At 65.6% G+C, this 226,536-nt stretch carries 221 protein-coding genes, 6 tRNA genes and 2 pseudogenes (1 of these 229 only partly in view); 101 read left to right on the top strand and 128 right to left on the bottom strand.

Annotated features, from left to right (window positions below; all coding sequences use genetic code 11):
* The 4 genes in view from fliR to U1737_RS12695 are tightly spaced (at most 57 nt apart) and all read left to right on the top strand, a layout consistent with a single transcriptional unit that may run on beyond the window.
* A protein-coding gene (gene fliR, locus U1737_RS12710; protein ID WP_332797016.1) for a flagellar biosynthetic protein FliR crosses the window boundary here: on the top strand, positions 1-198 show its final stretch. Its footprint begins 576 nt before the window's first position; the window shows 198 of its 774 coding nt (coding positions 577-774); its start codon lies beyond the left edge, outside the window; it ends in the stop codon at positions 196-198.
* On the top strand, positions 198-1,340 hold the full coding sequence (gene flhB / locus U1737_RS12705; protein ID WP_332797015.1) for a flagellar type III secretion system protein FlhB: 1,143 nt from the start codon (positions 198-200) through the stop codon (positions 1,338-1,340). Before fliR ends, flhB begins: the two co-directional genes overlap by 1 nt.
* Before the next feature lie 57 nt (positions 1,341-1,397).
* On the top strand, positions 1,398-2,840 hold the full coding sequence (gene fliD / locus U1737_RS12700) for a flagellar filament capping protein FliD (RefSeq protein ID WP_332797014.1): 1,443 nt from the start codon (positions 1,398-1,400) through the stop codon (positions 2,838-2,840).
* Complete coding sequence (locus tag U1737_RS12695; protein ID WP_248523828.1) at positions 2,837-3,235, top strand: flagellar export chaperone FliS; 399 nt, start codon at positions 2,837-2,839, stop codon at positions 3,233-3,235. The genes fliD and U1737_RS12695 overlap by 4 nt, the downstream gene beginning before the upstream one ends.
* A 3-nt stretch (positions 3,236-3,238) precedes the next feature.
* Here the strand turns inward: U1737_RS12695 and U1737_RS12690 are convergent, their stop codons facing one another.
* Genes U1737_RS12690 through argH form a run of 5 tightly spaced genes read right to left on the bottom strand, consistent with a single transcriptional unit; the run spans position 3,239 to position 7,883 of the window.
* On the bottom strand, positions 3,239-4,192 hold the full coding sequence (locus U1737_RS12690; RefSeq protein WP_248523827.1) for a CorA family divalent cation transporter: 954 nt from the start codon (positions 4,190-4,192) through the stop codon (positions 3,239-3,241).
* Positions 4,193-4,205: 13 nt separating this feature from the next.
* Positions 4,206-5,006 (bottom strand): precorrin-2 dehydrogenase/sirohydrochlorin ferrochelatase family protein, encoded by an 801-nt coding sequence (locus U1737_RS12685; protein WP_248523826.1) that lies wholly within the window; start codon positions 5,004-5,006, stop codon positions 4,206-4,208.
* Positions 4,991-6,253 (bottom strand): diaminopimelate decarboxylase, encoded by a 1,263-nt coding sequence (lysA, locus tag U1737_RS12680; RefSeq protein WP_332797013.1) that lies wholly within the window; start codon positions 6,251-6,253, stop codon positions 4,991-4,993. Before lysA ends, U1737_RS12685 begins: the two co-directional genes overlap by 16 nt.
* A gap of 11 nt (positions 6,254-6,264) precedes the next feature.
* Complete coding sequence (locus tag U1737_RS12675) at positions 6,265-6,519, bottom strand: hypothetical protein (protein WP_332797012.1); 255 nt, start codon at positions 6,517-6,519, stop codon at positions 6,265-6,267.
* Positions 6,516-7,883 carry an argininosuccinate lyase gene (argH, locus tag U1737_RS12670; RefSeq protein ID WP_443027127.1) on the bottom strand — a complete coding sequence of 456 codons (1,368 nt, stop codon included), beginning with the start codon at positions 7,881-7,883 and terminating at the stop codon, positions 6,516-6,518. Before argH ends, U1737_RS12675 begins: the two co-directional genes overlap by 4 nt.
* A 16-nt stretch (positions 7,884-7,899) precedes the next feature.
* Between argH and U1737_RS12665 the strand changes: the two genes are divergently transcribed.
* The 5 genes from U1737_RS12665 (at position 7,900) to U1737_RS12645 (ending at position 10,742) form a co-directional block, all read left to right on the top strand.
* Entirely contained in the window at positions 7,900-8,529 is a 630-nt protein-coding gene (locus U1737_RS12665) for a TlpA family protein disulfide reductase (RefSeq protein ID WP_332797010.1), read from the top strand.
* A gap of 187 nt (positions 8,530-8,716) precedes the next feature.
* Entirely contained in the window at positions 8,717-9,337 is a 621-nt protein-coding gene (locus U1737_RS12660; RefSeq protein WP_332797009.1) for a helix-turn-helix domain-containing protein, read from the top strand.
* 34 nt (positions 9,338-9,371) lie between these two features.
* Positions 9,372-9,719, top strand: a complete 348-nt coding sequence (locus U1737_RS12655) for a hypothetical protein (protein WP_332797008.1) — start codon at positions 9,372-9,374, stop codon at positions 9,717-9,719.
* Between the two features lie 21 nt (positions 9,720-9,740).
* Positions 9,741-10,211: a hypothetical protein gene (locus U1737_RS12650; protein ID WP_332797007.1), complete on the top strand. Its 471-nt coding sequence runs from the start codon at positions 9,741-9,743 to the stop codon at positions 10,209-10,211.
* Between the two features lie 60 nt (positions 10,212-10,271).
* A complete protein-coding gene (locus tag U1737_RS12645) occupies positions 10,272-10,742 on the top strand; it encodes a hypothetical protein (protein ID WP_332797006.1) in 471 nt (156 codons plus the stop codon).
* A 7-nt stretch (positions 10,743-10,749) separates the two neighbouring features.
* Here the strand turns inward: U1737_RS12645 and U1737_RS12640 are convergent.
* Positions 10,750-10,823: transfer RNA gene (locus tag U1737_RS12640), tRNA-Gln, on the bottom strand.
* Positions 10,824-11,008: 185 nt separating this feature from the next.
* Between U1737_RS12640 and U1737_RS12635 the strand changes: the two genes are divergently transcribed.
* Positions 11,009-12,052, top strand: coding sequence for a Ppx/GppA phosphatase family protein (locus U1737_RS12635; protein WP_432715088.1), 1,044 nt, complete (start codon positions 11,009-11,011; stop codon positions 12,050-12,052).
* Positions 12,049-12,720, top strand: coding sequence for an RlmE family RNA methyltransferase (locus tag U1737_RS12630; protein WP_056487962.1), 672 nt, complete (start codon positions 12,049-12,051; stop codon positions 12,718-12,720). Before U1737_RS12635 ends, U1737_RS12630 begins: the two co-directional genes overlap by 4 nt.
* 549 nt (positions 12,721-13,269) lie before the next feature.
* Here U1737_RS12630 and rpoZ read toward each other — a convergent pair.
* The gene (gene rpoZ / locus U1737_RS12625; protein ID WP_055882033.1) at positions 13,270-13,614 is read right to left on the bottom strand and encodes a DNA-directed RNA polymerase subunit omega; all 345 of its coding nucleotides are present in this window, start codon (positions 13,612-13,614) and stop codon (positions 13,270-13,272) included.
* Between the two features lie 129 nt (positions 13,615-13,743).
* Between rpoZ and U1737_RS12620 the strand changes: the two genes are divergently transcribed.
* Positions 13,744-14,904: a phospholipase D-like domain-containing protein gene (locus U1737_RS12620; RefSeq protein WP_332797098.1), complete on the top strand. Its 1,161-nt coding sequence runs from the start codon at positions 13,744-13,746 to the stop codon at positions 14,902-14,904.
* 320 nt (positions 14,905-15,224) lie between these two features.
* Here U1737_RS12620 and U1737_RS12615 read toward each other — a convergent pair whose 3' ends face one another.
* Entirely contained in the window at positions 15,225-15,839 is a 615-nt protein-coding gene (locus U1737_RS12615; protein WP_248523810.1) for a class I SAM-dependent methyltransferase, read from the bottom strand.
* A gap of 191 nt (positions 15,840-16,030) precedes the next feature.
* Here U1737_RS12615 and U1737_RS12610 point away from each other — a divergent pair, with 191 nt between their 5' ends.
* Positions 16,031-16,354, top strand: coding sequence for an antibiotic biosynthesis monooxygenase (locus U1737_RS12610; RefSeq protein ID WP_332797005.1), 324 nt, complete (start codon positions 16,031-16,033; stop codon positions 16,352-16,354).
* The gene (locus U1737_RS12605) at positions 16,351-17,673 is read left to right on the top strand and encodes an MFS transporter (RefSeq protein WP_332797004.1); all 1,323 of its coding nucleotides are present in this window, start codon (positions 16,351-16,353) and stop codon (positions 17,671-17,673) included. The genes U1737_RS12610 and U1737_RS12605 overlap by 4 nt, the downstream gene beginning before the upstream one ends.
* A 111-nt stretch (positions 17,674-17,784) precedes the next feature.
* Here the strand turns inward: U1737_RS12605 and U1737_RS12600 are convergent, their stop codons facing one another.
* Complete coding sequence (locus U1737_RS12600) at positions 17,785-18,069, bottom strand: hypothetical protein (protein WP_248523806.1); 285 nt, start codon at positions 18,067-18,069, stop codon at positions 17,785-17,787.
* A gap of 270 nt (positions 18,070-18,339) precedes the next feature.
* Positions 18,340-20,613 (bottom strand): CDC48 family AAA ATPase, encoded by a 2,274-nt coding sequence (locus tag U1737_RS12595; RefSeq protein WP_248523804.1) that lies wholly within the window; start codon positions 20,611-20,613, stop codon positions 18,340-18,342.
* A gap of 286 nt (positions 20,614-20,899) precedes the next feature.
* Between U1737_RS12595 and U1737_RS12590 the strand changes: the two genes are divergently transcribed.
* Entirely contained in the window at positions 20,900-21,784 is an 885-nt protein-coding gene (locus tag U1737_RS12590) for a LysR substrate-binding domain-containing protein (RefSeq protein ID WP_248523802.1), read from the top strand.
* A 455-nt stretch (positions 21,785-22,239) separates the two neighbouring features.
* Here U1737_RS12590 and U1737_RS12585 read toward each other — a convergent pair whose 3' ends face one another.
* Entirely contained in the window at positions 22,240-22,695 is a 456-nt protein-coding gene (locus U1737_RS12585) for a peptidylprolyl isomerase (protein ID WP_248523800.1), read from the bottom strand.
* Positions 22,696-22,804: 109 nt separating this feature from the next.
* Between U1737_RS12585 and mgtE the strand changes: the two genes are divergently transcribed.
* Both mgtE and U1737_RS12575 read left to right on the top strand, forming a co-directional pair.
* Complete coding sequence (gene mgtE / locus U1737_RS12580; RefSeq protein WP_248523798.1) at positions 22,805-24,214, top strand: magnesium transporter; 1,410 nt, start codon at positions 22,805-22,807, stop codon at positions 24,212-24,214.
* A gap of 31 nt (positions 24,215-24,245) precedes the next feature.
* Positions 24,246-24,662, top strand: a complete 417-nt coding sequence (locus tag U1737_RS12575) for a DUF1489 family protein (RefSeq protein WP_248523796.1) — start codon at positions 24,246-24,248, stop codon at positions 24,660-24,662.
* A 284-nt stretch (positions 24,663-24,946) separates the two neighbouring features.
* Here U1737_RS12575 and U1737_RS12570 read toward each other — a convergent pair whose 3' ends face one another.
* The 9 genes from U1737_RS12570 to U1737_RS12530 all read right to left on the bottom strand — a co-directional run bounded on the left by U1737_RS12570 (position 24,947) and on the right by U1737_RS12530 (position 33,009).
* Positions 24,947-25,690 (bottom strand): GIN domain-containing protein, encoded by a 744-nt coding sequence (locus U1737_RS12570; protein WP_332797003.1) that lies wholly within the window; start codon positions 25,688-25,690, stop codon positions 24,947-24,949.
* A gap of 51 nt (positions 25,691-25,741) precedes the next feature.
* The gene (locus U1737_RS12565) at positions 25,742-26,473 is read right to left on the bottom strand and encodes a head GIN domain-containing protein (protein WP_332797002.1); all 732 of its coding nucleotides are present in this window, start codon (positions 26,471-26,473) and stop codon (positions 25,742-25,744) included.
* 222 nt (positions 26,474-26,695) lie between these two features.
* Positions 26,696-27,058 carry a Rap1a/Tai family immunity protein gene (locus U1737_RS12560; RefSeq protein ID WP_332797001.1) on the bottom strand — a complete coding sequence of 121 codons (363 nt, stop codon included), beginning with the start codon at positions 27,056-27,058 and terminating at the stop codon, positions 26,696-26,698.
* A 27-nt stretch (positions 27,059-27,085) separates the two neighbouring features.
* Entirely contained in the window at positions 27,086-27,829 is a 744-nt protein-coding gene (locus U1737_RS12555; RefSeq protein WP_248523789.1) for a hypothetical protein, read from the bottom strand.
* An 84-nt stretch (positions 27,830-27,913) separates the two neighbouring features.
* On the bottom strand, positions 27,914-28,225 hold the full coding sequence (locus tag U1737_RS12550; RefSeq protein ID WP_128454792.1) for a hypothetical protein: 312 nt from the start codon (positions 28,223-28,225) through the stop codon (positions 27,914-27,916).
* Positions 28,226-28,724: 499 nt separating this feature from the next.
* Positions 28,725-29,258 carry a CarD family transcriptional regulator gene (locus U1737_RS12545; protein ID WP_056053923.1) on the bottom strand — a complete coding sequence of 178 codons (534 nt, stop codon included), beginning with the start codon at positions 29,256-29,258 and terminating at the stop codon, positions 28,725-28,727.
* 203 nt (positions 29,259-29,461) lie between these two features.
* Complete coding sequence (gene fdxA / locus U1737_RS12540; RefSeq protein WP_031393648.1) at positions 29,462-29,803, bottom strand: ferredoxin FdxA; 342 nt, start codon at positions 29,801-29,803, stop codon at positions 29,462-29,464.
* 412 nt (positions 29,804-30,215) lie between these two features.
* A complete protein-coding gene (locus U1737_RS12535; RefSeq protein ID WP_132897446.1) occupies positions 30,216-30,509 on the bottom strand; it encodes an RNA-binding S4 domain-containing protein in 294 nt (97 codons plus the stop codon).
* A 7-nt stretch (positions 30,510-30,516) separates the two neighbouring features.
* Positions 30,517-33,009, bottom strand: coding sequence for a helicase-related protein (locus tag U1737_RS12530; protein WP_332797000.1), 2,493 nt, complete (start codon positions 33,007-33,009; stop codon positions 30,517-30,519).
* Between the two features lie 134 nt (positions 33,010-33,143).
* On the opposite strand from U1737_RS12530, the gene U1737_RS12525 reads away from it, so the two are divergent.
* Complete coding sequence (locus U1737_RS12525; RefSeq protein ID WP_332796999.1) at positions 33,144-33,488, top strand: hypothetical protein; 345 nt, start codon at positions 33,144-33,146, stop codon at positions 33,486-33,488.
* A gap of 85 nt (positions 33,489-33,573) precedes the next feature.
* Here U1737_RS12525 and pyrC read toward each other — a convergent pair whose 3' ends face one another.
* Complete coding sequence (pyrC, locus tag U1737_RS12520; protein ID WP_332796998.1) at positions 33,574-34,644, bottom strand: dihydroorotase; 1,071 nt, start codon at positions 34,642-34,644, stop codon at positions 33,574-33,576.
* Positions 34,645-34,742: 98 nt separating this feature from the next.
* Here pyrC and ygfZ point away from each other — a divergent pair, with 98 nt between their 5' ends.
* Positions 34,743-35,498 (top strand): CAF17-like 4Fe-4S cluster assembly/insertion protein YgfZ, encoded by a 756-nt coding sequence (gene ygfZ, locus U1737_RS12515; RefSeq protein WP_332796997.1) that lies wholly within the window; start codon positions 34,743-34,745, stop codon positions 35,496-35,498.
* Between the two features lie 590 nt (positions 35,499-36,088).
* Here the strand turns inward: ygfZ and U1737_RS12510 are convergent.
* The 11 genes and pseudogenes from U1737_RS12510 to U1737_RS12465 all read right to left on the bottom strand — a co-directional run bounded on the left by U1737_RS12510 (position 36,089) and on the right by U1737_RS12465 (position 44,410).
* Positions 36,089-37,210: an OmpA family protein gene (locus U1737_RS12510; RefSeq protein WP_248523775.1), complete on the bottom strand. Its 1,122-nt coding sequence runs from the start codon at positions 37,208-37,210 to the stop codon at positions 36,089-36,091.
* 119 nt (positions 37,211-37,329) lie between these two features.
* A complete protein-coding gene (locus U1737_RS12505) occupies positions 37,330-37,833 on the bottom strand; it encodes a DUF2793 domain-containing protein (RefSeq protein WP_332796996.1) in 504 nt (167 codons plus the stop codon).
* A 73-nt stretch (positions 37,834-37,906) separates the two neighbouring features.
* The gene (locus U1737_RS12500) at positions 37,907-38,740 is read right to left on the bottom strand and encodes a GTA baseplate fiber-binding domain-containing protein (RefSeq protein ID WP_443027126.1); all 834 of its coding nucleotides are present in this window, start codon (positions 38,738-38,740) and stop codon (positions 37,907-37,909) included.
* A gap of 153 nt (positions 38,741-38,893) precedes the next feature.
* Positions 38,894-39,103: pseudogene (locus tag U1737_RS20750) on the bottom strand (hypothetical protein); the annotation flags it as partial.
* A gap of 1 nt (position 39,104) precedes the next feature.
* Complete coding sequence (locus U1737_RS12495) at positions 39,105-39,386, bottom strand: hypothetical protein (protein WP_332796994.1); 282 nt, start codon at positions 39,384-39,386, stop codon at positions 39,105-39,107.
* Between the two features lie 86 nt (positions 39,387-39,472).
* Positions 39,473-40,270 (bottom strand): phage/gene transfer agent baseplate hub protein, encoded by a 798-nt coding sequence (locus tag U1737_RS12490; protein WP_248523767.1) that lies wholly within the window; start codon positions 40,268-40,270, stop codon positions 39,473-39,475.
* Positions 40,271-40,419: 149 nt separating this feature from the next.
* Positions 40,420-40,965, bottom strand: a pseudogene (locus U1737_RS12485) (DUF2460 domain-containing protein); the annotation flags it as partial.
* A complete protein-coding gene (locus U1737_RS12480) occupies positions 40,877-41,521 on the bottom strand; it encodes a hypothetical protein (RefSeq protein ID WP_332796993.1) in 645 nt (214 codons plus the stop codon). The pseudogene U1737_RS12485 and the gene U1737_RS12480, both read right to left, overlap by 89 nt.
* A 263-nt stretch (positions 41,522-41,784) precedes the next feature.
* Complete coding sequence (locus tag U1737_RS12475; protein WP_332796992.1) at positions 41,785-42,279, bottom strand: DUF4411 family protein; 495 nt, start codon at positions 42,277-42,279, stop codon at positions 41,785-41,787.
* Positions 42,276-43,454, bottom strand: a complete 1,179-nt coding sequence (locus U1737_RS12470; RefSeq protein WP_332796991.1) for a helix-turn-helix domain-containing protein — start codon at positions 43,452-43,454, stop codon at positions 42,276-42,278. Before U1737_RS12470 ends, U1737_RS12475 begins: the two co-directional genes overlap by 4 nt.
* Before the next feature lie 86 nt (positions 43,455-43,540).
* Positions 43,541-44,410: a 3-hydroxyacyl-CoA dehydrogenase NAD-binding domain-containing protein gene (locus U1737_RS12465; RefSeq protein WP_332796990.1), complete on the bottom strand. Its 870-nt coding sequence runs from the start codon at positions 44,408-44,410 to the stop codon at positions 43,541-43,543.
* Positions 44,411-44,481: 71 nt separating this feature from the next.
* Between U1737_RS12465 and U1737_RS12460 the strand changes: the two genes are divergently transcribed.
* A complete protein-coding gene (locus U1737_RS12460; protein ID WP_332796989.1) occupies positions 44,482-45,633 on the top strand; it encodes a DUF1176 domain-containing protein in 1,152 nt (383 codons plus the stop codon).
* Between the two features lie 22 nt (positions 45,634-45,655).
* Here the strand turns inward: U1737_RS12460 and egtD are convergent, their stop codons facing one another.
* From egtD to U1737_RS12440, 4 genes are all read right to left on the bottom strand, one after another.
* Positions 45,656-46,633 (bottom strand): L-histidine N(alpha)-methyltransferase, encoded by a 978-nt coding sequence (egtD, locus tag U1737_RS12455; RefSeq protein ID WP_332796988.1) that lies wholly within the window; start codon positions 46,631-46,633, stop codon positions 45,656-45,658.
* Positions 46,633-47,916, bottom strand: a complete 1,284-nt coding sequence (gene egtB, locus U1737_RS12450; RefSeq protein ID WP_332796987.1) for an ergothioneine biosynthesis protein EgtB — start codon at positions 47,914-47,916, stop codon at positions 46,633-46,635. Before egtB ends, egtD begins: the two co-directional genes overlap by 1 nt.
* 61 nt (positions 47,917-47,977) lie before the next feature.
* A complete protein-coding gene (locus U1737_RS12445; protein WP_248523736.1) occupies positions 47,978-48,571 on the bottom strand; it encodes a cob(I)yrinic acid a,c-diamide adenosyltransferase in 594 nt (197 codons plus the stop codon).
* 214 nt (positions 48,572-48,785) lie between these two features.
* Complete coding sequence (locus U1737_RS12440; RefSeq protein WP_332796986.1) at positions 48,786-49,016, bottom strand: twin transmembrane helix small protein; 231 nt, start codon at positions 49,014-49,016, stop codon at positions 48,786-48,788.
* Positions 49,017-49,132: 116 nt separating this feature from the next.
* On the opposite strand from U1737_RS12440, the gene U1737_RS12435 reads away from it, so the two are divergent.
* Positions 49,133-49,483: a DUF3147 family protein gene (locus U1737_RS12435; RefSeq protein ID WP_332796985.1), complete on the top strand. Its 351-nt coding sequence runs from the start codon at positions 49,133-49,135 to the stop codon at positions 49,481-49,483.
* 280 nt (positions 49,484-49,763) lie between these two features.
* Here U1737_RS12435 and gluQRS read toward each other — a convergent pair whose 3' ends face one another.
* Positions 49,764-50,612, bottom strand: a complete 849-nt coding sequence (gluQRS, locus tag U1737_RS12430) for a tRNA glutamyl-Q(34) synthetase GluQRS (RefSeq protein ID WP_332796984.1) — start codon at positions 50,610-50,612, stop codon at positions 49,764-49,766.
* Positions 50,613-50,704: 92 nt separating this feature from the next.
* Here gluQRS and U1737_RS12425 point away from each other — a divergent pair, with 92 nt between their 5' ends.
* The 3 genes from U1737_RS12425 (at position 50,705) to ppc (ending at position 54,607) form a co-directional block, all read left to right on the top strand.
* Positions 50,705-51,271, top strand: coding sequence for an HNH endonuclease (locus U1737_RS12425; RefSeq protein WP_187502579.1), 567 nt, complete (start codon positions 50,705-50,707; stop codon positions 51,269-51,271).
* Positions 51,272-51,297: 26 nt separating this feature from the next.
* Entirely contained in the window at positions 51,298-51,672 is a 375-nt protein-coding gene (locus U1737_RS12420) for an EF-hand domain-containing protein (protein ID WP_248523728.1), read from the top strand.
* A gap of 259 nt (positions 51,673-51,931) precedes the next feature.
* Positions 51,932-54,607: a phosphoenolpyruvate carboxylase gene (gene ppc / locus U1737_RS12415; protein ID WP_332796983.1), complete on the top strand. Its 2,676-nt coding sequence runs from the start codon at positions 51,932-51,934 to the stop codon at positions 54,605-54,607.
* A 152-nt stretch (positions 54,608-54,759) separates the two neighbouring features.
* On the opposite strand, the gene U1737_RS12410 is transcribed toward ppc, so the two are convergent.
* The gene (locus U1737_RS12410) at positions 54,760-55,182 is read right to left on the bottom strand and encodes an acyl-CoA thioesterase (RefSeq protein WP_332796982.1); all 423 of its coding nucleotides are present in this window, start codon (positions 55,180-55,182) and stop codon (positions 54,760-54,762) included.
* Complete coding sequence (locus U1737_RS12405; RefSeq protein WP_332796981.1) at positions 55,179-57,233, bottom strand: S9 family peptidase; 2,055 nt, start codon at positions 57,231-57,233, stop codon at positions 55,179-55,181. The genes U1737_RS12410 and U1737_RS12405 overlap by 4 nt, the downstream gene beginning before the upstream one ends.
* A gap of 413 nt (positions 57,234-57,646) precedes the next feature.
* Here U1737_RS12405 and U1737_RS12400 point away from each other — a divergent pair, with 413 nt between their 5' ends.
* Positions 57,647-59,446 carry an aminopeptidase P family protein gene (locus U1737_RS12400; RefSeq protein WP_332796980.1) on the top strand — a complete coding sequence of 600 codons (1,800 nt, stop codon included), beginning with the start codon at positions 57,647-57,649 and terminating at the stop codon, positions 59,444-59,446.
* On the opposite strand, the gene U1737_RS12395 is transcribed toward U1737_RS12400, so the two are convergent.
* A complete protein-coding gene (locus tag U1737_RS12395) occupies positions 59,439-59,576 on the bottom strand; it encodes a hypothetical protein (RefSeq protein ID WP_248523718.1) in 138 nt (45 codons plus the stop codon). The two genes, U1737_RS12400 and U1737_RS12395, sit on opposite strands and share 8 nt — an antisense overlap.
* Before the next feature lie 89 nt (positions 59,577-59,665).
* On the opposite strand from U1737_RS12395, the gene U1737_RS12390 reads away from it, so the two are divergent.
* Positions 59,666-59,740: transfer RNA gene (locus U1737_RS12390), tRNA-Thr, on the top strand.
* Between the two features lie 279 nt (positions 59,741-60,019).
* Complete coding sequence (gene clpB, locus U1737_RS12385; protein WP_248523716.1) at positions 60,020-62,596, top strand: ATP-dependent chaperone ClpB; 2,577 nt, start codon at positions 60,020-60,022, stop codon at positions 62,594-62,596.
* Between the two features lie 226 nt (positions 62,597-62,822).
* Here the strand turns inward: clpB and U1737_RS12380 are convergent, their stop codons facing one another.
* Both U1737_RS12380 and U1737_RS12375 read right to left on the bottom strand, forming a co-directional pair.
* On the bottom strand, positions 62,823-63,086 hold the full coding sequence (locus U1737_RS12380; RefSeq protein ID WP_248523714.1) for a hypothetical protein: 264 nt from the start codon (positions 63,084-63,086) through the stop codon (positions 62,823-62,825).
* 126 nt (positions 63,087-63,212) lie between these two features.
* Positions 63,213-66,152: a TonB-dependent receptor domain-containing protein gene (locus tag U1737_RS12375; RefSeq protein ID WP_332796979.1), complete on the bottom strand. Its 2,940-nt coding sequence runs from the start codon at positions 66,150-66,152 to the stop codon at positions 63,213-63,215.
* Between the two features lie 268 nt (positions 66,153-66,420).
* On the opposite strand from U1737_RS12375, the gene U1737_RS12370 reads away from it, so the two are divergent.
* A complete protein-coding gene (locus tag U1737_RS12370) occupies positions 66,421-66,939 on the top strand; it encodes a hypothetical protein (protein ID WP_248523710.1) in 519 nt (172 codons plus the stop codon).
* On the opposite strand, the gene U1737_RS12365 is transcribed toward U1737_RS12370, so the two are convergent.
* The 3 genes from U1737_RS12365 to xseA are packed head-to-tail and all read right to left on the bottom strand — an operon-like array spanning position 66,913 to position 69,425.
* Positions 66,913-67,791 (bottom strand): M23 family metallopeptidase, encoded by an 879-nt coding sequence (locus U1737_RS12365; protein WP_332796978.1) that lies wholly within the window; start codon positions 67,789-67,791, stop codon positions 66,913-66,915. The genes U1737_RS12370 and U1737_RS12365 overlap by 27 nt on opposite strands.
* Positions 67,788-67,988, bottom strand: a complete 201-nt coding sequence (locus tag U1737_RS12360; protein ID WP_332796977.1) for a DUF2093 domain-containing protein — start codon at positions 67,986-67,988, stop codon at positions 67,788-67,790. The genes U1737_RS12365 and U1737_RS12360 overlap by 4 nt, the downstream gene beginning before the upstream one ends.
* A gap of 12 nt (positions 67,989-68,000) precedes the next feature.
* The gene (xseA, locus tag U1737_RS12355) at positions 68,001-69,425 is read right to left on the bottom strand and encodes an exodeoxyribonuclease VII large subunit (protein WP_332796976.1); all 1,425 of its coding nucleotides are present in this window, start codon (positions 69,423-69,425) and stop codon (positions 68,001-68,003) included.
* Here xseA and purD point away from each other — a divergent pair.
* The 3 genes from purD to U1737_RS12340 all read left to right on the top strand — a co-directional run bounded on the left by purD (position 69,424) and on the right by U1737_RS12340 (position 73,061).
* Entirely contained in the window at positions 69,424-70,689 is a 1,266-nt protein-coding gene (gene purD / locus U1737_RS12350; protein WP_248523706.1) for a phosphoribosylamine--glycine ligase, read from the top strand. The genes xseA and purD overlap by 2 nt on opposite strands.
* 199 nt (positions 70,690-70,888) lie before the next feature.
* Complete coding sequence (locus U1737_RS12345) at positions 70,889-71,680, top strand: helix-hairpin-helix domain-containing protein (RefSeq protein WP_282580561.1); 792 nt, start codon at positions 70,889-70,891, stop codon at positions 71,678-71,680.
* Positions 71,681-71,825: 145 nt separating this feature from the next.
* The gene (locus tag U1737_RS12340; RefSeq protein ID WP_248523704.1) at positions 71,826-73,061 is read left to right on the top strand and encodes an MlaA family lipoprotein; all 1,236 of its coding nucleotides are present in this window, start codon (positions 71,826-71,828) and stop codon (positions 73,059-73,061) included.
* 331 nt (positions 73,062-73,392) lie between these two features.
* Here the strand turns inward: U1737_RS12340 and U1737_RS12335 are convergent, their stop codons facing one another.
* The gene (locus U1737_RS12335) at positions 73,393-74,694 is read right to left on the bottom strand and encodes a hemolysin family protein (RefSeq protein ID WP_248523702.1); all 1,302 of its coding nucleotides are present in this window, start codon (positions 74,692-74,694) and stop codon (positions 73,393-73,395) included.
* Positions 74,695-74,877: 183 nt separating this feature from the next.
* Between U1737_RS12335 and U1737_RS12330 the strand changes: the two genes are divergently transcribed.
* Entirely contained in the window at positions 74,878-75,549 is a 672-nt protein-coding gene (locus U1737_RS12330) for a YiaD family glycine zipper/OmpA-like lipoprotein (protein WP_187504477.1), read from the top strand.
* 144 nt (positions 75,550-75,693) lie between these two features.
* Here U1737_RS12330 and U1737_RS12325 read toward each other — a convergent pair whose 3' ends face one another.
* The 6 genes from U1737_RS12325 to U1737_RS12300 form a co-directional block, all read right to left on the bottom strand.
* Positions 75,694-76,041 carry a tRNA-binding protein gene (locus U1737_RS12325; protein WP_332796975.1) on the bottom strand — a complete coding sequence of 116 codons (348 nt, stop codon included), beginning with the start codon at positions 76,039-76,041 and terminating at the stop codon, positions 75,694-75,696.
* Positions 76,028-76,702, bottom strand: a complete 675-nt coding sequence (locus tag U1737_RS12320) for a glutathione S-transferase family protein (RefSeq protein ID WP_187504475.1) — start codon at positions 76,700-76,702, stop codon at positions 76,028-76,030. Before U1737_RS12320 ends, U1737_RS12325 begins: the two co-directional genes overlap by 14 nt.
* A gap of 354 nt (positions 76,703-77,056) precedes the next feature.
* Complete coding sequence (gene gltB / locus U1737_RS12315; RefSeq protein WP_332797097.1) at positions 77,057-81,559, bottom strand: glutamate synthase large subunit; 4,503 nt, start codon at positions 81,557-81,559, stop codon at positions 77,057-77,059.
* 20 nt (positions 81,560-81,579) lie between these two features.
* Entirely contained in the window at positions 81,580-83,022 is a 1,443-nt protein-coding gene (locus tag U1737_RS12310; protein WP_332796974.1) for an NAD(P)-dependent oxidoreductase, read from the bottom strand.
* A gap of 150 nt (positions 83,023-83,172) precedes the next feature.
* Positions 83,173-83,982: an undecaprenyl-diphosphate phosphatase gene (locus U1737_RS12305; RefSeq protein ID WP_332796973.1), complete on the bottom strand. Its 810-nt coding sequence runs from the start codon at positions 83,980-83,982 to the stop codon at positions 83,173-83,175.
* 50 nt (positions 83,983-84,032) lie between these two features.
* Positions 84,033-84,986, bottom strand: coding sequence for a complex I NDUFA9 subunit family protein (locus U1737_RS12300; protein ID WP_332796972.1), 954 nt, complete (start codon positions 84,984-84,986; stop codon positions 84,033-84,035).
* 113 nt (positions 84,987-85,099) lie between these two features.
* On the opposite strand from U1737_RS12300, the gene U1737_RS12295 reads away from it, so the two are divergent.
* A tRNA-Leu gene (locus tag U1737_RS12295) sits at positions 85,100-85,186 on the top strand.
* A 465-nt stretch (positions 85,187-85,651) separates the two neighbouring features.
* Positions 85,652-86,089, top strand: a complete 438-nt coding sequence (locus U1737_RS12290) for a hypothetical protein (protein WP_332796971.1) — start codon at positions 85,652-85,654, stop codon at positions 86,087-86,089.
* 172 nt (positions 86,090-86,261) lie between these two features.
* Here the strand turns inward: U1737_RS12290 and U1737_RS12285 are convergent, their stop codons facing one another.
* Positions 86,262-87,020: a DUF1134 domain-containing protein gene (locus tag U1737_RS12285; RefSeq protein WP_332796970.1), complete on the bottom strand. Its 759-nt coding sequence runs from the start codon at positions 87,018-87,020 to the stop codon at positions 86,262-86,264.
* A 232-nt stretch (positions 87,021-87,252) separates the two neighbouring features.
* Between U1737_RS12285 and U1737_RS12280 the strand changes: the two genes are divergently transcribed.
* Positions 87,253-87,345: transfer RNA gene (locus tag U1737_RS12280), tRNA-Ser, on the top strand.
* A gap of 286 nt (positions 87,346-87,631) precedes the next feature.
* Here the strand turns inward: U1737_RS12280 and U1737_RS12275 are convergent.
* The 5 genes from U1737_RS12275 to U1737_RS12255 form a co-directional block, all read right to left on the bottom strand.
* Positions 87,632-88,699 (bottom strand): 5-(carboxyamino)imidazole ribonucleotide synthase, encoded by a 1,068-nt coding sequence (locus U1737_RS12275; protein WP_332796969.1) that lies wholly within the window; start codon positions 88,697-88,699, stop codon positions 87,632-87,634.
* 25 nt (positions 88,700-88,724) lie between these two features.
* Complete coding sequence (gene purE / locus U1737_RS12270) at positions 88,725-89,201, bottom strand: 5-(carboxyamino)imidazole ribonucleotide mutase (protein ID WP_248524056.1); 477 nt, start codon at positions 89,199-89,201, stop codon at positions 88,725-88,727.
* Between the two features lie 178 nt (positions 89,202-89,379).
* The gene (gene gpmA / locus U1737_RS12265) at positions 89,380-90,066 is read right to left on the bottom strand and encodes a 2,3-diphosphoglycerate-dependent phosphoglycerate mutase (RefSeq protein ID WP_248524058.1); all 687 of its coding nucleotides are present in this window, start codon (positions 90,064-90,066) and stop codon (positions 89,380-89,382) included.
* 159 nt (positions 90,067-90,225) lie between these two features.
* Positions 90,226-91,359, bottom strand: coding sequence for a M14 family metallopeptidase (locus tag U1737_RS12260; RefSeq protein ID WP_248524060.1), 1,134 nt, complete (start codon positions 91,357-91,359; stop codon positions 90,226-90,228).
* An 11-nt stretch (positions 91,360-91,370) separates the two neighbouring features.
* On the bottom strand, positions 91,371-91,985 hold the full coding sequence (locus U1737_RS12255) for a DUF4136 domain-containing protein (protein ID WP_248524062.1): 615 nt from the start codon (positions 91,983-91,985) through the stop codon (positions 91,371-91,373).
* A gap of 172 nt (positions 91,986-92,157) precedes the next feature.
* Here U1737_RS12255 and ykgO point away from each other — a divergent pair, with 172 nt between their 5' ends.
* The gene (gene ykgO / locus U1737_RS12250; protein WP_003046794.1) at positions 92,158-92,283 is read left to right on the top strand and encodes a type B 50S ribosomal protein L36; all 126 of its coding nucleotides are present in this window, start codon (positions 92,158-92,160) and stop codon (positions 92,281-92,283) included.
* A 4-nt stretch (positions 92,284-92,287) separates the two neighbouring features.
* Positions 92,288-92,914 (top strand): HAD-IA family hydrolase, encoded by a 627-nt coding sequence (locus U1737_RS12245; RefSeq protein ID WP_248524377.1) that lies wholly within the window; start codon positions 92,288-92,290, stop codon positions 92,912-92,914.
* Between the two features lie 83 nt (positions 92,915-92,997).
* Here the strand turns inward: U1737_RS12245 and U1737_RS12240 are convergent, their stop codons facing one another.
* Complete coding sequence (locus U1737_RS12240) at positions 92,998-93,591, bottom strand: L,D-transpeptidase family protein (RefSeq protein ID WP_282580579.1); 594 nt, start codon at positions 93,589-93,591, stop codon at positions 92,998-93,000.
* A 211-nt stretch (positions 93,592-93,802) separates the two neighbouring features.
* Between U1737_RS12240 and U1737_RS12235 the strand changes: the two genes are divergently transcribed.
* On the top strand, positions 93,803-94,507 hold the full coding sequence (locus U1737_RS12235) for a murein L,D-transpeptidase catalytic domain family protein (RefSeq protein ID WP_248524066.1): 705 nt from the start codon (positions 93,803-93,805) through the stop codon (positions 94,505-94,507).
* A 185-nt stretch (positions 94,508-94,692) separates the two neighbouring features.
* On the opposite strand, the gene U1737_RS12230 is transcribed toward U1737_RS12235, so the two are convergent.
* From U1737_RS12230 to U1737_RS12210, 5 genes are all read right to left on the bottom strand, one after another.
* Positions 94,693-95,790: a glycosyltransferase family 2 protein gene (locus U1737_RS12230; protein ID WP_332796968.1), complete on the bottom strand. Its 1,098-nt coding sequence runs from the start codon at positions 95,788-95,790 to the stop codon at positions 94,693-94,695.
* The gene (locus tag U1737_RS12225) at positions 95,787-98,297 is read right to left on the bottom strand and encodes a DegT/DnrJ/EryC1/StrS family aminotransferase (RefSeq protein WP_332796967.1); all 2,511 of its coding nucleotides are present in this window, start codon (positions 98,295-98,297) and stop codon (positions 95,787-95,789) included. The genes U1737_RS12230 and U1737_RS12225 overlap by 4 nt, the downstream gene beginning before the upstream one ends.
* A 136-nt stretch (positions 98,298-98,433) precedes the next feature.
* Entirely contained in the window at positions 98,434-100,356 is a 1,923-nt protein-coding gene (locus U1737_RS12220) for a CocE/NonD family hydrolase (protein ID WP_332796966.1), read from the bottom strand.
* 639 nt (positions 100,357-100,995) lie between these two features.
* Positions 100,996-101,295: a hypothetical protein gene (locus U1737_RS12215; RefSeq protein ID WP_056052504.1), complete on the bottom strand. Its 300-nt coding sequence runs from the start codon at positions 101,293-101,295 to the stop codon at positions 100,996-100,998.
* 17 nt (positions 101,296-101,312) lie between these two features.
* A complete protein-coding gene (locus U1737_RS12210; protein WP_332796965.1) occupies positions 101,313-104,138 on the bottom strand; it encodes a M16 family metallopeptidase in 2,826 nt (941 codons plus the stop codon).
* Between the two features lie 308 nt (positions 104,139-104,446).
* Here U1737_RS12210 and U1737_RS12205 point away from each other — a divergent pair, with 308 nt between their 5' ends.
* Together U1737_RS12205 and U1737_RS12200 are read left to right on the top strand one after the other, a co-directional pair.
* On the top strand, positions 104,447-105,124 hold the full coding sequence (locus U1737_RS12205; protein WP_248524078.1) for a DUF6445 family protein: 678 nt from the start codon (positions 104,447-104,449) through the stop codon (positions 105,122-105,124).
* A gap of 265 nt (positions 105,125-105,389) precedes the next feature.
* Complete coding sequence (locus tag U1737_RS12200) at positions 105,390-106,910, top strand: M23 family metallopeptidase (RefSeq protein WP_248524081.1); 1,521 nt, start codon at positions 105,390-105,392, stop codon at positions 106,908-106,910.
* A 174-nt stretch (positions 106,911-107,084) separates the two neighbouring features.
* Here the strand turns inward: U1737_RS12200 and U1737_RS12195 are convergent, their stop codons facing one another.
* Both U1737_RS12195 and U1737_RS12190 read right to left on the bottom strand, forming a co-directional pair.
* Positions 107,085-107,609: a YceD family protein gene (locus tag U1737_RS12195; protein WP_332796964.1), complete on the bottom strand. Its 525-nt coding sequence runs from the start codon at positions 107,607-107,609 to the stop codon at positions 107,085-107,087.
* Positions 107,606-108,112: a ubiquinol-cytochrome C chaperone family protein gene (locus tag U1737_RS12190; RefSeq protein WP_248524086.1), complete on the bottom strand. Its 507-nt coding sequence runs from the start codon at positions 108,110-108,112 to the stop codon at positions 107,606-107,608. The genes U1737_RS12195 and U1737_RS12190 overlap by 4 nt, the downstream gene beginning before the upstream one ends.
* Before the next feature lie 133 nt (positions 108,113-108,245).
* Between U1737_RS12190 and U1737_RS12185 the strand changes: the two genes are divergently transcribed.
* From U1737_RS12185 to U1737_RS12160, 6 genes are all read left to right on the top strand, one after another.
* Positions 108,246-108,749 (top strand): outer membrane protein assembly factor BamE, encoded by a 504-nt coding sequence (locus U1737_RS12185; protein ID WP_248524088.1) that lies wholly within the window; start codon positions 108,246-108,248, stop codon positions 108,747-108,749.
* A gap of 293 nt (positions 108,750-109,042) precedes the next feature.
* Complete coding sequence (locus U1737_RS12180) at positions 109,043-110,488, top strand: glycosyl transferase family protein (RefSeq protein WP_248524091.1); 1,446 nt, start codon at positions 109,043-109,045, stop codon at positions 110,486-110,488.
* Positions 110,489-110,727: 239 nt separating this feature from the next.
* On the top strand, positions 110,728-111,483 hold the full coding sequence (locus U1737_RS12175) for a hypothetical protein (protein WP_332796963.1): 756 nt from the start codon (positions 110,728-110,730) through the stop codon (positions 111,481-111,483).
* A 99-nt stretch (positions 111,484-111,582) separates the two neighbouring features.
* The gene (locus tag U1737_RS12170; RefSeq protein WP_248524095.1) at positions 111,583-112,497 is read left to right on the top strand and encodes a sulfite exporter TauE/SafE family protein; all 915 of its coding nucleotides are present in this window, start codon (positions 111,583-111,585) and stop codon (positions 112,495-112,497) included.
* Positions 112,494-113,255 (top strand): TIGR02186 family protein, encoded by a 762-nt coding sequence (locus tag U1737_RS12165; RefSeq protein ID WP_248524098.1) that lies wholly within the window; start codon positions 112,494-112,496, stop codon positions 113,253-113,255. The genes U1737_RS12170 and U1737_RS12165 overlap by 4 nt, the downstream gene beginning before the upstream one ends.
* A 79-nt stretch (positions 113,256-113,334) precedes the next feature.
* Complete coding sequence (locus U1737_RS12160) at positions 113,335-115,005, top strand: ATP-binding protein (protein WP_332796962.1); 1,671 nt, start codon at positions 113,335-113,337, stop codon at positions 115,003-115,005.
* Between the two features lie 33 nt (positions 115,006-115,038).
* On the opposite strand, the gene U1737_RS12155 is transcribed toward U1737_RS12160, so the two are convergent.
* Entirely contained in the window at positions 115,039-115,578 is a 540-nt protein-coding gene (locus U1737_RS12155) for a SixA phosphatase family protein (protein WP_248524103.1), read from the bottom strand.
* An 8-nt stretch (positions 115,579-115,586) separates the two neighbouring features.
* Positions 115,587-118,286 (bottom strand): ATP-dependent DNA helicase, encoded by a 2,700-nt coding sequence (locus U1737_RS12150; RefSeq protein ID WP_332796961.1) that lies wholly within the window; start codon positions 118,284-118,286, stop codon positions 115,587-115,589.
* Positions 118,287-118,562: 276 nt separating this feature from the next.
* On the opposite strand from U1737_RS12150, the gene U1737_RS12145 reads away from it, so the two are divergent.
* The 5 genes from U1737_RS12145 to U1737_RS12125 all read left to right on the top strand — a co-directional run bounded on the left by U1737_RS12145 (position 118,563) and on the right by U1737_RS12125 (position 123,860).
* Complete coding sequence (locus tag U1737_RS12145) at positions 118,563-120,128, top strand: lysine--tRNA ligase (RefSeq protein ID WP_332796960.1); 1,566 nt, start codon at positions 118,563-118,565, stop codon at positions 120,126-120,128.
* Between the two features lie 216 nt (positions 120,129-120,344).
* A complete protein-coding gene (locus tag U1737_RS12140; protein ID WP_332796959.1) occupies positions 120,345-120,902 on the top strand; it encodes a 2'-5' RNA ligase family protein in 558 nt (185 codons plus the stop codon).
* Positions 120,903-120,993: 91 nt separating this feature from the next.
* A complete protein-coding gene (locus U1737_RS12135) occupies positions 120,994-122,019 on the top strand; it encodes a histone deacetylase family protein (protein ID WP_332796958.1) in 1,026 nt (341 codons plus the stop codon).
* A 60-nt stretch (positions 122,020-122,079) separates the two neighbouring features.
* Positions 122,080-122,613 (top strand): hypothetical protein, encoded by a 534-nt coding sequence (locus U1737_RS12130; RefSeq protein WP_332796957.1) that lies wholly within the window; start codon positions 122,080-122,082, stop codon positions 122,611-122,613.
* Positions 122,613-123,860: an MFS transporter gene (locus U1737_RS12125; protein WP_332796956.1), complete on the top strand. Its 1,248-nt coding sequence runs from the start codon at positions 122,613-122,615 to the stop codon at positions 123,858-123,860. Before U1737_RS12130 ends, U1737_RS12125 begins: the two co-directional genes overlap by 1 nt.
* A 173-nt stretch (positions 123,861-124,033) precedes the next feature.
* On the opposite strand, the gene U1737_RS12120 is transcribed toward U1737_RS12125, so the two are convergent.
* Positions 124,034-125,263 carry a dipeptidase gene (locus U1737_RS12120; RefSeq protein WP_332796955.1) on the bottom strand — a complete coding sequence of 410 codons (1,230 nt, stop codon included), beginning with the start codon at positions 125,261-125,263 and terminating at the stop codon, positions 124,034-124,036.
* 96 nt (positions 125,264-125,359) lie between these two features.
* On the opposite strand from U1737_RS12120, the gene U1737_RS12115 reads away from it, so the two are divergent.
* On the top strand, positions 125,360-126,475 hold the full coding sequence (locus U1737_RS12115) for an acyltransferase family protein (RefSeq protein WP_332796954.1): 1,116 nt from the start codon (positions 125,360-125,362) through the stop codon (positions 126,473-126,475).
* Here U1737_RS12115 and U1737_RS12110 read toward each other — a convergent pair.
* The 4 genes from U1737_RS12110 to sucC form a co-directional block, all read right to left on the bottom strand.
* Positions 126,461-127,219, bottom strand: coding sequence for an energy transducer TonB (locus tag U1737_RS12110; RefSeq protein ID WP_332796953.1), 759 nt, complete (start codon positions 127,217-127,219; stop codon positions 126,461-126,463). The genes U1737_RS12115 and U1737_RS12110 overlap by 15 nt on opposite strands.
* Positions 127,220-127,674: 455 nt before the next feature.
* Positions 127,675-128,604 carry an electron transfer flavoprotein subunit alpha/FixB family protein gene (locus U1737_RS12105; protein WP_332796952.1) on the bottom strand — a complete coding sequence of 310 codons (930 nt, stop codon included), beginning with the start codon at positions 128,602-128,604 and terminating at the stop codon, positions 127,675-127,677.
* Positions 128,601-129,347, bottom strand: coding sequence for an electron transfer flavoprotein subunit beta/FixA family protein (locus tag U1737_RS12100; protein WP_056419080.1), 747 nt, complete (start codon positions 129,345-129,347; stop codon positions 128,601-128,603). The genes U1737_RS12105 and U1737_RS12100 overlap by 4 nt, the downstream gene beginning before the upstream one ends.
* Positions 129,348-129,730: 383 nt before the next feature.
* Complete coding sequence (sucC, locus tag U1737_RS12095; RefSeq protein WP_332796951.1) at positions 129,731-130,933, bottom strand: ADP-forming succinate--CoA ligase subunit beta; 1,203 nt, start codon at positions 130,931-130,933, stop codon at positions 129,731-129,733.
* Positions 130,934-131,169: 236 nt separating this feature from the next.
* On the opposite strand from sucC, the gene U1737_RS12090 reads away from it, so the two are divergent.
* Positions 131,170-131,499 (top strand): PilZ domain-containing protein, encoded by a 330-nt coding sequence (locus tag U1737_RS12090; RefSeq protein WP_128454820.1) that lies wholly within the window; start codon positions 131,170-131,172, stop codon positions 131,497-131,499.
* Between the two features lie 189 nt (positions 131,500-131,688).
* On the opposite strand, the gene U1737_RS12085 is transcribed toward U1737_RS12090, so the two are convergent.
* Entirely contained in the window at positions 131,689-132,627 is a 939-nt protein-coding gene (locus U1737_RS12085; protein ID WP_056053689.1) for a ribose-phosphate pyrophosphokinase, read from the bottom strand.
* A 96-nt stretch (positions 132,628-132,723) separates the two neighbouring features.
* Between U1737_RS12085 and gltX the strand changes: the two genes are divergently transcribed.
* From gltX to U1737_RS12035, 10 genes are all read left to right on the top strand, one after another.
* Entirely contained in the window at positions 132,724-134,049 is a 1,326-nt protein-coding gene (gene gltX, locus U1737_RS12080; RefSeq protein ID WP_332796950.1) for a glutamate--tRNA ligase, read from the top strand.
* A gap of 491 nt (positions 134,050-134,540) precedes the next feature.
* Positions 134,541-135,206 carry a TonB family protein gene (locus tag U1737_RS12075; RefSeq protein WP_332796949.1) on the top strand — a complete coding sequence of 222 codons (666 nt, stop codon included), beginning with the start codon at positions 134,541-134,543 and terminating at the stop codon, positions 135,204-135,206.
* A gap of 55 nt (positions 135,207-135,261) precedes the next feature.
* Complete coding sequence (locus U1737_RS12070) at positions 135,262-135,609, top strand: hypothetical protein (protein ID WP_248524128.1); 348 nt, start codon at positions 135,262-135,264, stop codon at positions 135,607-135,609.
* 14 nt (positions 135,610-135,623) lie between these two features.
* On the top strand, positions 135,624-136,775 hold the full coding sequence (gene ribD / locus U1737_RS12065; RefSeq protein ID WP_332796948.1) for a bifunctional diaminohydroxyphosphoribosylaminopyrimidine deaminase/5-amino-6-(5-phosphoribosylamino)uracil reductase RibD: 1,152 nt from the start codon (positions 135,624-135,626) through the stop codon (positions 136,773-136,775).
* Complete coding sequence (locus tag U1737_RS12060; RefSeq protein WP_332796947.1) at positions 136,775-137,386, top strand: riboflavin synthase; 612 nt, start codon at positions 136,775-136,777, stop codon at positions 137,384-137,386. Before ribD ends, U1737_RS12060 begins: the two co-directional genes overlap by 1 nt.
* Positions 137,370-138,539, top strand: coding sequence for a 3,4-dihydroxy-2-butanone-4-phosphate synthase (gene ribB, locus U1737_RS12055; RefSeq protein ID WP_332796946.1), 1,170 nt, complete (start codon positions 137,370-137,372; stop codon positions 138,537-138,539). The genes U1737_RS12060 and ribB overlap by 17 nt, the downstream gene beginning before the upstream one ends.
* Positions 138,539-138,961 carry a 6,7-dimethyl-8-ribityllumazine synthase gene (gene ribH / locus U1737_RS12050; protein ID WP_248524136.1) on the top strand — a complete coding sequence of 141 codons (423 nt, stop codon included), beginning with the start codon at positions 138,539-138,541 and terminating at the stop codon, positions 138,959-138,961. The genes ribB and ribH overlap by 1 nt, the downstream gene beginning before the upstream one ends.
* Positions 138,962-138,970: 9 nt before the next feature.
* Entirely contained in the window at positions 138,971-139,171 is a 201-nt protein-coding gene (locus U1737_RS12045) for a DUF4169 family protein (RefSeq protein ID WP_248524138.1), read from the top strand.
* Between the two features lie 393 nt (positions 139,172-139,564).
* Complete coding sequence (locus U1737_RS12040) at positions 139,565-140,380, top strand: DUF1206 domain-containing protein (RefSeq protein WP_332796945.1); 816 nt, start codon at positions 139,565-139,567, stop codon at positions 140,378-140,380.
* Positions 140,381-140,416: 36 nt separating this feature from the next.
* On the top strand, positions 140,417-140,791 hold the full coding sequence (locus U1737_RS12035) for a hypothetical protein (protein ID WP_332796944.1): 375 nt from the start codon (positions 140,417-140,419) through the stop codon (positions 140,789-140,791).
* 7 nt (positions 140,792-140,798) lie between these two features.
* Here the strand turns inward: U1737_RS12035 and U1737_RS12030 are convergent, their stop codons facing one another.
* Together U1737_RS12030 and U1737_RS12025 are read right to left on the bottom strand one after the other, a co-directional pair.
* Entirely contained in the window at positions 140,799-141,293 is a 495-nt protein-coding gene (locus U1737_RS12030) for a hypothetical protein (RefSeq protein WP_332796943.1), read from the bottom strand.
* 273 nt (positions 141,294-141,566) lie between these two features.
* Positions 141,567-142,655: an alkene reductase gene (locus U1737_RS12025; protein ID WP_332796942.1), complete on the bottom strand. Its 1,089-nt coding sequence runs from the start codon at positions 142,653-142,655 to the stop codon at positions 141,567-141,569.
* Between the two features lie 51 nt (positions 142,656-142,706).
* Between U1737_RS12025 and U1737_RS12020 the strand changes: the two genes are divergently transcribed.
* From U1737_RS12020 to U1737_RS11995, 6 genes are all read left to right on the top strand, one after another.
* On the top strand, positions 142,707-143,702 hold the full coding sequence (locus U1737_RS12020; RefSeq protein ID WP_332796941.1) for a DMT family transporter: 996 nt from the start codon (positions 142,707-142,709) through the stop codon (positions 143,700-143,702).
* The gene (locus U1737_RS12015; RefSeq protein WP_332796940.1) at positions 143,699-144,352 is read left to right on the top strand and encodes a COQ9 family protein; all 654 of its coding nucleotides are present in this window, start codon (positions 143,699-143,701) and stop codon (positions 144,350-144,352) included. Before U1737_RS12020 ends, U1737_RS12015 begins: the two co-directional genes overlap by 4 nt.
* A 182-nt stretch (positions 144,353-144,534) precedes the next feature.
* Positions 144,535-144,810 (top strand): FeoA family protein, encoded by a 276-nt coding sequence (locus U1737_RS12010; protein WP_055874807.1) that lies wholly within the window; start codon positions 144,535-144,537, stop codon positions 144,808-144,810.
* Between the two features lie 9 nt (positions 144,811-144,819).
* Entirely contained in the window at positions 144,820-146,694 is a 1,875-nt protein-coding gene (gene feoB / locus U1737_RS12005) for a ferrous iron transporter B (protein ID WP_332796939.1), read from the top strand.
* Positions 146,695-146,702: 8 nt separating this feature from the next.
* Complete coding sequence (gene ssb, locus U1737_RS12000) at positions 146,703-147,305, top strand: single-stranded DNA-binding protein (RefSeq protein ID WP_056064165.1); 603 nt, start codon at positions 146,703-146,705, stop codon at positions 147,303-147,305.
* A gap of 62 nt (positions 147,306-147,367) precedes the next feature.
* Positions 147,368-148,840, top strand: coding sequence for a sensor histidine kinase (locus tag U1737_RS11995; protein WP_432715096.1), 1,473 nt, complete (start codon positions 147,368-147,370; stop codon positions 148,838-148,840).
* Here U1737_RS11995 and U1737_RS11990 read toward each other — a convergent pair.
* The 4 genes from U1737_RS11990 to metX form a co-directional block, all read right to left on the bottom strand.
* Positions 148,837-149,217 carry a response regulator gene (locus tag U1737_RS11990; protein ID WP_332796938.1) on the bottom strand — a complete coding sequence of 127 codons (381 nt, stop codon included), beginning with the start codon at positions 149,215-149,217 and terminating at the stop codon, positions 148,837-148,839. The two genes, U1737_RS11995 and U1737_RS11990, sit on opposite strands and share 4 nt — an antisense overlap.
* Before the next feature lie 94 nt (positions 149,218-149,311).
* The gene (gene metW, locus U1737_RS11985; protein ID WP_248524156.1) at positions 149,312-149,899 is read right to left on the bottom strand and encodes a methionine biosynthesis protein MetW; all 588 of its coding nucleotides are present in this window, start codon (positions 149,897-149,899) and stop codon (positions 149,312-149,314) included.
* The gene (locus U1737_RS11980) at positions 149,896-150,330 is read right to left on the bottom strand and encodes a GNAT family N-acetyltransferase (RefSeq protein ID WP_332796937.1); all 435 of its coding nucleotides are present in this window, start codon (positions 150,328-150,330) and stop codon (positions 149,896-149,898) included. The genes metW and U1737_RS11980 overlap by 4 nt, the downstream gene beginning before the upstream one ends.
* On the bottom strand, positions 150,327-151,478 hold the full coding sequence (metX, locus tag U1737_RS11975; protein WP_248524160.1) for a homoserine O-acetyltransferase MetX: 1,152 nt from the start codon (positions 151,476-151,478) through the stop codon (positions 150,327-150,329). The genes U1737_RS11980 and metX overlap by 4 nt, the downstream gene beginning before the upstream one ends.
* Before the next feature lie 402 nt (positions 151,479-151,880).
* On the opposite strand from metX, the gene hisC reads away from it, so the two are divergent.
* Positions 151,881-152,978, top strand: a complete 1,098-nt coding sequence (hisC, locus tag U1737_RS11970; protein ID WP_332796936.1) for a histidinol-phosphate transaminase — start codon at positions 151,881-151,883, stop codon at positions 152,976-152,978.
* Positions 152,978-153,886, top strand: coding sequence for a prephenate/arogenate dehydrogenase family protein (locus U1737_RS11965; protein WP_248524164.1), 909 nt, complete (start codon positions 152,978-152,980; stop codon positions 153,884-153,886). Before hisC ends, U1737_RS11965 begins: the two co-directional genes overlap by 1 nt.
* A gap of 168 nt (positions 153,887-154,054) precedes the next feature.
* On the opposite strand, the gene U1737_RS11960 is transcribed toward U1737_RS11965, so the two are convergent.
* The 4 genes from U1737_RS11960 to ftsE are packed head-to-tail and all read right to left on the bottom strand — an operon-like array spanning position 154,055 to position 156,877.
* A complete protein-coding gene (locus tag U1737_RS11960; protein WP_332796935.1) occupies positions 154,055-154,735 on the bottom strand; it encodes a lysophospholipid acyltransferase family protein in 681 nt (226 codons plus the stop codon).
* A complete protein-coding gene (locus U1737_RS11955; RefSeq protein WP_443027124.1) occupies positions 154,732-155,268 on the bottom strand; it encodes a YdcF family protein in 537 nt (178 codons plus the stop codon). The genes U1737_RS11960 and U1737_RS11955 overlap by 4 nt, the downstream gene beginning before the upstream one ends.
* Positions 155,265-156,164 (bottom strand): cell division protein FtsX, encoded by a 900-nt coding sequence (locus U1737_RS11950; RefSeq protein ID WP_332796934.1) that lies wholly within the window; start codon positions 156,162-156,164, stop codon positions 155,265-155,267. Before U1737_RS11950 ends, U1737_RS11955 begins: the two co-directional genes overlap by 4 nt.
* The gene (gene ftsE, locus U1737_RS11945) at positions 156,161-156,877 is read right to left on the bottom strand and encodes a cell division ATP-binding protein FtsE (protein ID WP_332796933.1); all 717 of its coding nucleotides are present in this window, start codon (positions 156,875-156,877) and stop codon (positions 156,161-156,163) included. The genes U1737_RS11950 and ftsE overlap by 4 nt, the downstream gene beginning before the upstream one ends.
* A 164-nt stretch (positions 156,878-157,041) precedes the next feature.
* Between ftsE and U1737_RS11940 the strand changes: the two genes are divergently transcribed.
* On the top strand, positions 157,042-157,824 hold the full coding sequence (locus U1737_RS11940) for an MJ0042-type zinc finger domain-containing protein (RefSeq protein WP_332796932.1): 783 nt from the start codon (positions 157,042-157,044) through the stop codon (positions 157,822-157,824).
* 135 nt (positions 157,825-157,959) lie between these two features.
* Here the strand turns inward: U1737_RS11940 and U1737_RS11935 are convergent, their stop codons facing one another.
* Positions 157,960-159,324 (bottom strand): MATE family efflux transporter, encoded by a 1,365-nt coding sequence (locus U1737_RS11935; RefSeq protein ID WP_332796931.1) that lies wholly within the window; start codon positions 159,322-159,324, stop codon positions 157,960-157,962.
* A gap of 112 nt (positions 159,325-159,436) precedes the next feature.
* Here U1737_RS11935 and U1737_RS11930 point away from each other — a divergent pair.
* Together U1737_RS11930 and U1737_RS11925 are read left to right on the top strand one after the other, a co-directional pair.
* Positions 159,437-159,523, top strand: a tRNA-Leu gene (locus U1737_RS11930).
* Positions 159,524-159,613: 90 nt separating this feature from the next.
* Positions 159,614-159,766, top strand: a complete 153-nt coding sequence (locus U1737_RS11925; RefSeq protein WP_332796930.1) for a hypothetical protein — start codon at positions 159,614-159,616, stop codon at positions 159,764-159,766.
* 160 nt (positions 159,767-159,926) lie between these two features.
* On the opposite strand, the gene U1737_RS11920 is transcribed toward U1737_RS11925, so the two are convergent.
* Together U1737_RS11920 and U1737_RS11915 are read right to left on the bottom strand one after the other, a co-directional pair.
* Positions 159,927-160,607, bottom strand: a complete 681-nt coding sequence (locus tag U1737_RS11920; RefSeq protein WP_248524176.1) for a hypothetical protein — start codon at positions 160,605-160,607, stop codon at positions 159,927-159,929.
* A gap of 383 nt (positions 160,608-160,990) precedes the next feature.
* Positions 160,991-161,452: a winged helix DNA-binding protein gene (locus U1737_RS11915; protein WP_248524178.1), complete on the bottom strand. Its 462-nt coding sequence runs from the start codon at positions 161,450-161,452 to the stop codon at positions 160,991-160,993.
* A gap of 409 nt (positions 161,453-161,861) precedes the next feature.
* On the opposite strand from U1737_RS11915, the gene U1737_RS11910 reads away from it, so the two are divergent.
* The 6 genes from U1737_RS11910 to U1737_RS11885 all read left to right on the top strand — a co-directional run bounded on the left by U1737_RS11910 (position 161,862) and on the right by U1737_RS11885 (position 167,805).
* Entirely contained in the window at positions 161,862-162,017 is a 156-nt protein-coding gene (locus U1737_RS11910) for a hypothetical protein (RefSeq protein WP_248524180.1), read from the top strand.
* A gap of 262 nt (positions 162,018-162,279) precedes the next feature.
* Positions 162,280-163,347, top strand: a complete 1,068-nt coding sequence (locus U1737_RS11905; RefSeq protein ID WP_248524182.1) for a type III polyketide synthase — start codon at positions 162,280-162,282, stop codon at positions 163,345-163,347.
* On the top strand, positions 163,344-164,024 hold the full coding sequence (locus U1737_RS11900) for a methyltransferase domain-containing protein (protein WP_248524184.1): 681 nt from the start codon (positions 163,344-163,346) through the stop codon (positions 164,022-164,024). Before U1737_RS11905 ends, U1737_RS11900 begins: the two co-directional genes overlap by 4 nt.
* Positions 164,003-165,091, top strand: a complete 1,089-nt coding sequence (locus U1737_RS11895; protein WP_332796929.1) for an NAD(P)/FAD-dependent oxidoreductase — start codon at positions 164,003-164,005, stop codon at positions 165,089-165,091. Before U1737_RS11900 ends, U1737_RS11895 begins: the two co-directional genes overlap by 22 nt.
* 54 nt (positions 165,092-165,145) lie before the next feature.
* Entirely contained in the window at positions 165,146-165,556 is a 411-nt protein-coding gene (gene msrB, locus U1737_RS11890) for a peptide-methionine (R)-S-oxide reductase MsrB (protein WP_187502471.1), read from the top strand.
* Between the two features lie 44 nt (positions 165,557-165,600).
* A complete protein-coding gene (locus U1737_RS11885; protein WP_332796928.1) occupies positions 165,601-167,805 on the top strand; it encodes a transglycosylase domain-containing protein in 2,205 nt (734 codons plus the stop codon).
* Here the strand turns inward: U1737_RS11885 and U1737_RS11880 are convergent.
* Genes U1737_RS11880 through U1737_RS11870 form a run of 3 tightly spaced genes read right to left on the bottom strand, consistent with a single transcriptional unit; the run spans position 167,781 to position 169,484 of the window.
* Positions 167,781-168,455 (bottom strand): M48 family metallopeptidase, encoded by a 675-nt coding sequence (locus U1737_RS11880; RefSeq protein WP_248524190.1) that lies wholly within the window; start codon positions 168,453-168,455, stop codon positions 167,781-167,783. The genes U1737_RS11885 and U1737_RS11880 overlap by 25 nt on opposite strands.
* A 4-nt stretch (positions 168,456-168,459) precedes the next feature.
* Entirely contained in the window at positions 168,460-168,894 is a 435-nt protein-coding gene (locus U1737_RS11875; protein ID WP_432715098.1) for a YcgN family cysteine cluster protein, read from the bottom strand.
* Entirely contained in the window at positions 168,891-169,484 is a 594-nt protein-coding gene (locus U1737_RS11870; protein WP_248524193.1) for an SCO family protein, read from the bottom strand. Before U1737_RS11870 ends, U1737_RS11875 begins: the two co-directional genes overlap by 4 nt.
* A gap of 78 nt (positions 169,485-169,562) precedes the next feature.
* Here U1737_RS11870 and U1737_RS11865 point away from each other — a divergent pair, with 78 nt between their 5' ends.
* A complete protein-coding gene (locus tag U1737_RS11865; protein ID WP_248524195.1) occupies positions 169,563-170,168 on the top strand; it encodes an ankyrin repeat domain-containing protein in 606 nt (201 codons plus the stop codon).
* A gap of 175 nt (positions 170,169-170,343) precedes the next feature.
* Here the strand turns inward: U1737_RS11865 and U1737_RS11860 are convergent, their stop codons facing one another.
* The 11 genes from U1737_RS11860 to U1737_RS11810 form a co-directional block, all read right to left on the bottom strand.
* A complete protein-coding gene (locus U1737_RS11860; RefSeq protein ID WP_248524199.1) occupies positions 170,344-170,853 on the bottom strand; it encodes an MmcB family DNA repair protein in 510 nt (169 codons plus the stop codon).
* A gap of 167 nt (positions 170,854-171,020) precedes the next feature.
* Positions 171,021-171,731, bottom strand: coding sequence for a cell wall hydrolase (locus U1737_RS11855; RefSeq protein ID WP_332796927.1), 711 nt, complete (start codon positions 171,729-171,731; stop codon positions 171,021-171,023).
* Positions 171,732-171,884: 153 nt separating this feature from the next.
* Complete coding sequence (locus U1737_RS11850) at positions 171,885-172,211, bottom strand: DUF1491 family protein (protein ID WP_332796926.1); 327 nt, start codon at positions 172,209-172,211, stop codon at positions 171,885-171,887.
* Entirely contained in the window at positions 172,208-172,687 is a 480-nt protein-coding gene (locus U1737_RS11845) for a PaaI family thioesterase (RefSeq protein ID WP_332796925.1), read from the bottom strand. The genes U1737_RS11850 and U1737_RS11845 overlap by 4 nt, the downstream gene beginning before the upstream one ends.
* Before the next feature lie 125 nt (positions 172,688-172,812).
* The gene (locus U1737_RS11840) at positions 172,813-173,280 is read right to left on the bottom strand and encodes a PTS sugar transporter subunit IIA (RefSeq protein ID WP_187502478.1); all 468 of its coding nucleotides are present in this window, start codon (positions 173,278-173,280) and stop codon (positions 172,813-172,815) included.
* A gap of 102 nt (positions 173,281-173,382) precedes the next feature.
* Positions 173,383-173,994, bottom strand: a complete 612-nt coding sequence (gene hpf / locus U1737_RS11835; protein WP_248524210.1) for a ribosome hibernation-promoting factor, HPF/YfiA family — start codon at positions 173,992-173,994, stop codon at positions 173,383-173,385.
* Positions 173,995-174,055: 61 nt separating this feature from the next.
* Positions 174,056-174,748 (bottom strand): DNA polymerase III subunit epsilon, encoded by a 693-nt coding sequence (gene dnaQ / locus U1737_RS11830; protein WP_332796924.1) that lies wholly within the window; start codon positions 174,746-174,748, stop codon positions 174,056-174,058.
* Positions 174,749-174,763: 15 nt separating this feature from the next.
* On the bottom strand, positions 174,764-175,339 hold the full coding sequence (coaE, locus tag U1737_RS11825; protein ID WP_332796923.1) for a dephospho-CoA kinase: 576 nt from the start codon (positions 175,337-175,339) through the stop codon (positions 174,764-174,766).
* Entirely contained in the window at positions 175,336-176,148 is an 813-nt protein-coding gene (locus tag U1737_RS11820; RefSeq protein WP_332796922.1) for a shikimate dehydrogenase family protein, read from the bottom strand. Before U1737_RS11820 ends, coaE begins: the two co-directional genes overlap by 4 nt.
* Before the next feature lie 285 nt (positions 176,149-176,433).
* Entirely contained in the window at positions 176,434-177,024 is a 591-nt protein-coding gene (locus U1737_RS11815; RefSeq protein WP_332796921.1) for a Maf family protein, read from the bottom strand.
* Entirely contained in the window at positions 177,021-177,854 is an 834-nt protein-coding gene (locus tag U1737_RS11810; RefSeq protein ID WP_248524226.1) for a pyruvate, water dikinase regulatory protein, read from the bottom strand. Before U1737_RS11810 ends, U1737_RS11815 begins: the two co-directional genes overlap by 4 nt.
* Positions 177,855-178,182: 328 nt before the next feature.
* Here U1737_RS11810 and hemE point away from each other — a divergent pair, with 328 nt between their 5' ends.
* The 4 genes from hemE (at position 178,183) to U1737_RS11790 (ending at position 182,169) form a co-directional block, all read left to right on the top strand.
* Positions 178,183-179,232 (top strand): uroporphyrinogen decarboxylase, encoded by a 1,050-nt coding sequence (gene hemE / locus U1737_RS11805; protein ID WP_332797095.1) that lies wholly within the window; start codon positions 178,183-178,185, stop codon positions 179,230-179,232.
* Positions 179,229-179,690: a HemJ family protein gene (locus U1737_RS11800; protein WP_332796920.1), complete on the top strand. Its 462-nt coding sequence runs from the start codon at positions 179,229-179,231 to the stop codon at positions 179,688-179,690. Before hemE ends, U1737_RS11800 begins: the two co-directional genes overlap by 4 nt.
* 272 nt (positions 179,691-179,962) lie before the next feature.
* Positions 179,963-181,219, top strand: coding sequence for a transcription termination factor Rho (gene rho, locus U1737_RS11795; protein WP_031395107.1), 1,257 nt, complete (start codon positions 179,963-179,965; stop codon positions 181,217-181,219).
* 230 nt (positions 181,220-181,449) lie between these two features.
* A complete protein-coding gene (locus U1737_RS11790) occupies positions 181,450-182,169 on the top strand; it encodes a TerC family protein (RefSeq protein ID WP_248524382.1) in 720 nt (239 codons plus the stop codon).
* A gap of 182 nt (positions 182,170-182,351) precedes the next feature.
* Here the strand turns inward: U1737_RS11790 and U1737_RS11785 are convergent, their stop codons facing one another.
* Together U1737_RS11785 and U1737_RS11780 are read right to left on the bottom strand one after the other, a co-directional pair.
* On the bottom strand, positions 182,352-183,053 hold the full coding sequence (locus tag U1737_RS11785; RefSeq protein ID WP_332796919.1) for a dienelactone hydrolase family protein: 702 nt from the start codon (positions 183,051-183,053) through the stop codon (positions 182,352-182,354).
* Positions 183,050-183,562, bottom strand: coding sequence for a methylated-DNA--[protein]-cysteine S-methyltransferase (locus tag U1737_RS11780; RefSeq protein ID WP_332796918.1), 513 nt, complete (start codon positions 183,560-183,562; stop codon positions 183,050-183,052). The genes U1737_RS11785 and U1737_RS11780 overlap by 4 nt, the downstream gene beginning before the upstream one ends.
* A gap of 14 nt (positions 183,563-183,576) precedes the next feature.
* On the opposite strand from U1737_RS11780, the gene U1737_RS11775 reads away from it, so the two are divergent.
* From U1737_RS11775 to U1737_RS11750, 6 genes are read left to right on the top strand one after another with little or no spacing between them, the layout of a single operon-like run.
* Entirely contained in the window at positions 183,577-183,813 is a 237-nt protein-coding gene (locus U1737_RS11775; RefSeq protein ID WP_248524238.1) for a DUF6489 family protein, read from the top strand.
* 7 nt (positions 183,814-183,820) lie between these two features.
* On the top strand, positions 183,821-185,098 hold the full coding sequence (gene mnmE, locus U1737_RS11770) for a tRNA uridine-5-carboxymethylaminomethyl(34) synthesis GTPase MnmE (RefSeq protein ID WP_332796917.1): 1,278 nt from the start codon (positions 183,821-183,823) through the stop codon (positions 185,096-185,098).
* Positions 185,099-185,152: 54 nt separating this feature from the next.
* Positions 185,153-186,988, top strand: a complete 1,836-nt coding sequence (gene mnmG / locus U1737_RS11765; protein ID WP_332796916.1) for a tRNA uridine-5-carboxymethylaminomethyl(34) synthesis enzyme MnmG — start codon at positions 185,153-185,155, stop codon at positions 186,986-186,988.
* Positions 186,985-187,605, top strand: coding sequence for a 16S rRNA (guanine(527)-N(7))-methyltransferase RsmG (gene rsmG / locus U1737_RS11760; RefSeq protein WP_332796915.1), 621 nt, complete (start codon positions 186,985-186,987; stop codon positions 187,603-187,605). Before mnmG ends, rsmG begins: the two co-directional genes overlap by 4 nt.
* A complete protein-coding gene (locus tag U1737_RS11755) occupies positions 187,602-188,384 on the top strand; it encodes a ParA family protein (RefSeq protein ID WP_248524252.1) in 783 nt (260 codons plus the stop codon). The genes rsmG and U1737_RS11755 overlap by 4 nt, the downstream gene beginning before the upstream one ends.
* A complete protein-coding gene (locus U1737_RS11750; protein ID WP_332796914.1) occupies positions 188,381-189,274 on the top strand; it encodes a ParB/RepB/Spo0J family partition protein in 894 nt (297 codons plus the stop codon). The genes U1737_RS11755 and U1737_RS11750 overlap by 4 nt, the downstream gene beginning before the upstream one ends.
* Before the next feature lie 162 nt (positions 189,275-189,436).
* Here U1737_RS11750 and holA read toward each other — a convergent pair whose 3' ends face one another.
* The 4 genes from holA to U1737_RS11730 are packed head-to-tail and all read right to left on the bottom strand — an operon-like array spanning position 189,437 to position 194,010.
* Positions 189,437-190,456 carry a DNA polymerase III subunit delta gene (gene holA, locus U1737_RS11745; protein ID WP_248524258.1) on the bottom strand — a complete coding sequence of 340 codons (1,020 nt, stop codon included), beginning with the start codon at positions 190,454-190,456 and terminating at the stop codon, positions 189,437-189,439.
* The gene (gene lptE / locus U1737_RS11740) at positions 190,453-190,983 is read right to left on the bottom strand and encodes an LPS assembly lipoprotein LptE (RefSeq protein WP_248524262.1); all 531 of its coding nucleotides are present in this window, start codon (positions 190,981-190,983) and stop codon (positions 190,453-190,455) included. Before lptE ends, holA begins: the two co-directional genes overlap by 4 nt.
* A complete protein-coding gene (leuS, locus tag U1737_RS11735) occupies positions 190,980-193,568 on the bottom strand; it encodes a leucine--tRNA ligase (protein WP_248524265.1) in 2,589 nt (862 codons plus the stop codon). The genes lptE and leuS overlap by 4 nt, the downstream gene beginning before the upstream one ends.
* Positions 193,569-193,578: 10 nt before the next feature.
* Positions 193,579-194,010, bottom strand: coding sequence for a DUF3576 domain-containing protein (locus U1737_RS11730; RefSeq protein WP_056053843.1), 432 nt, complete (start codon positions 194,008-194,010; stop codon positions 193,579-193,581).
* Between the two features lie 292 nt (positions 194,011-194,302).
* Here U1737_RS11730 and U1737_RS11725 point away from each other — a divergent pair, with 292 nt between their 5' ends.
* Complete coding sequence (locus tag U1737_RS11725) at positions 194,303-195,010, top strand: hypothetical protein (protein ID WP_248524268.1); 708 nt, start codon at positions 194,303-194,305, stop codon at positions 195,008-195,010.
* 252 nt (positions 195,011-195,262) lie between these two features.
* Here the strand turns inward: U1737_RS11725 and U1737_RS11720 are convergent, their stop codons facing one another.
* A complete protein-coding gene (locus U1737_RS11720; RefSeq protein WP_332796913.1) occupies positions 195,263-195,685 on the bottom strand; it encodes a thiamine phosphate synthase in 423 nt (140 codons plus the stop codon).
* 127 nt (positions 195,686-195,812) lie between these two features.
* Between U1737_RS11720 and U1737_RS11715 the strand changes: the two genes are divergently transcribed.
* Together U1737_RS11715 and U1737_RS11710 are read left to right on the top strand one after the other, a co-directional pair.
* On the top strand, positions 195,813-196,487 hold the full coding sequence (locus tag U1737_RS11715) for a YggS family pyridoxal phosphate-dependent enzyme (protein ID WP_332796912.1): 675 nt from the start codon (positions 195,813-195,815) through the stop codon (positions 196,485-196,487).
* Positions 196,484-197,152, top strand: coding sequence for an HAD family hydrolase (locus U1737_RS11710; RefSeq protein WP_332796911.1), 669 nt, complete (start codon positions 196,484-196,486; stop codon positions 197,150-197,152). Before U1737_RS11715 ends, U1737_RS11710 begins: the two co-directional genes overlap by 4 nt.
* Before the next feature lie 140 nt (positions 197,153-197,292).
* Here the strand turns inward: U1737_RS11710 and U1737_RS11705 are convergent, their stop codons facing one another.
* From U1737_RS11705 to U1737_RS11680, 6 genes are all read right to left on the bottom strand, one after another.
* Positions 197,293-197,772: a YdcF family protein gene (locus U1737_RS11705; RefSeq protein ID WP_248524276.1), complete on the bottom strand. Its 480-nt coding sequence runs from the start codon at positions 197,770-197,772 to the stop codon at positions 197,293-197,295.
* Positions 197,773-197,813: 41 nt separating this feature from the next.
* On the bottom strand, positions 197,814-198,857 hold the full coding sequence (ribA, locus tag U1737_RS11700) for a GTP cyclohydrolase II (RefSeq protein WP_332796910.1): 1,044 nt from the start codon (positions 198,855-198,857) through the stop codon (positions 197,814-197,816).
* A complete protein-coding gene (locus U1737_RS11695) occupies positions 198,854-199,636 on the bottom strand; it encodes an exodeoxyribonuclease III (RefSeq protein ID WP_248524280.1) in 783 nt (260 codons plus the stop codon). The genes ribA and U1737_RS11695 overlap by 4 nt, the downstream gene beginning before the upstream one ends.
* A 348-nt stretch (positions 199,637-199,984) precedes the next feature.
* Positions 199,985-200,614 (bottom strand): LolA family protein, encoded by a 630-nt coding sequence (locus U1737_RS11690; RefSeq protein WP_332796909.1) that lies wholly within the window; start codon positions 200,612-200,614, stop codon positions 199,985-199,987.
* A gap of 69 nt (positions 200,615-200,683) precedes the next feature.
* Positions 200,684-202,069: a carbohydrate porin gene (locus U1737_RS11685; protein WP_332797094.1), complete on the bottom strand. Its 1,386-nt coding sequence runs from the start codon at positions 202,067-202,069 to the stop codon at positions 200,684-200,686.
* Positions 202,070-202,301: 232 nt separating this feature from the next.
* A complete protein-coding gene (locus U1737_RS11680; protein ID WP_332796908.1) occupies positions 202,302-204,611 on the bottom strand; it encodes a DNA translocase FtsK in 2,310 nt (769 codons plus the stop codon).
* Positions 204,612-204,754: 143 nt separating this feature from the next.
* Between U1737_RS11680 and U1737_RS11675 the strand changes: the two genes are divergently transcribed.
* A complete protein-coding gene (locus U1737_RS11675; RefSeq protein WP_332796907.1) occupies positions 204,755-205,969 on the top strand; it encodes a UbiH/UbiF/VisC/COQ6 family ubiquinone biosynthesis hydroxylase in 1,215 nt (404 codons plus the stop codon).
* Between the two features lie 343 nt (positions 205,970-206,312).
* A complete protein-coding gene (gene bluB / locus U1737_RS11670) occupies positions 206,313-206,936 on the top strand; it encodes a 5,6-dimethylbenzimidazole synthase (RefSeq protein WP_332796906.1) in 624 nt (207 codons plus the stop codon).
* Between the two features lie 16 nt (positions 206,937-206,952).
* Here bluB and U1737_RS11665 read toward each other — a convergent pair whose 3' ends face one another.
* From U1737_RS11665 to U1737_RS11635, 7 genes are all read right to left on the bottom strand, one after another.
* Complete coding sequence (locus U1737_RS11665; protein WP_332796905.1) at positions 206,953-207,567, bottom strand: DUF2238 domain-containing protein; 615 nt, start codon at positions 207,565-207,567, stop codon at positions 206,953-206,955.
* Positions 207,567-207,755 carry a Trm112 family protein gene (locus tag U1737_RS11660; RefSeq protein WP_248524293.1) on the bottom strand — a complete coding sequence of 63 codons (189 nt, stop codon included), beginning with the start codon at positions 207,753-207,755 and terminating at the stop codon, positions 207,567-207,569. Before U1737_RS11660 ends, U1737_RS11665 begins: the two co-directional genes overlap by 1 nt.
* The gene (locus tag U1737_RS11655) at positions 207,752-208,393 is read right to left on the bottom strand and encodes an LON peptidase substrate-binding domain-containing protein (RefSeq protein WP_332796904.1); all 642 of its coding nucleotides are present in this window, start codon (positions 208,391-208,393) and stop codon (positions 207,752-207,754) included. Before U1737_RS11655 ends, U1737_RS11660 begins: the two co-directional genes overlap by 4 nt.
* A complete protein-coding gene (locus U1737_RS11650) occupies positions 208,390-209,286 on the bottom strand; it encodes a tetratricopeptide repeat protein (protein ID WP_332797093.1) in 897 nt (298 codons plus the stop codon). The genes U1737_RS11655 and U1737_RS11650 overlap by 4 nt, the downstream gene beginning before the upstream one ends.
* A 431-nt stretch (positions 209,287-209,717) precedes the next feature.
* Positions 209,718-213,053, bottom strand: coding sequence for an error-prone DNA polymerase (locus U1737_RS11645; RefSeq protein ID WP_332796903.1), 3,336 nt, complete (start codon positions 213,051-213,053; stop codon positions 209,718-209,720).
* 13 nt (positions 213,054-213,066) lie between these two features.
* Positions 213,067-214,536 (bottom strand): Y-family DNA polymerase, encoded by a 1,470-nt coding sequence (locus U1737_RS11640; protein WP_332797092.1) that lies wholly within the window; start codon positions 214,534-214,536, stop codon positions 213,067-213,069.
* The gene (locus U1737_RS11635; protein ID WP_332796902.1) at positions 214,505-215,287 is read right to left on the bottom strand and encodes an ImuA family protein; all 783 of its coding nucleotides are present in this window, start codon (positions 215,285-215,287) and stop codon (positions 214,505-214,507) included. Before U1737_RS11635 ends, U1737_RS11640 begins: the two co-directional genes overlap by 32 nt.
* A gap of 196 nt (positions 215,288-215,483) precedes the next feature.
* Here U1737_RS11635 and U1737_RS11630 point away from each other — a divergent pair.
* Positions 215,484-215,558 (top strand) — tRNA-Gly (locus U1737_RS11630).
* A 564-nt stretch (positions 215,559-216,122) separates the two neighbouring features.
* On the top strand, positions 216,123-217,121 hold the full coding sequence (locus U1737_RS11625) for an HNH endonuclease (protein ID WP_332796901.1): 999 nt from the start codon (positions 216,123-216,125) through the stop codon (positions 217,119-217,121).
* A 9-nt stretch (positions 217,122-217,130) separates the two neighbouring features.
* On the opposite strand, the gene U1737_RS11620 is transcribed toward U1737_RS11625, so the two are convergent.
* The 3 genes from U1737_RS11620 to U1737_RS11610 all read right to left on the bottom strand — a co-directional run bounded on the left by U1737_RS11620 (position 217,131) and on the right by U1737_RS11610 (position 219,479).
* Positions 217,131-217,850, bottom strand: a complete 720-nt coding sequence (locus U1737_RS11620) for a DUF4435 domain-containing protein (RefSeq protein ID WP_332797091.1) — start codon at positions 217,848-217,850, stop codon at positions 217,131-217,133.
* Positions 217,851-217,864: 14 nt separating this feature from the next.
* Positions 217,865-219,040, bottom strand: a complete 1,176-nt coding sequence (locus tag U1737_RS11615) for an AAA family ATPase (RefSeq protein ID WP_332796900.1) — start codon at positions 219,038-219,040, stop codon at positions 217,865-217,867.
* A 178-nt stretch (positions 219,041-219,218) separates the two neighbouring features.
* Positions 219,219-219,479: a helix-turn-helix domain-containing protein gene (locus tag U1737_RS11610; RefSeq protein ID WP_332796899.1), complete on the bottom strand. Its 261-nt coding sequence runs from the start codon at positions 219,477-219,479 to the stop codon at positions 219,219-219,221.
* A gap of 98 nt (positions 219,480-219,577) precedes the next feature.
* On the opposite strand from U1737_RS11610, the gene U1737_RS11605 reads away from it, so the two are divergent.
* Complete coding sequence (locus U1737_RS11605; protein WP_332796898.1) at positions 219,578-220,582, top strand: hypothetical protein; 1,005 nt, start codon at positions 219,578-219,580, stop codon at positions 220,580-220,582.
* An 85-nt stretch (positions 220,583-220,667) separates the two neighbouring features.
* Here the strand turns inward: U1737_RS11605 and U1737_RS11600 are convergent, their stop codons facing one another.
* On the bottom strand, positions 220,668-221,609 hold the full coding sequence (locus U1737_RS11600; RefSeq protein ID WP_332796897.1) for a DUF7946 domain-containing protein: 942 nt from the start codon (positions 221,607-221,609) through the stop codon (positions 220,668-220,670).
* A gap of 268 nt (positions 221,610-221,877) precedes the next feature.
* Between U1737_RS11600 and U1737_RS11595 the strand changes: the two genes are divergently transcribed.
* Entirely contained in the window at positions 221,878-222,471 is a 594-nt protein-coding gene (locus U1737_RS11595) for a recombinase family protein (RefSeq protein ID WP_332796896.1), read from the top strand.
* On the opposite strand, the gene U1737_RS11590 is transcribed toward U1737_RS11595, so the two are convergent.
* From U1737_RS11590 to U1737_RS11580, 3 genes are all read right to left on the bottom strand, one after another.
* The gene (locus U1737_RS11590; protein ID WP_332796895.1) at positions 222,468-223,250 is read right to left on the bottom strand and encodes a hypothetical protein; all 783 of its coding nucleotides are present in this window, start codon (positions 223,248-223,250) and stop codon (positions 222,468-222,470) included. The genes U1737_RS11595 and U1737_RS11590 overlap by 4 nt on opposite strands.
* Before the next feature lie 373 nt (positions 223,251-223,623).
* A complete protein-coding gene (locus U1737_RS11585; RefSeq protein ID WP_332796894.1) occupies positions 223,624-224,463 on the bottom strand; it encodes a hypothetical protein in 840 nt (279 codons plus the stop codon).
* A gap of 1,181 nt (positions 224,464-225,644) precedes the next feature.
* Complete coding sequence (locus U1737_RS11580; RefSeq protein WP_332796893.1) at positions 225,645-225,944, bottom strand: helix-turn-helix transcriptional regulator; 300 nt, start codon at positions 225,942-225,944, stop codon at positions 225,645-225,647.
* Between the two features lie 74 nt (positions 225,945-226,018).
* On the opposite strand from U1737_RS11580, the gene U1737_RS11575 reads away from it, so the two are divergent.
* Positions 226,019-226,429, top strand: a complete 411-nt coding sequence (locus U1737_RS11575) for a hypothetical protein (RefSeq protein ID WP_332796892.1) — start codon at positions 226,019-226,021, stop codon at positions 226,427-226,429.
* Positions 226,430-226,536 lie beyond the last annotated feature (107 nt).

Here is a 226,536-nt window from a genome sequence, read left to right as displayed (position 1 = left end):
CTGCTGCTCTGCCTCAACATCGTCGTCGGCATGCTGAGCCGCGCCGCGCCCGCGCTGAACCTGTTCGCTGTCGGCCTTCCCGCCAGCCTCGCGGTCGGTGTCGTCACGCTGGCGATCGCGTTCCCGACGATGGGCGACTACATGCTCGTCATCGTCCGCGAAGGGCTGTCCGCCACCGAAAACCTGGGGCTCGGCTGATGTCCGAAGATTCCGGCGAAAAAACCGAATCCCCAACCGCCAAGCGCAAGAAGGATGCGGTCGAGAAAGGCGACATCCTCCGCTCGCGCGATTTCGCCACCGCGCTCAGCATGGTCGCGGGCGTCGGCTGGCTGATCTACGCCGGCCCGCACCTCATCACTGCCTGCAAGCAGGTGATGGCGTCGAGCTTCCAGTTCACCCACGCCGATGTCGAGGATTTCTCACCGTGGCGCCCGTTGATGGAAGCCGGCGGCAAGCTCGCGCCGTCGCTGATCAGCCTGTTCGTCGTCACCATCGCCGCCGCGATCCTCAGCCAGGCTGGGCTCGGTTCGCTCGGCTTCAACGGCAAGCTGATGGCGCCCAAATACAGCCGCGTCGATCCCGCCGCCGGACTCAAGCGGATCTTCGGATCGAACGGCTGGATCGAGCTTGGCAAATCGCTGCTGAAGGTCATCCTGCTCGGCACGATCGGCGGCTGGATGCTGTGGAACGCCGCGCACACGACGATGGGGCTCGCCTCGTCCGCCGATCTCAACCAGGCCCTGTCGACGCTCGGCGGCACGTTCAAAGCGATCCTGATCGCGATGGCGTTCGGGCTGTGCGCGATCGCCGGCATCGACCTGCCGATCCAGATCATCCGCCGCCTTGGCAAGATGCGGATGTCGAAGCAGGAGGTGAAGGACGAGCACAAGTCGACCGAGGGCAATGGCGAGGCGAAGGGCCAGATGCGCGCCAAGATGCGCGCGATGGCGAGCGGCGGGCTGCGCAAGTCGGTCGCGGAGGCACATGTCGTGCTGACCAACCCGACGCATTTCGCCGTCGCGCTGCGCTACGATCGCGGCAAGGACCAGGTGCCGGTGGTGGTCGCCAAGGGGCGCGGCGCGACCGCACTGGCGATCCGCGAACTCGCCGCGGAGGGCCGCGTGCCGGTGCTCGAATATCCAATGCTCGCCCGCGCGGTCTATTACACCAGCAAGGAGGGGCAGGAAGTCCGCGACGACCTGTACATGGCGATCGCGACGGTGCTCGCCTTCGTCTTCGGGCTGAACGTTGCCGCAGGTGGCGCGGCGGCCCCGATCCAGCCGTTCGTCACCGTGCCGAAGGACGCTCGATTCGATGAAAATGGCATCAAACAGGCCTAAACATCGCGGCCGCCCGGCCGTTCTTACAGACGAGCGCGCACGTGCAGGGATTTCGCCATGGTAACCTCGACGACGAGCACGACGGCCACGCCGACACCCGCGGCCACCCCGCAAAGTGCGGTCAACACCGCAACGCAAGCGCTGCTCAACGGGCTGAACGCGGGCTCGGGCGTCGACACCGGCACCTTGGTCACGTCGCTGGTCGAAGCGCAGTTCGCGGCACGCACGGCCGCGCTTAAGGCGAAATCCGACACCCTCACCGCGCAGATCTCGGGCGTCGGTACGCTCAAGAGCACCATGACCGGCTTCTCCACGGCGCTCGCCAATCTGGTGAAGAGCGGCAGCCTGCAGTCGCAGCCCAGCAGTTCCAACAGCACCATCCTGTCCGCGACCGCGCTGTCGGGTGCAAAACTGTCGAACCTGTCGGCCAGCGTCACGGTCACGCGCCTTGCGACCGCGCAGGTCGCGCGTACCACGACTGCGGTCCCTGCCGCAGATCGTGCCGCCTCGCTCGATACCGGCGCGCTGACCCTGACGATCGGTGGCGGGGCGGGCATTGCGATCGATATCGGCGACGGGAGCATCGATGCGATCGCCGCCGGTATCAACGCGTCGAAGAGCGGCGTCACGGCCTCCGTGGTTACCGACGCCAATGGCGGTGCCTATCTGTCGGTCAAGGGTGGCACCGGCACCGCACAGGCGTTCACCTTGAAAGGTGACGGTGCCAGCGGTGCGGTCGATATCGGCGGCGATGCGACGCAGACCAGCCTGGTGTCGACCGCGCAGAACGCGCTGCTCACCGTCGACGGCATCGAGGTCGAGCGACCGAGCAACACGGTCAGCGACCTCGTCGATGGCGTCAAGCTGCAGCTCAACGCGGTGTCGACGGTCCCCATCACGCTCGCCAGCAGCACGCCGACCGACGCGCTGACCCAGGCGGTCAACGATGTCGTCACGACCTTCAACGAGGTGCTGAAAACGATAACCGAACAGACCGATCCGATCACCGGCAACCTCCGCGCCGACCCGGCTGCGACGGCCTTGCTCCGCTCGCTGAAGGCACTGGTGTCGAAGCCGCTGGTCGGCGGCGCGACCGCGGGCATTCCGCGCAGCCTGTCCGAGATCGGCGTCGCGACCAACACCGATGGTACGCTGCGGGTCGATACCACGCTGCTCGCCCGGCAGCTCGCCGCCTATCCCGACACGATCGAATCGATGTTCGCGCCGTCCTCCACCAACGTCCTCGGCCTGTCCGGCACGCTCAGCGCGCTCACCAACAGCGCGACGAACACGTTGACCGGCCTCGGCGCGTCGACCGCGCGGTATACGGCCGCCGAAGCCGACCTCGCCAAGCAGCAGGACAAGGTCACCGACCAGTCCGCTCAGCTCACCACGCGCCTGACGCAGCAATATGCGAGCATGAACTCGCGCGTGTCCGCGTACAAATCGACCCAGGCGTTCCTCACCAACCAGATCGCAGCCTGGAACAAGAGCTCGTGACCTACGCCAGTACCCTCGCACGCGATCCGTTCGCGACCTATCGCCAGATCGACGCGGTCGGCCGTACCGCCACCGCCGATGGCCCTGCCCTGGTCCAGCTGCTCTACAAGGAACTCGTCGCTGCCCTGCGCGCCGCCGCCTGGGCCTGCGAGAACCGCAAATTCTCCGTAAAGAGCGACCGGATCACGCGCGCCACCGCGATCCTGTTCGCACTCGAAGCCGGTCTGGACTTCGAAAAAGGCGGCCAGGTCTCGGAGACGCTCGCCCGCCTGTACGGCGGCGCGCGGAAAACCGTCATCAACGCCTCGCTCGGCCATGATCCGAAGCCGTTCCGCGATTCCGCGGACATGCTCGACGAGATCGCGCAGGCTTGGCGGACCGCCAGCGCCGCCTGACCTTTACCGCCGGAACCAATGGCGCCCGGCAAAGTACAGCACGACGCCCGCCGCGATCACCGCACAGGCGCCGGCGATCGCATCGAACGCCCAGGGCTCATCGGCATAAGGCAGCCCCTTCACGTTCATGCCGTATAGCCCGGTGAGAAACGTCAGCGGCAGGAACACCAGCGCCGCCACCGAGATGATCAGCGAGCGGTTGTCGATCTGTTCGGCGCGCAGGTCGGTCAGCGTCTCGTGGATCAGCGCGGCGCGTTCGCGGATCGATTCGAGTTCCTCCGCCATCCGCGCGGCCCGGTCCGCCGCCGCGGCCAGATGCAGCCGGTCGTCATCCGCCAGCCAGTCGCCGGGTAGCGCCGCCAGCTTCTCCAGCGCCGCCCGTTGTGGGCTCAGGAAACGCTTGTAGCCGATCGCCGCCACCCGCACCCTGCTGACCGCGCGGCGCAGTTCGAACACGCGGTTGGCGTCGAGCTGTTCCTCGCAATCGTCGAGCTGGTCGCCAAGCGACGCGACGTCGGGGTCGAGATCGGCGGTGATCGCGGTCGCGAACGCGGCGATCAGGTCCCCCGGATCGCGCACCTCGCCGCGTTCGACCATCTTTTCGACCTCGGCGACCGCGATCAACGGCTTCCGCGTGACCGAGAATACCCAGCCCTTCACCGCCCAGATCCGCACCGAGGCGAGCATGTCGGAGGTGTCGAGTTCCTCGTGCGAACGACCGCGGAGGTTGACGAATGCACCGTCGCCGACCGCTTCGCAGCGCGGCCGCGTCTCGGTCGCGGTCAGCGCGTCGACGACGTAATCGAGCAGCTTGGCCTCGTCGCGAAGCCACGTCTGCGCGTGCTCGGCGGTGGTCGACAGATGCACCCAGATAAGGTCCGCGGTGCAGCCGAGCGCTTCCTTCACGTCAATCCGCGCGGCCTTGCCGTCGGTGACGCGAAAGCCGAACCCGCTCACCGCACCATCTCGTTCACAGGGCCATCTCGACATCGACCGACAGGCCGGTGCCGGGATCGTTTGGCATCGGCTCGCACAGCCGCGCGGCATCGGCGCGCGCGCGGTCGAGGATCGCCGCAGGCACGTCGGGGCGATGATAGACGCGGTCGGCACTGGCCAGCGCCCGCGCCTGGCGCAACGTCAGGTCCTCGGGATCGTCGGAGAGTAGGACGAGCGTAATGGCGACGTCGCGCCTTGCCGCGGGCACGTCCGTCGGGGCCAGCCACGCGTCGACATCATGCGTCGGCGACAGCGGGTCTAACATGCCCCCCGCCCCCATCGCCGTCGCCAGCGCACGGCGGCGCTCGCCCATGTCGGGCCAGCGCTTCCGCAACGCGCCACGCGCCGCCTGCAACGCCAGCGCGAGCTTGCCCAGATCGGCGGGCACCAGTGCCTCCAGCCGCTGCCGCAACGCCGCCGCCAGCCCCGCCGACACGCCGCTCGTCCCGATCGCGATCAGCACCGGCGCGCGGTCGACGATCGCCGGCAGCGTGAAGTCGCACAGCGCCGAACGATCGACCGCATTGACGAGGATCCCCCGCGCCTTCAGCCGCGCGACCGCCGCCAGTGCCTCGTCCTCGTCGTCGATCGCGACGATCGCCAATGACGCTGCGGCATCCTCGCCGACCACGTCCGCGCCCGCACGATCGAGCAATCGCCGCTTCGCATCCGCCGCCTCGCCCTCGCCGAGCAGGATCACCGGTCGCCCCGCCAGCCTGACGAACAGCGGCAGGCTCTGTAGCGGAAGCGGTGCGGGGGTCACCGCTTGAGCCATTCCGGCACGCGCTCGGCCGCCAGGATCGTCTCCGGGTGGATCCGATCAGCGACCACCGCAAACCGGTCGCCATCGACCAGCACCTCGGGCACCAGCGCGCGACTGTTATAGGTCGAGGCCATCGTCGCACCGTAGGCGCCCGCGGTGCGGAACACGCCGAGATCGCCCGACTTCACGACATCGATGTCGCGGCCAATCGCGAAGGTATCGCCCGTCTCGCACACCGGCCCGGCGATGTTGGCGGTCATCCGCTCGCCGGTCGGCTCGACCGCGACGAAATCATGATACGCATCGTACATCGCGACGCGCGCGAGGTCGTTCATCGCCGCATCGACGATCACATACGGGTTCACGACCCCCGGCTTCACCCAGATCACCTCGGTCAGCAGCACGCCGGCATTGCCCGCGATCACGCGACCGGGCTCGAACATCAGTTCGACGTCCCAATCGGCAGTCGCGCGCGCGACCATCGCGCCGTAGTCGGCGGGGCTCGGCAGCACATCGCCGGGCTTGTAGGGCACGCCGAGACCCCCACCGAGATCGACGCGGCTGATCCTATGCCCGGCGGCGCGCAGTTCCGCGACGAGTTCGCCGATCCGCGCATAGGCAGCCTCGAGCGGCGCGAGGTCGGCGAGCTGGCTGCCGATGTGGATCGCGACGCCGCGCAGGTCGAGCCCGTCATGCTTCGACAGCCGATCGAACATCGCGACCGCCTGGTCGATCGCCACGCCGAACTTGTTCTCCTTGCGCCCGGTCGAGATCTTCGCATGCGTACCGGCGTCGACGTCCGGGTTGACGCGCAGCACCGCCGGCGCGCGTTGACCGCGGGCGTGGGCGAGCGCAGCGAGGACCTCGCCCTCTTCCTCCAGCTCGAGATTGAACTGGCCGATCCCGGCGTCGAGCGCCTGGGCCAGTTCGCGCCGCGTCTTGCCGACGCCCGAGAACACGATGTCCGACGCCGGGATCCCCGCCGCCAGCGCGCGCTGCATTTCGCCGGCCGAGACGACGTCGGCGCCGTATCCTTCGTCGGCCAGCACGCGCAGCACCGCGACGTTGGGGTTCGCCTTGATCGCATAGGCCAGATGCACGCGCCCCGCAGGCTTCAGGGCATCGCGGAACACCTGCGCATGGCGGCGGAACGTGGCGGTCGAATAGACGTAGACGGGCGTGCCGACGGCCTCGGCGATCGCCGGCAGGGCGACGTCCTCGGCATGCATCACACCGTTGCGATAGTCGAAATGGTTCATGGATCAGGTCTTCAATTTGGCGGCGGCAGGTCGAACTCGTCGCTGCGTCGCTCGTCGGATTTGGTCAGCAGCTCGTCGCTGCGCTGCGGGCGTTGCTGCGTGGTGGGCGTGAGCAGCTCCGCGGCGGTCGGCTGGGTCTTCGCGCCATAGGGCGCGACCGGGAGCGTCTTGCCCTCCGCCGGGACGAGCCCGTCCGCTGCGCCGCAACCCGACAGGGGCCCCGACAGAGCCAGCGCCAATCCCACGATGCCAAAAAGCCGTTTCATGCCGTATCCCCCCGAGCTGCACGGATCGCAGCGCGCACATTGTCGGGCGCAGTGCCGCCGAAGCTGGTCCGGCTGGCGACCGACGCGTCGACCGACAGCACGCCGTACACGCGTTCGTCGATCCGCGCATCGATTGCCTTCAAGTCCTCGATCGGCAACGCATCGAGCGCCACCTTGCGCTCTTCCGCCAGCTTGACGCAGCGCCCGGTGACATGATGCGCCTCGCGGAACGGCAGCCCCGCCTCGCGCACCAGCCAGTCGGCGAGATCGGTCGCGGTCGCAAAGCCGCTCTCGGCCAGCCCGCGCATCCGATCGGTGCGGAACGTCGCGCTCTCGACCATCCCGGTCATCGCCGCGATCGACAGCGCGAGCAGGTCGTGCGCCTCGAACACCGGCGGCTTGTCGTCCTGCATGTCCTTCGAATAGGCGAGCGGCAGGCCCTTCATCGTCACCATCAGTGCGGTCATGCAGCCGAGGATGCGCCCCGCATGGCCGCGCACCAGCTCGGCCGCATCGGGATTGCGCTTCTGCGGCATGATCGAGCTGCCGGTCGACCATTGATCGCTCAGCGCGACGAAGCCGAACGGCTGCGACGCCCACAGCACGAACTCCTCGGCGAGCCGCGACAAATGCAGCGAAGTCTGCGTCGCGGCGGTGAGATATTCGATCGCGAAGTCGCGGTCGCTGACGCCATCGAGCGAATTGGTCATCGGCCCGTCGAACCCGAGCGCCTCGGCGGTCATCGCGCGGTCGATCGGGAAACCCGTCCCAGCCAGCGCGGCCGACCCCAGCGGCGATCGGTTCATCCTTGCGCGGGCATCGGCGAACCGCCCGACGTCGCGTGAGATCATCGCGTGATACGCCATCAGGTGATGGCCTAGCGTCACCGGCTGCGCGGACTGGAGATGCGTGAAACCGGGCATGACGCTCGCCGCATGCTCCTCGGCGCGGGTGAGCAACGCGGCCTGGAATCCCGCAAGCGCCGCCAGCGCCTGGTCGATCGCATCGCGCACCCACAGCCGGAAATCGGTCGCGACCTGATCGTTACGCGAGCGCGCGGTATGCAGCCGCCCGGCGACCGGCCCGATCGCCTCGGCCAGCCGCGCCTCGGTCTGCATATGGATGTCTTCGAGGACCAGATCCTCTTCGACGCCGTGCTCGGCATAATGCGCCGCGACCGTGTCGAGGCCTGCCGCGATCGTCGCCGCATCCTCCGCCAAGACGATGCCCTGTTTGCCGAGCATCGCGACATGCGCCTTCGAGCCGGCAATATCCTGCTGCCAGAGGCGCTTGTCGAAGGGAATGGAGGCGTTTATCTCGCGCATGACCGCTGCCGGCCCCTCGGCGAACCGCCCACCCCACATCGAATTGGAACCGTCCATGTTCTCGCGTCCTGTGTTCAATTCGCTGCCGATCGCCTGTCTTGCCGGGACGGGCCTGCTGGTCGCCGGCTGCGATAGGAAATCGCCCGCGCCGGAGCAAGCAAACGTCGTCGCGGCGAACACGGCGTCCGCCGACGAGGTCGCGCCCGGCCCCGCGCCCGACGAAGCGACCGGCCCCGCCGCCAGCACCGAAAAGCTCGACCGCAGCCACAAGGGCGAGACCGGCCCGGCGGTCGCCTTCACCGCCCCCGCCGGCAAGCCGGTCACGCTCGCCTCGTTCAAGGGCAAGCCGTTGCTGCTCAACCTGTGGGCCACTTGGTGCGCGCCGTGCGTGGCGGAGATGCCGACGCTCGACGCCGCGGCCAAGTCGCTGGCCGGCAAGGTCCAGGTGATCGCGGTCAGCCAGGACATGCAGGGCGCGGAAAAAGTGACGCCGTTCTTCGCCGAGAAGAAGTTCACGACGCTGCAGCCGTATCTAGATCCGAAGCTCGGCCTCAGCCTCGCCTATCAGGCGAACCTGCCCACCACGATCCTCTACGATTCGGCGGGCAAGGAAGTCTGGCGGATGACCGGCGGCTATGAATGGAACACGCCCGCCGCGGCCAAGCTGATCGCGGAGGCGTCTTAATCCCTCCGTACGACAGGGCAGTGTGCCGACTCGCCTTGGTGACGAGCCAAAGGTTGATGGCGAGCCGGCACCCCCGTCCTAACGCACGAATGACGAAAAAATGTGTAAACCGGGCAGAGACTGATCCAAATACGACGAGCCGAGCTTCAGCGCGCGTACCGGCTTGGCGTGCCGTCATAGGGGGGGGGTGAGCCAACAGCCAGTTGCTTCCACGGCCGTCAGCCCCTTAGGAAAATGCTCGATCTACCGTGGAACCTACCCGGCGAAAGGGGATGAGATGACCGAACCCCGTATCGCCCGGCTATCCAATCGCCACCGCGATGTGCTCCGCGGTGTCGCAGCACTCCGCAAGACCAAGCAGATCGCCGCCGATCTCGGTATCGCGCCGGGCACCGTCGACGGGTATATTGCCGAAGCGGTTCGTATTCTGGGCGCCGTCGACCGCGGCGACGCCGCGCGCATGTTCGCGAAGCACGAATGCATCGATGACCGGCCGATCGGCGACCCCGGATATTCCGGGGGGCAATCTTCATGGGTGTCCGCGCCGGCCTCTCCCGTGACAGAACTCGAACAGCCGGTGATCGACCCGGAGGTATCTTGCGATGCCGGCACAATCAGGCCGGCGACTTTTTCGAGACTACTTCCGATCCGTCGTGCAGGGCAGCGCAGCAACGACCTTCCCGTCGTAGCGAGGCTGCTTTGGATACCGGCTATCGCAGTGATCCTCGCAATCGGCTTCGGCATGCTTGCAAGCGGTCTTACGGTGCTCGCCGAGTTGATCGAACGGCTGGGGCGCTTGTCAGGTTAACCGATCGGGAAGGCCGCATTAGGCGGAGAATCGCATGGACCCACAGCTCACGCGGACCGGCAAGGACATCGGCGTCCTGCTGAATAGGCTCGAAGCCCAATTGGCCGAAGCCTTTGCGATCTGCTCGCACCTCGCGGTCGCAACGACGACGTTCGGCGGCAGCGCCGGCGTAACCCCTCGGATCGCGCAACCCGTCGTCCACGAACTCGGTGCCACAATGGCCGCGATCGCCCAGGCACAAGGCCACGTGATCGCCGCCCATCGCGGTGCCGAAAGGATCGGCAAATTCGTCGGTTTCGGCGATGGTCTGCCCAAACCCGATCAGGCCTTCTTCGCCGGCGCGGAAGACAATCATCTCTCGATCGTTGCCGCGGCAGCCTGAAGACCGGGCGGATCGGGCGCGATGATCCACATTCTGGTCTATTATGCCGTTGCGCTGGCGACATGCTGGTTCGCGTTTCGTCATGGCGGGTTGCCGGAAAGGATCGTCGCTGCGGCATTCCTGCTCGCGGCGATCGTCTCAAGCATGGTGGCATTTTCGGTCCGGCCGGCGTTCCGCTCGGTCGACGGCGCGCTGCTGTCGGTCGATGTCGTCCTGCTGGGTGGGTTGATCGCCGTCGCGATGTTCGCGAACCGGTTCTGGCCGATCTGGATCAGCGCGCTGCATCTCCTCGCAATCGCGGTGCACGGCGTGAGGGCGTATGATCCGACACTGGTACCGTGGATGTACGCGGCGGCGATCAGCAAGATCGCCTATCCGATGCTCGCCGTGTTGATTGTCGGCACCGAACGCCATCGACGACGGCGGTCGTCACAGGGTTGCGACCCGGACTGGTCGCCAAGCGTGTCGAGTGTCGCGAAATCGCCGCGCTGAGCCCGCCACGAGTCCCGGCAACATTCACCGATACTGATTACAAGACATGGAGCGACGCCGATGAGCGACCCCCTTCGGCTGCGTTACCCAGCGCAGCACCCATCACCTGATCCCGTACCCACAGAAGGCGCGCCGGCGCCCATACCGTCCGGTACCTCCACCCGTGCCGCAAGCACCATGCCTGGTGTCGATCCGTCCACGCCGACCGAACTCGACCGTGCCCGCGCCCTGATGCATCAGCAACAGGCGCGATCCGCCGCCTTCGCACCAGTGCGTGCGCTGTTCCACGATCCGGCCTGGGACATATTGCTCGGCTTGTTCATCGCCTATGAAGAAGGCAAGCCGCTGACGATCGACACGGTACGGGCGACTACCGGGCTATCCGAAGTCGCGGTCCGACGTTGGCTGCTCACGCTCGAGCATCGCGGGCTGATTACCTGCTGGCCACAGACCGCAACGCTATCCGAACGCTCCCTCGGCTTAACCGACGACGCCCTGACCAGGATGCTGCAATTTCTGCAGAAAATTTAGGGAGCGCTGGATGCCCCGTGAGGATTCGAACCTCAATAGGCGGTATCAGAAACCGCAGTCTTACCATTAGACGACGGGGCATCAGCGAGGGCGCGATCTAGGCGGGCGGTTTGGCGCTGTCAACGCCAAGATGTTGCCGATGTGCCACGTCGCTTGCGTAATCGCGCCGCCGCGCTACATTCGTGATCAAGCACCGGGCGGGTATTTTCCCGCGGCGGCAGACATAGATAGCGAGTTTTACGGCGATGGGGGATGTTTCCGCCCGAATGCCGTTCCGGCAGGGTGGTCCTGCCCGTCCGGCGATGACCCGGCCCTCTCGTGGGCGGTGGGCCGATGCGCAGGCGTTTGCCGCGCTCGATCTTGGCACCAACAATTGCAGATTGCTGATCGCGCGGCCCCAGGCTGGCGGGTTCGCGGTGATCGACGCGTTCTCGCGAATCGTGCGGCTGGGCGAGGGCCTGGCGTCGACCGGCAAGCTGAGCGACGCGGCGATCGAGCGGACGATCGCCGCTCTACGCGTGTGTTCGGACAAGTTGCAGCGGCGTAACGTCACGCTGGCGCGATCGGTCGCGACGGAGGCGTGTCGGCAGGCGTCGAACGGGCCGGACTTCATCGCGCGCGCATTGGCCGAGACGGGGATCCACCTCGACATCATTTCTGCCGAGGAAGAGGCGCGGTTGGCGGTGCTCGGCTGCCATGCGCTGATCGAGCCGGGGGAGGATCCCGCGCTCGTATTCGATATCGGCGGCGGATCGACCGAGCTGGTGCTGATCGATACCTCGACGCCTGTTCCGACCGTGCTCGACTGGCATTCGGCGCCGTGGGGCGTGGTGTCGCTGACCGAGCATGCCGGCGGTGGCGAGGGCGAAGACGGTCGCCGTGCCGCGTATGCGAAGATGCGGCAGGTCGTGGCGGACAGTTTCGCTGGGTTTGCGAGCCGCCTGCCGCGGCATATCGAGCGGCCGCGGTTGCTTGGCACCAGCGGCACGGTGACGACGCTCGGCAGCGTGCATCTCGGGCTGAGCCATTACGACCGGTCGGTGGTCGACGGGCTGATCGTACCCGCGTCGGCGATGCGGCGGATCAGCGCCGACCTTTCCCATATGTCGATCACGGAGCGCGCCAAGCTGCCGTGCATCGGCAACGAGCGCGCCGACCTGGTGGTCGCGGGCTGTGCGATTTTGGAGACGATCATGGATTTGTGGCCCGCCGAACGGCTCGGCATCGCCGACCGCGGTATTCGCGAAGGCATACTGCGCGGCTTGATGGGCTCGCCCAAGCCCGGCAAAGCCACGGGAGCGACGGCATGAGCCGCGGCGGCTCCGGCGGGCATGTCCGCGTGCTCACCGCGCGCAAGCGGACCGCGCAGTCGACGCGCTGGCTAGAGCGGCAGCTGAACGATCCGTATGTGAAGCGTGCCAAGGCCGACGGCTATCGCAGTCGCGCGGCGTACAAGCTGATCGAGCTGGACGAGCGGTTCGAGCTGATCCGGGGATCGAAGCGCGTGGTCGATCTCGGTCTCGCGCCGGGCGGCTGGGCGCAGGTGATCCGACGGCGGATCCCCAAGGCGACGGTCGTGGGCATCGACCTGCTCCCGGTCGATCCGATCGAAGGCGTGACGATCTTCGAAATGGATTTCCTCGACGACGCAGCCCCTGGCAAGCTGATCGAGGCGCTGGGCGGCGCACCGGATCTGGTGCTGTCGGACATGGCGGCGAACACCGTCGGGCATCCGCAGACCGATGCCTTGCGGACGATGGCGCTGGTCGAAACCGCGCTGCATTTTGCATGCGAGGTGCTGGAGCCGGGTGGGACCTTCGTGTCGAAGGTGTTCGCGGGCGGTGCGGATTCCGAGCTGGTCGCGGAGATGAAGCGGAACTTCAAGACGGTGAAGCATGCCAAGCCACCGGCGAGCCGCAAGGGGTCGGTCGAGTGGTTCGTGGTGGCACAGGGGTTTAAGGGTCGGTCAGCGGATTAGCGTGGCTAATCCGCGTCGCGGACCGACGCCGGCCAGCGTTGCGCAGCAACGACTGACGACACGGCTTCGCCGTGGCGCCCTGCCTTAGGGTAGTCCGAGGCGCAGCAGCAGATTACGAATAAGCTTGTTTCCCCGCGAAGGCGGGGATCCAGACTGGGCTCCCGCCTTCGCGGGAGAACAATGGGGTGGGCAGTTAGCCCGTCTGAAACTTGGCTCGTAACTCGCGTCATCGTCATCCTCGCGCAGGCGGGGATCCATATGCTCAGGCGTCTACGATCCTACGAGAGCCTAGCCAATATGGGTTCCCGCCTCTCCGGGAATGACGAACGGACCAGACCATCCCACGCGTGCCCTCATCCTTCCCACGGCAAGCGCCGCGGGCCCCTTCCCTCTCCCCTTCAGGGAGAGGGTATAGAAAAAGCCCGCGGACTTGGGTCCACGGGCTCTCTCTGTTTCGCGCGCCACGGCAAAGCCGCGTCGTCGGTCGGGCGATGCCCGCCGGCCGAGGGTGCGGCCAAGACGTGGATTAGCGAGTGCTAATCCACTGCCTTACCCTTCGTAATCCGCCCCAAGATTCTGGTTCCGCGGCGGCGCAGCAGCGGTAAGACGCAACGCTTCGGCCGAAGCTGCCAGGCTGCCAACGGCGTCGACCTCGTCGTCGTCGTCGACGCGAACCTTCTGCAAGCCCTGGATGACCTGTTCCTTGAGATGCGCTGGCTTGACGTTCTCGTCGGCGATCTCGCGCAGCGCGACGACCGGGTTCTTGTCGCGGTCGCGGTCGAGCGTCAGTTCGGCGCCGCCCGAGATCTGGCGCGCACGCTGGGCCGCGAACAACACCAGGTCGAACCGGTTGGGGATCTTGTCGACACAATCCTCGACGGTAACGCGCGCCATGCGGCTTCCTTCGTAACAACGATAGAATGAGAATGCGTCGCCTAGGGGGGGTAGCCCGCAAAGTCAAGAATTGCGCGGATCAGCGTCCCTGGGTTGCCACTCGAGCCCCCCATGTCCATCACGCACGCCATGGACGATCCCACCGAACAGCCGACATTCGCCGTCGACGGCAACCAGATGACGCTGCTCGATACCGGCCCGCGCCGCCTCGACGCGGTGCTCGCGCTGATCGACGGCGCCGAGCGCACCCTGCGCATACTCTATTACATCTACGCCGACGACGAGTCGGGCAAGCGCGTCAACGCCGCGCTCATCGCCGCCGCCAAGCGCGGGGTCGACGTCGCGCTGATCGTCGACGGCTTCGGCAGCGACGATGCCCCCGACGCGTTTTTCGAACCGCTGGAAACCGTCGGCATCTCCGTCTGCCGGTTCTCTGCACGGTTCGGCCGCCGCTATTTGCTGCGCAACCACCAGAAGCTCGCGCTCGCCGACGAAGCGCGGATTATCATCGGCGGCTTCAACATCGAGGACGATTATTTCGGCACCGCCGCCGAACAGGCCTGGCGCGACCTCGGTCTGCTGGTCGAGGGGCCGGCGGCAGGCCGGCTGGCCGGGTATTTCGACGCCTTGAAGGACTGGATCCACGAGCCCAAGGGCAAGCTGCGCCGGCTGAATGCCGCGCTGTCGCGCTGGAGCGAGACCAAGGGCACAACACGGTGGCTGATCGGCGGACCGACGCGGAAGCTGTCGCCCTGGGCGCGCGCGGTACGCGACGACATGCGTGCCGGACGACGGATCGACATCATTGCCGGCTATTTCACGCCCAGCCCCGCGCTGCTGCGGCGGCTCGACAAGGCCGGGCGTCGGCAGGCGGACGTGCGGATCGTCACGGCCAGCAAATCGGACAACAACGCGACGATCGCCGCCGCGCGGTTCACCTATGCGGGGCTGTTGCGGAAGGGCGTGCGGGTGTTCGAATACCAGCCGACCAAGCTGCACACGAAGCTGTATGTGATCGACGACGCGGTCCATGTCGGCTCGGCGAATTTCGACATGCGCAGCCTGTTCATCAACCTCGAGTTGATGCTGCGGATCGAGGATGCGGCGTTCGCCGCGCATGTCCGGGGGTATATCGACGGCGAAGTGGCGAAATCGACCGAGGTGACCAAGGCGCTGTACCAGGCGAACACCGGCTGGGTGCAGCGGTTGAAGCAGCTCGGTGCGTATTTCGTGGTCGCGGTGGTGGACCCGAGCTTGTCGCGTGGACTGAACTTCGGGATCGACGAATAGGCCGCGCCTGATCGACCTGCTCAAACGCCGACCGCCTGATCAATCGTCACGCCCGCCCACAACCCGTCACCCCAGCGAAAGCTGGGGTATCCCCGTTGAAGCGGGCATGGGCTCGAACCGAGATACCCCAGCTTTCGCTGGGGTGACGAAGCTTGGGGGGTGAGGTGTCGGGGTCGGGATGAGCAGTGGATTCTGGGTGCATTCGCGACGCACTCGGCGCCGACGGCAAAGCTGCCGTCGGACGGGTTCGGCTTAGCCGACCCGCCGGCCGGGCCTGACGCTGCACTGCGCGCAACGGCGCGGACGTTGCCGCGCCTGCGTCAGTCCTTCCACGCCCAATACAACTGCGCCGGGGGCACGTTCCACCACTCCATGTCGTGGTCGATCGAGTCGAAGTGCGGCGTCAGGAAGTCCTTCACCTTGGGCGAGAACTGATAGACCAGGAACGCGCCGCCGGTGCGCAGAACCGAGTGCGTCGCGGTCGCGATCGCCGGGCCTACACCGGGGGGCAGTGTCGAAAACGGCAGCCCGGACAGCACATAATCCGCCTTCTCGAAGCCGTGATCGGCGACGATCGTCTCGACCTCGTCCGCCGACCCCAGCACCGCGAAAAAGCGCGGGTCGGTGATCGTGTGGCGCAGATACTGGATGAACTCGGGGTTCGTATCGATCACCACCAGCTTGGCGTCGGGTGCCATCCGGTCGAGGATCGGGCGGCAGAAGGTGCCGACGCCCGGGCCGTATTCGACGAACAGCTTGCAGTTTGCCCAGTCGACCGGGTCGAGCATTTTCCGAATCAGCTTGTCCGACGACGGCACGATCGATCCGACCATGACCGGATGTTTCAGGAAGCCTGAAAAAAACATCTGCCACGGGGACGGCACGCCGGCGGGGCGACTGCGTGCACGCCGGGTGGCGGTGGTCGAACTGGGCATCGTGTTCCTTACGATCAGGGGTCCCGCACGGTGGCGGAGCTTTGCCCCTCCCGTCGCACGAATTCCGAACGCGTTTCAAGGGCCGCGGGTTGCATGCGGCGACGAACCGAAGTGGAAGTCGTGCAGCGACAAGTGGTTCCGCCGAGCGCCAACGCCGTTGCCAAGCCTGCGGCATCGCTTAAGCACAGGCCATGCACGACGATCGAACAGGACAAGTGGCGGCCATTTTCGTGTCGTTTCGTAACGGCGCGGACATGATCGGCTATGCGGAGGCTGTGGCGGCGATGGATGCGCTCGCCACCGCGCAGCCGGGCTATCGCGGGGTCGACAGCGCACGCGAGGCGGACGGCATGGGGATCACCGTCAGCTATTGGGCGGACGACGCCGCCGCGATCGCGTGGCGCGACCACCCGGAGCACGCCGCGATTCGCGAGCGCGGGCGGGCGCTCTGGTATGATCGCTATTCGGTGACCGTCGCGCGGGTCGAGCGCGGCTATGCCTGGGTGCGGCCATGATCGGCGGAAAGATCGGCGGAGCGACCGAAGGCCCGAAGATCGACCGTCGCTTCGCGCTGATGTTCCTCGTGATGCTGACGATCGCGGCGGGCAACACCGCGCTGCAATCGGTACTGCCCGCGCTAGGTCGCTCGCTCGGGGTCGCCGACAGCGCGGTGGCGGCGGCGTTCTCGGTGTCGGCACTGCTGTGGGTGATCGCCGCGCCGTTCTGGGCGAATCGGTCGGACAAGCACGGCAGGCGGGCGATGATCCTGCTGGGCGTCGGCGGGTTCAGCGTGTCGCTCGCGCTGTGCGGCGTGTTCCTGATGGCCGGGATCAACGCGTGGATCGGCGGCACCGCGGCATTCCTCTGCTTTATCGGCGGGCGACTGATCTACGGAACGTTCGGTGCGGCTGCCCCGCCGGCGGTACAGGCGCTCGTCGCGGGCGAGACGACGCGTGAGGAACGGACCAAGGCGCTGACCCTCCTCGCCTCGGCGTTCGGGCTCGGCACCATATTGGGGCCTGCGATCGCACCGTATCTGATCCTCGGCTCGATCGGCGGGGTCGAGATCGGGCTGGCCGGCCCGGCGTTCCTGTTCGCGGTGTTCGGGGTGGCGGTGTGGATCACGGTCCGACGGATGCTGCCCGACGACAAGATCGTCGCCCCGCACGAGACGCACGGCGCGAGTTCGGCCTATCCCTCGATCGGCGGCGCCCCGACCGGCGCCTCGGTCGCCGCCGCCACCGGATCGCATGTCGAGCATGTCGGCTACACCGACCCCCGCATCCGCGCCTGGATGATCGCCGGACTGGTGATGGGTCACGCGCAGGCGATGACCGGGCAGGCGATCGGCTTCCTCGTGATCGACCGCCTCCACCTCGCCCCTGCGCTGGCGCTGGAACCGACCGGCATCGTCCTGATGATGGGCGCAGGCGCCGCGCTGCTCGCGCAATGGGGCATTATCCCGCGTCTCAACATGACTCCGCGCCAGCTCGTGCTGACCGGGCTCGTGCTGGCGGCGGCGGGCACCGCACTGACCGGCATCGCGACATCGCTCTACACGATCGCCACCGCCTATGCGCTGGCCAGCCTGGGCTTCGGTTTCACGCGACCGGGCTTCACCGCAGGCTCGTCGCTCGCGGTCGGCGCCAACGCGCAAGGCTCGGTCGCGGGCAAGGTGACGTCCATAAACGGCGCAAGCTTCGTGCTGGGCCCATCGATCGGCGTCGGGCTGTACGAGGCGCAACACTCGCTGCCGTACCTCGTCGCGGGCGCGGCATGCGTCGTGATGATCGCCTATGCCTGGGTGTCGCTGAAGGATGCCAGGGACAGTTAGAACGGATCGGCCCGAAATGCATTTCTGGCCGCACACGTCATCGTTGCGCGTGCGGCCCTCCACTCGGTCAGGCGATGCTTGTGCTTTGGTCTGCCGGCTCGCAACCGTCCGCTATTTTGCGGAAACCATGATGCAGTACAAAAGCACCGGCACGCCGATCAGCAGAATCATCAACAACAAATTCATCTGGATAAGTCGGCTCAGCCATTTCGGCCGCTGCACGGAATGCTCGTTCGCATCCGATTCCGAATAGTCTTCGACGATATCCATGTCGAACTTGTTGGAAAAGAAATGCCTTGGCCGCATCCGCAAAAAGGGCTGAGGCGAAGGAGCGTGATCGTCTATGTCCTGGCGCACCGACGGATGATCGCCGGATTTCGAGGCGGAGTCTGACATGATGTGGTTTCCGTTTTACTCGAGATCATGGGCGTGCAGAGCACGTCCCAAAGGTCAGATCGAATAAAGCCCGAACTCGAACGGCCTATAGCCGCGAGCTCGGGCTAACCACGTGCGGCGAGTTGCCCGGAATGGTCGCGGAAACGCTTATGTATCGCAGGAGCGTACATGAAAGTTACATCGGTGCGGCATGACGTAATGTCAACGTATAGCGCCGCAGACCCGTATCGCCGATGGGGTAGCCCCCCTCCGCCGGGAGGGGGGCGCTAGTCATTCCGCACTCTTAGCGGGAAAGGCGAAACCGATCGGCTGGATCGCCGTGGCGTCCTGCTTCAGGCGGGCGGCCATCTGTTCGTATTCGCGTTCGGTCTCCGGCGTCACGCTGGCGCGGGACTCCTTCAGCGCACCTTCGAAGTCGGCCATCGTCACGTCGGCCGAGTCGATCGAGCGACGCAACGCCACCAGGCCCGCGCGGCGGACAACGTCCTCCAGATCCGCACCGGAGAAACGATCCGTACGATCCGCGAGCCGATCGAGATCGACGTCCGACGCCAGCGGCATCTTCTGCGTCTGGATGCCGAGGATGCGGCGGCGGCCTGCCTTGTCCGGAACGCCGACATAGACGAGTTCATCGAACCGGCCCGGCCGCAGCAACGCCGGGTCGATCAGGTTCGGCCGGTTGGTCGCGCCGATCACGACGACCGATTGCAACTCTTCCAGCCCATCCATCTCGGCGAGGATCGTGTTGACGACGCGCTCGGTGACCTGCGGCTCGCCGGCACCCGAGCCACGCGCAGGCACCAGCGAGTCGAGTTCGTCGATGAAGATCACGCAGGGCGCAACCTGCCGTGCGCGCTGGAACAGACGGGCGATCTGCTGTTCGCTCTCGCCATACCATTTGCTCAGCAGATCGGACGATTTGGTGGCGATGAAGTTCGCCTCCGCCTCGCGCGCGACCGCCTTTGCCAGCAGCGTCTTCCCGGTGCCGGGCGGACCGTAGAGCAGGAAGCCCTTGGCCGGGCGGATGCCGAGCCGGCGGAACGCGTCGGGATTCTTCAGCGGAAGCTCGACGCCCTCCTTGAGCCGCATCTGCGCATCGTCGAGGCCGCCCACGTCTGCCCAGCGCACGGTCGGCGCCTGCACCATGACTTCGCGCATCGCCGATGGCTGGACGCGTTTGAGCGCCCCGAGGAAATCCTCGCGCGTGACCGACAATTCGTCGAGCACTTCGGGCGGGATCGTCCGCTCCTCGAGATTGAGCTTCGGCATGATCCGGCGGACCGCCTCGATCGCCGCCTCGCGAGCGAGCGCGGCGAGGTCGGCACCGACGAAGCCATAGGTGGTCCGCGCCAGTTCATCGAGGTCCACACGGTCGCCGAGCGGCATGCCGCGTGCGTGGATGCCGAGGATCTCGCGACGGCCGCGCTCGTCGGGCACGCCGACGACGATCTCACGGTCGAACCGACCCGGACGACGCAGCGCTTCGTCGATCGCCTCTGGACGGTTGGTGGCGGCGATCACGACGAGGTTCGCGCGCGACTCGAGACCGTCCATCAACGTCAGCAACTGCGCGACGAGACGCTTTTCCGCCTCGCCAGACACCTGGCCACGCTTCGGCGCGATCGAATCGATCTCGTCGATGAACACGATCGAAGGCGCTACCTTAGCCGCTTCCTCGAAGACCTCGCGGAGGCGCGACTCGGACTCGCCGTACGCCGAGCCCATGATCTCGGGGCCGTTGATCAGGAAGAACTGCGCGTCGGATTCGTTGGCGACGGCGCGCGCGAGGCGGGTCTTGCCGGTGCCGGGAGGGCCATGCAGCAACACGCCCTTGGGTGGATCGACGCCGAGCCTCTGAAACAGCTCGGGGTAACGGAGCGGCAGTTCGACCATCTCGCGCAACTGGTCGATCGTCTGCGCCATGCCGCCGATGTCGTCATAGGTGACGTCGGCACGACGCGCGGCCTGCGGCTCCTCGTATTCGGAGCGCAGTTCGATCTCGGTGTTCTCGTCGATATGCACCACGCCCTTGGGGCTGGCGGCGATCACCGCGAGGCGGATCTCCTGGAGCGCGTATGCCGGCGCGTTCATGAACTGCTGGACGTTGGGCGGCATGTTGCCGACGCGCTGGTGCCCTGCGGTCGCGACGATGTCACCTTGGCAGATCGGCCGACCGAGGAAGGTGCGCTTGAGTGCGTTGGTCGAGCCCTGGAGGCGGAGGTTCTGCTGCGCGGGGGCAAAGACGACGCGCGTCGCAGGCTTCGATTCGGCTTTCCGCACCTCAACGAAATCGCCCGAGCCTACGCCGGCGTTCGCACGCTGGAGCCCGTCGATGCGGAGGATGTCGAGACCCTCGTCCTCGGGATACGGCCCGACGGCGCGCGCGGGCGTGTTCTGCTTGCCCAGGATTTCGATCACGTCGCCTTCGCCGATCCCGAGCGTCGCCATCAATGCGCGCGGCAGATGCGCGAGGCCGCGGCCACTATCCTCGGGACGCGCATTGGCGACCTGGATTTTCCGCGTTGGGATTTCGCTGTCGGGCATGTCGACTCCATTCGAACTCGTAGCGCCTGACATAGGGCGCCGGTTCCGATGGTTCGAGGCCTTGAAATCGCCTTCCCGGATGGAAAACGCTCAAAAAAAGGGCCGGCCAATGAAGGCCAGCCCATGAAAGTTTTTAGGAGAGGATGCCTGAAAGGCGAGGTCTTTTTGCGGCGAGACGGTTCATGTTGCAAGTGCGAAGGGATCAGCTACGATTGCGCTAACTGCAATCGTATGGCTGAATGCGTCCTGCGGTCTTTGTCACACGCGTCGAGTCGAAAGAGGAATCATGCGCAGGCTGCCGCCACTGGGGGCTATCGAGGCGTTCGTGCAGGTCGCGCGGCTGGGGTCGATCAAGGCCGCGGCCGAGGATCTGGCGCTGTCGGCGCCTGCGCTCAGCCGGCGCGTGCAGAGTCTGGAGCGCTTCATCGCCAAGCCATTGTTCGCGCGCAGGCACCAGGCGATGGTGCTGAATGCGGATGGCGAGCGGTTGCTCGCACAGATCGCGCCGGTGCTCGACTCGCTGTCCGACGCGGTCGAGTCGCTGACCAGCACGACCGAGGTGCTGCGGCTGCGTCTCGGCATCCTGCCGCTATACGCGTCGCAGAAGCTGTTTCCGCGGCTCGGCGAGTTGCGCACGACGCATCCCGAACTGCATCTCGACATCGATACCGCCGCGCATCTGGTGTCGCGGCTCGGCGATGGGCTGGATGCGGTGATCGCCCTGTCGCGCGAGATCGATCCGGCCTTCTACGCGCGGCGGCTCGACCGCAATTCGGTGTACGTGATCGGTGCGCGCAGCCTGCTGGAGCGGCCGGACCCGATCACGCGACCCGAACAGCTGACAACGCTGACCGCGCTTGTCCACCGCGACATGATCGATACGTTTTCGGCGTGGCGGACCGCGGCGGGGCTCGACGATATCGAGCCGCTGGCGATCGACCATTTCGATTCGGGTGCACTGATGCTGGAGGCGGCCGCGCAGGGGCTGGGCGTTGCGTTCATGCACGCAAGCCATTTTGCGGACGCGAACGATCCGCGCCTGGTGCGGCTGTTCGATATCGAGGTCGAGAGCCCGTACAGCTACTGGTTCGTCTGCCGCCCGCGGGCGTTGCAGGCCAAGCCGGTGAAGCTGTTCCACGACTGGCTGATCCGGACGTTAGCGGAAGTCTGACCGCTACTCCCCTCCCGATTGCGGGAGGGGTCGGGGGAGGGCGTGCCTCACACACCGGACACCGGTACGTACGTCGCGCCCTCCCCTAGCCCCTCGCGCAAGCGGGAGGGGAATTATGCTTACGCAGCGCGTGCTTGTTCGCTGCTGTCCCCTGCTTCTCCTCTGTCCCCTGCTTCGCAGCTGCCCCCCTGCCCCCTGTCCGTCACCCCAGCGAACGCTGGGATATCCCAGTTGGGAAGCGGCGAGGCTCGAACCGGGAAATCCCAGCTTTCGCTGGGACGACGGGTGGCGTGTGGGGTTGAGGTCAGAGTCGGAGTTAGAAGCATTAGTGGCCTGCCGCGACACGCTTCTAACCCGAGGCGCGTCGCGGCTAAGCCGCGCCGTCGGACGGAGCGTTGCACCGCCGGCCGGCTTCAGCTGTCTCCGGCGTAGCTTCGCTACGCCGGAGACAGCCTTCAGGCAGCGCGTGCCTTGATGATCTTGCCCGGATTACGCGGCGGCTCGCCCTTCGGCAGCGCGTCGACCAGGTCCATGCCGTTCGTGACTTCGCCCCAGACGGTGTACTGCTTGTCGAGGAAGCGCGCGTCGTCGAACACGATGAAGAACTGCGAGTTCGCCGTGTCGGGCTGGTTAGTACGCGCCATCGAGCAGACGCCGCGAACATGCGGCTCGGCCGAGAATTCCGCCTTGAGGTTGGGCTTGTCCGAACCCGAGGTGCCGGTTCCGGTCGGATCGCCGCCCTGCGCCATGAAGCCCGGGATCACGCGGTGAAACACGACGCCGTCGTAGAAGCCGTCATTGGCCAGTTCGACGATCCGCTCGACGTGCTTGGGGGCCAGATCCGGCCGCAGCTTGATCGTGACATCGCCGCCTTCGAGGGTCAGCGTCAGCGTTTCGGGGGTGTCGGCCATTGTAACTTCTCCTGAATTGATGGGGCGCAGATAGGGAGCCGCACTCCGACTGGCAAATGCACGCCGGCCGGGTTAGGGCCCAAACGCGCACTTTTTAAGGGAGGCTGCCATGAGCGAACTCGAGCTTCCCGAGGTCGAAACCGAAACCCAGCCCGAGACCCAGCTCGACCGCGACGACCATTTGCGGCCCGAATTCGTGCGGGCCGTGCTCGATGCGGTCGAGGAGGGCAATGACGAAGCGGCGCGCGCGCTGGTCGAGCCGCTGCATCCGGCCGACATCGCCGATCTGTTCGAGCTGACCCCGCAGGAGGATCGCGCCGCGCTGGCACGCGCGGTCACCGACCTGCTCGGCGGCGACGTGTTCGCCGAGATGAACGATTACGTCCGCGAGGATCTGATCGATGCGCTCGAGCCGCACCAGGTCGCCGATCTCGCGTCCGAACTCGATACCGACGATGCGGTCGCGATCATCGAGGACATGGACGAGGACGAGCAGCGCGCGGTTCTGCGCGCGCTCGATCCCGACGATCGCGCCGCGATCGAGGAGGCGCTGAGCTACGCCGAGGAATCCGCCGGCCGCCTGATGCAGCGCGAGCTGATCGCTGTCCCCGAGCATTGGACGGTCGGCGACGCGATCGATTACCTGCGCGGGCATGAGGAACTGACGACCGATTTCTGGGAAATCTTCGTCGTCGATCCCGCGCACAAGCCGATCGGCACGTGCCAATTGTCGTGGATGCTGCGTACCCCGCGCGGGATCGCGATCGCCGACGTGATGAAGCGCGAGCAGACTCTGATCCCGGTCGACATGGATCAGGAGGAAGTCGCGCTGCGCTTCCAGAAATACGCGCTGATCTCCGCCGCGGTCGTCGATCACGGCGGCCGGCTGGTCGGCATGATCACGGTCGACGACATCGTCCACATCATCTCCGAAGAGGCGGGCGAGGATTCGCTGCGGCTGGCCGGTGCAGGCGATGGCGACATCAACGAGCCGATCCGGCTGACGGTGCGGACGCGGTTCACGTGGCTGGTGGTCAATCTCGGCACCGCGATGGTCGCGTCGTCCGTCGTCGGGCTGTTCCAGGGAACGATCGCGAGCTTTGCGCTGCTAGCGGTGCTGATGCCGATCGTCTCGGGGATGGGCGGCAATGCCGGCACGCAGACGCTGGCGGTGGTGGTGCGTGCGCTCGCGACCAACCAGCTGACGAGCTCGAATACCGCGCGCATGATCGGGCGCGAGTTCAGGATCGCCGCCGCCAATGGCGTGATGCTGGGGACGCTGATCGGCTTCGGCACGTATGTGATCTTCCACAACCAGAATTTGTCGATCGTGATCGCGGCGGCGATGCTGACCAACAACCTCGTCGCGGGGCTCAGCGGCGTGCTGGTGCCGGTGACGCTCGACAAGTTCCGGATCGATCCGGCGGTGTCGTCGGCGGTGTTCGTGACGACGATGACCGATACGATGGGGTTCTTCTCGTTCCTCGGGCTGGCGTCATTATGGGGTCTGCACGGTTGATCGGGGCAGTTTAAGACCCATTTCCAACGCCATGCCGCTCCACCTCACCAAAGTCGCGTTCGGCGCGGACAGCGTCGACCACCTCGCCGAGCGGCTCCGCCTGCGCGGCCAGGAGGGGCCGGTGTTCCTGACCACGCGCTATCTGCCGAAACGGCACGAGGAGGTGGCAGGGCCCGTTGGTGAGGGGGGTTCGATGTTCTGGATCCTGAAGCACCAGCTGATCGCGCGCTCGCCGATCCTCGGCTTCGGCGAAGCGGAAGGCGGCCGCGTCGCGATCCACATCGATCCGACGCTGGTGCTGGTCCAGGCCCGCCCCAAGCGCGCGCACCAGGGGTGGCGGTATCTGGAGGGGGCTGATGCGCCGCTCGATCTGGGCGGTGACGCGACCGGGCTGGATGTCATGCCGCCGGCGTTGATGACGAAGCTGGCGGAACTGGCGCTGATCTGAGGGGGCGGGTTACTTTTCGCGCCGATGACCTGCCGTTTAGCCGTCATGCCGACCCTTAGATGGTTTCGGGAAAGGCGGTCCCGGCATTCACCCAAATTCCGTCATCCCAGCTAAAGCTGGGATATCACCGTGTGGCAGGCGTCACCTGCCCCGCGGGATACCCCAGCTTTAGCTGGGGTGACGGATTTGAGGGGAATGCGGATACATACGGGTTGGGTCTGCCACGCAGAAGCCGATCTGTAAAAGCGGGCGAGAATAGGTTGGCAACCTCGCCCCTGTTTCCCTCAGGGAGCGGATCCTGCCGACCCTGCGGCCCTCGCCACGCCACACACCACCGGTCCACCAGCCGTCGCATCGACCCGGCACTTGGCATTGCCCGCGACCGTCACCGTCCCCAGCCCGCTGTTCGTCACCTGCGCCGTGTACCGCGCCGCCGCCTTCACCTCGCCGACGCCATCCAGATGCACGGTCAGGTCGTCGACCACCAGCCCCGACGCGTCCATCGCGCCCGGCCCGCTCGTCACCAGCCGGGCGCGCGCCGCGCGGCCGGCGAGGGTCATCTGGCCGGTACCGATCAGCGTCGCGTTCAACTGGTCGGTGTCGGCCGCCGCGACCGACAGGCTGCCGTTACCGCTGACCGTGACGTCGACCCGCATCCCGCGCATCCTGGCGATCGTCAGCCGCCCGCCGGCTGCGACGCTGGCCGAGGTCAGTCCGGGCGTCGACAGCGTGATCACGAGCGGCCCCAAGCCTCTGGTGCGCGGCTGTTCGCCCCAGCCGCCGGTGCCCTTGCGGACCGACAGCGTCGTCCCGTCGACGCGAACCGCCACGGTTTCGGTCATGCGGGAATCGCCGGTGATTGTCGCGCGCGGCGAGCCGATCGCGACGCGCACCTCGAACGGCCCCTCGACGCGGACCCGGTCGAAACTGCCGACCGAGACCGTCCGGCTGGACCCGGATTCTTGGGCGGATCCTTGCGCGAACGCCGGCGAGGACAGGAGCAGCAGTGGCGCGAGCAGGTATCTCATGCCCGCGACCGTCGCCGCTCCCGCCGATCTTCGCAAGCCGTCCCGCGCAAGTCAGCTTCCGCAGCGGACGCTCCCGGAGCCCATCTTGGAAACCGTGCAGCGCGAACGCGGCCCGAGATCGACGTCGCCCGAGCCCATCATATCGACCTTGGCCGGGCCGTCGACGACCGCGCGGACGCTGCCAGAACCAGCGATCTCGACCTTCGCGGACTTCGCCTGGAGCTTCGACGCCTCGACATTGCCCGAGCCGGCGATCTCGACGCTCAGATCGCGTGCGGACCCGCTGGCGCGTGCGGTACCGGAGCCCGCGATCGAGAATTTCGCCGATTCCACCTGCACCGCGGCGATCGTCAGGTTGCCCGACCCTGCGATCCCGCCTTCGAACGCGCTGCCGTCGACCCGGTCCACCGCCATGTTGCCGGAGCCCGAGACGTTCGCCTCGGTCAGCCGCGGCAGCGTGACGTACACCTTGACGTTCGCCCCCTTACTCCAGCCGAAGCCCGTGCCGTTCTTGCGACCGATGTCGAGCGTGTCGCCGTCGCGCTCGATCCGGAGCCGGTCGAGCTGCTCGCTCGGCCCCTCGGCGCGGACCGAGAAGCCGGTGCCGACGCGGACGTCGACATCGTCCGACCCGCGCAGGTCGATCTGGTCGAAATCGGTGACCTGGAAGGTGCGGGTCGTGCCCGACCCCGCCGCGGCGACCCCGGATCCCTCCTTGTCGTCGTTCCAGCTGAACGAGCAGGCGGCGAGAGGTATGATCAGCCCGAGCGCAAGAAAGTTCATCGCATCCTCCTGTGTATTGTTTGAGCAATACACCTGATCGAAAGCGCTGCAAAGCGAAATTACGGGGGCGGCGGATGTGTGGCCCGTGGAATCCTCCCCCGCAAGGGGGAGGTGTCGCCGAAGGTGACGGAGGGGGAGGACACGGAACAGGGATTTCGCTTGCCTCCCCCTCCGTCTGGCAAGGGCCAGCCACCTCCCCCTGGCGGGGGAGGATTACAAATATCAGCGCCTCTTGCAGGGATAGGCGTCGCGAAGGGCGTCGCGGACGACGAAGGAGGGCGCGCCGGTGCCGGTCTTCTTGGCCCGTGCGCGGAGATACTTCCGCACCGCCGCTGCGACCTCGATGTTCGAGGCGCGGGCCGGGAACGGGCAGATGTCGCCCGCCAAGGACAGCGCGTCGAATTCGCCGAGGATGTAGCCGGTGCAGAAATTGGCGGTCGGATCGCTGTCCTTGCCCCGGCAATATTCGAGCAGCTGCTGGGTCGTTAGCGAACTCACCACGACCGCTCGATCGCGTGTTCGATCAGCGGGGCGATCAGCGGATCCGGCAGCCGCGGCGGCTCCGGCAAGCATCAGTAAAATCATGACGTTTCCTCTGCGCCGGACAGCGCCCTAGCTGCCGACTGCGGCGCTGACATACGGCAACAGGCGCACGCGTGGGAACACGTCGTCGAGCGATTTGGTGTCGGGCAGGATATAGACGATGCCGCCCTTCTTCTGGAACTGTGGCGTAAGCGTCCGGGTGTAGAATTTGGTGCCGACGTTGATGCAGCCGAAGCTGATGCGGTTGTCGTCCGGCGTTGGCGACAACAGCCTGTCGACCCGGTGCTCGCTCTTGTGCGTGGTGATCACCGCGTGGATCGCGACCGAATTGGCATAATCGACCCAGATCACGCGCTGGTGACCGAAGGCGCGGCCGAACTTCGAGACGAACCGCCCCGCCGGCGTGGTCCGCTCGGCCGGACCGATATCGGCAAGGTCCTTCGCACCGACGCCCGGCGAGGAATCATCCCCCACGCCGACGCCGAGCAGAACGGGCGCCTGACCGAGAAACTCGCCCGTCGCGCTGAACAACAGCAACGATGCCGCCTGCTTGTCGATGACGACATAGGGCAGCCCGGCATTGTCGTGCTCGGCCGCGATCCAGGCGATCACGCGACTCGCCGGCTCCGATTGCGCCGGAAGGAGCAGCGGGGCCGTCTCGACCGCCTTGGCGGCCTTGGTGCGGGACCGCTTCGGAACCTTGGCCTTGCGCGACTTGGTGGCGACGGCGGCCTTGCTTGCCGCCCCACTCCTCGTCTCGCCGGCCGACGCGGCCTGCGGTGCGACGAACGCAAGCACGAGTCCTAAGCCCATGCCCATGTGGCACGCACGGCGAAACAGCCCCCCGGATATCGTCCGGCGAGGCTGTCCGTCGATGCTGACATTAGCGAAGATGGCTTAGCCGCGCGGCTTGCGCTGGCGCTGCTGGGCCTGCATCTGCATCTGCTGGTCGAGGCCATCGACGCGGCCGTTGAGCTGGTCGATACGCTGGCCGTTCTGCTGCGACTGGCCGGCGGCGGCCTGTGCCTGGGCGAGTGCCTGGCCGGAGGTGCCTTCGACGGTCCGCAGGCGGCCGTCCATGCCGTCGATCCGCGTGTTGACCACGGCGATCTGATCGCGGACGAAGCCCTTCGTCGCGCAACCGCTCAGGCCGACCCCGGCGATGAGGATCAGGGCGACCGTCGGGTATTTCGGGAGATTCGTACGCATAGACTTAACCTTTCCAAACATGGATGGCGTCAGTCAGCGGAGAGTCGAGGCAATGACAATCGATATCCGGCGAGACGGTCGCTCCGTCCGGCGAGACGTTCAGCCGGTAGGGCGAGACTTGTCCGACGATGGAGTCTGCGACTGAATTTTGCGTGTAACGATCGTGCCGGTCGCTTTCTTGATCGATGGCAAGCTTACGTTCAGATTAGCGGAATCAGCCAAACTTAACGCAGGATATACTTGAGGTACTTGCACCAGCCCCGCGAAGGACGGGGATGGTCGTGGAGAGTGCCACCTTTCGATCCTCCCCCGCCAGGGGGAGGTGGCTGGCGCTTGCCAGACGGAGGGGGCGGCAAGGGCTACGTAGGTTCCGTGCCCTCCCCCTCCGTCACCTTCGGTGCCAACTCCCCCTGGCGGGGGAGGATCGTTGAGTTCGGTGCAAAACGAAAAAGGGCGGCCCCGTGGGACCGCCCTTTCGTCTCGGCAAAGCGCCCGGCGGTTACGCCGGCACCTTGTCCTTGTTATAGATCGCCGCGGCCGCGCGGAGGATGTCGAGGATCTTCTCCTGCGCCTTGGGCTCGTCGAGTTCTTCCATCGCCGCCAGTTCGCGAGCGAGGCGGCTGGTCGCGCCTTCGAAGATCTGGCGCTCGGAATAGCTCTGCTCGGGCTGGTCGTCGGCGCGGAACAGGTCGCGGACCACTTCGGCGATCGACACGAGGTCGCCCGAGTTGATCTTCGCTTCATATTCCTGCGCACGGCGCGACCACATGGTGCGCTTGACCTTGGGCTTGCCCTTGAGCGTGTCCATCGCCTCGCGCATCGTCTTGTCGGACGACAGCTTGCGCATGCCGACGCTTTCGGCCTTGTTGGTCGGCACGCGGAGCGTCATGCGCTCCTTCTCGAACCGGAGGACGTAGAGTTCCAGTGTCATGCCGGCGATTTCCGAGCGCTGGAGCTCGATCACACGGCCGACCCCGTGCTTGGGATAAACGACGAAATCACCGACATCGAAGGACAGTGCCTTGGCAGCCATTTGGGGCCTTTCCGGATCAGGCCTCCACGCGACGCCTCGACGAAGGACTCGTCGCTGCTGCATCGGGGGGAGGGATAGGTCTACACGTCAAGCGGATGACGTAGATCATCGCGCCCGTCGCGGCCTCTTCTAGCAGCTTTGCAACAAAATTACCAGCCGAACGTGGCAGGCGGCTTGCCCTTTTCGGGATTCGCCGCCTCTTATCAGTCGCCTGCGCCGGGTTCGGGTGAGAAATACTTATCGAACTTGCCCTCGACACCCTTCATCGCGTCGGCATCCGGCGGGGTCTGGTTGTCGTTGCGCGTGACGTTGGGCCATTGCGCCGAGAAGGTCGTGTTCAGCTCGAGCCACTGCTCCAGCCCGCTCTCGGTGTCGGGCAGGATCGCCTCGGCGGGGCATTCGGGCTCGCACACGCCGCAGTCGATGCATTCGCTGGGATTGATCACCAGCATGTTCTCGCCTTCGTAGAAGCAGTCGACCGGGCACACTTCCACGCAGTCCATGTACTTGCAGCGGATGCAGGCATCGGTGACGACGTAGGTCATTGCAGAACTCCTGGGCCGGATTCCTTTCCGGCGACGAACGCGCCAGCGACTATGCGCGCACGCCCGTCGCGTCAATCATAGCAAGCCTTCTGCGAGACGTTATCAGGCTTTGTCGCTCTCGTATTCTTCCCCGCCAGAGGGAGGTGGCTGGCACTTGCCAGACGGAGGGGGAGGACACGCAACGGCGGTGATCGCCTACCTCTCTCTACGTCACCCCCCTTGCAGGAAAGGATATCAAGGCCGGCGTTGGCCGAGGTGCGGCGAGAACCACTCCGTCACCCCGGACTGGTTCCGGGGTCCACGGTCCCGCGAACCAAACTCTATCGAATGTGCGGCACCGTGGATGCCGGAACGAGCCCGGCATGACGAACTACGAGGTACGCCTGTCGTTCGAGACCGATCGAGACCCGGGTTATTCCGAGGCAGGATCACGAACGGTGCCGGCAGGCGTCCGTCCAGCAATCAAATCCTGATAACACCCTTGAGCCTCGGGCGCCGGCCCACGCCGCGCCGGCAAAGCCTCGACCCGGATCACCCGCACCCGCTCCTCAACCGCAAACGTCAGCACATTCCCAACCCGCACCGGGCAATGCGCACGATCGATCGGGCGCCCATCAATGCGGAGGTGGCCCCGCTCGGCGATCGCCTGCGCGGCGCTCCGCGTCTTGGCCAGCCGCACAAACCACAGGAACCGATCGATCCGCATCGCGCCTTCAACCATGGCGGACCAGTGCAGCGAGTCCGGCAAAGGCGTTCTGCCGCGACGGATCGATCGGCGTCGGCGCCACGGCACGTGCCGGCGGACGCCCGCGCCAGACCCACCTCGGCGCATCCCCCGCCAGCGCCTTGAACCCGAGTTCGGCCATCAACCGCTCCAGCGATGCCGGATCGACGCCGATCGAGGTGGCCAGCGCCGGATCTGGCGCAAACGGCGTCCGTCCCTGCCGCGAATCGTGCGCCGCCCGCGCGATCCGCTCGATCAGGTCGACCCGCACCGCCTGCAGCCCGAGCGGACGGAACCCCGCCTCAAGAACCGCTCCATCGCTGCCACGCGCCAGCACCGTAGCGCCATCACGCGGAGCGGTGATCGTCACCCCGCGAGCCGCCGCGAGGATACGCCGCCACCGCGCCGACTCGGGCTTGAGCAACCGCGCATCGAACAGATCGAGCGCCCCGACCGTGATCCCGATCTTGCGCAACCGCTTGCGCTCCTCGGGATCGATCGCGTCGAGCGCGAGCCGCATCGGCAACCGTGGCAGGATCCCGCCGGCCTCCTCGATCGCACTGGCAACCGCCCGCAACGCCGGCGTGGCGTTGGGATCGCGGCTCACCTCAGCGAGATGGACCAGCACCGCGATCCGCCGCTTCAGCATCGCGCCAAGCCAAAGCGCCAGCCGCGCCTCAATCCGATCGCGCGCCGGCTTGTCGAGGCAGTCGAGCGACCGATCGAGCACCAGTTTCGGCCGAGCGAACGACGGCCCCGCCGCCAGCCGAGCCACCGCATGCCCCGCCCAGATCACCTGCGCCGCATCGTCGAGCGCGATATCCGCGTCCGGCGCATCGACCAGCGACTGCCCACGCCGCGAGCGCTCGCCGGTCAGCCGCTTTTCCGCCGCCGCCAGCAACAGCCGCTTATCGCTCGCCCGCGCATCCGCCGCCACCGTGAACCGGAACCCGTCGAGGCGACCGATCGGATGATCCTCGACCATCACCTCGCCCTCGGGACCGATCACCACCGGCAGCGCGCCTGCATCCGCGCCGATCTGGCGCATCAACGCGGTCGTACGCTTGTCGACGAACCGCTGCGTCAGGCTGGCATGCAGCGCATCCGACAGCCGCTCCTCCAGCGCCGCCGTGCGTGCGGCCCAGAGCGTAGGCTCGGCCAGCCAGTCGGCGCGCTGTGCGATATACGCCCAGATCCGCGTCGCCGCGATCCGCCCGGCAATGACCGGCACGTCGCCCGCCACCGTATCGAGCCGTGCGATCTCGTCCGCGAACCACTGGTGCGGGATATGCCCGCGCCCCTCGCTCAGATGCCCGAACACCCGCGACACGAACCGCGCATGCGGATCGAGCCCGACCTTGCGGAAATCGGGCAGACCACACGCCGCCCACAACCGCGCGACCATCGCCGGATGCCGCGCCCGCTCGCGCACCCAACCCTCCTCCGCCAACCGCTTCAATACGCCGAGATCGAGCGCTTGTGGCGCAGCGCGCAGGACACCGGCGGGCGGACGCGCTTCGAGACTGGCCACCAGGGCGTCGATGCTGGAGAAATCGGGCTCGCCCTGCCGCCAATAGAGGCTTTCGAGGCGCGGAAACCGATGCTCCTCGATCGCCAGCACTTCCTCAGGCAGGAACGCGCCGGGGCCATCGTCCGACAGCGCGCCGAACGTGCCGTCGCGCTGGTGTCGCCCCGCACGCCCCGCGATCTGCGCCATCTCCGCCACCGTCAGCCGACGCTGGCGCTTGCCGTCGAACTTGTTGAGACTGGCGAACGCGACATGCGCGACGTCCATGTTGAGCCCCATCCCGATCGCATCGGTGGCGACCAGATAATCGACCTCGCCCGCCTGAAACATCGCCACCTGCGCATTGCGGGTCCGAGGGCTGAGCGCCCCCATCACGACCGCGGCACCACCGCGCAGACGCCGCAACATCTCGGCGACCGCGTACACTTCCTCCGCCGAGAACGCGACGATCGCCGACCGCTTCGGCAGCCGGCTGATCTTCTTCGCGCCTGCATAGGTCAGCGTCGAGAAGCGCGGCCGGTTGACGATCTCCGCGTCGGGAACGAGCTTCTTGATCATCGGCCGCAACGCCTCCGAGCCGAGGATCATCGTCTCCTCCCGTCCCCGCGCGCGGAGCAATCGGTCAGTGAAAACGTGACCGCGCTCCGGATCGGCGCCCAGTTGCGCTTCGTCGATCCCGACAAAGGCAACGTCGCGAGCGGGCATCGATTCGGCGGTACACAGGAACCAGCGTGCATCGGGCGGCACGATCTTCTCTTCGCCGGTCACCAGCGCAACGCGGTTAGCGCCCTTGATCGCGACCACCCGGTCGTAAACCTCGCGCGCAAGCAGTCTCAGCGGAAAGCCGATCATGCCACTGGAATGCGCGCACATCCGCTCGATCGCGAGGTGCGTCTTGCCCGTGTTGGTCGGGCCGAGGACCGCGGTCACGCCAGCGGAGACATCGTCGCTCATGGCCGACAACATCGGGGGTAAAGCGGGCGTGCGCAATGACCTGCGCGCAATTGCGTCGCCGAACGCCCCACAGAGTCCGCCCGGTCGAGGCTGGCGCGCGTTGACCATCCCAGCCGACACGCTAGGCCGGGACCATGGCAAAACCCGACCGCCTCGCCCGCCTCGACGCCCAGCGCGAGGATCTCGAAACCGACTATCGCGCGACCTTGATCGCGGCACTGGAAAAGACCGCCGCCGGCGCGCTCGGGCTGTTCGACCGCACGCCGGACCGCCGCGTCCGCGCCGCGATCGCGCCGACGATCGACGCGCTCACCGAGATGGGCGACGACATCGCCGCGATGCGCGATCGCCTGATGATGGAGCCGTTCGCGCTCCACGCCGACTTCTTCGCCGCGCGCGGCCCGGTCAGCGCCAGCGCGGTCGGCGAACAGAAGGAAGCGCGGTTGTGGCTCGACCGGCTGACCGCCCCGTCATCCTGACGAAAGTCAGGACCCAGAGCCAAAGACGATAGCGCTCGTCACCCTGGGTCCTGACTTTCGTGAGGATGACGGGTGTGGGACGACGCTACCTCCAAACAGCCCGCGCCGACCCCTCGAACCGCCACCCGACATTGGTCCCCGCGAGGAACGGCACCACCGCCGTCTCCCCCGCCCCGATCGACGCCGGCACCTCGGCATCGCCGCGCACCAACGTCACCGTCCCTTCGTTCAACGGCAACCCGTAGAACCGCGCGCCATGCTCGGACGCGAACCCCTCGAACTTGTCGAGCGCGCCCTCCTCGTCGAACACCCGCGCGTAGGCCTCCAGCGCGAACGGCGCATTGAAGATCCCGGCGCACCCGCACCCGGACTCCTTCGCCCCGACGACATGCGGCGCGCTGTCGGTCCCGAGAAAGAACCGCGGCGACCCCGACACCGCCGCCGCGCGCACCGCGAGCCGATGCGTCTCGCGCTTCAGCACCGGCAGGCAGTAAGCGTGTGGCCTGAGCCCACCATCGAACAGCGCGTTGCGGTTGATCATCAGGTGCTGCGGCGTGATCGTCGCGCCGATCGGATGATCCGCCTCGGCCACGAACGCCGCCGCCTCCGCGGTCGTGATATGCTCCAGCACGATCTTCAGCCCCGGATAGTCGCGCACCAGCGGCGTCAGCACCCGCTCGACGAACACCGCCTCGCGGTCGAAGATGTCGATCGACTTGTCGGTCACCTCGCCGTGGATCAACAGCGGCATGCCGATCCGCTGCAACGTCTCGAGCACAGCCGTCAGCGCGCGGATATCGGTCACGCCGTGCGCCGAATTGGTCGTCGCATGCGCGGGGTACAGCTTGCACGCGGTGAACACGCCCTCGGCATAGCCACGCTCGAGCTCGGCCGGATCGGTGCCATCGGTGAGATAGCACGTCGTCAGCGGCGTGAAATTCGCACCCCCTCCTTCGCTACCATCCAACGCGGCCATGATCCGCCCGCGATACGCCTTTGCGGCGTCGATCGAGGTCACCGGCGGCGTCAGGTTGGGCATGATGATCGCGCGCGCGAACTGCCGCGCGGTATGCCCCGCCACCGCCTCCAGCATCGCGCCATCGCGCAGGTGGACATGCCAGTCATCGGGGCGGCGGATCGTGAGGCGCTCGGTCATGCCGCCCTCCTATCGGCGCACGCGCGGAGATGCCAGCCGCCCCCCGCGTCAAATCCAGCCGCGCTTGGAAATCGCCCCACGCGCACTAGGTGGTAAGGATGGACCAGCGCACCCCCACAACGACGCCCCCCACGATGCTGGCAGACCGCAGCGTGATCCGCGTCGCCGGCGAAGACGTTCGCGGCTTCCTGCAGGGGCTGGTCACCGCGGACACCGCGTTGCTTACCCCCGACACACCCGCCTGGGCCGCATTGTTGTCGCCGCAGGGCAAGGTGCTGTTCGACTTCATCCTCTGGGCGGACGGCGACGACGTCCTGATCGACGTCGAGGCCGCGCAAGCCGAAGCCCTCACGAAGCGCCTGACGCTCTACCGCCTGCGCCGCGCGATCACGCTCCAGCCCGACGACGCCAAGGTCCACTGGTCGCCCTCTGGAAACCAGGGCGTCCCCGACCCGCGTCTTGCAGACTTAGGCCAGCGCTGGCTTGGCCCAGCCGGCGAACCGGCAACCGGCTGGCACGCGCATCGCCTGTCGCTCGGCGTCACCGAAGGCCTCGCCGAACTCGGCAATGGCGAAACGCTGTGGCTCGAATGCAACGCGCGTGAGCTGAACGGCGTCAGCTTCACCAAGGGGTGCTATGTCGGCCAGGAAAACACCGCGCGCATGCACCACCGGTCGAAGGTCAACCGCCGCCTCGTCGTCGCCCCCTTCACCGAACCAAGTGCCCGCACCCGCGTCACCTACCCCGATCGCGGTCTGATGATCGAACACCGCCGCGTCGAGGCGCTCGGCGACGCGCTGATCCCCGACTGGCTCGCGGCCGCCTTGGCCGAAGGCGCCCCGACGACGGTATAACGCCTCACTTTGCGTCGCATGTGCCTGCAGGAAGATGCGTTCACGCGAAGGCGCAAAGCGGTCCTGAGCTTCGCCGAAGGGGCGCGAAGATCTTAGCCCCCGACGAAACTGCTCGACCGTCCACGATCGGACAATCGGCGCAGTCATTCTAAAAGGCCCGTGCAATAGCAGGCAACGCTGCCCCGCCCGAACCCTCTTCGCGCCTTTTGCGCCTTTGCGTGAACACATCGACGCTTCGCTGAGCACCGCCAGTCGATCAGGTCGGAAGTCAGAGAGTTTGTTCGCGCAGAGGCGCGGAGGCGCGGAGAGTTTCCGCTTGAGAATGTGGTGGCACGTCGGCCGATCAGGTTGCTGAAGGGCGAAGCCGATACTCGAAAGCGGCATTCGCGGACGCGCTCTCCCGGAACGATCAATCTCCGCGCCTCCGCGCCTCCGCGCCTCCGCGCGAAAAGAATCGACACCTACCAAATCCAAGAAACCCGCGGCTCAAACCCCGCTCGCGCAAAGCACAAAAGAAAAGGGAGGCCGGCTTGCGCCAACCTCCCCGATCTTCATTCCGTAACCGACCCGAGGGCCGATTGGCGAAAGTCTTACTGGCCCGAACCCGGACCGTAGGTGACTTCCACGCGACGGTTCTGCACTTCGCGAACGCCATCGGCGGTCTCGACGCGCGGACGGCTCTCGCCGAATGCTTCCGTCGAGATGACGCTGTCCGGGATGGCATGCGAAGACAGGTATGCCTTCACGCCATCTGCGCGGCGCTGCGACAGACCAACGTTGTACGAAGCCGAACCCGACTTGTCCGCGTGACCTGCGAGCATGACCTGTGCGTTGCCGCACGACTGGTACTGCGTGATCGCGTTGTCGAGGATCGACGCTGCCTCTGGCGTGATGTCCGACTTGTCCCATTCGAAGAACACGATGAACGGACCAGGCGAGCAGACCACTTCGACCGGCGCCGGCGGCGGCGGAGGAGGCGGGGGAGGCGGCGGCGGCGGCGGCGGCGGCGGCGGCGGAGCAGCAGGCTCGCCGAAGTTGTACGTCACACCACCAAGGATGCTGTGCGAACGGAAGCGACCGTCGAACACGCGGTTCGAAACGTCGACCAGCTTGACGTTCTCGGCGTTGAAGAAACGATACTTCAGCGTCGCGTCGATGTGATCGGTCAGCGGTGCACGGATACCGGCTAGGCCCTGATACGCGAACACGGTGTCCGAGTCGTTCAGGAAATCGCCGTTGTTGTTGAGTGCGTACTGCGCCTTGACGCGAGCAACACCAACACCACCGCCGATAAAGCCCTGGATGCCATCGTCCGGACCGAAGTCCAGAAGGCCGTTCAGCATGAAGCTGAGAGCCGACGACGAGCCACCGGCGTTGTCGTAGTTACCAGTGATCGCATTACCGCGTGCACCGGTCGGACCGAACACAGGCGTGGTCGTGGTCGACGAGTAGCCGTCCACGGTTGCCTTGCGGTAGCCGACTTCGGTTTCGAGGCGGAAACCGCCAAAGTCGTAGCCCATTACGGCGTCGACATCGTAACCATAGTCATGATCGACCGAACCGGCATTGTTCAATGCGCCGATATCATAGTCGATGTCTTCAACGATCATCGCACCGCCTTCGACGCCTACGTACCACGACTTATCGCGGGCGAGGGCGGGAGTGGCGAGTGCGGTGGAGGCGAGTGCCAGAACGACGGCAAGCTTCCGCATACTAATCCCCTTTCATGAGTGTCACACGGACATCGCAAACTCCCTATCCTCGGGGTTGTTTCCACGCAAGTTCACAAATGTTGGATGTGTTGCCGGAACGACACAGTTTTTGGGGTGTTTCAGCCGCCAATCAACCCGTGGCCGCGTAAACAGCCCAATATGGCGAAAATCGCGGTCCTGGTCTGCGCGTCGACGACGGTGCCGCCGGTGGGATCGGGAATCGCCGCCCGGCGCGGCCCGACAACGTCGACTCCGCCGATCGATACACGCGATCCGGCCAGCACGCCCAGCGTCCACGCCCCGCCGCCGAACCGCGCGACCTGCCCGTCGGTCACGCTCCACACCGCCATCCCGTCGCGCGGAGCCACGAACCGCCACCCGCCGCTCGTCCAGCCCGCGATCGCCTGCGCCTGCCCAGCCCAGCCGCCGGTCGGCGCGGCGCCGACGATCCACGCGTTCCCCGCCACCGGGTTCGCCGGCGGCGCTTCGGTTCCCACCGCCAGCACGCTCGCCTGTACCGCCAGGTCGAGCAGCGCGAGCGCCTCGTTATGCGTCGTTTCCTTCTGCGCCTGCCCAGGCTGCAACAATGGCAATGCCAGCAGCGGTGTGGTGTCGTCGCTCATCATTCGTTCCCCCGTTCGATTTTCAGGCCCGTTCGGTTTTTTCAGGCCCGTTCGATTTCAGGCCCGTTCGATTTCAGGCCGGTACGATCAATTCCGCCGCCAGCGACTCGCCGAACACGCCCCGCTGCCGGACCGCCACGCTGGCAGAGGCGGCACGCTCGGCTGCGGTCACCGCCACGAACGGGACGGCCATCTCGACCTCGCGTGCGGTTCCCCCGGCGGTGACAGTCACCCGGTATGCCTCGACCTCCTCGGACAGCGGCGCATCGACGCCGTTGATCCAGCGCCACCCCGCCCGGCTGCGCCGAGTCCACTTCACCGTCGCGCTCCCGTCCGCTTCGGCAAAGCAGCGCAGATGCACCGGCGATGGCGGCACCACCGACGCTCCCCGCATCACGCACCGCGTCTCGACCGGGGTGGCATCACCCACCCCCGAGGCCATCACGCGCACCTCACGCCCGAGCACCGACAGCGGCAGGTCGAACGTCCGCGCCGCCTCCGCTTGAAGCAGCACGAACCGATCCTCAGCGACCTGCAAGCCGATGGCAGCCTCGCTCCCCCGCCGCCCCCGAAGCAACCCGCTCAACCGCCACCGTGCGCCACCCAAAGGTTCCGCCCGCGCGAACTGGACGAGTTCATCGCCGACCAGCGCCAGGTTTACACCCCGATCGAGCGCCGCCGCATCCGCATCGCCCAGTTCCATGTCCGCATGCGCCAGGACGATCTCGAACACCCCCCGACGGTCGACCAGAGTCGCTGGCGCTCCCGACGCTACGACCGCGATCGTCCCCAGCACCGCAGGCGCAGCCGTCGCTCCGGCCGCCACCCAACTCACGCCATCGTCCACGCTGTAGAGCAGAGCCGCCTGCCGCCACGCCGCGCCCGCCCCTGCCGCCACCACCGTCATCCGTGGCGCGGTCAACGGCGTGTCCTCCAACCCGGGAACCTCGAACGCGCGCAGGATCGTCGTCCCGACCACCGCGTCCACCGCCCCCGAAACCCGTCCGCTCGTCGCGGTCGCCGGCAGCGACGCCGCCACCAGCGGCACCAGCCCCAGGGTCACCGTCCCCGCCACGCGCATCGTCCCGAACAGCTTCGGAATCTGCGCCCCGTAAGACGACGTCTGCACCGCCAGCTCGACCAGCCGCGGCCCCTCCTTCCGCGTGCCGAAGAGCGTATGATCCACCGACTGCCCGATCAGCGCGCCGATCGCGCCGCCAATCGGCCCGCCCACCGCCGTCCCCACCGCGGTCAATACCAAGGTCGCCATGTCACACCCCCACCCGCCAAACACAGGTCAAGGGCCAGGGCGGCATCCCGGGCCGCTCCACCACGCGCCGCAGACCCGCGTCCGCATGCACGAACCCGCCCGCCGTCCTGATCCCCAGATGAATCTGCCCCGGCCCCACCGCCATCAGCAGCACGTCGCCCGGCTCGGCCTCGGCGACCCGCACCAGCACCCGATCGAGCAAACCCCAATCGCCACCCCGCAGCGAATACCCGCTCGGAACCTCGCCAAGATAACCCCCGGCCCGCAAGGCCAGCGCGACCACCCCGACACAATCGAGCCCGTCCGCCCCCCGCCCATGCAACCGAAACCGCGTCCCAACCGCGGCCAGGGCAGCCTCCGCAATCCGGCTCAAGCCCCGGGATACCGGGTAAGCAGATCGATCCCCGGCAAAAACGGCTCCCCCCGAAAATTCACCGTATTCCCGAACCGCCCCGCACAGGTGGCGAGGCTCTTGTCGCACCCCTCGACGACCTCGACCAGCACCCCCGCCTCGACCACGAACGCCGGCACCGCGCGCAACGTAACCGCCACCCCGACACCCCGCGCCACAGCACTCTCCAACCCACAATTCGCACCCCCGAACCAGCGCAACAGCCCGCCCCCCAGTCCCTCCGCGCTGGAATCCAGCGTCACCACAGCCCCCAAGCAAGCGACCACCCGGGCAAACCGCCGCCGCCCCGCCATCGCCACCCGACACCGCCGATCCCCCAGCTCCGCGCGACATTCCGGCGACGTCTCCTCGACCACCGGCCGGTCCAGCGCCGCACTCGCCCCCCGCAATTCCGCGGTGAACCCGTCATCCCCCAGCTCGACCGCCCCGATCACGCCCTCACCCAACTCCACCCGAAAAGCCGGATCGGTCCAGTCCACCGCAAACAGCACCACCCGGGCGCCATCCCAGCGCCCCGCCAACAAATCCCGCTCCCCAATCGCGGCGCTCGTCAAAGCCCCCGCCACATCCATGGTATCCGCCTCCAGCCCATCGGCCCGCTGGATCGCCGACGGCGTCATCCCCGGCGCCGCCCGGTGCACCAGCCCGTCCACCACCAGATCCCGGTCATGCGCGGTCAAGCCGACCGCCACCCCATCCCGCCGCTCGATCCGCCAACACAGCGCGATTGTCGCCAGCTCAGCATCCAGAAACATGAGCCTCTCCTCTAAAATCCCTCTCCCTTCAGGGGAGAGGGAGGGGCCCGCGCGAAGCGTGGGAGGGTGAGGGCAAGCGTCGTCGGAGAGCACATGCCCTCACCCTCCCGTCGCAAGGGCTCCTCCTTCCCTCTCCCAACGGGAGAGGGTTATTCTCTGACATCGACCAGCGGCACACTCGCCGCCACCCCAGCCAGAAACGTAGCCCGCGCCACGCTCAACCGATCCTCGGCAAACCGCACCGGCACATCGAACGCAAACCCGGCCGTCACCACCGCCCCAAGAGCAGGCGCCACATCCAGCACCACCCACCCCCCAGCCTCGACGGAAAACGCCGCAGTCCCAACGCCCCCCACAGCCACCGAAACGCTCCCAGCAACCGGCCGAGTAATCCGCCGCGCCGCCGCCCCGTAAGACTTCACCAGGGCAAACCGCCGAACCACCCCATCGCCGACCCCAACAGCCTCCCCGACAGCGTCGAAGTCGAAAGGATCCCGCAACCGAAACCCCCGCGCCGCCCCCATCCGCGCCCGGAAGAACGCGAGCAGCACCCCGATATCCGCCTCGCTCCGAAGCCCCGGCCCGACATCATACGACGTCCGAGCCTCAGCCCACGCCGCGTTGCGCGCCTCCCGCCCGCCCGCGCTGGTCAGGATCGCGGTGGAGAACCCCGGCGCCACTTCCCCCGGCCACCCCCGCGACCCGGTCCGCATTCCGCGCCAGCAACCGCAGCGCCAAGTCGACGCTCGTTATGGTCGGCGTAACACCCAGCGACCCCATGATCACGCCATCGCCACCTCCGGCACCAGCGCCAGCCCCGCGCCCCGCACCGGGAACAACCGCATCCCCGCCACCGTCCGCCGCCCGAGCCGCCGCGTCCGCCCGCCGCCGCTCCGCCCCGAAGCCCTCGGTCTTCGCCTCGCCGCACGTCGCCGCCCGCGCCTGCTCGATCCCCGCCTCGATCGCGGGCGCCGGGTCGATCCCCTCCAGCGCCAGCGCCATCAGCGCCTGTTCGAGCCGCCCATAGCCCTCCGCCAGCGCCTCCTGCCACTGCGCCGCAAACACCGGATCGTGTCGCCGCACATAATAGGCGCCGCAATCGGTCATTCCCATCGCCGCCGCCGAAGCCCGCACGTTGCACGTCGCGCTCAGCATCGCGAAAAACCCCTCGCGTCGCGCCTTGGTCCACCCGTCCTTGCGCACCGCGGCGCACTGCACGACCCGACTATTCGCCGCCACCAACCGCACCATCCCCGCTCTCCCGATAGGACGCCAGAACGCGAAAAGGCCGGCGACACCCGAGGCTCCCACCCCGACCGTCCCGGCCTCTCTCCGCCCGAGCCACCAGCCCGACCCGCAATTCTTCAGCGTTCCTGTTATGTACCAGACGAGCGTGACGATGTCAAGCGCTTTAACCGATCTGGTTCGCAGCTCGAGTAATTGAGATTGACTGCGAGGGAGAGAAGATGATCCTGCCGGCTGTTCGTCAGCGTTCGCTCAACGTCGCCTAGCGGCTAGAGCAAGTCCCAAGCTGTCGTGAAATCCAGTTCGTTGATTAACTGGATCGGCGTACGCCAAGTGACCCCGCAGGCCTCACAGATGTTTGGGACTTTCTTATTCGCACCCTGCTTCTTCGAGTCCCAAGTCTCCGCAGTTACGACTACGCGATCGCTGTGCCCCATCGCTGCGGCAACGAGGAAGGGGTCCTGACCGATTTTGATAACGTCAGCATCGCTAAGGATGGCGCTATAATGACCAAGTACCGCCTGGACTTTGCCGAGGTCGCTCTCCTCGACAAGCAGCAGCGCCTTTTTATGCTTTTCCTCTTTGACCCACTCGGTTAGCGCATCGTTGCCGCCCTCGATTTCGCCGTAGATTTCGGACGGCATTTTAATCGACCCCGCTTCCGCATGATAGACGAGCCATCGCCAAAACTCGGGCACTCGGTGCAGCGCATACCAAGTTTTGTGAGAGTTGATGAGGGCGTTGGCGTCTAGCAGGTAGATCATCCGGCATTCATCCGCCTAGGCTCAGCAAGTAGCGGGTAAACATTCATCGGCTTGACCCCCAGCATCCTCGCGGCCCGGCTTGGAGTAAGCGATCCGTCAGCAATACCTCGCCGTGCTAGACTCAGCAGGGCGGAACCGAGGCGGTGTTGCCGAACGACGTACCAGCTTGGTCCAGGACGCCCCCGGCTACGCTCTCGGTTTTTATCCTTGGCTGCTAGCCACTCCGCACGAAATTGGTCGCGCAAACTTATCCAGCGCACTTCAGACACGCGCCCAGCAGCAAACAGTTGATATGCGATCATCGTCCGGCTGACGTTAATCCTGTCCGCTAACGCGTTAATGCCTTCAACTTCCACAGCATCACCGGATGCTGGCAAATCGTCAATTTCGGCAGGCGAAATGAGCGTCGCAGCGGCAGTATCGTTGCAAAGCCGTTCAACACCAGCGCTAGGCCGACCGCCGCTGACGCCGCCCGCGCCTAATAGGAGATGCGAGAGTTCGTGAAGCAGTGTGAACGACCACGCCGACTTTGCGTCCTGATCGTTGACGACAATAAAGGGCGCTATGGGATCGGCAACGGCAAAACCGCGGAAGACCTTCACGTCGATAGCGGTGGTGTGGTGCCCACAATCGCCGGCGAGTAGCACGAAAACGCCTCTCGCTTCCACGAGCCCGCGAAGATAGGTAAAGGCCTCCTCCGCCGTGCGGCATGCGCGAAATTCGGCTCTGCTAAATCCGATAGCCTCAACAATAGCCGCAGATAGGCGCTCGGGATCGCGCGTAGCTCTTTCCGAGCCCACGAGCGGCACCGGGACCACGTCTTCCTCTTCCTCTAGTGCATCCCGTGCGAGGGCCTGACGGGCCGTTACATCCCGCAGAAGAGTTGCCAACAGCACATTCGACGGATCGCTTTGGTCTGGAAGCGTGCGGAAATCCTGACCGATATCTGCAACGGCGGGTGGGGCCGACAAGTAGAAGGTTAGCAAAGGGCGATGGTACTGCTGCACCATGCGCTTCAACAGCGCCGCGGATAATTCTCCTTCGCCAGCCTCGATAGCAGCCAAGCGGTCGGCGGCCGCCACTCCACGTGCAGCGCCGAGACCAATCTTGCGCGCAGCCGAATCCAGGTCAAGACCCGCGGTCTCTCTCGCCCACTTCAAAATTACTGGGTTCACGTTCGGCACCGGGTTACAATGCACCGGGTGGAGTTAACGCGCTACCCTCAACAATTTTCGGCACCTTACCTTTTGCCAAGCCCCCCTCACCGAGTAGGTACAGGTTCCGCCCCCGAATAATCATAAAACCCGCGCTTCGTCTTCCGCCCGAACCACCCGGCCTCGACATACTTCACCAGCACCGGCGCCGGCCGGAACTTCGGATCGCCCGTCCCCTCGAACAGCACGCGCGTGATCTCCAGGCACGTATCCAGCCCGATGAAGTCCGCCAGCGTCAGCGGCCCCATCGGATGGTTCAGCCCGAGCTGGCACGCGAGGTCGATATCGCGCACGCTCGCCACGCCCTCGCCGAGCGCGAAGCACGCCTCGTTGATCATCGGCATCAGCACGCGGTTGACGATGAAACCCGGCGCGTCGTTCGCATGCACCACCTGCTTGCCGAGCTTTTCCGCGAACGCCTCGACCGCCGCCACCGTCGCGTCCGACGTCGCGAGGCCCCGTATCAGCTCGATCGGCCGCATCACCGGCACCGGATTGAAGAAATGCACCCCCATGAACCGCGCCGGATCGGGCGCCGCCTGTGCCAGCCGCGTGATCGGGATCGACGACGTGTTCGACGCCAGGATCGCATCCGGCTCCAGCACCTTGCCGACCTCGGTGAAGATCTGACGCTTCACCGCCTCGCGCTCGGTCGCCGCCTCGACCACGATCGCACAGTCGCCCATGTCCGCGACACTCGCGACCGGCTCGATCAGCGCCAGCGCTGCATCACGCGCCTCGCCCGCGATCTTCTCCTTCTCGACCAGCCGGCCGAGCGCCTTGGCGATCCCCGCCTTGCCCTTGGTCGCCGCCTCCAGCGACACATCCGCCAGCAGCACGCGGTACCCCGCCTGCGCCGACACCTGCGCGATCCCCGCGCCCATCTGGCCTGCACCAATCACACCGATCGTCTGCACATCTCTCTCCTAAAATCGTTGCCTCTCCCTAGCCGCTTTTCCCCGCGCTGCCAGCGCGCTAGGCTGCAAACATGCTGTGCAAACCGATCTTTTCCACCCTAGCGCCCCTCGTCATGCTCCCGCTGATGACGGCCTGTTCGCCAAGCCAGCCCACGCCGCAGCCCAAGGCCGACTCCGCGCCCCAGGCCAGCACCGAGCCCGCCCCCGTCGGGCCGACCGCACCCCAGCCGACCCCCACGACCGACACGCACGCGCCACCCAAGCCAGGCGCCACGAAGACCTTCACCGACTGGACCGTAGGCTGCGACAACGGCTTACGCTGCACGCTCGGCTCGCTCCTCCCCGACGCGAGCATCGGCGAGGATACGATCACGCTCAACCTGACCCGAGAGCCCGGCCCGGTCGCGAACGGCGGCGGCAAGGTCTCGCTGGCGATCGAGACCCGCAACGACCAGGCCGCCACCAAGCGCCCGCCCGCCAGCTTCGTGGTCGACGGCAAGCCCATAGCCCTGCGCAACGCAACCGCGCTCGTCGCCGCGGTCGCCAACGCCCAGTCGCTGAAGATCCTCGACGCGAACGGCGCCACGCTCGCCACCGTCTCGCTAAAGGGCGCCGCCGCCGCCCTCCGCTACATCGACGCCAAACAAGGTCGCGCCGGCAGCACCGACGCGATCGTCGCCAGGGGCCCCGCCCCCTCGCGCGCGCCAACGCCAGCCCTCCCCGTCATCGCCGCGGTCGCGCCATCGGGCACTGCGGCCAAGCTCACCCCCGCGCAGGTCGCGACGATGCGCAAACGCGGCACCTGCGATCTCGGCAACTTCCCCCCCGGCGCAGACCCGGAACTGTTCGCCCCCGAAGTCCACGCGCTGGGCGGCGGCAAGTCGCTCGCGATCCTCCCCTGCTCGACCGGCGCGTACAATCTGATCGGCGCGCTCTTCATCATCGACGGCGCCACGATCACCCCGGCCCAGACCGACGCCCCCTCCGGCTTCGAGGAGACCGGCGCCGACTCCGGCACGCGGGTGAAGAGCGTCGTGAACGGCGCTTTCAAGAACGGCATCCTGACCAGCTACGCCAAGGGCCGCGGACTCGGCGATTGCGGCGTGATTCAGAGTTTTGTCTGGGACGGCACCCGCCTGCGCCTGTCCGAACAATCCGAAATGGGCGAATGCCGCGGCAACATCGACTACATCACGACGTGGCGCGCCAAGGTGGTGCGCTAACCCCCGCCCCCGCCCCCGCCCCTCAGGGTGCTGGCCGCTCGACCTGAGCCTCGGCCAAATACACCCCGAACAGCCCCTCGGGGTCGGTCCACGCCGCCACCGGCGTCCACCCCCCCGACCGCAACAGGATCCGCGCATCCCGCTCGCCATATTTATGCGAGTTTTCCGTGTGGATCGTCTCACCCGCAGACATTTCGAAAGTCCGCCCATCCACGTTAAACGCAACGTCGCGCGTCGCCTCGAGATGCATCTCGACCCGCGCACGATCGTCGTTCCACACCGCCTTGTGCCGGAACGCGTCGACAGGGATATCGCCGCCCAGCTCCCGATTGATCCGCTCGAGCAAATTCAGGTTGAACGCCGCCGTCACGCCCTGCGCATCGTCATACGCCGGCACCAGCACGTCCTCGCTTTTGATCCGGTCCATCCCGATCAACAGCATCGCGCCGACGCCGAGCGACGCCCGCATCGCGCGCAACAGATCGACCGCCATCAACGGGATCATGTTGCCGATCGTCGATCCCGGAAAGAACCCCAGTTTCGGCGTATCCGCGATCGTCTTGGGCAAACTCAGCGGCCGCATGAAATCGGCCTCGAACGGCAACACCAGCAGGTCGGGGAACTGCTCGCCCAGCACCTTCGACGATTCGCGCAGAAAGTCGCCCGAGATGTCGATCGGCACGTACACCGACGGCGCGACCGCATCGAGCAGGATCGGCGTCTTGGTCGACGATCCCGACCCGAACTCGACCACAGCGCGACCCTCGCCGGCAATCTTCGCGACCTCCGGACACACGGTCTCCAGGATCGAGCGCTCGGTCCGCGTTGGGTAATATTCGGGCAGATCGGTGATCTTCTCGAACAATTCCGAACCGCGCCGGTCATAGAACCACCGCGCCGGGATCGCCCGCGGCACCCGCGCAAGCCCGTCCAGCACATCGGCGCGGAATTGCGGGTCGGCGAGCGTCTGCTGGCCGTCCTCGATCTCAGGCTTCAACATCAGATATCTTTCGCGAGGCGCACGCCGGTGAACTGCCACCGTTGGTGCGGATAGAAGAAATTGCGATAGCTCGCGCGCACGTGACCGCGCGGCGTCGCGCAGCTGCCGCCACGCAGGATGAACTGCGAACTCATGAACTTGCCGTTATATTCGCCGACCGCGCCGTCGACCTTCGCGAACTTCGGATAGGGGCGATACGCGCTGCCGGTCCATTCCCAGACATCGCCGAAGAACGCCGGACCGCCCGGCGAAGGCCGCGGTTCGACCGGACCCGCGACGTCCATCTGGTTACCACCGGAGGCGTCATACGAAGCCGCGACCGCCTCCCATTCGAATTCGGTCGGCAGTCGCGCCCCGGCCCAGCTCGCATACGCGTCCGCCTCGAAGAAGCTGACATGCGTCACCGGGGCGGCCGGATCGATCGCGCGGCGACCGTCGAGCCCGAACCGGGTCCAGCCGCTCCCAGACTCGCCATCGCGCTCTTCCCAATAGAGCGGCGCGACGATCCCTTCCGCCTTCACCCACGCCCAGCCATCGGCCAGCCAGTGCCGGGCATCGCGGTAACCACCATCGGCGATGAAGGCGGCCCATTCGCCATTGGTCACGGTCCGGTCGGCGATCGCGTGCGGCGACAGCAACGCAGCATGACGCGGCCCCTCGCAATCGAACGCGAACCCTTCGCCGTCATGGCCGATCTCGACGATCTCGCTGCCACGCTCGATCCAGCCGATCGGACCCGGCATCGCCACCGGAATTTTGCGCGCCGCCGGCCACATCGCCGGCTCGAGCGGGTTCTCCGAAAACATGTGGAGGATATCGGTCACCAGCAATTCCTGGTGTTGTTCCTCGTGATGACAGCCGAGCGCCACCAGCGCCTGCGCATCCTCGGACAAGGTCGGCAGCGCGTCGATCAGCGCCGCATCGACATGCGCGCGATACGCCCGCACTTCGTCGAGCGACGGCCGCGTCACCATCCCGCGCCGATCGCGCGCATGGCGACGCCCTTCGGCCTCGTAATAGCTGTTGAACAGGAACGGGAACCGCTCGTCGTGCAGCGCATAGCCTACGACATGATCGCGCAGGACGAACGTTTCGAAGAACCACGTCGTGTGCGCCATGTGCCATTTGGTCGGCGATGCGTCGGCCATCGACTGCACCGTCGCATCGGCATCCGAGAGGGGAGCGGCGAGTGCGAGCGTCAGATCGCGAACCGCGGCAAACCGCTGGGCTAGAGGGGAGGTCTCCGGCGCCGTGGCGCGATCGGGACGGACGGGACTCGGCATCGATCTCTCCTCAGTTCTACGTCGACCGATGCGACGTTGGAACGCGAGCGACGATACGCGCCTAGACGCGGGTAGCCCCCGGTCGCCATAGAACGTCGCCGGCCCCGTTTTGGTTCACCGCCCGCGACGCCACGAACAGGAAATCCGATAACCGGTTAACATACGCTAATGCGGCCGGATTAAGCCGCTGCGTCTCGCTCGCGCCGACTGCGGATCGCTCCGCCCGTCGGCTGATCGCCCGCGCCAGATGCAGCGCGGCGGCTTCGGCGGAGCCGCCCGGCAGGATGAAACTCCGCAACGGGGCGAGGTGCGCGTTCATCGCGTCGATCTCGCGCTCCAGCCGCTCGACCTGCGAGGGCACGATCCGCAACACCATCTCCGACGGCGTAAAATCGTCCGCGCCGGCTTCGTCCGCGCCCGCGGGCGTGGCCAGGTCCGCGCCGAGATCGAACAGGTCGTTCTGAATCCGCGTCAGCGCCGCCGCCATCGGCTGATCGCCGAGCGCGATCACCGCGAGGCCGATCGCCGAGTTCGCCTCGTCGACATCGCCGATCGCCTGCATCAGCGCGCTCGACTTCGACACGCGCGATCCGTCGACGAGACCGGTCGTGCCGTCGTCGCCGGTGCGCGTGTAAATCTTGTTCAGCTTGACCATGAATGTTCCAGATTAAAGCGCATCAAAGCCCCGTCGCCGTGCCAATAAACCCCGCCCCAGCGACCAAATCCCGCCGCCCTGGCAACCAAATCCCGTCACCCCAGCGAAAGCTGGGGTATCCCTCGTGGCTCGTGACATCCGCCAAACGGTGAGATCCCAGCATCCGCTGGGACGACGCAAGTTGCAGGCAAAATAGCCCAAAATGCAAAGCCGCTTACGTCCGCCCCGCCGCGAACAGGATCACGACGACGATCAGGATCGCCAGCGCCTGGAAGAAGATCCGCTGCTGCATCATCCGATTCGATTTCAGCGACGCGGTACTCGGCCCGTTCCCATCGCGCACCTGCGCGCTGCCCTCCTGCAGGAACGACACGACGCCCCGCACCAGAGCCACGACGGTCGCGATCATCGCCGCGATCAGGAGGATGACGAGGAATGTGTTCATGACCCGAATGTAAGCGCGCACCGGCGGGGTAGCAATGGCGTACCCGAAGCCGGAAAATGACCCATGTTGCCGATAAGCAATGTTGCGGACTGCCGCGTGGGTAGCGCACATGGCGCATGCTCTATCTTGCGCTCAAGGCCCTGATTTCCGGTATCCTGATTGCTGCCGCGTCGGAACTGGCGAAGCGCTATCCCGGTTTCGGTGCGCTCGTGGCGTCGCTGCCGTTGGTTTCGGTGCTCGGCATGATCTGGCTCTGGCACGACAAACCCGATCCGCGGACGATGGCCGCGCACGCCGGCGCGACCTTCTGGTACGTGCTGCCGTCGCTGCCGATGTTCCTGCTGATCCCCGCGCTGTTGCGACATGGTACGCCGTTCTGGGTGTCGCTGGTGGCGGGGTGCATACTGACGATCGCATTGTACGCAGCAATGACCTGGGCCGCACCGAGACTGGGGATCGAGCTGTAGCAGAACCAATCAAAACACCACCCCGGCGAAGGCCGGGGCCCAATTGGGAAAGCCGAGGTAACGGAGCGATGCGTTACGCCAGCAACGTCCCCCAACTGGGCCCCGGCCTTCGCCGGGGTAATGGCATTTTACGGGCGTCACACCTCCCTCGCCGTTTCCCCGCGAAGGCGGGGACCCAGTCTGGGCTCCCGCCTTCGCGGGAGAACAAGGAAGTGCAGGTCGCCAGCCGTTATAAGGCCGCCGTGACCGGAGGATATTCGCCCCACCTTAGCTCAGGTGCTCACCTGGAAGTCGCGAGCCGATCCCCACCTCGCAACCGAGCCGCCAGTCTCGCCCCATCCTCCCCCGCCGCCCGCATCTCCGCCAACGACAACGCCCCGTCCCGTTTCGCCAACCGCCGCCCCGCCGCGTCCACCACCAGCGGATGATGATGATACGAAGGCACCGGCAACCCCAGCAAAGCCTGCAACACCCGGTGCACGTCCGTCGCCGCGAACAAATCCACCCCGCGCACCACGTCCGTCACGCCCTGCGCGGCATCGTCCAGCGTTACCGCCAGATGATAGCTCGCCGGCGCATCCTTGCGCGCCAGCACCACATCCCCCTGCGCCAGAGGATCGGCCACCACCGTCCCAGCAATCGCATCATGCCACGCCAGCATGCCGGTCATCGCCACCGCCTTCGCCATATCGAGCCGCCAGCAATGCGCTAGATGCGCGCGTGCGGTCATCTCCTCGACAGTCAGATCCCGGCAGATCCCCGGATAGACCGGCGCAGCATCCCCCTGCGGTGCGGACGCACTCGCCGCGATCTCCGCCCGCGTACAGAAACACGGATAGACCAGCCCGCGCGCCTTCAACGCCTCCAGCGCAGCCTGATATTTCGCCAGCCGCTCCGACTGGAACACGAGCAAATCCCACCGCAACCCGAGCCACGCCACATCCTCGAGGATCCCCGCGACGAACTCGGGCCGGCTCCGCGTCCCGTCGATATCCTCGATCCGCAGCACGAACCGCCCGCCGCGCTCGCGCGCAAAATCATGCGCGCGGATCGCCGATGCCGCGTGGCCGAGATGCAACCGTCCGGTCGGGCTCGGCGCAAACCGCGTAATAACCGTCTCGCCGCTCACCGCGCTTGACCTGACGATACGCGCCGTGCTGTCATGTCCTTGTCATCGCTGTCGTCCATAGGGCGCTCTGCGAAGCCTGAGTGGGAGGAGCCGTGTTTCACCCCGACCTGATACGCCACCCGGATGGTTGTCCGGCGCTCGTGCTCAATGCCGATTATACGCCGCTTTCCTACTATCCGCTCAGCGTCTGGCCGTGGCAAACCGCGGTCAAGGCTGTTTTCCTCGATCGTGTCGACATCGTCGCCACCTATGAACGCGAAGTCCGCAGCGCCAATTTCGCGCTGAAACTGCCCTCGGTGATCGCGCTGAAGCAGTTCGTCCGACCGTCGCAATTTCCCGCCTTCACCCGGTTCAACCTGTTCCTGCGCGACAAGTTCACCTGCCAATATTGCGGCAAGCTGCGCGATCTCACCTTCGACCATGTCGTGCCGCGCGCGCAAGGCGGTCGTACCACGTGGGAGAACGTCGTCACCGCCTGCTCGCCCTGCAACCTCAAAAAGGGCGGGCGTACGCCGAAACAGGCGGCGATGCCGCTCCACCTCGAGCCGATCCGGCCGACCAACTGGCATCTGCAGGAACACGGCCGCAGCTTTCCGCCCAACTACCTGCACGACACATGGCACGACTGGCTGTATTGGGACGTTGAACTGGAAGCGTAACGGCTTTCGAGACGACGGGAGATACTATGCAGGTGAAACTGGTGGCGGCGCTCGCCGCGACGGGACTTTTCATGTCCGCATGCGGCGACAAGGACGAGCAGCGCGCACAGGCAGACGCCAACGCGGTAGGCTTCGTGCCCCCCTCGGTAACCTCGCGCCTGGACTTCGGCGCCAGCATGGAACGCCGTTTCCGCACGCTAGACCGCAACGCCGACGACCGCATAACCAAGGACGAACTCCCCGCACCGAACGCGCGCATCAAGGCGTTCGACCGTAACAAGGACGGCATCATCACCGCGATCGAGTGGAGCGAAGGCACGCTCGCCTGGTTCGACAGGATGGACCTCAACCGCGACGGCACGGTGACGTCCGAAGAACGCGCGGAATCGCGTAAGCGCTGAACCCAAACACCCGTCACCCCAGCGAACGCTGGGGTATCTGTCGGGGTTCGCGGCACCTGCCACACGCGGAGATCCCAGCTTTCGCTGGGATGACGGAGTGGGGTTAGGATGGCGGAGTATCTGGGAGAAACTTAAGGCCGACGCCCAAGGCACCCATAGACAATAATATTACGTATCGCCCGTGCAATGCATTCGATTTCACGCCTCAAGCCTTCCATTCCCGGTTGACCTGAACTCTGCCGCAGCGCAGCAGGGGATCATGGCTAGCCTCCCCGCAATCGCGAACAATTCCGACATCCGCTTCCTCGGCAAACTGCTCGGCGACGTCATCCGCGCCTATGGCGGCGAGCGTCTGTTCGAGGCCACTGAGACGATCCGCAAGGCGTCTGTCGAGCGCCACCGCGACGCCTCCGAAGGCAAGCCCGGCGACGATCGCGCGGTCGATCTCAGCCTCGAAAAGCTCAGCCTCGATGAGACGCTCGATTTCGTCCGCGGCTTCATGCTGTTCTCGATGCTCGCCAACCTCGCCGAGGACCGCCAGGGCATCGCCGCAGAAGACGGCGCCGACCTCGCCTCCGCGATCGCCCAGCTCGAATCCGAAGGCATCGACCGCACCCAGATCCGCAAGCTGCTCGACCACGCGCTGATCGCCCCCGTTCTCACCGCGCACCCGACCGAAGTCCGGCGGAAAAGCATGATCGACCACCGCAACCGCATCGCCGAGCTGATGGCGTTGCGCGATCTCGGCCGCGACACCACGCCGGATGGCGACAGCGTCGACGACGCGATCCTCCGCCAGATCGCTTTGCTCTGGCAAACCCGCGTCCTCCGACGCGACCGCCTCTACGTCACCGACGAGGTCGACAATGCGCTCAGCTATCTGCGCGATGTGTTCCTCCCCGCGCTCCCCGCACTCTACCAGCGCTGGGACCGCGCACTCGGCGAACGCACGCCTAGCTTCCTGCGCCCCGGCAGCTGGATCGGCGGCGACCGCGACGGCAATCCCTATGTCACCGCCGATTCGCTCAAGACCGCGCTGTCGAAGGCGAGCGAAGCCGTGCTCGGCTATTATTGCGACGCGGTGCACGCGCTCGGCGCCGAGCTCTCGATCTCCACCGAACACGCCCCCGCCGACGCCGCGGTGCAGGCGCTCGCCGACGCCAGCGGCGACGATGCCGCCAGCCGCAGCGACGAGCCCTATCGCCGCGCGCTCTCCGGCATCTACGCCCGCCTGTCCGCTACACACGACGCGCTCACCGGCAAGCACGCCCCGCGCCCCGGTCGCCTAACCGGCGAACCCTATGCGAGCCCCGCCGACTTCCGTGCCGACCTCGTCACGCTCGCACACGGCCTCGGCATCGCGCTGAAGACCGGCGGCGCACTCGGCCGGCTGATCCGCGCGGTCGAGACGTTCGGCTTCCACCTCGCCACATTGGACCTCCGCCAGAACAGCGCCGTCCACGAACGCGTAGTCGCCGAACTGCTGAACGTGGCCGGCGTCGAAGCAGACTATATGTCGTTCGACGAAGACCAACGCGTCGACCTCCTCAGGCGCGAACTGGCCAACGCCCGCCCGCTCACCTCGCGCTTCGCCGACTACACCGACGAGACCGCAGGCGAACTGGCGATCGTCCAGGCCGCCGCCGACGCGCATGCTGCCTATGGCCCCGCGTGCATCACCAACTACATCGTCTCGATGGCGCAGTCGGTCAGCGACCTGCTCGAGGTGAACCTGCTCCTGAAGGAAGTCGGCCTCTACCGTCCCGGAGACACGCCGACCGCCGCGATAATGGCGGTGCCCCTGTTCGAGACGATCGGCGATCTCGAAGCCGCCCCCGGCGTCATGTCCGCCTGGTTCGCGCTCCCCGAGATCGCCACCATTTCCAAGGCGCGCGGCCATCAGGAAGTGATGATCGGCTATTCCGACAGCAACAAGGACGGCGGGTATCTCACCTCCACCTGGCAGCTATCAAAAGCCTCGACCGCATTGAAACCCGTGTTCGCCGCGGCGGGCGTCGGCATGCAGCTGTTCCACGGTCGCGGCGGCGCGGTAGGACGCGGCGGCGGTTCGGCCTTCCGTGCTATCCGCGCGCAGCCCCCGGGCACCGTGCAGGGCCGCATCCGCATCACCGAGCAGGGCGAAGTCATCGCCGCCAAATACGGCACGCGCGATGCCGCGATGACCAACCTCGAGGCGATCGCGTCGGCCACGCTGCTCGCCAGCCTCGAGCCCGAACGCCTCTCCAACGCCGACAACGCCAGCTTCTCCGCGGCAATGGACACGCTCAGCGACACCGCGTTCCACAGCTACCGCGACCTCGTCTACGGTACGGAAGGCTTCCGCACCTTCTTCCGCCAGATGACCCCGATCGCCGAGATTGCCGGCCTCAAGATCGGCAGCCGCCCCGCCAGCCGCACCAAGTCCGACCGCATCGAAGACCTCCGCGCCATCCCCTGGGTGTTCAGCTGGGCGCAGGCGCGCGTCATGCTCCCCGGCTGGTACGGCGTCGGCCGCGCGATCGCCGATTTCGAGGACAAGGCGCTGCTGAAGGACATGGCGCAAGGCTGGCCCCTCTTCGCCTCCGCCCTGGCGAACCTGGAAATGGTCCTCGCCAAGTCCGACATCGGCATCGCCGAACGCTATGCGGGTCTGGTCGAGGACGACAAGCTCCGCGAGATCTTCACCACGATCCGCGACGGCTGGCACCAGACTCACGACGGGCTTTTGCAGGTAACAGGCCAGTCCCGCCTCCTGGAAAAGCACCCCGCCCTAGACGCCTCGATCCGCCTCCGCCTGCCCTATATCGAGCCGCTGAACCTCCTCCAGATCGAACTGATAAAACGCCGCCGAGCAGGCGAGGACGACCCGAGGATCGGCGAAGGCATCCTCCTCTCGATCAACGCCATCGCCACCGCCCTAAGAAACAGCGGCTAATCCTCCCCGGAACGGGGAGGGGGACCAGCGAAGCTGGTGGAGGGGGCGTGCGGCAAAAATACCAGCCGTGAGACTCGCCTTATCCAAGCGCAGCGCCCAGTATCACTCCGACACAGCCGTAACGCCCGCGGCGCTCCCCCTCCACCCCGCCGCTACGCGTCGCGGTCCCCCTCCCCGTTCCGGGGAGGATAAAACGGCGCAGCGACATCCTCACGCACCCGCATCAACCGCCCCGTTGCCCGATCCAGCAAAGCCCAGGTCGTCACCGCCTCCAGCTTCACCTTCCCATCATCCCCAACAAACCGAACATGCCGATCGAACCGAGCCCCCTTCGGCGCCCCCTCGACCCAAGTCTCGCCAACAACAGTTTCCCCCGCGACGACACTCCCGCGGTAATCGATCTCATGCCGCGTCACGACCCACACATACGCCAGCTTGTGCTCGGCCGGCGCCACCGCCTCCCAATGCGCGGTCGCGATAGCCTGGATCCACTGCACCCAAACCGCATTGTTCACATGCCCAAGCTCATCGATATCCGCGTCCTGCGCAGTGATCGAGAGCGTGAACCGGCTCACCCCGCGACGCCCAGCTGCCACAGCACGAACGCATGCTCCTCAGCCCCCTCGCGCAGAGACTCGAACCGCCCCGACTTGCCCCCATGCCCCGCGCCCATATTGGTCTTGAGCAGCAGCACGTTATCGTCGGTCTTCATCAACCGCAGCTTCGCCGCCCACTTCGCCGGCTCCCAATAGGTCACGCGCGGATCGTTCAGCCCGCCCGATATAAACATCGGCGGATAAGCCTGCGCCTTCACATTGTCGTACGGAGAATACGACCGGATCAACTCAAACGCCGCCTTGTCCTCGATCGGGTTCCCCCATTCGGGCCACTCGCCCGGCGTTAGCGGCAGGCTCTCGTCGAGCATCGTGTTCAGCACATCGACGAACGGCACGTCCGCGATCACCGCACCCCACAGCTCAGGGTCGGAATTGACCACCGCCCCCATCAGCTCGCCGCCAGCAGACCGCCCCGCGATCGCGATCTTCCCCGCCGACGTCCACTGCGCGTCGACCAAAGCCTTCGCCACATCCACGAAATCGTTGAACGTGTTCGCGCGCTTCTCCAGCTTGCCATCCAGATACCATTGCTGGCCCAGATCATCGCCGCCGCGGATATGCGCGATCGCATAGGCGAACCCGCGGTCGAGCAGGCTCATCCGCCCGGTCGAGAACCCCGGCGGGATCGCATAGCCGTACGCGCCATAGGCATAGAGGAACAAAGGCGCCGACCCGTCTTGTACGAACCCGGCGGGATACACGATCGATACCGGAATCTCGGTCCCGTCTCGCGCGACGATCTTCAACCGCTCGGTCGCGTACTTCTCGGGATCATACCCGCTAGGGATCTCCTGCACCTTGAGCATCGTCCGCTCACCGGTATCGACGTCGTAATCATACACCGTCCCCGGCGTGACCATCGACTCATACCCAAGCCGCAGCACCGTCATGTCGTATTCGGGATTGTCCCCAAGCCCGGCGACATAGCTCGCCTCGGGAAAGTCGATCCGCCTGCCCTCGGTCGGCGTCTCGTACCGATGGATCGCGATCTGATCGAGCCCGTCCTCGCGCCCATCGACGACGAAGAAGTCCTGATAGCACTCCACCCCGGTCATGTAGAAAGTCGGGCTCGCCGGAATCAGCTCGCTCCAGGCATCCGGCTCCTCGACCAGCGCGGTGCAAAGCCGGAAATTCGGATCGACGTCGTTGGTATGGATGAACAGCGTCCCGTCATGCTCGTCCACATCATATTCGCGGCCCACCTTCCGCGCCGAAACGAGGATCGGCACCGCCAAAGGCTCGTGCGCGGGCAGCAGATAGAGTTCGCTCGTCACATGGTCGCTGGTCGCGATCACGATCCACTTGCGCGAACTCGTCTCGCCGACGCCGACGCGAAAGCCCTCGTCCTCCTCGTGGAACAGCACCACGTCCTCGGAAATCGGCGTCCCCAACCGGTGGAACCGCGCATTGTCCGTCCGCCACTGCTCGTTAGCCAGTCCGTAGAGAAAGCCCGCATCGTTCGCAGTCCAGACAATCTCGCTGAGCATCCCAGGGATCACGTCGGGCAGGTGCTCGCCGGTGTCCAGATCCTTGACCCGAACCTCGAAACGCTCGCTGCCATTGTCGTCGATCGCATAGGCGAGATAGCGCCCGTCATTGCTGACCGAGAACGCGCCGAGCCGAAAATACTCGTGCCCCTCCGCCAGCGCCGGCTCGTCGAGCAACAACTCGTCGTCACCGCCTGCGACGGGCTTGCGCCACCATTTCTTATACTGCCCGCCGGTCTCGTACGCGGTCCAGTACAGCCAATCGCCATCCTTCTGCGGCACCGAGGATTCATCCTCCTTGATGCGCGCCTTCATCTCTTCGTAGATCGTATCGACCAGCGCGGTATGCGGCGCCATCTGCGCCTCGAAATACGCGTTCTCGGCCTCCAGATATGCGAGCACGTCGGCGTCATCGACCTCCGGATAGTTCGGATCTTTCAACCACGCATACGGATCCTCGATCGTCACGCCGTGCGTGGTGAAGCTGTGCGGGCGCTGTTCGGCGATGGGGGGCGTGGTCATGCAGCGGTGTTAGCGGGGCCGCGGGTGGAAGCCAAACGCTGTAGCGTTGGGGAGCGGCTGAGGAAGAGTGCCAGCCACGCCCCATGCACCACCCCGGCGAAGGCCGGGGCCCAGTTGGAAAGGTTGCAGTAACGGCGCGCAGTCCTTCGTCACGACCGTCCCCCAATTGGGCCCCGGCCTTCACCGGGGTGGTGGCGGTTGGTGTGAGTGACGGTGCACCAACCGTGTTTCCCCGCGAAGGCGGGGACCTAGACTGGGCTCCCGCCTTCGCGGGAGAACTAAGGATGAGCACCGTTCGATTGCGCTCTCCTCGCCCCTTGGGAAGTGTCCCGCCCCTCCCCACGCTGTCCTGCCGTGCCCCTTTCTGGCAGAACCCCCGCATCACCCGACATCGACCGACGAGAGACCCCAACATGCCGACCCACACCGACCGCCTAGCCGCCCTCCGCACCCAGCTCGCCGCCGAAGGCCTCGACGGCTTCGTCATCCCCCTAACCGACGAGCACATGAGCGAATATGTCGGCGGCTACGCGCAGCGCCTCGGCTGGCTCACCGGCTTCGGCGGCTCGGCCGGCACTGCCGTGGTCCTCGCCGACCGCGCCGCGATCTTCACCGACGGCCGCTACACGATCCAGGTTCGCGAGCAGGTCGACGGCACCCAATGGGCGTACGAACCCGTGCCCCAGACCAGCCCCGCCGCCTGGCTCGCCAAGCACGCCCCCGAAGGCGGCCGGATCGGCTACGACGCATGGCTCCACACCGGAACCTGGGTCGCCGACGCCACCACCGCCCTCGCCGAGCGCGGCGCCACACTCATAGCGGTGGACGCCAATCCCATCGACGCGATCTGGACCGATCGCCCCGCCCCCTCCCCCGCAAAACTGACCGTCCAGCCCGACCAGTTCACCGGCGCCTCCTCCGCCGAAAAGCGCGCCGCAATCGCCGACTGGCTGGCCGATCACAAGGCCGACGCGGTCATCCTCAGTGCACTCGATTCGATCGCCTGGGCGCTCAACATCCGCGGCGGCGACGTCGACCACACCCCCGTCGCACTCTCCTATGCGATCGTCGGCGCAGACGGCACCACTGACCTGTTCGTCGCCCCCGACAAACTCGACGACACCGTCCGCCAGCATCTCGGCAACGCCGTCCGCCTCCACGACCGCACCGCCTTCGCCGCCGCCCTCGCCACCTACGCCGGCAAGCGCGTCGCCGCCGATCCCGAGCGCGCCGTCGCCGCGATCACGCAAGCCCTCCAAGCCGGCGGCGCCAAGATCCTCCCGCTCCGCGACCCCGTCGTCCTCGCCAAAGCCATCAAGAACCCCGTCGAGATCGCCGGCCACCGCGCCGCCTCCGCGCGCGACGGCGCCGCACTCGCGCGCTTCCTGCGCTGGGTCGAGATCGAATGCGTGAAGGGCGGCCAGACCGAACTCAGCGCCGCCGCCAAGCTGCTCGCCTTTCGCGAACAGACCGGCGTCCTGAAGGACACCTCGTTCGACACGATTTCCGCGACCGGCCCCCACGGTGCTATCCCGCACTACCACGTCACTAAGGAATCAAGCGCCCCGATCGAGCCCGGCCAGCTCTATCTGATCGACTCCGGCGGCCAATATTCGGATGGCACCACCGACGTGACCCGCGTCATGCCGATCGGCGAACCCACCCCCGAAATGTGCGACCGCTTCACCCGCGTCCTGAAGGGCCATATCGGCATCGCCACCGCGGTCTTCCCCGACGGCACCATGGGCGGCCAGATCGATGCCTTCGCCCGCCGTCCGCTCTGGGAAGCAGGCCTGGATTTCGGCCACGGCACCGGCCACGGCATCGGCGCCTATCTCGCGGTCCACGAGGGTCCGCAACGCATCGCCGCACCCAACTACCCCGGTGGCGCAGCGATGGAGCCCCTGCGCGCCGGCATGATGCTCTCCAACGAGCCCGGCTATTACAAGGCCGGCGAATACGGCATCCGTATCGAGAACCTGATTCTGATCGAGCCGCGCACCATCCCCGGCGCCGACCGCGAGATGCTCGGTTTCGAAACGCTCACCTTCTGCCCGATCGAGCGCACGCTGATCGAGCCCGCGCTGCTGACGCCGCAGGAGCGCCAATGGGTCGACGACTATCACGCCAGGGTATTGGCGGTCCTTACCCCGGAAATGACCGACGCAAACGATCGCGCGTGGCTCGCGGCAAAGTGCGCGCCTCTCAGCTAGAAGGCTCGTCCCCAGGCGCAGGCGCAGCCCCGACGGCACGCGCCTGCGCCTTGCGCCGCCGCAGGTTCTCGCGCAGCGCGGCGGCCATGCGCTCGGCCTTCTCCGCCGCCTTTCGATCCCGATCATCCATAAATACGCCCTACATCTTGGCGGGACCGCTTGACAATCGCCCCGCCCTCGTCTCTTAGCCCCACTCCGCCGGCAGCGATGCCAGCGAGTGCTGCCGTAGCTCAGTGGTAGAGCGCATCCTTGGTAAGGCTGAGGTCGTGAGTTCAATCCTCACCGGCAGCACCAGTTTTCTGATTGTTGCCCCGCATCGTTTGCTTCGACAAGCACGATGCGGATGCGCCGACAAATCATCTCGAACCCTGGTATTCCTCGGGCGCCTGCTTCGGGCAGACTGTAGTCACAGCGCCGATGGTGGATCGACGGTGTCCGGCCGACGTACGCCGCGTCCGATTTATGATTCCAGTCTACGCGTCCGGTGCTAGCATCGGCACTGCCTCTTGTGTTGCTTAAATACAACACCATTTCAGTGCCAGACACTGACACCAAGACCCACAGGAATTCGTCATGAACATCGACAAATTCACCGACCGCGCGAAAGGCTTCCTGCAGTCCGCGCAAACCGTGGCGATCCGCATGAACCATCAGCGGATCGCGCCCGAGCATCTGCTGAAGGCGCTGCTGGAGGATGAGCAGGGCATGGCCGCCGGGCTGATCGCGGCCGCGGGTGGCGACGCCAAGCGCGCGACCTCGGAAACCGATCTCGCGCTCGCAAAGATTCCAGTCGTGTCGGGCTCCGGCGCGCAGACCACGCCGGGAATCGACAACGACGCGGTGCGCGTACTCGACCAGGCCGAGCAGATCGCAAGCAAGGCGGGCGACAGCTTCGTCACCGTCGAGCGCCTGCTGGTCGCGCTCGCACTGTCGCTCAACACCGCGGCAGGCAAGGCGCTGAAGGCCGGCGGCGTGACGCCCGAAGGTCTGAACACCGCGATCAACAGCGTCCGTCAAGGGCGCACCGCCGACACCGCGGGCGCCGAGGATCGTTACGACGCACTGAAAAAGTTCGCGCGCGACCTCACCCAGGCGGCGCGCGACGGCAAGCTCGATCCCGTCATCGGCCGCGACGAGGAAATCCGCCGCACGATCCAGATCCTCGCGCGCCGGACCAAGAACAACCCCGCGCTGATCGGCGAACCCGGCGTCGGCAAGACCGCGATCGCGGAAGGGCTAGCCCTGCGGATCGCCAATGGCGACGTGCCCGATACGCTGAAGGATCGCCGGCTGATGTCGCTCGACCTCGGCTCGCTGATCGCGGGTGCGAAATATCGCGGCGAGTTCGAGGAGCGTTTGAAAGGCGTGCTCGACGAGGTGAAGGCCGCCGAGGGCGACATCATCCTGTTCATCGACGAGATGCACCAGCTGATCGGCGCGGGTAAATCCGAGGGCGCGATGGACGCGGGCAATCTGCTCAAGCCGGCCCTCGCTCGCGGCGAACTCCACTGCGTCGGTGCGACCACGCTCGACGAGTATCGCAAGTACGTCGAAAAGGACCCGGCGTTGCAGCGGCGCTTCCAGCCGGTGATGGTCGGCGAACCGACCGTCGAGGACACGATCTCGATCCTGCGCGGGCTGAAGGAGAAGTACGAGCTCCATCACGGTGTGCGGATCACCGATGGCGCGATCGTCGCCGCCTCGACGCTGTCGAACCGCTACATCACCGATCGATTCCTCCCCGACAAGGCGATCGACCTGATGGACGAGGCCGCGTCGCGCATCCGCATGGAGGTCGAATCGAAGCCCGAGGCGATCGAGAACCTCGACCGGCGGATCATCCAGCTCAAGATCGAACGCGAGGCGTTGAAGCGCGAAACCGACGACGCGTCGGTCGACCGGCTCGACACGCTGGAGGGCGAACTCGTCAACCTGGAGGAGCAATCCGCCGAGCTGACGACGCGCTGGAAGGGCGAGAAGGACAAGATCAACGCCGAGGCGCGACTGAAGGAACAGCTCGATGCCGCGCGGCTCGAGCTGGAGCAGGCGCAGCGGTCGGGCGACCTCGCCAAGGCGGGCGAGCTTTCCTACGGCACTATCCCGGGGTTGCAGCGCCAGCTCGACGAGGCGGCGGGCGCAACCAAGGGCGCGATGCTACGCGAGGAAGTGACCGCGGACGACATTGCCGGCGTGGTCAGCCGCTGGACCGGCATTCCGGTCGAACGGATGCTCCAAGGCGAGCGCGACAAGCTGCTGGCGATGGAGTCGACGATCGGCAAGCGCGTGATCGGCCAGGCGCACGCGGTGAAGGCGGTCTCGACTGCGGTCCGCCGTGCGCGCGCGGGATTGCAGGATCCTAACCGGCCGCTGGGGTCGTTCCTGTTCCTCGGACCGACCGGCGTCGGCAAGACCGAGCTGACCAAGGCGCTGGCGGAGTTCCTGTTCGACGACCCCAGCGCGATGGTCCGCATCGACATGAGCGAGTTCATGGAGAAGCACGCGGTCGCGCGACTGATCGGCGCACCTCCCGGCTATGTCGGCTATGAGGAAGGCGGCGTGCTGACCGAAGCGGTGCGCCGTCGGCCATACCAGGTGATCCTGTTCGACGAGGTCGAGAAGGCACATGGCGACGTGTTCAACGTGCTGTTGCAGGTGCTCGACGACGGGCGGCTGACCGATGGCCAGGGGCGCACGGTGGATTTCAGCAACACGCTGATCATCCTGACGTCGAACCTCGGCAGCCAGTATCTGGCGAACATGGCAGAGGGCGACGACGTGTCGTCGGTCGAACCGCAGGTGATGGAGATCGTCCGCGCGCACTTCCGGCCGGAGTTCCTCAACCGGCTCGACGAAGTTATCCTGTTCCACCGCCTCGGCCAGTCGCACATGGCGCCGATCGTCGACATCCAGGTATCACGCGTCGACAAGCTGTTGGCGGATCGCAAGATCGTCCTCGACCTCACGGACGCCGCGCGGGCCTGGTTGGGGCGTGTAGGGTACGATCCGGTGTACGGCGCGCGGCCGTTGAAGCGTGCGGTCCAGCGCTATCTGCAGGACCCGCTCGCTGACATGATCCTGCGCGGCGAGGTGAAGGACGGTTCGACGGTGCACATCGACGAGGGCGACGGGAAGCTGGTTTTGGTGGTTTGAGGCAGGCCGCGATGTCCGCGGCAATCCGGGCAGACGCGGCCGTCGCTGACGACGCGGATGCACCATCACCGCGTCGTTAGCGGGAAACCTGCTAAAGGACCGTGGTGAAGAACCGACAAGGTTAGGTTCACCACGGTCCCATGGTCGTCGCAGCGCACCGACTTGCCGTTTGCCTATCTTGCGCCCCGCCTCCTAGGAAATCGGACGGAGCAACGGCATGTGCCCTTTACTGAGCGCCGGGAGCCGTCAGGGTGGGCAGCATGCTTCGTCCCAACTCCTGGCTGGAGCGGGCCGCCTGGTCCCACTCGGCCTTGCTCATGCAAACCTTACGCCGCGCGATGTTCGATCCGACTTGCGCATAGCGACGGCAGATCGGTTTTGGCTCGTCTTTAGCCGCTTGTGCTGCCGGTTCATTGGCCGATGCATTGCTTTGGAGCGCTGGCGGCGCGCCGGCCACAGTCAACGCCAACAGGATAATGCTGATCGTCATCGCTATTCCTTCGATTACGCCATCTGACATCGAAGACTATCAACGCCGATCGCCACGCTCAAACAAAAACGGAGGCAGGACTGGCCCACCTCCGTCATATAGTTGGTTAGTCAGATCCGCCTCAGATCAGAACCGAAGGCGGGCACTTGCTGCGAAACGGCGACCCAGGGCGTCGTACGTCGAGGGATAGACGTTGCCGCTGTTATAGGCCGTCGCGCCGATCGTCGAACCAACAACCTTCGGCTTGTTGTCGAGCAGGTTCATTGCCGACAGCGTCAGGTCGAAATTGTCGGTGACGCCGAACCGGGTCGTCAGATCGAAATAATGCTCCGCACCGATGCGCTGGAACCGATCCAACGGACCACCGCCCGCAGCAATGTCGTCTGCGAGTGCGAGCGGCTCGTACTTCACCGCATCGACATAGCGCCACAACAGCGAGACGTCTGCCGCACCGATGGTCAGCGTGGTCCGCTGGTTGAAGCTGAACTCCGGCTGGATCGAGCCGCAGTTCACGCTGTAGTAGCCGACGCATTCGCGGTTGATGGACGTCGGAGTCGCCTGGAACTTCCTGCTGTTTGTCCAGGTGCCGATGAACGACAGTGCCAGGCTACCGAAGCCCAGATCGCTGCGGTAGTTCGCCGCCACATCGATACCGTCGGTCGTGAGGCGACCCAGGTTCGAAAGCGGCACCGACAAGCCATCGGCGCTGCCGTTCAGGCTGCCGTCGAGCGGATTACGCGATATCGCCTGGCAGCCGAGCGAGGTTGCTGCCTGAAGCGGCGTGTAGCAGGCACCAAGCACATCGCCGACCGTCGGAGAGGTGATCGCATCGCGAACCTTGATGTTGAAGTAATCGACGCTGATATTGAAGCCGCGCACGAATTCGGGCTGGAACACGGCGCCGACCGTCCAAGTGTTGGCCGTTTCCACACCCAGAGCGGCGTTGCCGCCCTGCCTGATGTTAACCTGCCCGGCCGACGGCAAAGGAATGTTGCCCACGAGAGCATTGGCCTGAGCCTGCGTGGCACCACCAGCAACGATCTGGGCGGCGCAAACGCCACCCAAGGCGCTGCCGGCGGTTACACCCGCACCCGCGCAGGGATCTAGGGCCGAATTGTCGAGACCGGTGACCAGTGGCGAGAACAGCTCGCCGATATTCGGCGCACGCGCCGCCTTCTGGTAGTTACCGCGGATCTTCAGGCTGGTGACGGGCTCCCAGGAGCCGCCTACCTTCCAAGTCCAGTTGGTTCCGGCTGTCGAATAGTCGGAAACACGGCCACCGGCTTCCAGCGTCAGGCTGTGGAAGAACGGCTTGTCCTCGACGAGCGGCATGATCAACTCGCCGAACGCTTCCTTGACGTTGTACTGGCCGGCGACGTCGGGCGATGCCGCGCCGTTGCCCAGCACTTCGTTCGGGCGCTGCGTCAGTTCGTCGGAGATCACCGCCGCGGTGTACTTGCGGTACTCGGCACCGAGCGCGAACGAAATCGCCTGCGTTGCGAACGGGCTGGCCACGCCGAAATCGCCATTCACAACGCCGTGAACCTGCGCGATCGTCGTGCGGGTCAGCGTGCTGTTCGTGACACCCAGAAGATAGCCGAGCTGATCGGGAGTGATCGTTCCGGCTTCACCGAACAGATTGATCGGCACGCAGCCATTCGACGGATCGACGCACGCGGTGGTGCTAGTCGCCAGCGAGGCCTGACGCAAACGGGTCAGCGTGCCGTTTCCGGTCTGGCGCTGAACATTCTCGCTCTCACCGTAGTTACCGCCAAAATCGAAGCCGATCGTGTCGGTGATGTCGCCGCGGATACCTGCCTGATAGTCGAACACCGTCGTGGTGTAGGTCGACAGGCGCGGCCCGGCTTCGACGAAGCGCCGTGAAGCAACGGTCGTGAAGGTGCGATAGTCCGCGCTGCCGGGGGCGGCGGACGCCGCTGCGTTGCACTGTGCCACGGTCAGACCGTTTGCTGAACAGATCTGGCCACGCGCTGCGGCAGGCAAATAGGGATTCGAGTAGTTCATCGTCAGCGAGTTGCCGAACGTGCCGGACGACGCGATGACGGTCTGCACCGTGTTGCGCGAGAAGAGGCCACGGTTATAAATCTCGATGCCTGGCGTTACTTCATAATGCGCCGCGCCGAACATGTTGTAGCGCGTGAACGGCGTCTGGAAGATGTTCTGCGGGTTGAAATTGAACAGAGCAAAGGTTGGGACCAGCCGGCCGGTAGCTGGATCGATCTGCTGGTTCGTACCCAGGCCCAGGCCGGTGAAGCGTCCAGGAACGGTCGTGCCCGACCCACCTGCCAAGCCGGTGTACGAATCGATGTTGTTGACGGAAAAGTCGCGCTTGCCCTGCGTGACGGGATCCGCTTGCTGATAGCCGACACTGAACACCGCGTTGCCGCGCCCATCGCCGAAGTTCGCACCGATGGTCAGGTCTGCGCGGAACACATTGCCATCACCGCGCTCGGTGATCTGATTGCTGATGTTTGCTTCGACGCCCGAGAAATCGCGCTTGGTCACGAAGTTGACGACGCCGGCCACTGCGTCTGCACCGTAGGTGGTGGACGCACCACCGGTCAGAATGTCCGTACGCTCGACCAACGCGAGGGGGATGTTGTTTAGATCGACCACGCCGGCCAGACCCGACGGCGCGATACGCCGACCATCGAGAAGGACGAGGTTGCGGTTCGTACCAAGGCCACGAAGATCGACGAACGATGCGCCGCCGTTGCCGTTGTTCACGGCGCTGCCGATCGAAGGGACGACACCGGGCAGTTCGCGCAGGAACTGTTCGGCGACGTTGGTCTGGCGAAGCTGCAGCTCCTCCGAGGTCACCGAATTGATCGGCGACGACTGAACCAGGTTTGGATTACGAACCAGCGTACCGGTAACGACGATGTCACCGCCATTCGCAGCCGCATCTTGGCCCTCGGCGGGCGCAGCGCCGTTGGGCGTGGAGATCTGGCCAGCGTCCTGCGCGTGCGCAGAGGTGCTCGCAACCAACGCAATACCCACCAAAAGGCTCGAGGCGAGCAAGCGCCCCCGGAAAATGTTCGTCATATAAACCCCTTTATTTGGCCGCCCTGTTAGGGTTCGGGCCGAACAATCGCACCGGCGGCATGCCGCGGATGACCGAAGATTGCGTACATTACCGCGATTGCACAACGTCGATCGGTTCCATTCCGCCTATTTTTGATCGATTGTACCATTTGTGTCACACTCATACGGGTTCGCAACACCCGGGGTCTCGGGGGATGTGGAGAGGACGCTCGACTTCGATCGGCAAAGTCGACAGACATCGATCTTCACGCACAGCGGATGCAACGACATGGGTTTCTTAAGACCGCTCGGGCTCGCCGGCCTTCTGTTCTCCGTTACCGCCGTTGCGCAGGATGGCCGGTTAGCCAATCCGCTGACGGGAATCGTACGCTGCCGGGCAATCCAGGCCGACGCCGAACGTCTTGCGTGCTTTGACGCGGCGGCGGCATCGGCGAGCATCGCCGAGCGATCCGGCGATATCCTCGTGATCGACCGCAAGCAGGTGGTCGCGGACAAGCGGGCGGGGTTCGGCCTGCCTAGTCGTCCAACCGATCTTTTCGGGGGAGGTGCCGCGGACAAGGCGACCAAAGTCGACCAGCTCGATTCGACGATCCGATCGGCCATAGCCGCCGCCAGTACCGGCCGCTGGAATTTACGCCTGGCGGACGGCACCGAATGGCAGACCATCGATGCGATCCCCGCCCCGCCCAGGCCTGGCACCGCGATCTTGGTAAAACAGGCCTCGCTCGGCGGTTATCGCGCGACAATCGGCAAGGGACGCTCAGTTCTCGTGAAGCGATTGCGCTGAGCCCGGCATCGCCCCCGCCGCCAGCATCGGGTCCAGTTTCGCATCACCCCATTTGAGACTCCAATGGAGGTGCGGGCCGGTCGCACGGCCGGTCATGCCGACGGCGCCGATCGGTTGGCCTTGGCGCACGTGATCGCCGGGTTTCACGTCGATGCGGGACAGATGCAGGAACGCGCTGTTGAGGCCCATGCCGTGGTCGAGCATCAGGAGGTTGCCCTCCAGCGTGAAGGGGCGGTCGGCGGCGAGGATCACGACGCCGTCGGCGGGGGCGGTGACGATCGCGCCGGTTGGTTTGGCGATGTCGGTGCCCGAGTGATAGCTACCGGGCTCGCCCTTGTAGACGCGTTGTGCGCCGAACAGGCCGGATATGCGGCCGGTAGCGGGCCAGGCGAAGGATTGACGCCAACCCTGCGCGTCCGTGCTGCGAGCGCGTGCGGCGACGATCTGCGCGAGTTCGGGCGGGCGGAGTTTCGCGAACACCGGGTCGGGTGCGGGGAATTTCGGAAGCGTGTCGAGGCGCTCGATCCGCCAGGCGCGCGGCGCGATCGTGAGACTTTGCGTAACACTGCGACCGTCCGCGAGCGTCGCGGTCAGCGAGGCTTGCGGGCCGGCGTCGCGGTCGAAACCGGCGATGAAGCGACCGTCCGGGGATAGCGAGATCGGCTTGCCGTCGAGCGCGACCGAGCGCGTACCGGCGGGAGCGGTGCCGAGGATCAGGCCACCCTGGCTGAGCGTGCCGGTCCAGCGGAAGGCGGATTGGCTTGCGGTAGTCGGCGGCGGCGCTTGCTGGGCGGTGGCGCTGGTCGCGGCCAGCAGGACGAGCACCGCCGCCCGGATCGCCGCGCGGATCATCGGGGGGCCATCGCTTCGCTGGCGGCGGCAGCGGTGGCATATGCCTCCTGGCGGGCGACGCTCCAGTAGCGCAGGTCTTCGAGCGCAATGCGGTGGCCGGTCGCGGCGCAGGGGACGTGGTCGCCCGGGCTGAGCACGCGGAATCCGTTGGCCATATAATGCAGCCGCGCGGCGCGGTCGGAGTTGGACATCAGCATTGCGGGTCTTCTCTACAGCAGGGTGGGCTGGCGTGGCGCCGGATCGGGCGCGGCCTTCGCCTTGGGGGCAGCATAGGTTTTGGCGGCGGGGCGCTCAAGGCCGGTGTCCATCACCGCGTCCACCACGCCGTCGCGGAAGTGGAGCGTCAGCGTCCCCGCGTCGCGTGCGGACCTGGCGGAGGCGAGCGTCTCGCCGCCGGGGCGGGCGGTGACGCGGGCATAGCCGCGGTCGAGGATCGCGTCGGGGTTGAGCGACTGGACGAGGCGCCAGGTCGCGTCGAGCTGCGCGCGTTTGGCTTCGAGTTTACGCTCGAGCGTGGCGGGCCGGAGTGCGGCGCCCGAGCGGTCGAGACTGCCGCGCGCCAAGGTCAGGCGACGCTCCAGCCCACGATCCAGACGCTGGCCGAAATCGTCCGCACGCTGGCGTTGCGGCCCGAGCAACTGGTCGCGCTTCGGCAGCAGCCGCGCCAGCGCGTCGAGGCGCTCGCGACCGCGCTCGACATGACGGCGGGCGCAGCGTTCGGTGCGGTTGCGGTGGCTGTCGATCGTCAGCCGCAGGTCGGCGAGCACCGGCACCGCGATCTCGGCCGCCGCGGTCGGCGTCGGCGCGCGGAGGTCGGCGGCGAAATCGCACAAGGTCGTGTCGGTCTCGTGGCCCACGGCGGAGATGATCGGGATCGTGCACGCCGCCACAGCACGCACGACGACCTCCTCGTTGAACGACCACAGATCCTCGACCGAGCCACCGCCGCGCGCGACGATCACGAGATCGGGCCGCGGTACCGGACCGCCGGGGACCAGCGCGTCGAACCCGCGGACGGCGGCGGCGATCTCGGCGGCGGAACCCTCGCCCTGCACCTTGACCGGCCAGACGATGACGTGCGTCGGGCAGCGATCCTCGAGCCGGTGGAGGATGTCGCGGATGACGGCGCCCGTCCCCGAGGTGACGACGCCGATCACCTTCGGCATGAACGGCAGCGCCTTCTTCCGCGTACCGTCGAACAGCCCCTCGCCCGCCAGCTTCGCCTTCAGCTTTTCGAGCAGCGCCATCAGCGCGCCCGCGCCTGCCAGCTCCATCCGCTCGATGACGATCTGGTATTTGGAGCGGCCGGGATAGGTGGTGAGCTTGCCGGTCGCGATCACCTCGATGCCGTCCTGCGGCACGAAGGCGAGGCTCGACGCATTGCCCTTCCAGATGACGCCGTCGATCACCGCCTGGTCGTCCTTGAGCGACATATAGCAATGCCCCGACGCGACGCGCTTCCAGCCCGAGATCTCGCCGCGCAGCCGGACATGGCCGAACTCGCCCTCGACCATACGCTTCAGCTTGAAGGCGAGTTCGCCGACCGACATCGCCAGTGCGTTGTCGCCGGGGACTTGCTCGGCTACCAGCCGCCCCATGTCGCTGGACAATTCATCGGAAAAGGGATCGGGCATGAACGTCCTGCTGCTGGGCTCGGGGGGTCGCGAACATGCGCTCGCGTGGAAGCTGGTGCAATCTCGCGGCCTCGATACGCTGTATGCCGCGCCGGGCAACCCCGGGATCGCGCGCATTGCGACGCTCGTGCCGCTGGATGCGACGGATCATGCCGCGGTCGTCGCGTTCGTGCGCGAGCATGAGGTCGGGCTGGTCGTGATCGGGCCGGAAGCGCCGCTGGTCGACGGGCTGGCGGACACTTGCCGCGCGGCGGACATTCCGGTGTTCGGGCCGTCGAAGGCGGCGGCGCAGCTCGAGGGGTCGAAGGGCTTCACCAAGGACCTGTGCCTGCGCGCCGGCATTCCGACCGCGGGCTATGTCCGCGTGAAGACCCGCGCAGAGGCGGATGCCGCGCTCGCCCGCACCTTCTCGCTGCCGGTCGTCATCAAGGCGGACGGCCTCGCTGCGGGCAAAGGCGTGGTCATCGCGTTCAGCGCCGCCGAGGCAGATGCCGCGCTCGACGCGCTGTTCGCCGACGGGGAAGCCGAGGCGGTGATCGAGGAATTCCTGGAGGGCGAGGAGGCGAGCCTTTTCGTGCTGACCGACGGCGTGGCGCTGATGCCGTTCGGCTCCGCGCAGGATCACAAGCGCGTTGGCGAGGGCGATACCGGGCCGAACACCGGCGGGATGGGCGCATACAGCCCAGCGCTCGTGCTGACGCCTGCGCTGGAAAAGCGCGCGATCGACGAGATCGTCGCGCCGACCGTCGCGGCGATGGCAGCGGAAGGCATGCCCTTCAGCGGCGTGCTGTATGCGGGGCTGATGCTGACGCCGCAGGGGCCGAAGCTGATCGAATATAATGCGCGGTTCGGGGATCCCGAGACGCAGGTGCTGATGATGCGCTTCCAGGGCGACCTGCTCGCGACGATGCTGGCGGTGGCGGAAGGACGGCTCGGCGATATGCCGGCGGCGAAGTTCAGCGACGAGACTGCGCTGACGGTGGTGATGGCGGCTGAGGGCTATCCGGGGACGCCCAAGGCGGGCGGCGCGATCGTCGGGCTGGATTCGGCGCGGGCGGCTGGCGGCACGGTGTTCCATGCGGGCACGCGGCTCGAGGACGGCGGGCTGGTCGCGTCGGGCGGGCGAGTCCTCGCGGTGACGGCGACCGGCGACGACGTCGCGACGGCGCAGGCGAACGCCTATCGCGCGGTCGAGGCGATCGATTTCGCGGAAGGCTTCTACCGCCGCGACATCGGCTGGCGCGAGATCGCGCGCGAGGCTTGATGCACGTCTGATCCTCCCCCGCCAGGGGGAGGTGGCTGGCGCTTGCCAGACGGAGGGGGAGGAAAGGGTAACCCCTGTTCCGCGTCCTCCCCCTCCGTCACCTTCGGCGACACCTCCCCCTGGCGGGGGAGGATCAGACATGGCTACCTAACCCAATTACCTCTCGCCGCCTCCCTCGCGTGGCGCTACGAGTATGAGCATGAACGAAACTTCCGCGACCTCCGCCTCGGGCATGAGCCTGCTGCCCGACGGCATCGCCACGCTGACCGCGATCCACTTCACGATCATCGCCGTGGTGGCGATGCTCGTCGTGATCGGCCTGATCTGGGGCATCAAGGCGAAACGCAGCCGCGTGAAGGCGTCGCGCGACGTGATCGCGAATGCCAAGGAAGCCGGCGTTGCTCCGGTACCGGTCGAGTCGCCGCGCGCGCCAGCTCCCGAGCCGGCACCCGTCGCGCTGGCTCCAGCCCCGCCGCACGGGGCCGAGCCGCGCAGGGCCGAGCAGTCCCAGACGCAAACGCGGACGGTCGCTCCTACCCCGGCACCATCGCCATCGCCCTCGCCCGCGCCATCGCCATCGCCATCGCCCACGATCGAGCGCACGGCCGCGCCCGCCGCGCCGCAGCCGCCGATCATCGACGAACCGGCCCCCGCCCCCACGCAGTTGGCGCCCAGCCCGGCTCCCGAGCCAGCGGTGCCGGCCCCGGCCGAATCCGCCCCGATCGCCCCTCCCGTGTCGGCGCAATCCTATGCCGATGGTCCGGTGACGCAGTTGAAGGGACTCGGGCCCAAGGTCGCGACGCAGCTCGGCGCGCTCGGCGTCACGACGGTCGGCCAGATGGCCGCGCTGTCGGAGAGCGAGGCGCAGTCGATCGACGCACAGCTCGGCAATTTCACCGGACGGATGGGGCGCGATCGCTGGATCGAACAGGCGCGGTTGCTGGCGGCCGGCGACAAGGCAGGCTTCGAGGCGGTGTTCGGCAAGCTGTAACCCGCGTCGGTCGATCGACCGGCAGCACGACACGCGCACGCGGCGGATGTCGATTGGCTCTATGCCGCGCGGGCGGCGACGGGCATGTCACGCGGTGTCGTACCTCGAAGTATGAGGGCGGTATTAGACAGGGCGATGAGTGCACATGCTGGCAATGATGAGTGCGATGCTGCTGACCACCGCGCCGGTGCTTCCGACGACCGGACCGGTCGCCGGACCGGTCGCTGTGCCCGGCGCGACGCCATCGCCGTTCGCCGGCGATTTCCCCGTACCGGCGTCGATCCCCGTAACAATTCCCGTATCGTTGCCGATATCGATGGCAACGTCCCCTTTGGCCCTGATCGGCTCGCTTCCAGCCGTCGAGTTTTCGCCGCAGGGGCTTCCCACGCAGGCGATTCCTCCGGTCGGCCCGCCACCGTTGCGCGCGCCACCCTTGCGCACGCCGGCGACCGAGCGTGGCACGCAGACCGACATCATCGTCACCGGCCGCAAGGAGAGCGCGAGCGATCCGCTGCGCGCGGCCAACGCCGAGTCGTTCGCGGTGACGCAGAAAGTCGACGACGCGGTGATCGGCCCGGTCGCGCGGACCTACAAGAAGACCGTGCCGAGCCCGATCCGGCGCGGCATCCACAATTTCCTCTACAATCTGCGCGAGCCGATCGTCTTCCTGAATTTCCTGCTGCAGCTCAAGCCGGGCAAGGCGGCGGAGACGGTCGGGCGGTTCGCGATAAACTCGACGATCGGCGCGGTCGGCGTGATCGACATGGCCAAGCGCAAGCCGTTCCGCCTGCCCAGGCGCTCGAACGGGTTCGCCAACACGCTCGGCTATTACGGCGTGAAGAACGGCCCGTTCCTGTTCCTGCCGCTGGTCGGACCGACGACGGTGCGCGACCTTCTCGGCGGCGCGGTCGATCGCCTGATCCTGCCGGTCGGCGTCGGCAAGCCGTTCACCAGCGCGACCTACACGATTCCCGCGGGTATCCTCGGTGCGCTCGATCACCGGTCGGAGTTCGATCAGACGCTCAAGGACCTGCACAACAATTCGCCCGATCCGTACGCGGCGACGCGGGCCTTTTATCTCAACCGGCGCCAGGCGGAGATCGACCATCTCCACGGGCGCGTCGAGGGCGATCCGGCGGGCATGTCGGGGCCGCCGCCGAGCGTGGTGCCGTTCGTGCCGAAGTATCTGGAGCCGGGCGCCGCGGCCGATTCGGGGACGGTCTCGGCGGTGCCGGGCGAGAGTTCCAGCGGTGCGCCTGCCGTCGATGTGCCGGCGGCGGCGCCCGCGGTGGCGGCTCCCGGCGTTGGTGTACCTGCGGCGGCGCCCGCGACTGCTGCTCCCGGTGGCGACGCGACTAGCGGATCCGAAGCTCGTCCCTGAACGAAGGAGGTGCCTTACCCCCCCTCTCCGTTCGTGCTGAGTAGAGACCGAGTAGCTCCGTCAGGAGCGTATCGAGGGCTCGTATCGAAGCACAGGTTCCGCGCGCCAACCTGTCCTTCGATACGCCGCTTCGACAAGCTCAGCAGCCACTCAAGACGAACGGAGGGGCGCCCCAACGCTCGTCACCCCAGCGTACGCTGGGGTCTCCTGATTGGGATAGATCGCGCATCAAACGGGGATATCCCAGCTTCCGCTGGGATGACGGGATTTGGAGGCGGCAGGCTCGCCCATGCACCGTGAGTTCTCCTGGCAACGCAGGAGAACCTTCCCCTCAGACTTCACTCACCAGCAGCTTGTCGATGCGCCGCCCATCCAGATCGACGATCTCGAACTTCCACCCCTGCTCGACGAAGCTCTCGCCCTCCCCCGGCAGATGGCGGAACACCGACAGCGCCAGCCCGGCAACCGTCGCGTAGTCGCGGTCCTCGGGCAGGTCTATACCGAGGCGATCGGCCAGCGAATCCGCCGCCATCGTCCCCGCCACCAGCAGCGAGCCGTCGTCGCGGACCACCACCGAGGGCGCGTCGTCCGGATCCGAGTCCGACTTGAACTCGCCGGCGATCGCCGCGAGCAGGTCGGCCGGCGTGACGATGCCTTCGAAATGGCCGTATTCGTCGTGGATCAGCGCCATCGGCACCTCGGCCTCACGCAGCGCCAGCAGCGCGTCCATCGCGTCGATCTGGTCGATCACGACCGGCGCCTTGCGCATCAGCGCGCGCAGGTCGATCGGTTCGCCGCGGAACAGCGCCGCGGCGATGTCGCGCGCCTGGACCACGCCCTTGACCGCGTCGATCGAGCCTTCGCCGACCGGCAGGCGGGTGTGCTGCGACGCGAGCAAAGTTTCGCGGATCTCGTCGGGGCCCCAGTCGCAGTCGAGCCAGTCGATCTCGGTGCGCGGCGTCATCACTTCGCGGACCGGGCGGTCGGCGAGGCGGACGACGCCCGAGATGATCGAACGCTCATGCTCCTCGATGATCCCCGACTTCGACGCCTCGGCGACGATCATGTGGAGCTCTTCGGCGGTAACGTGTTCTTCCGATTCGCGGTTGAGCCGAAGCAGCTTGAAGATCAGCGCGCTGGTCGAATCGAGCACCAGCACGATCGGCGCGGTGCCGATCGCGAGCCAGCGCATCACCGGCGCCATGAACGAGGCGATCGCCTCTGGCGCCCGGAGCGCGAACTGCTTGGGGACCAGCTCGCCGATGATCAGCGACGCATAGGTGGTCAGGCCGATGACGATCGCGAACCCGACGGTCTCGGCGGTCGAGGCGGACAGCCCCCAGGCCTGCAGCCGCGCGGCGGTCGGCATGCCGAGGCTGGAGCCCGAATAGGCACCGGCCAGGATGCCGATCAGCGTGATCCCGATCTGGACCGTCGACAGGAACTTGCCCGGGTCGGCCGCGAGCACCAGCGCGGCGCGCGCGCCCTTCTTGCCTTGGCGCGCCATCGCCTCGAGCCGCGCTTTCCGCGCGGAGACGATCGCGAGCTCGCTCATCGCGAACACACCGTTCAACGCGACCAGCGCGAGGATGATCGCGACGTCGATCCAGGGGAAGGGGGGAAGCGGTGCCATTGGCTCGCCGTCTCTTTGCAGGACAACGGCCCGTCGCACAACCGTCCTTGCACATGCTCGACATTACGCCACCAAGATGGTCAGGCTCGGTTCAGTGCGCAGGCGGAACAATCGTCGCTACACCGGGTTATCGGCCGTATCGGGCATAACGCCGTCATCGATCATGTCTCAGGGAGTTTATCTATGAAAACCAAGATGTTCGCAGGTGCCGCAATCGCCGCATTGATCGCCACCAGCGGCTGCACCACCGATCCGGAGACCGGTCGCCAAACCATCTCGAAGACTGCCCTGGGCGGCATCGGCGGTGCACTCGGCGGCTATCTGCTCGGCGACGTGGTCGGCGGTCGTCGCGACCGGACCGAAAAGCTGCTGGGTGCGGGCATCGGTGGCCTGGCGGGTGCGGGCATCGGCGCGTACATGGACAAGCAGGAGCGCGACCTGCGCGCGCGCACCGCAGGGACCGACGTGCAGGTGATCCGCCAGGGCGACGACCTGGTGCTCAACATCCCGTCGGGCATCACCTTCGCCTATGATAGCGCGACGGTGCAGCCGCAGTTCCAGCGTACGCTCGACCAGGTCGCGGATACGCTGTCGCAGTATAACCAGACCTATATCGACGTGTACGGCCACACCGATTCGACCGGCAGCGACGCGTACAACCAGACGCTGTCGGAACGCCGGGCGCGCTCCGTCGCGGACTATCTGGCGGGCCACGGCGTCCAGACGGCCCGTATCGGCACGCGCGGTTACGGCGAGACGCAGCCGATCGCGTCGAACGATACCGATGCGGGCCGGGCTGCGAACCGTCGCGTCGAAGTGAAGATCGTCCCGATCACGCAGAGCGACATGCGATAATAAACGCCCTTGCGATCCTCCCCCGCCAGGGGGAGGTGTCGCCGAAGGTGACGGAGGGGGAGGACACGGAACAGCGGTTTCCCTTTCCTCCCCCTCCGTCTGGCAAAGGCCAGCCACCTCCCCCCTGGCGGGGGAGGATCTTTTTCAGAAGAGTCGTCCGCCGTTCGGTACGTCTTGGCTCGGCGATATCAGCACGACCTTCCCATCCGCGTCGGGGAAGCCAAGCGTCAGAACCTCCGACATCATCGGGCCGATCTGGCGCGGCGGAAAGTTGACCACCGCCGCAACTTGGCGGCCGACCAGTGTTTCCGGCGTATAGTGCTCGGTGATCTGCGCGGAGGAGCGCTTCACGCCGATCTCCGCGCCAAAATCGATCCGGAGCTTGAACGCGGGCTCGCGCGCTTCGGGAAAGGGTTCGGCATCGACGATCGTGCCGACGCGGATGTCGACCTTCTCGAAGTCTGCGAACGCGATCGGGTCAGAAATCGACATTGTCGTAGTGCGCCGGGGGTGAGATCAGCTCCATTCGTTCGGACAGCAGCGGGCGGAAGCTCGGCCGGCTCTTGAAGCCGCGATACCAGCGCGCGGTCTGGTCGTGGCCCTTCCAGTCGATCCCGCCGAGATAATCGGTGACCGAAATCTGTGCGGCGGCCGCGAGATCGGCGAGGCTCATCGTCGCGCCGCCGAGCCAGTTCCGGTGATCGAGCAGGTAATCCATATAGTCGAGATGCCCGACCGCGGCCTTCATCGCCTCACGCAGACCCTTGGCGTCGGGCGCGGCGCGGTGCGCGAGGCGCTTGACCATCCGCTCGTGGAGCAGCGGTCCGGTAACGTCGCGGTAGAAATGCGTGTCGAACCACGTAACCAGCCGGCGGATCTCGGCGCGATTGGTCGCGGTGCCGTTGATCATCGCCGCCTTCTCGACGGTTTCCTCGAAAAACTCGCAGATCGCCATCGAATCGATCAGCGGGGCCACGCCGCGCGACGCGTCGACCATCACCGGGGTCTGGCCGGCGGGGTTCATGTCCATGAACTCGTCGCGGCGATCCCAGGGCGATTCGCGGACGAGTTCGTATCCGACCCCCTTCTCGCCCAGCAGCAGACGCACCTTTCGCGAGAAGGGACACAGGGGAAATTGATAAAGCTGCCACATGCGCCTCGTTTAGGCGGTGGGGGGCAGCTGTGTCACTAGCGCGGGTTGGTCGGCGTTGCGTTTGTGGCAAGAAGATTTTGTTCGCGCAGAGGCGCAGAGAGCGCGGAGGTGTTGCGCTTGTCGCGAAGCGCGCATGTGAACAAGGTCCGTTGGCATGCAAGCAGCCCGTTCCGGGCGAAACCCCTCGGCGTCCTCTGCGCCTCTGCGCCTCTGCGCGAAACCAACTTATTACACCCTTCCAGCGAAGGCCGGGGGCCAGTTGGAAAGGTCGCCGTAACGAAGCGCTCTCCTTCGTTTGCGACGTCCCCCAACTGGGCCCCGGCCTTCGCCGGGGTGGTGTTTGTGTGGCGTCGTTTACTCCGCCGCGACTAACTCCGCGCTGTCATCCAACGGATGGCTCAGCCGCGTCAGCATTTCCTTCGGCACGATCTGCCAGAAATGCGGCGCGACCCGGTCCCAGTCCTCGAGCAGGCCCTTCGACCATTTGCTGTCGGTGGTGTCGGCGTGATCGCGAACGAGGTCGAGCAGGACGTCGGCCCAGTGGAGCGATTTCACGCGGTCCCAAGTGATGTTCTCGGGGTTGGCGCGCTTTTCGAACGTGCCGTCGGGATCGTAGACGAACGCCATCCCCCCGGTCATGCCCGCGCCGAAGTTCGCGCCGACCTTGCCCAGCACCACCGCGATGCCGTTGGTCATGTATTCGCACCCGTTCGCGCCGCAGCCTTCGACGACCACGCTCGCGCCCGAATTGCGCACCGCGAACCGCTCGCCCGCCTGCCCCGCCGCGAACAGCCGTCCGCTGGTCGCGCCGTACAGCACGGTGTTGCCGATGATCGTGTTGTCCTGGCTCGCGAGCGGCGAACTCACCGCCGGCCGCACGATGATCGTACCGCCCGAAAGCCCCTTGCCGACATAGTCGTTCGAATCGCCGAACACTTCGAGCGTGATCCCCTTGCACAGGAACGCACCGAGCGACTGCCCCGCGCTCCCCCGCAGGCGGATCGTGACGTGATCGTCCGCCAGCGTCGACATGCCGAACTTCCGCGTGATCTCGCTCGACAGCCGCGTACCGACCGCACGGTGCGTGTTGCGCACCGAATAGGTGAGCTGCATCTTCTCGCCGCGCGAGAATACCGCCGCCGCGTCCTTGATGATCTGCGCGTCGAGGCTGTCGGGCACCTCGTTGCGGAACGTCGACAGCGAGAACCGCCGCTGAGAATCGTCCGCGTCGACCTTCGCCAGGATCGGGTTGAGATCGAGGTCGTCGAGATGCTCCGCCCCGCGGCTGACCTGGCGCAGCAGCTCGGTCCGGCCGATCACGTCGTCGAGGCTCTTCACGCCGAGCCGCGCAAGGATGTCGCGCACCTCCTCGGCGATGAAGGTCATCAGGTTGATCACCTTCTCCGGCGTCCCCACGAACTTCTGCCGCAGCGCATCGTTCTGCGTGCAGATCCCGACCGGGCACGTGTTCGAATGGCACTGCCGGACCATGATGCAGCCCATCGCCACCAGCGACAACGTGCCGATCCCGAACTCCTCCGCGCCGAGGATCGCGGCGATCACGATGTCGCGCCCGGTCTTGAGGCCCCCATCCGTGCGCAGCCGCACACGACCGCGCAGGCCGTTGAGCGTCAGCACCTGGTTGACCTCCGACAGCCCCATTTCCCACGGCGTGCCGGCATATTTGATCGACGTCTGTGGGGAAGCGCCTGTCCCACCGACATGGCCGGCGATCAGGATCACGTCGGCATGTGCCTTGGCGACGCCCGCAGCCACGGTGCCGATGCCCGCCGACGAGACTAGCTTCACGCAGACGCGAGCGCGCGGATTGATCTGCTTCAGGTCGTAGATGAGCTGCGCCAGATCCTCGATCGAGTAGATGTCGTGATGCGGCGGCGGCGAGATCAGCGTCACGCCGGGCGTCGCATGACGCAGTTTGGCGATGAACTCGGTCACCTTGAAGCCGGGCAACTGCCCGCCCTCGCCGGGCTTGGCGCCCTGTGCGACCTTGACCTCGATCTCCTCGCACGCGTTCAGATATTCCGCGGTGACGCCGAAGCGGCCGCTCGCGATCTGCTTGATCGTCGAGTTCGCATTGTCGCCGTTCGCGTATGGCACGAAGCGCGACTTGTCCTCGCCGCCCTCGCCCGACACCGCCTTCGCGCCGATCCGGTTCATCGCGATCGCCAGCGTCTCGTGCGCCTCGGGCGACAGCGCCCCTAACGACATGCCCGGCGTCACGAAGCGCTTGCGGATCTCGGTGATCGCCTCGACCTGGTCGACTGGAACGCCCTCCGCGGGGAAGTTGAACTGGAGCAGATCGCGTAAGTACACCGGCGGCAGGTCGGACACCCCGCGCGAGAATTGCAGATAGCTCGTATAGCTGTCGGTCGCGACCGCGGTCTGGAGCAGGTGCATCAGTTGCGCGGAATAGGCGTGCGTCTCGCCGGTGTGACGCTGGCGATAGAAGCCGCCGATCGGCAACGTCGCCACCGCCGGATCGAACGCTGCCTCGTGACGGTCGGTCGCGTTGACGTGCAGCGACGCATAGCCCTCGCCGCTGATCTTCGCGGGCATGCCGGGGAACAGGTCGTTGACCAGGCTGCGCGACAGCCCGACGGCTTCGAAATTATACCCGCCGCGGTAGGACGAGATGACCGCGATGCCCATCTTCGACATGATCTTGAGCAACCCCTCCTCAACCGCGACGCGGTGGCGGCGGAGGCATTCGGCCAGCTCCAGATCGCCGAACAGCCCGCGCGACTGCCGATCAACGATCGCGGCTTCGACCAGATACGCGTTCACGGTGGTCGCGCCGACGCCGATCAGCACGGCGTAATAATGCGTGTCGAGGCACTCAGCCGAACGGACGTTGATCGACGCGTAGGAGCGCAGGCCCCGCCGCACGAGATGCGTATGGACGGCCGCCACCGCGAGCACCCCGGCGATACCGACACGGTCCTCGGAAATCGCCTCGTCGGTGAGGAAGATCTCGCTCTTGCCCTGCCGCACCGCCTGTTCGGCCTCGTTGCGGATCCGCTGGATCGCCGCGCGCAGCTTCTCCGGTCCGCCGCCAACCTCGAACGTGCAGTCGATCTCGGCGACCGCATTGCCAAAATGCGCCTTCAGCCGCGCCCAATGCTCGCCCGTCAGCACCGGCGAATCGAGCACCAGAACGCGCTCGCGCTGGTCGCGCACGTCGAGGATGTTGGCCAGATTGCCGAACCGCGTCTTGAGCGACATCACGTGCCGCTCGCGCAACGGGTCGATCGGTGGGTTGGTGACCTGCGAGAAGTTCTGGCGGAAGAACTGGCTGATCAGCCGCGGCTTGTCCGAGATCACCGCGAGCGGCGTGTCGTCACCCATCGATCCGATCGCTTCCTTGGCGGATTCGACCATCGGCGACAAGATCAGCTCCATGTCCTCCATCGTCTGGCCCGCCGCGACCTGACGACGCGCGAGCTCGGCGCGATCGTAGCGCACCACCGCATCCTCGACCGACGGGAGGTCGGCGAGCGTGTGGAATTCGCCGATCATCGCGGCGTAATCCGCCTCGCCCGAGATGCGATCCTTCACTTCGCGATCCTGGAGCAGCCGCCCTTCGTCGAGGTCGACCGCGATCATCTCGCCCGGTCCCAGGCGGCCCTTGGCGACGATCGTGGACTCAGGAACGACGACCATGCCGCTCTCCGACCCGACGATCAGCAGACCGTCAGAGGTCAGCGTATAACGCAGCGGCCGCAGCGCGTTGCGGTCCATGCCCGCGACCGCCCAGCGGCCATCGGTCATCGCCAGCGCGGCGGGGCCGTCCCACGGCTCCATGACGGACGCGAGATACTGGTACATCGCGGTATGCTCGGGCGGCATGTCCGGGCTCGCGGCTTCGGGCACGAGCATCAGCTTGGCGGTCGGCGCATCGCGGCCCGACCGGCAGATCGCCTCGAACACCGCGTCCAATGCCGCGGTGTCGGACGCACCGGCGGGGATCACCGGCTTGATGTCCTCGGAATTGTCGCCGAACGCGAGGCTCGCCATGCGAATCTCGTGGCTCAGCATCCAGTTCTTGTTGCCGCGGATCGTGTTGATCTCGCCGTTATGCGCGAGGCAGCGGAACGGTTGCGCCAGCCACCATTGCGGGAAGGTGTTGGTCGAATAGCGCTGATGGAAGATCGCGACGCGCGATTCGAAGCGCTGGTCGCACAGGTCCGGGTAGAATACCGACAGCGATTCGGCGAGGAACAGCCCCTTGTAGATGATCGAACGGCACGACAGCGAACAGATGTAGAAGCCCTGAATCTGCGCCGCGATCACGCGCTTCTCGATCCGCCGGCGGACCAGATACAGCGTCTTCTCGAACTCGGCGGCGTCCTGTTCCTCGGGCAGCGGCCCGGCGATCATGATCTGCTCGATCTCGGGACGCGTCGCCTGCGCCTTCTGGCCGATCACCGACACGTCGACCGGCACCTGGCGCCAGCCATAGATGGTATAGCCCGCCTCGATGATCGCGCTCTCGACGATCGTCCGGCAATCCTCCTGCGCGCCGAGATCGGTACGCGGCAGGAAGATCATGCCGACCGCGAGCCGGTTCGGACGCACCTTGTGGCCCGAGGCGGCGACCGCATCGTCGAAGAACCGCAGCGGCAGGTCGATGTGCAGCCCCGCGCCGTCCCCCGTCTTGCCGTCGGCATCGACCGCGCCGCGGTGCCACACCGCCTTCAGCGCATCGACCGCCGACTGCACCACGCGCCGCGACGCGCGTCCGTCGGTGGCGGCGACGAGGCCGACGCCGCACGCATCGCCCTCATATTCGGGGCGGTACATGCCTTCAGCAGCGAGGCGGGCGCGTTGATCGATCATCGGGGAACCCTGTTCGTTGCTCATGCCGCCACCTTCGCGTTCGCCGCCTTGGTCTTCAGCCATTTGTGCATTGTCGCCGCCACATCGCGGCCGTCGCGGATCGCCCACACCACCAGGCTCGCGCCGCGGACAATGTCCCCCGCCGCGAACACGCCATCGAGCGAGGTCATCAGCGTCTTGCCGTCGACAAGGACGGTACCCCAGCGGCTAACGCCCAGCTCAGGGGTCGCAAACAAGCTTGGCAGGTCCTCGGCATCGAAACCGAGCGCCTTGATGACGAGATCGGCGTTCACCGAATAATCGCCCGCGGGATCGGGTTCGGGCGCGCGGCGGCCGCTCGCGTCAGGCGCACCGAGACGCATTTTCCGTACCTTCACGCTCGACACCATGTCACCGCCATCGAAGCTCTGCGGCCCCGACAGCCAGACGAACTCGACGCCCTCCTCCTCGGCGTTGGCCACCTCCCGCTGCGAGCCGGGCATGTTGGCGCGGTCGCGGCGGTAAAGGCATTTCACCGACTTGGCGCCCTGGCGGATCGCCGTGCGGACGCAGTCCATCGCGGTGTCGCCGCCGCCGATCACGACGACGTCCTTGCCCTCGGCATTGAGGCTGCCGTCGTCAAATGCAGGGACCGCGTCGCCAAAGCCCTTGCGGTTCGAGGCGACGAGGAAGTCGAGCGCTGGGACCACGCCGTTCGACCCGCCACCCGGCAGGTCCATCGCACGCGCCTTGTACACGCCGGTCGCGATCAGGATCGCGTCGTGGCGCTGGCGGAGATCGTCGAGGCTCGCATCGTGACCGACCGCGAAGCCCTCGTGGAAGACGATGCCCGCCGCCTTGAGCCGCTCGACGCGGCGCATGACGATCGGCTTTTCGAGCTTGAAGCCTGGGATGCCGTAGGTGAGCAATCCGCCGGCGCGATCGTAGCGATCGTAGACATGAACGTCATAGCCGTGCCCACGCAGATATTCCGCTGCGGTCAGGCCAGCCGGCCCCGCGCCGATCACGCCGACCGACTGGCCGCGCGATTTGCCGGGGACCAGCGGCTCGACCCAGCCATTTTCCCAGGCGGTGTCGGTGATGAACTTCTCGACCGAGCCGATCGTAACGGCGCCGTGTCCGGTGAACTCGATGACGCAATTGCCTTCGCACAACCGGTCCTGCGGGCAGATCCGGCCGCAGATCTCGGGCATCGTTGAGGTCGCGTTGCTGAGTTCGTACGCCTCGCGGAGGCGCCCTTCCGCGGTCAACCGGAGCCAATCGGGAATGTGGTTGTGCAGCGGGCAATGGACCGAGCAATACGGTACGCCGCACTGCGAGCAGCGCCCGGCCTGCTCTTCAGCGGGTTCGACCGCATAGCGTTGCGCGATTTCACGGAAATCGTCGGCCCGCTCTTCCGCGGTGCGCTTGGCGGGATAGGATTGCTCCCGGCCGACAAATTTGAGCATCGAATCGTTCGCCATGATAGCCTCCGACAGCCGCGTTATTGCGCGATCGGAGGCTTGTCATGGCTAAAACAGCATTTAGGTAAGCTATACTGCCTGATAAAACTTAATAATTACCAGGTTTTCTGATAGACGGTCTCGACAAGTCTTATTGATGCCGAAGCGGACCTACTTGCTGAGCAGCCAGATTAGCGCTGCCGAACCCGCCACCACCCGGTACAAGGCGAACGGCACGAACCCGTGCTTCGTGACGATCCCGACGAACCACTTTACCACCAGCAGCGCAACGACGAACGACACCGCGGCACCGATCGCGATCGCGCCCAGCCCGACGCCGCCACCGCTCGCGATCGCCTCGCGGTTCTTCAGCAGTTCGAGCGCACTCGCGCCCAGCATCGTCGGGATCGCGAGAAAGAAGCTGAACTCCGCCGCAGTGCGCCGCTCGACGCCCAGCGCCAGCGCGCCGAGGATGGTCGCGCCCGACCGGCTGACGCCCGGGATCATCGCAAGACACTGGAGGAAGCCGATCCCGATCACGGTCTTCAGCGGGATGTCCGCGACGCCGCTAATGTCGCTGCGCGGCGCGAACCGCTCGACCGCGAGGATCGCGAAGCCGCCCACGATCAGCGCAATCGCGACGACCTCGGCATTGCCGAGCAGCGCCTCGATATACTTATGCAACGCCAACCCGATCACCGCCGCCGGAATAAAGGCCACGACCAGGTTGCGCAGGAACAGCCACGACTTGGGCTCGCGCTTGATCAGCCCCATGCCGACCGCCCAGAACGTCCGCCAGTACAGCACGACGATCGCGAGGATCGCGCCGAGCTGAATGACGACGTTGAACACCTCCCAGCGCCCCGCATCATAACCCAGCAGCCGCGTCGCCAGGATCAGATGCCCGGTCGACGAGACAGGCAGGAATTCGGTGATCCCCTCGACGATGCCGAGGAGGATGACGGTAAGAAGTTCGGTCAAGCAGGCGCTCCGGCGTCGCGGGTGTTAGGAAAGACGTAGCACGGGCGGGTTCAGCTTGGGTGGACTTCCGCGCGCGTTTCGGCGCGCCGACCGAACCGTCCGGCCTTGCGAAAACGCACCAGCCAGCCCGGCGCGACCGTCGACAACGGCGTCGCTTCGATCCCGAACGCCGCCAGCCCGTCGGCGCCGGTGACGACATTGTCACTCTGCAGCATCGTCCACTGGTCCTTGGTGATCGGCGCCCCCGGCAGGAAACCGGCTCTCGCGATCAGCGCGCCGGCAAAGTCCGGAAGCTCCACAATCGACGGATTACGGCCGATCGTCTTTGCGATCCAGCGGATCAGATTCCCCATCGTGATGATGTCGGGCCCGCCGAGTTCCAGCGTCTGCCCGCCGAACGTCTCGGGCGCCGACGCCGCCGCGACGATCGCATCGGCGACATTGCCGACGAAAACCGGCTGGAACTTCGCCCCGGCGCGCAGCACAGGCACCACCGGCGCCTTGGCGATCATGCCGGCAAAGCGATTCACGAACTGGTCTTCCTGGCCGAACACGATTGACGGCCGCAGGATCGTCGCGGTCGGGAACGCCGCGAGCACGGCCGCCTCGCCCTGCCCCTTCGACTTGCCGTAGGCCGAGGCGGACTCCGGATCCGCACCGATCGCCGAGACATGCACCAGCGCACCGACACCGGCCTCGGCCGCAGCCTTTGCGACCGTCTGCGCGCCGAGCGCCTGGATCCGCTGGAAATCGCCGGCGAGCACGCCGACCAGATTGACCACCACGTCCGAGCCTTGGACCGCATGCGCGATCGTCTCGGGCTTGGTGACGTCGGCGCCGACGAACTGCGTCTGGCCGAGCCCGCCGAGCGGTTTCAGGAAGAACGCCTGCCGCGGATCGCGCTGCGCGATGCGGACACTCGCGCCCGACGCCAGCAGCGCCTGCGCGACATAGCGGCCGACGAAACCGCCGCCCCCGATCAACGTCACCAGTTTGTCGTTCATCGCCCGTCCGTCCACTTTGTTTTACCTGCCCATTCGCGAATAACCCCTTGCCCCAGCAAGAGGCGTGTTGACAAGCATCGCGACCCTCCACTAGAGGCGCCCTCCTACCCCGTGCCCGGATGGCGGAATTGGTAGACGCACCAGCTTCAGGTGCTGGCGATCGCAAGGTCGTGGAGGTTCGAGTCCTCTTCCGGGCACCAGGGTCCCCCCGTTGGGGGGGGGCCCATGCGATCCCTCATAGATTAACGAGGGCGCGGCATTTTCCTGCGGCGAAACGACTCCGGAAAAAGCACTGCACGTCAGCGCCTCAACTCAATATTTCCAATCCCAAGCCCTTCGTCCTGGCTTTCCTGAACCGGCCCCACCGCCCTCTGCGAGGCCCATCTACGCTCCACGCTGGCACGCGCCATTGACGACTTTGCCGATCTCGACAGCATGTTCGCAATACAGACGACAAATTCGGCTCTTTTGGCAGAAGTTTCTTTGGCAGAAGTTTCGATAAATTGCGCTGCCTCAGGCTACTGGATTCATCCGCTCTAGAAAATTCTTAGTGACCGCTAATTTTCTAATATGACACGTCTGCGGCAGGCGCTTGTTCTACCATTTCATTCCACCGAAGCATTGCTTCTTGTAATGCTGTTTTTTGCTTCTCAACGGAGTACGTCGTGTTTCTCGAGCTGACCGACGAGGAAGAGTTGAACCTTGATACTGCCGTCGAGGCCTCGGAGATAATCGGGGTCCAGCTTGACGAGCTAGACGAAGGCTTCCTTCGCGAGTTGGTCGACGCGTTCGCTGTTATCGCTGCGGAATACGGTGGGGAAGCGCAAGAGGTGGTGCGCAATATCCCGTATGGTCTCTATCTCGAAGAAGCGCTCGCCGCCGACGAACCGGTGAGGTTGGCCGAACTAGAGGCATTGCGCGACGCGAGAGATGGAATGCGAGGGCACCAACGCGAGAATTATGTAAGGTCACGCCACCGGTGCCGACATCTTGTCGTCAGTGGCGACCGATACGAATTTTCTACGGATTTGAGTGCGCAGCTTCGGCCTTTGTGGGGCACCGTTTTCCAACGCGGTTGGGATCGGATTCACGCGGCCGAATAGGTCGGTTTCGCCAGAGAGACAGACGCCGATCCTTGCTCCGCGACCCGGTCCCTTTGGGTGCGATTCACCCGCAAATCGTTTCTATCGACTGCGCGCTAAAGACAAATCGGCAGCCGCTAATCTCGGCCGCCAAGTCTTTCATGGTCCGCACGAACTCACGTGCACAACAGGATCAGAACGGCAGCCAGCGGCTTTTGTGCGTAAGATTCATGTATCCGACGTTCACACCTGCGCGCCAGCCGACACCGAGGCGGATCGGGATCAGCACGACGTTGCCGCGCCGAAGATAGGTCGCGGCAAACCCCCCAACGAGGTAGAGGCGCCCCTCCACAGCGGGAAACCGCTTGAAGAGTTCTTCCGTGTCATAAAGATTGTAGACCAGCACAAAGACCTTGTTCGCGTCGCCGCCAACGTCGAACCCAACCGATGGCCCGGTCCAGTACACCGGCTGCTGGCCCTCGACCTTGTGGCTCATGATGCCCGAGCCGTAGCGCACGCCGAGAATGAACGCCCCCGAGGCTTCGCGGCCCGCAATATACGCATTGGGCTGCCCTTGGTCCTTCAGGATATTTTCGAGCAACCCGCCAAGTCCGGCCGCCCCCTTGCCGAAAACGCCTTCGCCCGCAGCCAGCAAGTCATCGCGCTCATAGGTATCGGCCGCCTGCATCGTAGCTTCGGCGCGCGTTTCCGGTGCCTGCGCATTTGCAGGGGGCAGCGGCGCGGGCACGGGCTCTGCTTGAACCGGGGTTTCGGGGTAGGCGGGCCGCGATGGCTGGGTCGTCACCTGCCCGCGCGCCGGGGACGAATACGCTTGCGGGGCGAGATCACCGTCGATCGCCTGATTGGGATCGATCGTGCGGACCTGCGCCGATACGGTGCCGCCGCAAAGGGCTGCCGCAAAGGCACCCAAGCCAAGCCAGAAGCTGCGCATGTCGATCGATCCCCAAATACCTGCCGTCGGTGGATTAACCAACGTCTGTCTTGCGGCGCAATGAACGAACGGGATGCGCGTGTCGAATTCGGGCGAATTCGGGATGAACGACGGGTTTGTGAACCACGCCCACCGCGCCGCCCCAACGAGCAGAGGGGAATTCACACGACACCTTATTACTACCGTTGCTCCATACGCCGACCCTCGCTATAGCCCCGCATCTGCTGCAGCCGGAGACGTGGGTGAGTGGCTGAAACCAGCGGTTTGCTAAACCGCCGTACCGGGTTTACTGGTACCGAGGGTTCGAATCCCTCCGTCTCCGCCAAACTATGCCAAATCGGTTTGCCCTTCGGGATCCCTCATTCCCAGCATGACTGGCTATGGTGTGAGGCATCGGACGGGTCGGCTGCTAATACGCATCTCTTACCGATAGTCTTAGACCGTCGCTGCTGGAACGGTGAGCGGCAAAACGTTCAGTGCGTGGCTCTGATGCATAATATCGCAATATGGCGTGCATCCGCCCCAAGCGGCTGCACGGGGCATCACAGCATGAAGCTAGCTGCTCTTCCCATAAATCATCCGAAACGCACTGCGAGTCCGTCGTGGAAGCGTTAGCGGATCACGCGCGTGACGTGGCCCATCTTTCGGCCCGGACGCGCTGTGCCCTTACCATAGAGGTGGAGGTGCGCGCCTGGTTCGGCGAGCAACTCCGCCCAATGGTTCGCGTCGTTGCCGATCAGGTTTTCCATCGTCGCTTCACGCCCGGTCAGCGTCGTTGCGCCCAGCGGCAGGCCACAAATCGCGCGAATGTGGTTTTCGAATTGCGAGCATTCGGCGCCTTCGATCGTCCAATGGCCGGAATTGTGCACGCGCGGTGCCATCTCGTTGAAGACCGGGCCGTCGGCGCCGACGAAGAACTCGCAGGCCAGCACGCCGACATAGTCGAGTTCGGCTGCGATCCGTTCGGCGAGCGCGGCGGCCTCGTCGGCCTGAGCCAGCACGGGAGCGGGTGCGGGGACGGTCGAGTGGCGGAGGATCGCATCCCGGTGGACGTTGAGCGGCGAATCATATCGTGCCGTGCGCCCGTCGTGGCCCCGCGCGATCAGGATCGAGAATTCATGGTCGAAGGGAACGAACGCTTCGAGGACCGCGGGGCCGCCGATCGTGTTCCAGGCGGCCTGCGCGCCATCCGGAGCGTCGATCTTGACCTGGCCTTTGCCGTCATAGCCGAACCGGGCGGTCTTGAGGATGGCGGGCGTGCCGATCGCCTTCAGGCCTGCCTGCAAGCTTTCGAGGCTGTCGACTGCGGCCCAAGGCGCCGGGCGGCCGCCGACGCTCTCCACGAAGCGTTTCTCGCCGATCCGCTCCTGAGCGACGCGGAGCGCGCGCGGGCTCGGGTGGACGGGGACGCGGTCGGCGAGCCATTCGACCGGCTCGACGTCGATGTTTTCGAACTCGTAGGTCACGACGTCGCAGGCATCGGCAAAGTCGGCGAGCACGATGCGGTTGTGATAGTCGGCGCGCGTCATCGTCGAGGCGGACTGCGCGGCGACGCTCTCCTGGTCGGGCGCGAGCACGTGCGTGTGATGGCCGAGCTGCGCCGCGGCGGTGGCGAGCATGCGGCCGAGCTGGCCGCCGCCGAGGATGCCGATGGTCGATCCGGGAGGAAGCGGCGTCATGTCAGCGTCTTTCAGGCTATCGTCTTCAGGCGGGGTCGGTGGCGACGGCGTCGGTTTGTGCGGCGCGCCAGGCTTTGAGGCGTTCGGCCAGCGCATCGTCGGACGTCGCGAGGATCGCCGCGGCGAGCAGCCCCGCGTTGATCGCGCCGGGCTTGCCGATCGCGAGCGTGCCGACGGGGATACCGCCGGGCATCTGGACGATCGAGAGCAGGCTATCCATCCCCTTCAGCGCCTTCGATTCGACGGGCACGCCGAGCACCGGGAGATGCGTCATCGAGGCGGCCATACCGGGGAGATGCGCCGCGCCGCCGGCGCCTGCGATCACCACCTTCAGGCCGCGATCGGCGGCGGTGGTCGCATAGTCGTAGAGGCGTTGCGGGGTGCGGTGGGCGGAGACGACCTTGGTCTCGTAAGCGACGTCGAGCGCGTCGAGCGTCTCGGCGGCGTGGCGCATCGTCTCCCAATCGGAAGTGCTGCCCATGATGATGCCGACTAGAGCCATTTCCGTCCCCGGATCAAAGGAGCGCCGTGCCTAGCGATGGGCGGGGGTTAGGGCAACCGTCGCCCGACTTCCGCCCCTCCTCCGTCATCCTGGGCTCGACCCAGGATCCAGAGCCACGAATGCCGCCGCCCTTGGCTCTGCATCCTGACTTTCGTCAGGATGACGGGGGGTGTAGGTATCAGCGCTCGCTCAGGTAATACCGGTCAGTGGCGTTCAGGTCCGAATCAAGTTCGTAGACGATCGGCTGGCCGGTCGGGATCTCGAGGCTGGTGATCTCGTCGTCGGGGATGTTGGAGAGGTGCTTGACCAGCGCGCGGAGCGAGTTGCCGTGCGCGGATATCAGGATGCGCTGGCCGTCCTTCAGCGCGGGGGCGATGCGCTCGTCCCAGTAGGGGAGGACGCGAGCGATGGTGTCCTTGAGGCTCTCGGTCTTGGGGATCGCGATGCCGTCGTAGCGGCGGTCCTTCGACAGGTCGAAGGCGCTGCCGTCCTCCAGCACGGGGGGCGGGACGTCGAAGCTGCGGCGCCAGGTGTGGACCTGCGCATCGCCGTGCTTGGCCGCGGTCTCCGCCTTGTCGAGCCCGGTGAGGCCGCCATAATGCCGTTCGTTCAGGCGCCAGTCCTTCTCGACCGGGAGCCAGAGCCGGCCCATCGCCTCCAGTGCGATGTTGAGCGTCTTGATCGCCCGCGTCTGGAGGCTGACGAAGGTCTGGTCGAAGTCGAGGCCCTTGGCGGCCATCAGTTCGCCTGCGGCCTTGGCCTCGGCCTCGCCCTTGGCGGTCATGTCGACGTCCCACCAGCCGGTGAAGCGGTTCTCGAGGTTCCAGGTGGACTGGCCGTGGCGGATCAGGACTAGGGTCGGCATGCGGGCTCCTGCGATGGCGGGACTGAAACGAAAAACGCGATGCCCCTCTATCCGTCATCCTGACGAAAGTCAGGATCCAGAGCCAAGAAGGACGGCGCCCTGTCACCCTGGGTCCTGACTTTCGTCAGGATGACGGTAGATCGAGGGCGATGCGGGCAGTCAGATTTCGTCGATCATGTCGGCGAGCGTCTCCAGCATCGCATGCGCAAGCTGTTTCGAGCGCTGGGGCGACCAGCCGAATTCGGGATCAGCGTTGGCATCGTGATCTTTGAACGGCATTTCCAAGGTCATCGACACCGCGCCGAAGCGCTCGGCGAGCTGATTGGTCGACATCGACAGGTTCGCGGTGCCAGCCGCGGACTTGGGATAGCCCTTTTCGGTCTGGAAATCGGGCGTGTGCGCGGCGAGCCGCCGGCCGTATTCGTAGAATTTGTCGCCATGCGCGTCGGTCCAGGACGGGATGCCTTCGAAACCTGCGATGAAGTTTGCAGGGATTGCCTCGTCGCCGTGGATGTCCATCGCGACGTCGACGCCGGTCTGGTCCATCGCGTTACGCACGCACAGGACTTCGGGGCTCTTCTCAGTGCTGGGCGTGTGCCATTCGCGGTTGAGATTCACCCCCACCGCGTTGGTGCGCAGATGACCGCGGCGCGTGCCGTCGGGGTTCATATTGGGGACGATGTTGAAGGTCGCCTTCGCGAGCAGATCGGCGGTGATCGGGTCGGCCGAATCGGTGAGCCGCTCCAGCGCGCCTTCCATCCACCATTCGGTCATCGATTCGCCGGGATGCTGGCGCCCGTAGATCCAGACCTGCTTCGGGCCGTTGCCGATCGTGAAGCAGTCGATCGCCTGACCGTCGAGCGACTGGCCGAGTTCGCGGTGCGCGACGCCCGGCAACAGCGCGGTACGGGCCACCAGCGCCTCGTGCATTTCCATCGTGTACGGCGCGAAATAGGCGAACCAGGCGAGATCGGTATCGGCGGTGAAATCGAATTCGAGCACGCCGTCCGCATAGCGCGTCTCGATCATCCGCCATGCCTGGCGATCGGTGCTGGCGCGGGTCTTGTAGCCCGGCCAGCCGAACGGATAGGCCGACTTGCCCGCGTTGAGGATACGATAGGTCAGCGTCCGGCCTGCCGCGCCCGCCACGCGGAAATAGAACCACTGGAAGAAGTCGGACTGGTGATCCGTGACGATCTCCAGGTCGATTCGGTCCCCGTCGATGGCGACAACACGGATGTTGCCGCCATCGAAGGCTGCGTTGATGGTAACGGGAGTAGCGGCGGGACTCATAGGCTGGTCGTTCATTTCACCTGAATAGTGCGACCGGACTCGCCGGGGAACCCCATGAACAAGGCGCGCGCCAGCTTCGCGGCCTGGATATCGGTGCGTGCGTCCTCCTTGCGGGCGTCGGCGAACGACTGCGCGCGACCTTCCCAGACGGGCGACTGGTCGGCGGTGCGCTTGATCGTCACCGACAGTTCGGACACGAGGATCGCGGTGCTCCCGCCGCCACCGATCGGGAAGCCGACCCCGCCGCCAAGACCGACGCCGCCACCGCCACGACCGCCGCTGAAGCCGCCGCCGCCCAGACCGATGCTGATCGGCGAGCGCTTGGGTGGGCCAGCCTGCGTGGTGCGGGTGAAGCCCACGGTCGCGACCAGTGGCGGCTTAGCGCCCGGCGTCGGCACGCTATACCCCACCTTCAACAACTCGCCCTGCACGGCGGCGGCGTAGGTCTTGAACTCAAGGCTGGCGGGGCCGCCGCCAGTGAGCGGTTGCACGGCGATCGTCCCGCGGTCGATCGGTTCGCCGAGATGATAGCGCAGCACCTCGGTCGGGGGCAGCGACGGGCCGGTCGCGCACGCGGTGAGGGATGCGCCTGCCAGCGCCAGGACCAGGATCGAACGTACCGCCATCGGGACTTCCTTAGAATGTTGCGCTATAGTAACGCTCCGACCAGCCGAGTGGGTTCCCGGATGGGAGGCCCTCTGCTGGTAGGAGCGTGTCCGTTGCTTGACTTGGACACACCCCGCCATTAGGCGATCCCGTCTTTCCGCACACCTAGATTTGAAAAGAAGCGAATCGATCATGAAGATCCGCAATTCCCTGAAGTCGCTCAAGGATCGTCACCGCGATAACCGCGTGATCCGTCGTCGTGGCCGTACCTACGTCATCAACAAGACCAACCGTCGCTTCAAGGCACGCCAGGGCTAACCTCCTGAAGACCGCCGTCATTTTCGACGTCGGTCGCGTCCTTTACGACTGGGATCCGCGGATCCTGTACGAGCGCCTGATCGACGACGATCGGGCGCTCGACGCGTTCCTGCGCGATGTCGTGACGATCGACTGGCATTTCCAGCACGACGCTGGTCGCGACTTCGCCGACACCTCGGCGGAGCTGGCCGCGTTGCATCCGCAGCATGCCGACCTGATCGCCGCCTGGGGGCCGCGATTCAGCGAGAGCATCGGTGCGCGAATCGCGGGCATGCACGAGATCGTCGAGGAGCTCGATTCGGCCGGCGTCCCGCTGTTCGCGATCACGAACTTCAGCCACGAGTTCTGGCCACCCTTCCGCGCGCGCGAAGCAGCGCTGTTCGACCGGTTCCGCGACGTGGTCGTGTCGGGCGAGGAGAAGATGGTGAAGCCGGATCCGGCGATCTATCGGCTGGCGCTGAAGCGATTCGGGCTGGCGGCGGAAGACGCTGTGTTCGTCGACGACAATGCGGCGAACGTTGCGGCGGCGCGAGCGCTCGGGATCGAATCGGTGCTGTTCACGGACGCTGCGGATTTTCGTGCGCGGTTGGTCGAGCTGGGGCTCCCGATCGCCCAGCATTCGTCATCCTGACGAACGTCAGGACCCAGAGCCATTAGCGTCGAGGCCTGTTACTCTGGATCCTGACTTTCGTCAGGATGACGGGGTGGGGTCGTTCACTGGCTCAGCGAAACAGACTGGCGCAAATTGGCGATCGCGGTTTCCTGATCCGGGACCGGCGGCTCCGGCATAACGCCGCCCTCGAAATCGTCCATCACCGTCACGGCCGTCCCCAGCGTCGTGACCCCGAACAACTGCTTGGCGAAGCCGAGCGGCACGCGGATGCAGCCGTGCGAATCGGGGAAGCCCGGGTTCCGGCCGGCGTGGATCGCGATGCCGTCCCAGGTCAGCCGCTGCATGAACGGCATCGACGCATCGTTATACAGATTCGATTTGTGGACCGCGTTCTTCTGCAGGATCGGATAGGTGCCGAGCGGCGTGTCCTTGCCGTCCTTGCCGCTGGAGATGGTCGTCGCCGCAATCATCGTCGAGCCACGATAGACGAACGCACGCTGCTCCAGCAGACTGATGACGATGCTGACGGGCTCGCTCGACCCATTGTCCTTCCAGACGAACTGGTTGGGCGAGAGCGCGGTCGCGGCCTGCTCGATCGGCGTTGCTGCGAGTGCGACCGCCGACGCAGCCAGCGCGGGCTTGGCGCCCGCGAACAGCGCGAAGGCCAACCCGATTGCCATGACTGACCGCACCATCCCGCTCATCGTCCCGCCGCCTTCGATTCCCGATATTTCGTCCAACGCACGATTCTCTGGAACGTGCCGCCGCGCAGATGAGTCGACGAACCGACCCCAAGCCGGGGTAGTTCGAGGGAACAGACCCACAACCGGTGGAAATGGTTGCAGAATATTCACGGAAAATCCGCTATATGGATATTCAAGAAACGGGGCAATTTCGGGAAAATCGATGCACGACGAGCAAGGTCTTGTGCGCGAACGACGCGCGCTTCTGAAGAATAGTTTGGTATTGGCGGGGGCTCTGGCGGTACCGGGTGCCGTCTCCGCGACGACACGGCTCGGCCGCCCGCTGACTGCGCGCGACCTGAAGCCGATGTCGCAGCCGCCATTGCCGCGCACGACGGTTGCGGTGACGTCGCCGAAGGTGGTTCGCCCCGACCTGCTGCGCCAAGCGATGGCGTCGCTCAGCCGTCACGGCAGCCGCATTCAGCATCACGACCGCATCGCGATCGCCGATTTCGCGGCGCCGTCGGGAAAGCCGCGCTTCCACTTCATTGACCTCGCCAGCGGGCGCAGCACGTCGTTGCTGGTCGCGCACGGCAGCGGTTCGGATCCGGCGCATACCGGGTATCTGGAGCGCTTCTCGAACCGCTTCGGCTCGAACGCCTCGTCCGAGGGCGCGTTCGTCACTGACGACTACTACGTCGGCAAGCATGGCCGCTCGCAGCGCCTGATCGGGCTCGATCCGACCAACGACAACGCGCTGGACCGTGCGATCGTGGTGCATTCGGCCTGGTATGCGAACAAGGACATGATCGAGACCCACGGCATGCTCGGTCGCAGCCAGGGCTGCTTCGCGGTCGGCGAGCGCGATCTCGACCAGGTGTTCGCCCGGCTCGGTGCCGGCCGGATGATCTACGCGGCGAAGGTCTGAACTTTTAGCGGTCATCTCGATTCATTATCGTCATCCCAGCGAAAGCTGGGATATCCCGGTTTGGCGGGCGTCACCTGACACGTGAATTACCCCAGCTTTCGCTGGGGTGACGGATTGAGGCTAGGGGTTACGTACGAGCAATCGCCGCGACTGGCGTTCAGATTTCCGACGCGACGGTGATTTCCCTACTCCGCAGTCTGCGCCATCCGGCTTTGCTCCATCCGCCGGCGCGCGCGGCGGACGCCGCCGATGAGGCCCGACCACAGCAGCGCCTCCAGTCCGGCATAGCCCAGCCCGAGATGATCGGGCCGCACCGCCAGCACGTCGGCCAGCCGCACCGTTCCCGCGCGCAGACCCGCCCGGCCGATATCACCCCAGCGTCGCGCGGTTTCCCAACGGATCAGGCGGATGTCGTGTGCGGAACAGTCGTGCGTCGCGAGGAAATCCGCCTGGATCACGCTCAGCGCACTGCCCAGCGTCGCCAGCGCGGCACGATCGGGGACCGGGCGCTTGGCCATGTTGTGCAGCATGATCAGCCGCGCGACCCGCTCCGCACGATCGTCGAACAGCCGGGCATAGCGTTCGGTCAGGACGCGGACCGAGGCCGCCTCCATCGTGTCGACGAAGCGCTTCGAGACGCCGCCGGGATGGACGCGGTACAGCACCAGCGCCTCGTCGAGCCGCGCGATCGCACCGAAATGCTGGATACGCTGATACAGGTCGAAATCCTCGGCATACAGAAGCTCGGGTCGCGTCACCGGATCGAGCCGCCGCGCCACCTCGGTCCGCATCATCGTCGACGACCAGACCAGCGGGTTCTCGATGCAGGTCAGCCACGCGACCAACGCGGGCGTGGTGGTCGGCGCATAGCTGGAAGGGCCGACCAAGCCGGCGGTCAAAAGTTCGGCCGCGGTGCCCAGCAGCACGGTGTCGGGTTGCGCGTCGAGATACGCCACTTGCCGCGCGAAGCGATCGGGGCGGCAGATATCGTCATGATCGAGCGCGGCGATGTAGCGCCCGCGCGCCTCGGCGAAACCGCGGTTGCGCGCGAGCACCGGGCCGCCGTTCTTCGCCATCACGACCAGTCGCACGCGCGGATCGGGCCAGGCGCGCACCACCTCACGCGTGTCGTCGGTCGAGCAGTCGTCGACCACGATCACCTCGAAATCGCCGAAAATCTGCGCCTGGAGGCTGGCGAGCGTCTCCTCGATCAGACCGGCGCCATTATACGCGGCCATGACCACGCTGACGGCGGGGTCGGCGTTTCGAACGCTCGGCGTCACGCGGCCGCCAGCGCCTTCGACGCCATCACCTGATCGATGATCATCAAGCCCACATCGTTCTGCCAGAGCCACAAGCCATTGGCCTGCCCCGAAAAACTGCTTTCGCCGCCAAGCGCACCCCAGGGTACGAAACCCGCCGCCAGTCCCAGCCCGTACAGCCCGGGGATCGGCGCGCCATCGGCATCGACGATCCGGCAATGGCGGTCGACCATCGGCTGCCCGTCATGCGCCGCGAGCGGTATCTGGGTCCCGTCGCGATCGGCGATCGGCATGCCGATCGGGCGATAGCCGAGCGCGGCAACGACCAGGTCCGCCTCCTCGATCACCGCCCGTGCGCGCGTGTCTTCGTCGCCCGAAATGCGGTGCAGTGTCACCCGCGGATCGGGCGCGCGACCGTCGATGCCGAGCATCCGCAGCACCAGATCGCGCGCCTCGAGGCGGAAGCCGGCGAGCCGGTAGACGAACCCCGACACCGGGCAGATATCGTCGGGGCCGAAATCGGTGAACCCCTCGGCCTGCGCCGCCTCGACCGAATGATAGAAGGGGCGCAGCGGCCGGCGGTGCAGCAGCGTGACCGCCCCTGCCCCCAGCGGCAGCGCCGGCTGGCTTTTCAATAGCAGTGCGATCGTCGTCAGCGCGCTGGTCGAGCCGCCGATCACCGCGATCTTCGGGTTGCGCTTGCCGGTCAGGATATCGGCGACCTTCTCGAACCCGCCGACGGTCAGCACGTCGTCCGACTGGAGCAGGCGTCCGCTCGCCAGGTCGATAAGACGGCCCCCGGCAACGCGCTGCGTCGCAAGCCGGTCGAGCGGCTGGTGCCCGCCGGTCGCGACCACCACGTTGCGCGCGAGCTGGTCGAAGACATGCCCGTCCGACAGCCGGCGGACCTGCACGCTCCACAAGCCGTCGCCGACACGTTTCGCCCCCAGCGCCTCGTGCCCGGTCAGCACGACGCCGCCATTATCCCGGACGATATCGGTCAGCCGGTCGCCGGTCGCGCGCAACAGCGGCCCGACCTCGGTCAGCGGCACGCCCAATGCACCCTCGTGCGCGGCGACCGCACGCCCGGCGGGATGATCGACCAGCCGCGCGAGTTCGGGATGCACGTTGTCGCGCACCGCGGTCAGGAAGGTCTGCGCGGTCGAATCGGAGGTGATCGCGTAGCGTCCGAGCCGCCCGCCGCCGATCGCGTTGCCGCGCTCGATCACCATCAGCCCCGATGCGGCGAGATCGGGCAGCAGGCCGCGCTTGGTCGCCGAGGTCAGCATCGCCGTCCCCGCGGGACCGCCGCCGATCACGACGACCGAGGCGATGGCACCACCCGGGCCGCGTATCGACGCGCGGCGATCGCGTGGCCGGAGAATCGCCGCGCATGCCGAGGCCAGCGCGGTCGCCGCCCGCCGCGCATCCTCGACCGACATTGCGTCGGTGATCGGCAACGACAGCATCCGTCCGGCTATCCTGTCCGCTACCGGAGTCGGCTCGATCATCGCGGTCGCCTGGAACCAGGGCTGTTCGCCGAGATGCGGGCTGAAATACCGGCCACAACCGACGCCGTCCGCCTCGATGCTCTCGACGATCGAGTCGCGGTGGTGCGCGATATGCTCGGGAAGCAGCACTGGCATGAACTGCATCGCGCGACGGCGACCCGACACCGCCTGGAACTGGAAATCGGGCAGCGTCGCGCGGTAGGTCTCGTCCAGCACGGCGCGGTGATCGGCGATCACGTCGATCTCCGCGAGCTTGGCCTGCGCGATGATCGCGGTGATCTCCGGCAGCTTGGCATTGATCCCCGGCAGCGTGGCGTTGCGGCTGCCCTCGAACCCGAAATTCCCCATCGAGCGCAGCGTCGCAATCAGGTCGACGTCGCCGCTGTAAATCAGCCCGCCCTCGCCGACCGCGAACGTCTTGGTCGCGTGCATCGAATGGACCACCGCGAACGGCGCGCGCGCACCGAAGCCCAGCCCCGCCTCGTCGAGCGTGCCGAGCGACGAGGCCGCATCGACGACCACGCCGACGCCGTAGCGCCGCTGGAAATGGACGTAGCGATCAAGGTCGATCGCGTTGCCGAACGTCGCATAGGGCACGACCACGCCGATCCGCTCGCCATAGCGCTGGAGCAACCGCTCCTCCTCCAGCGCGCAGGCACCCCAGTCGTCAGGATCGATATCGCAGACCAGCGGTGTCAGCCCCGCCCACGCCGCCGCCTGCGCGGTCGCGGCGAAGGTGAGCGCGGGCATCAGCGCTAGCGTGCCCTGCTTGGGGTCCAGTCCGCCCATCCGCATCCCCGACGCATGCCGGATCGCGAGCATCAGCCCCAATGTGGCGTTGCCGACCGCGAGACACGCACCGTGCCCGCCGAACAGCGCATCGGTGACGCCGGCCTCGAACGCGCGAACCTCGGGGCCATTGTTGCTGAACACCCCCGATGCCTCGACCCGGCGCAACGCATCGAGGTGCTCGCTCAGCCGCGGCGGGTTCGGCGCGATCAGGGGGAGGCGTATCATCGGCGATCCGGTCTGTTGTGCGACAGGTCTATGCCTCCCCGCCCCCTAAGAACCAGTTACGCAAGCAAAGGCCATTCTATGCAAGACGGTTCTTTCCTTACATCACCCCGGACCGCGTCCGGGGTGATGCAGGACTTTAGCGCACCAATGGCAAGCTGATATAGCTTTCGTCCGCGCCCGAAACGGTGATCTTCTGCGTCGCCTTCACGTAATCCTTGGATTGCGCGAAGAAGATGTTCGGGACGAAGGTCTGCGGGTTGCGATCGTAGAGCGGGAACCAGCTCGACTGCACCTGCACCATGATCTTGTGTCCGGGCAGGAACACATGATTGGTGGACGGCAGCGCGAACTTGTATTTGAGCAGCACGTTGGCGGCGATCGGCTTGGCGACCGCCAGATCCTCGCGGTAACGCCCGCGGAAGATGTCCATCGCAACCGACAATTGATACCCGGCCATCGCCTTCTCGGCAGGGTCGACGTCGGGATACACGTCGATCAGCTTCACCACCCAGTCGCTGTCGGTGCCGCTGGTCGCCGCGGTCAGGTTCACTTCCGGCACACCGGCGATCGTCGTCGGCGCGGTCAGCGCATCGGTGGTGAAGGTCAGCACGTCCGGGCGGCCTGAGACCGCGCGCTGATCGTCGACCAGCCACTGTTTCCACGTCGACCCGCTCGCATAGGTCGGCAGCGTCGGCCGCACGCGGTAGCTGACGGGCGCCGCCGGATCCGAGATATAGTCCGCAGTCGTCGCCGCACCGCCGGTCGCGGTGAAGCCGAGGGCGCCGCCGGGCTTGAGGTAGAGCGGCGTGCCCGCGGTCGGCGCGGTCGGCCACTTGTCGAGCTTCTGCCACTCGTTGCGGCCCGACTGGAACATCGTCACCGGCGCGACGTCCATCGCCGGCTGATCGCTCTTCAGATAATGCGCGAGGAACGGCGCCAGAACGTGCCAGCGCCACCATTTGGCGGTGTCGGCATCCCATTTGATCGCACCCAGTGCGCTGCCGTCGCGCACCTCCTGCCCGTGATACCAGGGCCCCATCGACAGATAGACCATGTCGTTGGCGGTGTCCTTTGGCTCGAGCGCACGGTAGACCGCGGGCGCGCCGTAGATGTCCTCCTGATCCCACAAGCCGCCGACGATCAGCGTCGGCACCTTCAGCGGCTGGCCGGCAAGCACGGTGTCCATCGCCTGCGTGGACCAGAACGAGTCGTACGCGGGATGCTGCGTGATCTTGCGCCAGAAGCCGAGCTGTTCGAGCCCCTGCACCTTGCCGATCGCGCCCGCCGAGCCGCCCTTGAGGTAATAATCATAGTCGTCGGCGGTGTCGGTGATCCACGGCGTGCCGGCGTCCTTGGTCGCCTCCTGCCCGAGGATATACGGCATCATGCCCTGGCGGAACGCGCCGTTGTGGAACCAGTCGTCGCCGCGCCAGCCATCGACCATCGGGTTCATCGGCACCGACACTTTCAACGCCGGATGCGGGTTGATCAGCGCCATCAGTGGCAGGAAGCCGTCATAGCTGATCCCGCTGATCCCGACGCGGCCGTTGGACTCGGGGACATGCTTCACCAGCCAGTCGATCGTGTCGTAGGTGTCGGTCGAATCGTCGGTCTTGGTCGGGTTCTGCGGCGTGCCTGCGCGCGCCGGGTTCATCATGTAGATGCCCTCCGACCCGTGCATCCCGCGGACGTCCTGGATCACGCGGATATAGCCCGCCGCGGCGATCACGTCGCCGGCGCCGTCGCCGTTCTGGAGGATCCCCGCATAGGTGCCGCTGTCGACCTTGGTCTGGCCGTCGGCGTCATAGGGCGTGCGCGTCATCAGGATGCCCGCGTCCTTCGCGCCCTTGGGCACGACGATGACGGTGTGCAACTTCACGCCGTCGCGCATCGGGATCTCGACGACCTTGCGCACATAGTCGTAGCCGACATCGCGCGGCGCCATTTTCGCGGGGCGTTCGTCGTAATTCTGCGCTGTCGCGGGGGTGGTGATCGCGGGGGTGGCGAGCGCAAGCGCGGTGATCGCGCAGGCATTGAGCAAACGAGGCGTAAACTTCATTTTTCTTCTTCCTTCCCTCCCGGACCGAAAAAGAAAAAGGCTCGCCTTTCCGTGCGGAAATACGAGCCCCTCCCATAGTAGCTAGGGTACCGATCGCGTGATCGCTCTCCCCGCTGGTTCGAAAACCACCCAGGTCCAAAGACCGTCACCCCAGCGAACGCTGGGGTCTCCCGCTTGGCGGGTGCCAGTGGCCGCTCGACGAGATCCCAGCTTTCGCTGGGATGACGATGTCGCGGTGGATAACGATACTCGCCCAAGACCGTCACCCCAGCGAACGCTGGGGTCTCCCGCTTGGCGGGTGCCGGTGGCCGCTCGATGAGATCCCAGCTTTCGCTGGGATGACGATGTCGCGGTGGATAACGATACTCGCCCAAGACCGTCACCCCAGCGGACGCTGGGGTCTCTCGCTTGGCGGGTGCCGGTGGACGCTCGGTGAGATCCCAGCTTTCGCTGGGATGACGATGTCGCGGTGGATAACGATACTCGCCCAAGACCGTCACCCCAGCGGACGCTGGGGTCTCTCGCCTGGCGGGTGCCGGTGGCCGCTCGATGAGATCCCAGCTTTCGCTGGGATGACGGTCGCGAGACGGACGACGGCAGGCGTGGCAGACAGAGGTTCGCGGTCGCCACGCCAGACCGTTACGCCGTCCGCGTGCCGGTCAGCGGGAAGCTGCCGAAGGCGCCGGCTGCGACGCTGCCCTTGAGGACGTCGTCCTCGACGGTCGCCTTGCAGTCGAGCGTCATCGGCATCGGCACGGTCATGCTCTGCTTCCAGGTGATCGTGTCGCCATCGACCTCGCCGGTGACGTCCATGCCGCCCATCGCGCCCGATACCGCACCTGTGAAGGTGCTGCCGGCGCTGTTCACGGTCAGCGTCATCTTCTGGTCACCCAGCGGCGACTTGACCACGCAATCCCAGCTGCCATCGACGTTTGCCATTGCACTCTCTCCTGAATTTACTTGGCGCCGGCAACCGACGCCGCCGGGACGACCTCGACCGGCAGACCGATGCTGTCAAGCTGCGGCCGCACCGTCTTGGCATCGCCGACGACGACCCAGATCGTCTTCTTCGGATCGAGCGCCTGCTGGATCGCAGTGTTGAGTTGCGGCAGGTTAAGCCCTTGGTAGCGCTGCGTGATCGTCGCGTAGTAATTATCGGGCCGCTTCAACAGGTCGTTCTGCTGCATCGCGCCGAGCACCGCGTCGGACGTCTCGAAATTGCCCGACAGCGACCGGATCGCGCCGTTGATCGCGCGGTCGAACTCCGCCTGGGTCATCGGCTCCTTGCCGAGAAATGCGTCGATATCACCACGCAGTGCGGCGATCGACGGGCCGGTCTGGTCCGCCTGCACCGGTGCCGACAGGACATAGGGGGCGGCCTGCTCGTTCTGCTGGAACCGTCCCGACACGCCGTAGGACCAATGCTTGGTTTCGCGCAGGTCCATGTTGACGCGGCCGAGGAAGCTGCCGCCAAGCGCGTCGTTCGCGGTCGCGATCGGCAACAGGTCCTGCGTGCCCTTGAGCCCGGTCGGCACGCCGGCGACGATCAGCGACTGCGGGCTGTCCGGCCGGTCGATCAGCACGATCTTCGGCGCGGACGGCGTTACGGTCGCAGGGAACGCCTTGGCACCGGGCGCGCCGGTCGGCCGCCACGTCCCGAACCGCGCATCGAGCGCCGCCTTAACCTCGGCGAGCGGACGATCGCTGACGACGAAGATCTTCGCCTTGTCGGGCCGCAGCCACGCCTGCTGGAACGCGACCAGGTCGGCGCGGGTCAGCGCCGCCACCGCCTTCGGATCGCCGCTGCCCTGCGCCTTGGCATAGGGCGAGGTCGGCCCGAGCAGCTTGGGCAGGACGCGCGTCGCCAGCCCCTGCGGACTGGTCAGCTCCTGCGCGATCTGCGCGAGTTGCTGGTTCTTGACGCGCGCGACCTCGGCATCGGCGAACGCCGGGTTCTGCGCGATGTCCGCGAACAGGTCGACTGCCGGCGCCAGGTTCGCACTCGGCACCTGCAACGACAGGAAGGTCCGGTCGTTCGATGCGCCGGTGCCGATCTCCGCGCCCAACCGCTCCTTGGCCTCCGCCAGTGCGACCGAATCCCGGGTCGGCGTGCCCTCGTCCATCATCGACAAAGTCAGTTGCTGCGTGCCGAGCTTGCCCGCGACATCCGCTGCGGTGCCGGCATCGAAGCTCAACACCGCCTGCGTCACCGGCACCGCGGTGCGCTGTGCGTAGACGACCTCGATCCCGTTCGCGAGCCGCGCGCGCTCGACGGTCGGGAAGCTGAGGCCAGCGACGGTGCCGACCGCGGGCAATGGCCCTCGCGTCCCCTTGAACGGCGTTTCGGGCGCTGGTGGTACATCGGCCTTGGGCGGCACGACGGCGTTGGCATAGGCATCGCGCGGTCCGGGCACGACGGTCAACGAATAGGCCGGACGCGACAGCCACTTCGCTGCCGCGGCGCGGACGCTCGCCGGCGTCTCGGCGGCCAGTTGCAGGAGCTGTTTCTTGTAGAAGCCGGGATCGTTCGAATACAGCGCGCCCTCGGCCAGCGTCACCGCCTTGCCGCCGAACCCGCCGACCGATTCCAGCCCCTCCATCGTGTTCGCCGCGGTCGTCGTCGCGACCCGGCTGACTTCATCGGCGGTCGGCCCGTTCTTGATGAAGTCCGCCATGATCTCGTCGATCCGCTTCGACACGAGGGCCGGATCGACGCCTTCCCGGACGATCGCGCGGACCCCGAACATGCCGAGTTGGCTGAAGCTGCGGTTATACGCCGAGATGCTGACGACCAGCTTCTCCTTCTTAACCAGCGCGGTGTCGAACCGGCTGCTGGCGAGCCCGCCGAGCACGCCCGCCGCGACGTCCAGCGCAGTGCCGTCCTTGTCGTTCAGGCCCGGCACCACCCAGTTGCGGCTGATCATCATCGCGGCGACGCGGTCCCTGATCGTCTCGCTCACGGGCGCAGGCAGGGTCGGGATCGGCGCGGGGGGGACGATGCTCTCGGGTCCCTTCGGGATCCCGCCGAAATACTTCTCCGCGAGCGCCTTGCCGGTTGTCGCATCGACGTCGCCGGCCAGCACCAGCACCGCGTTGTTCGGGCCGTAATGATCCTTGAACCAGTCCTTCACGGTCTGCAGCGACGCCGCATCGAGATCCGCCATCGAACCGATCGTGGTGTGGCCGTAGGGGTGATCCGCCGGGAACAGCCCCTCGGTGATCTTGTACTGGGTCAGGCCGTAGGGCTGGTTGTCGCCCTGCCGCTTTTCGTTCTGGACGACGCCGCGCTGCTCGTCGAGCACGCCCTGCGTGATCGCGCCCGTCAGATAGCCCATGCGGTCGGATTCGAGAAACAGCGCGCGATCGAGCGCCGCGGTCGGCACCGTCTCGAAATAATTGGTGCGGTCATAATAGGTGGTGCCGTTGAAGTCGGTCGCGCCGACCTGTTTCAGCGGCTCGAAGAAATCGCCCGGTGCGTTCTCGGACCCGTTGAACATCAGATGCTCGAAGAGATGCGCAAAGCCGGTCTTGCCCTTGGGCTCGAACTTCGACCCGACATTATACCAGACCGACACCGCCACGACGGGCGCCTTGCGATCGGTATGGACGACGACGCGCAGGCCGTTCTTCAGCGTGAACTGCTGGTACGGAATATCGACCGACTTGACCAAGTCGGCGACCGGCGCAGGCTTGGCGGCGAGCGTAGGCTGCTGCGCGTGCACGCCGGTGACCAGAAGCGCGGCGAACGATACGCCGGCGAATACGGAAATCTTCGAAACCATGTGCGCTCATCACCCTGTTCGTCTGTTGCGGGCAGCATACGCACGCCTCCCCCAACGGCAACAAGGATTGCGAAATCAATCGGTAACGGAGCAATCGGCCGGCGACGCACTTGACGGAAGGCGGCAATCGGTAGCTGCGAAGCCGCGGCCTCGCTATCAGGCAGCATGAGCCAAGCACGATCGAGAGGAACGGAGCGCGGGACGCGGGTCGTCATTCCGCGGGGTAGCACCGCGGCGCAGCGTATTGCCGCCATACCGTCCGCCAGAGCCTATTGCGCCGAGGCGATCGTGCCGCCGGGGCGGCGCAGGTGATCCGACCCGACATTTCGGCGCATCACATCGGCACGCAGGGGCAGCCGCTTGCCATTGTCGATGGCTTCCATCCCGATCCCGACGCGCTGCGTGCCCATGCCGCTGCGCATCCTTTCGAGGCCGGGCGCAACCACTATCCCGGGCTGCGCGGTCCGCTTCCTCCGAGCTATCTCGCGGCGATCCGACCCGCGTTGACCGCGGCGTTGTCGGGCGTGTTCTATCACAATGCCGGGTTCACGCTGATCGACGCAAGCTATGCGATGGTGACGACGCCGGCCGATCGACTGACGCTGGCGCAGCGACTGCCGCATGTCGATGCGGTCGATCCAGGCCGCATCGCGCTGGTGCATTATCTCAATCCCGCATGCCGCGACGGGACCGCCTTCTATCGGCACCGCGCGACGGGTGCCGAGACGATCGATGCCATGCAGGCGCCGGACTATTATGCGCGGCTCAATGCCGAACTGGCGCGCGATGGGCCACCAGAGCCATCCTATATCGCCGGCTCGACGCCGTTGTTCGAACAGATCGCGCAGGTCGAGGCGCAGTATAACCGGGCGGTGATCTATCGCAGCGCATCTCTACACAGCGGCGTGATCCCACCGGACACCATGCTGAGCGAAGATCCGTTGCTGGGGCGCCTGACGATCACCGCATTCCTGTTGCTCGACTAGCACGAGGCCACCGGACGCTGGATCACGCCGCCCCTCGCTCGCATCGGCGGCCACGGTCGAATGACGGCGAGATTGCTCGGCGCGAACGACCAACGTTTCGTCGCGACGATCGATCGGCGTGCCGCCGTTTAAGTCGACTTTAGCATATTTTACGGCAGAGGGATTTCATCCGTGCACTGTGCGGCAATCCTGGCCGGCGATTCCCATCGAAGACCCCGCTCGACGACTTCCTCGATTACGCCCTTCAACCACCAAGGCAGCGCGCGTGTTTCTACGGGACGATCAGGGATATGAACTGGCGGGTGCCGCGGGAATGCGCCGCGCCGAGTTGCGCGTGGCATCGTCTTCGGTGCCGCCGTCCCATGATTCAAGAGCGGACAAGCTGCGCATCGCCGCGACACGAATCGACTGGGTTCCGGACCTGGGCGCGCGAATCGGCAGCCTCGACTGGTGGCGCGGGCTGGCGACTTGCACGGCCCTATGCCTGACGACCTGGGCGCTATCGCCGGGAATCAGACCCCTGGTGGGTGCCGTGCCGCAGCCGCTCGTCGGGGCAGAGTGGGACGAGGCGCGCGCGCAGGGCATTGCCCCGATCGGTCAGGGTGCAGCGACCGGCCGGCGGATGGCGGCCAACGATCTCGTCGCGCCGCTCGCCGAAGTGCCGGAACGGCCGACGGTGGACCTCTCTGCGACGCTCGGCCAAGGCGATCGGCTCGACCGCGTCCTGATGCGCGCCGGAGTCGGACGTGCCGATGCCAATTCCGCCGCTGCCCTGGTCGCGCAGGCCGTGCCGCTCGACGACATCGCTGCGGGCACCCGAATAGCGTTGACGCTTGGCCGACGTCCGGATCGCACCGTCACCCGACCGCTCGAAACACTCGATTTCCGCGCACGGTTCGATCTCGGGCTCGCCCTGACGCGGACCGCAACGGGGCTGGCGATGCAGCGCAAGCCGATCACGATCGACTCGACGCCGCTGCGGATCCAGGGACTCGTCGGATCGAGCCTATACCGGTCGATGCGCGCCGCAGGGGTGCCGGCCAAGGCCATCGAATCATACATCAAGGCGCTCGCCACGAGGGTTTCGATCGGTCGCGATATCGACGCCGCGGATGGCTTCGACCTGATCATCGAGCGACAGCGCGCGGCGACCGGAGAGACGCGGATCGGGGACCTGCTATTCGCGGGAATCGATCAAGGGCGACGCAAGGTCCAACTCGTTCGCTTCGGGCCAGGCGGCGCGAATGGCGACGGTGATGCCAGCGGCGCGTCGCGAACGGATGGCTGGTTCGACGCCAACGGGCAGACCGAACGGCGCGCGGTGTCCGGCTTGCCGGTGTCGGGCCGCATCACGTCGAACTTCGGCTTGCGCGTGCATCCGCTGCTGGGCTTTACGCGCATGCACAAGGGGCTCGATATCGGTGCGCCGTACGGGACCCCGATCCATGCGATGACTGACGGCATCGTCGCGTTCGCGGGACGGACCGGCGGCTATGGCAATTTCGTCAAGCTGACGCATGGCGGCGGGATGGCGAGCGGCTATGGTCATATGAGCCGGATCGCAGTGTCGTCGGGCACGCGCGTACGGCAGGGTCAGGTGATCGGGTATGTCGGATCGACGGGTATATCGACGGGCCCGCATCTACATTGGGAGGTGTGGAGAAACGGTACGGCGATCAATCCGCGGGCCGTGTCGTTCGCCAGCGCCGCGCAACTTTCGGGCGCATCGCTGCGCGCGTTCAAGGCCAAAGTGGCAAGGCTGCTGGCCGTGAGACCGGGTATCTGACGCCGCGCTGGGACTGCCGTTCGACATGCGGCTTCCAAGGCGGGACGGTCAAAGCCCGGAGCCCGGAGCCCGGCGATTGATCGCGCGCCCAGGGCAGATCGACGTTCGATCGCCACGTCGGCAGGGCGAAGATGGTTCGGATCCGGCGCCGGTGGATCCGATCCTCAGTCCGCCTTACGCTTTGTCTGCCATCCGCGCTTTGAGATCGGCGAACGCGTTTGCAGGTCGGAACTCGTCCTCGCTGATCACGCCCGCCGCTGCCAGTGCCGCCGCCGCATTCGGACCGCGCGGGAACGGATCGATCGACAGCGCCAGGGTGTCGGCCGCAACCCCGCCCAGATCGATCGTGCCGCCCTCGATCGCGACCGTATCGAGCACGTCGTCCGACAGCTCGACCTCGTCGCCCTCCGCCACCAGCTGTTCGACGAAGAGCAGCTCGACCGGTTCGTCGATCCTTGCATCGAGCGGTTCGTCCGTCACCGAGCAGGCCTGCACCGCCGCGCCGGTCACGCGGCCCTTCACCAGGATACCGCGGTCGTCGCGCCGGATTGCAAGACGCGCCTCCAACCGGCTGATCGAGACCAGTGCAAATCGCTTCGCCAACGCCGCACGTTCGCTGTCGGTCGCGGCGATCTCGACGATCCGCTCACGGTCGCCGATCGTATCGAGACGTTCCGGGCGACTGAATTCGGTGGTCACGGCAGGTCTCCAGCTAGCAGTTCAGGAAGGGGGTTCGTCGTCAGTCCGGCATGAAACGCCAGGACCGACGCCTTCACATGCGCCAGTGCGCCATCGTCCGCCGCGGTCCCCCGGTACAGGTTGCGCACCAGGGCGGGTCCGATATCCCCGGCCGCCAACCCATCCCGGTATGCCCCGAGTCGGCCCCCGAGCATGCTCATCATCTTTCCGATATGCTTACCGACGATGATGTCGCCGATCCCGAATTCCCGGAGCTGGCCGTCCATATCGTCGACGAAGCGTTCCGCGAGGCGTGCGGCGGGCTCGCCACCGGCCGGCTCCACCTCGAGCCGCAGCATCACGACCGCGAGCAGGGTCGCGATCATGTCGAAACGGCCGTCCACCGTATCCGGTACTGCGCCCTCCCTGTACCAATGCTCCGCCCGCGCCCGCATCACGACGGCATTGTACAGCGGCAGCGCCTCGTCCGGCTTCTCGCCACGCAGCTTTCTCAACCAGCTCAATCCGTCGTCCTTCGACCATCGACCGCGCTCTGGCTTGTTTGCCCGCGCGTCCTCGCATATCGAGGCGATCGGCGGCCGATGCAATCGCATCGGAACCGTCACGTTTTTTCGCGTGCCCCGGTTGGGAGTTTATATGAGCGTGTTTTCCGCCCGTACGGGTCTCGCCGCAGCACTCGCGGTCGCCGCATTGGCCAGCGGGAGCTGCACCCAGCTGCGCTCGCATCAAGGCTATGTGGTCGATACCGACCTCGTCAACTCGGTCCAGCCGGGCGTCGACAACCGCCAGTCGGTCCTCGCCACGCTCGGCAAGCCGACGCTCGCCGGCCAGTTCGATCAGGGCGACTGGTATTATCTAGCGCGTGACAGCCGCAACCTCGCTTTTCGCAACCCCCGCCCCAATGCGCAGATTACGCTGCAGATCAGCTTTGACCAGAACGGCACCGTCACCGCGATCCGACGCGGCGGGCTCGAACAGGTCGCGGCGGTCAAGCCTTATAGCAAGACCACGCCGACGCTGGGGCGCGAACGCGGATTCTTCCAGGATCTGTTCGGCAACATCGGCACGGTCGGTGCGGCGGGTGCTGGCGGCGCTGGCAATGGCGGCAATACCGGTGGCGGTGGTCGCGACCGGCCCTGATCACGGCGGTCGGTGGCGGGTTTGACCGCTTCGCATGCTACGCGGCGACGCGGTCGGGCCGGGATCGGCACCGATCCCGAAAGGGGGGGTGGGATCTCGGGCATAACGCCTCGCGAACCCGATGGTTCGCGTGCACCGACACGTTTCGGCCGGCAGGGTTCGGCCAAAAGGTCTCGAACGTCGGCGTCGATTACGTCCGTCATGCCCCCCGTCCTGTCAAACATCCGATTCCGATCCGACTGAATCCGGAACGGACATAAGCTGCTGTACCTCCCTGCCTCGGGGGGTGAGGCATGGCCGAGTCGCTGTGGATAATCGACGCGCTTGCACGCGAAACGCTGTTGTTCGCCAGCGTCGGACTCTTTCTCGGCGGGATCGACGATCTTGCGATCGACCTTATCTTCGTGATGCTTCGGATTCGTCGCGAGAGCCGACCCAGGCTGACCCTGGACACGTTGCCGCCGCCATGCCGACATGGCCGGATCGCCGTTTTCGTTGCCGCCTGGGATGAGGTGGCGGTCATCGGCGGCATGCTGTCGACCGCGCTCGCGCGGTTCGATCATGACGACTACCGAGTCTATGTCGGCGTCTATCCCAATGATCGCGGTACGATCGATGCCGCCGCCGCCGTCGCCGAGCGCGATTCCCGGATCACGCTGGTGATCGGACCGCGCGATGGGCCCACGACCAAGGCGGACTGTCTCAACACGCTGTGGCATGCGCTGCGCCGTGATGACGCCCGCGAGGGTGTGCGGACCAAGGCGATCGTGCTGCACGATGCCGAAGACGTCGTCCACGCCCAGGAACTGCGCGTCTTCGATAGCTTGATCGACCATTATGCGGTGGTGCAACTGCCCGTACTGCCGCTGGTGAACCGCGGCGCACGATTGGTGTCCGGTCATTACGCCGACGAGTTCGCCGAATCCCACGCCAAACAGATCGTCGTCCGGACTGCACTGGGGGCAGGCATGCCGCTGGCCGGCACCGGTTGCGCGATCGCGCCCGACGTCTTGGCAAAGATCGCGCAGGCCCGCGGCGGGGATCCGTTCGATGCCTCCAGCCTGACCGAGGATTACGAGCTGGGGTTGCGGCTCGCCGAACTCGGCGCACGCGGGATCTTCGCCCGCGTCGCGACCGACGATGCAGGCACCGTGGTTGCCGTTCGCGCGTATTTTCCCGGCACGATGCGGGAATCGGTCCGCCAGAAGACCCGCTGGATGACGGGTATCGCGCTCGCAGGCTGGGATCGGACCGGCTGGGGACGACCACGCGCATTTGCCGATCACTGGATGCGGATGCGCGATCGTCGTGCGCCGCTGGCCGTGGTGATCCTGGCCGTGGCGTATGTCGCGCTGCCACTATGGGCCGTCGCAGTGTGTGTGCACTGGACCCTGGGCGAACCGTTCCCCTACGCGACATGGACCGATCCGGCCGCCTTCTGGCTGTTGGTGGCCAATACCGGGTTGCTGGCGTGGCGTCTCGCGACGCGAATGCTGTTCACCGGACGCAGCTACGGCCTGCGCGAGGCGATCTGGGCGCTCCCCCGCTTCCTCGTCGGTAACCTGGTATCGATGATCGCGGCCCCTCGCGCGGTGATCCTCTATATCGGCATGCTACGCGGTGCTGCGCCGGTGTGGGACAAGACGCGACACGATTTTCCAGACCTGACGCCTGCCATGGCCGGCCTCCCGCCCTGCGCCAAGACCAAGATAGCCTCGCGTGGCGCCGGCAACGGATGACCGGCGGGCGCCCGCTACGGTTCCTTGCTTTGGCACTGGGGGGTTGGGTGATGATACGGGTCGCGGTGCTGCTTCCCGAGATTGGCGCGATCCCGCCGTCGGCGGTGATTCCGCACCTGGTAAAGGTCCTGGTACCTGCCGTCGCCGCGGCGGTTTTCCGTGGTGCTCCGCCACGGCACGCTAGCGCCCCGTCCGCTGTCAAAATCACTTTGCCGCCGCGATCGATTGCCAGCCGAACGATGCCGGCTCCGCGCCCGGTCGAGCCGCGCGTGCAAGCCATCGACGTGGCCCAGGCGCGTCCGCCCGATATTTCGCATGCCGTCACATCGATCCCTTCTCCCAGTGCCCCACCCTCCGCGATACCTCGCCCGAGCCGGTGGCACGCTAGTGCATGGCTGCTCGTCCGCGGCGGCTCCGCCGGCACCGTTTCGGGCGGCCAGCTCGGCGCATCGCAGGGCGGCATCCGACTGACCTACGCGCTTGGCGCCCGCCGTCGCTTCGCGCTCGCCGCGCGTCTTGCCGCACCGCTCAGCGGCGCTGGACGCGAAGCCGCGTTCGGCATCGAGTGGCAACCGACCCGGTTGCCGATCCGTATCGTCGCCGAGCAGCGTCTCGTGCTCGACGGTGGTCGTGGTGGACCGACGCTCGGCGTGATCGCGGGCTATGGCCCGTCCGACATCGCGCCGGGCATCCGTGTCGAAGCGTACGGGCAGGCCGGCGCGATCGCCCGCGATGGCATCCAAGCATATGTCGATGCCTCCGCCCGCGTGCTGCATCCCCTGGGTGAGGTCGGCGGCGCTCGCGTTGATATCGGTGTCGGTGCTTGGGCGAGTGCACAACGGGATGCTGCGCGCTTCGATATCGGACCATCGTTGGTCGTCACGGTGCCGGTGGCGCGCAAGACGATCCGGCTGACACTCGAGTGGCGTGACCGTATTGCCGGCGCCGCGCAGCCGGAGTCAGGGCCGGCGCTTTCGATCGGCAGCGACTTCTGACGAGGTCTTGCCCTTGGTGCGGAACCGGTATCCACCCCCCGGCAAATCATATGAGTCCAGCCTAGCCCCGCGCGCGCAATCCAGTGTAACGCTGCGGCCGTGGATCTGTATCTCCCCGTCGCCAACCTGTCGGTCAACGCGCTCGTCATCATCCTGCTCGGCGGGGGCGTCGGGCTGCTCTCCGGCATGTTCGGGGTCGGCGGCGGCTTCCTGACGACGCCGCTGCTGATCGTCTACGGGATCCCGCCGACCGTCGCCGCCGCCTCGTCGGCCAGCCAGGTGACCGGCGCCAGCGTATCGGGCGTGTTCGCGCATTTCCGCCGCAAGGGCGTCGATACCAAGATGGGCGGCGTGCTGGTCGCGGGCGGTATCGTCGGATCGTTCTTCGGCGCGTGGCTGTTCCGGCTGCTCCAGCAGAGCGGTCAGATCGATACCGTAATCGCGATCGTGTACGTTCTCATGCTCGGCTCGATCGGCGGTCTGATGGCCAAGGAATCGATCGGCACGATCGGTCGCGCGCGCACCGGGCGCCCGCCCAAGGCGCGCAAACGCCGCCATCACCCGCTCGTCGCGGCGCTGCCGCTGCGCACGCGCTTTTATGCGTCTGGCCTCTACATTTCGCCGCTCGCACCGCTGTTGCTCGGCTTTTTCACCGGCATCCTGACGATCCTGCTCGGCATCGGCGGCGGCTTCATCCTCGTCCCCGCGATGATCTACCTGCTCGGCATGGCGACCTCCGTCGTGGTCGGCACGTCGTTGTTCCAGACGCTGTTCGTGACCGCGGTCGCGACGATGGTGCACGCGACCACCACCAAGGCGGTCGACATCGTCCTCGCCGGCCTGCTCCTGCTGGGCTCGGTGGTCGGCGCGCAGATCGGCGCGCGGTTCGCGACCAAGTTCCGCCCCGAATATCTGCGCCTCGCGCTCGCGGTGATGGTGCTGCTGGTCGGCGCGCGCATCCTGCTCGGGCTGGTCTGGCGGCCCGAGGAGATTTTCTCGGTCACGCTCTCATGAAGCGCGCGCGCTGGCTCGTCCTGCTTGCGCCGCTCCTGATGGCGCAGGCGAAACCCGTGCTCGTTCCCGACGTGTCGCAGCGCAATATCGAGATCGCGTACAGCTTCACCGGCGCCGAACTTCTCCTGTTCGGCGCGATCCTCTATCCCGGCGGGCGGTTGCCGAGCGACGAGCATCCGACCGACGTGGTCGTCGTCGTGAAGGGCCCGACCCAGTCGGTCCTGATGCGCGAGAAGGAAAAGGTCGCGGGGATCTGGGTCAACGCGTCGCGCCTGCGCTATCGCTCGGCCCCCAGTTTCTATGCGATCGCCTCGTCCAAGCCGATCGACCGCCTCGTCGACGATCGGACGCGGGCGATCTACGAACTCGGGCTCGACAGCCTGCAATTGTCGCCCGCATCCAGCGCACCGGTCGACACGCAGGACCGTTTCCAGAAAGGGCTGGTCGATCTCAAGCGCCGCGCCGGCCTGTATTACGAGGCGCCGCGCGCGGTCGAAATCACCGACAGTGTGCTGTACCGCGCGCGCGTGTCGATCCCGGCGCGCGTCCCCGTCGGGCGCTTCACCGCAGAGACGTTCCTGATCCGCGACGGCCGCGTGCTGGCGGCGGCGGTGCGCGATATCGAGATCCGCAAATCGGGCTTCGAGCGCTTCGTCGCCCGCGCCGCCGACCGATCGTCGGTGATCTACGGGCTGGTCGCGGTCGCGCTGTCGGTATTCCTCGGCTGGGCGGCAGGCTGGATCGCACGAAGAGTGTAGCGCGCGTTCACCATTCGTCACCGGATGTTTACCCCTTTGCGGGCACGGTCGGGTTGGAATGACTGGGGATCTTGCCGGAATGAGCCAAATGCCGGGATCAGACGCGTTTGCGCGCGCAGCACCGCTGGGCGGTATTTTGCCCAGTGCGGATGCGGTTGCCGCACCGATCGGGGTCGTCTTCGCGATCGCCGGATCGAGTAGTCGTGTGTTGCTCGACCGCGCTTCTATCGGGGGGCTGTTCGACGATCCCGACCCCGTCGTCGCGGCAGCCGGTCAGGTCGGCGGCCAAGTCAAGATGCGCGTCGGCGGAACATGGCTGGTCGCCAATGTCCGCTCGTTGAAACTCGAGGATACGGCCGGCACCTGCATCGCCGCCGAAATCGACTTCCTGGGTGAAGGCGACGAGGAGAAACTCACCGGCAAGCTTTATCGCTTCCGTCGCGGCGTCACCCGCTATCCGATGCCCGGCTGCGAGGTGTTTCCGATCACGACGTCGGACCTGCAACAGATCTACGCGGCCGACGACCGGGCCAACATTGCGATCGGCACGGTCTATCCGACCGAAGACATCCCCGCGGCGCTGTACGTCGATGCCATGCTCGGCAAGCATTTCGCGCTCGTCGGGTCGACCGGCACGGGCAAGTCGACCGGCGCCGCGCTGATCCTCCACCGGATCTGCGAACTCGCGCCCCAGGGTCACATCGTGATGATCGATCCGCACGGCGAATATGCCGCCGCGTTCAGGACCAACGGTGCGATCTACGACGTCTCGAACCTGCAGATGCCCTATTGGCTGATGAACTTCGAGGAGCATTGCGAGGTGTTCCTCACCAGCAGCGGTTCCGCGCGGCAGTTCGATGCCGACATCCTCGCCAAATGCCTGCTCGCCGCCAAGGCCAAGAGCCGCATCGGCCAGGAGATCGCAAAGCTCACGGTCGATGCGCCGATCCCGTATCTGCTCAGCGACCTGACGACGATCATCAGCGCCGAAATGGGCAAGATGGACCGCGCCGGCGACACCGCGCCGTATCTGCGCCTGAAAACCAAGATCGACGAGATCAAGGCGGATCCGCGCTATGGCTTCATGTTCTCGGGGATGCTGGTCGCCGACACGATGGCGGGCTTCCTCGCGCGCATCTTCCGCCTGCCCGGCGACGGCAAGCCGATCTCGATCATCGACGTCTCGGGCGTGCCGTCGGAGATTACCTCGGTCGTGGTGGCGGTGCTGGCGCGCATGACGTTCGACTTCGCGATCTGGTCGCGCAACGAACCGCAGCGCCCGATCCTGCTCGTCTGCGAAGAGGCGCATCGCTATATCCCGGCCGGCGAGGAAACGGGCAGCGCGGTCGGCCGCATCCTCGGCCGGATCGCCAAGGAAGGCCGCAAATACGGCGTATCGCTGGGTCTCATCACGCAGCGCCCGTCGGACCTTGCAGAGGGTGTGTTGTCGCAATGCGGCACGATCATCGCGATGCGCCTCAACAACGACCGCGACCAGGCGTTCGTTCGCGCCGCGATGCCGGAAGGCGCACGCGGATTTCTCGATTCCATTCCGGCGCTGCGCAACCGCGAATGCATCATCTGCGGCGAAGGCGTGACGATCCCGATCCGGGTCGCGTTCGACAGCCTGGAAGCATCGAAGCGGCCGGCCTCGGCGGATCCGCTCTTCTCCCAGCTCTGGCGCGATACCGGCGGCGAAGATCAGATCATCGCCCGAACGATTCAGCGTTGGCGAGCCCAGGGGAAATAGCCGGCACGGCGGCGCTTCGCAGCCCGGGCAAGGTCAGTCCGCGTCGGGACCCAGGGTCGGGTCGAGGTCGCGGGGGCGGATGAAGCGCGTCAGGCGCGCTGTGACCGAACCGATGTCTGCCCAATCCTCGGTCTCGAACTGGAGTTCGGCGATGCTGGCGGTCGGATATTTGTCCTCCACCGCATCGCGGAGCGGATCGGCGCCGTCGGCCACCAGCATCAGGACAAGGTCTTCCAAACCCGGATTGTGGCCGACCAGCAGCGCGCGCTCGGCCTCCGCCGGAAATCCGTGGACCACGTCGAGCAGGGTCGCCGCCGACGCAAGGTAGACGCGGCGGTCCAGCGCCGGTGCGATTTCGCGGCCATAACCCGACTCGATCTGCTCCAGCGTCTCCGTCACGCGCACCGCCGGGGAGGCGATCGCATGGTCGAAGCTCAGATCGAGGCTGCGCATGTGGCGGCCTACCATCACCGCCGCGCGCTTGCCCTTGGCGTTGAGCGGGCGATCGAAATCGCGCGCGACCGGGTCGTCCCAGCCGGACTTGGCGTGGCGCAACAGCGTCAACGTCTTCATGGCAATCCTCAAGCCGGTTCGCGGCTTTCATGCCCTACCGGCGCTCGCGAGGAAAGCCGGCTTGCCACTCGGGCCACCGCTTCTTCGAGCGTGACGCGGGCGATCGGCACCCCCGGCGGGAACGCGCTGAGCAGTCGCGACGGCATCGCGGCGGACAGCATCACGAACACGCCGGAATCGTCCGCGCGACGGATCAGCCGGCCGAACGCCTGTGCGAGACGCGCGCGGACGAGACGATCGTCATAGGCCGAGCCGCCGCCCGCGAGCCTGCGCGCGGCATGCAGGACGGAGGGTTTCGCCCACGGCACGCCCTCCATAACCACCAGCCGCAGCGATTCGCCGGGCACGTCGACGCCGTCGCGCAGCGCATCGGTGCCGAGCAGCGACGCGCCGGGATCGTCGCGAAAGATGTCGACCAAGGTGCCGGTGTCGATCGGATCGACGTGCTGGGCGTGCAGCGGAAGCCCTTCGCGCGCAAGTCGATCGGCGATGCGGCCATGCACGCCGCGCAACCGCCGGATCGCGGTGAACAGCCCGAGCGTGCCGCCGCGGCTGGCGACGATCAACTGCGCATACGCATTGGCGAGCGCGCCGATATCGCCGCGCTTCACGTCGGTGACGATCAGGACTTCAGCCTGGCGCGTATAATCGAACGGGCTCTTCGCCTCGAACCGCGCAGCGGGTCGCAGGAGATGCGGCGCACCGGTGCGCGCTTCGGCCACCTCCCAATCGCCGCCGCCGGTGAGCGTCGCCGACGTGACGAGCGCACCGTGCGCGGGCTTGAGGACGATCTCGGCGAACGGCCGGGTCGGGTCGAGCCAGTGGCGGTGCAACCCGATGTCGAACTCGCGGCCCTCGATGCGGTCGACGGCCAGCCAGTCGACGAAATCGCCATCGACCGGTCCGCCGACGCGCGCGAGCAAGGAGAGCCACGACGCCACCGTCTCGGCGCGCCAGCCGATCGAGGCGATCGCGCCCTCGACCCGGGCTCGGGCAGGCGCGTCCATCCAGTCGGGCGCTTCGGCGAGCACGGCCTCAAGACGGCGGCCGAGCGTCACGAGCGGACGGACGAGTGCGTCGAGTGCCGCGGCGGCGGGCGCGGCGGCCTCGATCAGCGTCGCGTCGGGTTCGGCGAGTTCGGTTTCGAGCCCATAGCCCGCGTCGCCCGGTTGCTCGGCCCGCGCGTAGGTGAGCCCGCGGACGGCGGCCAGGAGCGTCTCGATCGGCCCGAACGGCGCGCCTTCGCCGAGGCGTTGCAGCCAGCCGTCCGACGCCAGAGCGCCCGCCGCGGTCACCGCGTCGGAGATCGCCCGCGCGCCCTGTTCGTCGTAGCTGGCGAGATCGGACAGGCGTGCGGCGAGCCCCCGCCGGCGGCCGCGACCACTCGACTCGGGGCCGAGGATCCAGCGGCGCAGTTCGATCGTCTCGGCGCCGGTCAGCGCGGTCGCGAACATCGAATCGGCGGCGTCGAAGATATGGTGCCCCTCGTCGAACACGTAGCGCGTCGGTCGCGTGGCGAGTTCGCGGCCTCTAGCCGCGTTGACCATTACGAGCGCGTGGTTGGCGATGACGATGTCGGCGTCCGACGAGGCGCGGGCGGCGCGCTCGATGAAGCATTTCCGGTAGTGCGGGCAGCCGGCGTACACGCATTCGCCGCGCCGGTCGGTGAGCGCGGTCGAGCCGTTGCGGCGGAACAGCGTCGGCAGCCAGCCGGGCAGGTCGCCACCGACCATGTCGCCGTCCGCGCTATAGGCGGCCCAGCGTGCGACGAGGTGCGCGAGGATCGCCGCGCGGCCCGCGAACCCGCCCTGCAGCGCGTCCTCCAGATTCAACAGGCAGAGGTAATTCTCGCGCCCCTTCCGCGTGACGACCTTCGCCTTCCGGATCGCGGCGTCGGGATAGAGCCGCGCGGTTTCCTGCCCCAACTGGCGTTGCAGCGTCTTGGTATAGGTCGAGATCCACACCGCGCCGCCGGCCTTCTCCGCCCACAGCGACGCGGGCGCGAGGTAACCCAACGTCTTGCCGATCCCGGTGCCGGCTTCGGCGAGGACTAGATTGGGCGTGTCGCGCATCGCGCGCGGGGCGAAGGCCGCGGTTGCGGCGCCGGCATAGGCGCGCTGGCCGGGGCGTTCCTCGGCACCGTGGCCGGTAAGGTCGACCAGACGCGCTTCGGCGTCGCCCGGCTCGATCGTGACGGTCCGCGGGGCGGGTCGCGGCGCGTGCTCCTCCCATTCGGGCAGCGACGAGAACAGCCAGCGTTCGTTGACCGCCGGTTTCTTCAGCCGCTCGGCAACGACCGGCGCCCAGGGCCAGCGCAGGCGGAACAACGATTGCGCCGCGGTCCACGCGCCCTCACGCTCGGGCCAATCGGCGTCGGTGAGCGCCAGCATCGCGTCGGCAGCGCGCAGAAGGAACGGCGCGACCTCCGCGTCCTCGGTCGGCACGTCGAGCCCGGTAACCCGCGCGATCCCCTTCGGAGTCGGCACCGCGAACTGTGCCGGGCGGAGAAACGCATAGAGTTCGAGCAAATCGAGCCCCGACAGATCGGGATACCCCAGCCGCTGCCCGACGAGCGGCGCGTTGAGCATGATGACGGGCGTGTCGGCAGCGATCCGGATCGCCTCGCCCCGCCCGATCGGCCGCGCGCCCTCAGCATTCGCGATCCAGATGCCGGCGTGGCTGGCGTGGAGGGCGGGATAGGGGAGCACCGCGCGACCTTGTGCGAAGAGGAACGAAAGGGCAACCTTTTGCTGCTTGTTATCCCGCGACCTATCCCGTCATCCCAGCGGAAGCTGGGATATCCCCGTGGAGACCGCGGCACCCGCCCCATGAAGATCCCAGCGTTCGCTGGGATGACGGGTGGGGGGGCGCGAATAGCGCAGCGGCGGATGGCGAGACGACGGGTGAACAGGTAAGCAGGTAAGCAGGTAAGCAGAAAACGGGAGGGTTGTGCGCTTCCTCCACCACACGCTATCGCCGCTCGCATGACCGACGACCTCCGCACCGCCGCCCTCGAGTCCAAAGCCTGGCCGTACGAGGAGGCGCGCAAACTCCTGAAGCGCTATCCGAACGGCAAGTCGGGCGATCCGGTGCTGTTCGAGACGGGCTATGGACCGTCGGGCCTGCCGCATATCGGCACGTTCAACGAGGTGCTGCGCACGACGATGGTGCGTAACGCCTTCCACGCGCTCAGCGATACGCCGACGCGGCTGATCGCGTTTTCGGACGACATGGACGGCCTGCGCAAAGTACCGGACAACGTGCCGAACGGCGACATGCTGCGCGAGCATCTCGGCAAGCCGCTGACGCAGATCCCGGATCCGTTCGGGACGCATTCGAGCTTCGCCGCGCATAACAACGCGATTTTGCGCGAGTTTCTCGACCGCTACGGCTTCGACTACGAGTTCGCCTCGTCGACCGAATATTACACGTCCGGGCGCTTCGACGAGGCGCTGAAGGGTGTGCTCCGCCACTTCCAGGGCATTCAGGACGTGATGCTGCCGACGCTCCGAGCCGAACGTCGTGCGACCTATTCGCCGGTACTGCCGATCTCGCCGACCAGCGGCATCGTGCTGCAGGTGCCGATCGAGGTGATCGACGCCGAGGCTGGGCTGATCGCGTTCGAAGACGAGGGCCAGCAGATCACGCAGTCCGTTCTGGGCGGCAAGGCCAAGCTCCAGTGGAAGGTCGACTGGGCAATGCGCTGGGTCGCGCTCGGCGTCGATTACGAGATGGCCGGCAAGGACCTGATCGATTCGGTGACGCAGTCGTCGAAGATCGCGCGCGTGCTCGGCGGGCGCCCGCCCGAGGGCTTCAACTACGAGATGTTCCTCGACGAGAATGGCGAGAAGATCTCGAAGTCGAAAGGCAATGGGCTGAGCCTCGAACAGTGGCTGACCTATGGCCCCGAAGAGTCGCTGGCCTTCTACGCCTATCGCGAGCCCAAGAAGGCGAAGTCGCTGCACATGGGTGTGATCCCGCGCGCGGTCGACGAATACTGGCAGTTCCGCGGCAATTATGCCGGCCAGGACCTGAAGCAGAAGCTCGGTAATCCGGTGCACCACATCCACGACGGCAAACTGCCGACGGGCGAGCTGCCGGTGACCTTCGGGCTGCTCCTCAACCTCGTCGGGGTGATGGGCGATGCGAGCAAGGAGCAGGTCTGGGGGTATCTGGCGAACTACGTGCCCGATGCGTCGGCGGAGAAGTATCCCGAGCTCGACCGGCTGATCGGCTATGCGCTGGCCTATAGCCGCGATTTCGTCGCGCCGACGCTGAAGCGGCGCGCGCCCGAGGGTGTCGAGGTCGCGGCGCTGGAGCGGCTGGATGCGGAGCTTGTTGCGTTGCCGGCCGAGGCGAGTGCGGAGGATATCCAGAACATCGTCTATGAGATCGGCAAGACCGGCGGGTTCGAGAACCTGCGCGACTGGTTCAAGGCGTTGTACGAGACGTTGCTGGGGTCCGAACAGGGCCCGCGGATGGGGAGCTTCATCGCGCTGTACGGGGTGGAGAACTCGCGGAAACTGATCGCGGAGGCGTTGGCGCGGTAAGGCCGCGCCCTGAAAGAGTTATCCACCCCGGCGGAGGCCGGGGCCCAATTGGGATACGCTGTTAACGAGCCTTCACGCTTCGTTACTCTGACCTTTCCAATTGGGCCCCGGCCTTCGCCGGGGTGGTATTTGAGCCCTCCGGTCTCGCGCGCCAACTAGACGAATCCGACGGAACATATTAGCAACAGGCCCGCCTCCCCCGATTCGGAAACCGGCATGTTCCATCGCCCGATTGCCCGTCACCGCCTGTTCTTCGCACTCCGCCCGCCGCTCCCGCTCGCGCGCCAGATTACCGCCGCAGCGTCGTGGTTCGAGACCGACGGCGACAAGCGCCGCCCTGAGCATCTCCACGTCACGATCGACATCCTCGACGACCATGACCGCGTGTCGACGGCGTTGGAGCGCGACCTGAAGGCGATCGGCGATGCGGTCGAGGCGGCGCCCTTCGCGCTCCGGTTCGATACCGTCGTCGGCAGCGAGCGATCCATCGCGCTGCGTCCGCGCCACAAGAATGCCGCGCTCGCCGCGCTGCACCAGCGGATCGCAGTGGCACGTGAGGCAGCAGGGTTGCGCGCCCGCGAAAACTATCGGTTCAGTCCGCACATGACGCTCGGCTACCGCGACGGCGCGCCGTTCACGCAAGCCATCGCGCCGATCGGCTGGACCGCGGATGCGTTCGTGCTGGTCCACAGCCATGTCGGCCGGACGCGCCACGACGTGATCGGGCGCTGGCTGCTGGACGGCAACGACGATCGGCAACTCGCGCTGTTCTGAGCCTTCGAATTTGCCGAACGCGCGCGACCCGGTAGGACCCGCAAGGCGATCGGTCGGTTCTTCCCTCGTGACCGCGCAGCAAGGAGCGACAATGCGGCTGTTTTTCGACGAGGCCCAGCGGAGCCATGCGCCAGCGCGCGAACTGCACAACGGCGCGTTCACCGCCTATGCGGAGACGCCTGCGCGCGTCGATGCGATCCTGCGCGCGATCGGCCCTGTCGAGGCGCCGGAGGATCGCGGCGAGGCGCCAATCCTGGCCGTCCATCCCGCGCCCTATATCGCCTTTCTCAAGGACGCAGCCCGACTTTGGCGGGAAGCCGGGCGCGAGGGCGACGCGATCCCCTACACCTTCCCGATCCGCGGGCGCCGGCCGCTCGACCTGACCCGGATCGATGCGCTGATCGGCGCGCACAGCTTCGATGCGACCACGCCGATCACGCCGCAGGCCTGGGCCGCGTCCTATGGCAGCGCACAGTCCGCATTGGCCGCGACGCACGCCGTACTCGACGGCGACCGCGCGGCATTCGCGCTCTGCCGCCCGCCAGGTCATCACGCGGGCGCGGACTATTGCGGCGGATATTGCCACCTCAACACCGCCGCGATCGCCGCGCAGGCCGCGCGCGACGCCGGTGTCGCGCGCGTCGCGATCCTCGACATCGACTACCATCACGGCAACGGTACGCAGGACATCTTCTACGCGAGAGGCGACGTATTCTACGCCTCGGTCCACGCCGATCCGAAGACCGACTACCCGTTCTACTGGGGCCATGCCGACGAGACCGGCGAAGGCGAAGGGATCGGCACCACGCTGAACCTCCCCCTCCCCCACGGCACGCGGATCGATGCATTTCGCGGGGCACAAAGCACTGCGCTCGATGCGATCGCAGCGTTCGATCCCGGACTGCTGGTCGTCAGCTTCGGCGCGGACACGTGGGGGGGCGATCCGATCTCGCATTTCAAACTGACCACGCCCGACTATGCGGTGCTGGCCGCCGACATCGCGGCACGCGGCTGGCCAACGGCGATCGTCATGGAGGGCGGTTACGCGGTCGACGCACTGGGGCATAACGTAGCAGTGTTTCTTGAGGGGTTCGGCAAATCGTCAACAACATCTTGACGAATCGCAGTCAATATTACATTGACGCATCGTCAAGAAGATATTGACGGAGAGCGAGTCGTGACACCATCCAACGAAACTGATCTTCGCCAACGTGTTGCCGGCCTTCCGCTCGCGTGGCAGGAGGAGCGTAGGCCTTTCGCAGGGGCGGCACGCGACGAATATCCACCGATGATCGAAGCCGCGCATGTCGTCGCCGACGAGGCACGGCTGGCGTTGCACCGTTGGATCGATGCCGGTCGCCGTGCCGGGCTGAGCTGGACAGAGATCGGTGCGCTGATCGGGATCAGCAAGCAGGCGGCGCAGCAGCGCTTCGGCGGTGGCCGTACCGACGACCTCGATGACACGGACCATATCGTTCGTCATGGGGCTAACGCCTTCAATGAGATGGCGATCATGGCGGAGGAAGGCGCGAAGGGCCGCGAACTGGTCGGCACTGGCATGCTCCGCCTGACTTTCGTCCAGACCGACCGCGCGTGGGAGTATCGCCGGATGGTCGGGATCGGCCCGGACACCGAAGCGATGGCGGCGCATGGGTGGCAACTCGTATCGTCGTGGTTGCCGTTCCATTACTTCAAGCGTTCAGTCGGTTGATGGCCGTCACTCGTACCCCGATTGCGACCCCCATCGCGATCGGCACCCCTGCCTATCGCCGGCTGACGCTGGCGATGCTGTTCGCGGGGTTCTCGACCTTTTCGCTGCTCTATTCGGTGCAGCCGTTGCTGCCGCTGTTCGCCGCGCAATATCGGCTGACAGCGGAGGCTGCGTCGCTGGCGGTGTCGCTGGCAACCGGGCCCTTGGCGATCGGCATCCTGTTCGCGGGATTCGTGTCCGACCGCGTCGGCCGGCGTCCGCTGATGATCGCGGCGATGTTCGCGGCGGGCGCGCTGACGCTGGCGGCGGCGGTCGTGCCGGGGTGGAGCGGACTGCTCGTGCTGCGCTTCCTGACCGGCGTCGCGCTCGCGGGCGTGCCGGCGGTGGCGATGGCCTATGTCGCGGAGGAGGTCGATGCGGGCGCGGTCGGCGCGGCGATGGGGCTGTATATCGCCGGCAGCGCGCTCGGCGGGATGGCCGGGCGACTGGTCGTAAGCGTCGTCGCCGATCTCGAAGGCTGGCGCTGGGCGCTTGCCGCGGTCGGTATCGCCGGCCTCGCGATGGCGGAGGCGTTCCGCCGGCTCGCGCCACCGTCACGCAATTTCACGCCGAGCGTGGGACGGCCGGGCGCCCTGTTGCGGAGCGCCGGATCGCTGTTCACCGATCGCGCGATGCCGCTGCTATATCTCGAGGCGTTCCTGCTGATGGGTGTGTTCGTCACGATCTATAACTATGCGGGCTTCCGGTTGATGAGCCCGCCTTACGCTCTCAGCCAGGCGGCAGTCGGCGGCGTGTTCCTGCTGTACGTGCTGGGATCTGTCAGTTCGGCGAAGTTCGGGACGCTTGCCGGGCGGCTCGGGCGGCGGAAAGTGTTCTGGGTCCCGGTCGTGCTGCTGATCGGCGGTGTTGCGCTGACCGCGATGACGCCGCTGGTGCTGGTGATCGCGGGGATCGCGGTGGTGACGATCGGCTTTTTCGGCGCGCATTCGATCGCGAGCGCCTGGGTCGGGCGGCGCGCGCAGGGTTCGCGCGGACAGGCGGCGGCGTTCTATCTGTTCTTCTATTATATGGGATCGAGCGTGCTCGGATCGGCCGGCGGGTTCGCGTGGACGCATGCCGGTTGGCCGGGGGTGACCGCGTTCTGCCTGTTGCTGGGTGTGGCGGCGTTGGTGATCGGGCTTGTGCTGCGCACGGTGCCGCCGCTGGTGATGGAGCCGTCGGTGCCGCAGCGGATGCCGGATCCGTGACCCCCCCCTCCCGTCATTCCGACCATTCCCGTCATCCCAGCGAAAGCTGGGATATCATGGTGCGGCACGCGTCATTTGATACGGAGTGATACCCCAGCTTTCGCTGGGGTGACGGGATGAGGCTGGTGGCAGGGTCGGTCTTGAGCGAATGCAAACGAACGCAGCCCGGGCGTCTACCGCGACGCCACGTCCGTCGCGTCGACCGGCGGCATACCCGCCATGCCCTTCGCGACCGCCTCGACCCGCTCCATGACGCGCAACACATTGCCGCCGGACAGCTTCGCCAGATCGCCATCGCTCCACCCCCGCCGCGCCAGTTCCGCGAACAGCAGCGGATAGCCGTCGACGCCCTTCAGCCCGATCGGCCCGGTCCCCTGGATCCCGTCGAAATCGCCGCCGATCCCGACATGATCGTGACCGGCGATCTTCGCGATATGCTCGACATGATCGGCGACCGTCGCGGCGGTAACCTGCGGCTCGGGATGCGCGGCGTCCCACGTCACAAGCGGCGCAGGCGATTTGGCGCCGTACACCCCCGCGGGAACGCCGATGCTCTTCGCATAGGCCGAGCGCGCGACGTCCCACGCCCGCCACTCGGCCGACAGGAAGGACGGGTAGAAGTTGACCATCACCACGCCCCCGTTCGCACCGATCGCCCGCAGCAGGTCGTCGGGAATGTTGCGCGGCGCGTCGGCGATCGCCCGCGCGCTCGAGTGCGAGGCGATCACCGGCGCCTTGGTGGCCGCCAAAGCCCCGGCCATCGTCGCGTCCGAGACGTGGGAGACGTCGACGATCATGCCGATGCGGTTCATCTCGGCGACCACCTGCCGGCCGAACTCGCTCAATCCGTTGGCGCGGGGTGCGTCGGTCGCGCTGTCCGCCCAGTTCAGGCTCTTGCCGTGCGTCAGCGTCATATAGGCGACGCCGAGCGCGCGATATTGGCGCAACACGGAGAGCCGCCCGTCGATCTGGTGCCCGCCCTCGACGCCGATTAGCGACACGATCCGTCTCGCCTTCTCGATCCGTCGGATGTCCGCGGCGGTGGTCGCGAGTTCGAACGTCGCCGGGTTCGCCGCGACGAAGCGGCGGACGATATCGATCTCCTCCAGCGTCATCTCGACCGCACGCGGCGCATCGGCGGGGATGTAGACCGACCAGAACTGGCCGCCGACATGACCCTTCCGTAACCGGGGAATGTCGGTCTGCAGCGGGTTCGGCAACCGTGCGGTATCGACCGAGAGATCGACCGCCTCGACCTTCGCGTCGTGCAACTCGCGGAGTTCCCAGGCGAGGTCGTTATGCCCGTCGATCACCGGGCTGCGCTCCAGCACGCGCTCGACGCGTCGTGAAAGCGCAGCGTCCGGGCTCGCCTGCGCGGCCAGCAGCAGGAATGCGGCGATCATGTCTTGGTCCCCCGTGGCGTCCGCTCCATCCTGAAGGAGGTGTTTGCGCGCGACAAGCCGGCTAAGGCGCTCGCCGGACGCAGACGGAGGGCGGAATTGGATACGGGAACGGCCGGACCGGCGCGCAAGGCGGACAGCCGCCTGTCCACCGCGATCGCGATCGCGCGGCTGATCGGGATCATGGGAATCGTCTATGTCCATGCCTGGACCGGACGGACCGCGGAAGAGCTCGCGGCGGTCGCGTTCAGTTGGCAGGCGGTTCTTCGTACCGTGCTGGGCGAGATGTTCGGGCGTAGCGCGGTGCCGCTGCTCGGGATGGTCTCCGGCTGGCTGGTCGTCTCGACCGCGACGCGACGGGGCTATGGCCCGTTCCTGCTGGGCAAGGCGCGGACGATCCTGCTGCCGATGCTGCTGTGGAACGCGATCGCGATTGTGCTGGTCGGGGCGGCGGCGACCTTTGGCGACCTGAAGGCCCCTACGCCGTCGAGCATCGGCTGGACGCTGAACGAACTCGTGCCTTTGGTGCATGCCAACGACATCAACGTGCAGATGCCGTTCTTACGCGATCTTTTCGTGTGCATGGCACTCGCCCCCCTCCTGGTCCGCGCATCGAGTATCTGGCTGGCGCTGGTCGCCTTGATCGTGGTCGGGTGGAGCGTGTCCGGGGTGCATGTTCCGCTGCTGTTGCGACCGCAGATCCTGCTGTTCTTTACCGCCGGGATCGCCGCGCGGCGATTTGGCATGGCGGAGCGGGTGGCGGGGTGGCCTGTCGTCCTATGTGCGCTGCCGTTCATAGCGCTGATCGCGCCGCGACTCTGGACCGCGCTGTTGGGGAACGCGTTCTTCGACGCGCATCCGCATATGATGGCGGCGTTCGACATCGTGTTTCGACTGGCCTCGGCGGTGCTGTTCTGGCGCCTCGCTTGGGCGCTGGCGGGAAGTGGCGTCGCTGAGCGGCTGCGGGCGGCGGAGCGCTATGGGTTTCTCGCGTTCTGCGATCACCTCGTGCTGTTGTGGCTGTTCGGGCCGATGATCGGGCTCGCGACCGGCGCGCTGGGGGCGGGGCTGTATCCGGCCTATCTGCTGGTGCAGCCGTTGCTGGTGCTCGGCGTCACGGCCGTTCTGGGGCGGGGGCTGATGGCGGTCTCGCCGACCGTCGCTCGGGTGCTCAGTGGCGCGCGGCTGGGGCGGTCCACTTCAGTTACTGCGTGACGGCGGATCGAACTGGTTCACCCATTCCTGGTTGTGGACGACGGTCGAGCGGACCGGTCGGCCGGCGGCGTCGAGCCAGGGGCGATAGCGGAAGCGCAGTTCGATCAGGCGGCAGGTGGTCGCATCGAGCACCGCGTTTCCGCTGGAGCGCGTGACACTGCAGTGGGTGACGCTGCCGTCGGTCTCGACTGTGTAGCGGACGCCGACCACCCCGCCCGCACCGATCACCGCCTCTGCATTGGGGAAGTCCTTGTTTTTGAAGCGACCCTTGAGGAGGCGGGGCGGGCTTTCGTCGCCACCGTCGCCGTCGCCGTCCCCGGAGCGGCCGCTACCGGTGCCATTGCCCTCGCCGCCCGCGCCCGTGCCTGATCCGGGGACGGGGGCAGCGCCAGTGGTGGCGTCGATGCCGGGGCCGGGTTTGAACGCGGCGATGACCGGTGGTGGCGGGACGATCGGGGGAATGATCGGTTTGGGGACGACGAGTTCGGTCGCCTTGGAGCGAAGGTTAGCGGGCGACGCCGCGCCTTCCGGGCGATGGCTCTTCGTGGGGCGGGGAACAATCTTTTCGGGCGGCGGTAGCGGTGGGGTGGGACCGACGGCGAAGGTCTTGAGGGCGTCGGGGATCGCGGTGGGGAGGCTGACGCCAAGGCCTAGAATCAGCGCGTAGCCGATGATGGCGCAGAGTACCGCGGCGCTAGCGGCGGATATCAGACGGTCGCGCAGGTTCTGGTGGACGCCGTACATGCTGGGTAATTGGGGAGGCGGGCATTGTGCGGCAACTCCGCGCGAAGGCGCGACAACGACATCGGTACTCCGGACGTAGTCGGTACTTATCCTGCTTCGACAGATGCACCTCCCCGGCGCAGGCCGGGGTCCAAGTGGAAAGGTCGATGTAACGAACGACCGTCCGTCGTTACCTCCGTTTCTCAATTGGGCCCCGGCCTTCGCCGGGGTGGTGCTCGCTTTGGTACGATAGCGCTCGGTTTGTAAGGGCATCGGTCCGACCTCGGCAGACCTGACGTTCGGCAGACACTAGAACGGGCGGTGCGACCGAAGTCACACCGCCCGTTTCTGGCGCGCGCCGCGGGAGTAAATCCCGCGTCGTCGGTCGGCGCTGGAGCGCCGCCGGCCGGCCTTTCGCGTGCGAACCTGCGCTCCGCTGGTTCGCAGCGGCGTGCTGCTGCACGCCTCGCTCGGGCTTACAGCTTCTCCGTCAGTTCCGGCACGATCTTGAACAGATCGCCGACCAGGCCGATGTCCGCGACCTGGAAGATCGGCGCGTCCTCGTCCTTGTTGATCGCGACGATGACCTTCGAGTCCTTCATCCCCGCGAGATGCTGGATCGCACCCGAGATGCCGATCGCGACATACACTTCCGGTGCGACGATCTTGCCCGTCTGACCGACCTGATAGTCGTTCGGGGCGTAGCCCGCGTCGACTGCGGCGCGCGAGGCGCCGACGCCGGCGCCGAGCTTGTCCGCCAAGGGATCGATCGTCGCGTGGAACTGCTCGCTCGAAGCCAGCGCACGGCCGCCCGAGACGATGATCTTCGCGCTGGTCAGTTCTGGACGCTCGTTCTTGGCGATCTCCGAGCCGGCGAAGGTCGACAGACCCTTGTCGCCGGTCGAGGCGACCGCTTCGATCTCGCCCGAGCCACCCTCAGTCGCAGCCTTGGCAAACGCCGTACCGCGGACCGTGATGACTTTCTTCGCATCCGACGACTGGACCGTCGCGATCGCGTTGCCGGCATAGATCGGACGGGTGAAAGTGTCCTCGCTCTCGACCGACAGGATGTCGCTGATCTGCATGACGTCGAGCAACGCCGCCACGCGCGGCGCAATGTTCTTGCCGTGCGTGGTCGACGGCGCAACGAACGCGTCGTGGGTGGCCATCAGTTCGACGATCAGCGGCGCGACGTTCTCGGCGAGCGCGTGCGCGAACGCGACGTCGTCCGCGACGTGCACCTTGCCGACGCCGGCGATCTTGGCGGCTTCGGCAGCGACGCCATCGACACCCTGGCCAGCGACCAGCAGATGGACTTCGCCGAGCTGGCTTGCCGCGGTTACGGCAGAAAGCGTGGCATCCTTGACGGCCTGACCGTCATGTTCGACCCAGACGAGCGTCTTCACTTGGCGACTCCCATTTCCTTGAGCTTGCCGACCAGCGCGTCGACATCGGCGACCTTGATTCCAGCCGAGCGCTTGGCGGGCTCGACGACCTTCAGCGTGGTCAGGCGCGGCGTCACGTCGACGCCGAAATCGGCCGGCGTCTTCTGCGCCATCGGCTTCGACTTCGCCTTCATGATGTTCGGCAACGAGGCGTAACGCGGCTCGTTGAGGCGAAGATCGGTGGTGATGATCGCGGGCAGCTTCAGCGTATCCGTCTCAGCGCCGCCATCGACTTCGCGTGTCACGTTGACCGAGCCGTCGGCGATCTCGACCTTCGACGCGAACGTGCCCTGGCCCCAGTTCAGCAGGCCGGCGAGCATCTGCCCGGTCTGGTTGTTGTCGTCGTCGATCGCCTGCTTGCCGAGGATGACCATGTCGGGCTTCTCCTCCTCGACGATCTTGGCGAGGATCTTGGCGACGCCGAGCGGCTCGACCTTCGTCTCGCTGACGACGAGGATCGCGCGATCTGCGCCCATCGCGAGCGCGGTACGGAGCGTTTCCTGGCTCTTCTGCTCGCCGATCGAGACGACGACGATCTCCGTCACGCCCTTGTCCTTGAGGCGGATCGCTTCCTCGACGGCGATCTCGTCGAATGGGTTCATGCTCATCTTGACGTTCGCCAGATCGACGCCCGTTCCGTCCGCCTTCACGCGGGGCTTCACGTTGTAGTCAAGCACGCGCTTGACCGGCACCAGCACCTTCATCGGGGTTCCTTCCAAGGTGAAATCATTCGTTCTCGCCCGCCTGTTACCCAGGGGTCGTTGCCGGGACAGATGGCTGTTTCGAGCCGTTTTCGCAAGTCCGGTATGGAAACATCACCATGCCGTAGCGTCACGGCGGTGTGTCCGGCGGGCGAGTCGTAATTCCAACGGATCCTCCCCCGCCAGGGGGAGGTGGCTGGCCCTTGCCAGACGGAGGGGGAGGCTAGCGAAACGTCTGTTCCGTATCTTCCCCCTCCGTCACCTTCGGTGCCACCTCCCCCTTGCGGTGGAGGATCGAGGGGGTGGCGATCAAGTCAAACGAAAAAAGGCCCGGACGTTTCCGTCCGAGCCCCCGTTTCGCAGAATCAGTATGCAGTCAACAGCGGTTACGCCGCGACCTTCTGCACCTCAGCGACGATCTTCTTGGCCGCATCGCCAAGGTCGTTCGCGGGAACGATCGCGAGACCCGAATTGGCCAGGATCTCCTTGCCCTTCTCGACATTCGTGCCCTCGAGACGGACGACCAGCGGCACCGACAGGTTCACTTCCTTCGCCGCGGCGACGATGCCGTCGGCGATAATGTCGCACTTCATGATGCCACCGAAGATGTTGACCAGGATGCCCTTCACGTTCGGATCCGCGAGGATGATCTTGAACGCCGCCGTCACCTTCTCCTTGTTGGCGCCGCCGCCGACGTCGAGGAAGTTGGCCGGGAACATGCCGTTCAGCTTGATGATGTCCATCGTCGCCATCGCGAGGCCGGCGCCGTTGACCATGCAGCCGATGTCGCCATCGAGCTTGATATAGGCGAGGTCGTACTTCGACGCCTCGAGCTCGGCGGGATCCTCCTCGGTCTCGTCGCGCAGTTCGAGCAGGTCCTTGTGGCGGAACAGCGCGTTGCCGTCGAACGCGACCTTCGCGTCGAGCACCATCAGCTTGCCGTCGTTGGTGACGGCGAGCGGGTTGATCTCGATCTGCTCGGCATCGGTGCCCATGAACGCGTCATACAGCTTCGACGCGGTATTCGCGGCCTGCTTGGCGAGATCGCCGGTCAGCTTCAGCGCGGCAGCGACGGCGCGGCCGTGATGCGGCATAAAGCCGGTCGCCTGGTCGATGTCGATCGACTGGATCTTCTCGGGCGTGTCGTGTGCGACCGCTTCGATGTCCATGCCGCCTTCGGTCGAGACGACCATCATCACCCGGCCGGTGGTGCGGTTGAGCGTCAGCGCGAGGTAGAATTCCTTGTCGATGTCGACGCCGTCGGTGACGTAGAGGCGGTTGACCTGCTTGCCCGAGTCACCCGTCTGGATCGTGACGAGCGTGTTGCCGAGCATGTCGGTCGCGGCTGCGCGAACCTCGTCCTCGGTCTTGGCGAGGCGGACGCCGCCCTTGGCATCAGGGCCGAGCTCGACGAACTTGCCCTTGCCGCGGCCGCCGGCGTGGATCTGCGCCTTGACGACATAGAGCGGTCCGGGAAGCTTCTTGGACGCCTCGACGGCCTCCTCGACGGTCAGCGCCGCGAAACCGGCGGGGACGGGGACGCCGAACTTGGCCAGCAGTTCCTTGGCCTGGTATTCATGGATGTTCATCGGGAAGGCTCCACGCAATTTTTAGGAAACTCGGGAATTGGTTAGGCGTAAAGCACAGGGCGGCCAGCAAATCCACCCTTAAGGCATTTGCAGTTGCGTCTCGTTCTCAATAAGCCGCTTTCGCGGCTGTCGCAGGCCGTAAATTCAGTACGCGATCGACCTCTACACCGCGCCAACGTCTGCCGCTCGCCGGGCTGTTTGCACAATGGTAACCCTTTTTCGGGTATCGCAGTGCCATGACACAGCCCGTTTCCCTCGAGCCCACCGATTCGACCGGCGAAGAGCTTCGTCAGGCGCTTCGCCGGGCGGTCAAGATGCGCGCGCACCTTCGCGATCGTGGCCAGACCCGATTCGAGATCGAGGTCACCGACCTGTCGCTTTCCGGGTTCCGCGCGGAAACGAGCTTTACCCTGTGGCCAGGCACCGTGGTGTGGCTGACTTTGCCGGGCCTCGCCGCGCTGGAAGCCGTGGTCGCTTGGCGCGACAAGTTCAAATATGGCTGCGCCTTCGCCAAGCCGCTCCATCCTGCGGTGTTCGAGCATATCGTGGCGCTATCGCAGCGCTAGGACACGAGCTTGGTCCTCCTGCGAACGCAGGGTCAGGGTTACTCAGCCCCGCCCTTGATTACCGTGGATTCCTGCGTTCGTACGAAAAAAGCTAGACGTCGGCAGAGCCGGCATTAGCCGACCGCCAGCCGTGTCGGTCGCTGCTCGCTTCTGCGAGCATCGGCGCGGCCGGCGCCGCGCCTGCGCCCGTCAGTCGAACAAACTCGACACGCTAGTCTCGTCCGCAATCCGCTTGATCGCCTCGCCGAGCAACGGCGCGATCTGGAGGTGGCGAATTTTGCCGTGAGCGCCCTTGATCACATCGTGGTTGCCGATCGAATCGGTAATGACGAGTTCACGCAATTCCGAACCCTCGACTCGCGCCACGGCACCACCCGACAGCACGCCGTGCGTTACATACGCCACGACGTCCTCGGCACCGGCTTCCTTCAGCGCCGCCGCGGCGTTGCACAGCGTGCCCGCGGAATCGACGATGTCGTCGACCAGGATGCAGAAGCGGCCTTCGACCTCGCCGATGATGTTCATCACTTCCGACTCGCCCGCGCGCTCGCGGCGCTTGTCGACGATCGCGAGCGGCGCGTTGTCGAGCCGCTTGGCAAGGACGCGCGCGCGCACCACGCCGCCGACGTCGGGCGAGACGACCATCAGGTTCTTGCCCTTGAAGCGCGCGAGGATGTCCGCCGACATCACCGGCGCCGCATAGAGATTGTCGGTCGGAATGTCGAAGAAGCCCTGGATCTGGCCGGCATGCAAATCGACCGACAGCACGCGGTTCGCGCCCGCGACCGTAATCAGGTTGGCGACCAGCTTGGCCGAAATCGGCGTACGCGGCCCCGGCTTCCGGTCCTGCCGCGCATACCCCATGTACGGGATCACCGCGGTGATGCGACGCGCCGACGCCCGCTTCAGCGCGTCGATCATGATCAGCAATTCCATGAGGTTGTCGTTGGCCGGATAACCGGTCGACTGGATCACGAACACGTCCTCGCCGCGGACGTTCTCGTTGATCTCGACGAAGACCTCTTCGTCAGCGAACCGCCGCACGCTGACATCGGTCAACGGTGTCTCGAGATAGGCGGCGATCTCCTGCGCGAGGGGCAGGTTCGAATTGCCGGTCATCAATTTCATGAAGCTATTTCCCGCTCTACAGTGCGAACCCCTTAGGCCCAGGTCGCGGATGGTGGAAGGGTTTGCCCGTCGGCGCTCGCCTTCGTACAGGGCGGCATGACCGTAATCACCCGTTTCGCCCCCTCGCCCACCGGCCGCCTGCACGTCGGCAACATCCGCACCGCGCTCCACAACTGGATGTTCGCGCGGGCCAACGGCGGCAAGTTCGTGCTGCGGATCGACGATACCGATCCCGAACGCAGCGAAGAGCGCTTCGTCGACGCGATCCGCGCCGATCTCGACTGGCTCGGGATGACGCCCGATGCGGAGGAGCGGCAATCGGCGCGGTTCGCGCTGTACGAGGCGCGGTTCGCGGCGCTGGTCGCCAGCGGTCATGTGTATCCGGCATACGAGACGACGCAGGAACTCGACCTGAAGCGGAAGATCCAGGCGGGGCGTGGGTTGCCGCCGATCTATGATCGCGCCGCGCTGGCGCTCGATGACGCAGCCCGCGCTAAGCTGGAAGCGGATGGGGTGCAGCCGCATTGGCGGTTCAAGCTCGATCACGACTCGGCGATCGCTTGGGACGATTTGATCCGTGGCGCAGCGCATTTCGAGGCGAAGACGATGAGCGATCCGGTCATCCGGCGCGCGGACGGGTCGTGGCTGTACATGCTGCCCTCGGCGATCGACGATGCCGATATGGGCGTGACGCATGTGGTTCGCGGCGAGGATCACGTGTCGAACACCGCGCTCCAGTTGCAGATGTTCGATGCGCTCGGCGTCGCGCCGCCGCGGTTTGCGCACGAGGCGTTGCTGACAGGCGCGGAGGGCAAGCTGTCGAAGCGGCTTGGGTCGCTCGGCGTCGATCATTTCCGCGAGGTCGGGATCGAACCGCAGGCGGTGCGCGCGCTGCTCGCGCGGATCGGGACGAGCGACCCGGTCGAGCCGATCGCCGACGCTGCGCCACTGATCGCGGGGTTCGACTTCGCACGGTTCGGGCGGGCGCCGGCGCGGTTCGACGAAACTGAACTGGCGGCGCTGAACGCGCGGATTTTACACGCGCTGCCGTATGAGACGGTGGCGGCGCGGTTGCCCGAGGGCATGGATGTGGCGGCGTGGGAGACCGTGCGTCCAAATCTCGTGACGCTGGCCGGTGCGGCGGATTGGTGGGGCGTGATCGAGGGACCGATCGCGGTCGAGCGCGACATCGATGCGGCGTATCTCGATCAGGCGTTGGCGGCGGCGGGGGCGATCGACTGGTCGAGCGATCCCTGGCATGCGCTGACTGGTCGGTTGAAGGCGGAGACCGGGCGAAAGGGCAAGGCTCTGTTCCTGCCGTTGCGCCGAGCGCTGACCGGGCGCGATCATGGGCCGGACATGGCGGCGCTGCTCCCGCTGATCGGGCGCGAGCGGGCGTTGGAACGACTCGCAGCGCGGTAGTCTCGCGGTCCCGGAAGTCGTTCGGTTCCAAGCATGTTCTCCCGCGAAGGCGGGAGTCCAGTCTGGGCTCCCGCCTTCGCGGGAGAACAAGGAATGGCGGCTGACGGTCGTTCCAATCGCAACCGGACTATTTCTGCGCGGCGATCGATAGAAGTACCCCCCACCCCAAACACCACCCCGGCGAAGGCCGGGGCCCAATTGGGGAACGTGGCCAACCAAGTACTGCACTTTGTTACTACGACCTTTCCAATTGGGCCCCGGCCTTCGCCGGGGTGGTTACTTTGATGCGTCCCGCGCGGCCGCCAAACAGGTACCGGCGCGCCCCAAATCGCTCCTCGACATCGAATACTTCCCGACCGGGAGGAGTTGGGGACATCACACATACTCCCCCGCCCTCAAACACCCTTGCTCCCAAAATGTAATGATGTACCATCCCAACCGGCGGTACCTATCTTGCCGCCATCCTCGAGGAGAAGCAGGGGAGACGGAAAATGTACGCGGATCGACCAAACCGGACGGGCGGATTCAATCCCGGGAGCCTCGGCGTCGCGCTGGTTATCAACTGCGCGGTGATCGGAGCCTTGTTCTTTGCGGCGCCTAACATGCTGCCGTTCGTGCCCGACACGCCGCTCGTGACCTATGTGCCGTACGCCCCGCCGCCGCCGCCCGAACCGGTGCCACCTACAGACCCGCTGATCCGCCAGCAACCGCGCCCCGCCCCGCGTCCCGATGCGCCGATCAAAATAGTGCAGATACCGCAAACCGAAGGCTTGACGGCTGCCCCCGATCCGCTCCCCTACACGCCGCCCATCGGGATCGAAGGCACCGGCACCGGCACCGTCGCAGTCGATCCGCCGAAAGCGGCACCCGTGTTCGTACAGCCGGGCATCGACCCACGCCACGCCGCCGACTTCCAACCGAGCTATCCGTCCGAGGAGCGCCGCGCCGAGCGCGAGGGCCGCGTCGTCGTGCGCGTACTCGTCGGTACCGACGGCCGGGTGAAACAGGTCGAGCGGGTCAGCGCGACCACCGACGCCTTATACCGCGCGACGCTGGATCGGGCGTTGGCGAAGTGGCGGTTCAAGCCGGCAACGCGCGACGGCGTTCCGATCGAGGCATGGCGATCGATGGCGCTGACCTTTGTCCTCCAGAACTAAAGCTTGAGGAGTGCGGGGCTGGCCTAGCCGGCTCCGTCCCCCTATCTTGGCGCGCATGGGCTTTTTCAGTCGTTTCACGCCGATCGTCGCCTATCGCGACCTGCGGCTCTTCCTCAGCCAGCGCCGGCCGTACGAACTCATATTTCTCGTGGCCGCGCTCGGCGTCACCAGCTTCCTGATCTACGCGTTCATGAAGGATTCGTACGTCGAGCAGGAATACCGCCCGAAGATCATCTATGTCGAGCAATGGCCCGCGGATCGCACCGATGCGCAGATCATCGCCCAGCAGAAGATCGACGCGCCGATCAAGGCCAAGGCGCTCGCCGAGCAGAAGGCCCGCGAAGACGCACAGCGCGCCGCATTCAAGCGATTGGATGACAAGCTGAAGGCGATGGGAATCTGACCGACCTGCGCTGGATGGGAACTGCACTGGCACTGGCTGAGCGAAGTCGCGGCAGGACGGCGCCCAACCCCAATGTCGGCTGCGTGATCGTCCGCGATGGCCGCGTCGTTGGACGCGGCTGGACGCAAGCGGGCGGCCGTCCGCATGCCGAAGCGATGGCGTTGGCCGAGGCCGGTGCGAAAGCACAGGGGGCCACGGCTTACGTCACGCTCGAGCCCTGCGCGCATCGATCGCCACGCGGGCCAGCCTGCAGCGACCTTCTGATCGAGTCGGGTGTGGCGCGCGTCGTCGCGGCGCTTGAGGATCCCGACGCTCGAACGGCCGGCCAGGGGTTCGCGCGGCTTCAGGCAGCAGACATCATCGTCACGCGCGGCATTCGCTCGGACGAGGCCCGTCGTTCGATGGCGGGGTTCCTGACGCGGCAGGCACTCGGCCGCCCCCATGTCACCTTGAAGCTGGCCACCTCGCTCGACGGCTGCATCGCGATGGCGGACGGATCGAGCCGATGGATCACCGGCCCGGAGGCCCGCGCCCATGCGCATCTCGAGCGGAGTCGGCATGAAGCGATCCTCGTCGGACGTGGGACGTATGAGGCGGACGCACCGCGACTCGACGTTCGGTTGCCGGGTCTGGAAGGTCGCGCGCCGAAGCGCGTACTCCTGTCGACCACGCTCACCGCTACCCCCTCCCCCTCTCCCCGTCATTCCAGCGAAAGCTGGAATATCCCCGTTGCCGGCCACGACGGAGCCTCACGGGGAGACCCCAGCTTTCGCTGGGGTGACGAAATTGGGACGGGTGACGGAATTGGGGCGGGTGACGAAATAACGGTCGCAGACGGAATGGTCGTGGAGCGAGGACTTGGAGCAGATGGCCATGCAAATTGGACCGTCATCCCCTCCCCTTCCGACATCGCCACCCTCCCCAACGTCGACCACATTCTCGTCGAGGGCGGCGCGGCCGTAGCGTCGGCGTTCCTTGCGGCCGATCTCGTAGACCGCCTCCTCCTCTACCGCGCGCCGATCCTGATCGGCGGCGGCAAGCCCGCACTCCGCGACATCGGCCTCACCGACCTGCCCGAAGCGCACCAACGCTGGACACACGTCGATGCGCGGCAACTTGGCATGGACCGGCTCGAGGTCTACGAGCGCGAACGAAACGAGGCATAATGTTCACCGGAATCGTCACCGACCTAGGCACCGTTACGCGCGTGGAGTCGCCAGGCGACACGCGCGTCGTCATTGCGACCGCCTATGATACCACCACCGTCGATCTCGGCGCGTCGATCTCGTGCTCGGGCGTCTGCCTGACCGTCGTGGATAAAGGCCCGAACTGGTTCGCGGTCGACGTCTCCGGCGAAACGATCAGCCGCACCGCCAAGGACCAGTGGACCGAGGGCCGGAAATTCAACCTCGAACGCGCGATGAAGCTCGGCGACGAGCTCGGCGGCCATATCGTAACGGGCCATGTCGACGGCCTCGGCACCGTAGTCGCGCTCGCAAAGGAAGGCGGCTCGCACCGCGTCACGATCCGCGCCGGCGCCGACATCGCGCCGTTCATCGCGCCCAAGGGCTCGGTGACGGTCGACGGCGTCTCGCTCACCGTCAACAACGTCCGCGACATCGACGGAGAGGTCGAGTTCGGCCTCAACATCATCCCGCATACCTGGAGCGTCACCACGCTCGGTACGATCCACGTGGAACAGTCGGTCAACATCGAGATCGACGTCCTCGCCCGCTATCTCCAACGCATGGAACATTACCGTGTCAAAGCCAGCTGAACGTACCGCCGAACTGGGGCGCCTGAAGCACGGCTATCTGTCGTCGCCGGAAGAGATCATCGACGAGGCGCGCAATGGCCGGATGTTCATCCTGGTCGACGACGAGGATCGCGAGAACGAGGGCGATCTCGTCATCCCCGCGCAGATGGCTACCCCCGAGAAGATCAACTTCATGGCCAAATACGGCCGTGGCCTGATCTGCCTCGCGCTGACCCGCGACCGCACCGAGGAACTCGGGCTCGAACTGATGAGCCGCAACAACGGCACGCGGCACGAGACCGCGTTCACCGTCTCGATCGAGGCGCTCGAAGGCGTCACCACCGGCATTTCCGCGGCGGATCGCGCGCGGACCATCGCGGTGGCGGTCGATGCGACCAAGGGCAAGGCCGACATCGTCACCCCCGGCCACGTCTTCCCGCTGGTCGCGCGCGACGGCGGCGTGCTGATCCGCGCCGGCCATACCGAGGCGGCCGTGGATGTCGCGCGGCTCGCCGGGCTCAACCCCTCGGGCGTGATCTGCGAGATCATGAACGAGGACGGCACGATGGCGCGGATGGACGACCTCGTCACCTTCGCGCAGTTCCATAACGTCAAGATCGGCACGATCCGCGACCTGATCGCGTATCGCCGCCGCTACGATCACCTCGTCGAGAAGCGCGCCGAGGCCAAGTTCACCTCCGAATGGGGCGGCGACTGGACCGCGCTGACCTTCTGGAACAAGGCGACCGGCACCGAGCAGGTCGCGCTGGTCAAGGGCAAAATCGACCCAGCCAAGCCGACGCTGGTCCGCATGCACGCGCTGTCACCGTTCGCGGATATCTTCGGCGAATCGGGCGATCGCGGCCGTATCCTCGCACGCTCGATGCAGATGATCGCCGACGAGGGCGCGGGCGTAATCGTCGTCATCAACCGCCCCCGCAGCAATACCTTCACCTCGGCGGTGATGAAGAAGGCGGGCGCGGAGATCACGCCTGACATGGAGGAACTGCGCGACTACGGCGTCGGTGCGATGATCCTGACCGAGCTCGGCGTCCACGACATGGTGCTGATCACCAACACGCACCACACGCTGGTCGGGCTCGATGGCTACGGCCTGTCGATCGTCGGCGAGCGGCGGATCGCCTCCCTGGATATCGAAGAAAGCTCCAACTGATGGCCCATCTCCTCATCGTCGAAGCGCGCTTCTACGACCACCTCAACGACCTTCTCGTCGAAGGCGCTAAGGCCGCGATCGAAGCCGCCGGCCACACCCACGAGACGATCACCGTGCCGGGCGCGCTCGAAGTCCCCGGTGCGATCGCGCTGGCGGCCGAGAGCGAGACGTTCGACGCGTATGTCGCGCTGGGCGTCGTGATCCGCGGCGAGACCTATCATTTCGAGATCGTCGCGGGAGAGAGCGCGCGCGGGATCATGCAGCTGACGATGGACGGCCTTGCGATCGGCAACGGCATCCTGACCACCGAGAACGAAGCGCAGGCACTCACGCGTGCGCGTCCGACCGAGGGCGACAAGGGCGGCGGCGCGGCCAAGGCGGCGCTGGCGATGCTGGCGCTGAAGGACCGCTTCCTCGCGTGAGATGCGCGCGTGGGTGAGGTGATCAACCTGCGGCTCGCGCGGAAGCAGCGGGCGAGGGCCGAGGCGGCGGTGCGTGCGGACCAAAACCGGCGGGTGTTCGGGAGGACTGGAGTCGAAAAGGCGGCGGAAGCGGCGGTGAAGGCTCGGGTGGACAGGACGCTGGATGGTGCAAAGCTAGAGAGCCCCGCACCCGACAAACCTCCGGAATAATCACAACGTCATCCTTCCCCTGGCGAAGGGGGAGCGTGGCACTCAGCGTTGTCCCTCATAATTCTCTTCGCGAACGCCGCGCCTGCGATCCTCCCCCGCCAGGGGGAGGTGGCGCCGTAGGCGACGGAGGGGGATGACACGGAGCAGAGGTTATCCCTTACCTCCCCCTCCGTCAGGCAAGGGCCTGCCACCTCCCCCTGGCGGGGGAGGATCGTGAAGTCGTGCGGCACCATGCCCTTCATTGTTCTCCCGCGACGGCAGGAGCCCAGTCTGGATCCCCGCCTTCGCGCGGAAGCAAATCTTAGATAGCCGCCGACAACCGCATCCCCCGCTGCCCTCAACAGGAACGTCCCGCGCGCCGCGCCGTTGTGCCTCCGTAACAAAGGGGCGATCATGATTTCGGATGCGAATGCGACGTTGCTCGCCAAACTCGGCTTCGCCGCGCGCGGGGTGGTCTATATCCTGGTCGGCTGGTTCGCCGTCGATGCAGCGCTGCATGGCGGCAAGATCGCCGACAATCAGGGTGCGATCGGGTCGATGGCCGATGGACCGCTCGGGCCATTGCTACTGGCGATCGTCGCGGCGGGTCTGCTCGGCTACGCGGTCGGGCGGCTGACCGAAGCCGCCGCCAATCCCGAGGGAATCGGCAGCGACATCAAGGGCAGCCTCAAGCGCATCGGCCACCTCGTCAGCGGGATCGCGCATCTGATCCTTGCCTGGACTGCCGCCAAGCTCGCGATGAAAATCGGATCGCGCGATGCATCGGCTTCGCCTGGCGACGAAAGCGCACGTGACTGGACCGCGCTGTTGCTCGACCAGCCGGCCGGACGCGTTCTGGTCGGCGCGGTTGCCGTCGGCGTGCTGGTTGCCGCGTTCCAGCAAGCGCAGAAGGCGTGGCGCGGCGACTTCATCCATGACCTCCGCGGTGACGCCCCCGCCCCTGGCTATGTCTGCACGATGGGCAGGGTCGGCTATGGTGCCCGTGCTCTGGTGTTCCTGATCGTCTCCGGACTGTTCGGGCTCGCGGCGTGGACGGCGCATGCGAGCGATGCGGGCGGCGTTGCCGATGCCCTGCAGATGCTGCAATCGCAACCGGGCGGCAAATGGCTGCTCGCGATGACCGGGATCGGGCTTGCGCTGTTCGGCGCATATAGTCTGGTCGAGGCGCGCTTTCGCCGCCTGCACGTCGACTTGCCCGGGACCGATTGATAGCACGTCGTTAACATGCCGGTGCTAGCGGACGGCATGTATACGATCAGTTTCGACGTTCCCACCAAAACCCTGACGATCCTCACCGAGGGGTTCTGGTCGATCGCGACGGCCGCGGCCTTCTCGGCGGAATTGCTCGCGCGCGGTACTGCGGCGCGGCTGTATCATGGGCGGTTCGTGGTGCTAGCCGACCTGCGCAAGGCGGCGATCCAGCCGTTGAAGGTGGTCGATGCGCTCGAAGCGATGATGCCCAAGGCGCTCAAGGTGACGTCCGCGCCGATCGCGGCAGTGGTCGCCTCGCATCTGGCAAAGCTCCAGACCGAACGCTATCTGAAAGCCGAGAACTGCCGGACCTTCCTCGACATCGACGAGGCAAAGGCGTGGCTTGCGGGCGACGGCCACGCCGCCTGACGGACTTTCAGTCCTGCGGTGCGGTCTCGAGCAACGCCGCCTCGACCTCTTCGACCGTGATGCCGAACGCGCCGGCGAGCCCCGACAAGGACGCACCGCGATCCGCGAGCGTGCGGATGCGCGCGGTATCGACGATCGTCTTGTAGCTGCGCGTGTCGCGGTCGGTCTTCGATTCCGCGCCGCTGCGGGCGAGCGCGCCCGAGCGGCGGCGTTTGGAGATCTTCAGCGCTTCGGCATCGTTGGCCGGCGGCGCATCGAGCCGCGCCTTGATCCGCTGATCCTCCTCGATCCGCCGGCTTTCGCGCGCGCGTTCGCGTTCTTGGGACTGGAGATCGCGCTGGGCGGCGCGTGACTCGGATCGCTGTTCGGATGCGGCAAGCCGCTCCTTCGCGCGCTGCTCGCGGCCGTTGGCGCGCTCCTCCGCCCGCTTTGCGGCACGTTCGGCGGTACCGGGCATGAGCGGCCCTGTTCCCCTGCCCCCGCTCGGCCAGCCGTCGCTCATTGCATGTCCTGTCGTCACCGGTGCGCCCTACGACGCGGAGGCGCGCTGCTAGGCGATGACGTCACCGGTGACTAGGGGGTCCAAGTCGTCACCCGACCATCCGCCCCCCCCGCCGTCATCCCAGCGAACGCTGGGATCTCACCGTGGGGCGAACGTCGCGAGCCACGAGGGATACCCCAGCTTTCGCTGGGGTGACGGTTTTGGGGTGGGCTGACGGAGCAAGGTGACGGACGGTCGGCAGTCGAGGCAAGGCCGCGACTTGGAGCTGCCGGGTTACGCGTTCGCAGTCTCGAGCGCGGGGTAGTCGATATAGCCCTCGGGGCCCTGGCTGTACCACGTCTTCGCATCGTCCTTCGCGAGCGATGCGCCGGTGCGCAGACGCTCGGGCAGGTCCGGGTTGGCGATGAACGTGCGCCCGAAGGTGATCGCGTCGGCATTGCCCGAATCGAGCTCGGCCTGCGCTTCCTCGACGGTTGTGTAGTCCGAGTTGACGATCAGCACGCCCTTGAACACCTTGCGGATCGCCGGGCTGAGCTTCGGCACGTCGGTCTTGCCGAACGTGCCGTCGGGGCCGGGCTCGCGCAGTTCGAGGAACGCGATGCCGAGATCGGACAATGCCTTAGCGGCGGCGGTGAACAACGGCTCGGGGTTGCTGTCGTCGACACCCTGCGAATCGCCGTTGGGCGACAGGCGGACGCTGACGCGATCTGCACCCGCGACCGAGATCACGCGCTCGGCGACTTCGCGGAGCAGGCGGACGCGGTTCTCGATCGAGCCACCGTACTCGTCAGTACGCAGATTGGCGTTATCGCGCAGGAACTGGTCGATCAGATAGCCATTCGCCGCATGGATCTGCACGCCGTCGAAGCCGGCCGCCAGCGCGTTCTTCGTCGCCAGCTCATAATCGTTCAGCAGGCGCGGGATCTCGTTCAGTTCGAGCGGACGCGCGACCTCGAAATCCTGCTTGCCCTCGAACGTGTGCGCCTGGCCTTCGGTCGCGGTCGCCGACGACGAGACCGGCTGGCCGCCGATGACCGACGAATGGACCTGACGCCCCATGTGCCAGAGCTGCGCGATGATCCGGCCACCAGCGGCGTGGACCGAGTCGGTGACGGGCTTCCAGGCGGCGACCTGCACATCGGTCCACAGACCCGGCGCGAACGGCCAGCCGAGACCTTCGCGGCTGATGCCGGTGGCCTCCGAGATGATCAGGCCGGCGCTCGCCCGCTGCGTATAATACTCGACCATCATGTCGGTCGGCACGGCATCCCTGTCGGCACGCCCACGCGTAAGCGGCGCCATGAGGATGCGGTTCGGCGCGGCGATGGCGCCAAGGGTAATGGAATCGAAAAGGCTAGGCATGGAAGCTCCTTATTGGCCTGACGGGCGGAAGATAGGAGGCTACAGGGCGGCATGCATCGCCCCGCCCCGCAAACATTATCTAGCGTGCCCGATACGCCGCGCGGTTCGACAGCGGAGGCGAACAATGTCGCTGCGCCGGGCCTGATCGCGTTCGCGGCGCTGGTGGTGGCGAACGTGGCGCTCGCGTTCGGGCCGTGGTTCGTGCGCGCGACCGAGGTCGGGCCGGTCGCGGCCGGGTTCTGGCGGCTCACGCTGGCGGTGCCGTTCCTCGTGGTGCTGGCGGTCCAGCAGGGCGCGCGGCCGAGGCGGCTCGGGTGGAAGCTGTGGGCCGGACTGCTCGCGGGCGGGGTGTGCTTCGCGGCCGACCTCGGCACGTGGCATCTCGGAATCCTGCGCACGACGCTCGCCAATGCGACGCTGTTCGGCAATGTCGCGACGCTGATCTTCCCGATCTACGGCTTCCTGATCGTGCGAAGCTGGCCGACGCGGACGCAGGGGTTCGCGCTGGCGCTGGCGGCGGCCGGGGGCGCGTTACTGCTCGGGCGGTCGTATCAGCTCGATGCGAAGAACCTGGCGGGCGATCTGTTCTGCCTGCTCGCGGGGCTGCTCTACACGGTGTATTTCATCCTGATGGCGCGCGCCCGGGCGACGCTCGCCCCGATATCCGCGCTGACGCTGTCGACGCTCGCCGGGATCGTGCCGCTGCTGATATTCGCGCTGGCGATGGGCGAGCGCGTACTGCCGGCGCACTGGGGTCCGCTGATCGGGCTCGCTTTGTGCAGCCAGGTGCTCGGGCAGGGGTTGATGATCTACGCGCTCGGGCGCTTCACCCCGCTGGTGATCGGGATCGCGTTGCTGATCCAGCCGGTGGTCGCGGGGCTGGTCGGCTGGCTGGTGTACGGCGAGCGGCTCGGCACGGCGGATCTGGTCGGCGTCGTGATGGTGGCGGTCGCGCTGGTGCTCGTCCGCCAGGGACCGGTTCCCGAAGCGTTACCCCTTGAAGACGCGCTTGATACGCCTGATTTTGGACGGCAGGAGACGGTATGACCCAGGACCTTACGCTCGACGAAATCCGCGCCCTGCTGGCGCCCGGCATCGCTTCCAACGCGGCGTTCGACGGCTGGAGCGACGCCGCGCGCGACATGGCCGCGCAAGCCGAGGGAATCGACACCGACGTCGCCGCACTGGCGTTCAAAGACGGCCCAGTCGACATGATCGACGCGTGGTTCGCGCATATCGACGGCGTGATGCTGGCCGCAGTGCCGCCCGAGCGGCTGGCGCTGATGAAGATTCGCGAGAAGATCACCGCATTGGTCGAGGCGCGACTTGATGCGACGTCGATCGATCGCGAATCGCTGCGCCGCGCGGTGGCGATCCTCGCGCTCCCGCAGAACGTGGCGAAGGCGACGCGGCTCGGCTGGCGGACGGTCGATACGATCTGGCGCGCAGCCGGCGACGTCTCGACGGATTATAATTACTACACCAAGCGTACTATCCTGCTCAGCGTCTATGCGTCGACGATAACCGTGTTTCTCGACGACGAGAGCGAAGGGTTGGCCGAAACGCGCGCATTCCTGGGTCGCCGCATCAACGGCATCATGCGGTTCGAGAAGGCCAAGGCCGGTTTTCTCAAGCGGACCGAGCACGGCTTCAGCCTGTCGCGATTCGTCGGTCGCCTGCGCTATCCGACAGCCTGAAGGTTTGAGCCCAGGACGACCATCAGGATTCGTCATCCTGGGCTCGACCCAGGACCCAGAGCCACGAACGCCGTCCCGTTTGGTTCTGGGTCCTGACTTTCGTCAGGATGACGATGCGTTGGCGTCAGTTGGATCGGCTTTGGGCTTCCCTTGCCGGTGAGTTACTGATAATCAGTCGCATCATGGACACTCGCCCCGATCGTTCCGTCAGCCTCGAAACCCTGCCGCGCAAGCAGCACGCCATTGTTGCGGCAATCGAGTGGGCGCGCCTTGCCGGGCCGGAAGCACGTCGCCTGCGCGAGCTGGGCTTTGACGAGGGTGTCGATGTCGAGGTGCTGCACCGCGCGACGCTGGGCCAAGGCCCGATCGCCTGCCGGATCGGCCGCATGACCGTCGCACTGCGCCGTGCCGTCGCCGGCGCGATCCAGGTTTCTCCCATGCCTGCCGCGGCCGAATAATCCTTTAGAATGAACGCAGCACCGCTGGTTGCGCTGGTCGGCAATCCCAATGCCGGCAAGAGCGCGCTGTTCAACGCGCTCACCGGTGCGCGGCAGAAGGTCGGCAATTATCCCGGTGTCACGGTCGAGCGGAAGGTCGGGCGGCTGATGCTCGACGACGGGCGGCCGATCGAACTGGTCGACCTGCCCGGTGCGTACAGCCTCGAGCCCTCCTCCCCCGATGAGCGTGTCACGCGCGACGTCGTCACCGGGACGCAAGATGGCGAGCGCCTGCCCGACGCACTGGTCGTGGTGGTGGATGCCGCCAATCTCGACAATCACCTCCGCTTCACGCTCCAGCTGATCGCCCTTGGCCTGCCGGTCGTGGTCGCGCTCAACATGGTCGATCTCGCCGAGCGCGACGGGCTGAAACTCGATCCCAAAGTGCTCGAACGCGAACTCGGCGTGCAGGTGATCCCGACCGTCGCAGTGCGCAAGCGCGGCCTCGACGACCTCAAGGCCGCGCTCTCCAGCATCGTCGTCAACGGCCCGATGCGCCTCCGTAAATCGGACGGCAGCGTCCAGGACGATATTGTTACGCTCCAGCGCCGCGCCCGTACGATCGCTACCGCGGCGACCGTATCCGAGACGACCGTCCGGCGCTGGACGCACATGCTCGACGCGGTCGCGCTGCATCCCGTGGCGGGGCCGATCCTGCTGCTCGCGATCATGTTCCTGATGTTCCAGGCGGTGTTCAGCTGGGCGCAGCCGTTCATGGACGCGATCGATGCAGGCTTCACCGCGCTCCAGGCGTTCCTGACCGCCGAACTGCCCGATTCGCTGATCCGCTCGCTGCTGGTAGACGGCGTCATCGCTGGCGTCGGCGCGGTGATCGTGTTCCTGCCGCAGATCCTGATCCTGTTCCTCTTCATCCTCGTCCTCGAGGCGAGCGGCTACATGGTCCGCGCGGCGTTCCTGATGGACCGGGTGATGGCGAGTGTCGGGCTGTCGGGCCGCGCATTCATCCCGCTGCTGTCGAGCTTCGCCTGCGCGATCCCGGGGATCATGGCGACGCGGACGATCGACGACGAGAAGGACCGGCTGACGACGATCCTGATCGCGCCGCTGATGACGTGTTCCGCGCGCCTGCCGGTCTACACGCTGATCATCGGCGCGTTCATTCCGAACACGCAGGTGCTGCCGTTCGTCGGATTGCAGGGCCTTGTGATGCTCGGCCTGTACGTGATGGGCATCGTCGGTGCGTTCGTTGCCGCGCTGGTGCTGCGCCGGACGGTGACCAAGGGTGTATCGTCGGGCTTCATGATGGAGATGCCGAAATACCAGTGGCCGCAATGGCGCGACGTCGGCATCGGCCTGTGGAGCCGTGCGCAGATCTTCCTGAAGCGCGCCGGTGGCATCATCCTGGTCTCGACGATCATCCTGTGGGTGCTGCTAAGCTTCCCCAAGCCGCCCGAGCAGCCCGCCGGTGCGCCGAAGATCTCGGCAGTCGATTATTCGGTCGCGGGTCGCATCGCCAACGGGATCGCGCCGGTGTTCGCGCCGATCGGCTTCAACCGCGACATCGTCCTCGCGCTGATCCCAGCAATGGCCGCGCGCGAAGTCGCCGTGGCCGCGATCGGAACCGTTTACGCAATCGACGATCCCGACAGCAACCAGGGCGGAAAGGCGATGATCGAGAACCTCCGCGGCCGCTGGAGCCTGCCGACCGCGCTCGCCTTCCTGATGTGGTTCGTGTTCGCGCCGCAGTGCATCTCGACCATCGCCGTCACGCGTCGCGAGACCAATGGGTGGAAATGGCCCGCCTTCATGGTTGGCTATTTGTTCGCCGCCGCCTACATCATGGCTGGCATTACATACTGGCTGGCGGTGTTCGCCGGCCTCTGAGGGGCATCATGGCAGGCAGCGTCAACAAGGTCATCATCGTCGGCAATCTGGGTCGCGACCCGGAGAGCAAGGCGTTCCAGAACGGCGGCAAGGTCGTCAACCTGCGCATCGCGACGTCGGAGTCCTGGAAGGACAAGATGTCGGGCGAGCGCAAGGAAAAGACCGAATGGCATTCGGTCGCGATCTTCAACGAAGGTCTGGCGAACGTCGCCGAGAAGTATCTGCGCAAGGGCTCGAAGGTCTATATCGAGGGCGCGCTCCAGACCCGAAAGTGGCAGGACGCGCAGGGCCAGGACAAGTACTCGACCGAAATCGTGTTGCAGGGCTTCAACAGCGTATTGACGATGCTCGACGGCCCGAACGGTGGCGCAGGCGGTGGTGCAGGCGGCGGCGGTGGTAGCCGCGGCGGTGGCGACGACTGGGCCGGCGGTGGCGGCGGCAACGACTTCGGCGGTGGTTCGTCGGGTGGTGGCGGCGGTTACGGCGGCGGCGGCGGCGGCCGTGGCGGTAGCGCACCCTCGGGCGGCGGTAGCGGCGGCGGGGCACGTGGCGGCAGCTTCGGTCAGACCGGCGGGTTCTCGGACGATCTCGACGACGACGTGCCGTTCTAAGCTCCGTGCCGACGCTGCATTCAATTCCTGCACCTTCGTTCGACGAGGCCGAGCGCTCACGCGTGATCTCGGCCTACGACGTCGCGGGCGCGCGCGCGAAGGGTCAGCTCGACGACATCGTGTCGTTCGCGGCCGAGCTTTGCGACGCGCCGATCGCGTTGCTGAGCCTGGTCGAGGAGGAATATCAACGGTTTCTCGCGCGTAGCGGTACCGATCTGGAGCAGACGCCGCGCAGCATGTCGTTCTGCGCACATGCGATGCACCATTACGAGGTGATGGAAGTGCCGGATGCGCGGAACGATCCGCGCTTCGTCGACAACCCCCTGGTGACCGGCGAGCCGTATGTACGGTTCTACGCGGGCGCGCCGCTGGTCTCCAGCGAGGGCGTGCCGCTTGGTGCACTGTGCGTTTTGGCGCCCGACCCGCGCGAGGGGCTGACGCGGTTCCAGCGAGATGGCCTGACGTTGCTCGCCAAGACGGCGATGGGACGGCTCGACGATCGTCGCACGGCCCGCGAGCAGGCCTTTGCCGAGGCCAAGGCACGCCGCGTTCTCGAGGCAAGCGACCTGAAGTTCCGCACGCTAGCCGACACCATGCCGCAAATGGTGTGGTCGACACTGCCCGACGGCTTTCACGATTATTTCAATGCACGCTGGTACGAATTCACGGGGACGCCGCCGGGGACGACCGACGGCGAAGGCTGGAACGACATGTTCCATCCCGAAGACCAGGATCGCGCCTGGTCGGTCTGGCGGCACTCGCTGGAAACGGGCGAGCCGTATAATATCGAATACCGGCTGCGGCATTTCGACGGCACGTACCGCTGGGTACTCGGCCGCGCGCTGCCGGTGCGCGACGAAAGCGGTGCGATCCAGCGCTGGTTCGGGACGTGCACCGACATCCACGAACAAAAGCTCGCCTATGAAGAGCGCGAGGTCATCAGCCAGGAGCTGAGCCACCGCATCAAGAACATCTTCGCGGTGATCGCCGGGCTGATCGCGTTCGCCGCACGTGGCAAACCCGAATTCGCCGGCATCGCGACCGACCTGCGCCACCGCATTACCGCGCTGGGCCGCGCCCATGACTTCGTCCGGCCCCACAGCGCCAATTCACGTCCGTCGGCGGCGCAGAACAGCCTGCGCGGCCTGTTGCACGAGCTGTTCGAGCCGTATCAGCGCGTCGATTCGATGCGCGTCACGGTGTCGGGCGACGACGTGACGATCGACGATCGCTCCGCCACGCCGCTCGCCCTGCTGTTCCACGAGCTGGCGACCAACGCGACCAAATATGGCGGGCTCGCTACCGAGCTGGGCACCGTACGGATTACCGTGACCTCGGACGACGGCATGGTCAGACTGACTTGGCGCGAGGAAGGTGGGCCGATCGTCACCGAACCAGCGACGCCGGCAGGGTTCGGCACGCAGCTCATCGAAATGAGCGCAGTGCGTCAGCTGGGTGGCAATATCGACCGGCAGTGGAACGCCTCGGGTCTGACCGTCGTGCTGGACATCCCGAAAGCCGCGTTCAGCCGTTAGACGATGCGGATGACATCGTCATGGGCGACCGGCTTCTCGTCGCAGGCGAGGGCAGCCGCTGCCAGGATCGCCGCGTCACTGAACGGCTTGCGGATATAGCCGAGACACTCGGCATCGCCGATTTGCGCGGGATTGGCGGTGACGAACACGACCTTGACGCCGTATTCGTCCGACATCCGCTTGGCGATCTCGGGCCCGGTCGCACCATCGCGCAGATTGATATCGACGAACGCGAAGCTGCATCCCGGCGCCGCCGCGATAGCGCTCTCGCGATCAGCCGCGATCCCTGCGACGCCGTAGCCGGCATCGGTGAGGATTCTCTCGAGGTCGAGTGCGACGAAAATCTCGTCTTCGACAATGAGGGCGGTCTTGGTCATCGGCGTGTTAACCGGTCGTCACAGGATAGGTTCCGTAGCGATACTGATCTCAATCAGTATTCGACGACATAGTGTCACATTTATCGCCGGACCGTTACCGTCGCAGCAGGAATACTGCGTGCTCTGCGAACAGGTTGGCGGCGCCCGCGCCGGTGCGCTTGTCGCCCGACAGGAACCACGCATCCTCGACGATAATTCCGCGTGCCTTCACGAAGCTGCGGAAATCGTCGATCGTGACGTGGTGGATGTTGGGCGTATCGTACCAGCTCTCGGGCAATTGCCGCGTCACCGGCATCCGCCCACCCCACAGCAGCGACAGCCGGACGCGCCAATGCGCGAAATTGGGGAAGCTGACGAACGCGTGCCGACCGATCCGGAGCAGGTGATCGAGCACGAGGTCGGGCGCGCGCGCGGTCTGCAAGGTCTGGCTGAGGATCGCGTAATCGAAGCTGCCGTCGGGGTAGCCCGCGAGGTCGATATCCGCATCGCCCTGGATCACCGACAGCCCACGCGCGACCGCGGAAGCGACGTTGTGCGCATCGATCTCCAGTCCGCGCGCATCGACGTCGCGGGTGTCGCGGAGTGCCGCCATCAGCGCACCGTCGCCACAGCCGATATCGAGCACGCGACTGCCTTGCGCGACGTTCTCGGCGATGACGGCGAGGTCGGTCCGTAAGGTCATGGTGCGGTCCGTAATTGCTCGGCGAGGCCGGGGGCGAGCCGTTCCATGTAGCGATCGGCGCGGACCAGCGGGTGGAAGCCGAGGTCGGCGTATACGCCGTGTGCGTCGGCAGTGACGAGGCCGATCCGCCGCAGCCCGGCGAACGATGGATGATCCAGGAACCAACTCACCATACGCCGCCCGAGCCCCTGCCCGCGCACGGACTCCTCGACCCAGACGTCGGCGAGCCACGCGAAGGTCGCATGATCGGTTATCATCCGCGCGAACCCCACTTGAGCGCCGTCCTGATACGCACCGAGGCAATGCGAGCCGGCGATCGCGCGCTCGACCAGATCGCGTTCGATCCCCGGCGACCAGTAGCTGCTCGCCAGCCAGCCATGGATGCGATCGACCTGCAACCGGCTCGGGTCGTCCGAAAGGATGATCGTCATCGCCCCGCCCTCAGGAAACCGTCGACGACCCGGTTGAGATCGGGCGCTTCGAGCAGGAATGCGTCGTGACCGTACGGGCTCGACAGCTCGACGAAGCTGACCGGCGCACCGGCTGCGTTCAGCGCCTGGACGATCGCGCGCGACTCGGCAGTCGGGTACAGCCAGTCGGTGTCGAAGCTGACGAGGCAGAATCGCGATTTGGTCGCTCGAAACGCGTTGGCGAGCAGCCCGCCATGCTCCTCGGCGAGATCGAAATAATCCATCGCCCGGGTGATGTAGAGGTACGAGTTCGCATCGAACCGGTCGGTGAAGGCGAGGCCCTGGTGGCGCAGATAGCTCTCGACCTGGAAATCGGCGTCGAACCCGAACGATTTCGCGTCGCGCGCCTGGAGCCGCCGCCCGAATTTCTCGGTCAGCCCGGCTTCGGACAGATAGGTGATGTGCGCCGCCATCCGCGCGACCGCGAGCCCCGCGGTCGGCGCTGCGTCGTCGTGATACTCGCCGCCGCGCCAGTTCGGGTCGGCCATCACCGCCTGGCGTCCGACCTCGTGGAACGCGATGTTCTGCGCGGTGTGCCGCGCGGTCGAGGCGATCACCACGCACGCCTTCACCCGGTCGGGGAAAGTCGCGGGCCAGCTCAGCGCCTGCATCCCACCCATCGATCCGCCGACCACCGCGTGGAGCACGTCGACGCCGAGATGATCGAGCAGCATCGCCTGCGCGCGCACCATGTCGCGGATCGTGATGACCGGAAACCCCATCGCCCAGGGCCGCCCGGTGGCCGGATTGATCGTCGCCGGCCCCGACGAGCCCATGCAGCTGCCGAGCACGTTCGCGCAGACGACGAAGTGGCGCGCGGGGTCGATCGGCTTGCCCTCGCCGACCATGCGCGTCCACCAGCCGGGCTTGCCGGTGCGGGGGTGGTTCGACGCGACATGCTGGTCCCCGGTCAGCGCGTGGCAGATCAGGATCGCGTTCGACGCGTCGGCGTTGAGCGTGCCGTAGGTCTCATACGCGATATCGACCGGCGACAGCAGCACGCCGCCATCGAGGCGCAGCGGCCCCGGCAACGTGACGCGCCGTGCGAGGCCGAAACGCGGGTCGGTGTCGTGGCCGGTGCTGGGGTCGATGGCAGGCGTGTCGAGCATGCCGCGCGCTACCATAAGCGCCCGCGAACATGCCAGCGCTGCGTCCTCGATCCTCCCCCGCAAAGGGGGGGTGGCTGGCCCTTGCCAGACGGAGGGGGAGGAAAGGAAAACCGCTGTTGCGTCACCCTCCCCCTACGTCGCTTCGCGCCACCCCCCCCTTGCGGGGGAGGATTAGCCGAACCGTCCCGTCATCCGTCCCCCCTCCTCCGTCATCCTGACGAAAGTCAGGACCCAGGGTAACGAGCGGTGACTTCCGTGGCTCTGGGTCCTGACTATCGTCAGGATGACGGGGGGAAGCGGGCGGACTCGATGCCGACCTTGGCCAAACACCATCCCACCCACGCACAAATATTTGCCACCGCGGCACCGCGCCCGCTATGTCCCGCGGCCATGACAAACATCATGCCCGCACCCGCGCCGAAGCCCTGGATTCTGGGGATCGCGCCGTACACGCCCGGTCGCTCGACGACCGACGATGGCCGCACGGTGATCAAACTGTCGTCGAACGAAAACCCGCTCGGCACCAGCCCCGCCGCGAAGGCCGCGTTCGATGACGCCGACCGGACGCTGGAACGCTACCCCGACGCCGGCGCGACCGCGCTGCGCGAGGCATTGGCGGCGCATTACGACCTCGATCCGGCACGCGTGATCTACGGCACCGGCTCGGACGAGATCCTGCATCTGGTCGCTGGCGCCTACGCCGGCCCGGGCGACGAGATCATCCACGTCCGCTACGGCTTCGCGGTCTACGAGATCGCGACGCGCCGGGTAGGAGCAGAACCCGTCATCGTCGACGACCGCGACTACGCCACCGACGTCGACGCGATCCTCGCCGCGGTCACCGAGCGCACGCGAGTCGTGTTCGTCGCCAACCCGAACAATCCGACCGGCACCTTCACGCCGCGCGCCGAAATCGCGCGGCTGCATGCCGGCCTGCCGAAGTCGGTGCTGCTCGTGCTCGACCAGGCCTATGCCGAATATCTCTCGCCCGAGGAGGACGACGCTGGCTTGGCACTCGCGATGACCGAGGCGAACGTGCTCGTCACCCGGACCTTTTCGAAGATCCACGGGCTGGCGGCGGAGCGGATCGGCTGGGGCTATGCCTGCGCGCCGATCATCGACGCGATGCACCGCATCCGCGCCCCGTTCAACGTCACCACCGCAGGCCAGGCGGCGGCCGTCGCGGCGATCGCCGACACCGCCTTCGTCGAGGCAACGCGCGCGCATAACGACCAGTGGCGCGGCTGGTTCGTCGAACAGATCGGGCAGATGGGCAATGCAGGCCTGCGCTGCGTACCGTCCAAGGCGAACTTCGTGCTCGTGCTGTTCGAGGGCAAGCTGACCGCCGACGCCGCCTATCACGGGCTGATGGAGGCGGGCTATATCGTCCGCTGGCTGCCGGGCCAGGGCCTGCCGAACGCGTTGCGCATCACCATCGGCACCGAGGACGAAACGCGCGGCGTCACCGCGGCGCTGCGCAATCTGGTCGAAAGCGCCTGATGCTGCCGTTCGCGCGCGTCACGATCATCGGGCTGGGACTGATCGGCTCGTCGGTGGCGCGCGCGGTACGGGACACGATGCCGACGGTCCGCGTGACCGGCTACGACGCCGACGCCAGCGTGCGCGAGACGGCAGACCGGCTGCAGTTCTGCGACGACGTTGCGGACTCGGCGGGGGCCGCGGTGATCGACGCCGACCTCGTGATCCTGTGCGTCCCCGTCGGCATCATGGGCGATGTCGCGCGCGCGTTCGCGGCCGAACTTCCCGCCGATGCGATCGTCAGCGACGTCGGCAGCTGCAAGGCCGAGATCGTCCGCGCGCTCACCGAAGCGCTGCCGAACGCGACCGTCATCCCCGCCCACCCGGTCGCCGGCACGGAGCGCAGCGGCCCCGAGGCCGGTTTCGCAACGCTGTTCCGCCACCGCTGGTGCATCGTCACGCCCCCCGAGGGCGCCGACCCGGTCGCGGTCGAGCGCGTTTCCGAATTCTGGCGGCGGCTCGGCGCGCAGGTCGAGACGATGGCGCCCGAGCACCACGACCGTGTCCTCGCCGTCACCAGCCATCTGCCGCATCTGATCGCCTACACGATCGTTGGCACCGCGGGCGATCTCGAGGAGGTGACCCAGTCCGAGGTCATCAAATATTCCGCCGGCGGCTTCCGCGACTTCACCCGGATCGCGGCGTCCGACCCGACCATGTGGCGCGACATCTTCCTCAACAACCGCGAGGCGGTGCTGGAGATGCTGCAGCGCTTCTCAGAGGACCTGAGCCATCTCCAGCGCGCGATCCGCTGGGGCGATGGGGATGCGCTGTTCGACCTGTTCACGCGGACTCGGGCGATCCGGCGGAGCATCGTCGAGCAGGGGCAGGACGACGACGTCCAGGATTTCGGGCGTACGCACGGCTGAGCTGGAGCCACCGTACCGTTTAGAAGTTAGAAGCGCACCTCCCCGGCGGAGGCCGGGGCCCAGTTGGGTAGGCCGAAGTAACAGCGCACAACGCACATTAGCGACGTCGCCCAACTGGGCCCCGGCCTCCGCCGGGGTGGTGAATCGGTTGAGGTACCTTCCCCGGACCTAATCCAGCGCGTTCATCGCCGCATGGACCCGCTGCTCAGCCTCCTCCCGCGGCAGGCCCGGCGGCACCACCTCGCCGAACCGGAACGTGATCACCCCCGGCAGCTTCGGCCCCTTCTTCGGCCACACCAGCCCGCTGTCGCACGCGATCGGCACCGTCGGCATCTTCAGCGCTCGATACAGCCCGGCAAACCCTGGCTTCAGCGGCGGATGCTCACCCGGCGAGACGCGCGTCCCCTCGGGAAAGATCAGGATCGAGCGGCCCGTCGCCTTGGCCGCGCTCGCTTCTCGCATCATGTTGCGCATGGCCTTGGCCGAGGCCTCGCGGTCGACCACGATCGCGCCGTATCTGCGCGCCGCCCAACCCCAGGCCGGGATGTCGGCCAGCTCGCGCTTCAACACGATCGCCGGGCCGTCCAACAACGCCTGAAGTTCGAGCGTCTCGAACATCGCCTGGTGCTTGCAGGCGTAGAAGGCCGGCTCGGTCGGCCGCGTCCCCTCGATCCTGATATGCACACCGAGAATCCACCGCGCGCACCAGCGATGGAAGCGCGTCCAGATCGTCGAATGCACGATCACCGCGCGCGAGCCGAACAGCGCCGAGATCGGCACGGTCACCACGATCGGCACCGAGATCGTATAGAAAACGAGCATGAAGGCCCAGTTACGCAACCAAATCATCCGCCAAATCCAATCCACAACGCGATCCGGCGAAGGATCAACTTGTTGTATTCGTTGACCAGGGTCCCGAGCCGCGGCGTACCGGGCACGCCGTCGCCGAGAATCACGACGTTCTTGTCGAGCGCCGCCGACAGCTCCATCCGGGCGCGTGCGACGTGCCAGTCCGACGTCACCAAGCGCACCGACCGGTATTTGTGCACGCGCACCCATTGCGCGGTCTCCTCGGCGTTCGAGCGCGTATCGACCGCGTCGCCGCCAAGATCGATACAGCAGGCGAACAACGCGGGCGACGTCCGATACTCCAGCGCAAGATCGATCGGCCGCACGCCCGGCGCGACACCGGTCACGAGCATCCGCTTCGCCTGATGATCGCGAAGCAGCGCGATGCCGCGGTCGATCCGCCCTGCCCCGCCAGTCGGGACGACGATCGCATCCGTGGTGAAGCCGTCGAGCGGCTTGGGCAGCATCAGCATGAACACCGCGAACCCGAATGCCCAGGCGAGACCTAGGATGCCGAAGAACCGTACGATCACAGGATGTGCCTCAACGCGCGCACGATCGTGACGCGGGCGGCGAGCGTGGCGAGGACAACGAACGCGATCGGGAGCAGCGCGAGGAGCACCCAGTCGGCCCCGCCGAGCGTCACGCCGCCGAGCAGTTCGGAGCCCAATCCGTGCAACCGGATGCCGATGAACCCGACCACCAGCAGCGCCATCACCCCGCCGCCGACTCCACCGATCGTCGCATCGAGCGCGATCCGGCGCTGGAACAGCCGCGCGACCTGCAGGTCGGTCGAGCCGAGCATGTGCATCACCGCGATCGTCGCGCGGTGCGTTTCGAGCCCGGCGCGCGCGGCGAGTACGACGACGGCAGCCGTTGCACTGGCCATCAGCAGGACCAGCGCCAGTGCGAGAAACGTCAGGGAGCGCATGACGTCGTTGACGGGCGACATCCAGCTTTCATGACGATCGACGCGGACGGCGGGACTCAGACGCCGAACCGTGGAAGCAACGCGCGCGGCCGCCGCCCCTTCATGATCGGCGAGGTCGACGTCGATCATCGCCGGCACCGGCAATTGCGGATCGGCGCCGTCGGACCCGAGCCAGGGTTGCAGCAACCGGGTCAACTCGGCGCGATCGACCGGGGTGGCGGTCGCAACCGCCGGCATCGCGCGCAACGCAGCCAGCACGCGCGCGGCGGCGGCGTCACGGCGCACTGGATCGCCATCGACGATCTGCACCGTCAACCGCCCCGCCAACTGTCGATCGAGCAGCCGCGCCGCCCCCGCCGTCGCGAGGCCAAGTGCCGCAGCGAGCATCGTCAGGAACAGCATGATCGCCATCACCCACGTCATCGCGCGCAGGCCGCCGGCTTCGTCGAGTACGCGCCGTTCGGCCGAAGACCGCGCTTTGATGGCGCGACCGATCATTCGGGCCGCGTCGGCGGATAGCGGAGCGATCCCGTCGGATCGAGCAGCCGCCCGCGATCGAGCCGCATCATCTGCGCCCCCGGTATCCGCCCCAGCAAATGGAAGTCGTGCGTCGCGACCACGACGGTCGTCCCCAGCTTGTTGAGCGATTCGAACAGATGCAGCAGCCGCTCGGCCATGTCGGGATCGACGTTGCCGGTCGGCTCGTCCGCGACCAGGATCTCTGGCCGCGCGATCACCGCGCGCGCAATCGCAACGCGCTGTTGCTCGCCACCCGACAGCGTCGCCGGGCGCGCATCGGCGCGCTCGGTCAGCCCGACCCAGGCGAGCATCTCGCGCACCGGCTGCTCGATATCCGCCTCGGGCATGCCCGCCACCCGCAACGGCAGCGCGATATTATCCCAGGTCGACAGATGCGGCACGAGCCGGAAATCCTGGAACACCACGCCGATCCGCCGCCGAAATCCGGGCAGCCGGTCGCGCGACAGCACCACCGCATCTTCGCCGAACAGCCGGATGACGCCGCGCGTCGGCCGTTGCGCGAGGTACAGCAGCTTCAGCAGCGAGGTCTTGCCGGCGCCACTCGCGCCAGTGAGGAAATAGAACGCACCGCTGCGCAAGGTGAAGCTGACGTCCGACAGCGTCTCCGGTCCAGCGTCTGGACCCGTGCCGTAACGAAGCCCGACATTCTCGAATTGGACGATATTCGCCATGACGTGGTTGCGCCCGCTTTCGCCCGCTTGATGCCCGTGCCAATGCCCGTATCGGCGCTTTCGCATGAAAGCGCGGGCCGCTTCAAGCTTGCCACATCCGTCGGCGGCGTGCTTATTCGGCACGAGAACGGTCGCGCTCCGGCGGCCGCTGGTGAAGCGTATCCATGATCCTCCAATGTCCCGAGTGCAGCACCCGCTATCTGGTGCCCGACAGCGCGATCGGGACCGACGGACGAACCGTGCGCTGCGCCAATTGCCGGCACAGCTGGTTCCAGGCCGCCGCACCGGTGGTCGAGGACACGCTCGACCTGCCCGAACCGACCCCGCTCGCGCCTGCCCCGCCACCGCTGGCTCCACTGCCGCGGACACCGATCGCAGAGCCGGCTGAACGATTCGTGCCCTTCGCGCCCCCTTCGCCGGCAACGACCGCACCGGCGACGCCAGAGCCGGTGATTGCGCCCACTTATCCCGCGCCGACGTTTCCGCCGGTCACCGAGCAGCCGCCGTTCCGCCCGCGTCGCAATACCACGCGCCGCTGGACGATCGTGGCCGTGCTCGCCGGGCTGCTGATGCTGATCGCAGCGGGCGCGATCGTATATCTTGGCGCGCCGGGCGTCGCGGCAAAGCTCGGTCTCGGGATCGGTAGCGACGAGACGCCGCTGCGCCTGCGCGACAATCCGATCGAACGGCGCGAGCTGGATAACGGCTCCGAGCTGTTCGCGGTCAGCGGTCAGGTCACCAATCCGTCCAACCAGCGCCAGCGCGTACCCGACATCCGCGCCGAACTCCGCGATGCGCAGGGCCGGCTGGTCTATAGCTGGACGATCACCCCGCAGCAGCGGACGCTGGCGCCGGGCGGCGCGATCGATTTCAACTCCGCGACGCTGAACGTGCCTGCGAACTCGAAGCGCCTCGAACTGAGTTTTGCCGGCGAGACGACGCGATAACAGCTCGATCCTCCCCCGCCAGGGGGAGGTGGCTGGCACTTGCCAGACGGAGGGGGAGGCATGCGATGTCGGACGTTCCGTGTCCGCCCCCTCCGTCACCTGCGGTGCCACCTCCCCCTTGCGGGGGAGGATAAACTAAGCGCGCCGCAACCGCCGGCTCACGATCCAGAACCGGCCGCCGTGCAGCACCGCCGCGGTCAGCATCCCGAGCCCAGACGCGTAGACCAGTGCCATCGGTCCAACCCCCGCATGCACCATCCACCAGCCCGCTCCGCCGGTGACGACGAAATACGCGACGATGCTGTTCACCCCCGCGACCACCTGATCGCCGAGCGAGCGCAGCGCGTAGACCAACACCACCTGCGCGCCGTCGAACAGGATGAACGGCGCCCACACCGGCAGCATCGCCCGCGCAACGGCGTGAGTGGCGGCATCCGACGGAAACGCCGCGACGATCGGCCCGCGCGCGACGATGAGCACGATCCCGCACGCACCCAGCGCGAGCATCGACAGCCCGGTGGCGATCAGCGCGCGCGAGATACCGGCCTTCGGCTCCCCTTCGCCGACTGCATTGCCGACGCGAACGCCACAGGCCGAGCCAAGCCCGAGCGCCAGCGCGAACGTAACGTTGTGGACCGAGAACACGATCTGGAACGCATGCGCGACATCGTCGCCGAACTGCGTCGACAGCGCGATCAGGATCGAGAAGCCGGCCAGTTCCAGCCCGGACGCAACCGCGGGAACGATCCCGAATACCGCGAGCGCGGCGATCCCGGCCGGCACCCCGCGCCATGCGGCCGCATCGATTCGTCGAACGCCGCGCTCCTTCGCCCGCGGCAAGGTCAGCGCGGCGGCGATCATGCCGACCGCGCCGAGACCCGACGCGATCGCCGTGGCCGTCGCCGCTCCGACCGCCCCCATCGCCGGCAAGCCGAGATGCCCGCCCGACATCGCCCAGGCCAGCACCGCGTTGAGCGGCAGGATCGACAGGTTGACCACCGCGACGCGCCGCGGTCGGCTGACGCCCTCCAGGAAGAAGCTGGCGGCGACGATCATCAGTTGCGGTGGATAGGTGAAGGCCATGACGCGCACGACCCGCCCGGCCGGCTCGACCAGCGCAGGCGCGACGCCTATCCCGGCGAGCATCGTGTCCGCGAACACGAACATGACGCCGCCGACGACAAACCCGAGCAACAGCCCGAGCACAAGACCTTCGCGCAGCACCTGCCCGGTGCGCGGCAGATCCCCTGCCCCATCGGCACGCGCGGTATGAACGAGCACGCCCGACAGCCATGCCAGCCCGGTGACGATCGCGATGAACGTCAGCGAGCGGCTCGCCCCGAGCGCTGCCACCTCGTGCGCGCCGACCAGCCCGACGACGATGACGTCGGTAACGTGCAAAATCGTCCAGTTGAGGCTCGTCAGCATCACCGGCCACGCCAACGCGAGGATACGCCGCGTTTCGGCTCGGGTGTCGGTCGAAAAAAGGAAGCGGGGCATCGTTTCCGGTACCGGACGAACGCTTTTTCGCAAAGGCCGTTGCGTAGCGTTCAAACCCTTGCTAGTGGCGCTCGCCTACCAGATGCCGGGTCCGCCCGGTGATGTTTCATGGGCGGCCATGGCGGAACTGGTAGACGCGCAACGTTGAGGTCGTTGTGGGCGAAAGCCCGTGGAAGTTCGAGTCTTCTTGGCCGCACCATTTTCCCGATAGAGTGAATCACCCCATCGAGGGCCCCCATTCGGTGGCTACTCTTGCCACGCTTGTGCGTTGGCCGCGTGGAGGAATTGCATGAGTTCGATCGACGACACGATCATCGAAACGCCCGAAGGTTCGATGACGTTTGCGCAGTGGAAGAAGAAGAACCCGGTCCAGCTGCCCTCGCGCCGGACCAAGGGCAAGAAGCTGCCGAACAAGGTGAAGCTGACCACCGACGAGAAATAGGCGGCGACGAGAACTAAGCGGCGATCTGAAATCCTCCCCCGTAAAGGGGAGGTGGCGCCGAAGGCGACGGAGGGGGAGGCAGGAAAAACCCTGCTCCGTGTCCTCCCCCTCCGTCTGGCAAGTGGCAGCCACCTCCCCCTGGCGGGGGAGGATTTCATGATCAATGCTCTTGCGAGCTCCCCGCCCCCTGCCTTGCCCGGAGTATTCGCGCCTGAAACTTCACCCGCTGCCAGAACGTCGCGTCGTCCAGCCGCCATTGCCGGATCGCCTGTGTCGCCAGCGTCTCGATCAGGGCCTCGCTGGCCGCCGGGTCCTGCGCTGCGAATGCCCGCGCGAGATCCTCGACGCACGGACCGTGATCGGTGAAGTCGCGCGGCAGCGGCATGGGGATGGGCTCGTTCGGCATCGGCATATCTCTCTCCCTGTGGTTATCGCTGCTCACCGAGACGCGCGTGCGTAGCGCTACCCCGCACCAGGCTAGGCTGGTCCGGTCGACCTTCGGCCGCATCGCCACGTCCGGCCCCTGCCGCGTGTCGCGGTCGTCCTGAAAATCGCGGTCGGCCGCGGTCCGCGTACCCGCGTCTTCGAACGGCTGCTGGTGCGACGCCACGGCCGTCAGGCTCAGCCGAACGGTCAGCCGGACACGGGCGTCGAGCCCGAAATTGCGCGTCCGCGCTTCGGCCGGGTTCTGCTGGCCCACGCCGAACGCGGTATCCTGCTGGCGGGCATAGGCCAGCAGGTCGAGCTTTTCGCCGTAATGATAAAGGGAACGACACCGCTGGCGATGGCACCAATCGGGCCGACGATCGCGTCGCCGCCACCGTCGCAGACTGCGACACATCCGGTGCCGGTGGTGCCCGATCCGACCAGCGCACGAGCCGTTACCTGAAGAGCCGCATTGACGGTGGGCTGGTCCGCCGTCTCGGCCAAAATGGCGAGGGCTGTGATCGACTGGCGCGGCACCAGCGGCGGGACTCTGTTGTCCGCATGGATCGTAGCGAACGCCGCCAGCGCTCGGCATGCTCCATCCCAAGGCGACATTCGATTGCAATTTGCCCCCCAAATTTCGTTGAGGATCAGATCGGGTATTTCGTCTTAATCAAATGCTACAAACTCGTATCGGTCTGCTTTTCTGCCAATTACGCACTAGCCCGCAATAGATCGGTTATATCGTCGCCGATCGGACCGAAATGCTTGGTATCTTACGATGCCGAATGTCGCGTGTCAGTGTCGCCGAAGCGCACGAAGATAGCTGCGCATGGCCTGATCGCCGCTATGACTCAGCGAGATTTCTACGCGTCGTCGATCGGTCGGGTCGATCACGCGATCGATGAGCTTGAGTTTGTACAGATGCTCGATCCAGCGCTGCGACGTCGTGACCGGCGCGTCGGACATGCTGACCAGCGCTTTGATGTTCATCGGCAGACGTTCGTCGCGTGACGCGAACAGCGCGAGCAGCATGTCCCAGGCTGGTTCGTGAAACAGTTCCGCGGGGAGGAAGCGGCGCCGCATCCGCCGTTCTGCGAGTATCTCCTCGGCCTGTGCTACGAGTTCGGCTTCGCTCGGTTCGGCACCAGCCACCACGGGATCGGCAGCGTGGGCGACGCGTCCATTGAATTCCTCCGCAACCGCCGAAAGCTTGGCGGTCAGGTCCTTGATCAAATCGACTACCGACTCGTTCTTCACCAAACACTCCCTTTGTCCGTTTCCGACGCAAAAATCCGATCCTTGGATCCGAGCCACCGAACGGGGCGCACATCGATACCGATCGGCTCTAGGGTGCGCCCAAGACCAGACCCCACGCGAAAACACTTCACTGAACATGACAGGATTGGCGGCAGTTTCCATGCAAAAATGGTCTATTTTTGTAATAACTCGTCACAATGGAGCAATTGGACCATCGCGACCGGGAAAATCCACACCATTCCGGTTTTGATGACTGCAAACGCGCAAACCATTGTGGTTTAGTTTGTCTTAATTTGACGCAACATGTCCGCTTCCAGACCATCAATACTGTGGTATACCTTTTTACCTGTCGCCGTATGCAGTGCAAAATTTCCGCTCTGGAGGCGTCAGCTTGCGAAAGGACCTAATGATGGCCGCGACACGGATATACGCGCTGCTGCAAGAGGCATGCGCTGCACTGGAGATGTCGGAGGATCATGCGATCGCCGCCTATGTCGGTTTCGCGATGGCGCTGGTCGAGGAAAAATATGGGGTCGGACACGACCATCTCGAAAGCGTGGGCTGACGGCTATCCTAGATAGCGCCTCGTAGCGACAGCACCGGGGAGGTCATGCCGATGGCAGACCATGAACCTGTATTTTATCCTGTCGCCGGACCTTATTTCGGGGCAGCATGCGGATTGTTGATCGCCGCGACGTCTATATTCGTTGACCGTGCGTTACGTGATCGAGTCGCGTGTCATCGCACGCGTACGAAAGGACGTCGTGCCCGCTTCCATGCCTGCTACTCTGCCCGTAGGTCCCGCTGCATATTTGCCCACCGCGTATATGCCCGTTGCGTATCTGAATGCGGTCGGGACGGCCGTTCCCGATCATGACATCCACACCGCGTTCATCGCCTGGGCGCGCGCACGGACCGATGCACGATCGACCAAAGTATTCGATCGGATGGCGTCGCGGTCGGGCATCGCGCATCGCTGGTCGGTGTTGCCGCCGACCGCGGACGGGGGCTCGCCGGTCGACGATGCCGGCTTCTACGCCGCCGAGCCGCATCCCGGCACCGCGGCGCGGATGACGCTTTATGCCGAACACGCGCCCGACTTGGCGATCCGCGCGATCACCGCGTTGCGCGCGAAGGTCGCGGTCGAGGGGATCACGCATCTGGTGGTGGCGAGCTGCACCGGGTTCGTCGCGCCGGGTATCGACCAGATCATCGCGCGACGGCTCGGCCTGTCGTCCAGCGTCGAGCGACTGCTGATCGGCTTCATGGGGTGTTACGCCGCGGTCGTCGCGCTGCGCAGCGCGCGCCACATCGTCCGATCCGAGCCCAAGGCGCGCGTCCTGGTCGTCACGGTCGAGCTCTCGACGCTGCATCTCCAGCCCGCCAACGAGATCGAGCCGTTGCTGGCGATGCTCCAGTTCGGCGACGGCGCCGCCGCCGCGCTGGTCACGGCCGAGGCGACCGGGCTCGAACTCGGTACGCCATTCGCGGCGGCGCTACCCGAAACCGAGGCGCTGATCCGCTGGGACGTCACCGATGCGGGCTTTGCGATGCACCTGTCCGGCGAAGTGCCCGCGCGGATCGCCACGGCATTGGCGGATACCGAGTTTCGCGCGATCGTTAGCGATGGCCAGCCGCCGGAGACGATCGACGGCTGGGCGGTGCATGCCGGCGGCCGATCGATCCTCGACGCGGTCGAGCATGCGATGCAGCTGAAACCGGCGGCGCTGGCAGCGTCGCGGCAGGTGCTGGCGGACAACGGCAACATGTCGTCGGCGACGTTGATGTTCGTGTTCGAGCGCCTGCTCGCCGGGCCGCCGATCGCGCACGGCGTCGCGCTCGCGTTCGGGCCGGGGCTGGCGGCGGAGGGCTTCGGGTTCCGAAGCGCGCCATGAGCCTAGCCATCCGCAGCGAGGCCGAGGAGCTGATGGACGCCGACGACCTCGATGCGGCGACCTATGCGGACGTGGTCGGCGATCTCGCCACCGTCAACACGGTGACGATGGCGCGCCGCCCGACGCTCGATTTTCTGGCGCGCGCGACTGCCGGGCGGACACGCTTCCGGCTGCTCGACGTAGGCTTTGGCGACGGCGACATGCTGCGGCGGATCGCGCGCTGGGCCGAGGCAAACGGCATCGAGGCGGAGCTGGTCGGCGTCGATCTCAACCCGCGCAGCGAACAGGCGGCGCGGGCGCATGGCGGCGACATCCGTTACGTCACCGGCGATTATGCCGATCTTGCCCAGGAGCCCTGGGACGCGATCGTCAGCAGTCTCGTCGCGCATCACATGACCCATGACCAGCTCGTGGCGTTCCTGCGTTTCATGGAGGCGCACGCAAGCGCCGGGTGGTTCGTCAACGACCTCCATCGTCACGGGTTCGCGCATTGGGGCTTCCCCGTGCTCGCGACCCTGGCGCGCTGGCACCCGATCGTCCGACACGACGGCACGCTGTCGATCGCGCGCAGCTATCGCCCCAACGAATGGCCGCCCTTGCTCGCCGAGGCTGGCATCACCCAGGCGAAGGTCCGCCGCGTCTTCCCGTTCCGGTTATGCGTCGAACGCCTGCGCTGATCGTCGGCGGCGGGCTCGCTGGGGCCGCGACCGCGATCGGCCTCGCGCGCGCCGGTCTGCCGCATCTGCTCGTCGAACGATCGCGCGAAACCGGCGATGCGATCTGCGGCGGGTTCCTCAGCTGGCGGACACTCGAGACGCTCGCCGACCTCGGCATCGATCCCGACACGCTCAACCCAGAGCGCGTGACGCGCGCCCGCATCTACGCCGGCACGCGACGCGCGGATGCCGCCCTCCCCCGTCCCGCGGTGTCGGTCACGCGCCACCGGCTGGACACGGTCATGCTGGCGGAAGCCGCTCGGCTCGGCACGCCGGTCGAGCGCGGTGTCACCGTGCGCGAGATCGACGGCATGACGGTCCGCACCGCGGACGGCGCGACGTTCGCTCCCGACGCGCTGTTCCTCGCCAGCGGCAAGCACGACGTTCGCGGGATGGCACGGCCGGAAGACGCGCGCGGTGCCGACCCGACGCTGGGGTTACGCGTTCGTATCGCCCCCTCCCCGGCGCTCCGCGCGGCGCTCGACGGGGGGATCGAGCTGCATCTGTTCGACCGCGGCTATGCGGGCCTCGCGATGCAGGAGGACGGTACCGCGAACCTGTGCATGGCCGTGCATCGATCGCGGCTTCAGGCCGCCGGATCCCCCGCGCAGTTACTCGAGGCACTGGGTCGCGAGATGCCAGCGCTCGGCGAATGGGTCGCCCTGATCGACGGACGCGCACCGATCGATGCGATCGCCAACGTGCCCTATGGCTGGCGGCAGCGCGCAGGCGTCGACGCGACATTCCGGCTCGGCGACCAGGCCGGCGTCATCCCCTCGCTCGCCGGCGAAGGCATGGGCATCGCGCTGGCCAGCGGAGTCGCAGCCGCCGACGCTTATGTCCGCGGAGGTCCCGCTTCGGCAGCGCGGTGGCAGGAGGATTTCGCCCGCCGCCTCGCCCGGCCGATCGGCATCGCCAGCATCGTCCGCCAGGTCGCCGAAGGTACGCGGGCAGCCTGGTTGCTCCCGCTGATGCGCCCCGCCCTGATCCAGGTGATCGCCAACGCGACGAGAATAGGCCAGACCTAGAGCCTGTCCCTACGCCATATTGAAATCCGTCCCGCCAGCACGAGATTCAAACCCATGGATCAACTCAATCTTTCCGAAGCCGAGTGGCGCAAGCGACTCACCCCCGAGCAATATCATGTGCTGCGCGAGGCGGGGACCGAGCGTGCGTTCGCGGGCGCGCTCAACGACAACAAGGCCGACGGCATCTATCGTTGTGCCGCGTGCAGCAACGAACTGTTCGACAGCGCCGACAAATATGATTCCGGGTCGGGCTGGCCCAGCTTCACCCGGCCGATCGGTCCCGACGCCGTCACCGATCACGCCGATCGCAGCCATGGCATGACCCGCATCGAGACGCGGTGCGCACGCTGCGACAGCCATATGGGCCATGTCTTCCCGGACGGCCCGCCGCCGACCGGCCAGCGCTATTGCATGAATTCGCTGTCGCTCGAATTCCGACCGCGCAAAGCGAACGCTGCGGCTTGATGCTGCTTGTAGGGCGGGGACATCGCGCGTAATTCTGCGGCCACATGGCTCGTACGCGTTCTGCTTCCCCGTCCCGTCGGTCCCCAACTCCCCCGGCGTCACGCTGGCGGCGACGGCTGGTCGTGTTCCTGCAGCTCTGCGTCGGAATCGGCATCCTCGCGCTCGGAGCGCTGGCGATCGCGGTATACGTCGCGATGTCGCAGCTCCCCAGCTTCGACAGCCTGAAATCATCGCCCAACGGCCAGATGATCCGCGTCCATGCCGCCGACGGCACCGTGATCGTGTCGATGGGCCCGAGCTTCGGCGAATGGCTGCCCTACGGACAAATCCCCAAGGTCATGCGCGACGCGACCGTGTCGGTCGAGGATCGCCGCTTTCGCTCGCATATCGGCGTCGATCCGGTCGGCGTCGCACGCTCGGTGAAGGTGCGGTACGACCGCGGTCACTGGACGCAGGGCGGCTCGACGATCACGCAGCAACTCGCGCGGACCGTCTTCCTCAACAACCAGAAGAAGTTCGGCCGGAAATTCCGCGAGGCGATCCTCGCATTCGCGCTCGAATGGAAGTTCAGCAAGGACCAGATCCTCGAACTCTATCTGAACAAGGTCTATTACGGCGGCGGCGCGTACGGGATCGACGCGGCGAGCCGGAAGTTCTTTGGCCACGGCGCGGATCATTTGAGCCTGGCTGAGGCCGCGGTCATCGCCGGCCTGGTCAAGGCGCCATCGAACTATTCGCCGACCGCCGATGCCGAGGCCGCGATGGGCCGCGCCGGCGTCGTGCTGGAAACGATGCAGGAAACCGGCGCGATCACCGCGTCCGAGGCTGCCGATGCGGACGTATCCGGCCTGAAACTGGCGCCCGAGCCCAAGCAGAACAGCGTCCGTTATTTCACCGACTGGGCGCTGCCGCAGCTCGACACGCTGATCGACGAGACCACCGAGCCCCTGGAAGTCTGGACGACGCTCGATCTCAACATGCAGCGGCAAGCCGATGCGGCGATCCGCGCCAATGCGCCGGCCGGCGCGCAGGGCGCTCTGGTCGCGCTCGATCGTGGCGGCGAAGTGCGCGCGATGGTCGGCGGCAAGGATTACGTCTCGTCGATCTACAACCGCGCGACGCAGGCGGTCCGCCAGCCGGGCTCTGCGTTCAAGCTGTTCGTGTACCTCGCCGCGCTGGAGGCGGGCCACAAGCCGGAGGATTCGGTCGTCGACGAACCCGTCACGATCCAGGGCTGGAGCCCGCGCAACGATTCCCGGCGCAACTCCGGCGCGGTGTCGCTGCGCACCGCCTTCGCCTATTCGCTCAACACCATCGCCGCCAAGCTGGGCCAGGAAGTCGGCTTCAACACGGTCGCCGACATGGCGCGCCGGTTCGGCATCACGACGCCGGTCAACGTGCATCCGTCGATGGTGCTCGGCACGTCAGAAGTCCGCGTGATCGACATGACGCGCGCGTTCGCGTCGGTCGCCAGCAAGGGCGTCGCGGTAACGCCGTATGGGATCACGCGCGTCACCGCGAACGGCCAGACGATCTACACGCATGAGGTCGATCGCAGCCATGTGCTCGTCGCGCCCTATGTCGCCGCCGAGATGACCGACCTGCTCCAGACCGCGGTCAACACCGGCACCGGCCGCGCGGCGCAGATCGGCCGCCCGGTCGCCGGCAAGACGGGGACGACCAGCTCGTCGAAGGATGGCTGGTTCCTGGGCTTCTCCAGCGGCATCACGACCGGCGTGTGGATGGGGCGTGACGACGCCAAGCCGATCGCCGGGCTGCATGGCGGCCAGGCACCGGCGCGTGCCTGGGCGGCGTTCATGAAGCCCGCGACCGCCAACCGTCCGATCGAGCAGTTCGATACGAAGGTGACCCTGCCCGAGTGGCAGCTCGAACCCGACGAGGAGAGCTATTTCGGCCAGCCCGACAATGGGCAGATGGCGGTCGATGCGGACGGCAATCCGATCGATCCGGGCGAGCCGCCGGTGCCGACCGACGCGCAGACCGGCGACACGATCCCACGGCCCGATGCGGATCAGCCCGAGACGCCGGCCGCGCCACCGGCGCCACCGCAGCAGATGAATCAGGACTGGATCGACCGTGTCACCGGCCGCAACCAGCCGCGTCAGGAGCAACCGGCAGGACGCCAGCCGCTAACCCGCGACGTGCCGCGCGATAGATATCAGGATGGCCGCTACCAGGACGACCGCAATCAGGATCGTCGGTATCAGGACGACCGCCCGAACCAGTGAAGTTCGGCGCCATGCGTGCGTAACCAGGTGCGCGCGGGCGTAGGGTCCTCGCCGTAGAGTTGCTCGACCAGCGCGTGGAAGACCGGTGCGTGGTTCATGTGAACGCGGTGCGCGACTTCATGCGCGACGGTGGCGCGACGGACCCAGCTCGGCGCGAGGATCAGCCGCCAGCTGTAGCGGATCACGCCGCTCGACGCGCAACTGCCCCAGCGGCCCTTGGCGTCCCCGACCGCGACCTGCGCGACGCTGACCTTCGCCTTGGCGGCATATTCCGCGGTTTCGGTTTCGAGCACGGCGAGCGCGGTGCGTTTCAACCACGCCTCGACGCGACGCGCGATCGTTTCGGGCGGCCCCGACAGCGACAGGACCGAACCTTCGCGAACGACGGTGCGACGGCTGCCCGGCGTCCACTCGATCGTCAGCGGTTCGTCGGCGACGGTAAGGACCGCGCCGGGCACGAAGGGACGGGGCTGGGGGAGCAATGCGCGCTGTTCGGCGATCCAGCCGGCCTTGTCCTCGGCCCAGACCAGCGCCTGCTTCAGCGCCGCCCGCTTGGGGAGGACGAGCCGCGCGCGGCCGCTCGCAGGATCGATCGACAACCGCGCACGACGGGCGCGAGGGTGACGGACGATCTCCAGGCCTTCTATCACCGGCTTACAGTTCGCGGTCGATCACGTGATATTCCAGCTCGCCCGCCTCGTCCTCGCTGACCGTCCAGCCGCGCACCGATTGCTTGGCGCGGTGGACGGCCTCGCGGTCGCCACAGACGAGGTAATGCCACTCGGGCAGCTGCTCGCCGGCCGCGCGCAGGCGGTAGGCGCAGGTCGAGGGCAGCCAGTCGATCCCGTGGACGTTGCCGGTCGTCAGCCGCACGCATTCGGGCACGTACGCGTGGCGGTGGCGGTAATCGGAGCATTGCCCGCTGCGCCGGTCGAGCAGGCGGCACGATACGTTGGTGGCGACGAGTTCGCCGGTCTCCTCGTCCTCGAGCTTGTGGATGCAGCATTTGCCACAGCCGTCGCACAAGGCTTCCCATTGGCCGCGATCGAGTTGCTCGATCGGCGTATCTTCCCAGAAGCGCGTGCTCACGATACCCAGCGCTTGATCTCTGTCGCCACCGCGTCGGGCCCTTGTTCCTGCGGCAGCAAAGCGATCGGCTTGCCGTCCGGGTCCATCAGATAGGCCTGCCGGCTGTGGTTTACGAGGTAGCCGCCCCCGGGGGAGGGCTCGCCCTTGCTCGAATACACCGCATATTCGGTCTTGATCCGGTCGATCGCTTGCGGACTGCCGGTCAGGCCGACCATGCGCGGGTGGAAGGCGGAGACGAACTGCTTGAGTACCGCGGGCGTATCGCGCGCCGGATCGACGGTCACGAACACCGGCACGATCTTCGCGGCGATCGCGGGGTCGCTCGCCTCGAGCTTTTTCACCGCGGCGCCGATCGCCTGGACATCCGTCGGACACACATCGGGACAGAAGGTGTAGCCGAAATACATGATCCGGTATTTGCCCGCGAAGTTGCGCTCGGTGACGGCCTGTCTGTTCTGGTCAGTCAACGCGAAGGGACCGCCGATCCGGGCGCCTTCGAGCGGCGGTTTGGCGGCGGGCTGGGACGAGTTGCAGGCCGCCAACGCCAGGGCGGGCAGGGCGAGCGCACAAAGGATGAAACGAAGGGTCATGATGCCGCCAGCCTTGATCTGTTCGCTACTGCGGCGCAAGCGTCGCCAATATCCAGGACGAACCAAGGAAGTCTCTCGATGCGTATTCGCCTGATGCTCGCCACTGCCCTTCTGACGCCCGCGCTCGGCATGGCGGCGCCCGCCTTCGCGCAGGGCCAGTCGGAGGGGTACAAGTTCCTGTCCGCGGTGCGCGATGCCAAGAACAACGAGGTGCTCGAGATGCTCGGCCGCCCGGGCAGCAACATCATCAACACGCGCGACGTGACGAACGGGGAGGGGGCGCTCCACATCGTCATCAAGCGCGGCGACGAGGTCTATCTGCGCTTCCTGCTGCAAAAGGGCGCCGACGCCAATCTGCGCGACGGCAAGGGCAACACGCCGCTGCTGCTCGCGGTGACGCTGGGGCAGACGGGCATGATCCCGATCCTGACCGCAGCGGGGGCGAACCCGAACCTCGGCAACTCGGCCGGCGAGACGCCGTTGATCCGCGCGGTGCAGCGCCGCGACGTGGGGATGATCCGCGTGCTGCTGAACGAGAACGCCGATCCCGATCAGGCGGATATCATCGCCGGCATGTCGGCACGCGACTACGCCAAGCAGGATGGGCGTAACCCGGTCGTGTCGAAGCTGCTGGCGGATGCGCCGAAGAAGGTGCGGAAAGCGGTATCGGGGCCGAAGTTCTGAGTTTGAGCGGCGGCGGTAAAGTCGCCGAGGTCGCCAAAATCACGACGCGCTCCCCTCCCTGGAAGGGAGGGGCTGGGGGTGGGTCGGCCGGCTCGTGACGCAACCGTTGCACGGTACAGAAACCGACCCACCCCCGACCCCTCCCTTCCAGGGAGGGGAGGGGAGGCCCTAGATCCTAAAACGCCAACCCGTCCGCATCCGGGTCCATCTGCGCGATCAACCGGCGCGCGGCTCGCCTGGCGAACGCCAGCGTGCAGCGTTTGCGGGCATGCGCGGGCAGGGGGGTGGTATGCGCCTCCCGCACGATCGCCGCGTCGTAGCGATCCGCGACGATGATCCCTGTCCGCTCGGGCAGGAACGCAGGCCCGTGCAACGGCCCGACGTCGAACCCCGCGGGCACCGCCCAGAAATACCGGTCGCAATGCCCTAGATAATCCGGCCACTTGCCGTCGCCGAGCAGGTCGGCGCGCGATACCTTGATCTCGACGATGACGATCTGACCGCGCGCATCGACCGCCATCAGGTCGGCCCGGCGGCCACCGTCGAGCGGCACTTCGGTCATCGCGGTGAGATCGTGCCGCAGCAACATGCGGATGACCCCGCGCGCCACGTCGGCGGCGCAGAGGGACGAATCCTGGGGGGATCCGGGTTTGTCGATGCAGGAGTCCGGCGGCATATCGAGCATGCCCCGGAAATAGAACAATCCGCGAACGAGGCAAGCTCATTCACGGATTGTGGTAGTGTTCTGGTCTCGTCATTCCCGCGAAGGCGGGAACCCATATTGGCTAGCCTCACGGCAAGATCGCACCAGTGGCGTATATGGATCCCCGCCTGCGCGGGGACGACAAAAGATCAGCGATAGAAGACGTGGTTGCCGATCGAGGCGACCTTGATCGCGCGAACCGAAGGGCGGCGATCGGGGGTGTTGAAGTAGAGCGCCTTGTCGGCCGGGCTGTTCCAGGCACTCGCAAGAGCGACCTTGGCGACGGCAACCGCGGTGCGATACGAGGCACCCTTGGTGATAGTCGGGATCTGGCCACCGCGGACGAAGCTGAACTGGCCACGCTGCTTGACGACGGCGCAGACGTCGGTGGGGAAACGACCCGACTTGGCGCGATTGATGATGACTTCGGCAACCGCGAGCTGGCCGGTCAGCGGCTCGCCCTTGGACTCGAAATAGATCGCGCCGGCAAGGCACTGGAGCGCGTCGTCGGCGGCGGCGCTATCCTGCGCGGCAACGGCCTGGGCGAGCGTGTCGAATTCTTCTTCCTCTGCAGGAGCGAGCTGCTCGGCGGCAGTCTTCTCGATCGCGGTCTTCTCGATCGCGGTCTTCTCGATCGCGGTCTTCTCGATCGCGGTCTTCTCGACGGCGGCAACGGGCGTTGCGGCGGGAGCGACCTGCGGAACATTCTGCGGGGAGAGGGCGTTTAGATTTGCGAGAGCGGTCAGGCTGACCGTGGTACGATCGATACCGGTCGCATGGCCGGGTGCGCTGTTGCCGAGCAGGCCGGCGAGAGAGAAGGTCATGGCCGCGATTGTCGCAGCCCGCTGAAGAATGGTCATTCAAGCTTATTCAGATGCGGTGAGACCGTGGAGTCGATCGTACGAGCCGACCGTCCAGGCATCCCCCCGACTGCGTAACTGATCCGGATCGCACCCGTCCCAGCACAACGCCAATCAATGTTGCAATCCCCCTCTATTGGGGGGGCTTTCGAGTCAATCGTCGAGGATCGTTTCAGCGGCGAACCGTTCCGCCGCTGCGATGTCCACCTCGACCACCCACAAATCCGGGTCGCGCGCGCGCCTGCGCCGCCAATAGCCATCGAGGTCTTCGGCAGGGGTCGAGTCGATCAAGGCGGTCCGTCCGTCGGGCCCGATTCCACGCTCCAGCAGCCGGGGAGGGGCCCCTTTGTCGATCGCGATGACGAGGATCGCGCCGCCCTGTGCATCGCCTTTCGCCATCACCGCGCCGAAGCCACCCGCGTCGTTGACCCGGCGGAGAAGGGCGCTGACGAGCACGCCACTGGGCAGCCGATCGCTCATGCCGGCGCGCGGTATCCAGGCAGCCCGGCCAGCGCGATCCGCGAGCGCATGAACGTGCCGGTGCCCCGCGCGGCTTCTTCGCCCTCCGCATCGATCAGCCGCGCATCCGCGACGAACACGCGCCGCTTGCCGCTGATCCAGCGACCCTCGGCGATCACCGGGCCGACTTTGAGTGGGCGGGTGAGCAGCAGATTGAACGCGGTCGTCAGCAGGAAGCGATCGGTGACGAGGCTGTTCGACGCATAGAACGCGGCATCGTCGAGCATCTTGAAATAGCTCGTGCCGTGCGCTGCGCCGCCCGCGTGATAATGCCGCTCGTCGATCGTGAAATGGATCCGCGCGACGCCAGCCTCCGGGATTTCCAGCGACGATTCGAAGAACCGATTGATCGGCGCCTGCGCGTAGAGCGACTCTAGCGCGCGAAAATGCGCCTCCGCGCCGGCGGTGTTGGGGGCCGGGTTAGGGGCGTCAGACATTTGCGCATCGCCCGCCAAGCAAACTGCCGTCATCCTGACGAAAGTCAGGACCCAGAGCCACGAAGGGCCATACTCCGTTACTCTGGGTCCTGACTTTCGTCAGGATGACGGAGGCAGGATAGGGGTTACGCGGCATCGCGCACCTCGTCGGCGGTGAACAGCGCGTAGAGCGCATCGGGCGAGCCAGCGCCGCGCAGTTTCTCCAGAAACGCCTTGTCGCGCAGCCGCCGCGAGACGCGCGCGAGCGCCTTCAGATGCACCGCCCCCGCATCGGTCGGCGACAACAGCATGAAGACAAGATCGACGGGCAGATCGTCGACCGCCTGGAAATCTACGGCCTGCGCCAACCGCACGAACACGCCGGTGACCTGCGCGAGCCCCTCGAGCTTCGCATGCGGGATCGCGACGCCACCGCCGAACCCGGTCGAACCAAGCTTTTCGCGTGCCGTCAGTCGCTCGGCGATCGTCTTCGCATCCGTATCGACGATCTCGGCCGCAATCGTCGCGATATGCTGGAACACCGCCTTCTTGTTGGTGGCGATCACGCCCGTCTGCACTGCGTCGGGACGCAGCATATCGCTGAAATCGGTCATGGTGTTCAATGTCTCAAGCGCCCCCGCGCGCGTCCGCCTTAGCGGGTTGCGCGGGGGCGTAAAGGCGCGGCCGTCAGACCCGCGCCCTTATGGACCCTTCTTTTACTGGGGAGGGGAGGCCGCGCCAGTCGAAGCGGCCCGCTGTGGCTCGACCCAGCCGATCGTGCCGTCGCCGCGCTTGTAGACCATGTTGTGCGCGCCGGTGCCCGCATTCTTGAACAGCAATGCAGCGGTGTTGCGCAAATCGAGCATCATCACTGCGTCGGACACGCTGGCCTCGGGAATGTCGACGCGCGTTTCGGCGATGATCAGCGGTGCGTCCGCGACATCGTCCTCCTCGACGCTCTCCTGGAACAACGTGTAGCCGGCATTGTCATAGCCGTTGCTCTCAGCCATCGCGACCGCTTCGCCAGCGTGGCGGTCCTTCAGGCGACGCATGTAGCGGCGGAGCTGGGTTTCGATCTTGGCCGCCGCGCCATCGAAGGCCGCGCGCGCGTCATAGGCGTCCGAATGTCCCTTGAGCACCAGGCCCTTCATCACGTGCGCGACGATATCGCACTTGAAGCCGGCATCGTGCGGCCCCTTGCCGAACGTGACCTCGGCCGAGATGGCGCGGGAAAAATACTTGTCGGCGATACCCTGGAGTCGGTCTTCCACATGGCCGTTCAGTGCTTCGCCAGTGTCAACCTGGTGACCAGAAATCCGGATATCCATTATCGTCTCCTTGTCGGCGTTACGTAGTTCGGGTGGTCCTGTTGGCTCCACCCTGCCAGCGTCATCCGGACGCCACGGCCCCCCAAATCGGATCCTTGATCCCCTTCATAAACGCCGCATGCGCCGCAAGGTCTCCCTCGCTCACTGCGAAAATGCGTGGCGGGCGAACGACCCGAGGCGCCTGTGCGACGATCGGAGTCGACGCGTTGCTGCCGGTGTCACTGAGCAGCCCGAGGCCGATCTGGCGGCCGCCCATCAGCTCGACATAAACCTGCGCGAGCAGCTGGGCATCGAGCAGCGCACCGTGCAGCACACGGTGGCTGCGATCGATCCCGAAGCGCGAACACAGCGCATCGAGCGAATGCTTGGCACCGGGGTGACGGCTGCGCGCGATCTGCAGAGTGTCGATCATCCGTTTCATGTGGACGATCTGACGGCCGCACTTGGTCAGCTCGCCGTTGAGGAACGAAAAGTCGAAGCCGGCATTGTGCGCGACCATCGGTGCATCGCCGACGAACTCCAGTAGATCCTCGACCGCATCGGCGAATCTCGGCTTGTCGGACAGGAACTGTGCGCTCAGCCCGTGGACGTTGAACGCCTCGGCCGGCATGTCGCGATCGGGATGATAATACGCATGGAACGTGCGGCCGGTCTCGACCCGGTTGACCATCTCGACGCAGCCGATCTCGACCATGCGGTCCCCGCCCGAAAAACTGAGGCCGGTGGTTTCGGTGTCGAAGACGATTTCGCGCATCGATATGGTATCGGCTCAGATTTCCAAGGATGCAAGCACTGCCCGGACTTGCGCGCGTGTCTCGTCGATGCTCGTATCGGTGCGGATGACATGGTGCGCGCGGGCGCGTTTTTCGGCGTCGGGGGTCTGGCGCGCGAGGATCGCGGCGAACTTCTCCGGGGTCATGCCGGGGCGGGCGAGCACGCGCGCGCGCTGCACGTCCGGCGCCGCGGAGACGACGACAATCGAGTCGACCCTTTGGTCGCCGCCGGTCTCGAACAGGAGAGGGACGTCGAACACGACTCGCTTGCCGGTATGCTCAGCGAGGAAGGCGGCGCGCTCTTCGCCGACGGCAGGGTGGACGATCGCCTCGAGTCGCTTGATCGCGGCGTCGTTGCCGAACACCGCTGCGCCGAGTTTGGCACGGTCGACTGCGCCGTTCGCGGTCGTGCCGGGGAAGGCGGCTTCGATCGCGGGAACCAGCCGACCGCCGGCGCCCTGCAACCGGTGAACGGTCGCGTCGGCGTCGAATACGGGCACGCCTTCGTCGGCGAACATACCAGCGACGGTCGACTTGCCCATGCCGATCGAGCCGGTCAGCCCGATGATCATTTGACCAGCAATGCCCGGAGCTCCTCGTCGCGATCGCGTGGTGGTTCCACGTGGAACAATATCTCGAATGCGACGGCCGCTTGGCCGATCAGCATTTCAAGACCGTCGACAGTTTCGAGATCGCGACCCCTTGCCGCTTTCAGGAGACCGGTTTCGAGCGGAGAATAGACGATGTCGTAGACCAGCGAGTCCGGATCGAGCGCGCCGAGGTCGATATCGAGCGGGGGCTGACCCGCCATCCCGAGCACGCTCGCGTTGACGAGCAGCCGCGAGGGCGGGGCGGCGGGGCCGATCGGCGATGCCTGACCCTTGAGTCCGAACGCCGAAAGCAACGCTGCACCCTTGAGTGGATTGCGGTTGAGGATGGTCACCGGCCCGACGCCCATCCGCGACAGCGCGAACAGGATCGCGCGGGCTGCGCCGCCGGCGCCGATCACCGTGACGGGCTGGCCGGCGATGTCGAGATCGTCGATCGGCGCCCAGAATCCGGCGGCATCGGTGTTGGTGCCGATGCAGTCACCCGCCTGGTTGCGGAATACGGTGTTGATCGCGCCGATCGTCCCGCGGACGTTGCCGGGGTCGGAAACGTGGTCGAGCGCGGCGAGCTTGTGCGGCATCGTGATGTTGCATCCGTGCCAGGCCGGGTCGGCTTTCCGCTCGGCGAAGTATGCGGGGAGCGCGTCCGCGGTGACGTGCTTTTGGCGATATTCTGCATCGATCCCGAGCGCGTCGAGCCAGAAGCCGTGGATCAGCGGGGACTTGGACTGGGCGATCGGATCGCCGATCACTTCGGCATAGGGGCGGGTCATGAAAGGCTCCGGTGAACTCGGTTAGGCGATGTATTTGCATAAATAGGCACACCACGCTCTCCCCGTCATCCCAGCGAAAGCTGGGATTTCCGCGTTTAGCGGGCGTCGTCTGCCTCGGGAGATACCCCAGCGTCCGCTGGGGTGACGGACGGGGGTGCGGGTGGGGCTACAAACCACTCTGTCACCCCGGACTTGTTTCGGGGTCCACCGTGCCGCGAACTCACATCTCTCGATTTTGTGGAGCCGTGGATGCCGGAACGAGCCCGGCATGACGGAAGGGGGAGGTTACGCCGGCAGCTCGCCACGTACGCGGAGGAAATCCAGCACGTTGAGCAGCGGCATCCCCAGCACCGTGAACTGGCTGCCCTCGATCTTGGCGAACAGCTGTGCGCCCGGGCCTTCGATCCGGTAACATCCGACGCAGCCGGCAATCGCCGGCCATTCCGCATCAAGATACGTTTCGATAAACGCCTCCGACAGCGGTCGCACATGCATCTTGGCCCGCTCGACATGCCGCCAGATCGCGTGGCCGTTCTCGGCGATAACCGCCGCACTCCACAGGTCATGCCGCTTACCCGACATCAGCCGCAGATGCGCCGCCGCGGCCGCCCGGTCGATCGGCTTGTCGAGGATCGTGCCGTCCTCCAGCGCGACCAGCGAGTCGCTGCCGAGGACGAGATACCCCGGCATCAGCGCCGACACCTTCAACGCCTTCAACTCCGCCAGCGCGTCAGCCAGATCGCGCGGCGACAGGTCGCGTAACGCCGCCTTCGCCGCATCCTCGTCGACCCCGGCGAATGTCGCCTCGAATGGCACGCCGGCAGCGGTCAGCATCGCGCGACGTGACGCGCTTTGCGAGGCAAGGATCAGGCTCATGCCTCGACCTTCGCGACGTCGTCGCTCCGCCGCTGGTTGCACAGCGCGATGATCGCCGCCGCCGTCTCCTCGATCGAGCGCCGCGTCACGTCGATCACCGGCCAGCCATTGTCGGCGAACATCCGCCGCGCAAACGCGAGCTCGCGCATCACCGCCTCCTCCTCGACATAGGACGTATCCGGCTGCTGGTTGAGCGACAGCAACCGGTTGCGGCGGACCTGGATCAGCCGATCGGCACTGGTCGTCAGCCCGACGATCAGCGGATTCTTCAGGCCATAGAGAATCTTCGGCGGGGGGCTCTCGACCACGATCGGAATGTTCGCCGTCTTGTATCCGCGGTTGGCGAGATAGATCGAGGTCGGCGTCTTCGAGGAGCGCGACACGCCCGCGAGGACGATATCGGCCTCCTCCCATTCCTCCCACGCGATCCCGTCGTCGTGCGCGATCGTCCACTGGATCGCATCGACGCGCGCGAAATAGGCGGCGTCGAGCACGTGTTGGCGCCCCGGTCGCGCCTTGGCCTGCTGGCCGAGCAACCCGGACAGCGCATCGTTGACCGGGTCGAGCGGCGCCACCGCGGGCAACCCGAGCGCGAGGCACCGCTGCTCGAGAATCCGCCGCGTCGCCGGGTTCACCAGCGTGAAAATCACCAGCCCCGGGTTCTGCGCGATCTCCTGGAGGATGCGTTCGAGATGCGCCTCGGTCCGGACCATCGGCCAGAAATGTCGTACCGTCTCGACGTCGTCATATTGCGCCAGCGCCGCCTTCGCGATGTTCTCCAGCGTCTCGCCGGTCGAATCCGACAGCAGATGAAGGTGGAGCCGCATCATCGGCGATTTATCCCCAATGGAAGGCTGGCTGGGCGTGAAGTTGTGGATAACATGGGGAGAACGGCTAGCGTAACTCGTCCCCCTCGCCAAGCGACGGGTGTGCCGTGGATAACAGCGATTCTATCCACACGCTCGCGCACAGCCGCTGATTTTATCCACAGGCTGTGGGTAATGGGGAGCCTTGAATCGAATCAGCGCGTTTGTTGCGGTGCGACAGGGTCAAGCTGTTGGCAATTCGGGGATCACCGCATAAGTCCCGGGTTCAACCGCCCAACCACTGCAACAACCTATTTCTAGAATCTTCTTATAGTAGAAGAAGGGTGCTCCGCTGACCGATCCGACCTCCCGTTCGCCGTCCTTAAAGCCGCTGCTGGCGACCCTTCGCGGTGAGGGCCAGGCGGTCCCGCCGCTGTGGCTCATGCGACAGGCGGGGCGGTATCTCCCCGAGTATCGTGAACTCCGCGCGGAGAAGGGCGGGTTCCTCGCGCTCGCCACCGATCCGGACGCGGCGGCCGAAGTCACGCTCCAGCCGATCCGCCGGTTCGGGTTCGACGGCTCGATCCTGTTCTCGGACATCCTGATGATCCCATGGGCGCTCGGGCAGGATCTGAGCTTCGGGGTCGGCGAGGGGCCACGGCTCGAGCCGGCGCTAGTCGATCATGCGCTCGATCGGCTGCAGCCGGTCATGGGGCGGCTGGAGCCGGTCTACGGCACCGTTGCGAAGGTTGCTGGGGCATTGCCTCCAGAAACGACGTTCCTGGGCTTTGCGGGGTCTCCCTGGACGGTCGCGACCTACATGGTGGCGGGGAAGGGGAGCAAGGATCAGTCGGAGACCCGGCGCTTCGCCTATCGCGACCCGGAGGCCTTCGGTGCGATCATCGATGCGATCGCCGACAACACGGTCGAATATCTGGCGCGTCAGATCGAGGCGGGCGTCGACGTGGTGCAGCTGTTCGACAGCTGGTCCGGCTCGCTCTCGCCTGCACAGTTCGAACGCTGGGTGATCGCGCCGACCGCGTTGATCGTCGAGCGGCTCCACGCGCGCTGCCCCGGCGTGCCGATCATAGGCTTCCCGAAGGGGGCAGGGGGCAAGCTGCCGGCCTATGCGCGGGAGACCGGCGTCGATGCAATCGGGCTGGACGAGACGGTCGATCCGGCCTGGGCGCACGCGTCGCTGCCAGCGGATATGCCGGTGCAGGGCAATCTCGATCCGCTCGCGTTGATCGCGGGCGGCGCGGATCTCGATGGAGCGATCGATCGGATCCTTGCGGCGTTCGTCGAGCGTCCGCACGTCTTCAATCTTGGCCACGGCATCCTGCCCGACACGCCGATCGCGCATGTCGAGCAGCTTATCGCCCGCGTAAGGAGCACGACATGAGTGGTTTTCTCGGGGCAGCCTATGACTGGGTGAAGGCCGCGCATCTGATCTTCGTGATCTTCTGGATTGCGGGGCTGTTCATGCTGCCGCGCTATCTGGTGTATCATCAGGAGGCGCTGGCCGCCGGAAATGCGGCGGAGGCGGCGAACTGGGTCGAGCGCGAAGGCAAGATCCGCCATATCATCCTGACGCCGGCAATGATCGTCGTCTGGGTGCTGGGGATCGCGCTGGCGCTGAACCTGGGGCTGGCGGACGGCGCGCCGGGGCTGGGGTGGCTGCACCTGAAGCTGCTGCTAGTGTTCCTGCTGACCGGCTATCACGGCTGGACGGTCGGCTATGCGAAGAAGCTCGCCGCGGGGAAGCCGACGCTGACGGGCAAGCAGTTGCGGATGCTGAACGAGGTACCCGCGTTGGCGGTGACGCTGATCGTCGTGCTCGCGATCGTAAAGCCGTTCTGAGCCCACGTCATCCTGGACTTGATCCAGGATCCAGAGCAGCGGGCGACACCGCTTGTGGCTCTGGATCCTGGGTCGAGCCCAGGATGACGGCCTGGGCGGTCCGCCCGTCCCCGCTTGACTAACCCGCCCCCCAATTCTAACTCCTTCTCCCAACACGGCCTCCTGGCGTTCTGCCCGGTCGTGGGTTCCAGCAGACTCGTCTCGCCCAGTTCCGCTTCCCAAGCGCACCGCCGACCGAGCGTTCTCCCGTTGATTGCTATCCGGAAATCCCCATGCATCTCAAAGACCTGAAGAAGAAGAAACCCGCCGAGCTGGTCCAGCTGGCCGAGGAACTGGGGGTCGAGAGCGCCTCGACGCTGCGCAAGCAGGACCTGCTGTTCGCGATCCTGAAGGTGCAGGCGGACAATGGCGACCAGATCATGGGGCTCGGCACGATCGAGGTGCTGCCCGACGGCTTCGGCTTCCTCCGCTCGCCGGAGTCGAACTATCTGGCGGGTCCGGACGACATCTATATCTCGCCCAACCAGGTGCGGAAGTTCGGCCTGCGTACCGGTGACACGGTCGAGGGCGAGATCCGCGGGCCGAAGGATGGCGAGCGCTATTTCTCGCTGGTGAAGCTGACCGCGGTCAATTTCGACGACCCCGACGTCGTCCGCCACCGCGTCAATTTCGACAATCTCACGCCGCTCTATCCCGAGAGCAAGCTGACGCTCGATCCCGCCGATCCGACCGTCAAGGACAAGTCGGCACGTGTCATCGACATCGTCTCGCCGCAGGGCAAGGGCCAGCGCACGCTGATCGTCGCCCCGCCGCGCGTCGGCAAGACCGTCATGTTGCAGAACATGGCCAAGGCGATCACCGACAACCACCCCGAGGTGTTCCTGATCGTCCTGCTGATCGACGAGCGCCCCGAGGAAGTCACCGACATGCAGCGCAGCGTGAAGGGCGAGGTGGTCAGCTCGACCTTCGACGAACCCGCGCAGCGCCACGTTCAAGTCGCTGAAATGGTGATTGAAAAGGCCAAGCGCCTGGTCGAGCACAAGAAGGACGTGGTGATCCTGCTCGACTCGATCACGCGTTTGGGTCGTGCCTACAACACCGTCGTGCCGTCGTCGGGGAAGGTCCTCACGGGCGGTGTAGACGCGAACGCGCTGCAGCGTCCGAAGCGCTTCTTCGGTGCCGCACGCAACATCGAGGAGGGCGGTTCGCTGTCGATCATCGCCACCGCGCTGATCGACACGGGCAGCCGCATGGACGAGGTGATCTTCGAGGAGTTCAAGGGCACCGGCAACTCGGAAATCGTGCTCGATCGCAAGGTCGCGGACAAGCGCATCTTCCCGGCGCTCGACGTCGGCAAGTCGGGTACCCGCAAGGAAGAACTGCTGGTCGACAAGGCCAAGCTCAGCAAGATGTGGGTCCTGCGCCGCATCCTGATGCAGATGGGCACGATCGACGCGATGGAGTTCCTGCTCGACAAGATGAAGGATTCGAAGACCAACGAGAATTTCTTCGATTCCATGAATCAGTAACCGAGTGCGGCCTGCTGCAAGCTGCAGCAGGACTCGCACCGGTTCGGCCGGCGGGGCGTAGCTCCAACCGACGACAGGGGCTTTGCCCATGTCCGGCCAAGACCACCTATTCACGGCACGCGAGAGCATGGCTTTCGCGTGCCGCTTTGCTATTAAACCCCCATAACCGTCACCACCGCTCGCGCTGGTGACCCACGTCACCGGGAGCCGAAACCTTGAGTATCATCGCCATGCTGGCCACCGCCGCATCGGGAGTCGCCGGACCCGGCTCGCCGCTGGAGATCTGGCAGCACATCGTCGCCGATTTCTCCAACCTCGGGGATCCGAAGGCGCTGGCCGCGTTCGGTTCGGTCCTGATGATCGATCTCGTCCTCGCGGGCGACAACGCGATCGTTGTCGGCGCACTCGCTGCCGGACTTCCGGCGGATCAGCGTAAGAAGGTCATCCTGATCGGCATCGGCGCGGCGCTTGTGCTGCGCATCTTCTTCGCGCTGATCGTGACGTGGCTGATGGGCATCGTCGGGCTGATCTTCGCGGGCGGCCTGTTGCTGTTGTGGGTCTGCTGGAAGTTCTGGCGCGAAATCCGCGAGGGCGCGCAGAATGCAGGCTCCGAGGAAATCGAGGGCGACGAACGCTCGGGTCTCCGGTCCTCGAAGGGTTTTGCGAGCGCGGCCTGGGCGGTTGCCGTCGCCGACGTGTCGATGAGCCTCGACAATGTCCTGGCGGTTGCCGGCGCGGCGCGCGAGCATCCCGGCATCCTCGTCATCGGCCTGCTGCTGTCGGTCGCGATGATGGGCCTCGCCGCGAACTACATCGCGCGCGTCATCAACAAGTATCGCTGGATCGCCTATATCGGTCTCGTGGTGATCCTCGTGGTCGCGATCAAGATGATCTACGAAGGCTGGGTCGGTACCGGCGACACGCTGGGGATCATCACGCTGCTGCGCTGATCGCGTTGCGGTTGGGATAAGAAAAGGCCTCGCCGGATCATCCGGCGAGGCCTTTTTCGTATCTGTCGTCAGCGCCCTGTCATGCCGGACTCGTTCCGGCATCCACCGTTCCGCAAAATCGATAGTCGTGAGTTCGCGGAACCGTGGACCCCGGAACAAGTCCGGGGTGACGGAGGCAGCGGTTAGCCCAGATTCTCCGCAAAGAACTTGGCCGTCCGCTCGTCCGCCAGCTTGGCCGACGCGTCCGAGCGGCGCTCGCCGAACTCGGTCGCGAACCCGTGGTCCTCGCCCGCATAATCGTAGATCGTCACCTTCGAGTGATCGTCGAGCCCTGCATGCATCGCCGCCTGCGCAGTCTTGTCGACGAAGTGATCCTCCTCCGGCACGTGTAGCAGGACCGGGTGCGCAATCGCGTGCTTCTCACCCAGCAGGCCGTCGATCCCGACGCCGTAATAGCCGACGCTCGCATCGACGTCGGTCCGTGCCGCGGTCATGAACGCGAGCCGCCCGCCTAGGCAGTAGCCGACCACGCCGACCTTCGCGCCGTCACCCAATTCCGCACGCGCCGCGCGGATCGTCGCCTCGATGTCGGCAATACCCTTGTCTTGATCGAACTTGCCCATCAGCTCGAGCGCCCGATCGAATTCGGGCTTGATGTCCGGATCGAGCTCGATCCCGCGCTCAAGCCGCCAGAACAGGTCGGGTGCGATCGCCAGATACCCGGCTTCAGCGAGCGTATCGCACTTGCGACGGATCCCGGCATTCACGCCGAAGATCTCCTGGATCACGATGATCGCAGCTTTGGGCGTGCCGGCAGGGGCGGCGCGGTAGGCATGGAAATCGCCGGAGCCGTCGAGCGTCGCGATGGTGGTCGTGTTCGTCATAGCAATCCTCCTTGCGGCCGCTCGTGATCGAGCAGCCTGGATTTGGTGATGGGGCCGTTGCCCGCGGAATACGCACCAAGCGCCCTGCCGGCTCCAAGGATCCGGTGGCAGGGGACGACGATCGGAAATGGATTGCGGCATGCCTGGCCGATCGCGCGCGGGCTGGACCCGATCGCTTTCGCGAGCGCGCCGTAACTCGCGGTCTCGCCGTACGCGATGTCGACGATTCCCTGCCGCAGGACCGCGCCGCGCCCGGTAGGCGAGGGGGCTAGCGGCAAATCGAACGCCGTCAGTCGCCCCGCGAAATACGCTTCGATCTGTTGGACGGCTTCCCGGATCGCCGGTGCATGGCTCGTCACCGCATCGCCCGTTGCGAGGATCTCGATCGCGTCGATCCGGTCCGCGGTACCGGTCACGCGGACCAGTCCGATTGGCGTTGCGATCGAGGCTGCATCGCGCGCATACATTGCCACGCTATGCAGCGCGCGGACGGGCGGCTCAAGCGCCATCGGGGACGCGGTACATGAAGATGAACATCGAGATCGAATGCACCCCCGAAGAGGCGCGGCGCGCGGTCGGCCTGCCCGATCTGACGCCGATCCACGATCGCTATGTCGCGATGATGATGGACGCGATCCCGGACGGCCAGATGAAGCCCGAGATGCTGGAATCGATGATGCGCGGCTGGCAACCGATGGGCGAGGCGGGGATGGCGATGTGGAAGCGCATGTTCGACACCGCGACGAAGACGGGCGGCTGAGTTCCACGTGAAAACGATCTTCGCGGTATCGAGCGGGCGTCCTCCCGCTGCGATCGCCGTTGTCCGGGTGAGTGGCTCGCAGGCATTCGCGGCGGCCGAGGCTCTGGCGGGGCCGTTGCCAGCCGCACGTCACGCGAGCTTGCGCGGGTTGCGCGATGCCGATGGTGCGCTGCTCGACCGTGCGCTGGTGATCGTCTTCCCAGGTCCCAAGACCGCGACGGGTGAGGATCTGGTCGAACTTCATTGCCATGGGGGCCGTGCGGTTATCGCCGCTGTGGAGCGCTCTTTGTCGGCGCAGTCCGGTCTCCGTCCGGCCGAACCCGGTGAGTTTACCCGCCGCGCACTGGCCAATGGCCGCATCGACCTGACCGAGGCGGAAGGTCTCGCCGATCTTCTGGAGGCGGAGACCGAGGGGCAGCGCGTTGCCGCAATGACCGCAGCCGAGGGGCGCGTCAGCCAGGCCGTCCGCAACTGGATGGACTCGGTCGCGATGCTGTCCGCGCGGATCGAGGCGATGCTCGACTTCGCCGACGAGGACGACGTAGCAAGCGATACCGCTGCGTTCGACGCGATCGTCGCGGACATCGACGCGCTCGCCGCAGAGATCGGTGCCGTAGTCGACGCCCCGCCGGTCGAACGCCTCAAGGACGGCCTGCGCGTCGTCATCGGCGGTCCGCCCAACAGCGGCAAGTCGACGCTGCTCAACCTGCTCGGCGAGCGCGACGCTGCGATCGTCTCGCCGATATCCGGCACCACCCGCGACCGGATCGAGGTGCCGGTGATCCGCGACGGTGTCGCCTATGTGCTGACTGACACCGCCGGGCTGATCGATACGCTCGACCCGATCGAGGCGATCGGCGTCACGCGGGCGGGGGATGCGCTCGATGCGGCGGATATCGTCCTCTGGCTCGCCGACGTGCCGCCACCACGCGCCGATGCGCTCTGGATCCATGCGCGGGCGGATCTGCCGGGGCGGGGAGCTATTCCCGCGGGGCGCGCGCTCGCCATTGCACAAACCGATCGTAGTTTACTCGACCGACTTTGGGCGGAGGTGCACCAGCGGGCGATGACCATGCTCCCGCGCGGCGACCGAATCGCGCTGAAGGAGCACCAGCGGAAACAGTGCGCACTCGCAGTCGAGGCACTACAGAGCCGAAGTGCGGACCCGCTTATCGTTGCCGAGCATCTTCGTCAGGCCCGCGCGATCCTCGCTGGTGTCCTCGGCCTCGACGCGACCGGCCAGATGCTCGACGCGCTGTTCGGGCGTTTTTGCATCGGCAAGTGATGTTCCACGTGGAACATCTTTGACGCACCCGCCGCGTCGCTCTAGGGCCATGGCATGTTCGATGTAGTGGTGGTTGGCGGTGGCCATGCCGGAACCGAAGCCGCAACCGCGGCGGCGCGGAGAGGCGCGCGTACCGTGCTCGTGTCCTTCGACGCGCGGCATATCGGTGCGATGTCCTGCAATCCGGCGATCGGCGGTCTCGGCAAGGGGCACATGGTCCGGGAAGTGGACGCGTTCGATGGCCTGATCGGACGCGCGGCCGATGCGGCGGCAATCCACTACCGGATGCTCAATCGCAGCAAGGGATCGGCGGTGCAGGGTCCTCGCATTCAGGCGGACCGTCGGCTTTATTCGGGAGCGATCCAGTCGATACTGGCCGCGACCGAAGGACTCATGATCGTCGAAGGGGAAGCGACCGCATTGCATTTCGATGGCGACCAGGTGGCCGGCGTTATCCTGGCGGACGGCTCGATCGTCGCAGCCCGCGCAGTCGTGCTGGCAACCGGCACGTTTCTCGGCGGCCGCATCTTCCGCGGCGATGATCGCGCGGAAGGCGGCCGGATCGGTGAGCGTGCAGCCAAGCCACTGGCTGCTCAGCTCCGCGCGCGAAATCTTCCCATGGCGCGATTGAAGACCGGCACACCGCCCCGCCTCGATGGCCGGACGATCGATTGGGGCGCGTTGGCCGAGCAGGCGTCGGACCTCGATCCCTGGACGATGTCGCCGATGACCCGCGCGCGTCCGCTCCCGCAGATCGCCTGCGCCATCACCCGCACGACCGACCGTACGCACGCGATCATCCGTGAGGCATTCCATCGGTCTCCACTGTTCACCGGCGCAATCGAGGCGGCGGGGCCGCGTTACTGTCCGTCGATCGAGGACAAGGTCCACCGCTTCGGCGACCGCGACGGGCACCAGGTTTTTCTCGAACCCGAAGGGCTCGACGACGCGACGGTCTATCCCAACGGTTTGTCGACGTCGCTCCCGGTCGAGGTCCAGTCGGCAATGCTCGCAAGCATCCCCGGCCTCGAACGCGTGCACATCACGATGCCGGGCTATGCGGTCGAATATGACTATATCGACCCGCGCGCGCTCGATACGCGGCTTGCGCTCGGCGCGATCGAAGGTGTGTTCTGCGCCGGCCAGATCAACGGCACGACCGGCTATGAGGAAGCGGCAGGGCAGGGGCTCGTCGCGGGCCTCAATGCCGCGGCCTATGCATGCGACCTTGCGCCCGTCATTCTCGATCGCGCGTCCAGCTATCTCGGTGTGATGATCGACGACCTCACGCTGCAGGGCGTGACCGAGCCGTACCGAATGCTGACCGCCCGCGCCGAGTTCCGCCTGTCGCTGCGTGCGGACAATGCCGAGACGCGGTTGGGCGGGATTGCCGAAGCGGCGGGATGCCTCGGACCAGAGCGTCTCGCGCATCAGCACGCGCTGGCCGATGATCGCCTCCGCTTTCGCGCGTCGCTCGACGGCGAACGCACCGCGACCGAGGTGGCCGACCAAGGCGTGGCCGTAGGTCGTGACGGCGCACGCCGGACCGCGTTCGACTGGCTCCGGTTCGAAGGCGTGAAGCTCGCTCATGTCGCGCCGGATGCCGCGGCGGGGATCCCGGCGGCGGTCGTTGACGAAGTGTTAGAGGACGCGCGCTACGCTCCCTATATCGAACGCCAGGCGCAGGAGGTTGCGCGGCTGCGTGCCGACGAGGCGATCCGCTTGCCCGAGGATTTGGCCTATGACCGTATACCCGGCCTGTCGAACGAGATGATCGACCGCCTGACGACCGCGCGACCGACCTCGCTCGCGGCGGCGGCACGGGTGCGGGGGATTACCCCGGCCGCGTTGTCGGCGGTATTATTGCATACGAAACGAGTGCCAGCATGACCGAAGACGACGCACAGGCCTGGGTGACCGACCGGTTCGGACCAGAGGCAACCGAGCGCCTGGCGGCGTTCGTCGCGATGGTCGTCGAGGAAGCGCCGCATCAGAACCTGATTGCCCCGTCGACGATTCCAACGGTCTGGGACCGCCATGTGGTGGACTCGCTCCAGCTGGTTGCACTTGCCGGAGCGGATATGTCGGCGAAGCGCTGGCTCGATATCGGTACCGGCGGTGGCTTTCCCGGGATGGTCGTTGCGCTGGTTCGCGAGGGGCCGGTCGATCTGGTCGAACCCCGCCGTCGTCGCGCGGACTTTCTTCAGCTTTGTGTCGCGCGGCTTGGCCTCGGCGAGCAGGTCCGCGTTCACGCCTCGAAAGTAGAAAATGCGACCGCTGATGCGTCGATCATTTCCGCTCGCGCGGTCGCGTCGTTGCAAAACCTTTTGCGTGGCGCGGCGCACTGCGCCACAACGGAGACGCGGTGGTTGCTTCCTCGGGGGCGTTTCGACGAGGAGGAGCTGGTCGCGCTCAAGCAGCATTGGCGGTTTATGTTCCACGTGGAACAAAGCGTCACGAACCCGGAGTCGTCGATCGTGGTTCTGGATCGGGTAAGCGCGCGATGATCACCATCGCTGTCGCAAATCAAAAGGGCGGGGTGGGCAAGACCACTAGCGCCATCAACCTTGCGACCGCGCTCGCGGCGACGGGCATGCGCGTGCTGCTGGTGGATCTCGATCCGCAGGGCAACGCGTCAACCGGGCTCGGCATTGGCCATGCGCAGCGTGAGCGGTCGAGCTACGACGTGCTGGTCGGCGAGACATCGATCGAGGAGGCCGTCGTGCATACGCGCGTGCCGCGTCTCGATATCGTGCCAGCGACGGTCGACCTGTCGGGCGCGGAGATCGAACTGGTCGATTTCGACGCACGCACGCACCGGCTGGATCGCGCGGTGAAGGCGGCGCAGGGACCATGGGATATCGCGCTGATCGATTGCCCGCCATCGCTCGGGTTGCTGACGATCAACGCGATGGTCGCGTCGGATTCGCTGCTGGTGCCGCTGCAATGCGAGTTCTTCGCGCTCGAGGGATTGTCGCAGTTGCTCAGCACGGTCGAGCGGATCCGCCAGCGATTCAACCCCGGCCTGTCGATCCTCGGCGTTGCGCTGACGATGTTCGATCGCCGCAACCGGTTGACCGATCAAGTCTCGGCGGACGTTCGCGCCGTATTGGGGAAGGTCGTGTTCGAGACGGTTATCCCGCGCAACGTGCGACTGTCGGAGGCGCCCAGCCACGGGCTGCCGGCATTGATCTATGACCACCGGTGTTCGGGATCGCAGGCGTATATCGCTCTGGCGCGTGAACTGATCGGTCGACTTCCCGCAACAACGCAGGCTGCCGCATGAGCGAGAACAAACGTGGACGGCCGGGGCTGGGCAGGGGGCTAAATGCGCTGCTCGGCGAAATGGCGCGCGAGACGCCGGTATCGGCCGATGGTGCAGCGCAGCAATCGTCGGGCGTCCGCATGCTGCCGGTCAGTTCGCTATCGCCGCATCCCGATCAGCCGCGTCGCCATTTCGACGAGGCGATGCTCGACGAGCTTGCCGCCTCGATAGCCTCGCGCGGGCTGATCCAGCCGATCGTCGTCCGCCCGCATGGCCATGACTACCAGATCGTCGCGGGTGAGCGACGCTGGCGCGCGGCACAGCGTGCGCGGCTGCACGAGGTGCCGGTCGTCGTCCGCGATTTCGACGACGCCGAGACGCTCGAGATCGCGCTGATCGAGAATATCCAGCGCGAGGATCTCAACGCGATCGAAGAGGCGCAGGCGTATCAGCGGCTGGCGGGTGAATATGGTCACACGCAGGAGGTGCTGGCCAAGATCGTCCACAAGTCCCGCAGTCATGTCGCCAACCTGCTGCGGTTGCTGGAGCTGCCGGCGCAGGTGCAGTCGCAGGTTGTCGATGGCTCGCTGTCGATGGGCCATGCGCGGGCGTTGCTGGGTTCACCCGACGTCGAGGCGCTGGCGGATCAGGTCGTGTCGCGCGGACTGTCGGTGCGCGAGACCGAAAGACTCGCGCGCGATGCGAAGCCCGGGCGGAGACGGAGTGGCAAGCCGGCCGAGCCGCGAATCCCCGATGCGGATATCGCAGCGCTGGAGCGGCAATTGGCGGACCTGCTCGGGTTGCAGGTGAAGGTTGCGCATACCGAGACGGGGGGCACGCTGACCCTCAGTTATTCGACGCTCGACCAGCTCGATATGGTGTGTCAGCGGCTGACGGGTGGGGCGATCTAGGTCGAGAGTACGCGTGCACGAATTACCCCTTCCGTTCGTGCTGAGCGAAGTCGAAGCACCTGCGCACCGGACCATCCTTCGACTTCGCTCAGGACGAACGGGGGGGGTGAGACGAACGGCGAGGAGGAGCGGAGCAGACACGAATGCGGTTGCTGAAGAGCGCTAGTTTCGCCGAGCGATCGCCTGAGAGAGCGCCACGACCGCCGCTTCGGCGACAACTCCGCCGGCATTCCCCGAGGCCATGATCGCGCGCTCGGCGGTCCGTACGCGCTGGATTGCGGTGGCCAGCATGACCGGCGACCAGCGGCGCAACGATCGTGCGGTGCTCGCCTCTTCCTTGAAGAATACGCGGTGGCGTTTCATGACCGCGTCGACCGTGTCGCCCCGGTCGATCTCGCCGCGCATGTCGGCCAGCGCTATCAGGCGGCGGACGAGTTGCCGGAGCCACGGGATCGGCGACGTGCCCGCCTCTTCGAGTACCGCCAGTTCAGCACCTAGATCGTCGACCCGGCCTTCGATCACAGCATCGATCGCGCGGCTCATCTCCGCATCGCCTAGGTCGGCGCCGATCGCATCGAGCGCAGGGTGATCGAGGTCCGCGGGGCGGTCGGGTGCTGCGTCGAGGTATAGCGCGAGCTTCTCGATTTCCCGGCTGATGACGGCGCGGTCGCCGCCGGTCGTGTCGACGAGGCGTCGGGCGACGCCGGGGGCGGGGCGGAGGCCGTTCTCGGCCGCGATCGTCGTTGCGAGGCGCTCGGCGTCCTGCGCGGTCGGGGCGTAGCAGGCGAACGCCATCGCGCGGGGGGAGTCGATTGCGAGTTTGACGATCTTGGCAGTCGATTTGACCGTCGGGGCGATCGCGACGACCGGGTTGCCGACGCGTTCGGCCGCGAGCAGGTTGGTGAACGCTTCGAGACTTTCCTCGCCGGCCGAAGCGACGCGGACGAACCGAGCGCCTGCGAATAGGGAGAGCGAAGCCGCCTCGTCGGTCAGCCGGCCGGGATCGCCCTTGAGCGTCGATCCGTCGAGATCGACGCGTTCGGCGTCGGCGCCCATCGCCTTGGCGAGCACGCGCGCGAGATCGCTCGCGCCGGCCTCGTCGGGGCCGTGGAGCAGGTATAGGCGGATGTCGCCGCCCGGTTTGGCCAGCGCACCGCGGATTTGGCCGGCGCTGGCCTTCACTTGGCGGGCGTGGTGGCCTGCGCCGCCGCGACCGCAGGCGTATTCCGCGCATACAGCGCAATACGCGCGACGATCTGATCGGCGACGATCTGCGACAGGCGTTCGAGTGCCGTGTTCTCGGCCGCGATCGTCGCATATTCGGAACGGACGACGTCGATACCGGCGTCCGAGCCCGCGGTCGCGTCGAGCAGTACCGAGCCGTCGCCGATCCGTACGAGCTGATAGCGCGCGCGCAGAGTCCGGCGTTCGCGCGAGACGCTATCGTCGGTGCGGACGCCGAGTCCGCTGATCGCGTCGTCGAGGCGGATGTCGATCCGGTAGAGTGCGGGCGCACCGTTCGACGGCAGGCGGTCGCGCAGGGCGGTGGCCATCAGCCAGCCGTTCTTGCCCGCGATCGGCGCGATCTCTACCTGGCCTAGCGCACCCGCCACCGGACCGCTGCTGCCGCCCGCATAGAGCGGGTGTAGGCCACAACCGGACAGTGCGGGGGCCAACGCGAGCGCGCCGAGGATCGCTAGGCGCTTCATGCGACGATGTTCACGAGACGGTCGGGCACGACGATCACTTTCCGGGGCGGCTTGCCCTCGAGCAGGCGGACGATCTTCTCGGAGGCGAGCGCGGCGGCTTCGACGTCGCCGGACGGTGCGCCCTTGGCGAAGACGAGCGTGTCGCGCAACTTGCCGTTGACCTGCACCGCGATCGTGACCTCGTCGTCGACCAGCATCGCCGGGTCGACGATCGGCCATGCGGCGTCGGCGATCAGGCCGTCATTGCCCGCGGTCGCCCAGGCTTCCTCGGCAACATGCGGGACCATCGGGCTGACGAGCAGCAGCAACGTGCGGACCGCCTGGTCGCGGTCCGCGGAGGGGGGGGCCTTCTCGATCGCGCTACACAGTGAGTAGAGCCTCGCGACCGCCTTGTTGAACTGCAAGGCGTTGATATCGCTCTCGATACCGACGGTCGTGCGGTGGCAGAGTTTACGCAGGGCGAAGTCTTCGCCTTCGGCGTTGGCGGCATCGTCGGACTCGATCAGCCGCCAAAGACGCTGGACGAACCGCCAAGCGCCTTCGATGCCGGATTCGCTCCACGGGAGATCGCGCTCGGGGGGCGAGTCGGAGAGCACGAACCAGCGCACCGCGTCGGCGCCATACTGGTCGACGATCGGCTCGGGATCGACGGTGTTCTTCTTCGACTTCGACATTTTCGTCACGCGACCGACCGTCACCGGGCCTCCGGTCGCGATCTCGATATACCCTGCATCGGTCTTGCGGACCTCGTCGGGGGACAGCCACTTCGTCTTCACCGGCGCGTCGCTCGAATCGTCGTCGTCGGTGTCGATCTCCGGCTGCGTGTCGCCGGCGTCACCTCGACTATACGTCTCGTGCGTCACCATCCCCTGCGTGAACAGCCCGGCGAACGGCTCGGCGATGTCGAGCATGCCGATATGCTTCAGCGCGCGCGTCCAGAAGCGCGCGTAGAGCAGATGCAGGATCGCGTGCTCGACGCCGCCGATATACTGGTTGACCGGCAGCCACTTCTCCGCGCCCGTCCGGTCGAACGGCTTGGCGTCGGGCTGGCTGGCGAAGCGGATGAAATACCACGACGAATCGACAAACGTGTCGAGCGTATCGGTCTCGCGTCGTGCATCGCCGCGGCAGGACGGGCAGGGGACGTGCTTCCAGGTGGGGTGGCGATCGAGCGGGTTGCCGGGGATGTCGAACGAGACGTCCTCGGGCAGGACGATCGGCAATTGGTCCTTGGGCACCGGCACCGCGCCGCACGCGTCGCAGTGGATGATCGGGATCGGCGTGCCCCAGTAACGCTGGCGGCTGACGCCCCAATCGCGCAGGCGGAACACGGTGGTGCCCTTGCCCCAGCCTTCGCCCTCGGCGCGCTCGATCACGACGCGCTTGGCGTCCTCGATATCCATGCCGTCGAGGAAGTGCGAGTTCACGATCGTGCCGGCGCCGGTCCAGGCGGTGTCGCCGACGAACACGGGGGCCTCGTCATCGCCTTCGCTGACGACGCGCTTGACGGGCAGGTCGTATTTGCGCGCGAAATCGAGATCGCGCTGGTCATGCGCGGGCACGCCGAACACCGCGCCGGTGCCATATTCCATCAGCACGAAGTTCGCGATGTAGACCGGGAGTTCCCAAGCCTTATCAAGCGGATGCACCGCGCGGAGGCCGGTGTCGAAGCCGAGCTTTTCCTGCGTGTCGAGTTCGGCCGCGGTGGTGCCGCCGCGCTTGCACAGTTCGATGAAGGCCGCCGCATCGGGGTTCGTCTCGGCGATGGCGCGCGCGATCGGGTGATCCGCGGCGACCGCGACGAAACTCGATCCGAACATCGTGTCCGGGCGCGTAGTGAACACCTCGACCGAGCCGATGCCTGTCGCGTTGCCCGCCATCGCGAACTTGAACTGCAGGCCCTGGCTGCGGCCTATCCAGTTCTCCTGCATCAGCTTGACCTTGTCGGGCCAATGCTCGAGCGCGCCGAGGCCGTCGACCAGCTCGTCGGCGAAGTCGGTGATCTTCAGGAACCACTGCGACAGTTTCCGCCGCTCGACCAGCGCGCCCGAACGCCAGCCGCGACCGTCGATCACCTGCTCGTTGGCGAGCACGGTCATGTCGACCGGGTCCCAGTTTACCGCGGATTCCTTGCGATACACGAGCCCCGCCGCGAACAGGTCGAGGAACAGGGCCTGCTCATGCCCGTAATATTCGGGCTCGCAGGTCGCCAGTTCACGCGTCCAGTCGAGCGCGAAACCCAGGCGCTTCAGCTGCGCCTTCATCGTCGCGATGTTGGCGCGCGTCCAGGTACCCGGATGCACGCCCTTTTCCATCGCGGCGTTCTCCGCGGGCATGCCGAACGCGTCCCAGCCCATCGGATGGAGCACTTCCATGCCCTTCATCCGGCGGAACCGCGCGAGCACGTCGCCCATCGTGTAGTTCCGGACATGGCCCATATGGATGCGCCCCGACGGATAGGGGAACATCTCGAGCACGTACGAACGCGGCTTGGTCGACAGATCGTCGGCGGCGAACGTCTTGCGCTCGTCCCAGACCTTCTGCCACGCCGCGTCCGCCTTCAACGCATTGAAACGCGACGCCATTTTGTCGTCCTCAGCCCGCGATCGAGGCGCGGCGCAGGTCGCGGGCCTTGGTCAGGATAATATCCTCAAGCTTCTGCGTGGTCGCGGCCTGGACCGGCGACGAGACCCACTGGCCGTTGCGGTTGACTTCGCGGAGCGCGGCGACGCGCAGCGCATCGGCGCGCAGGTCCTGGTCGAGGATCGACACGGTCACCTTCATGCGCTCGGTTGGGGTCTGCGGATTGATGTACCAGTCGGTCACGATCACGCCGCCGTTGGAGTCGGTCTGGAGCAACGGCATGAAGCCGAGCGTGTCGAGGCTGGCGCGCCACAGATAGCTGTTCACGCCGATCGTCGTGATCTTCGACGCGGCGAGATCCGCCTTGGGACGGGCGGAACCGCCGCCGCATGCGACGAGAGGCAGGGCAAACAGCACGACTGCGATACGCGAGCGGCGGAACATGGGCATCATCCTGGCAAGAAAATCTGGCTCATGCTCTACAGGGCAGCCCGCGCGCCCGCAAGCAGACGCCCGCATGTGCGAACGGTGCCGCGCCGAGCAGGCGATTAGCGTTCGGATACGTCCGATTCGGTAGCGCTATCGCGGCGATATGTGTGCTGATTGCAACACTGTCCGACAATTCGGCGACGAGGGTGCGAATACGCCGGTTCTGCGGCCTTTGCTGTGGATCAATTCATGTTAGATGCTGTTTAACAGGATCCGATTACGGGATTCGAAGGACAGATTCGTTGTGATGACGCGTGGGGGAATATTCGGGGTGGTTGCCGGGGCGCTTGTCGCCACCGCCGCAATCGTCGCGCCCGCGTTCGGCGCCAGCGAACAGACCGCCCGCATCGCCAAGCGCAACGTCGCTTCTGTTCGCGGCATCGGGTCGTTCACCCCTGCTGCCGCCGATCCCCGCCTTGCCGCGATGTTCGCGCGCGGTGGCTTCGACGCGGGCAGCTTCCGCTTCACGCCCGCCGAGACGCGGCAGGACAATCGCGCGGTGACCGTTGCGGTCCGTGCGCAGACCAACCGCGGCATCGCGAACACGGCCAGCCTCGCATCGACGACTTCGACCGTCGGCATCGCGCCTATCGCGTACAATCTGGGCATGTCGGTCGGCTGGAAGCGGTTCGCGATCTCGGGCGACGTGAACAAGCTCGATCTGGGTGGCCTGCCGGGCAGCCGGCAGGCGGCCGACCTGGCGATCAGCTACAGCGCCAAGCGTTTCAGCGGCACCGTCAAGGCTGCCGCGGATCGTCCGCTGGCAAACACCTCGAACCTGATCGAGGAAACGCCGAGCTATTCGGTCGATCTCGGCGGCTCCTACTCGCTGACACGTAACCTGGCGGTGACGGCGGGCGTCCGGTATCGCTCGGACCGCGAGCGCTTCGTGAAGGTCGACGACGATCGCCGCGACAGCCAAGCCGTGTATCTGGGCACCGCCTTCCGCTTCTAATCGACCGAGTAGCGGCGGTTCGTTGTAGTGCTCGACCGGATTTCGCCATTTGTGGGTGAAACCCAAACCCTCACCCATCGCCGCCTTCGGCGTCTCTCCGCATCTCCACCACCCCGTCACCCCAGCGAAAGCTGGGGTATCCCGCGATACAGGTGAAGCGTGCATAACGATGAGATCCCAGCTTTCGCTGGGATGACGGGTGGGATGGGCGACCGAGGCTAACAATTGCCCAAGTCCGACAGGCACCCAAATCTAGCGGACCCACGCGTCGATCGCAGCCCAGCCATGAAACCCGAACCGCCGGATCCGCCGCCAGCGCGACTCGTCCATCCCGCCCAGCGCAATCACCGGTATCCCAAGCCCGCGCCCGATCCGCATCGCCCGTGCCGGCCCAAGCCCGGACGCTCCCGCATGCGACCGCGTGGCATGAACCGGTGACACGAACAGCGCATCCGCTCCCGCGCGCCGCCCCGCCAGGGCCTCCGCGCGATCGTGCGCCGGCCACGTCCTGATCCGCCACGTTGCCGGGGTCCGCACCCGCCCATGCACGCCATCAGCCGCGATCGACGATTTTCCGGCCACGATCACGACCAGTTCGCGTGCGAACGCGACTCGCTTTACCCGCCGCAGCATCGCCCGCCGCTCGCCCGCAGGCGTGGCATAATGGCGAAACACTATCCCGGATCCCGGTGGCACCCTGCGCAAAGCGGCCCACAATGCGTCCCCCATCCGCTCATCGGTCATCAACCAGCGCTCGGGGATGGGCTTTCGAACCGTCACGCCGCTGCCTATAGCGCCTGGCATGACATCTGACGACACCACGCCGCTCGCGTCCATCCGCACCCGGATCGCCAAGGCCGCCGAGATCGCCGACCGCCGGGTCACCGACGTCACGCTGATCGCGGTCTCCAAGACGCACCCGGTCGAGGCGATCGAACCGCTGCTCGCCGAGGGCCAGCGCGTGTTCGGCGAGAACCGCGTCCAGGAAGCTGCGGAGAAGTGGCCGGCCTTGCGCGAGAAATATCCCGACGTCGAACTGCACCTGATCGGCCAGCTCCAGTCGAACAAGGCGGCGGAGGCCGTCGCGCTGTTCGACTGCATCCACGCGGTCGATCGCCCGTCGCTGGTCGAGGCGCTGGCCAAGGCGATGACCGCGAGCGATCGCCGCCCGGACTGCTTCCTCCAGGTCAACATCGGCGACGAACCGCAAAAGGGCGGCTGCGCGATCGCGGACCTGCCCGCGCTGGTCGAGAAGGCGCACGCCGCCGGACTGCCGGTCGCCGGGCTGATGTGCCTGCCGCCTGCCGACATCGAACCGGCGCCGTATTTCGCACTGTTGGCGAAACTCGCGCGCGATCACGGGCTGACCGGTCTGAGCATGGGCATGTCCGACGATTTCGAGACGGCGGTGACGATCGGGGCGACCCACGTCCGGATCGGTAGCGCGCTGTTCGGTGCGCGGGGGACGGGCGCATGAAGTTCGACGCACTGTTGTTCGACTTCGACGGCGTGCTGATCGACAGCGAAGCCGTCGGCAACCGCCACATCGCGGAGTGGCTGACGGCTGCCGGGCATCCGACGACGGCCGACGAGTCGATGGCGAACTTCATGGGGCTCGCCGGGCCGCAGTTCATCGACGCGGTCGAACGCTGGATCGACCGGCCGCTGACCGATGACTTCTACGCCGCGCGCAAGGCCGAGGACGAGCGGGTGATGGCGGCGGGTGTGGACGCGATCGAGGGCGCGGTGGCGTTCGTCCGGTCGCTTCCCGCCGATTTGCCCAAGGCGATCGTCTCGTCGAGCCCGGTCAGCTGGATCGCGCGGCACCTGGAGCATATCGGCCTGCGCGACGCGTTCGGCGACCACCTCTACAGCGGCCGCGAACACGTGACGAACGGCAAGCCGGCGCCTGATCTGTACCTGTTCGGCGCGCGGCAGCTTGGGGTCGATATCGCGCGAACGGCGATCCTCGAAGACTCCCCCGTCGGCGCGACCGGCGCAGTGGCATCGGGCGGCTACGTCATTGGGTTATCGGCGGGATCGCACTGCGCCCCGGACCACGGCGAGCGTCTGAAGGCGATCGGCGTCGACGCCTTGGCCGATGATTTTGGCGAGGTCGCGCGGTTGCTCGGGAAGGCCTGAACGCAGACTTTGGCTAAAGTCAGAGGTCGCTATCTCCTACCCCTCTCTCTGGTTCTTGTTCTCCCGCGAAGGCGGGAGCCCAGTCTGGGTCCCCGCCTTCGCGGGGAAACATTCTTGTTCGAGCGAGTGCTCGGTAGCCGTCACCCCCGCTTCCGCCGCCAGATGGCACCGATCCCCGCGACCAGATCATACGGGATCGCCGCCGCTTCCCGTGTCCGCATCTTGAGCTGGTAGCGCCGGCTCCCGCCATGCGGAACATGGATCGCGCTCGCGGGCATGCCGAGCATCGCGAACAGCATGCGGATACGCGGCTGGTGATAGCCGTCGGTGCAGATCATGCACTGCGCGTACTTCCCCGCACGCGCGAATGCGGTCGCGGCGACGACGCTCTGCAACGTATCCACGCTGGCCTCGTCGAGATGGATCCGCGACGGATCGACCGTTTCCGCCAGCACGCCGGCCATCACCGATGCTTCCGAAGGCCCATGCGTCCCCTTCGCACCCGAGCAGAACAGGTCCGCATCGACATACCGCGCCGCCGCCGCGGCCGCGAACGCGATGCGCCGCGCGAGCGTCGGGCTAGGGCTGCCGTCGGGACGAACGGCCGCACCGAACACCACGATCAGGCGTCGGGAGGGTGGTGGCGAGGGCGGACTGTCGGTCAGAACTGATGCCCCGTACGATTGCGCTTGGTCGCAAGATACTGCGCGTTGTGCGGGTTCGAGGGCAGGAAATGCGGCACGCGCTCGATCACCGTCACGCCCGCCGCCTCCAGCCCGGCTACCTTGGCCGGATTGTTCGTCAGCAAGCGCACCTCGCGCTGCCCGAGCAGATTCAGCATCCGCGCCGCCACCCCGAAATCCCGCGCATCGACCGCAAAGCCAAGCCGCGTGTTCGCGTCGACCGTGTCGAATCCCTGGTCCTGCAACGCATAGGCGCGCAGCTTGTTGACCAGCCCGATCCCGCGCCCCTCCTGCCGCAGATAGAGCAGGATGCCCCAGCCGCTGTGCTGGATCGCGTGGATCGCAGCGTGCAACTGCGGCCCGCAATCGCATTTGAGACTGCCGAGCACGTCGCCCGTCAGGCACTCGCTATGCAAGCGGACCAGCGGCGGCTGGCCGTTGGGCTGGCCGATCAGCAGCGCGATATGCTCGTCCGCGCTCTCGGGTGATCGGAAGGCAACGATCTCCGCGTCCTCGGCACCTTCGACCGGCAACCGCGCACGCGCCGCCAGCGTCAGGCGGTTCGCATCCTCATGTGCGTCGATATCGGCGTGCGTGATCGAGACTTCGGGTTCGCCGGTGCCGAGGAAGAAGGCCGGCAATAGCCCGGCGATCCGCGCCAGCCGCAACGCAGCCGCAGCCGCATCGGGATCGGCCAACGCGACCGTATGGAACGGCCCCTTCATCGGGGTAGCCAGGTCGAACTGCGGATCGGCCAGCGCGGTCGCTGCGGCAAAATCGATCCACGGCGCGCGATCGACCAGTACCGGCTCGGTCGGATCGGCCGCCGCCAACTGGTTCGCCAGCTTCAACGTCGCCGCGCGCCCCGACGAGATCAGGACGCCGCCATTCCCGTCGGGGTCGAACGCCGCCAACCGGTCAGCATCCGCCGTCTCGACCGCCAGCAGCACCAGCCCGTCGATCGCGATCGGCCAGCCACGCCGCAACGCATCGACCGCACGCGCCGCTGCGCGCGGGTTCAAAACGCGAACTCGGTCATGATCGGCACATGGTCGGACGGCTTCAGCCAGCTCCGGCAGCGCTCATAGACATGATGCGACACCGCGGCTTCGGCGGCAGAACCGGTCGCCCACATATGATCTAGCCGCCGGCCACGGTCCGACGCTTCCCAGTCCTTCGCGCGGTAACTCCACCAGGTGAACAGTCGCGCGGGCGCAGGATGAAAGCGGCGGCCGAGATCGACCCAGTCGCCCGCCGCCTGCAACCGGCCGAGCGCCTCGACCTCGATTGGCGTGTGGCTGACGACGTCGAGCAACTGCTTGTGGCTCCACACATCCGATTCGAGCGGCGCGATGTTGAAGTCGCCGACGAGAATGGTGGGTCCGGCTAGCGTTTCCGACCAGGTCGTCATCCGTTCGATGAAATCGAGCTTCTGGCCGAACTTCGGGTTGACCTCGCGGTCGGGCACGTCGCCACCGGCCGGGACGTAGACGTTCTCGAGGCGTACGCCGTTTGCGAGCCGTACGCCGATATGACGAGCCTCGCTGTTCGCCTGCCAGTCGAACCGGTCGTCCTCGACCAAGGGCACGCGGCTGAGGATCGCGACACCGTGGTGCATGCGCTGGCCGTGCAGGACGATGTGCTCGTAGCCGAGCGCGCGGAACGCCTCCAACGGGAAGTCGCCGTCGATGACCTTGGTCTCCTGCAGGCACAGGATGTCGGGTTGCTCGTCACGCAGGAACTGCTCGACGATGGCGATCCGGAAACGGACCGAGTTGATGTTCCAGGAGACGATCTTCACGGCCGCGATGTAGCGTTGCGGGGGGGGCGGGACAAGGAAGCGGGTTGCGACTTCGGAAGAAGGGAGAAGGCGCCACGGGCAAAGCCCATGTTGTTGAACGGGCCCTGAGAAGAGTGGGGCCCGCCGGCCGCGCTTGAGCGAGTCATTCAGACGCAGTCTTCTGCTGCTCTACGCGAAAGACCCCCGCTCCGGGGGCGTGGAGCGAGGGCCAACTCAGCGTTCGTCACGCAGGCAGACTGTGGGGAAACCATCCGGGCAACAGGGGGAAAAATCCCGAATGCCTCACGTCCGCGAGCCACCCTCTAGGGACCGAAACCTGTCGCTTGCATGAATGACGCGAAAGTTATGTTACTTTCTTCCACCCGTTCGCCGTGGATCGTTCCAGCGGAAGGTGTTGTCGCTGACCGCTTCGCCGAACTTCTGGTTGGTCAGGCGGATCGTCGTCCGGTTGTTCTGGCTGTCGAGCGCGACCCAGCCTTGCAGCATCAGCCCGCCCGGTGCGGATGCGTTGCGGACGAACACCAGCGTGATCCGGCCATATTCGGGATGCTTGGGATCGTTAGCCTCGACCGACACGATCCGCTGGTCATAGCCGGGGACGAGCTTGGCATAGCGCGTGATGTCGCGGGTCGGGTCGAGCAGCACGCCCAGCGGCGAGTTCTTGATCGGCCAGCGCTGCACCTGCTTCACCGAATAATCGATGAAGGTCAGCGCGCCGCCTTCCGCGACGATCAGGATCGGCACGCCCTTCTCGTACTGGAAGCGCAGCTTGCCGGGCTTCTTCAGCGTCAGCACGCCGGTCAGCACCTTGCCGTTGCGATCGGCCTGCGAGAAATTCGCGGTCATCGTCTCGACCGACTGGAGGTGCTTCTGCACGGCAGCGAGGTCGCCGGTGGCCTGTGCGGCGATCGGCGCGGGTACGGCAGCGACCGATAGGGCGGCGATCGTCGCGATCGCCGCGGGGCGGGTATTGAACATCGAAATCTCCTTGGACCGCGGACAATTGCCGCCCCGCGCTTGAACCGCCACTGAATTCGACGAGTTCCGTTACAGGGTAATCGCCGCCTTCATCCCGAGCACGCCGACGTCGTTGGCGTCATGCACGCCGCCCGGGTTGTGGATGAACTGCACGTTCGGACGGAGTTCGAGCCACCGCGTCGGATGCACGCTGTAGTAGATCTCCGACGCGTATTCCGCACCTTGCACGGCAGGACGCGTCGGATCGAGTTCCTGCCCCTTCGCGACGCGCCCGTTCACGTTGGTCCGCGCGACGCCGAATCCGAGGATGTCCTCCGGCCGCCACGGGACCAGCCCCTTGTAGAACAGCCCCGCCGCGATCTGGTTGTCGGTCGTCGAGGTCGCGCGATCGGCCTGCGTCGCGTTGAGGAACACGCTGAGCCCGGTAACCGACTTGCCGTCCTTCGACGTGCCGGTGATCTGTTGCTGGAGATTGAAATACACGCCGTAGCGGGCGCTGCGGCGGAGCGGTGCGAGCCCCGTGATCGTGATCGGCTGGCGGTTCACGTCGTAGAACACGTCGTCGCCGTTCGACGTGTTGACCCAGCCGCCGACCTTGTACGCACCGACCCGGCCGTCGTCGTTACCACGATGCCATTCGGCTTCGACCGGTACGAGCACGCCGGTCGCGCCGTGAAAATGGCCGATCACGAAATCGTTATCGAGATTGCGCGGGTTCACTTCGTAGACGCCGGCCTTGAATGTCAGCTGCTCGTTCCGATCGTAGCGGAGCCGCGCGCCCCATTGCCCGACCGGCCAGTTCTGCCAGTAATCGCCGACCAGATTGCCCGGCTGCGCGCCGCAGAAGCTGAGGTTCTGGAAATAGCAGGAGAAGACCGCGAAATCCTCGCCGGGATTGGTGCGGCCGATCTTCAATTCGAGCTTTTCGCCCAGCTTCTGCTCGTACCAGAATTGCGTCAGGCGCAGAGTCTGGCCGCGGCCGTACACTTCCTGCACCTGTTGCAGCACGCCCAGATTGGCATCCGCACCCAGATCGCGACCACGCCGATAGGTGAGGGTGGCCTGGAATGCGCCGCCTTGGAGCCCGATCACCTTGTCGAGATCGAGCAGCATGCCGACGTCGAACTGCCCCGTCTCGCGCAGCAGCTTCCGGTCGCCGCCTGCAAAATTATACCCGCTTTCCGACGCATAACGCGCGCTGACGCCGATCCCGCGCTCGGTCAGACGTTTGCGGATATCGAACCAGTCGGCGAACAGCCCGGGTGGCGGGGTACGCTGCGTATCGGCGGTCAGTGCCGAGGGCGACAGATCGCTGTCGCGGCGGACGCCGGCGCGGGGACGGTGCTGCGTGTCGGTGGTGGAGCTGCCGGGGGTCTGTTTAGGCGCCTCCTGCGCGCCGGCTATACCCGGGATGGTCAGTGCCAAAGCCGCCGCACAGAACCGCCGATACCCCATCACGTCCACCTGTTTTTCGTAACCTGTACCAGCCCCGTATACCGGGCCTCGACCGTCCGAAACCCTCCGGAAGAGTGAAGGCGGGATTACAGGAATCCTCCCCCGCCAGGGGGAGGTAGCTGGCACTTGCCAGACGGAGGGCGCGGAAAGGGATCACCATCGTTCCGTGTCCTCCCCCTCCGTCACCTGCGGTGCCACCTCCCTCTGGCGGGGGAGGATCGTTAGATCGACGCTAGATCGCATGCCCTTCGGTATCGCGCAGCACTTCGCGGCGGCCGACATGATCCGGGCGACCGACGATGCCGTCCTTCTCCATCCGCTCGATCAACCGCGCGGCCGAATTATACCCGATCCGCAACTGCCGCTGGAGCCACGAGGTCGACGCCTTCTGCGACTCGCAGACCAGCTGGATCGCCTGGCGATATTGCTGATCCTCGGCCGAATCCTCTCCGGTCGGCGAACCCTCCAAGGCGAAGCTCTCCTCCGGCTCCTCGGTCACCGACGAGATGTAATCCGGCAGCCCCTGCGAGCGCCAGTGATCCGCCACCAGCCGCACTTCGTCGTCGGTCACGAACGGCCCGTGCACACGGACGATGCCCTTGCCGCCGGGCATGTAGAGCATGTCGCCCTTGCCCAGCAGCTGCTCGGCGCCCTGCTCGCCGAGAATGGTCCGCGAATCGATCTTCGACGTGACGTGGAAGCTGATCCGCGTCGGCAGATTGGCCTTGATGACGCCGGTGATGACGTCGACCGACGGGCGCTGCGTCGCCATAATCAGGTGGATGCCCGCCGCGCGCGCCTTCTGCGCGAGCCGCTGGATGAGGAACTCGACCTCCTTGCCCGCGGTCATCATCAGATCGGCGAGCTCGTCGACGATCACCACGATCTGCGGCAGCACGTCGTATTCGAGCTTTTCCTCCTCGTACATCGGCGCGCCGGTGTCCGGGTGATACCCCGTCTGCACCTTCCGCCCGAGCGGCTGCCCCTTGGCCTTCGCGCCGCGCACCTTGTCGTTGAACCCGGCCAAGCTGCGCACGCCCACGGAGGACATCTGGCGATAGCGATCCTCCATCGTCTCGACCGCCCATTTCAGCGCGCGTACCGCCTTTGCAGGGTCGGTCACGACCGGCGACAACAGATGCGGAATGTCGTCGTACATGCTCAGTTCGAGCATCTTCGGATCGATCATGATCATCCGGCACTGGTTCGGCGTCAGCTTGTATAGCAGCGACAGGATCATGCTGTTCAGCCCGACCGACTTGCCCGAGCCGGTGGTGCCCGCGACCAGCAGATGCGGCATCGGCGCGAGATCGGCGATCACCGAATCGCCCGCGATGTTCTTGCCGAGAATGATCGGCAACTGCGCCGACTGGTCCTCGAACGTCTGGCTGCCGACGAGTTCGTGCAGAGATACCGCCTCGCGCCGCGCATTCGGCAGCTCGATACCGATCACGTTGCGCCCTGGGATCACCGCGACACGCGCGGAAATCGCGGACATGTTGCGCGCGATATCGTCGGCCAGCGCGATCACCCGGCTCGCCTTGACGCCGGGAGCAGGCTCCAGCTCGTACATCGTCACGACCGGACCCGGCCGCACTTCGATGATCGATCCGGTCACCTTGAAATCGTCGAGCACGTTCTCGAGCAACCGCGCGTTGCGTTCCAGCCCCGCCTTGTCGATCACATTGCCCTGGCTGGGCGGCGACGGCGTCAGCAGGTCGAGACTCGGCAGCGTGAAATTGTCGCGCAGGTCGAGCGACGACTGGCGCTCCTTGGGCTTGGCCTGCGACGGCGCGCTCTGGCGGTCGGCGATGACGGGGGCAGGGCGCGGGTCCGGCTCGGCAATCGCGCGTGGCTCGACCGGCTTGCGGGTCAGCGTCAGCGGTTCGTCGTCTTCGTCGATCTCCGCAAAGCCGTCATAACCGAGCGCCTCGGTGCGATTGCGGCGGGGGAAGCGCCATTTGCGCTCGCCGAGATCGATCTCGATGCTCTTGCCCCACACGATCGCGCCCGCGATCGCCGCGATCAGCCCGACCGCGCGGCCGGACCACAGCTCGGCGACCGGCTGGCCGATGAAGCTCAGCCCCCAATGCACCGCGCTCGCGACCGACAAGCCGATCACCCCGCCCCAGCCGGCGGGCAACGCCAGCACCGAAGACCCGGACACGAACGCCAGCGCGCTCGCCATCAACGCGACGCCGATCGCGGCCCCGCGCAACATCCGCCCCCAGCGTCCCAGCGGCAGGTCGCGCCACAGCCGCATCCCCAGGATCGGCCCGATCGGCAGCAACAATGCGACCGCCGGCCCGAACAGGGTGAGCGCGATATCGGCGAACCAGGCGCCCGGCGGCCCGACCAGATTGTCCGGATATCCGCCCGATGCAGTGTTCAACGCCGCGTCGCTCGGGTGATAGCTCGCCAGCGCCAGCGCCATCAGCAGCGTGCCGACGAACAACGCGATCGCCGCGATCAGCGCGCCGCTGCGCACCGCCCCCGCCTTCACCGTCTCACGCCACAAGGCTGGCTGCGCGCGGCTGGCCATGACCCGTAATCTCCAGTTGCAGTATAATGCGGAAATGCATCGTCCTCGGCAGGCGCAACGTCAAGGTAACCACGCGACAACACGGGTTAAGCTGCGTCCGGATCGGCGTTGGCAGCGACCGGCTGGCGGGATAAAGCGGCCTTATGGACACAGATGTAATCATCCTCGGTGGCGGGCTGGTCGGCGCGACGCTCGCCGTGGCGCTCGACGTGCACGGCATTTCGACGATCGTGATCGACCCCGCCGACCCCGCGGTGACGCTGGCGCCGGGCTTCGACGGCCGCGCCTCGGCCGTCGCGAGCGCGAGCCACCGCATGCTCGACGCGATCGGCATCGGCGCGACGCTGGCGGGGCAGGGCTGCGCGATCCGCCAGATCCGCGTCAGCGACGGACTCGAGCCGGGCAAGCTCGATTTCGTCCCCGACGCCGACGATGGCGCGCTCGGCACGATGTACGAGAACAAGCTGCTCCGCCGCACGCTGTTCGACGCCGCGACCGCCGCGCCGCATGTCGACCTCCGCATGAAGACGCGCGCGACCTCAATCGACCGCGCCGAATCGGGCGTCACCGTCACGCTCGAGTCCGGCGATATTGTCCGCGCACCGCTTCTGATCGCCGCGGAGGGCCGCAACTCGCCGACCCGCGAGGCTGCCGGCATCACGATCGCGCGCTGGTCGTACGAGCACACCGCGATCATCGCCGCATTCCACCACGAACGCCCGCATGAGGACGTCGCGTACGAGATCTTCTATGCGAGCGGCCCGTTCGCGCTGCTCCCGCTCCCCGACGACGCCGACGGCCACCGCTCCGCGATCGTCTGGACGGTCGACGCGAAGAACGCCCCCGGTATGCTCAAGCTCGGCGACCGCGCATTCCTCGCCGAAGCGGAAAAGAGCATGGGCGGCTTCCTCGGCAAGCTGTCGATGGCCACGCCGCGCTCGTCCTATCCGCTCGGCTTCCACCACGCCGCGCGGATCACCGACACGCGGCTCGCGCTGGTCGGCGACGCCGGCCACGGCATCCACCCGATCGCCGGGCAGGGCCTCAACCTCGGCTTCCGCGACGTCGCGACGCTCGTCGAAGTGCTGGTCGAGGGCAAGCGCCTCGGCCTCGACCTCGGCGACGCCGCGTTGCTCGCGCGCTACCAGCGCTGGCGCGGGCTCGACACGTTCATGACTGCCGCTGCCACCGACACGCTCACCCGCCTGTTCGGTCTCCCCGGCAAGACCGCCAGCGCCGTCCGCCGGTTCGGCATCAGCGCGGTCAACGCGATCCCGCCGCTCAAGGACCGCTTCATGGCCGAGGCGCGGGGCGAATCGGGTGATTTACCAAAGCTGCTTCAGGGGATGACGGTCTAGGTCGGTTCGACGTCCAAGATTGCTGATCCACCCAACTGCTGAATTGCCGGTCAGCCCGAAACAGGTCAGCATACCCCGCATCGACAAGCGCCTCCCCGGCGGAGGCCGGGGTCCAGGTGGGGAACGGTGGTAACGACGGACAGTCCTTCATTACACCGGCCTTCCCACCTGGACCCCGGCCTCAGCCGGGGAGGTAAGCACTCGGAGCGTGGACCACCGAACAAGTCTGAGGTGCCGGAAGGTCGGCAAAATCTCGATCGAGACGAGCGAGAACGCAACGCCGAGCCGTGTTAGTGAAAGCGTGATGACCACCATGTCGGCCTCTGAACACCACACAGACCCCATGCCCGCATTCGAAACCTTCGAGCACCAACTCGCCGCGCTGATCCGCTGGCGCCGCGACGTCCGGCATTTTCGGCGCGATCCGATCGACCCCACGCTACTGTCCAGCCTGCTCGATCTAGCGAACCTCGCGCCGTCGGTAGGCCTCAGCCAGCCATGGCGCTTCGTCACGGTCGACGATCCCGACCGTCGCGCCGAGGTCCGCGCAACCTTCGCCGCCTGCAACGCGCAGGCACTTGCGGCGCAGTCGCCGACGCGCGCCGACCGGTACGCGCGGTTGAAGCTCGCGGGCCTCGACGACGCACCCTGCCATCTCGCGGTCTTCGTCGACCCCGACCCGCAACAGGGCCATGGCCTGGGCCGACAGACGATGCCCGAAACCGCAGCCTATTCGGCGGTCATGGCGCTCCACACCTTATGGCTGGCGGCGCGCTGCGTCGGCCTCGGGCTCGGCTGGGTCTCGATCCTCGATGCCGACCGCGTCCGCGCTGCGCTCGACCTTCCCGAAAACTGGCACCTGATCGGCTATGTCTGCATCGGCTATCCGGCGGTCGACAGCGACACGCCCGAACTGGAACGCGAAGGCTGGGAGCGCCGGCAACCGATCGAGGTCACCCGGCGCTAGGCCAAATCATGCAGCGTTAAGCCTTGAGTCGTTCGATCTGCCGGTCGTGAACGCGCGACAATACGAGCAGCGCGAGCGATGCACCGACAAGGCACATCAGCATATCCCACTGCGTATCCCATGCGTCGCCTTGCGTTCCCAGGAAAGCATCCGCGCCCTGGCCCAGCGACACTGCGGCACCAAACTCGATCAATTCGTACAACGCGCTGACGCTGAGACAATAGGCCAGCACGGTAACGGCCAATAGTCGCGGCGCGGTGATCGCTCCGGTCCGCACCAGAACTTCCCGCAGCACGATCGCGGGCACGAAGCCCTGCATCAAATGGCCGAACCGATCATACGGATTGCGCGTGAGATGCAGCATGTCCTGGACCGCGAAACCAATCGGTACGCGGGCGTAGGTGTACGCGCCGCCGATCATCAGGACGAGGCCATGCAGCGCGATCATCAGCAGCGCCAAGTCGGTGAAGACGAACCGGCGTCGCAGCGCGATCAGTATCGGAAATGCGATCAGGACGGGCGCGATCTCCATCCACCACGTCGCGCGATCGAACGGCGCCCAGCCCGACGCGACCAGCCCAACTCCCCAAACCGCGCCGAGACTCCAGAGGCGGCGGTCGGTCGATGGCATCAGTCGGATACGCGCCCATCGAGCTGCCGTGCTTCCTCCACCAGCATCACCGGGACGCCGTCTTTGATCGGATAGGCCAATCCTGCAGCGTCCGAGACGAGTTCCTGCGCGGCCTCGTCATAGCGCAGCGGTGTACGAGTCGCGGGGCAAACCAGGCGTTCGAGTAGCCACGGATCCAGCGTACTCACTGCAACGTCACCGATTCGTCGCCGTCATGCCGGCCGAAGAACTGCATCAGCTGGATGATCAGTTCGGCGCGCTGTTCGATATCCGGTGCCTCGAGCAACGCCTGCTTCGCGGCCGCATCGAACGGCGCGATCTGCGCGATGCCGTTGACGAGGCTCTCGTCGTCGAGCCGCCCGACCGCATCCCAATCGACCGCATAGCCCTGCATGTCCGCGAACCGACGCGATTCCAGTTCCAGCGACGAGCGTCGCCCCAGCGACAGCGAATCGTCCTCGATCAACGGCAGCAACTCCGCCTCGACCTGACGGAACGCGGTCGTCACGTCCAACTCGCGGACGATCCGGAACAGCGCGATGCCCTCGAGCACGACGTTGTAGCGCCCGTCGTCGAGCGCCTCGACCTCGGCGATCTTGCCGACGCAGCCGATGTCGTACAGCGCGTCCGCGTCATCATGCGGTCCGCCCCGCGGCTGGATCATCCCGATCCGCCGGTCGCGCGCCATCGCATCGCTGATCATCGCCCGATAGCGCGGCTCGAACATGTGCAGCGGCAGGTGCATGCCCGGGAACAACAGCGCCCCCGGCAGCGGGAAGATCGACAGACGCGTAGTAGCGCGCGGGGGGGCGGACTCGATGGTCATCCGAACAGGATCGCAGACAGACGCCGCCGCTGTCCAGAGACCCATGGGTCTTCGAGCCCGACGACCTCGAACAATTTCAGCAACTGCGCGCGTGCCGCGCCCTCGTTCCAGTCGCGCTCGGTGGCGATGATGCCGAGGAACGTGTCCGCGGCGGCATCGCGGTCGTTCGCCGCCATCTGGCCGTTGGCGAGCGCGAACCGGGCGTCGAGGTCATCGGGATTGGCCTCGACTGCGGCGATCAGCGGCGACAGGTCGGCGACCGGGGGCGCCGACTGCGCGAGCGCGAGCGCGGCCTGCGCGCGGGTGATCGCCGGATCCTTGGCGATCGCCGGATCGAGGTTCGCCAGCCAGTCGCTCGCCTCGTCGAACTGCCCGGTCGCGACCAGCGCGCGGACGAACCCGGCATGGACCGCGGGATGCTCGGGTGCGATCTCGGCGATCTCGCGGAAAATGCCGAGCGCGCGCTCGCCGTCGCCCTCGGCCAGCGCCGCTTCGCCCACCGCGATCAACGGCTCGATATCGGGCGCCGCGTCCGTCGCGTCCGCCTCGATCGGCAGCTGCTTGAGCAACTGGTCGAGGATCACGCGCAGCTGCGATTCGGTCCGCGCGCTGGTCATGTCGGCGACCAGCTGGCCCTGGAACATCGCATAGACGGTCGGGATCGACTTGATCTGGAATTGCGCGGCGATGAACTGGTTCTTGTCGGTATCGACCTTGGCCAGCACGACGCCCTTGTCGGCATAATCGGTGGCGACCTTTTCCAGCGTCGGCGTCAACGCCTTGCACGGCCCGCACCATTCCGCCCAGAAATCGATGATCACGAGCTTCGTCATCGACGGTTCGACGACATCGCGACGGAACGCCTCGACGGCATCCTTCTCCGCGGGGGACATTCCAAGCGTGGCCAAGTTCAACTCCCGTGTAATTCTTGCGCGCTATCTGGGGGGCGCTTGCGGCGAATGCCACCTCTGCAGCGTACCTCTAGAGCATCGCGCTCGCAATTCCACGTGGCGGCGGCGGCGTTGAAGCGACCGGTGGTCATTGGTCCGTCATCCCAAACCCGTCATCCCAAGCCCGTCACCCCCAAGCCCGTCGCCCCCAAGCCCGTCGCCCCCAAGCCCGTCGCCCCCAAGCCCGTCGCCCCCAAGCCCGTCGCCCCCAAGCCCGTCGCCCCCAAGCCCGTCGCCCCCAAGCCCGTCGCCCCAGCGAAAGCTGGGGTATCCCCGTGAGGCGCTGGTCGCGTTCCACGTGAGTTACCCCAGCTTTCGCTGGGGTAACGGGCCTGGGCTTCGAGACGGGATCGGGATCCGAGACGGGATTGGAATTAATGAAAGTCGCGCGACTTGGGCAGCACGCGCACATCCCGAGGATGCGTCGCCCGCGGATGATGCGCCCGGGCATCCGGGCTCCGCGTCAGCACCGGGCGGATCACCTCGTCGACCCGCGCGAGCGGCGGCTCCAGCGCATGATCCTCCGACAACAGCCGCAGCATCTCGGTGCGGTCCTGCACCCGCGACGTCATCAGGTGCGTCACGCCTTCCTCGCTGCGCTGGATCACGCCCTCCAGCACCATCAGTCGCGACGCCATCACCGCGCGGCGGTTCGCCTCGAAATCGCGTGCCCACATCAGCCCGTTGGTGACCCCGGTCTCGTCCTCGATCGTCACGAAGATCGCATTGCCCTTGCCCGGCCGCTGGCGGACCAGCACGACCCCCGCCACCTTCGCGCGCCGCCCGTCCTTGGTCGCATTGGCCTGCGCGCTCGACAGGATTCCCTCGGCGGCGAAGCGTTCGCGCAGGAACGCCATCGGATGCCCCTTCAACGACAGTCGCGTCGTCTGGTAATCCGCCGCCACCTGCTCGGACAGCGGCATCGCCGGCAGATGCGCGTCGGGCTCCTGGCCGAGCTCGGGAACCTCGGCAGCCGCGAACAGTGCGAGTTGCTTGGGCGGCGTCCGACGCACATCCCACAACGCTTCGCGGCGCTCCTTCGCGACCGATCGAAACGCGTCCGCATCGGCGAGCAGGTTCATCGCCCGCTGCGGCAGGGTCGCCCGCCGCGCCAGGTCCTCGATCCCGGCAAACGGCCCGCCCGCCCGCGCCGCGACGATCGCCTCCGCCCAGTCCTTGCGAAACCCGTCCACCTGCCGAAACCCGAGCCGCAGATCCGCGCCCAAGGCCTCGAGCGAGCTATCCCACGTGCTCGCATTCACATCGACCGGCAGCACGGTCACGCCGTGCTCGACAGCATCGCGCACCAGTTGCGCCGGCGCGTAAAACCCCATCGGCTGCGAATTGAGCAATGCGCAGCAGAACACCGCCGGATGAAAGCATTTGATCCACGACGACACATACACCAGCCGCGCGAACGACAGCGCATGGCTCTCCGGGAAACCATACGACCCAAACCCCTCGATCTGCTTGAAACAGCGCTCGGCAAAGTCCGCCTGATAGCCGCGCGCGACCATGCCGCCGACCAGCTTGGCCTGGAAATTATTCATTCCCCCGACCTTGCGAAACGTCGCCATCGACTTTCGCAGTTCATTGGCCTCGTCAGGGGTAAACTTCGCCGCGACGATCGCCAGCTTCATGGCCTGTTCCTGGAACAGCGGCACGCCGTACGTCTCTCCCAGCAGAACCTCGAGTTCGTCGCTTCGGCCATGCTCGGGCGATGGCGAGGGATACACTACCACCTCCTTTTTCGCCCTCCGCCGAAGATACGGATGCACCATGTCGCCTTCGATCGGCCCGGGCCGGACGATCGCCACCTGGACCACCAGATCGTACAGTTTCCGCGGTCGCAATCGCGGCAGCATGTTGATCTGTGCGCGGCTCTCGACCTGGAACACGCCAATGCTGTCGCCATCGCACAGCATGTCATAGACCTTCGAATTCTCGTCGTTGGCGATCGTCTTCAATTCATGGTCGCCAAGCCCATGCTGCCGCATCAGGTCGAAGCTCTTGCGGATGCACGTCAGCATACCGAGCGCGAGAATGTCGACCTTCATCAGGCCGAGGCAATCGATATCGTCCTTGTCCCATTCGATGAACGTACGGTCCTCCATCGCGCCGTTATGGATCGGCACAATCTCGTCGAGCCGACCTTGCGTGAGCACGAAGCCGCCGACATGCTGCGATAGGTGACGCGGAAATTCGAGCAGCCGCTCGACCATGTCCTGCAACCGGGCAACTTCCGGATTGGCGACGTCGAACCCCGTTTCGGCAAAGCGGCGTTCCGGGAAACGGTTCGAAAAGCTGCCCCACACCGTGCTGGTCAGGCGCTGCGTGACGTCTTCGGTAAAGCCCAGCGCCTTGCCGACCTCGCGCACGGTGCTGCGCGAGCGGAAGTGGATGACGGTGGCGGCGATCGCTGCGCGTTCCCGACCGTAGCGGCGGTAGATATACTGCATCACCTCTTCGCGCCGCTCATGCTCGAAATCGACGTCGATATCGGGCGGTTCGCTACGTTCGGCGGAGACGAAGCGCGAGAAGAGCAGGTCGTGCTTCATCGGATCCACCGACGTAACGCCGAGCACATAGCATACCACCGAGTTGGCGGCGGAACCGCGTCCCTGGCACAGGATCGGCGGATCGACGCTGCGTGCGAACCGGACGACGTCATGGACCGTCAGGAAATAATAGGCGTATCCGCATTGCCGGATCAGCGCGAACTCCTCGCGCAACGACGCGATCAGCTTGTCGGGGACGTAGCCCTCATAATGATCGATCGCCGATTGCCAGGCGAGATGCTCAAGCCACTCCTGCGGTTTCCAACCTTTGGGCACGGGCTCGTGCGGATATTCGTATTTGAGTTCGTCGAGTGTGAAGGCGATTCGCGCCAGCAGCTTTGCCGCTTCGTCGATCGCATGCGGTCGGTCGCGGTAAAGATGCGCGATGTCGTCGACCCCCTTCAGATGGCGCTCGCCATTGGCACCGAGGCGTTTGCCGGCACGCTGGATCGTCGTTCCCTCGCGGATGCAGGTGACGACGTCATGAAGCGAGCGATCGTCCGCCACCGCATAGCGCACGTCGTTGGTCGCCAGGATCGGGACGCGCGCCTTGGTCGCGATCCGGGCAAGCCGGGTCTGACGCCGCCGATCGCGACCGCCGTGCGGCATCGTTACGCCAAGCCACACCGATCGCCGCGCCAGCGGGCGGAGCGCGACAAGTGTGGCATCAAGACTGGCATCGTTGCGCTTGGGAAGTACGAAATCCTTGTGCGCAACCACCGGGCGGGCGGTGCATTCCGGCATGACGATCAACAAAATCTCACCCAGATGCGCGACCAGATCGTCGAAGCCGAGGATGCAGCCACCTTTCTCGGCGCGCCGGTTGCCTAGTGTCAGCAGTCGCGTCAGCCGTCCCCATCCAGCCCGGGTTGCGGGATACGCGACGATGTCCGGCGTACCGTCGGCGAATACGAGACGCGCGCCGACCACTAGTTTGAAATCGAACGGCGGCAGCTTCGCGCCGAGTTGACCCCGTTTTGCGCGTTCCAGTGCATCATAAGCGCGGACCACGCCGGCAACCGTATTGCGATCGGCGATGCCGATACCGGCCAGTTTCAATTCGATTGCGCGGCCGACGATGTCGCTCGGATGGCTGGCACCGTCGAGGAACGAGTAGTTGGTCGCCGCCACGAGTTCGGCGAACCCAGTCATGACGCTGGCGTGGTCATGCGAAGACGCCGTGGAGGTACCAGCGCGGTGCCTCCATCTCGGAATACAGGCCGTGGCGGAAGATCCAGAAGCGGCGGCCGCGGCGGTCCTCGATGCGGTAGTAATCGCGCGTCGGGATGTCCTGGCGCCGCCACCACTCGCCAGCGATCCGCTCCGGGCCCTCGCTATGCGCCACGTCGTGCACCGTGCGACGCCAGCGGAAGCGGTGCGGCGGGCCGTCGGGGACCTCGGCCATCATCGACTCGATCGGTTGTGGCGGATCGAACAGATAGATCGGCCGGAGCGGAGGCTCCCCCGTCTCGGGCGCGCTCCACGGCGTCGGGGCAGGGGCCTCGGCGGCGGGCAGCATCAGCTCGGCCTGTTCGGGAATATGACTGTCGCGCGCCGAAAACCGGCGCACGCGCGCCCGGCCCAGCCGCGTGCCGAGCTGGTCGACAAGCTGTGCGACCTCCCCCTTCTGCGCCTCGCCGCCCTCCAGCTTCAACTGCGACGCGTCGAGCTTTTCAGCTAATGCGACATCGAGCCTCACCAGATCATAGCCGAATCCCGGGTCGAGCGGGTCGGCTAGGCTGTCGATCCGTTCGCGGAACAATCGCATTAATAACGCCACGTCGCGCGTCGGCTGGCCCGTCTCGATCCGCAGACGCTGGACCAGCCCGTCCGCACGAAACAGCCGCGCCTCCCACCGCCGCCCGCCTTCGTGACGATCGGCAAGCTGAGCGACAGCCTCGGTGGCGAGTTCGGCCAGTACCTCCAGCGCATATTCGGTCCGCGCGATCGGCTCGGCGAAACGACGCTCGACGCCGATCTTCGCCACCGTCCGCCGCGCGACGATCGGGCCCTTCACGCTGCCGTCGAGCCGGCGGATCATCATAGCCGCCTCCTCGCCGAATCTTGCAGCAATCGTCGCCAGCGGCCGCGCCATCACGTCGCCGACCGTCTTCAGTCCCGCGCGCGACAAGGCGGTGGTCGCATCCTCGTCGAGACCGAGCGCTGCTACCGGCAACCGCTTCACCGCACGCTTCTCATCGGGGGCAGGCCCCCCCGCATACCGGGCCAGCGCGCGCGCCGTATCGGGCGTGTCGCCGAACGCGTGGCGCACCAGCAGTCCACGCCGCGCGAGGCGTTCCTCAAGGTCGGCCGCCAATCGCCGCTCGCCCTCGAACTCATGCACGCACCCGGCGATATCGAGGATCAGCCCATCGGGCTCGTCGAGCGCGACCGACGGCGTGTAGCGCTGGCAACCGTCCGCCAGCCGCTCGAGCCATTCGTGGTCGGCATGCGCGTCATGATCGTACACCTCCAGTTCCGGCACCCGCGCCCGCGCATCGGCGAGGGTCAGCCCAGGCTGGAGCCCAGCCCGCACCGCCTCGCGGTCGAGCGCCTTCAGCCGCACCCCGCCCGATACCGTCTCGACGAACGCGATCGGCGTCTCAGCCCGTCCGACGAACAGATGCGGCCGCATCGTCCGCAACCGCTCGATCGGCAGCCACGGGAATACCAGCGCCAAGTAGCGCCGCGGGATCACCAGAGGCGAAGGCGGTTTGGTCGAAGATGTACGCGTCACGGTCCCACTCCACACGCCAGCGAAGCCCGGCCTGGCCTCCGCGTCGACGCAGCAATTCGATGTCGAAGGCAGGTTTGCCAGGTGCGTCGGCCTCCAAGGGCCGGGAACGACACGCCGCCACCTGCCAGCGCGACGCCGCCGCGCTCGGCACGGGCTCTGCGCCGATACGCAGGCTGAGGATGGTCACGCCCGAGGCTTCGGCCGCCAGCATCAGCCGCCGTGTCGCGGTCAGGTCGATCTTTGGCGCACGGCCCCAGGATTCGATTAGCAATGTGCCAAGCCCGTGACACCGCGCGGCATCGGCCGCGGCGCGCAACAAGTCCGCCTCGTCCTCGACCAGCCCCAGCACCAGCGACGTCACGTCGAGCCCCATCTCGACCAGGCCGGTCGCATGCAGCCGGCCGCCCTGCCGCTCGCTCGCCTCGGTCCGCAACCACATCACCGGCGCCGCACGGGCCGCCAGAACCGACGCCACCGCGAACCCTGCGCCGCTCGCCGCATCGTCGACGGTCGCGAAAACCTCGTGCAACTGCGCCTTGGCCATCCCCTGCGTCAGCCACGCATCGTCGGCGCGCCCATCACCCTGGGTCGGCATTCCCGTCGTGGCGATCCGCTTCAGGCGGGCAATCAGGGCTGACGACTCGTTCACAGATGTTCTTGTAATGTTCCAATGGGTGAGTCGCCAAGCGGAATCTCGCAGGGTTGACCGCTTTGTGCGGCGCACAACATTCTGGATGATTTTCGCGCGAAAGTGGAAAAGGTGCTTGCCGTTCCCTAAACCCCGGGCTAACAGCGCGCCTCACCCAGTCACCGTGTCGCTTCAGACCGGAGACATAGGCGCCAGAGCGGGCGTAGCTCAGGGGTAGAGCACAACCTTGCCAAGGTTGGGGTCGAGGGTTCGAATCCCTTCGCCCGCTCCAGTTTTCTATAGTAAATGCAATCACTTAGAAACTGGCCGCCGCAGCCGAGGTGACACCTTACAGCGCTGATTTTACGCCTAGCGACCCATCATCACGCGCATGCGGCAGCATGGCAAAGTGTCCACCTGGGTCACGGGCTCTCGACGCTCGGGTCAACATGATGTGCGCGGGTAGAAAGCTTCTTCGGTGCGTAATCGCGCCGGCACAGGGCGATCAGGGTGTCGCCGGGACCATGCGGGTATGCATGCATCGGGAACCACAAGCCTTGCGATCAAGCTTCACCCGGCGATGAAGTTGTACGTCTCGACTGCCAATGGAAAAATGGTGCCCGGAGACGGGGTCGAACCGCCGACACTGCGATTTTCAGTCTAAGGAGCCGGGATGCCTTCGGTGTCCCGGAATGTCGTACTATCAGCAACTTACCTTATTTTTCATGGGCGCAGTATTCCTGGATTTACCCTCGAAACCCCGGCTTTTCCCGGCATGATTACACAGGAATTACAGATATCGCAGACGGTGGTATGTGTCGGTCGACGCGGGCAGGGGCTAGGAGGAAGAGGCACTATGGCACTAGCCGACATAACCAAGGAGGCCGTAGATTCGGCAATCTTAGAATACGATCAGCTAGGTTCTGATGCCTTCCTTGCTCTCTACGGCTTTGCCCCTGCCAAGCGGTATTGGCTTGAACTGAACGGCAAGCGCTACCCCTCCAAGGCGATTGCGGGTGTCGCCCACAAGTACATCGACGGCAGCCAACTTCTCCCCTCTGCGAGCTTCACAGGGGGAGAGGCGTCCGTAGGTAGAAAGCTTCGGCAACTAGGTTTCGTGATCGATGCCCCTGAACGCAATCCGCCTTGGTCGCGCGACGAACTGATCCTTGCCCTCGACCTCTATCTCACAAACCCCGCAAACCCGCCGGGGAAGGGCAGCAGCGCTGTTGCCGAGCTATCAGCGATCCTAAACAAGCTTCACCGCCTGAATGGCATCAGCGGCGCTCCTACGCTTCGCAACGAGAACGGCGTCTACCTGAAAATGATGAACCTGCGATCGTTAGACCCGGCGTACACGGCCCAAGGTAAGGTGGGGATGCAGTCCGGCGGCGCGCTCGAAAAGGTCGTGTGGGCCGACTACGAGGGCCGTAGGGCCGATCTAGGAGTCGATGCTACGGTAATCCGGCGGGCAGTGACCGATGTCAACGAAACCGCCCTGGCTAAGCTGCCGCCAGCCGAGCCTTATGAAGGCGAAGAGGGCGGCGTGATTATGCGCCTCCACAAACGATATGAACGCGATTCCAAGCTTGTCTCGGAGAAGCGTAAGGCGGCGGCTGCAACAGGCAATCTGGCGTGTGAGGTATGCGGCTTCGACTTCAAGGCAACATATGGTGACCTCGGTGAAGGGTACATCGAGGTACACCATACGAAGCCGGTTCATACCCTCCTAACCGGTACGAAGAGCCGGTTGGAAGACCTCGCTCTGCTCTGTGCGAACTGTCATCGTATGGCACACCGTCGCCGGTCGCCTATCTCACTGTCAGCTTTACGTACTATTTTGGTCAACCATTGAACTAAAAAACTAAATAGCTTTGTCAACCTGTTGGATAATAGACTCCATAAAACGCCCCCTTTTTAACCAGCCAATCTCTAATAAATGAGCGTAGGAGTATTTTGGTGTACGATTCTTTGCGTTCAATACGTAAGATAAGCATTGCATGATATTCTTTCCTCTAACCAACTTTGCATAGTCTGACTCAAGGAAAGTACGAGCCGTAGTAAGGCTCTGCGGGATCGATCGCGACTCACTATGGAGTGTCGTCCCAGCAGACGCGTTCAACAGTTCGTGCAAGGTCGTTTTAACAGTTAGCTCATTACCCATAAAATAATCAGAAAGCCGGTGCGTATACCAGTTCAGAGTAGCGCTCAAAGCATTTAGGTAAACTGTTTCTTCGCCGGGATTGAGCATCGCTAGGTAATCGACATCGCGAAATACATCATTTTCTATGGAATAGCCATCTGTGCAGATAATATCGGCTGATCTATAGGAGTTGGGTACACAGCCATATATCCAGCTATCAAGGTCAATTATGTATGCGATGCGTGGCTTGTTAGTAACCGATGCCATGGCGTCATATATTGATAAAACACATGATCTACCACCGGCGGGTAGAACTGATATACCCTTTTTGGAGAAAACCTGTTCCAAGTGCCGATATATTATAATGTCATCAGACCCTTCTACTATAATTGTAGGTAAAGCCGATTTCTTAAGATACGCTACGATCTCCGCGACCGTCATCTGTATTTTGCCGCTCACTGGTTTTCAATCCATTCATCTCCACGGTCCTGATCTATAAGAACTTCCTTGTCAGGATATTTACTGTAAATGAAAGGTGAGTGAGTCGCGATAATAAACTGATTATTAGTGCCTTGTTCGGCAAGTATGCTGAAAAGTTGTCTCTGCCAGTCAACATGCAAACTAAGCTCCGGCTCGTCTATTATTATTACGGCATCGCTAGTCAGCGCATTATAGCAAATGAAGCTAAGCATTTGCTTTTCACCAGCTGAAAGCGCATCCGAGTTAATTGCGTTTGCCGCGTCTCCAAATCTTAAACGCGAACCAATTAGAATTCCGTTGCTGTGGAACAAGCGCTCAACAAGCGCCCTTACGGCATCGATGGGGCGCATGACCGCCTCTCGCTCGTCTTCCATTTGCTCAATTCGTTGCCGGACCTGATCCAGCAACGCTCGCTCCTCACCAACAGATGACTCGATTCCTGAATTATACTGGTGCGACTTTATCGTACTAATAACCTCTTCCGACATTTGCTGCTGCAGGTTATTGTACTCACTCGAAAGATCAGCAAATTTCGTCAAGAGGATGCCCACGACGTCAGCGGTTGAGAGCGCGCTTACGAATTGATGCTTGGCATTAGTTAGCTTCCTCGCCAATGCAGTAAAGTTGTCTTCAATATCTGATTTTGATCGAGCTTGATTGAACAGCCCCCTCGACGGCCGCCGGTTACTTGTCAGCGTGAAGCCACCCTCGATGCGGCGAAACGTCGGAAAAAATATAGAAGAGCCTAGTTGCATTATTACATCATTTGCTTGGTCTTCTGCATCGACAACCGAGTCCCCATCGTCATCGCGAATATCTTCAAAAGTTGTTTCATCATCGTCAATACTTAGCGTAACTTTACAAGTGTTACCACTAAGTCGAAAAACTGTGCATTTATAAAGAGAGGTTTCAATAAAAAACCGGGAAAATCGGGTTTCATTGAGCGCTAAATATATATTTCCGCTCATAAAATACCAGAGCAACTTTAGAAGGGTTGTTTTTCCGGCACCATTCCTGCCGGTAATTATATTTAGATCGGAATTAAAGTCGATTTTAAGGGTGCCGACTCTACCCATGAAACCATCTACTTCTATTCTCTTGACTTGCAAGCCGCCCTCCCACCTTACGGATTTATGCTCCGGTACCGTCACCGTGAGAGCATATTAATCGAAGGTATAGCAAGCGCGTTGGTATGCCCGGATAGCCAATTCTAGGTGCCGCCATTGCCCTGCCGCCCTGGGCGAGGCACGTAGACACTTGCGTACCGTGAAAGACGGTCCGTGGGGCGTGTACTCAAAGGAGGCAGCCCATTGCGTATCCCTTCGGATGCTAGAGCTTGAAGTTTCCGGGTAACGCTGTCCTTAAAATAGCCATAAGTGCTGGCGCCGTTGTTTCTAACGCCTCGGCTATCGCAATGAATTCCAGCACGTCCAATCGGCGCTCTAGCTGCTCTATCTTGTTTATGAACGATGGTGGCTTGGACAGACGGCGGGCAAGTTCGCGCTGCGATACGCCTAGTGCCTCGCGAGCCTCTGTGATTGCGGCGATAACTGCCCGATAGTCGGGCGATACCACCCATGCCCGCTTCATCGAACAAGCGCCCCGTTTGCTTACAAGGCGACGCAGATATACGGAGAATCGAGTGACCCCATTATGGGGACGCGACGGTACGTTTTGGGGGCGGAGAGATGATCGAGGCGTTGGTTGCCGTTGTTGGCATCGGTATGGTTCTGTTGGTTTTGGCGGCGGTCGGTGCAAACGGCATCATTGCTAAGAATCAGGCGAAGACCGCTGATGCATTAGGCATTCTAAAGGAGCGGTTTGGTGAAGGCGATTATCATACCGTCTTGCCCGGTCCTCGCTGCATTGGGATGGCTTGGGGGAAGGAGTCGCTGGTCCTCGGTGACACCGTTGAAGACGCTATCGCTCTACCACTTTCAGACGTTCGTAGCGCCGACATTGAACAAGGTGGCGTCAACGTCACAACTTCGAAGAATGTGACGACCAGCAACCGGGGATCGCAGTTGGCAGGCGGATTGGTCGGGGGCGTGCTACTTGGACCTGTGGGCCTTGTCGTTGGCGGCCTATCGGGCAGCGGCACGTCCAAGGGCCAGTCGGTGGAGACACGGAAGATAAAATCCGTGAAGCTGGTTATCAGAGTAGCCGATAGGGCAAAGCCTCTACGCAACTTCGTCTTCTTCGATATTGGCTATGGAGAGGGCTACGAGGCTACAAGTCCGATCGTCGCGCCCGCTATCGAGAAGGCCGGTCATTTCCAAGCATTGATACAGCAGGTAATCGAAGACCGGGCGCGTTCAACACCGGCAGTGGCGGGCGCGACGTTCGCGTCCAACCCGACCACGGCGATTCTAGCGGCAATGGGGCTATTACTTTCAGGGGCGGCGTTCCCGATTCGCGCCGATGCTTACGACTTGGGCAAGGCACTCGCTGGAACGGCGGAGGCGAAGCTTACATCGGCTAAGTCGCTTGATCAGGTTGAGCGCTGCATCTTTTTATCGGATTTAGCCGCGCCTCCAATCGCCTATCGTTCGCCGGATGGCACGCGTTCCTTGATTCATGGCGGACGTAGCCAACCAATCTTCGTCTTCGAACTTCTTGGTTCGCGCACAGGTACGGACGTGATCGTTTGGCAGGGCAAAGGGTACGTCGATAAGATTCAGCCGTGCCTTTAGCACAGCAGCACGGTCACCTATGACTTAAGCGCGGTGCTGATTGAGGCGTATTTGAAACGCGCCGAGTGATTTGCCGCTGCCACCCTTATATTTTGAGGTCGTCGTAGTCGTCGACCTTGATCAAATTTAGATGCTTCAAGCGACCGTTGCGGCTTTCAACCCTATAGCCGTGCACTTCAATTAGCGCACGCTGATCCTTCTTATCCGCGTTATTTAACCGCAAACTCCGAGTTACGCGGTTTGTTTGCTTTGGCGTTTTAGCTTTGTCAGTGAGCTCGAACGATACAGTGCGACCCTCCTGCAATATAAAAGCGCGTCCCTTGAAAGTGTTGATATTGTAGCTTGAAATCTTACCAGTTAATTCCTCGATGCTGTCCGAGTTTCGCTCGTCCATGAGGTATTGGTAGGTAAGTGGCGTCATATCCGGTCCAAGTTTTGTTTCTCGCTCGTTCGTTGTTGGCTTACCGGATATGCAAGCAACCTTCGCGGTTCGCGATCCAACCATCGGACGGTGAATGTCTGCGATGCTACTTTCGCATTTTTCGATAAGCGATTGAACCTTCGCTTGTGTCACCGCCCCATTATTCCGTTGTTCGGATAATTGCTGCTGGAACGTTTTGTCGTAATCGACGTGAAAGCCCATGCTACCGTTCAGTACGGCATCGAACATTGACGTTACCGCGTAACCGACTGGCGAATCTTTTCCTACGGACCCAGCCACCAAAGCCAATGATGCAATCCGGGCAATAACTTTCCAGCTGCCATCCGCCGGTGCTTCGGTTAGAATTCTCGCCCCTTTTAATGCAGGGGCTTGGGTTATAATTTCTCCGTTGAGTACGAAGTGAGTTACCAGGGCTAGGGATCGCTCAAACCCCACAAGGGCATGGGCTGCATCATAGAAATCAAGTTGGTGTTCGTCGGCAAGGCCGCCCTCGAACGTCAGCGTAATCTCGATCAACCGGCACCCCCACTTGTTGCGTAGCCACAGGATGGCGCGGTTTGATTGCGTCGGCAAGGCGGCGCTCATGTGAAATACATGGATTCGACGCAGCCATGCGACCAGCTGGAAATTGCTTTATCGCCATGCGCCCAAACCGCGACTGGCTTAGGCTTGTCGTCTTTCAGACCAATCCGACTGCACACCTTTAAAAGGCGCAAGGACATCGTCTAAGTCGTCAAAAGGTGTAAGATTTGAGGGGCCCCGATTTGCCCGATTAAGATAACTCACAAGATACCTTGATCGAATTATGACTCACTCATAATGTTTCGTAGTCCTTTTGAGTGAGTCGCTTCCGATGAGCCGCATTGCCTACTACCGAGTATCAGACGCATCGCAGGATATCGCAGCACAGCGGCATGCCCTTGGCGGCAGCTTCGATAAGGAGTTTGCCGATGAGGGGGTTAGTGGTGCCGTATCGGCTACAGCCCGTCCCGGCTTCTCCAATTTGCTTAACTACATACGGGAAGGCGACACTCTCTATGTGTACGCTATCGACCGTCTAGGACGCGATGCTCTTGACGTTCAAACCGTCATCCGAGCGCTTCTCGACAAAGGCGTAACCGTTGACGTTAAGGGCTTGGGTCCGATCGGTCGTGGCGTGGGTGAACTGGTGGTAGCCGTCCTTGCGCAGATGGCTGATATGGAGCGGGGTAGGATCAGAGAGCGATGCGATGCTGGTCGAGCGGTAGCAAAGGCATCGCTTGCGGCTACCGGCAGGACGCACAAAGGTAAGACAGGTCTTGGTAGACCCGAAGCCGGGAATCGCGCTGCTATAGTTGCTTGGCGTAAAGAGAACGCGGCCACCATTGCGGCGACGGCAGCCCATTTTCGTATCTCACCAGCCACAGTTACCCGGTACTGTGGCGCCCTTGGAAAGATCGGCCTCTAACTTCCATGTTGGCGTTCTACCATTACCTTGTGCATCGCCTTACCCCATTGCATGTATTCTATCAGTTGGGATTCCAGCGCCGTTAATGTAATAACATGCACTCTTGTACCGACAGAGCCATATGCATTAGAGAGATAGTTTTGCATGTAAACTATGCTATTTACCCCTCTTACTATCAGTTCACCGTCATCGGACTCAAGGTAGCACTCCATGAGTATTCCATCGACAACGACGATAGGAACGAAGAACGAGATATCGAGAGACTTGTCATTGTATCTTTCACTGCAGCTATCAGTGAAGTGAATTGCACCCTTTACCGATGACATTATGCCGGCTTGAATGTGAGCAGTTTTAGCTTCTTTCAAGGATGCATAGGAGCGCCCGAACATTAAAGGGGTTCCCATAGGTTTGTGATTGTCTATTTCGTTGTAGGGCAGTATATTGTTATCGACCTTTTGCTTATAATGTAGATGACTATACCCCGCTCCCCTCTCCACAACGCCGGGCGTGGATGAAAAGAATACAAATGGGTCAGACGTCTTCTTAACCTCAATACAAAGGTTTATTCCACAAGTGATATACGGCTGCCGTACTGTTTCGCGGTTGCCGTGATAGGCATGAATATCAATCTCTCTGGATTTACCTTCGTCTTTATCAACATAATATATGTTTTGACTTACAGACCACCCTAAACGTCGTAGGAGTGAAGCTACTCTAAGTTCGGTTTCAAAGCCGGTCTTTTTTGCAAGATCAACTATACTTTCTGCGAGAACGGGCAATGCGTGATCCTTGCTATACATATCTAACGGTTGTTGGCGTTGCCGGTAGCTGTCAAGAGAGGTTTAGCGGTTACCAGTTGAAATTAGAGTTAAAAGGCTGGTCCCTTGGATGCGGTACGAGAACTCGTTCGCTGGAGGGGCCTTACTAGAATGCATAATCATCGCGGGAGGGGGGTAGTGAACGGGACGCCGATGTCTGGTCCGATCCGGCCCTTTTCCTGTCGAGTGCGTTATTACTGCCGCCTTCGAATAAGCATATCCTCACACCTAGATTTAAGCCCCGTACAGCAGCAACGGGCGGAATAGGTAGGTTGCCCTATCTCCCGCCCCTATCGGTGTCGGCTGGTGGCTGACTGGCCCTCTAAATCGGATGCTAACGGCACTTCTTGGGCCACCGGTCTTTGATTTTGAAAACCGGCGATACACCTATCCGCTGGCGGAAGGTGTCAGCTAGAACCTCGCTTGCTATATCGATGTTAGAGCGCTGGACAAGCAAGGCATCGTGAAGAGGAAGTGCGGTAATACTATGGTGCAGTCCTAGTGCCTCAACCGCATCAATGATGGCAGAGCTTTCTAGATATTGCAGGTTCTGCCACCTGACTGTCGAGTTAGGCCAGCCGTGCAAGATCGGGTGTTCGTCAATAACTGCCGCACGAACGGTATCTATTGGGTATTCTTTGCGTAGGTTGATGCCCTCATCCTCCAACAACTTCGCGACCGTTTCGTCGGACCAGTTCGAATGAAAGCGATCATACCCTAACGTCATGGCGATCCACGCCTTGATTACCTCCCTTGGGATCGGTCCGAAGGTATAGGGGTCAATCAATGGATCAGGCGTTATCCCACGTTGGGCATACAGGATCGTTAGGAAGCTTGCGCGTAGGTCGAGTTCAACTACAGGTTCCCCACTGATCCGCATATCATGGCGGTGATGCTTCTCCATGTTTTGATAGCTTACCCCGGACGCCTTGGAATACAGCCGACCGCCCATGTTATAAGCGAAGCCGTCCTGATCGCCGTGGTTGAAGATTCGGATGAACCCGTCATGCTTGCAGCCGGTGATAAGCTGCGGTGCCATGTAGGCATTGATACGATTCACCTGTTCGGCGGCAGCGAGGTATGCCGGATCGGTCTTGATGATGGGGAGCTTCCTGCCCTTGTCCTCCCGATCCCAGAACTGCCGCTTGCCCCGGACGATGACAGGGTGTGCCATTGCACTAGGTCTTGGGGCGAGGGTGAAATGGGACCGCCAGTTACCGGGAGTGATGCCGTAGCGAAGGGCCAACTCTAGAAGGGCAGGCTTTGCTCGGTAGCGGGCCGTGTCCCCCTCTCCCTGCTTATGGGAGCCTAGCCAGATGCCGGGCCTATGATGAAGTAGGTCCAACGTCACCAGGCCGTTCAGGGCGTCGATACAAGGCCGGTAGCCGATCCGCTGGCCTCTGAAATCTGCTACGCCTCGCGGTCGGTATAGAACCTGATTATCGGGCTGGTTTGCTATCGATAGCAGGTCCGCTAGGATCGCAGCTACAGCCTGTCTTAGTTTGTTTGTTACTCCATACAGCTTATCCAATGTTGAATGGATTGAGTCCGCGAGGTAATCGACTAAGCCTACAGACTCTCTTGTTTCGACTGTATATGAAAGGCTCATATACCTGTCCTCTATATTGTTATTGCTGCTATTAAACTTAATTGAGATATCAGTATTAGCTATCATTACGAATTGTTATCCTATCTAATCATCAAGAATGTTATTGAAAGTGGAGAATGGGGAGGGAGGGGAAGGGACCCCATAGGTGTTACGTTTTGTGGTAAGTTAAGGTAAGTTACAGGTATGTTTAGCGCTTCGATGATATCGGCGTTAATTCGCCGGCGGGCGGTGTTTAAATTGTGCTTGAATCAACTGGCGGCGTCATCAAGCACCGCCGCCGCAAGGTGTAGCTTAAACGACTGTGATGGTTGGTTAGGCTGGATGCGTTCGGATCAGACCGGGGAAATCTAATCCTCTCGCATACCTTTCCGATGCCCCGTACCGGCGCCTTTAGTGAGCGATACTAGCGCGCGTATGAGGGGCGCTTGCGGCAGATGGGGTAACTGCTGGCAAAGCTCTGCTTCGATGCTTGGTGGGCTTCCTGCGAGGCTTGCGTGGCCCAAGCGCCGTTGACCTGCCGAGAACCTGTCGCTGGCGGAGAGTGTCCGAGTGGAACAGCCAGTAGTCACCGATAGCAATGGTGCGCTAGCCTCGACGCCTCGCCTCATCGATTACGATCTTCGGGGATGAGTTGTTCAAAATAGATGACAGGCAACGGCGAACGGGGCCGCCTGTCTTGGCTATTGCGGAGTCTTTGAAGATTTGATGAGCCCAAGTAATGGGCTTGGCTCGCCTTCTTCTACGCATCAGGCAGCCCCCTGCTGAACGAAGGCGGCAAGGTCTGAAACCCAATAGAAGACGCGGCCTCCGACCTTGACCGGACGCGGGCCCTTGCCCCCTAAGCGCCAGTTCGAGAGCGTCTTGGATGCGACGCCTAGATAGCGCGCCGCGGCCGTGCGAGATAGACGCCCGTCGAGCGTTTGTAAAGTATTGACGGTGTGCAAAATTTCATTCCTATAGAAGGCAGCGGGGTAATTCCGGCTGCCGAGTCGCTCTCTATCAACGAGGACTCTGGAATGAAATGCCTTGTAAGTTGCTACCTTCATGTCGACTTGGTGTTTGCTTGTGTTTTAATTGTTAATCTATTTTGGTATTCATTTTAGTAGGGTTATTTCTTCTTATGGCTCTTAAGTTCCAATCTCTCACGCGTAAGGCCGCCAGCAGTCTGCTCGTTGGGCAGAAGATTACAGAACACGGCATCACCGTGGAACGGACCGGCAAGGGCGATCTGATATACCGGGTCGGGATCATGGTGGACGGGCGTCGCATCCACCGGACTGTCGGCAGGGAGAGCGGAGGTTTTACGCGGCAGAAGGCTGAACAGGCCGTCGCCTCGTTTCAGACGCGGGCGCGCGAAGATCGTCTAAGCCTACCAGTAGGACGTAAGATCGCGCTTCCATTCCATGAGGGGGCTGTTGCCTATCTAGAGCGCCTCGGGGTTGAAGGGGGGAAGGGATTGCCGCGAAAAGCGCAGCACATCAAAGCGCGCCTCAATCCGTTCTTCGTTAGCCATCGTCTCGACGTGACGTGACCCCCGCCTTTCATCCAGCTGCGACCAGAGACCGACCGTTGTTGTCGCGCAGGAGCGCGGGTGAAGCAACGGTCAGGTTTAAACCCGACCGTTGCTTTTCGAGTTCT

This window comes from Sphingomonas fucosidasi (assembly GCF_036663855.1).
GTDB lineage: Bacteria > Pseudomonadota > Alphaproteobacteria > Sphingomonadales > Sphingomonadaceae > Sphingomonas > Sphingomonas faeni_B.
This window is presented reverse-complemented; position numbering and strand designations above follow the sequence as displayed.

Coding starts and splice junctions, on each gene's coding strand:
- flhB (WP_332797015.1), top strand. CDS start 198: ATGTCCGAAGATTCCGGCGAAAAAACCGAATCCCCAACCGCCAAGCGC.
- fliD (WP_332797014.1), top strand. CDS start 1,398: ATGGTAACCTCGACGACGAGCACGACGGCCACGCCGACACCCGCGGCC.
- U1737_RS12685 (WP_248523826.1), bottom strand. CDS start 5,006: ATGGCTCAAGCGGTGACCCCCGCACCGCTTCCGCTACAGAGCCTGCCG.
- lysA (WP_332797013.1), bottom strand. CDS start 6,253: ATGAACCATTTCGACTATCGCAACGGTGTGATGCATGCCGAGGACGTC.
- U1737_RS12675 (WP_332797012.1), bottom strand. CDS start 6,519: ATGAAACGGCTTTTTGGCATCGTGGGATTGGCGCTGGCTCTGTCGGGG.
- argH (WP_443027127.1), bottom strand. CDS start 7,883: ATGTGGGGTGGGCGGTTCGCCGAGGGGCCGGCAGCGGTCATGCGCGAG.
- U1737_RS12665 (WP_332797010.1), top strand. CDS start 7,900: ATGTTCTCGCGTCCTGTGTTCAATTCGCTGCCGATCGCCTGTCTTGCC.
- U1737_RS12655 (WP_332797008.1), top strand. CDS start 9,372: ATGGACCCACAGCTCACGCGGACCGGCAAGGACATCGGCGTCCTGCTG.
- U1737_RS12650 (WP_332797007.1), top strand. CDS start 9,741: ATGATCCACATTCTGGTCTATTATGCCGTTGCGCTGGCGACATGCTGG.
- U1737_RS12645 (WP_332797006.1), top strand. CDS start 10,272: ATGAGCGACCCCCTTCGGCTGCGTTACCCAGCGCAGCACCCATCACCT.
- U1737_RS12635 (WP_432715088.1), top strand. CDS start 11,009: ATGCCGTTCCGGCAGGGTGGTCCTGCCCGTCCGGCGATGACCCGGCCC.
- U1737_RS12630 (WP_056487962.1), top strand. CDS start 12,049: ATGAGCCGCGGCGGCTCCGGCGGGCATGTCCGCGTGCTCACCGCGCGC.
- rpoZ (WP_055882033.1), bottom strand. CDS start 13,614: ATGGCGCGCGTTACCGTCGAGGATTGTGTCGACAAGATCCCCAACCGG.
- U1737_RS12620 (WP_332797098.1), top strand. CDS start 13,744: ATGGACGATCCCACCGAACAGCCGACATTCGCCGTCGACGGCAACCAG.
- U1737_RS12615 (WP_248523810.1), bottom strand. CDS start 15,839: ATGCCCAGTTCGACCACCGCCACCCGGCGTGCACGCAGTCGCCCCGCC.
- U1737_RS12610 (WP_332797005.1), top strand. CDS start 16,031: ATGCACGACGATCGAACAGGACAAGTGGCGGCCATTTTCGTGTCGTTT.
- U1737_RS12605 (WP_332797004.1), top strand. CDS start 16,351: ATGATCGGCGGAAAGATCGGCGGAGCGACCGAAGGCCCGAAGATCGAC.
- U1737_RS12600 (WP_248523806.1), bottom strand. CDS start 18,069: ATGTCAGACTCCGCCTCGAAATCCGGCGATCATCCGTCGGTGCGCCAG.
- U1737_RS12595 (WP_248523804.1), bottom strand. CDS start 20,613: ATGCCCGACAGCGAAATCCCAACGCGGAAAATCCAGGTCGCCAATGCG.
- U1737_RS12590 (WP_248523802.1), top strand. CDS start 20,900: ATGCGCAGGCTGCCGCCACTGGGGGCTATCGAGGCGTTCGTGCAGGTC.
- U1737_RS12585 (WP_248523800.1), bottom strand. CDS start 22,695: ATGGCCGACACCCCCGAAACGCTGACGCTGACCCTCGAAGGCGGCGAT.
- mgtE (WP_248523798.1), top strand. CDS start 22,805: ATGAGCGAACTCGAGCTTCCCGAGGTCGAAACCGAAACCCAGCCCGAG.
- U1737_RS12575 (WP_248523796.1), top strand. CDS start 24,246: ATGCCGCTCCACCTCACCAAAGTCGCGTTCGGCGCGGACAGCGTCGAC.
- U1737_RS12570 (WP_332797003.1), bottom strand. CDS start 25,690: ATGAGATACCTGCTCGCGCCACTGCTGCTCCTGTCCTCGCCGGCGTTC.
- U1737_RS12565 (WP_332797002.1), bottom strand. CDS start 26,473: ATGAACTTTCTTGCGCTCGGGCTGATCATACCTCTCGCCGCCTGCTCG.
- U1737_RS12560 (WP_332797001.1), bottom strand. CDS start 27,058: ATGATTTTACTGATGCTTGCCGGAGCCGCCGCGGCTGCCGGATCCGCT.
- U1737_RS12555 (WP_248523789.1), bottom strand. CDS start 27,829: ATGGGCTTAGGACTCGTGCTTGCGTTCGTCGCACCGCAGGCCGCGTCG.
- U1737_RS12550 (WP_128454792.1), bottom strand. CDS start 28,225: ATGCGTACGAATCTCCCGAAATACCCGACGGTCGCCCTGATCCTCATC.
- U1737_RS12545 (WP_056053923.1), bottom strand. CDS start 29,258: ATGGCTGCCAAGGCACTGTCCTTCGATGTCGGTGATTTCGTCGTTTAT.
- fdxA (WP_031393648.1), bottom strand. CDS start 29,803: ATGACCTACGTCGTCACCGATGCCTGCATCCGCTGCAAGTACATGGAC.
- U1737_RS12535 (WP_132897446.1), bottom strand. CDS start 30,509: ATGCGGATCGATCGGTTCCTGTGGTTTGTGCGGCTGGCCAAGACGCGG.
- U1737_RS12530 (WP_332797000.1), bottom strand. CDS start 33,009: ATGAGCGACGATGTCTCCGCTGGCGTGACCGCGGTCCTCGGCCCGACC.
- U1737_RS12525 (WP_332796999.1), top strand. CDS start 33,144: ATGGCAAAACCCGACCGCCTCGCCCGCCTCGACGCCCAGCGCGAGGAT.
- pyrC (WP_332796998.1), bottom strand. CDS start 34,644: ATGACCGAGCGCCTCACGATCCGCCGCCCCGATGACTGGCATGTCCAC.
- ygfZ (WP_332796997.1), top strand. CDS start 34,743: ATGGACCAGCGCACCCCCACAACGACGCCCCCCACGATGCTGGCAGAC.
- U1737_RS12510 (WP_248523775.1), bottom strand. CDS start 37,210: ATGCGGAAGCTTGCCGTCGTTCTGGCACTCGCCTCCACCGCACTCGCC.
- U1737_RS12505 (WP_332796996.1), bottom strand. CDS start 37,833: ATGAGCGACGACACCACACCGCTGCTGGCATTGCCATTGTTGCAGCCT.
- U1737_RS12500 (WP_443027126.1), bottom strand. CDS start 38,740: ATGACGGTGGTGGCGGCAGGGGCGGGCGCGGCGTGGCGGCAGGCGGCT.
- U1737_RS12490 (WP_248523767.1), bottom strand. CDS start 40,270: ATGTTTCTGGATGCTGAGCTGGCGACAATCGCGCTGTGTTGGCGGATC.
- U1737_RS12480 (WP_332796993.1), bottom strand. CDS start 41,521: ATGGTGCGGTTGGTGGCGGCGAATAGTCGGGTCGTGCAGTGCGCCGCG.
- U1737_RS12475 (WP_332796992.1), bottom strand. CDS start 42,279: ATGATCTACCTGCTAGACGCCAACGCCCTCATCAACTCTCACAAAACT.
- U1737_RS12460 (WP_332796989.1), top strand. CDS start 44,482: ATGCTGTGCAAACCGATCTTTTCCACCCTAGCGCCCCTCGTCATGCTC.
- egtD (WP_332796988.1), bottom strand. CDS start 46,633: ATGTTGAAGCCTGAGATCGAGGACGGCCAGCAGACGCTCGCCGACCCG.
- egtB (WP_332796987.1), bottom strand. CDS start 47,916: ATGCCGAGTCCCGTCCGTCCCGATCGCGCCACGGCGCCGGAGACCTCC.
- U1737_RS12445 (WP_248523736.1), bottom strand. CDS start 48,571: ATGGTCAAGCTGAACAAGATTTACACGCGCACCGGCGACGACGGCACG.
- U1737_RS12440 (WP_332796986.1), bottom strand. CDS start 49,016: ATGAACACATTCCTCGTCATCCTCCTGATCGCGGCGATGATCGCGACC.
- U1737_RS12435 (WP_332796985.1), top strand. CDS start 49,133: ATGCTCTATCTTGCGCTCAAGGCCCTGATTTCCGGTATCCTGATTGCT.
- U1737_RS12420 (WP_248523728.1), top strand. CDS start 51,298: ATGCAGGTGAAACTGGTGGCGGCGCTCGCCGCGACGGGACTTTTCATG.
- ppc (WP_332796983.1), top strand. CDS start 51,932: ATGGCTAGCCTCCCCGCAATCGCGAACAATTCCGACATCCGCTTCCTC.
- U1737_RS12405 (WP_332796981.1), bottom strand. CDS start 57,233: ATGACCACGCCCCCCATCGCCGAACAGCGCCCGCACAGCTTCACCACG.
- U1737_RS12400 (WP_332796980.1), top strand. CDS start 57,647: ATGCCGACCCACACCGACCGCCTAGCCGCCCTCCGCACCCAGCTCGCC.
- U1737_RS12395 (WP_248523718.1), bottom strand. CDS start 59,576: ATGGATGATCGGGATCGAAAGGCGGCGGAGAAGGCCGAGCGCATGGCC.
- clpB (WP_248523716.1), top strand. CDS start 60,020: ATGAACATCGACAAATTCACCGACCGCGCGAAAGGCTTCCTGCAGTCC.
- U1737_RS12380 (WP_248523714.1), bottom strand. CDS start 63,086: ATGACGATCAGCATTATCCTGTTGGCGTTGACTGTGGCCGGCGCGCCG.
- U1737_RS12375 (WP_332796979.1), bottom strand. CDS start 66,152: ATGACGAACATTTTCCGGGGGCGCTTGCTCGCCTCGAGCCTTTTGGTG.
- U1737_RS12370 (WP_248523710.1), top strand. CDS start 66,421: ATGGGTTTCTTAAGACCGCTCGGGCTCGCCGGCCTTCTGTTCTCCGTT.
- U1737_RS12365 (WP_332796978.1), bottom strand. CDS start 67,791: ATGATCCGCGCGGCGATCCGGGCGGCGGTGCTCGTCCTGCTGGCCGCG.
- U1737_RS12360 (WP_332796977.1), bottom strand. CDS start 67,988: ATGCTGATGTCCAACTCCGACCGCGCCGCGCGGCTGCATTATATGGCC.
- purD (WP_248523706.1), top strand. CDS start 69,424: ATGAACGTCCTGCTGCTGGGCTCGGGGGGTCGCGAACATGCGCTCGCG.
- xseA (WP_332796976.1), bottom strand. CDS start 69,425: ATGCCCGATCCCTTTTCCGATGAATTGTCCAGCGACATGGGGCGGCTG.
- U1737_RS12345 (WP_282580561.1), top strand. CDS start 70,889: ATGAACGAAACTTCCGCGACCTCCGCCTCGGGCATGAGCCTGCTGCCC.
- U1737_RS12340 (WP_248523704.1), top strand. CDS start 71,826: ATGCTGGCAATGATGAGTGCGATGCTGCTGACCACCGCGCCGGTGCTT.
- U1737_RS12335 (WP_248523702.1), bottom strand. CDS start 74,694: ATGGCACCGCTTCCCCCCTTCCCCTGGATCGACGTCGCGATCATCCTC.
- U1737_RS12330 (WP_187504477.1), top strand. CDS start 74,878: ATGAAAACCAAGATGTTCGCAGGTGCCGCAATCGCCGCATTGATCGCC.
- U1737_RS12325 (WP_332796975.1), bottom strand. CDS start 76,041: ATGTCGATTTCTGACCCGATCGCGTTCGCAGACTTCGAGAAGGTCGAC.
- U1737_RS12320 (WP_187504475.1), bottom strand. CDS start 76,702: ATGTGGCAGCTTTATCAATTTCCCCTGTGTCCCTTCTCGCGAAAGGTG.
- gltB (WP_332797097.1), bottom strand. CDS start 81,559: ATGATCGATCAACGCGCCCGCCTCGCTGCTGAAGGCATGTACCGCCCC.
- U1737_RS12310 (WP_332796974.1), bottom strand. CDS start 83,022: ATGGCGAACGATTCGATGCTCAAATTTGTCGGCCGGGAGCAATCCTAT.
- U1737_RS12300 (WP_332796972.1), bottom strand. CDS start 84,986: ATGAACGACAAACTGGTGACGTTGATCGGGGGCGGCGGTTTCGTCGGC.
- U1737_RS12285 (WP_332796970.1), bottom strand. CDS start 87,020: ATGCGCAGCTTCTGGCTTGGCTTGGGTGCCTTTGCGGCAGCCCTTTGC.
- U1737_RS12275 (WP_332796969.1), bottom strand. CDS start 88,699: ATGACGCCGCTTCCTCCCGGATCGACCATCGGCATCCTCGGCGGCGGC.
- purE (WP_248524056.1), bottom strand. CDS start 89,201: ATGGCTCTAGTCGGCATCATCATGGGCAGCACTTCCGATTGGGAGACG.
- gpmA (WP_248524058.1), bottom strand. CDS start 90,066: ATGCCGACCCTAGTCCTGATCCGCCACGGCCAGTCCACCTGGAACCTC.
- U1737_RS12260 (WP_248524060.1), bottom strand. CDS start 91,359: ATGAGTCCCGCCGCTACTCCCGTTACCATCAACGCAGCCTTCGATGGC.
- U1737_RS12255 (WP_248524062.1), bottom strand. CDS start 91,985: ATGGCGGTACGTTCGATCCTGGTCCTGGCGCTGGCAGGCGCATCCCTC.
- ykgO (WP_003046794.1), top strand. CDS start 92,158: ATGAAGATCCGCAATTCCCTGAAGTCGCTCAAGGATCGTCACCGCGAT.
- U1737_RS12240 (WP_282580579.1), bottom strand. CDS start 93,591: ATGGTGCGGTCAGTCATGGCAATCGGGTTGGCCTTCGCGCTGTTCGCG.
- U1737_RS12235 (WP_248524066.1), top strand. CDS start 93,803: ATGCACGACGAGCAAGGTCTTGTGCGCGAACGACGCGCGCTTCTGAAG.
- U1737_RS12225 (WP_332796967.1), bottom strand. CDS start 98,297: ATGATACGCCTCCCCCTGATCGCGCCGAACCCGCCGCGGCTGAGCGAG.
- U1737_RS12220 (WP_332796966.1), bottom strand. CDS start 100,356: ATGAAGTTTACGCCTCGTTTGCTCAATGCCTGCGCGATCACCGCGCTT.
- U1737_RS12215 (WP_056052504.1), bottom strand. CDS start 101,295: ATGGCAAACGTCGATGGCAGCTGGGATTGCGTGGTCAAGTCGCCGCTG.
- U1737_RS12210 (WP_332796965.1), bottom strand. CDS start 104,138: ATGGTTTCGAAGATTTCCGTATTCGCCGGCGTATCGTTCGCCGCGCTT.
- U1737_RS12185 (WP_248524088.1), top strand. CDS start 108,246: ATGAGCGTGTTTTCCGCCCGTACGGGTCTCGCCGCAGCACTCGCGGTC.
- U1737_RS12180 (WP_248524091.1), top strand. CDS start 109,043: ATGGCCGAGTCGCTGTGGATAATCGACGCGCTTGCACGCGAAACGCTG.
- U1737_RS12175 (WP_332796963.1), top strand. CDS start 110,728: ATGCCGGCTCCGCGCCCGGTCGAGCCGCGCGTGCAAGCCATCGACGTG.
- U1737_RS12165 (WP_248524098.1), top strand. CDS start 112,494: ATGAAGCGCGCGCGCTGGCTCGTCCTGCTTGCGCCGCTCCTGATGGCG.
- U1737_RS12160 (WP_332796962.1), top strand. CDS start 113,335: ATGAGCCAAATGCCGGGATCAGACGCGTTTGCGCGCGCAGCACCGCTG.
- U1737_RS12155 (WP_248524103.1), bottom strand. CDS start 115,578: ATGAAGACGTTGACGCTGTTGCGCCACGCCAAGTCCGGCTGGGACGAC.
- U1737_RS12145 (WP_332796960.1), top strand. CDS start 118,563: ATGACCGACGACCTCCGCACCGCCGCCCTCGAGTCCAAAGCCTGGCCG.
- U1737_RS12140 (WP_332796959.1), top strand. CDS start 120,345: ATGTTCCATCGCCCGATTGCCCGTCACCGCCTGTTCTTCGCACTCCGC.
- U1737_RS12135 (WP_332796958.1), top strand. CDS start 120,994: ATGCGGCTGTTTTTCGACGAGGCCCAGCGGAGCCATGCGCCAGCGCGC.
- U1737_RS12125 (WP_332796956.1), top strand. CDS start 122,613: ATGGCCGTCACTCGTACCCCGATTGCGACCCCCATCGCGATCGGCACC.
- U1737_RS12120 (WP_332796955.1), bottom strand. CDS start 125,263: ATGATCGCCGCATTCCTGCTGCTGGCCGCGCAGGCGAGCCCGGACGCT.
- U1737_RS12110 (WP_332796953.1), bottom strand. CDS start 127,219: ATGTACGGCGTCCACCAGAACCTGCGCGACCGTCTGATATCCGCCGCT.
- U1737_RS12100 (WP_056419080.1), bottom strand. CDS start 129,347: ATGAAGGTGCTGGTGCCGGTCAAGCGCGTGCTTGACTACAACGTGAAG.
- sucC (WP_332796951.1), bottom strand. CDS start 130,933: ATGAACATCCATGAATACCAGGCCAAGGAACTGCTGGCCAAGTTCGGC.
- U1737_RS12090 (WP_128454820.1), top strand. CDS start 131,170: ATGACACAGCCCGTTTCCCTCGAGCCCACCGATTCGACCGGCGAAGAG.
- U1737_RS12085 (WP_056053689.1), bottom strand. CDS start 132,627: ATGAAATTGATGACCGGCAATTCGAACCTGCCCCTCGCGCAGGAGATC.
- gltX (WP_332796950.1), top strand. CDS start 132,724: ATGACCGTAATCACCCGTTTCGCCCCCTCGCCCACCGGCCGCCTGCAC.
- U1737_RS12075 (WP_332796949.1), top strand. CDS start 134,541: ATGTACGCGGATCGACCAAACCGGACGGGCGGATTCAATCCCGGGAGC.
- U1737_RS12070 (WP_248524128.1), top strand. CDS start 135,262: ATGGGCTTTTTCAGTCGTTTCACGCCGATCGTCGCCTATCGCGACCTG.
- ribD (WP_332796948.1), top strand. CDS start 135,624: ATGGGAACTGCACTGGCACTGGCTGAGCGAAGTCGCGGCAGGACGGCG.
- U1737_RS12060 (WP_332796947.1), top strand. CDS start 136,775: ATGTTCACCGGAATCGTCACCGACCTAGGCACCGTTACGCGCGTGGAG.
- ribH (WP_248524136.1), top strand. CDS start 138,539: ATGGCCCATCTCCTCATCGTCGAAGCGCGCTTCTACGACCACCTCAAC.
- U1737_RS12040 (WP_332796945.1), top strand. CDS start 139,565: ATGATTTCGGATGCGAATGCGACGTTGCTCGCCAAACTCGGCTTCGCC.
- U1737_RS12035 (WP_332796944.1), top strand. CDS start 140,417: ATGTATACGATCAGTTTCGACGTTCCCACCAAAACCCTGACGATCCTC.
- U1737_RS12030 (WP_332796943.1), bottom strand. CDS start 141,293: ATGAGCGACGGCTGGCCGAGCGGGGGCAGGGGAACAGGGCCGCTCATG.
- U1737_RS12025 (WP_332796942.1), bottom strand. CDS start 142,655: ATGCCTAGCCTTTTCGATTCCATTACCCTTGGCGCCATCGCCGCGCCG.
- U1737_RS12020 (WP_332796941.1), top strand. CDS start 142,707: ATGCATCGCCCCGCCCCGCAAACATTATCTAGCGTGCCCGATACGCCG.
- U1737_RS12015 (WP_332796940.1), top strand. CDS start 143,699: ATGACCCAGGACCTTACGCTCGACGAAATCCGCGCCCTGCTGGCGCCC.
- U1737_RS12010 (WP_055874807.1), top strand. CDS start 144,535: ATGGACACTCGCCCCGATCGTTCCGTCAGCCTCGAAACCCTGCCGCGC.
- feoB (WP_332796939.1), top strand. CDS start 144,820: ATGAACGCAGCACCGCTGGTTGCGCTGGTCGGCAATCCCAATGCCGGC.
- ssb (WP_056064165.1), top strand. CDS start 146,703: ATGGCAGGCAGCGTCAACAAGGTCATCATCGTCGGCAATCTGGGTCGC.
- U1737_RS11990 (WP_332796938.1), bottom strand. CDS start 149,217: ATGACCAAGACCGCCCTCATTGTCGAAGACGAGATTTTCGTCGCACTC.
- metW (WP_248524156.1), bottom strand. CDS start 149,899: ATGACCTTACGGACCGACCTCGCCGTCATCGCCGAGAACGTCGCGCAA.
- U1737_RS11980 (WP_332796937.1), bottom strand. CDS start 150,330: ATGACGATCATCCTTTCGGACGACCCGAGCCGGTTGCAGGTCGATCGC.
- metX (WP_248524160.1), bottom strand. CDS start 151,478: ATGCTCGACACGCCTGCCATCGACCCCAGCACCGGCCACGACACCGAC.
- hisC (WP_332796936.1), top strand. CDS start 151,881: ATGCCCGCACCCGCGCCGAAGCCCTGGATTCTGGGGATCGCGCCGTAC.
- U1737_RS11965 (WP_248524164.1), top strand. CDS start 152,978: ATGCTGCCGTTCGCGCGCGTCACGATCATCGGGCTGGGACTGATCGGC.
- U1737_RS11960 (WP_332796935.1), bottom strand. CDS start 154,735: ATGATTTGGTTGCGTAACTGGGCCTTCATGCTCGTTTTCTATACGATC.
- U1737_RS11950 (WP_332796934.1), bottom strand. CDS start 156,164: ATGATCGGTCGCGCCATCAAAGCGCGGTCTTCGGCCGAACGGCGCGTA.
- ftsE (WP_332796933.1), bottom strand. CDS start 156,877: ATGGCGAATATCGTCCAATTCGAGAATGTCGGGCTTCGTTACGGCACG.
- U1737_RS11940 (WP_332796932.1), top strand. CDS start 157,042: ATGATCCTCCAATGTCCCGAGTGCAGCACCCGCTATCTGGTGCCCGAC.
- U1737_RS11935 (WP_332796931.1), bottom strand. CDS start 159,324: ATGCCCCGCTTCCTTTTTTCGACCGACACCCGAGCCGAAACGCGGCGT.
- U1737_RS11925 (WP_332796930.1), top strand. CDS start 159,614: ATGAGTTCGATCGACGACACGATCATCGAAACGCCCGAAGGTTCGATG.
- U1737_RS11920 (WP_248524176.1), bottom strand. CDS start 160,607: ATGTGTCGCAGTCTGCGACGGTGGCGGCGACGCGATCGTCGGCCCGAT.
- U1737_RS11910 (WP_248524180.1), top strand. CDS start 161,862: ATGGCCGCGACACGGATATACGCGCTGCTGCAAGAGGCATGCGCTGCA.
- U1737_RS11905 (WP_248524182.1), top strand. CDS start 162,280: ATGCCCGTTGCGTATCTGAATGCGGTCGGGACGGCCGTTCCCGATCAT.
- U1737_RS11900 (WP_248524184.1), top strand. CDS start 163,344: ATGAGCCTAGCCATCCGCAGCGAGGCCGAGGAGCTGATGGACGCCGAC.
- U1737_RS11895 (WP_332796929.1), top strand. CDS start 164,003: ATGCGTCGAACGCCTGCGCTGATCGTCGGCGGCGGGCTCGCTGGGGCC.
- msrB (WP_187502471.1), top strand. CDS start 165,146: ATGGATCAACTCAATCTTTCCGAAGCCGAGTGGCGCAAGCGACTCACC.
- U1737_RS11885 (WP_332796928.1), top strand. CDS start 165,601: ATGGCTCGTACGCGTTCTGCTTCCCCGTCCCGTCGGTCCCCAACTCCC.
- U1737_RS11870 (WP_248524193.1), bottom strand. CDS start 169,484: ATGACCCTTCGTTTCATCCTTTGTGCGCTCGCCCTGCCCGCCCTGGCG.
- U1737_RS11865 (WP_248524195.1), top strand. CDS start 169,563: ATGCGTATTCGCCTGATGCTCGCCACTGCCCTTCTGACGCCCGCGCTC.
- U1737_RS11860 (WP_248524199.1), bottom strand. CDS start 170,853: ATGCTCGATATGCCGCCGGACTCCTGCATCGACAAACCCGGATCCCCC.
- U1737_RS11855 (WP_332796927.1), bottom strand. CDS start 171,731: ATGACCATTCTTCAGCGGGCTGCGACAATCGCGGCCATGACCTTCTCT.
- U1737_RS11850 (WP_332796926.1), bottom strand. CDS start 172,211: ATGAGCGATCGGCTGCCCAGTGGCGTGCTCGTCAGCGCCCTTCTCCGC.
- U1737_RS11845 (WP_332796925.1), bottom strand. CDS start 172,687: ATGTCTGACGCCCCTAACCCGGCCCCCAACACCGCCGGCGCGGAGGCG.
- U1737_RS11840 (WP_187502478.1), bottom strand. CDS start 173,280: ATGACCGATTTCAGCGATATGCTGCGTCCCGACGCAGTGCAGACGGGC.
- hpf (WP_248524210.1), bottom strand. CDS start 173,994: ATGGATATCCGGATTTCTGGTCACCAGGTTGACACTGGCGAAGCACTG.
- dnaQ (WP_332796924.1), bottom strand. CDS start 174,748: ATGCGCGAAATCGTCTTCGACACCGAAACCACCGGCCTCAGTTTTTCG.
- coaE (WP_332796923.1), bottom strand. CDS start 175,339: ATGATCATCGGGCTGACCGGCTCGATCGGCATGGGCAAGTCGACCGTC.
- U1737_RS11820 (WP_332796922.1), bottom strand. CDS start 176,148: ATGACCCGCCCCTATGCCGAAGTGATCGGCGATCCGATCGCCCAGTCC.
- U1737_RS11815 (WP_332796921.1), bottom strand. CDS start 177,024: ATGAGCCTGATCCTTGCCTCGCAAAGCGCGTCACGTCGCGCGATGCTG.
- U1737_RS11810 (WP_248524226.1), bottom strand. CDS start 177,854: ATGATGCGGCTCCACCTTCATCTGCTGTCGGATTCGACCGGCGAGACG.
- U1737_RS11800 (WP_332796920.1), top strand. CDS start 179,229: ATGAGTGGTTTTCTCGGGGCAGCCTATGACTGGGTGAAGGCCGCGCAT.
- rho (WP_031395107.1), top strand. CDS start 179,963: ATGCATCTCAAAGACCTGAAGAAGAAGAAACCCGCCGAGCTGGTCCAG.
- U1737_RS11790 (WP_248524382.1), top strand. CDS start 181,450: ATGCTGGCCACCGCCGCATCGGGAGTCGCCGGACCCGGCTCGCCGCTG.
- U1737_RS11785 (WP_332796919.1), bottom strand. CDS start 183,053: ATGACGAACACGACCACCATCGCGACGCTCGACGGCTCCGGCGATTTC.
- U1737_RS11780 (WP_332796918.1), bottom strand. CDS start 183,562: ATGGCGCTTGAGCCGCCCGTCCGCGCGCTGCATAGCGTGGCAATGTAT.
- U1737_RS11775 (WP_248524238.1), top strand. CDS start 183,577: ATGAAGATGAACATCGAGATCGAATGCACCCCCGAAGAGGCGCGGCGC.
- mnmG (WP_332796916.1), top strand. CDS start 185,153: ATGTTCGATGTAGTGGTGGTTGGCGGTGGCCATGCCGGAACCGAAGCC.
- rsmG (WP_332796915.1), top strand. CDS start 186,985: ATGACCGAAGACGACGCACAGGCCTGGGTGACCGACCGGTTCGGACCA.
- U1737_RS11755 (WP_248524252.1), top strand. CDS start 187,602: ATGATCACCATCGCTGTCGCAAATCAAAAGGGCGGGGTGGGCAAGACC.
- U1737_RS11750 (WP_332796914.1), top strand. CDS start 188,381: ATGAGCGAGAACAAACGTGGACGGCCGGGGCTGGGCAGGGGGCTAAAT.
- lptE (WP_248524262.1), bottom strand. CDS start 190,983: ATGAAGCGCCTAGCGATCCTCGGCGCGCTCGCGTTGGCCCCCGCACTG.
- leuS (WP_248524265.1), bottom strand. CDS start 193,568: ATGGCGTCGCGTTTCAATGCGTTGAAGGCGGACGCGGCGTGGCAGAAG.
- U1737_RS11730 (WP_056053843.1), bottom strand. CDS start 194,010: ATGTTCCGCCGCTCGCGTATCGCAGTCGTGCTGTTTGCCCTGCCTCTC.
- U1737_RS11725 (WP_248524268.1), top strand. CDS start 194,303: ATGACGCGTGGGGGAATATTCGGGGTGGTTGCCGGGGCGCTTGTCGCC.
- U1737_RS11715 (WP_332796912.1), top strand. CDS start 195,813: ATGACATCTGACGACACCACGCCGCTCGCGTCCATCCGCACCCGGATC.
- U1737_RS11710 (WP_332796911.1), top strand. CDS start 196,484: ATGAAGTTCGACGCACTGTTGTTCGACTTCGACGGCGTGCTGATCGAC.
- U1737_RS11690 (WP_332796909.1), bottom strand. CDS start 200,614: ATGTTCAATACCCGCCCCGCGGCGATCGCGACGATCGCCGCCCTATCG.
- U1737_RS11685 (WP_332797094.1), bottom strand. CDS start 202,069: ATGGGGTATCGGCGGTTCTGTGCGGCGGCTTTGGCACTGACCATCCCG.
- U1737_RS11680 (WP_332796908.1), bottom strand. CDS start 204,611: ATGGCCAGCCGCGCGCAGCCAGCCTTGTGGCGTGAGACGGTGAAGGCG.
- U1737_RS11675 (WP_332796907.1), top strand. CDS start 204,755: ATGGACACAGATGTAATCATCCTCGGTGGCGGGCTGGTCGGCGCGACG.
- bluB (WP_332796906.1), top strand. CDS start 206,313: ATGCCCGCATTCGAAACCTTCGAGCACCAACTCGCCGCGCTGATCCGC.
- U1737_RS11665 (WP_332796905.1), bottom strand. CDS start 207,567: ATGCCATCGACCGACCGCCGCCTCTGGAGTCTCGGCGCGGTTTGGGGA.
- U1737_RS11655 (WP_332796904.1), bottom strand. CDS start 208,393: ATGACCATCGAGTCCGCCCCCCCGCGCGCTACTACGCGTCTGTCGATC.
- U1737_RS11650 (WP_332797093.1), bottom strand. CDS start 209,286: ATGTCCCCCGCGGAGAAGGATGCCGTCGAGGCGTTCCGTCGCGATGTC.
- U1737_RS11645 (WP_332796903.1), bottom strand. CDS start 213,053: ATGACTGGGTTCGCCGAACTCGTGGCGGCGACCAACTACTCGTTCCTC.
- U1737_RS11640 (WP_332797092.1), bottom strand. CDS start 214,536: ATGCGGCCGCATCTGTTCGTCGGACGGGCTGAGACGCCGATCGCGTTC.
- U1737_RS11625 (WP_332796901.1), top strand. CDS start 216,123: ATGGCACTAGCCGACATAACCAAGGAGGCCGTAGATTCGGCAATCTTA.
- U1737_RS11620 (WP_332797091.1), bottom strand. CDS start 217,850: ATGACGGTCGCGGAGATCGTAGCGTATCTTAAGAAATCGGCTTTACCT.
- U1737_RS11610 (WP_332796899.1), bottom strand. CDS start 219,479: ATGAAGCGGGCATGGGTGGTATCGCCCGACTATCGGGCAGTTATCGCC.
- U1737_RS11605 (WP_332796898.1), top strand. CDS start 219,578: ATGATCGAGGCGTTGGTTGCCGTTGTTGGCATCGGTATGGTTCTGTTG.
- U1737_RS11600 (WP_332796897.1), bottom strand. CDS start 221,609: ATGAGCGCCGCCTTGCCGACGCAATCAAACCGCGCCATCCTGTGGCTA.
- U1737_RS11595 (WP_332796896.1), top strand. CDS start 221,878: ATGAGCCGCATTGCCTACTACCGAGTATCAGACGCATCGCAGGATATC.
- U1737_RS11585 (WP_332796894.1), bottom strand. CDS start 224,463: ATGGCACACCCTGTCATCGTCCGGGGCAAGCGGCAGTTCTGGGATCGG.
- U1737_RS11580 (WP_332796893.1), bottom strand. CDS start 225,944: ATGAAGGTAGCAACTTACAAGGCATTTCATTCCAGAGTCCTCGTTGAT.
- U1737_RS11575 (WP_332796892.1), top strand. CDS start 226,019: ATGGCTCTTAAGTTCCAATCTCTCACGCGTAAGGCCGCCAGCAGTCTG.